The sequence below is a fragment of the Nocardioides sp. SRI_004 genome, from assembly GCF_057586415.1.
In genome coordinates this window covers 1-220,633 of sequence record NZ_JBYCZV010000002.1, presented here as the reverse complement: position 1 = coordinate 220,633, position 220,633 = coordinate 1, and the positions used below count along the sequence as shown (strand labels likewise).

The 220,633-nt window shown below is 71.7% G+C and carries 237 protein-coding genes and 1 tRNA gene (1 of these 238 cut by a window edge); 127 read left to right on the top strand and 111 right to left on the bottom strand.

Going from position 1 to position 220,633, the window contains the following annotated elements; genetic code table 11:
• A protein-coding gene (locus tag AC2YHB_RS03265; RefSeq protein WP_179649595.1) for a type IV toxin-antitoxin system AbiEi family antitoxin crosses the window boundary here: on the top strand, positions 1-568 show its 3' portion. 413 nt of this gene lie to the left of the window's left edge; only the last 568 of its 981 coding nucleotides appear in the window; its start codon lies off the left edge, out of view; it ends in the stop codon at positions 566-568.
• 142 nt (positions 569-710) lie between these two features.
• On the opposite strand, the gene AC2YHB_RS03260 is transcribed toward AC2YHB_RS03265, so the two are convergent.
• Positions 711-2,330: an ABC transporter substrate-binding protein gene (locus AC2YHB_RS03260; RefSeq protein ID WP_487353464.1), complete on the bottom strand. Its 1,620-nt coding sequence runs from the start codon at positions 2,328-2,330 to the stop codon at positions 711-713.
• 152 nt (positions 2,331-2,482) lie between these two features.
• Here AC2YHB_RS03260 and AC2YHB_RS03255 point away from each other — a divergent pair, with 152 nt between their 5' ends.
• From AC2YHB_RS03255 to AC2YHB_RS03245, 3 genes are read left to right on the top strand one after another with little or no spacing between them, the layout of a single operon-like run.
• Positions 2,483-3,223, top strand: a complete 741-nt coding sequence (locus tag AC2YHB_RS03255) for a TSUP family transporter (RefSeq protein WP_487353463.1) — start codon at positions 2,483-2,485, stop codon at positions 3,221-3,223.
• 59 nt (positions 3,224-3,282) lie between these two features.
• Complete coding sequence (locus AC2YHB_RS03250; RefSeq protein WP_487353462.1) at positions 3,283-4,044, top strand: SDR family oxidoreductase; 762 nt, start codon at positions 3,283-3,285, stop codon at positions 4,042-4,044.
• Positions 4,045-4,054: 10 nt separating this feature from the next.
• Entirely contained in the window at positions 4,055-4,501 is a 447-nt protein-coding gene (locus AC2YHB_RS03245) for an RrF2 family transcriptional regulator (RefSeq protein WP_036547354.1), read from the top strand.
• A gap of 19 nt (positions 4,502-4,520) precedes the next feature.
• Here AC2YHB_RS03245 and AC2YHB_RS03240 read toward each other — a convergent pair whose 3' ends face one another.
• Positions 4,521-5,453: a cupin domain-containing protein gene (locus AC2YHB_RS03240; RefSeq protein ID WP_487353461.1), complete on the bottom strand. Its 933-nt coding sequence runs from the start codon at positions 5,451-5,453 to the stop codon at positions 4,521-4,523.
• 83 nt (positions 5,454-5,536) lie between these two features.
• Here AC2YHB_RS03240 and AC2YHB_RS03235 point away from each other — a divergent pair, with 83 nt between their 5' ends.
• From AC2YHB_RS03235 to AC2YHB_RS03220, 4 genes are all read left to right on the top strand, one after another.
• The gene (locus tag AC2YHB_RS03235) at positions 5,537-6,376 is read left to right on the top strand and encodes a Rossmann-fold NAD(P)-binding domain-containing protein (protein WP_487353460.1); all 840 of its coding nucleotides are present in this window, start codon (positions 5,537-5,539) and stop codon (positions 6,374-6,376) included.
• On the top strand, positions 6,373-6,852 hold the full coding sequence (locus AC2YHB_RS03230) for an anthrone oxygenase family protein (RefSeq protein WP_308645578.1): 480 nt from the start codon (positions 6,373-6,375) through the stop codon (positions 6,850-6,852). The genes AC2YHB_RS03235 and AC2YHB_RS03230 overlap by 4 nt, the downstream gene beginning before the upstream one ends.
• A 58-nt stretch (positions 6,853-6,910) precedes the next feature.
• On the top strand, positions 6,911-9,025 hold the full coding sequence (locus AC2YHB_RS03225) for an MMPL family transporter (RefSeq protein ID WP_487353459.1): 2,115 nt from the start codon (positions 6,911-6,913) through the stop codon (positions 9,023-9,025).
• Between the two features lie 162 nt (positions 9,026-9,187).
• A complete protein-coding gene (locus tag AC2YHB_RS03220) occupies positions 9,188-10,000 on the top strand; it encodes an alpha/beta fold hydrolase (RefSeq protein ID WP_036547365.1) in 813 nt (270 codons plus the stop codon).
• 80 nt (positions 10,001-10,080) lie between these two features.
• Here the strand turns inward: AC2YHB_RS03220 and AC2YHB_RS03215 are convergent, their stop codons facing one another.
• The 6 genes from AC2YHB_RS03215 to AC2YHB_RS03190 all read right to left on the bottom strand — a co-directional run bounded on the left by AC2YHB_RS03215 (position 10,081) and on the right by AC2YHB_RS03190 (position 13,305).
• A complete protein-coding gene (locus tag AC2YHB_RS03215; RefSeq protein WP_487353458.1) occupies positions 10,081-10,443 on the bottom strand; it encodes a hypothetical protein in 363 nt (120 codons plus the stop codon).
• Positions 10,444-10,472: 29 nt separating this feature from the next.
• Complete coding sequence (locus AC2YHB_RS03210) at positions 10,473-10,712, bottom strand: hypothetical protein (protein WP_487353457.1); 240 nt, start codon at positions 10,710-10,712, stop codon at positions 10,473-10,475.
• 118 nt (positions 10,713-10,830) lie between these two features.
• Positions 10,831-11,397 (bottom strand): polyhydroxyalkanoate synthesis regulator DNA-binding domain-containing protein, encoded by a 567-nt coding sequence (locus AC2YHB_RS03205; protein ID WP_487353456.1) that lies wholly within the window; start codon positions 11,395-11,397, stop codon positions 10,831-10,833.
• 144 nt (positions 11,398-11,541) lie between these two features.
• Positions 11,542-11,787 (bottom strand): hypothetical protein, encoded by a 246-nt coding sequence (locus AC2YHB_RS03200; RefSeq protein ID WP_487353455.1) that lies wholly within the window; start codon positions 11,785-11,787, stop codon positions 11,542-11,544.
• Positions 11,788-11,898: 111 nt separating this feature from the next.
• The gene (locus tag AC2YHB_RS03195) at positions 11,899-12,984 is read right to left on the bottom strand and encodes a hypothetical protein (RefSeq protein ID WP_487353454.1); all 1,086 of its coding nucleotides are present in this window, start codon (positions 12,982-12,984) and stop codon (positions 11,899-11,901) included.
• A 96-nt stretch (positions 12,985-13,080) separates the two neighbouring features.
• Positions 13,081-13,305, bottom strand: a complete 225-nt coding sequence (locus AC2YHB_RS03190; RefSeq protein WP_487353453.1) for a hypothetical protein — start codon at positions 13,303-13,305, stop codon at positions 13,081-13,083.
• 164 nt (positions 13,306-13,469) lie between these two features.
• On the opposite strand from AC2YHB_RS03190, the gene AC2YHB_RS03185 reads away from it, so the two are divergent.
• Complete coding sequence (locus AC2YHB_RS03185) at positions 13,470-13,913, top strand: PaaI family thioesterase (protein WP_036547368.1); 444 nt, start codon at positions 13,470-13,472, stop codon at positions 13,911-13,913.
• 131 nt (positions 13,914-14,044) lie between these two features.
• Positions 14,045-15,610, top strand: coding sequence for a GAF domain-containing sensor histidine kinase (locus AC2YHB_RS03180; RefSeq protein WP_207009089.1), 1,566 nt, complete (start codon positions 14,045-14,047; stop codon positions 15,608-15,610).
• On the opposite strand, the gene AC2YHB_RS03175 is transcribed toward AC2YHB_RS03180, so the two are convergent.
• The 16 genes from AC2YHB_RS03175 to AC2YHB_RS03100 form a co-directional block, all read right to left on the bottom strand.
• Positions 15,591-15,884: a hypothetical protein gene (locus AC2YHB_RS03175; protein ID WP_179649612.1), complete on the bottom strand. Its 294-nt coding sequence runs from the start codon at positions 15,882-15,884 to the stop codon at positions 15,591-15,593. The genes AC2YHB_RS03180 and AC2YHB_RS03175 overlap by 20 nt on opposite strands.
• Positions 15,881-17,950, bottom strand: coding sequence for a flagellar biosynthesis protein FlhA (gene flhA, locus AC2YHB_RS03170; RefSeq protein ID WP_487353452.1), 2,070 nt, complete (start codon positions 17,948-17,950; stop codon positions 15,881-15,883). The genes AC2YHB_RS03175 and flhA overlap by 4 nt, the downstream gene beginning before the upstream one ends.
• Positions 17,951-18,169: 219 nt before the next feature.
• The gene (locus AC2YHB_RS03165; protein ID WP_179649616.1) at positions 18,170-19,288 is read right to left on the bottom strand and encodes an EscU/YscU/HrcU family type III secretion system export apparatus switch protein; all 1,119 of its coding nucleotides are present in this window, start codon (positions 19,286-19,288) and stop codon (positions 18,170-18,172) included.
• Positions 19,288-20,055, bottom strand: coding sequence for a flagellar biosynthetic protein FliR (locus AC2YHB_RS03160; protein ID WP_179649618.1), 768 nt, complete (start codon positions 20,053-20,055; stop codon positions 19,288-19,290). Before AC2YHB_RS03160 ends, AC2YHB_RS03165 begins: the two co-directional genes overlap by 1 nt.
• A 14-nt stretch (positions 20,056-20,069) precedes the next feature.
• Entirely contained in the window at positions 20,070-20,339 is a 270-nt protein-coding gene (gene fliQ, locus AC2YHB_RS03155; RefSeq protein WP_036547376.1) for a flagellar biosynthesis protein FliQ, read from the bottom strand.
• Positions 20,340-20,350: 11 nt separating this feature from the next.
• Complete coding sequence (fliP, locus tag AC2YHB_RS03150; protein ID WP_051932417.1) at positions 20,351-21,130, bottom strand: flagellar type III secretion system pore protein FliP; 780 nt, start codon at positions 21,128-21,130, stop codon at positions 20,351-20,353.
• Positions 21,127-21,579: a flagellar biosynthetic protein FliO gene (locus AC2YHB_RS03145; protein WP_051932418.1), complete on the bottom strand. Its 453-nt coding sequence runs from the start codon at positions 21,577-21,579 to the stop codon at positions 21,127-21,129. Before AC2YHB_RS03145 ends, fliP begins: the two co-directional genes overlap by 4 nt.
• Positions 21,580-21,584: 5 nt before the next feature.
• Positions 21,585-22,388, bottom strand: a complete 804-nt coding sequence (gene fliN / locus AC2YHB_RS03140) for a flagellar motor switch protein FliN (protein WP_179649620.1) — start codon at positions 22,386-22,388, stop codon at positions 21,585-21,587.
• Entirely contained in the window at positions 22,385-23,311 is a 927-nt protein-coding gene (locus AC2YHB_RS03135) for a flagellar motor switch protein FliM (protein WP_036547381.1), read from the bottom strand. Before AC2YHB_RS03135 ends, fliN begins: the two co-directional genes overlap by 4 nt.
• Before the next feature lie 129 nt (positions 23,312-23,440).
• Positions 23,441-23,878 (bottom strand): flagellar basal body-associated FliL family protein, encoded by a 438-nt coding sequence (locus tag AC2YHB_RS03130; RefSeq protein ID WP_308645579.1) that lies wholly within the window; start codon positions 23,876-23,878, stop codon positions 23,441-23,443.
• Positions 23,875-24,894, bottom strand: a complete 1,020-nt coding sequence (locus AC2YHB_RS03125) for an OmpA/MotB family protein (RefSeq protein ID WP_179649622.1) — start codon at positions 24,892-24,894, stop codon at positions 23,875-23,877. Before AC2YHB_RS03125 ends, AC2YHB_RS03130 begins: the two co-directional genes overlap by 4 nt.
• The gene (locus AC2YHB_RS03120; RefSeq protein ID WP_036547383.1) at positions 24,894-25,661 is read right to left on the bottom strand and encodes a motility protein A; all 768 of its coding nucleotides are present in this window, start codon (positions 25,659-25,661) and stop codon (positions 24,894-24,896) included. The genes AC2YHB_RS03125 and AC2YHB_RS03120 overlap by 1 nt, the downstream gene beginning before the upstream one ends.
• Positions 25,658-25,981 carry a flagellar FlbD family protein gene (locus AC2YHB_RS03115; RefSeq protein ID WP_179649624.1) on the bottom strand — a complete coding sequence of 108 codons (324 nt, stop codon included), beginning with the start codon at positions 25,979-25,981 and terminating at the stop codon, positions 25,658-25,660. Before AC2YHB_RS03115 ends, AC2YHB_RS03120 begins: the two co-directional genes overlap by 4 nt.
• 124 nt (positions 25,982-26,105) lie before the next feature.
• Positions 26,106-26,954 carry a flagellar hook-basal body complex protein gene (locus AC2YHB_RS03110; RefSeq protein WP_036547385.1) on the bottom strand — a complete coding sequence of 283 codons (849 nt, stop codon included), beginning with the start codon at positions 26,952-26,954 and terminating at the stop codon, positions 26,106-26,108.
• A gap of 29 nt (positions 26,955-26,983) precedes the next feature.
• Positions 26,984-27,481 carry a flagellar hook assembly protein FlgD gene (locus AC2YHB_RS03105; protein WP_036547388.1) on the bottom strand — a complete coding sequence of 166 codons (498 nt, stop codon included), beginning with the start codon at positions 27,479-27,481 and terminating at the stop codon, positions 26,984-26,986.
• A gap of 18 nt (positions 27,482-27,499) precedes the next feature.
• A complete protein-coding gene (locus tag AC2YHB_RS03100) occupies positions 27,500-27,982 on the bottom strand; it encodes a flagellar hook-length control protein FliK (protein WP_179649626.1) in 483 nt (160 codons plus the stop codon).
• Between AC2YHB_RS03100 and AC2YHB_RS03095 the strand changes: the two genes are divergently transcribed.
• A complete protein-coding gene (locus AC2YHB_RS03095) occupies positions 27,975-28,478 on the top strand; it encodes a hypothetical protein (protein ID WP_179649628.1) in 504 nt (167 codons plus the stop codon). The genes AC2YHB_RS03100 and AC2YHB_RS03095 overlap by 8 nt on opposite strands.
• 184 nt (positions 28,479-28,662) lie before the next feature.
• Here AC2YHB_RS03095 and AC2YHB_RS03090 read toward each other — a convergent pair whose 3' ends face one another.
• The 14 genes from AC2YHB_RS03090 to AC2YHB_RS03025 all read right to left on the bottom strand — a co-directional run bounded on the left by AC2YHB_RS03090 (position 28,663) and on the right by AC2YHB_RS03025 (position 38,618).
• Complete coding sequence (locus AC2YHB_RS03090) at positions 28,663-29,613, bottom strand: transglycosylase SLT domain-containing protein (protein WP_179649630.1); 951 nt, start codon at positions 29,611-29,613, stop codon at positions 28,663-28,665.
• On the bottom strand, positions 29,610-30,050 hold the full coding sequence (locus AC2YHB_RS03085; protein ID WP_179649632.1) for a flagellar FliJ family protein: 441 nt from the start codon (positions 30,048-30,050) through the stop codon (positions 29,610-29,612). The genes AC2YHB_RS03090 and AC2YHB_RS03085 overlap by 4 nt, the downstream gene beginning before the upstream one ends.
• Entirely contained in the window at positions 30,047-31,360 is a 1,314-nt protein-coding gene (locus AC2YHB_RS03080; protein WP_308645580.1) for a FliI/YscN family ATPase, read from the bottom strand. Before AC2YHB_RS03080 ends, AC2YHB_RS03085 begins: the two co-directional genes overlap by 4 nt.
• On the bottom strand, positions 31,357-32,007 hold the full coding sequence (locus AC2YHB_RS03075) for a FliH/SctL family protein (protein ID WP_179649634.1): 651 nt from the start codon (positions 32,005-32,007) through the stop codon (positions 31,357-31,359). Before AC2YHB_RS03075 ends, AC2YHB_RS03080 begins: the two co-directional genes overlap by 4 nt.
• On the bottom strand, positions 31,991-33,028 hold the full coding sequence (gene fliG, locus AC2YHB_RS03070) for a flagellar motor switch protein FliG (protein ID WP_051932422.1): 1,038 nt from the start codon (positions 33,026-33,028) through the stop codon (positions 31,991-31,993). The genes AC2YHB_RS03075 and fliG overlap by 17 nt, the downstream gene beginning before the upstream one ends.
• A gap of 7 nt (positions 33,029-33,035) precedes the next feature.
• Positions 33,036-34,631 carry a flagellar basal-body MS-ring/collar protein FliF gene (gene fliF, locus AC2YHB_RS03065; RefSeq protein ID WP_179649636.1) on the bottom strand — a complete coding sequence of 532 codons (1,596 nt, stop codon included), beginning with the start codon at positions 34,629-34,631 and terminating at the stop codon, positions 33,036-33,038.
• 8 nt (positions 34,632-34,639) lie between these two features.
• Entirely contained in the window at positions 34,640-34,966 is a 327-nt protein-coding gene (gene fliE / locus AC2YHB_RS03060; RefSeq protein ID WP_036547399.1) for a flagellar hook-basal body complex protein FliE, read from the bottom strand.
• A complete protein-coding gene (locus tag AC2YHB_RS03055) occupies positions 34,966-35,358 on the bottom strand; it encodes a flagellar basal body rod protein FlgC (RefSeq protein ID WP_036547402.1) in 393 nt (130 codons plus the stop codon). Before AC2YHB_RS03055 ends, fliE begins: the two co-directional genes overlap by 1 nt.
• On the bottom strand, positions 35,358-35,729 hold the full coding sequence (gene flgB / locus AC2YHB_RS03050; RefSeq protein ID WP_036547405.1) for a flagellar basal body rod protein FlgB: 372 nt from the start codon (positions 35,727-35,729) through the stop codon (positions 35,358-35,360). The genes AC2YHB_RS03055 and flgB overlap by 1 nt, the downstream gene beginning before the upstream one ends.
• A gap of 215 nt (positions 35,730-35,944) precedes the next feature.
• Positions 35,945-36,427 (bottom strand): hypothetical protein, encoded by a 483-nt coding sequence (locus tag AC2YHB_RS03045; RefSeq protein ID WP_036547408.1) that lies wholly within the window; start codon positions 36,425-36,427, stop codon positions 35,945-35,947.
• 11 nt (positions 36,428-36,438) lie between these two features.
• Positions 36,439-36,798 (bottom strand): response regulator, encoded by a 360-nt coding sequence (locus AC2YHB_RS03040; RefSeq protein WP_036547411.1) that lies wholly within the window; start codon positions 36,796-36,798, stop codon positions 36,439-36,441.
• 85 nt (positions 36,799-36,883) lie between these two features.
• On the bottom strand, positions 36,884-37,381 hold the full coding sequence (locus tag AC2YHB_RS03035; protein ID WP_179649638.1) for a chemotaxis protein CheX: 498 nt from the start codon (positions 37,379-37,381) through the stop codon (positions 36,884-36,886).
• Complete coding sequence (locus AC2YHB_RS03030; RefSeq protein ID WP_207011017.1) at positions 37,378-37,764, bottom strand: response regulator; 387 nt, start codon at positions 37,762-37,764, stop codon at positions 37,378-37,380. The genes AC2YHB_RS03035 and AC2YHB_RS03030 overlap by 4 nt, the downstream gene beginning before the upstream one ends.
• A gap of 11 nt (positions 37,765-37,775) precedes the next feature.
• On the bottom strand, positions 37,776-38,618 hold the full coding sequence (locus tag AC2YHB_RS03025; protein ID WP_179649640.1) for a CheR family methyltransferase: 843 nt from the start codon (positions 38,616-38,618) through the stop codon (positions 37,776-37,778).
• 107 nt (positions 38,619-38,725) lie between these two features.
• Here AC2YHB_RS03025 and AC2YHB_RS03020 point away from each other — a divergent pair, with 107 nt between their 5' ends.
• Positions 38,726-39,784, top strand: a complete 1,059-nt coding sequence (locus AC2YHB_RS03020) for a protein-glutamate methylesterase/protein-glutamine glutaminase (protein WP_242530513.1) — start codon at positions 38,726-38,728, stop codon at positions 39,782-39,784.
• Positions 39,785-39,862: 78 nt separating this feature from the next.
• Here AC2YHB_RS03020 and AC2YHB_RS03015 read toward each other — a convergent pair whose 3' ends face one another.
• From AC2YHB_RS03015 to AC2YHB_RS02995, 5 genes are all read right to left on the bottom strand, one after another.
• Entirely contained in the window at positions 39,863-40,204 is a 342-nt protein-coding gene (locus AC2YHB_RS03015; RefSeq protein ID WP_179649642.1) for a hypothetical protein, read from the bottom strand.
• Positions 40,201-40,593, bottom strand: coding sequence for a flagellar export chaperone FliS (gene fliS / locus AC2YHB_RS03010; protein ID WP_036547425.1), 393 nt, complete (start codon positions 40,591-40,593; stop codon positions 40,201-40,203). The genes AC2YHB_RS03015 and fliS overlap by 4 nt, the downstream gene beginning before the upstream one ends.
• Positions 40,594-40,603: 10 nt before the next feature.
• Positions 40,604-41,938, bottom strand: a complete 1,335-nt coding sequence (gene fliD, locus AC2YHB_RS03005) for a flagellar filament capping protein FliD (protein ID WP_487353451.1) — start codon at positions 41,936-41,938, stop codon at positions 40,604-40,606.
• Between the two features lie 121 nt (positions 41,939-42,059).
• A complete protein-coding gene (locus AC2YHB_RS03000) occupies positions 42,060-42,860 on the bottom strand; it encodes a flagellin N-terminal helical domain-containing protein (protein ID WP_036547430.1) in 801 nt (266 codons plus the stop codon).
• Between the two features lie 172 nt (positions 42,861-43,032).
• The gene (locus tag AC2YHB_RS02995) at positions 43,033-43,878 is read right to left on the bottom strand and encodes a sigma-70 family RNA polymerase sigma factor (protein ID WP_036547433.1); all 846 of its coding nucleotides are present in this window, start codon (positions 43,876-43,878) and stop codon (positions 43,033-43,035) included.
• A 225-nt stretch (positions 43,879-44,103) separates the two neighbouring features.
• Between AC2YHB_RS02995 and flgN the strand changes: the two genes are divergently transcribed.
• From flgN to AC2YHB_RS02950, 9 genes are all read left to right on the top strand, one after another.
• A complete protein-coding gene (flgN, locus tag AC2YHB_RS02990) occupies positions 44,104-44,583 on the top strand; it encodes a flagellar export chaperone FlgN (protein ID WP_179649648.1) in 480 nt (159 codons plus the stop codon).
• Positions 44,583-45,986 (top strand): flagellar hook-associated protein FlgK, encoded by a 1,404-nt coding sequence (flgK, locus tag AC2YHB_RS02985; RefSeq protein WP_487353450.1) that lies wholly within the window; start codon positions 44,583-44,585, stop codon positions 45,984-45,986. The genes flgN and flgK overlap by 1 nt, the downstream gene beginning before the upstream one ends.
• Entirely contained in the window at positions 45,986-46,876 is an 891-nt protein-coding gene (flgL, locus tag AC2YHB_RS02980; RefSeq protein ID WP_036547440.1) for a flagellar hook-associated protein FlgL, read from the top strand. Before flgK ends, flgL begins: the two co-directional genes overlap by 1 nt.
• Before the next feature lie 23 nt (positions 46,877-46,899).
• A complete protein-coding gene (gene fliW / locus AC2YHB_RS02975) occupies positions 46,900-47,289 on the top strand; it encodes a flagellar assembly protein FliW (protein WP_242530514.1) in 390 nt (129 codons plus the stop codon).
• 17 nt (positions 47,290-47,306) lie between these two features.
• A complete protein-coding gene (gene csrA, locus AC2YHB_RS02970; RefSeq protein WP_036547445.1) occupies positions 47,307-47,552 on the top strand; it encodes a carbon storage regulator CsrA in 246 nt (81 codons plus the stop codon).
• Positions 47,553-48,140: 588 nt separating this feature from the next.
• On the top strand, positions 48,141-49,484 hold the full coding sequence (locus AC2YHB_RS02965) for an HNH endonuclease signature motif containing protein (protein ID WP_487353449.1): 1,344 nt from the start codon (positions 48,141-48,143) through the stop codon (positions 49,482-49,484).
• A gap of 295 nt (positions 49,485-49,779) precedes the next feature.
• Positions 49,780-52,098, top strand: a complete 2,319-nt coding sequence (locus tag AC2YHB_RS02960) for a chemotaxis protein CheA (RefSeq protein ID WP_487353448.1) — start codon at positions 49,780-49,782, stop codon at positions 52,096-52,098.
• Positions 52,095-52,571: a chemotaxis protein CheW gene (locus AC2YHB_RS02955; RefSeq protein WP_036547451.1), complete on the top strand. Its 477-nt coding sequence runs from the start codon at positions 52,095-52,097 to the stop codon at positions 52,569-52,571. Before AC2YHB_RS02960 ends, AC2YHB_RS02955 begins: the two co-directional genes overlap by 4 nt.
• Entirely contained in the window at positions 52,568-54,886 is a 2,319-nt protein-coding gene (locus AC2YHB_RS02950) for a methyl-accepting chemotaxis protein (protein ID WP_308645582.1), read from the top strand. Before AC2YHB_RS02955 ends, AC2YHB_RS02950 begins: the two co-directional genes overlap by 4 nt.
• A gap of 122 nt (positions 54,887-55,008) precedes the next feature.
• On the opposite strand, the gene AC2YHB_RS02945 is transcribed toward AC2YHB_RS02950, so the two are convergent.
• Positions 55,009-55,698, bottom strand: coding sequence for a response regulator (locus AC2YHB_RS02945; protein ID WP_308645583.1), 690 nt, complete (start codon positions 55,696-55,698; stop codon positions 55,009-55,011).
• A 134-nt stretch (positions 55,699-55,832) separates the two neighbouring features.
• The gene (locus AC2YHB_RS02940; RefSeq protein WP_179649656.1) at positions 55,833-56,192 is read right to left on the bottom strand and encodes a hypothetical protein; all 360 of its coding nucleotides are present in this window, start codon (positions 56,190-56,192) and stop codon (positions 55,833-55,835) included.
• A 237-nt stretch (positions 56,193-56,429) separates the two neighbouring features.
• Here AC2YHB_RS02940 and AC2YHB_RS02935 point away from each other — a divergent pair, with 237 nt between their 5' ends.
• Entirely contained in the window at positions 56,430-57,254 is an 825-nt protein-coding gene (locus AC2YHB_RS02935) for a sigma-70 family RNA polymerase sigma factor (protein ID WP_051932424.1), read from the top strand.
• Positions 57,255-57,349: 95 nt separating this feature from the next.
• Here the strand turns inward: AC2YHB_RS02935 and AC2YHB_RS02930 are convergent, their stop codons facing one another.
• The 3 genes from AC2YHB_RS02930 to AC2YHB_RS02920 are packed head-to-tail and all read right to left on the bottom strand — an operon-like array spanning position 57,350 to position 59,805.
• Positions 57,350-58,531 carry a zinc-dependent alcohol dehydrogenase gene (locus AC2YHB_RS02930; protein ID WP_179649658.1) on the bottom strand — a complete coding sequence of 394 codons (1,182 nt, stop codon included), beginning with the start codon at positions 58,529-58,531 and terminating at the stop codon, positions 57,350-57,352.
• Between the two features lie 24 nt (positions 58,532-58,555).
• Positions 58,556-58,771 (bottom strand): CDGSH iron-sulfur domain-containing protein, encoded by a 216-nt coding sequence (locus tag AC2YHB_RS02925; protein ID WP_036547460.1) that lies wholly within the window; start codon positions 58,769-58,771, stop codon positions 58,556-58,558.
• Positions 58,768-59,805, bottom strand: a complete 1,038-nt coding sequence (locus AC2YHB_RS02920) for an iron-containing redox enzyme family protein (RefSeq protein WP_179649660.1) — start codon at positions 59,803-59,805, stop codon at positions 58,768-58,770. Before AC2YHB_RS02920 ends, AC2YHB_RS02925 begins: the two co-directional genes overlap by 4 nt.
• 179 nt (positions 59,806-59,984) lie before the next feature.
• Between AC2YHB_RS02920 and AC2YHB_RS02915 the strand changes: the two genes are divergently transcribed.
• The 8 genes from AC2YHB_RS02915 to AC2YHB_RS02880 are packed head-to-tail and all read left to right on the top strand — an operon-like array spanning position 59,985 to position 65,088.
• On the top strand, positions 59,985-60,650 hold the full coding sequence (locus AC2YHB_RS02915; protein WP_179649662.1) for a PAS and ANTAR domain-containing protein: 666 nt from the start codon (positions 59,985-59,987) through the stop codon (positions 60,648-60,650).
• Positions 60,651-60,697: 47 nt separating this feature from the next.
• A complete protein-coding gene (locus AC2YHB_RS02910) occupies positions 60,698-61,561 on the top strand; it encodes a glucose 1-dehydrogenase (protein ID WP_487353447.1) in 864 nt (287 codons plus the stop codon).
• 28 nt (positions 61,562-61,589) lie between these two features.
• Entirely contained in the window at positions 61,590-61,916 is a 327-nt protein-coding gene (locus AC2YHB_RS02905) for a hypothetical protein (protein ID WP_179649666.1), read from the top strand.
• Positions 61,913-62,389 carry a DUF6328 family protein gene (locus AC2YHB_RS02900; RefSeq protein ID WP_179649668.1) on the top strand — a complete coding sequence of 159 codons (477 nt, stop codon included), beginning with the start codon at positions 61,913-61,915 and terminating at the stop codon, positions 62,387-62,389. Before AC2YHB_RS02905 ends, AC2YHB_RS02900 begins: the two co-directional genes overlap by 4 nt.
• Positions 62,386-62,853, top strand: coding sequence for a hypothetical protein (locus tag AC2YHB_RS02895; protein ID WP_179649670.1), 468 nt, complete (start codon positions 62,386-62,388; stop codon positions 62,851-62,853). Before AC2YHB_RS02900 ends, AC2YHB_RS02895 begins: the two co-directional genes overlap by 4 nt.
• Positions 62,854-62,859: 6 nt before the next feature.
• A complete protein-coding gene (locus AC2YHB_RS02890; RefSeq protein WP_179649672.1) occupies positions 62,860-64,092 on the top strand; it encodes an NRAMP family divalent metal transporter in 1,233 nt (410 codons plus the stop codon).
• Entirely contained in the window at positions 64,092-64,778 is a 687-nt protein-coding gene (locus tag AC2YHB_RS02885) for a hypothetical protein (protein ID WP_487353446.1), read from the top strand. Before AC2YHB_RS02890 ends, AC2YHB_RS02885 begins: the two co-directional genes overlap by 1 nt.
• Positions 64,779-64,818: 40 nt before the next feature.
• Complete coding sequence (locus AC2YHB_RS02880) at positions 64,819-65,088, top strand: DUF7218 family protein (protein ID WP_036547480.1); 270 nt, start codon at positions 64,819-64,821, stop codon at positions 65,086-65,088.
• A gap of 141 nt (positions 65,089-65,229) precedes the next feature.
• On the opposite strand, the gene AC2YHB_RS02875 is transcribed toward AC2YHB_RS02880, so the two are convergent.
• Positions 65,230-67,005, bottom strand: coding sequence for a dolichyl-phosphate-mannose--protein mannosyltransferase (locus AC2YHB_RS02875; protein ID WP_179649676.1), 1,776 nt, complete (start codon positions 67,003-67,005; stop codon positions 65,230-65,232).
• 76 nt (positions 67,006-67,081) lie between these two features.
• Between AC2YHB_RS02875 and rsmI the strand changes: the two genes are divergently transcribed.
• From rsmI to AC2YHB_RS02840, 7 genes are all read left to right on the top strand, one after another.
• Positions 67,082-67,918, top strand: coding sequence for a 16S rRNA (cytidine(1402)-2'-O)-methyltransferase (rsmI, locus tag AC2YHB_RS02870; RefSeq protein ID WP_179649678.1), 837 nt, complete (start codon positions 67,082-67,084; stop codon positions 67,916-67,918).
• Positions 67,911-68,798: an alpha/beta fold hydrolase gene (locus AC2YHB_RS02865; RefSeq protein WP_179649680.1), complete on the top strand. Its 888-nt coding sequence runs from the start codon at positions 67,911-67,913 to the stop codon at positions 68,796-68,798. The genes rsmI and AC2YHB_RS02865 overlap by 8 nt, the downstream gene beginning before the upstream one ends.
• Before the next feature lie 10 nt (positions 68,799-68,808).
• Positions 68,809-69,654, top strand: a complete 846-nt coding sequence (locus AC2YHB_RS02860; RefSeq protein WP_179649682.1) for a TatD family hydrolase — start codon at positions 68,809-68,811, stop codon at positions 69,652-69,654.
• 312 nt (positions 69,655-69,966) lie between these two features.
• Positions 69,967-71,058 carry a resuscitation-promoting factor gene (locus tag AC2YHB_RS02855; protein ID WP_308645584.1) on the top strand — a complete coding sequence of 364 codons (1,092 nt, stop codon included), beginning with the start codon at positions 69,967-69,969 and terminating at the stop codon, positions 71,056-71,058.
• A gap of 110 nt (positions 71,059-71,168) precedes the next feature.
• Positions 71,169-72,059: a 16S rRNA (adenine(1518)-N(6)/adenine(1519)-N(6))-dimethyltransferase RsmA gene (gene rsmA, locus AC2YHB_RS02850; RefSeq protein ID WP_179649684.1), complete on the top strand. Its 891-nt coding sequence runs from the start codon at positions 71,169-71,171 to the stop codon at positions 72,057-72,059.
• A 4-nt stretch (positions 72,060-72,063) separates the two neighbouring features.
• Entirely contained in the window at positions 72,064-72,969 is a 906-nt protein-coding gene (locus AC2YHB_RS02845; protein ID WP_179649686.1) for a 4-(cytidine 5'-diphospho)-2-C-methyl-D-erythritol kinase, read from the top strand.
• Entirely contained in the window at positions 72,962-74,791 is a 1,830-nt protein-coding gene (locus tag AC2YHB_RS02840) for an ABC-F family ATP-binding cassette domain-containing protein (protein WP_179649688.1), read from the top strand. Before AC2YHB_RS02845 ends, AC2YHB_RS02840 begins: the two co-directional genes overlap by 8 nt.
• A gap of 16 nt (positions 74,792-74,807) precedes the next feature.
• Here AC2YHB_RS02840 and AC2YHB_RS02835 read toward each other — a convergent pair whose 3' ends face one another.
• Entirely contained in the window at positions 74,808-75,296 is a 489-nt protein-coding gene (locus AC2YHB_RS02835) for a MarR family winged helix-turn-helix transcriptional regulator (protein ID WP_036547498.1), read from the bottom strand.
• A gap of 65 nt (positions 75,297-75,361) precedes the next feature.
• Between AC2YHB_RS02835 and AC2YHB_RS02830 the strand changes: the two genes are divergently transcribed.
• From AC2YHB_RS02830 to AC2YHB_RS02820, 3 genes are read left to right on the top strand one after another with little or no spacing between them, the layout of a single operon-like run.
• Entirely contained in the window at positions 75,362-76,273 is a 912-nt protein-coding gene (locus AC2YHB_RS02830; protein WP_179649690.1) for an alpha/beta fold hydrolase, read from the top strand.
• Entirely contained in the window at positions 76,270-77,052 is a 783-nt protein-coding gene (locus tag AC2YHB_RS02825; protein ID WP_179649692.1) for a methyltransferase domain-containing protein, read from the top strand. The genes AC2YHB_RS02830 and AC2YHB_RS02825 overlap by 4 nt, the downstream gene beginning before the upstream one ends.
• A 42-nt stretch (positions 77,053-77,094) precedes the next feature.
• Complete coding sequence (locus tag AC2YHB_RS02820) at positions 77,095-77,574, top strand: hotdog fold domain-containing protein (RefSeq protein WP_036547507.1); 480 nt, start codon at positions 77,095-77,097, stop codon at positions 77,572-77,574.
• A gap of 24 nt (positions 77,575-77,598) precedes the next feature.
• On the opposite strand, the gene AC2YHB_RS02815 is transcribed toward AC2YHB_RS02820, so the two are convergent.
• The 5 genes from AC2YHB_RS02815 to AC2YHB_RS02795 all read right to left on the bottom strand — a co-directional run bounded on the left by AC2YHB_RS02815 (position 77,599) and on the right by AC2YHB_RS02795 (position 81,452).
• Positions 77,599-78,480: an amino acid ABC transporter permease gene (locus tag AC2YHB_RS02815; protein ID WP_179649694.1), complete on the bottom strand. Its 882-nt coding sequence runs from the start codon at positions 78,478-78,480 to the stop codon at positions 77,599-77,601.
• Positions 78,480-79,154 (bottom strand): amino acid ABC transporter permease, encoded by a 675-nt coding sequence (locus AC2YHB_RS02810; protein ID WP_308645709.1) that lies wholly within the window; start codon positions 79,152-79,154, stop codon positions 78,480-78,482. The genes AC2YHB_RS02815 and AC2YHB_RS02810 overlap by 1 nt, the downstream gene beginning before the upstream one ends.
• Positions 79,155-79,235: 81 nt before the next feature.
• Positions 79,236-80,126, bottom strand: coding sequence for a glutamate ABC transporter substrate-binding protein (locus AC2YHB_RS02805; protein WP_179649698.1), 891 nt, complete (start codon positions 80,124-80,126; stop codon positions 79,236-79,238).
• A gap of 41 nt (positions 80,127-80,167) precedes the next feature.
• On the bottom strand, positions 80,168-80,953 hold the full coding sequence (locus AC2YHB_RS02800; RefSeq protein ID WP_179649700.1) for an amino acid ABC transporter ATP-binding protein: 786 nt from the start codon (positions 80,951-80,953) through the stop codon (positions 80,168-80,170).
• 112 nt (positions 80,954-81,065) lie between these two features.
• The gene (locus AC2YHB_RS02795; protein ID WP_036547521.1) at positions 81,066-81,452 is read right to left on the bottom strand and encodes a hypothetical protein; all 387 of its coding nucleotides are present in this window, start codon (positions 81,450-81,452) and stop codon (positions 81,066-81,068) included.
• Between the two features lie 75 nt (positions 81,453-81,527).
• Between AC2YHB_RS02795 and miaB the strand changes: the two genes are divergently transcribed.
• Both miaB and AC2YHB_RS02785 read left to right on the top strand, forming a co-directional pair.
• On the top strand, positions 81,528-83,033 hold the full coding sequence (gene miaB, locus AC2YHB_RS02790) for a tRNA (N6-isopentenyl adenosine(37)-C2)-methylthiotransferase MiaB (protein ID WP_179649702.1): 1,506 nt from the start codon (positions 81,528-81,530) through the stop codon (positions 83,031-83,033).
• Positions 83,034-83,066: 33 nt separating this feature from the next.
• Positions 83,067-83,798, top strand: coding sequence for a Type 1 glutamine amidotransferase-like domain-containing protein (locus AC2YHB_RS02785; protein WP_179649704.1), 732 nt, complete (start codon positions 83,067-83,069; stop codon positions 83,796-83,798).
• On the opposite strand, the gene AC2YHB_RS02780 is transcribed toward AC2YHB_RS02785, so the two are convergent.
• From AC2YHB_RS02780 to AC2YHB_RS02770, 3 genes are all read right to left on the bottom strand, one after another.
• Complete coding sequence (locus AC2YHB_RS02780; protein ID WP_036547528.1) at positions 83,799-84,050, bottom strand: hypothetical protein; 252 nt, start codon at positions 84,048-84,050, stop codon at positions 83,799-83,801.
• 82 nt (positions 84,051-84,132) lie between these two features.
• A complete protein-coding gene (locus AC2YHB_RS02775) occupies positions 84,133-84,621 on the bottom strand; it encodes an NUDIX domain-containing protein (RefSeq protein WP_308645585.1) in 489 nt (162 codons plus the stop codon).
• Between the two features lie 35 nt (positions 84,622-84,656).
• Positions 84,657-84,860, bottom strand: a complete 204-nt coding sequence (locus tag AC2YHB_RS02770; RefSeq protein ID WP_308645586.1) for an antitoxin — start codon at positions 84,858-84,860, stop codon at positions 84,657-84,659.
• Between the two features lie 70 nt (positions 84,861-84,930).
• Between AC2YHB_RS02770 and miaA the strand changes: the two genes are divergently transcribed.
• Complete coding sequence (miaA, locus tag AC2YHB_RS02765; protein ID WP_179649708.1) at positions 84,931-85,866, top strand: tRNA (adenosine(37)-N6)-dimethylallyltransferase MiaA; 936 nt, start codon at positions 84,931-84,933, stop codon at positions 85,864-85,866.
• Between the two features lie 113 nt (positions 85,867-85,979).
• Here the strand turns inward: miaA and AC2YHB_RS02760 are convergent, their stop codons facing one another.
• The 3 genes from AC2YHB_RS02760 to AC2YHB_RS02750 are packed head-to-tail and all read right to left on the bottom strand — an operon-like array spanning position 85,980 to position 90,731.
• A complete protein-coding gene (locus AC2YHB_RS02760; protein ID WP_179649710.1) occupies positions 85,980-87,404 on the bottom strand; it encodes a phytoene desaturase family protein in 1,425 nt (474 codons plus the stop codon).
• A complete protein-coding gene (locus tag AC2YHB_RS02755; protein ID WP_487353445.1) occupies positions 87,401-89,272 on the bottom strand; it encodes a DUF3556 domain-containing protein in 1,872 nt (623 codons plus the stop codon). Before AC2YHB_RS02755 ends, AC2YHB_RS02760 begins: the two co-directional genes overlap by 4 nt.
• A gap of 1 nt (position 89,273) precedes the next feature.
• On the bottom strand, positions 89,274-90,731 hold the full coding sequence (locus AC2YHB_RS02750; protein ID WP_487353444.1) for a class I adenylate-forming enzyme family protein: 1,458 nt from the start codon (positions 90,729-90,731) through the stop codon (positions 89,274-89,276).
• 204 nt (positions 90,732-90,935) lie between these two features.
• Between AC2YHB_RS02750 and AC2YHB_RS02745 the strand changes: the two genes are divergently transcribed.
• The 8 genes from AC2YHB_RS02745 to AC2YHB_RS02710 all read left to right on the top strand — a co-directional run bounded on the left by AC2YHB_RS02745 (position 90,936) and on the right by AC2YHB_RS02710 (position 99,874).
• A complete protein-coding gene (locus AC2YHB_RS02745) occupies positions 90,936-92,192 on the top strand; it encodes a PucR family transcriptional regulator (protein WP_218864717.1) in 1,257 nt (418 codons plus the stop codon).
• An 18-nt stretch (positions 92,193-92,210) separates the two neighbouring features.
• On the top strand, positions 92,211-93,155 hold the full coding sequence (locus AC2YHB_RS02740) for a helix-turn-helix domain-containing protein (RefSeq protein ID WP_179649716.1): 945 nt from the start codon (positions 92,211-92,213) through the stop codon (positions 93,153-93,155).
• The gene (locus AC2YHB_RS02735) at positions 93,152-93,715 is read left to right on the top strand and encodes a dihydrofolate reductase family protein (RefSeq protein WP_179649718.1); all 564 of its coding nucleotides are present in this window, start codon (positions 93,152-93,154) and stop codon (positions 93,713-93,715) included. The genes AC2YHB_RS02740 and AC2YHB_RS02735 overlap by 4 nt, the downstream gene beginning before the upstream one ends.
• Before the next feature lie 61 nt (positions 93,716-93,776).
• Positions 93,777-95,606 (top strand): gamma-glutamyltransferase, encoded by a 1,830-nt coding sequence (gene ggt / locus AC2YHB_RS02730; protein ID WP_487353443.1) that lies wholly within the window; start codon positions 93,777-93,779, stop codon positions 95,604-95,606.
• Positions 95,603-96,232, top strand: coding sequence for a pyridoxamine 5'-phosphate oxidase family protein (locus AC2YHB_RS02725; protein ID WP_487353442.1), 630 nt, complete (start codon positions 95,603-95,605; stop codon positions 96,230-96,232). Before ggt ends, AC2YHB_RS02725 begins: the two co-directional genes overlap by 4 nt.
• A 37-nt stretch (positions 96,233-96,269) precedes the next feature.
• Positions 96,270-97,139: a diaminopimelate epimerase gene (dapF, locus tag AC2YHB_RS02720; protein WP_308645588.1), complete on the top strand. Its 870-nt coding sequence runs from the start codon at positions 96,270-96,272 to the stop codon at positions 97,137-97,139.
• Between the two features lie 273 nt (positions 97,140-97,412).
• Positions 97,413-98,189, top strand: a complete 777-nt coding sequence (locus AC2YHB_RS02715) for an SDR family NAD(P)-dependent oxidoreductase (protein WP_179649726.1) — start codon at positions 97,413-97,415, stop codon at positions 98,187-98,189.
• A 71-nt stretch (positions 98,190-98,260) separates the two neighbouring features.
• Positions 98,261-99,874 carry an alkaline phosphatase D family protein gene (locus AC2YHB_RS02710; protein WP_308645589.1) on the top strand — a complete coding sequence of 538 codons (1,614 nt, stop codon included), beginning with the start codon at positions 98,261-98,263 and terminating at the stop codon, positions 99,872-99,874.
• 21 nt (positions 99,875-99,895) lie between these two features.
• Here the strand turns inward: AC2YHB_RS02710 and AC2YHB_RS02705 are convergent, their stop codons facing one another.
• From AC2YHB_RS02705 to AC2YHB_RS02695, 3 genes are all read right to left on the bottom strand, one after another.
• Positions 99,896-100,408: a hypothetical protein gene (locus AC2YHB_RS02705; protein WP_487353441.1), complete on the bottom strand. Its 513-nt coding sequence runs from the start codon at positions 100,406-100,408 to the stop codon at positions 99,896-99,898.
• A 94-nt stretch (positions 100,409-100,502) separates the two neighbouring features.
• Positions 100,503-101,156: a vWA domain-containing protein gene (locus AC2YHB_RS02700; protein ID WP_179649730.1), complete on the bottom strand. Its 654-nt coding sequence runs from the start codon at positions 101,154-101,156 to the stop codon at positions 100,503-100,505.
• Between the two features lie 10 nt (positions 101,157-101,166).
• Positions 101,167-101,568, bottom strand: a complete 402-nt coding sequence (locus AC2YHB_RS02695) for a hypothetical protein (protein ID WP_179649732.1) — start codon at positions 101,566-101,568, stop codon at positions 101,167-101,169.
• 139 nt (positions 101,569-101,707) lie between these two features.
• On the opposite strand from AC2YHB_RS02695, the gene hflX reads away from it, so the two are divergent.
• Positions 101,708-103,225, top strand: a complete 1,518-nt coding sequence (hflX, locus tag AC2YHB_RS02690; RefSeq protein WP_036547567.1) for a GTPase HflX — start codon at positions 101,708-101,710, stop codon at positions 103,223-103,225.
• A gap of 84 nt (positions 103,226-103,309) precedes the next feature.
• Complete coding sequence (locus AC2YHB_RS02685) at positions 103,310-103,999, top strand: SGNH/GDSL hydrolase family protein (RefSeq protein ID WP_036547570.1); 690 nt, start codon at positions 103,310-103,312, stop codon at positions 103,997-103,999.
• 4 nt (positions 104,000-104,003) lie between these two features.
• On the opposite strand, the gene AC2YHB_RS02680 is transcribed toward AC2YHB_RS02685, so the two are convergent.
• Positions 104,004-104,897, bottom strand: coding sequence for a LysR family transcriptional regulator (locus AC2YHB_RS02680; RefSeq protein WP_487353440.1), 894 nt, complete (start codon positions 104,895-104,897; stop codon positions 104,004-104,006).
• An 80-nt stretch (positions 104,898-104,977) separates the two neighbouring features.
• On the opposite strand from AC2YHB_RS02680, the gene AC2YHB_RS02675 reads away from it, so the two are divergent.
• The 3 genes from AC2YHB_RS02675 (at position 104,978) to AC2YHB_RS02665 (ending at position 108,670) form a co-directional block, all read left to right on the top strand.
• Positions 104,978-105,796, top strand: a complete 819-nt coding sequence (locus AC2YHB_RS02675) for an alpha/beta fold hydrolase (RefSeq protein WP_487353439.1) — start codon at positions 104,978-104,980, stop codon at positions 105,794-105,796.
• A complete protein-coding gene (locus AC2YHB_RS02670) occupies positions 105,793-106,605 on the top strand; it encodes an LLM class flavin-dependent oxidoreductase (protein ID WP_487353438.1) in 813 nt (270 codons plus the stop codon). Before AC2YHB_RS02675 ends, AC2YHB_RS02670 begins: the two co-directional genes overlap by 4 nt.
• Positions 106,606-106,699: 94 nt before the next feature.
• Positions 106,700-108,670, top strand: a complete 1,971-nt coding sequence (locus tag AC2YHB_RS02665; protein ID WP_487353437.1) for an ATP-dependent DNA helicase — start codon at positions 106,700-106,702, stop codon at positions 108,668-108,670.
• Here AC2YHB_RS02665 and AC2YHB_RS02660 read toward each other — a convergent pair.
• The gene (locus AC2YHB_RS02660) at positions 108,648-110,279 is read right to left on the bottom strand and encodes an MXAN_6640 family putative metalloprotease (RefSeq protein WP_179649742.1); all 1,632 of its coding nucleotides are present in this window, start codon (positions 110,277-110,279) and stop codon (positions 108,648-108,650) included. The two genes, AC2YHB_RS02665 and AC2YHB_RS02660, sit on opposite strands and share 23 nt — an antisense overlap.
• A 49-nt stretch (positions 110,280-110,328) precedes the next feature.
• Positions 110,329-111,054, bottom strand: coding sequence for a transcriptional repressor LexA (lexA, locus tag AC2YHB_RS02655; protein ID WP_487353436.1), 726 nt, complete (start codon positions 111,052-111,054; stop codon positions 110,329-110,331).
• 287 nt (positions 111,055-111,341) lie between these two features.
• On the opposite strand from lexA, the gene AC2YHB_RS02650 reads away from it, so the two are divergent.
• A complete protein-coding gene (locus AC2YHB_RS02650; protein ID WP_487353435.1) occupies positions 111,342-111,761 on the top strand; it encodes a LysM peptidoglycan-binding domain-containing protein in 420 nt (139 codons plus the stop codon).
• Between the two features lie 97 nt (positions 111,762-111,858).
• On the opposite strand, the gene AC2YHB_RS02645 is transcribed toward AC2YHB_RS02650, so the two are convergent.
• Both AC2YHB_RS02645 and AC2YHB_RS02640 read right to left on the bottom strand, forming a co-directional pair.
• Positions 111,859-112,188 (bottom strand): hypothetical protein, encoded by a 330-nt coding sequence (locus AC2YHB_RS02645; protein WP_207009225.1) that lies wholly within the window; start codon positions 112,186-112,188, stop codon positions 111,859-111,861.
• A 37-nt stretch (positions 112,189-112,225) separates the two neighbouring features.
• Entirely contained in the window at positions 112,226-112,780 is a 555-nt protein-coding gene (locus tag AC2YHB_RS02640) for a hypothetical protein (RefSeq protein ID WP_487353434.1), read from the bottom strand.
• Between the two features lie 335 nt (positions 112,781-113,115).
• On the opposite strand from AC2YHB_RS02640, the gene nrdR reads away from it, so the two are divergent.
• Positions 113,116-113,598 carry a transcriptional regulator NrdR gene (gene nrdR, locus AC2YHB_RS02635; RefSeq protein ID WP_036547586.1) on the top strand — a complete coding sequence of 161 codons (483 nt, stop codon included), beginning with the start codon at positions 113,116-113,118 and terminating at the stop codon, positions 113,596-113,598.
• Between the two features lie 141 nt (positions 113,599-113,739).
• The gene (locus tag AC2YHB_RS02630; RefSeq protein ID WP_487353433.1) at positions 113,740-116,637 is read left to right on the top strand and encodes a vitamin B12-dependent ribonucleotide reductase; all 2,898 of its coding nucleotides are present in this window, start codon (positions 113,740-113,742) and stop codon (positions 116,635-116,637) included.
• 121 nt (positions 116,638-116,758) lie between these two features.
• On the opposite strand, the gene AC2YHB_RS02625 is transcribed toward AC2YHB_RS02630, so the two are convergent.
• On the bottom strand, positions 116,759-117,157 hold the full coding sequence (locus AC2YHB_RS02625) for a hypothetical protein (RefSeq protein ID WP_207009230.1): 399 nt from the start codon (positions 117,155-117,157) through the stop codon (positions 116,759-116,761).
• Between the two features lie 85 nt (positions 117,158-117,242).
• Positions 117,243-118,298 carry a M36 family metallopeptidase gene (locus AC2YHB_RS02620; RefSeq protein WP_487353432.1) on the bottom strand — a complete coding sequence of 352 codons (1,056 nt, stop codon included), beginning with the start codon at positions 118,296-118,298 and terminating at the stop codon, positions 117,243-117,245.
• Between the two features lie 154 nt (positions 118,299-118,452).
• On the opposite strand from AC2YHB_RS02620, the gene AC2YHB_RS02615 reads away from it, so the two are divergent.
• On the top strand, positions 118,453-118,941 hold the full coding sequence (locus AC2YHB_RS02615; protein ID WP_179649753.1) for a hypothetical protein: 489 nt from the start codon (positions 118,453-118,455) through the stop codon (positions 118,939-118,941).
• Positions 118,942-118,977: 36 nt separating this feature from the next.
• Here the strand turns inward: AC2YHB_RS02615 and AC2YHB_RS02610 are convergent, their stop codons facing one another.
• Together AC2YHB_RS02610 and AC2YHB_RS02605 are read right to left on the bottom strand one after the other, a co-directional pair.
• Entirely contained in the window at positions 118,978-119,391 is a 414-nt protein-coding gene (locus AC2YHB_RS02610) for a (deoxy)nucleoside triphosphate pyrophosphohydrolase (RefSeq protein ID WP_179649755.1), read from the bottom strand.
• 22 nt (positions 119,392-119,413) lie between these two features.
• Positions 119,414-121,714: a zinc ribbon domain-containing protein gene (locus AC2YHB_RS02605; RefSeq protein ID WP_487353431.1), complete on the bottom strand. Its 2,301-nt coding sequence runs from the start codon at positions 121,712-121,714 to the stop codon at positions 119,414-119,416.
• 82 nt (positions 121,715-121,796) lie between these two features.
• Between AC2YHB_RS02605 and AC2YHB_RS02600 the strand changes: the two genes are divergently transcribed.
• The 5 genes from AC2YHB_RS02600 to AC2YHB_RS02580 all read left to right on the top strand — a co-directional run bounded on the left by AC2YHB_RS02600 (position 121,797) and on the right by AC2YHB_RS02580 (position 124,767).
• Complete coding sequence (locus AC2YHB_RS02600; protein ID WP_487353430.1) at positions 121,797-122,426, top strand: DNA-3-methyladenine glycosylase; 630 nt, start codon at positions 121,797-121,799, stop codon at positions 122,424-122,426.
• Positions 122,423-122,743 carry a pyrimidine/purine nucleoside phosphorylase gene (ppnP, locus tag AC2YHB_RS02595; RefSeq protein ID WP_179649761.1) on the top strand — a complete coding sequence of 107 codons (321 nt, stop codon included), beginning with the start codon at positions 122,423-122,425 and terminating at the stop codon, positions 122,741-122,743. Before AC2YHB_RS02600 ends, ppnP begins: the two co-directional genes overlap by 4 nt.
• Positions 122,744-122,779: 36 nt before the next feature.
• Positions 122,780-123,307 (top strand): SigE family RNA polymerase sigma factor, encoded by a 528-nt coding sequence (locus tag AC2YHB_RS02590; RefSeq protein WP_179649763.1) that lies wholly within the window; start codon positions 122,780-122,782, stop codon positions 123,305-123,307.
• Positions 123,304-123,954, top strand: a complete 651-nt coding sequence (locus tag AC2YHB_RS02585; protein ID WP_487353429.1) for a hypothetical protein — start codon at positions 123,304-123,306, stop codon at positions 123,952-123,954. The genes AC2YHB_RS02590 and AC2YHB_RS02585 overlap by 4 nt, the downstream gene beginning before the upstream one ends.
• 72 nt (positions 123,955-124,026) lie before the next feature.
• Complete coding sequence (locus tag AC2YHB_RS02580; protein ID WP_487353428.1) at positions 124,027-124,767, top strand: thermonuclease family protein; 741 nt, start codon at positions 124,027-124,029, stop codon at positions 124,765-124,767.
• A gap of 2 nt (positions 124,768-124,769) precedes the next feature.
• On the opposite strand, the gene AC2YHB_RS02575 is transcribed toward AC2YHB_RS02580, so the two are convergent.
• Positions 124,770-126,251: an MFS transporter gene (locus AC2YHB_RS02575; RefSeq protein ID WP_036547610.1), complete on the bottom strand. Its 1,482-nt coding sequence runs from the start codon at positions 126,249-126,251 to the stop codon at positions 124,770-124,772.
• An 87-nt stretch (positions 126,252-126,338) separates the two neighbouring features.
• On the opposite strand from AC2YHB_RS02575, the gene AC2YHB_RS02570 reads away from it, so the two are divergent.
• The gene (locus AC2YHB_RS02570; RefSeq protein ID WP_487353427.1) at positions 126,339-126,722 is read left to right on the top strand and encodes a MarR family winged helix-turn-helix transcriptional regulator; all 384 of its coding nucleotides are present in this window, start codon (positions 126,339-126,341) and stop codon (positions 126,720-126,722) included.
• Between the two features lie 21 nt (positions 126,723-126,743).
• On the opposite strand, the gene AC2YHB_RS02565 is transcribed toward AC2YHB_RS02570, so the two are convergent.
• From AC2YHB_RS02565 to AC2YHB_RS02555, 3 genes are read right to left on the bottom strand one after another with little or no spacing between them, the layout of a single operon-like run.
• Positions 126,744-127,841 (bottom strand): ABC transporter permease, encoded by a 1,098-nt coding sequence (locus tag AC2YHB_RS02565; RefSeq protein ID WP_487353426.1) that lies wholly within the window; start codon positions 127,839-127,841, stop codon positions 126,744-126,746.
• Positions 127,842-127,845: 4 nt separating this feature from the next.
• A complete protein-coding gene (locus AC2YHB_RS02560) occupies positions 127,846-128,481 on the bottom strand; it encodes a hypothetical protein (RefSeq protein WP_207009259.1) in 636 nt (211 codons plus the stop codon).
• Entirely contained in the window at positions 128,465-129,196 is a 732-nt protein-coding gene (locus AC2YHB_RS02555) for a FadR/GntR family transcriptional regulator (RefSeq protein WP_036547616.1), read from the bottom strand. Before AC2YHB_RS02555 ends, AC2YHB_RS02560 begins: the two co-directional genes overlap by 17 nt.
• A gap of 100 nt (positions 129,197-129,296) precedes the next feature.
• Here AC2YHB_RS02555 and AC2YHB_RS02550 point away from each other — a divergent pair, with 100 nt between their 5' ends.
• Genes AC2YHB_RS02550 through AC2YHB_RS02535 form a run of 4 tightly spaced genes read left to right on the top strand, consistent with a single transcriptional unit; the run spans position 129,297 to position 133,537 of the window.
• The gene (locus tag AC2YHB_RS02550) at positions 129,297-129,824 is read left to right on the top strand and encodes a gluconokinase (protein ID WP_257026895.1); all 528 of its coding nucleotides are present in this window, start codon (positions 129,297-129,299) and stop codon (positions 129,822-129,824) included.
• A 10-nt stretch (positions 129,825-129,834) separates the two neighbouring features.
• On the top strand, positions 129,835-131,238 hold the full coding sequence (locus AC2YHB_RS02545) for a GntP family permease (RefSeq protein ID WP_036547618.1): 1,404 nt from the start codon (positions 129,835-129,837) through the stop codon (positions 131,236-131,238).
• Positions 131,239-131,297: 59 nt separating this feature from the next.
• On the top strand, positions 131,298-132,992 hold the full coding sequence (locus AC2YHB_RS02540; protein WP_487353425.1) for an NAD(P)/FAD-dependent oxidoreductase: 1,695 nt from the start codon (positions 131,298-131,300) through the stop codon (positions 132,990-132,992).
• The gene (locus tag AC2YHB_RS02535; protein WP_036547624.1) at positions 132,989-133,537 is read left to right on the top strand and encodes a hemerythrin domain-containing protein; all 549 of its coding nucleotides are present in this window, start codon (positions 132,989-132,991) and stop codon (positions 133,535-133,537) included. The genes AC2YHB_RS02540 and AC2YHB_RS02535 overlap by 4 nt, the downstream gene beginning before the upstream one ends.
• A 9-nt stretch (positions 133,538-133,546) precedes the next feature.
• Here AC2YHB_RS02535 and AC2YHB_RS02530 read toward each other — a convergent pair whose 3' ends face one another.
• Positions 133,547-134,146: a mismatch-specific DNA-glycosylase gene (locus AC2YHB_RS02530; RefSeq protein ID WP_179649777.1), complete on the bottom strand. Its 600-nt coding sequence runs from the start codon at positions 134,144-134,146 to the stop codon at positions 133,547-133,549.
• Positions 134,147-134,223: 77 nt separating this feature from the next.
• Entirely contained in the window at positions 134,224-135,171 is a 948-nt protein-coding gene (locus tag AC2YHB_RS02525; RefSeq protein WP_179649779.1) for a type IV toxin-antitoxin system AbiEi family antitoxin domain-containing protein, read from the bottom strand.
• A gap of 151 nt (positions 135,172-135,322) precedes the next feature.
• On the opposite strand from AC2YHB_RS02525, the gene AC2YHB_RS02520 reads away from it, so the two are divergent.
• On the top strand, positions 135,323-136,474 hold the full coding sequence (locus tag AC2YHB_RS02520) for a site-specific DNA-methyltransferase (RefSeq protein WP_179649781.1): 1,152 nt from the start codon (positions 135,323-135,325) through the stop codon (positions 136,472-136,474).
• Here the strand turns inward: AC2YHB_RS02520 and AC2YHB_RS02515 are convergent.
• Positions 136,467-137,927: a WS/DGAT/MGAT family O-acyltransferase gene (locus AC2YHB_RS02515; protein WP_308645593.1), complete on the bottom strand. Its 1,461-nt coding sequence runs from the start codon at positions 137,925-137,927 to the stop codon at positions 136,467-136,469. The genes AC2YHB_RS02520 and AC2YHB_RS02515 overlap by 8 nt on opposite strands.
• 101 nt (positions 137,928-138,028) lie before the next feature.
• Here AC2YHB_RS02515 and AC2YHB_RS02510 point away from each other — a divergent pair, with 101 nt between their 5' ends.
• Positions 138,029-139,564, top strand: coding sequence for a DUF2510 domain-containing protein (locus AC2YHB_RS02510; RefSeq protein WP_487353424.1), 1,536 nt, complete (start codon positions 138,029-138,031; stop codon positions 139,562-139,564).
• Between the two features lie 7 nt (positions 139,565-139,571).
• Here AC2YHB_RS02510 and AC2YHB_RS02505 read toward each other — a convergent pair whose 3' ends face one another.
• Positions 139,572-140,705: a glutamate--cysteine ligase gene (locus tag AC2YHB_RS02505; RefSeq protein ID WP_036547639.1), complete on the bottom strand. Its 1,134-nt coding sequence runs from the start codon at positions 140,703-140,705 to the stop codon at positions 139,572-139,574.
• A 74-nt stretch (positions 140,706-140,779) separates the two neighbouring features.
• Here AC2YHB_RS02505 and AC2YHB_RS02500 point away from each other — a divergent pair, with 74 nt between their 5' ends.
• Entirely contained in the window at positions 140,780-142,117 is a 1,338-nt protein-coding gene (locus AC2YHB_RS02500) for a threonine/serine exporter family protein (RefSeq protein ID WP_179649787.1), read from the top strand.
• Positions 142,118-142,183: 66 nt separating this feature from the next.
• The gene (locus AC2YHB_RS02495) at positions 142,184-142,459 is read left to right on the top strand and encodes a hypothetical protein (protein ID WP_036547642.1); all 276 of its coding nucleotides are present in this window, start codon (positions 142,184-142,186) and stop codon (positions 142,457-142,459) included.
• 75 nt (positions 142,460-142,534) lie between these two features.
• Here AC2YHB_RS02495 and AC2YHB_RS02490 read toward each other — a convergent pair whose 3' ends face one another.
• Positions 142,535-143,143, bottom strand: coding sequence for a TetR/AcrR family transcriptional regulator (locus AC2YHB_RS02490; RefSeq protein WP_036547645.1), 609 nt, complete (start codon positions 143,141-143,143; stop codon positions 142,535-142,537).
• Between the two features lie 50 nt (positions 143,144-143,193).
• Between AC2YHB_RS02490 and AC2YHB_RS02485 the strand changes: the two genes are divergently transcribed.
• From AC2YHB_RS02485 to AC2YHB_RS02470, 4 genes are read left to right on the top strand one after another with little or no spacing between them, the layout of a single operon-like run.
• Entirely contained in the window at positions 143,194-144,744 is a 1,551-nt protein-coding gene (locus AC2YHB_RS02485; RefSeq protein WP_179649789.1) for a flavin-containing monooxygenase, read from the top strand.
• Positions 144,741-145,577 (top strand): SDR family NAD(P)-dependent oxidoreductase, encoded by an 837-nt coding sequence (locus AC2YHB_RS02480; protein ID WP_036547650.1) that lies wholly within the window; start codon positions 144,741-144,743, stop codon positions 145,575-145,577. The genes AC2YHB_RS02485 and AC2YHB_RS02480 overlap by 4 nt, the downstream gene beginning before the upstream one ends.
• 18 nt (positions 145,578-145,595) lie before the next feature.
• On the top strand, positions 145,596-146,696 hold the full coding sequence (locus tag AC2YHB_RS02475) for an FUSC family protein (protein WP_036547652.1): 1,101 nt from the start codon (positions 145,596-145,598) through the stop codon (positions 146,694-146,696).
• 20 nt (positions 146,697-146,716) lie between these two features.
• Positions 146,717-147,157, top strand: coding sequence for an SRPBCC family protein (locus AC2YHB_RS02470; RefSeq protein ID WP_036547654.1), 441 nt, complete (start codon positions 146,717-146,719; stop codon positions 147,155-147,157).
• Positions 147,158-147,301: 144 nt separating this feature from the next.
• Here the strand turns inward: AC2YHB_RS02470 and amaB are convergent, their stop codons facing one another.
• Genes amaB through rocD form a run of 3 tightly spaced genes read right to left on the bottom strand, consistent with a single transcriptional unit; the run spans position 147,302 to position 151,166 of the window.
• Positions 147,302-148,828 (bottom strand): L-piperidine-6-carboxylate dehydrogenase, encoded by a 1,527-nt coding sequence (gene amaB / locus AC2YHB_RS02465; protein WP_179649791.1) that lies wholly within the window; start codon positions 148,826-148,828, stop codon positions 147,302-147,304.
• On the bottom strand, positions 148,828-149,937 hold the full coding sequence (locus tag AC2YHB_RS02460) for a saccharopine dehydrogenase family protein (RefSeq protein WP_179649793.1): 1,110 nt from the start codon (positions 149,935-149,937) through the stop codon (positions 148,828-148,830). The genes amaB and AC2YHB_RS02460 overlap by 1 nt, the downstream gene beginning before the upstream one ends.
• Positions 149,934-151,166: an ornithine--oxo-acid transaminase gene (gene rocD / locus AC2YHB_RS02455; protein WP_487353423.1), complete on the bottom strand. Its 1,233-nt coding sequence runs from the start codon at positions 151,164-151,166 to the stop codon at positions 149,934-149,936. The genes AC2YHB_RS02460 and rocD overlap by 4 nt, the downstream gene beginning before the upstream one ends.
• A gap of 199 nt (positions 151,167-151,365) precedes the next feature.
• On the opposite strand from rocD, the gene AC2YHB_RS02450 reads away from it, so the two are divergent.
• From AC2YHB_RS02450 to AC2YHB_RS02430, 5 genes are all read left to right on the top strand, one after another.
• Positions 151,366-151,887 (top strand): SigE family RNA polymerase sigma factor, encoded by a 522-nt coding sequence (locus tag AC2YHB_RS02450; RefSeq protein WP_487353422.1) that lies wholly within the window; start codon positions 151,366-151,368, stop codon positions 151,885-151,887.
• Positions 151,884-152,711, top strand: coding sequence for a hypothetical protein (locus tag AC2YHB_RS02445; RefSeq protein ID WP_487353421.1), 828 nt, complete (start codon positions 151,884-151,886; stop codon positions 152,709-152,711). Before AC2YHB_RS02450 ends, AC2YHB_RS02445 begins: the two co-directional genes overlap by 4 nt.
• 69 nt (positions 152,712-152,780) lie before the next feature.
• Positions 152,781-156,632: an ATP-dependent RNA helicase HrpA gene (gene hrpA / locus AC2YHB_RS02440; protein ID WP_487353420.1), complete on the top strand. Its 3,852-nt coding sequence runs from the start codon at positions 152,781-152,783 to the stop codon at positions 156,630-156,632.
• Positions 156,633-156,739: 107 nt separating this feature from the next.
• Positions 156,740-157,333 (top strand): hypothetical protein, encoded by a 594-nt coding sequence (locus AC2YHB_RS02435; RefSeq protein WP_036547673.1) that lies wholly within the window; start codon positions 156,740-156,742, stop codon positions 157,331-157,333.
• A gap of 138 nt (positions 157,334-157,471) precedes the next feature.
• A complete protein-coding gene (locus AC2YHB_RS02430; protein WP_179649801.1) occupies positions 157,472-158,911 on the top strand; it encodes an extracellular solute-binding protein in 1,440 nt (479 codons plus the stop codon).
• Here the strand turns inward: AC2YHB_RS02430 and AC2YHB_RS02425 are convergent.
• Both AC2YHB_RS02425 and AC2YHB_RS02420 read right to left on the bottom strand, forming a co-directional pair.
• Complete coding sequence (locus AC2YHB_RS02425; RefSeq protein ID WP_487353419.1) at positions 158,800-160,173, bottom strand: HRDC domain-containing protein; 1,374 nt, start codon at positions 160,171-160,173, stop codon at positions 158,800-158,802. The two genes, AC2YHB_RS02430 and AC2YHB_RS02425, sit on opposite strands and share 112 nt — an antisense overlap.
• Complete coding sequence (locus AC2YHB_RS02420; RefSeq protein ID WP_179649805.1) at positions 160,173-160,787, bottom strand: DUF3000 domain-containing protein; 615 nt, start codon at positions 160,785-160,787, stop codon at positions 160,173-160,175. The genes AC2YHB_RS02425 and AC2YHB_RS02420 overlap by 1 nt, the downstream gene beginning before the upstream one ends.
• A gap of 69 nt (positions 160,788-160,856) precedes the next feature.
• Between AC2YHB_RS02420 and hemE the strand changes: the two genes are divergently transcribed.
• Entirely contained in the window at positions 160,857-161,921 is a 1,065-nt protein-coding gene (gene hemE / locus AC2YHB_RS02415; RefSeq protein WP_487353418.1) for a uroporphyrinogen decarboxylase, read from the top strand.
• 176 nt (positions 161,922-162,097) lie between these two features.
• Here the strand turns inward: hemE and AC2YHB_RS02410 are convergent, their stop codons facing one another.
• Complete coding sequence (locus AC2YHB_RS02410) at positions 162,098-162,898, bottom strand: NYN domain-containing protein (protein ID WP_179649809.1); 801 nt, start codon at positions 162,896-162,898, stop codon at positions 162,098-162,100.
• 73 nt (positions 162,899-162,971) lie between these two features.
• A complete protein-coding gene (locus tag AC2YHB_RS02405; RefSeq protein ID WP_179649811.1) occupies positions 162,972-163,907 on the bottom strand; it encodes a LysR family transcriptional regulator in 936 nt (311 codons plus the stop codon).
• A 160-nt stretch (positions 163,908-164,067) separates the two neighbouring features.
• Between AC2YHB_RS02405 and AC2YHB_RS02400 the strand changes: the two genes are divergently transcribed.
• The 7 genes from AC2YHB_RS02400 to AC2YHB_RS02370 all read left to right on the top strand — a co-directional run bounded on the left by AC2YHB_RS02400 (position 164,068) and on the right by AC2YHB_RS02370 (position 172,250).
• A complete protein-coding gene (locus AC2YHB_RS02400; RefSeq protein ID WP_179649813.1) occupies positions 164,068-165,336 on the top strand; it encodes an acyl-CoA dehydrogenase family protein in 1,269 nt (422 codons plus the stop codon).
• Positions 165,337-165,346: 10 nt separating this feature from the next.
• Entirely contained in the window at positions 165,347-166,603 is a 1,257-nt protein-coding gene (locus AC2YHB_RS02395; RefSeq protein WP_487353417.1) for an acyl-CoA dehydrogenase family protein, read from the top strand.
• A gap of 122 nt (positions 166,604-166,725) precedes the next feature.
• Positions 166,726-167,847, top strand: coding sequence for a dimethylsulfone monooxygenase SfnG (gene sfnG, locus AC2YHB_RS02390; protein ID WP_179649817.1), 1,122 nt, complete (start codon positions 166,726-166,728; stop codon positions 167,845-167,847).
• Positions 167,847-169,097, top strand: a complete 1,251-nt coding sequence (locus AC2YHB_RS02385) for an SfnB family sulfur acquisition oxidoreductase (RefSeq protein WP_487353416.1) — start codon at positions 167,847-167,849, stop codon at positions 169,095-169,097. Before sfnG ends, AC2YHB_RS02385 begins: the two co-directional genes overlap by 1 nt.
• Positions 169,098-169,163: 66 nt before the next feature.
• Positions 169,164-170,324, top strand: coding sequence for an LLM class flavin-dependent oxidoreductase (locus AC2YHB_RS02380; RefSeq protein WP_487353415.1), 1,161 nt, complete (start codon positions 169,164-169,166; stop codon positions 170,322-170,324).
• A gap of 5 nt (positions 170,325-170,329) precedes the next feature.
• The gene (locus tag AC2YHB_RS02375; RefSeq protein ID WP_487353414.1) at positions 170,330-170,830 is read left to right on the top strand and encodes an NADPH-dependent FMN reductase; all 501 of its coding nucleotides are present in this window, start codon (positions 170,330-170,332) and stop codon (positions 170,828-170,830) included.
• Between the two features lie 37 nt (positions 170,831-170,867).
• Positions 170,868-172,250, top strand: coding sequence for an MFS transporter (locus tag AC2YHB_RS02370; RefSeq protein ID WP_487353413.1), 1,383 nt, complete (start codon positions 170,868-170,870; stop codon positions 172,248-172,250).
• On the opposite strand, the gene AC2YHB_RS02365 is transcribed toward AC2YHB_RS02370, so the two are convergent.
• Positions 172,153-173,163, bottom strand: a complete 1,011-nt coding sequence (locus AC2YHB_RS02365) for a DUF4349 domain-containing protein (protein WP_487353412.1) — start codon at positions 173,161-173,163, stop codon at positions 172,153-172,155. The genes AC2YHB_RS02370 and AC2YHB_RS02365 overlap by 98 nt on opposite strands.
• Before the next feature lie 168 nt (positions 173,164-173,331).
• On the opposite strand from AC2YHB_RS02365, the gene AC2YHB_RS02360 reads away from it, so the two are divergent.
• The 7 genes from AC2YHB_RS02360 to AC2YHB_RS02330 all read left to right on the top strand — a co-directional run bounded on the left by AC2YHB_RS02360 (position 173,332) and on the right by AC2YHB_RS02330 (position 180,230).
• Positions 173,332-174,681 carry a protoporphyrinogen/coproporphyrinogen oxidase gene (locus AC2YHB_RS02360; protein WP_487353411.1) on the top strand — a complete coding sequence of 450 codons (1,350 nt, stop codon included), beginning with the start codon at positions 173,332-173,334 and terminating at the stop codon, positions 174,679-174,681.
• A 189-nt stretch (positions 174,682-174,870) separates the two neighbouring features.
• Complete coding sequence (locus AC2YHB_RS02355; protein ID WP_179649827.1) at positions 174,871-175,602, top strand: hypothetical protein; 732 nt, start codon at positions 174,871-174,873, stop codon at positions 175,600-175,602.
• A 74-nt stretch (positions 175,603-175,676) separates the two neighbouring features.
• The gene (locus AC2YHB_RS02350) at positions 175,677-177,728 is read left to right on the top strand and encodes a sensor histidine kinase (RefSeq protein ID WP_179649828.1); all 2,052 of its coding nucleotides are present in this window, start codon (positions 175,677-175,679) and stop codon (positions 177,726-177,728) included.
• Positions 177,725-178,390 (top strand): response regulator transcription factor, encoded by a 666-nt coding sequence (locus AC2YHB_RS02345; protein WP_179649829.1) that lies wholly within the window; start codon positions 177,725-177,727, stop codon positions 178,388-178,390. The genes AC2YHB_RS02350 and AC2YHB_RS02345 overlap by 4 nt, the downstream gene beginning before the upstream one ends.
• A gap of 20 nt (positions 178,391-178,410) precedes the next feature.
• Positions 178,411-179,136, top strand: coding sequence for a hydrogen peroxide-dependent heme synthase (hemQ, locus tag AC2YHB_RS02340; protein WP_036547713.1), 726 nt, complete (start codon positions 178,411-178,413; stop codon positions 179,134-179,136).
• 183 nt (positions 179,137-179,319) lie between these two features.
• Positions 179,320-179,769, top strand: coding sequence for a cysteine dioxygenase (locus AC2YHB_RS02335; protein ID WP_179649830.1), 450 nt, complete (start codon positions 179,320-179,322; stop codon positions 179,767-179,769).
• Positions 179,766-180,230 (top strand): rhodanese-like domain-containing protein, encoded by a 465-nt coding sequence (locus AC2YHB_RS02330; RefSeq protein WP_308645594.1) that lies wholly within the window; start codon positions 179,766-179,768, stop codon positions 180,228-180,230. The genes AC2YHB_RS02335 and AC2YHB_RS02330 overlap by 4 nt, the downstream gene beginning before the upstream one ends.
• Here the strand turns inward: AC2YHB_RS02330 and AC2YHB_RS02325 are convergent, their stop codons facing one another.
• The gene (locus AC2YHB_RS02325; protein WP_179649831.1) at positions 180,231-180,743 is read right to left on the bottom strand and encodes a hypothetical protein; all 513 of its coding nucleotides are present in this window, start codon (positions 180,741-180,743) and stop codon (positions 180,231-180,233) included.
• 128 nt (positions 180,744-180,871) lie between these two features.
• On the opposite strand from AC2YHB_RS02325, the gene msrB reads away from it, so the two are divergent.
• Genes msrB through AC2YHB_RS02295 form a run of 6 tightly spaced genes read left to right on the top strand, consistent with a single transcriptional unit; the run spans position 180,872 to position 185,363 of the window.
• Positions 180,872-181,273: a peptide-methionine (R)-S-oxide reductase MsrB gene (gene msrB, locus AC2YHB_RS02320; RefSeq protein ID WP_036547722.1), complete on the top strand. Its 402-nt coding sequence runs from the start codon at positions 180,872-180,874 to the stop codon at positions 181,271-181,273.
• A 55-nt stretch (positions 181,274-181,328) separates the two neighbouring features.
• Complete coding sequence (gene aztD, locus AC2YHB_RS02315; protein WP_179649833.1) at positions 181,329-182,561, top strand: zinc metallochaperone AztD; 1,233 nt, start codon at positions 181,329-181,331, stop codon at positions 182,559-182,561.
• A gap of 38 nt (positions 182,562-182,599) precedes the next feature.
• A complete protein-coding gene (locus tag AC2YHB_RS02310) occupies positions 182,600-183,670 on the top strand; it encodes a DNA polymerase domain-containing protein (RefSeq protein WP_487353410.1) in 1,071 nt (356 codons plus the stop codon).
• Between the two features lie 56 nt (positions 183,671-183,726).
• The gene (locus AC2YHB_RS02305; protein ID WP_487353409.1) at positions 183,727-183,933 is read left to right on the top strand and encodes a hypothetical protein; all 207 of its coding nucleotides are present in this window, start codon (positions 183,727-183,729) and stop codon (positions 183,931-183,933) included.
• A gap of 6 nt (positions 183,934-183,939) precedes the next feature.
• Complete coding sequence (locus AC2YHB_RS02300) at positions 183,940-184,866, top strand: tyrosine-type recombinase/integrase (protein ID WP_487353408.1); 927 nt, start codon at positions 183,940-183,942, stop codon at positions 184,864-184,866.
• A complete protein-coding gene (locus AC2YHB_RS02295) occupies positions 184,863-185,363 on the top strand; it encodes a hypothetical protein (RefSeq protein ID WP_487353407.1) in 501 nt (166 codons plus the stop codon). The genes AC2YHB_RS02300 and AC2YHB_RS02295 overlap by 4 nt, the downstream gene beginning before the upstream one ends.
• A 160-nt stretch (positions 185,364-185,523) precedes the next feature.
• Here the strand turns inward: AC2YHB_RS02295 and AC2YHB_RS02290 are convergent, their stop codons facing one another.
• Positions 185,524-185,838, bottom strand: coding sequence for a hypothetical protein (locus AC2YHB_RS02290; protein WP_487353551.1), 315 nt, complete (start codon positions 185,836-185,838; stop codon positions 185,524-185,526).
• On the opposite strand from AC2YHB_RS02290, the gene AC2YHB_RS02285 reads away from it, so the two are divergent.
• The 13 genes from AC2YHB_RS02285 (at position 185,723) to AC2YHB_RS02225 (ending at position 195,431) form a co-directional block, all read left to right on the top strand.
• Positions 185,723-186,022 (top strand): DUF6011 domain-containing protein, encoded by a 300-nt coding sequence (locus AC2YHB_RS02285; RefSeq protein WP_487353406.1) that lies wholly within the window; start codon positions 185,723-185,725, stop codon positions 186,020-186,022. The genes AC2YHB_RS02290 and AC2YHB_RS02285 overlap by 116 nt on opposite strands.
• Positions 186,010-186,228, top strand: a complete 219-nt coding sequence (locus AC2YHB_RS02280) for a hypothetical protein (RefSeq protein WP_487353405.1) — start codon at positions 186,010-186,012, stop codon at positions 186,226-186,228. The genes AC2YHB_RS02285 and AC2YHB_RS02280 overlap by 13 nt, the downstream gene beginning before the upstream one ends.
• Positions 186,225-186,578 (top strand): hypothetical protein, encoded by a 354-nt coding sequence (locus AC2YHB_RS02275; RefSeq protein WP_487353404.1) that lies wholly within the window; start codon positions 186,225-186,227, stop codon positions 186,576-186,578. The genes AC2YHB_RS02280 and AC2YHB_RS02275 overlap by 4 nt, the downstream gene beginning before the upstream one ends.
• Positions 186,575-187,984 (top strand): hypothetical protein, encoded by a 1,410-nt coding sequence (locus AC2YHB_RS02270; protein WP_487353403.1) that lies wholly within the window; start codon positions 186,575-186,577, stop codon positions 187,982-187,984. The genes AC2YHB_RS02275 and AC2YHB_RS02270 overlap by 4 nt, the downstream gene beginning before the upstream one ends.
• Before the next feature lie 85 nt (positions 187,985-188,069).
• Positions 188,070-188,453: a helix-turn-helix domain-containing protein gene (locus AC2YHB_RS02265; protein ID WP_487353402.1), complete on the top strand. Its 384-nt coding sequence runs from the start codon at positions 188,070-188,072 to the stop codon at positions 188,451-188,453.
• A gap of 11 nt (positions 188,454-188,464) precedes the next feature.
• On the top strand, positions 188,465-189,103 hold the full coding sequence (locus AC2YHB_RS02260) for a hypothetical protein (protein WP_487353401.1): 639 nt from the start codon (positions 188,465-188,467) through the stop codon (positions 189,101-189,103).
• An 89-nt stretch (positions 189,104-189,192) separates the two neighbouring features.
• Positions 189,193-189,438 (top strand): hypothetical protein, encoded by a 246-nt coding sequence (locus AC2YHB_RS02255; protein WP_487353400.1) that lies wholly within the window; start codon positions 189,193-189,195, stop codon positions 189,436-189,438.
• An 89-nt stretch (positions 189,439-189,527) separates the two neighbouring features.
• The gene (locus AC2YHB_RS02250) at positions 189,528-189,776 is read left to right on the top strand and encodes a hypothetical protein (protein WP_487353399.1); all 249 of its coding nucleotides are present in this window, start codon (positions 189,528-189,530) and stop codon (positions 189,774-189,776) included.
• Positions 189,776-192,406 (top strand): hypothetical protein, encoded by a 2,631-nt coding sequence (locus AC2YHB_RS02245; protein ID WP_487353398.1) that lies wholly within the window; start codon positions 189,776-189,778, stop codon positions 192,404-192,406. Before AC2YHB_RS02250 ends, AC2YHB_RS02245 begins: the two co-directional genes overlap by 1 nt.
• Positions 192,403-193,311 (top strand): SEC-C domain-containing protein, encoded by a 909-nt coding sequence (locus tag AC2YHB_RS02240; RefSeq protein ID WP_487353397.1) that lies wholly within the window; start codon positions 192,403-192,405, stop codon positions 193,309-193,311. Before AC2YHB_RS02245 ends, AC2YHB_RS02240 begins: the two co-directional genes overlap by 4 nt.
• 181 nt (positions 193,312-193,492) lie before the next feature.
• On the top strand, positions 193,493-194,107 hold the full coding sequence (locus AC2YHB_RS02235) for a hypothetical protein (protein ID WP_487353396.1): 615 nt from the start codon (positions 193,493-193,495) through the stop codon (positions 194,105-194,107).
• 357 nt (positions 194,108-194,464) lie between these two features.
• On the top strand, positions 194,465-194,914 hold the full coding sequence (locus AC2YHB_RS02230; protein ID WP_487353395.1) for a Panacea domain-containing protein: 450 nt from the start codon (positions 194,465-194,467) through the stop codon (positions 194,912-194,914).
• A gap of 16 nt (positions 194,915-194,930) precedes the next feature.
• Complete coding sequence (locus AC2YHB_RS02225) at positions 194,931-195,431, top strand: hypothetical protein (RefSeq protein WP_487353394.1); 501 nt, start codon at positions 194,931-194,933, stop codon at positions 195,429-195,431.
• A gap of 17 nt (positions 195,432-195,448) precedes the next feature.
• Here the strand turns inward: AC2YHB_RS02225 and AC2YHB_RS02220 are convergent, their stop codons facing one another.
• Positions 195,449-195,613: a hypothetical protein gene (locus AC2YHB_RS02220; RefSeq protein WP_487353393.1), complete on the bottom strand. Its 165-nt coding sequence runs from the start codon at positions 195,611-195,613 to the stop codon at positions 195,449-195,451.
• A gap of 523 nt (positions 195,614-196,136) precedes the next feature.
• Here AC2YHB_RS02220 and AC2YHB_RS02215 point away from each other — a divergent pair.
• The gene (locus tag AC2YHB_RS02215; RefSeq protein ID WP_487353392.1) at positions 196,137-196,565 is read left to right on the top strand and encodes a hypothetical protein; all 429 of its coding nucleotides are present in this window, start codon (positions 196,137-196,139) and stop codon (positions 196,563-196,565) included.
• Positions 196,566-196,579: 14 nt separating this feature from the next.
• Here AC2YHB_RS02215 and AC2YHB_RS02210 read toward each other — a convergent pair whose 3' ends face one another.
• The 7 genes from AC2YHB_RS02210 to AC2YHB_RS02180 form a co-directional block, all read right to left on the bottom strand.
• On the bottom strand, positions 196,580-196,846 hold the full coding sequence (locus AC2YHB_RS02210) for a helix-turn-helix domain-containing protein (protein WP_487353391.1): 267 nt from the start codon (positions 196,844-196,846) through the stop codon (positions 196,580-196,582).
• A 3-nt stretch (positions 196,847-196,849) separates the two neighbouring features.
• The gene (locus AC2YHB_RS02205) at positions 196,850-197,086 is read right to left on the bottom strand and encodes a helix-turn-helix domain-containing protein (protein ID WP_487353390.1); all 237 of its coding nucleotides are present in this window, start codon (positions 197,084-197,086) and stop codon (positions 196,850-196,852) included.
• A gap of 67 nt (positions 197,087-197,153) precedes the next feature.
• Entirely contained in the window at positions 197,154-197,477 is a 324-nt protein-coding gene (locus AC2YHB_RS02200; protein ID WP_487353389.1) for a hypothetical protein, read from the bottom strand.
• Positions 197,478-197,524: 47 nt separating this feature from the next.
• Entirely contained in the window at positions 197,525-198,010 is a 486-nt protein-coding gene (locus AC2YHB_RS02195; protein ID WP_487353388.1) for a hypothetical protein, read from the bottom strand.
• A 352-nt stretch (positions 198,011-198,362) separates the two neighbouring features.
• Positions 198,363-198,629 (bottom strand): hypothetical protein, encoded by a 267-nt coding sequence (locus AC2YHB_RS02190; protein WP_179649837.1) that lies wholly within the window; start codon positions 198,627-198,629, stop codon positions 198,363-198,365.
• A 52-nt stretch (positions 198,630-198,681) separates the two neighbouring features.
• Complete coding sequence (locus tag AC2YHB_RS02185; protein ID WP_036547733.1) at positions 198,682-199,215, bottom strand: hypothetical protein; 534 nt, start codon at positions 199,213-199,215, stop codon at positions 198,682-198,684.
• 48 nt (positions 199,216-199,263) lie between these two features.
• A complete protein-coding gene (locus tag AC2YHB_RS02180) occupies positions 199,264-200,376 on the bottom strand; it encodes an ATP-dependent DNA ligase (protein ID WP_179649839.1) in 1,113 nt (370 codons plus the stop codon).
• Between the two features lie 118 nt (positions 200,377-200,494).
• Between AC2YHB_RS02180 and AC2YHB_RS02175 the strand changes: the two genes are divergently transcribed.
• From AC2YHB_RS02175 to AC2YHB_RS02160, 4 genes are read left to right on the top strand one after another with little or no spacing between them, the layout of a single operon-like run.
• On the top strand, positions 200,495-201,415 hold the full coding sequence (locus tag AC2YHB_RS02175) for a DMT family transporter (protein WP_308645595.1): 921 nt from the start codon (positions 200,495-200,497) through the stop codon (positions 201,413-201,415).
• A gap of 33 nt (positions 201,416-201,448) precedes the next feature.
• Complete coding sequence (locus tag AC2YHB_RS02170) at positions 201,449-202,822, top strand: DUF6421 family protein (RefSeq protein ID WP_179649841.1); 1,374 nt, start codon at positions 201,449-201,451, stop codon at positions 202,820-202,822.
• On the top strand, positions 202,819-203,499 hold the full coding sequence (locus AC2YHB_RS02165; protein ID WP_487353387.1) for an SDR family oxidoreductase: 681 nt from the start codon (positions 202,819-202,821) through the stop codon (positions 203,497-203,499). The genes AC2YHB_RS02170 and AC2YHB_RS02165 overlap by 4 nt, the downstream gene beginning before the upstream one ends.
• A complete protein-coding gene (locus AC2YHB_RS02160) occupies positions 203,478-204,560 on the top strand; it encodes a threonine aldolase family protein (RefSeq protein WP_036547742.1) in 1,083 nt (360 codons plus the stop codon). The genes AC2YHB_RS02165 and AC2YHB_RS02160 overlap by 22 nt, the downstream gene beginning before the upstream one ends.
• Before the next feature lie 40 nt (positions 204,561-204,600).
• Here the strand turns inward: AC2YHB_RS02160 and AC2YHB_RS02155 are convergent.
• Positions 204,601-204,676: transfer RNA gene (locus AC2YHB_RS02155), tRNA-Thr, on the bottom strand.
• A 247-nt stretch (positions 204,677-204,923) separates the two neighbouring features.
• Positions 204,924-205,784, bottom strand: coding sequence for a pyridoxal kinase PdxY (pdxY, locus tag AC2YHB_RS02150; protein ID WP_179649845.1), 861 nt, complete (start codon positions 205,782-205,784; stop codon positions 204,924-204,926).
• 133 nt (positions 205,785-205,917) lie between these two features.
• Between pdxY and AC2YHB_RS02145 the strand changes: the two genes are divergently transcribed.
• A complete protein-coding gene (locus tag AC2YHB_RS02145; protein WP_487353386.1) occupies positions 205,918-207,573 on the top strand; it encodes a GMC family oxidoreductase in 1,656 nt (551 codons plus the stop codon).
• Positions 207,570-209,138 (top strand): succinic semialdehyde dehydrogenase, encoded by a 1,569-nt coding sequence (locus tag AC2YHB_RS02140; protein ID WP_179649847.1) that lies wholly within the window; start codon positions 207,570-207,572, stop codon positions 209,136-209,138. Before AC2YHB_RS02145 ends, AC2YHB_RS02140 begins: the two co-directional genes overlap by 4 nt.
• A gap of 70 nt (positions 209,139-209,208) precedes the next feature.
• On the opposite strand, the gene AC2YHB_RS02135 is transcribed toward AC2YHB_RS02140, so the two are convergent.
• A complete protein-coding gene (locus AC2YHB_RS02135; protein ID WP_179649849.1) occupies positions 209,209-209,652 on the bottom strand; it encodes an Hsp20/alpha crystallin family protein in 444 nt (147 codons plus the stop codon).
• 77 nt (positions 209,653-209,729) lie between these two features.
• Between AC2YHB_RS02135 and AC2YHB_RS02130 the strand changes: the two genes are divergently transcribed.
• Entirely contained in the window at positions 209,730-210,017 is a 288-nt protein-coding gene (locus AC2YHB_RS02130) for a MerR family transcriptional regulator (protein WP_179649851.1), read from the top strand.
• A 264-nt stretch (positions 210,018-210,281) separates the two neighbouring features.
• On the opposite strand, the gene AC2YHB_RS02125 is transcribed toward AC2YHB_RS02130, so the two are convergent.
• The 8 genes from AC2YHB_RS02125 to AC2YHB_RS02090 all read right to left on the bottom strand — a co-directional run bounded on the left by AC2YHB_RS02125 (position 210,282) and on the right by AC2YHB_RS02090 (position 219,533).
• A complete protein-coding gene (locus AC2YHB_RS02125; protein ID WP_036547758.1) occupies positions 210,282-211,064 on the bottom strand; it encodes a dioxygenase family protein in 783 nt (260 codons plus the stop codon).
• Positions 211,065-211,127: 63 nt separating this feature from the next.
• A complete protein-coding gene (locus AC2YHB_RS02120; RefSeq protein WP_179649853.1) occupies positions 211,128-211,943 on the bottom strand; it encodes a hypothetical protein in 816 nt (271 codons plus the stop codon).
• A 42-nt stretch (positions 211,944-211,985) separates the two neighbouring features.
• A complete protein-coding gene (locus AC2YHB_RS02115) occupies positions 211,986-212,684 on the bottom strand; it encodes a uracil-DNA glycosylase (RefSeq protein WP_308645596.1) in 699 nt (232 codons plus the stop codon).
• Positions 212,685-213,040: 356 nt separating this feature from the next.
• Entirely contained in the window at positions 213,041-214,492 is a 1,452-nt protein-coding gene (locus AC2YHB_RS02110; protein WP_179649855.1) for a pyridoxal phosphate-dependent decarboxylase family protein, read from the bottom strand.
• Positions 214,482-215,801 (bottom strand): MFS transporter, encoded by a 1,320-nt coding sequence (locus AC2YHB_RS02105; protein WP_179649857.1) that lies wholly within the window; start codon positions 215,799-215,801, stop codon positions 214,482-214,484. The genes AC2YHB_RS02110 and AC2YHB_RS02105 overlap by 11 nt, the downstream gene beginning before the upstream one ends.
• 10 nt (positions 215,802-215,811) lie before the next feature.
• Entirely contained in the window at positions 215,812-216,996 is a 1,185-nt protein-coding gene (locus AC2YHB_RS02100; RefSeq protein WP_179649859.1) for an alpha/beta fold hydrolase, read from the bottom strand.
• 60 nt (positions 216,997-217,056) lie between these two features.
• Positions 217,057-218,484 carry an alpha,alpha-trehalose-phosphate synthase (UDP-forming) gene (locus AC2YHB_RS02095; protein WP_036547774.1) on the bottom strand — a complete coding sequence of 476 codons (1,428 nt, stop codon included), beginning with the start codon at positions 218,482-218,484 and terminating at the stop codon, positions 217,057-217,059.
• 35 nt (positions 218,485-218,519) lie between these two features.
• The gene (locus AC2YHB_RS02090) at positions 218,520-219,533 is read right to left on the bottom strand and encodes a Gfo/Idh/MocA family protein (protein ID WP_179649861.1); all 1,014 of its coding nucleotides are present in this window, start codon (positions 219,531-219,533) and stop codon (positions 218,520-218,522) included.
• Positions 219,534-219,657: 124 nt separating this feature from the next.
• On the opposite strand from AC2YHB_RS02090, the gene AC2YHB_RS02085 reads away from it, so the two are divergent.
• Both AC2YHB_RS02085 and AC2YHB_RS02080 read left to right on the top strand, forming a co-directional pair.
• A complete protein-coding gene (locus AC2YHB_RS02085) occupies positions 219,658-219,954 on the top strand; it encodes a DUF3263 domain-containing protein (protein WP_036547779.1) in 297 nt (98 codons plus the stop codon).
• A gap of 16 nt (positions 219,955-219,970) precedes the next feature.
• Positions 219,971-220,549: a LytR C-terminal domain-containing protein gene (locus tag AC2YHB_RS02080; RefSeq protein WP_179649863.1), complete on the top strand. Its 579-nt coding sequence runs from the start codon at positions 219,971-219,973 to the stop codon at positions 220,547-220,549.
• Positions 220,550-220,633 lie beyond the last annotated feature (84 nt).

Sequence of the window (220,633 nt, the reverse complement as noted above, 5' to 3'; positions counted from 1 at the left end):
GGCCTGCGACGTCGCCTGTCTCCTGGGCCGCTACCGCGCGATCGCGACGCTGGACGAGTTCCGCCGGAAGCATCGCCTCTCCGTCGCCGACCTGTCCGCTCAGCTCCCGCGCTTCCGGGGCCGACGCGGCGTCATCCAGCTGCGGGAGCTGATCCCCCTGTCGACCGATCGGGCCGACTCACAACCCGAGTCGTGGACCCGGCTGATGATCCGCGACGCCGGCCTGCCGGTGCCGGAGGCGCAGGTGGAGGTGGTGGTGCCGGGCTGGGGCCGCGCTCGGCTCGAGAACGCTTACGCGCACCTGCGTGTCGCCGTCGAGTACGACGGAGAGGCGGATCACAGCTCGACGGCCGACCGCGAACGGGACGAGACCCGGAGAGCGGCGCTGACGGACGCGGGCTGGATCATCCTGGTCCTGCGCAAGGGGGACTTCACGGCGCAGCGACGTGCCGAGTGGCTGGGCGAGCTCGCGGCGGTGATCGCGGAACGGACGCCGGTGAGCGCGGGCAAGCGGATCTACTCCCGCGGTCCCGACCATCCGTCGTACAGGTGGCGCCGGAGGCGCTGACGGCACACCTCGGAGGAGAAAACCTCACACTTGGGCGGAGAAAACCGCACACTTCGGCGGAGAAACCTCCACACTTCGCGCACGACGAGGAGCCCCTTCCCCTCACCACGAGTGGCGAGGGGAAGGGGCTCCTGTGTGGTGCTCAGGCCTTCCAGGCCCCGCCGAGGAGCAGCAGGGTCTCGGAGGTGGAGGTGATCCCGTGGACGTCCTTGTTCCACGGCATGAAGAACGCGCCCGCGCCCATGGCGACGCCGGGGACCGTCTCCTGCCACAGCTCGTTGATCTGCTTCAGCAGGGCGGTGGCGTCGTCGCCGGAGGCCGCCTGCAGCTTTGCGATCAGCTCGTCCATCTCGGGGTTGGCGTAGCCGGAGGGGTTCTGCGGCGACTGGCTGTTGAGGTTGGTCGCGAGCCGCGAGTACGGGTCCTCGTCGGGGACGCTCATCGCCGCGACGGCGAGGTCGTAGTCGTGGGTGACGTAGATCCGCTGGGTCTGGTCGGCGATATTGCGCAGCAGGTCGGTCTCGACGGTGAAGCCGACGGCCTCGAGCATCGCCTCGACGGTGACGGCCTGGGTCTGCGAGGCCTGGTCGGACTGGCCGATGTAGACGATCTTGCCGTCGTACCCGTCGGCCTTGGCGTCCTCGAGCAGCGCCTTGGCCTTCTCGGGGTCGTAGTCGGACGTCTCCAAGTCCTCGTAGTACGGCGCGCTGGGGGAGTAGATGTTGCGGCCGGGGAGGCCGGCGCCACCGTTGACCCGCTCGGCGACGACGGTCGGGTCGATCGCGTAGTTGATCGCCTGGCGCACGCGGACGTCCGACGCAGCGCGGCCCTCGCGATTGTTCAGCCAGTAGATGCTGCCCAGGCCGCTGGGGGCCATGATCCCGGCGAAGCCGTCCTTGCGGGCCTTCTCCAGCGTCTGTGCGGCGCGGATGTTGGCGACGTCGACGGAGCCGTCGGCCAGCGACGAGAGGCGGTCGGCGTCGCTGCCGAGCCACACGAAGCGCACCGCGTCGAGGTGCGGCTTGCCGTTCCAGTAGTCCGGGTTGGCCTCGAGGACGAGCTCCTCGGCCGGCTTGTACGTGTCGAGCGCGAACGGGCCTGCGCCGATCGGCGTGAACTTCTCCGGCCCGCCCTTGTACGCCGCCGGCGCCATGATCATGCCCGGCCCGCTGGCCAGCATGTTCGGGAAGGTGATCCACGGCTGGTTGAGCGTGAAGACGACCTTCGTGGCGCCCTCGGGCCTCATGTCCTTGATGTTCGTGGCCAGCAGGAGCGTGTTGTAGCCGGCGTTCTTCATGTAGTAGCCGATGCTGCCGACGACGGCGTTCGCGTCGAGCGGGGTGCCGTCGCTGAACGTCACGCCGTCCCGGAGCTCCAGCGTCCAGGTCGTGTTGTCCTCCGTGGTGAGCGACTTGGCCAGCCACGGCTCGAACGAGTTCGAGGGCTGGTCGTAGCGCATCAGCACGTCGTACACGGCGGCGAGCGCGTTGCCGCCGGCGGCGCCGTTCGGGATGGTCTTCGTCGGGTCGAGGCTGCGCGCCTCGGAGTAGTCGGCGAGGGTGAGCGTGCCGCCGTCCTTCGGGTCGCCCTCGTCGCCGGAGACGCCGACGATGCCGGCGGCGTAGATCTCCTCCTTCGACAGGGACGAGGTGTCCTGGTTGCCGTCCTCGCTGCCTTCGGAGCTGGCGCATCCGGCCACCAGCAACGTGGTCGCCAGGAGCGCGGTGGCGACGCGGCTGCGCGCCGCGATGCGGTTCCTCACTGATCCTCCAAGTGGGTTGGTCCGACGGCCCGAGACCCCCGGTCTGTGTCGCTCGTCACGCTAGGAGCGGCCGGCTCCGGCGGACGTCGGCCGATCCCACTCACCGGGAGGTGCGGTACGACGCCGCGACGCGAACCGACACCGTCCGGCCGGTGGTCCTGATCCTCGGCGCCCTCGGCGCCTTCGCCTGCTACACCGTCGGTGGGCTGGTCGGGTTCGCGAGCTCGTTGCTCTACCTGCCGGTCCTGCTGGTGCTCGGCGTGCCGCTGTCCCAGGCGGTCGCACTCAACCTGGTGATGGCGGTGCTCACCCGCCTGCCGTCGGTCGTCGTGCTGCGCGACCACCTCGACCGCCGTCGTACGACGGCCATGCTGGCCGGCAGCGTCCCGGGCATCGCCGCGGGTCTGGTCGTCGCGCGGCTCGTGCCCGCCGGCGTGCTCGAGGTCGGGGCCGGCCTGGTGGTGCTGGCCAGCGGGGTGCACCTGGTGCGGGGGAGACGGCGCCCGGCGACGACCCCGTCGGGGGCCGGCACGCGGGCGGCCCTCGTGGCGGGCGGTTGCAGCGGCGTCCTCGGCGTCACCACCAGCCTGAACGGCATCCCTCCCGCGGTGCTGCTCGCCCGCAGCGGCGCGACCGTGAAGGCCCGGCTCGCCGACCTGAGCGCCTTCTTCGTCGTCGGCAACTGCCTGACCCTCGCCGCGCTCGCGGTCGTGGCGGACGTGCCGGTCGTCGAGCCCTCGTCGGAGACGGCGGCGTGGCTCCTGGTGGGGATGGTCGGCAACGCCGTCGGGCTGCGGTTGGCCGAACTGATCGACCAGCGCCGCTTCGACGACCTGACGATCGGGCTGGTGCTGCTCAGCGGGACCGCGTCGCTCGTCGGGGCCGTCACTTGACTCGGACAGTATATGTCGTAGTAATCTCAGACAAACATCATCTGAGTTTGGAGGCGGACATGAGGATCGTGATCTTCGGAGCAGGACTGATCGGGAGCCAGCTCGCGGCGTACCTCGACGGACAGGGCCACGACGTCGTGGCGCTGGGGCGCGAGGCCGGCATCGACACCACCACCGGCGAAGGCGTCGCGGAGGCCGTCGCCGGCGCCGAGGTCGTCGTCGACCTCACCAACTCGCCGTCCTGGGCCGACGACGACGTGCTCGCGTTCTTCCGGGACTCGACGGCCCACCTGGTCGCCGCCGGTGCCGCGGCGGGCGTGCGGCACCACGTGATCCTCTCGATCGTCGGCCTCGACCGGCTGACCGACGCGGGCTACATGCGCGGCAAGCTCGCCCAGGAGGAGGGCGTCCGGGCCGGGGGCGTGCCCTTCACGATCGTCAGGTCCACCCAGTTCTTCGAGTTCGTGCCCGGCATCGCCGACGCGTCGACCACCGGCGACACGGTCCGGGCCACGCCCGGCAAGCTGCAGCCGATCGCGTCGGCCGACGTCGTCGCACGCCTCGCCCAGGTCGTGACCGGTGCGCCGGCCGACGGTGTCGTCGAGATCGCGGGACCCGAGGTCGTCGGCATCGACGAGCTGGTCCGGCGGCTGTTCGCCGCCACGGGCGACCCCCGCACCGTGGTCACCGACCCTGCCGCCGGCTACTTCGGCGCGGCCCTCGACGACACCGCGCTGGTCGCCACCCCGGGCGCCGGTGCGTGGCTCGCCCCGACGTCGTACGACGACTGGCTGGCCACGCGCCCGGTGCCGGCCAACTAGGGTTCCCCGTGTGAAGCTGAGTGCGGGTGTCGAGTGGGCGATCCACTGCTGCGTCGTGCTCAGTCAGGCGCAGCAGCCGGTCCCCGCCGCCCGGCTGGCGGACCTGCACGGTGTCTCGCGGACCTACCTGGCCAAGCACCTCCAGGCGCTGGCCCGAGCCGGCATCGTGCGTCCGGTCGAGGGCCGCGACGGTGGCTACGAGCTGACCCGGCCGCCGGCCGAGGTCAGCGTGCTCGCGGTCGTCGAGGCGATCGACGGCCCCGAGCCGGCGTTCCGCTGCACCGAGATCCGCCAGCAGGGCGAGCTCGCGGCACCTCCCGAGCAGTGCACGCGGCCCTGCGGCGTCGCGCGCGTGATGGCGGCGGCCGAGCAGGCCTGGCGCCGGTCCCTGGCCGGCAGCTCGGTCGCCGACCTCGCGGCGTCCTTCGACACCACGAAGATGCGCTCCCTGCTGTGACGCCGGCCTGGATCCAGGCTCAGCCCCGCGCCGCTCGCCGGTGCTGCTGCGGGCTGACCCCGCGAACCCGCTTGAACGCGGCGCTGAGCGCGAACCCGCTGCCGTAGCCGACCCGTCGCGCCACCGTGTCGATGGCCTCGTCCGAGGCGACGAGCAGGTCGGCGGCGAGCGAGAGCCGCCAGTGGGTCAGGTAGGTCATCGGCGGCTCGCCGACGAGCTCCCCGAACCTCCGCGCCAGGGCCGCCCGGGACACACCCACCTCGGCCGCCAGCGAGGCGATCGTCCACGCGTGGCCGGGGTGGTGGTGCATCAGCCGCAGCGCCTCGCCGACGACCGGGTCGGCGTGGGCGAGGCCCCGGGTGACCTGCGCGTCGTCGGCCAGCCACGAGCGCAGCACGGTGACCAGGACGAGGTCGAGGAGGCGGTCGATGACGACCTCCTGGCCGGGGTCCTCGCGGACGATCTCGTCGGCGAGCACGGTGAGCAGGGGAGAGGACGCGTCGTCGCGCCGCTGCACGATCAGCGGCGGCAGCGCGCCGAGCAGGGGACGGCCGGCCTCGGTCTCGGCCTCCCAGGTGCCGACGAGCAGGACCGTCGACCCGTCGTGGCTGTTGCCCCACGTCCGCACGCCGAGGGCCATCCGCTGCGCCAGCAGCTGCCCGTCGGGGTCGACGCACACGTTGCCCCGCAGGATGGTGATGCCCGGCCGGGTCGACGGGTGGTCGGCGACGGTGTAGACCGGGCCGCCGCGGATGACCGCGACGTCGCCCTCGCGCAGCTCGACCGGCTCCCCGAGCTCGCCGGTGAGCCACATCGAGCCGCGGGCGACCGACATCAGCGTGAGTGCCGGGTCGTCCTCGATCCGCACCCCCCAGGGCGCCTCCATCACCATCCGCAGCGCGAACGCCTGCCGCGCCCGCGGACCGGAGAGCAGGTGACCGAGTCCGTCCACGGCTCCACCATGCTGGACGATCACGCATGGAATCAAGACCCAGAGCCATGGAGAGTCTCAGCATTCCGCGATGAGGTGGATCCATGGACATCGACCAGCACCTCGTCATCGGCGGCACCGGCAAGTCCGGTCGCCGTGTCACCGCGCTCCTCCAGGACCGGGGCCTCCCCGTCATCGCGCTGTCACGCCCCGCGTTCGACTGGGCCGACCCCGCCACCTGGGCCGCCGTCGAGCGGCCCGCGGCGGCGGCGTACCTCACCTTCGCGCCGGACCTCACCTTCCCCGGGGCCCCCGAGGCCGTCGCCGAGGTGGCCGAGCGCATGGCCCGCGCCGGTGTACGACGGGTCGTGCTCCTCTCGGGTCGCGGCGAGGCCGAGGCGCAGCGCGCCGAACGGCTGGTGGCCGACGCAGCGGGGCGCCACGGCGCGGGGTGGGCCGTCGTGCGGTGCGCCTTCTTCCTGCAGAACTTCGACGAGAGCCTCTTCGCCGCACCGCTGGCCGCGGGCCACGTCGCGTTCGTCGCGGGCGACGTCCGGGAGCCCTTCGTCGACCTCGACGACGTCGCCGAGGTGGTCGTCGGCCTGATGACGGGGGAGCTGCCCGGCGACCGGGTGCACGAGCTGACCGGCCCCGAGCTGCTCACCTTCGCCGAGGCGGTCGCCGGGATCGCACGGGCCGTGGGTCGGCCGATCGGCTACGAGCAGGTCAGCCCGGAGCGGCTGCGCAGCGGCCTCGTCGCAGCGGGCCTGCCGGCCGACGACGCCGCCGCGCTGGTCGGCCTGTTCACCGAGGTCCTCGCCGGCCACAACGCCCACCTGGCCGACGGGGTGGAGGCCGCGCTCGGCCGCCCCGCCACCGACCTCGCCACCTGGGCGCGGCGGGCCGCAGGCAACGGCGCGTGGCTGGCGGAGGCGGCGTCGTGAACGGCGTCGTCAACGGCATCGGTCAGGCCGCGACCATCGGCGGCACCGTGACGACCGGGCTGGTCGCCGGCCTCTTCCTCGCCTTCTCGACCGCCGTGATGCCGGGACTCGCGCGCGCCGACGACCGCACCTTCGTGGTCGCCATGCAGGCGATCAACGTCGCGATCCTCAACCCGCTCTTCCTGACCCTCTTCGTCGCCCCGCTGGGCTGCCTCGCGGTCGCGGCCCTCACCGGGCCGGCACGGTGGTGGGTCGTCGCCGCGCTGGTCCTGTACGTCGCCAACGTGGCGATCACCCAGGCCGGCAACATCCCGCTCAACGACGCCCTCATGGCCGCCGGCACCCCCGACGGGCCCGCCGGTTGGGACGCCGCGCGCAGCGCGTTCGAGGACTCGTGGAACCGGCTGCACCTGGTCCGCACCCTCGCGCTGGTGGCGTCCTTCGCCTGCTGCGTGGGCGCGCTGCGCGCCGGCTGAGCCCGGTGAGCTGATCCGGCTACAGACAAGGAGCGGCCGCGACCACTAGTTTCCGGCCATGCTCCGTCGCATCGCCGACCTGACCTGGCGGCGGCCCCGGTCGATCCTGCTGGGCGCCCTCCTCTTCGCCGCACTCGCCGGGTTCTTCGGCCACGACGTCGAGCACCACCTGAAGGCCGCCGGCTTCACGGACCCCGACTCCGAGAGCGAGCGCGCCGCCGCGGTCCTCCACGACGCGCTCGGGCACGGAGCCGAGCCCGGGCTCGTCGTACTCGTGCGGCCCAGGGACGGCGGTGCCCTCGACCTCAGCGACTCGACCGTGCGCGACGAGGTGCTGCGCCTGGCGGAGGAGCTGCGCGGATCGCGGTACGTCGGCCACGTGCCCGACCCGTTCGAGACGCCCGGGCTGATCGCCAGCGACGAGCGGTCCGTGCTGCTGCCGGCGCAGCTCACCACGACGGACCTCGAGGACGAGGGCGGCCTCGCCGACGAGTCGGTGCGCCAGCGGGTCCGCTCCGACATCGTCGACGTCGGCTACGCGGGCTTCGCGCCGGGCTTCAACGAGGTCAACGACCAGACCCGGCGCGACCTCACCCGGGCCGAGCTGATCGCGTTCCCGTTGCTCGGGATCCTGCTTCTCGTCGTCTTCCGCAGCGTGGTCGCGGCGGCCGTGCCGCTGCTGCTGGGCGGCCTGTCGATCCTGGGCACCCTGCTCGCGCTGCGGATCATGGCCGCCCTCGTCGACACCTCGCTGTTCGCGCTCAACATCGCCACCGCGCTGAGCCTGGGGCTCGCCGTCGACTACGCGCTGCTGCTCGTGTCGCGGCACCGCGAGGAGGTCCTGGTCCACGGCCACACGCTCGAGGCGCATCGCCGGGCGGTGGCGACCGCGGGTCGGGCCAGCCTGTTCTCCGGCCTCACCGTGGCGGCCGCGATGGCGGCGCTCATGGTGATGCCGCAGCGCTTCCTCTACTCGATCGGCGCGGCGGGCGCGGCGGTCGGCGTCCTGTCGGCCGTGATGGCGGTGGTCGTCGTACCGGCCCTGCTGGCTGCGCTCGGCCCGCGCATCGACGCGCTGTCCATCCGGAAGGGTCCCTCGCTCGCCGCCACCTCGGACCGCTGGTTCCGGCTCGCGCACGCGGTCATGCGGCGGCCGGTCCTGGTCGCCGTGGCGACGACCGTGGGCCTGCTCGCGCTCGCCGCACCGCTCGTGGCGACGACGCTGACCGGGCCCAGCGCACAGGCGGTGCCGCCCTGCCAGCAGTCGTACGAGGTCAACCGTGCGATCGAGGACCAGTACGGGCGGGCGTTCACCGAGGCCACCTCGATCGTGGTGCGCGGTGACGTCGACGACGACGCCCTGGCGGCCCTCGCGAACCGGGTCGGCGCGGTCCCGGGCGTCGAGTCGGTCGCGCCGTTCGCCCGTGCCGACGCCGATGTCGCCTGGACGACGGTGGTCCTCGACGCCCCGGCGCTCGACGAACGGGCCCAGGACGCGGTCCGCGGCATCCGCGCGGTCGACGGTCCCGGGGAGATGCTGGTGTCGGGCAACACGGCCCGCTTCATGGACGAGAAGTCCAGCCTGATCGGCCACGCGCCCCTGGTCGTCGCGCTGATCGTGCTCCTGATCGTCGTCCTGATCTTCCTGCTGACCGGCTCGGTGATCCTGCCGCTGAAGACGCTGCTGATGAACGCGCTCACCCTGGCGGCGGTCCTCGGCATCCTCGTGCTCGTCTTCGAGCGCAAGGTCGGCACCCAGCTCCTCGACTACCCCGGTCCGTACGCCGTCGAGGTGACCAGTCTCGTCTTCCTGTTCGCCGTCACCTTCGCGCTCGCGACGGACTACGCCGTGCTGGTGATGGCGCGGATCAAGGAGCTCCACGACGGCGGCCTGCCCAACGAGGAGGCGGTCGCCGAGGGCGTGGCTCGCACCGGCCGGATCATCAGCGCGGCCGCGGTGATGATCGCCGTCGTCTTCCTCGCCTTCGCGGTCAGCCCGGTCTTCTTCATGAAGCAGATCGCGGTCGCCATGGCGCTCGGCGTGCTCATCGACGCGACCATCGTGCGGGCCCTGCTCGTGCCCGCCCTGATGCGCCTGCTGGGCGAGGCGAACTGGTGGGCGCCGGCGCCGCTGCGCCGCGTGCAGGAGCGCTTCGGCATCCGCGAGGGCTGACCTCCGTCACGGGCGTGCCCGGATCCGGGATGTGACCCTGACCACACCCCTGCCGCTGGGACGGGTGCTTGCGCGCAGCTAGCACCGGACCTACTCTCGGTATCCGCAACTCCTAGTTGCACCTAAGTCGCACCAGCGTCGGTGCGCGGAATCGAGGTCACCATGCTCGCCCACGAACGCATCGGATCGGGAGAACCGCTGGTCCTCGTCCACGGCATCGGACACCGCCGGCAGGCGTGGTACCCCGTGGTCGACCGGCTGGCCGAGCACCGTGAGGTGATCCTGCTCGACCTGCCGGGCCACGGCGAGTCGCCGGCCCTCGTGCCCGACGGCCGGCCGATCAAGGACCAGCTGCACGACGTGCTGGTCGACTTCTTCGCCGAGCAGGGCCTCGACCGCCCGCACATCGCCGGCAACTCGCTGGGCGGCCGGATCGCCCTCGAGGCCGCCGCCGACGACCTCGTCAGCAGCGCCACGACGCTGGCCCCGGCCGGCTTCTGGCGCGGCAGCCTCGACTTCCTCTACATCCGGGCGGTGTTCGTGGCCCTGACCGGCGCCGCCACGCTGCTCGAGCCGGTCGCCCCGGCGGTCATGCGGACGGCCCCCGGCCGGGCCGCCGCGATGGGCCTGCTGATGACCCACGGCGGTCGCCTCGACGCCGAGCGCGCCCTCGGCGACGTCCGGGGCCTGATCCACGCCAAGCCGGCGCTGCGCACCATCATCGACGGCGGCGAGCCCTTCGACCGCCCGATCGACCCGTCGATCCCGGTCACCGTCGCGTGGGGCACCCGGGACCTCGTGCTGCTGCCCTACCAGGCCACGCGCGCCCGCAAGGCGCTGCCGGACGCCACGCACGTGACCCTGCCGAAGTGCGGCCACGTGCCGATGGTCGACGACGTCGACCTCGTCGTCGACGTCCTCCTCGAGGGCTCGAACCACCCGCGCCTGGGCCAGGCGCGCTACGACGTCGCCTGAGCCGGCCCCGCCCGCACACGCGCACGAGCGCCCGGACCGTCACCGGTCCGGGCGCTCGTGCGTTCAGGCTGCGCCGGGCGTCACTTCGACAGCTTGGCCAGCTTGCGGGTCTGCTTGCCCAGGTCCTTGACCTGGTCGCGCACGCCGTCGACGTCCTCGCGCGACGGTACGACGGCCTTCGCGGCCTTCTTCGTCCGCTTGCGGGCCTTCGTCTCGACGTCGCCGGCGGTGTCCAGCAGGTCGTCGAGGATGTCCTTGGTGGTGTCGACCAGGCGCGAGAGGTAGTCGGTGATCGCGTGGTCGGACTTCTTCGAGGACTTCTTCGCGGACTTCGCCGGGGCCTTCGGGCTCGCCTTCGTGGTGGCGGCCTTCGTGGCCGGGGCCGTCGTCGAGCGGGCGGGCGCCTTCCGGGCCGGTGCCTTGCGGGTCGTCGTGGTGGTCATCGTCGTCTCCTCGGTGTCCGCGGCGCCGGTCACTTCGCGACCTTGGCGAGCTTCTCGGTCTGCTTGCCCAGGTCCTTGATCTGGTCCCGGACGCCGTTGATGTCCTTCTTCGAGGGGACGACGGCCTTGGTGGCCTTCTTGCCGTTCTTCCGGGCCTTCTTCTCGAGCTTGCCCGCCGTGGAGGTGAGGTCGTCGAGGAGGTCCTTGGCCGTGTCGACCAGGCCGGTGACGTAGTTCGTGACCTGCTTGTCGGTGCTCTTCTTCGCCATGATCGTGCTCCTTGCTGAGGTGGGTGGCGGTCCTGCCGATGCCTCAACTTTACGCAGAGCGTAGATCATTACGCAACGCATTGTGACCCACATCACTATGCGGTGCGTAATTCGTGGGTCAGGCGTCGTCCCTTGCCGGGGCGTCGGCCGCCTCGTGGGCGTCGATCCGGTCCTGGACGAGCAGGGAGACCGCGGCGGTCAGCTCCGAGATCTGGCTGCGCAGCTCGGCGATCTCCTGCTGCTGGCGCTCGATCTCGTCGGCCTCGGCGGACCTCGCCCGCTTCCCGCCCTCGGCCTTCTTGCCGGCCTTGTCGCCAGCCTTGTTGCCGGCCTTCCTGCCACCGGCCTTCTTGCCTCCGGCCTTCTTCTTCGGCCTCTCCTCCGGTGCCGCCGTGCGGCTGTTGCCGGTGGCCTCGTCGACCAGCTGCTGGGCGATCTGCCCCGGTGCGCGGAGCAGCCCGGCCAACAGGTCGGTGCCGCCACTACCGCCGCGCACGCGTCGACCGAGCACCTGTGCGAGCACCTCGTCGGTGCGGTCGTCGCCGGAGTCGTGGTCGCGCACGACGAAGCGGATGCCCTTGTCGAGGAGGCCGGACAGGTCGTCGAGGGTGGTGAACTGCCGCAGGGCGGTGTCGTAGAGCTTGCGGTTGGCGTAGCGCTTGATGACGCGCGGGTCGTCGGTCACGGGTGGGTCCCTTCCTCGGAGGTCTCGAACTCTACGCGCGCGCTACGCGTCGCAGAAGGTCGCGGAGTGCTGACGTGCGAGAGCGCCCGTCCGGTCCTCGACCGGCGGGCGCTCTGGCGGGTGGTGCGGGCGGCGCGGGATGGCTCACTTGCCCTTGCGGACCTTGGCGAGCTTCTCGGCCTGCTTGCCCAGGTCCTTGATCTGCTTCTGCAGGTCCTTGACGTTCTGCTTCGACGGTACGACGGCCTTCGTGACCTTCTTGCCGTTCTTCTTGGCCTTCTTCTCCAGGTCGCCGGCGGTGGAGGTCAGGTCGTCGAGCAGGCTCTTGGTGGTGTCGACCAGGCCGGAGACGTAGTTCGTGACCTGCTTGTCGTTGTTCTTCTTCGCCATGACGGGCTCCTTCGGGTGTGGTGGGCGGGTGACGCTTGTACGAGGACGAGATTACGCAGTGCATAGTGTTTTACGCAACGCATTGTGACGGTCGTCACCGGTCGCGGGTGGTCAGTGGCCGAGGAGCCGGGCCACGGCCTCGGCCTTCGCCGGCTCGTGGGTGAGGTGCTCGACGAGGAAGACCTGGAGCTCGCCGACCAGGAAGCCGAGGACGGCGCCGACCGCGATCAGGGTCCGCTCGTCGGCCTGGAACGCCGGGCGCAGCACGCCCTCGAACTGCTCGGGCGTCATCTGGGCCATCTTCTCCGACATCAGCGACTCGATCTGGAGCCGGTCGTCGAGGTAGCCGTAGGACTCCGCCAGCAGCGCGGGCAGCACGGCCACGAACTCCTCCGACGTCGTGTGCGCCATCGGGCCGACCTGGGCGATGTCGAGGCCGACGCCGGCGGCCTCCCGGACCGGCCGGGTCACGGCACTGCCGAGGACGCCGAGCACCCCGCCGAAGGTGAGCTCGCCGACCCCGAGCTCGTCGAGCTCGCGAGGCGCGAGTCGGCCGAGCTCGCGGCGTACGTGCTTCTCGATGTCCACCAGCTCGGTGCGCAGCGCGTCCTGCACCAACGGGGCGACCAGGTCGACCATCTTCTGCTGCGAGGGCCCGTTGAACATGCTGCGGACCACGCGCTCGGAGGTGAGCACGCGAGTCGCGATCAGCCGGCCGTACTCCTCCGACACCGAGATCCGGTGCTTGAGGAACAGGCCCTGCCAGGTGACGAGGCCGAAGTACCTCTTCGGCTCCTTCGGGTTGAAGATCAGGCGCAGCGCCGCCCAGTCGGTGAACCATCCGATGAAGAGGCCGAAGACCGGCATCACGAAGGGCGAGTGCGTCGCCGCCCACAGCACCGCCTGCAGGATGCCGATCGCGAAGCCGAACGCCAGTCCGCTGCGGCGGATGAACCGGAACTCCAGCTTGCCGACGTCGAGGAACATCGACTCGAGGATGTCGGGGTCGGACAGGAACTCCTGGGTGACCATCTCCTGCAGGTCGAAGACGTCGTCGATGTTCTTGCGGATGGTCTTGACGAGCTTGGGGACGAGCTCGATCGCGGTGTCCTGGGCGCGCTGGACGACCAGGTCGCGGGCGGGACCCGGCAGTACGTGCCACAGGGCCGGCTGGTACTCCTCCGCGACCAACGGCACGATCCGCGCGATCTCCTTGCGCAGTGGCCGGTCGATCCGCTTGGCGAGCTCCTTGCCGTCGACCTTGCTGACGATGTCGCCGGCGGAGACCAGTGGTCAGGTCAGCGTCTCGCAGAGCACGGCGACCATCTCCGGTGCCCGGCGCGGGATGATGCCCTGCCAGCCGAACGGCCTGATGCCCCTGTACGTGTGGGGCCGGAACATCATCTTGATCGCGACCAGCTTGGTGAGGTAGCCGATCAGCCCCGCCAGGAAGGGCATCGAGGCGTAGATCCACCAGTTCGTCTGGACGTCGTCGACGATCTCCGACCATTCGCGCACGTCTGGGAACCTCCTGCCGCGGCCGCCCCATGAGGCCGATTTCGGGAGTATGGCAGTGACGGCAGTCACACGGCACTGTTCATGTCGACAGCGCGACGGGCCGCCGCTGTGCGTGCGGCACGGGTGCTCCGACGGGGGCCGTGGGCGTCCACTACGTTGAGCCCGTGGCCACACCCGAGGAAGTCACCGCCCACGTGCGGACCATGATCCCGATCTTCGACGCCATGCAGGTGGAGATCGTCGAGGCCGGCCGGACCACGGTCGCCGCGCGACTCCCTTCGGGTCCGAACGTCAACCACTTCGGCACGACCTACGCCGGGTCGCTGTTCTCCGTCGCCGAGGTGCTCGGCGGGGTCTACGCCAGCACGTCGCTCGTGCTCGAGGGCGCCGTACCGCTGGTCAAGCAGGTGACCATCGACTTCCTGCGCCCGGCGACGACCGACGTCGTCGCCCGCGCCACCCTCAGCGAGGAGACGATCGCCCGCGTGCTGGCGGAGACCGAGGCCACCGGCAAGTCCGACTTCGTGCTGGACGCCGACGTCACGGACGAGCAGGGCACCGTCGTCGCCCGGACCCACGGCCTCTACCAGCTGCGCCGACTGGGCTGACGGGACCGTCCGACCGGGCCCCGAGGACTCAGGTCCAAGGTCCCGGTGCCGATACCGGTCTCGACTCGCGCGCGCTGGTTACCGGAAGCGATAACCTGACGCCGGAGGGAACGCAGGGGAGGGGACACCTGATGGACCTGGAGCTGCCGCCAGAGGCGCGCGCACTGCTGGACGCGATGGTCGCCATCGGGTCCGACCTGGACCTGCGCGGCGTACTGACGCGGATCGTCGAGGCCTCGTGCCGCCTCACCGATGCCGAGTACGGCGTCCTGGGCATCGTCGACGACGAGGGGGCCTTCACCGACCTGGTCCCCAACGAGGCGGTCGCGACGCAGTTCGCCGGGATCGGCCGGATGCCCGAGGGCCACGGCCTGCTGGGGCTGGTGCCGCGCGAGCGGCGCGCCATCCGCGTCGACCACGTGGCCGACCACCCCGTCTCCACCGGGCAGTTCCCGCCCACGCACCCCCTGGTCGACAGCTTCCTCGGCGCGCCCGTCCTCGTCGGCGACCAGGCGTTCGGGCACCTCTACCTCGGCAACAAGCGCGGCGGCGAGGGGTTCACCACGACCGACCAGGCCCTGGTCGAAGCGCTCGCCCGCGCCGCCGGCGTCATGATCGACAACGCGCGCACCTTCGAGCAGGTCGAGTGGCGGCGCCGCTGGGTGGCCAGCACCGCCGAGGTCGGCAGCGACGTCTCCGGCACCCTGCGCGTGCAGGAGGCGCTCGACGAGCTGGTGGTGTCGCTGCGGGAGCTGTGCGGCGCCCGGCTGGTCGCCTACGTGCGTCGTGACGGCGAGCTCCTCGAGATCCGTCAGGTCGCCGGCGAGGGCGACGCCGCGGCCGTCGCCGAGCGGCTCAGCGCCGAGATCCGCGACGTCGACGGCTCGGGCGTCCCCACCCGGATCCACGCCGGACCGGGGCGGGCCACGCTCGTCGTACCCGTGCAGACCCGGCTGGCCGGCTCCGGGGTGATCATCGTCGAGGAGGCCGAGGAGAGCCCGTCGCTGCGGGGGATCATGCTCGACCTCGTGGCCGTGACCGCCGTGCAGGTCGGCCTGATCCTCGATCGTGACCAGGCCCTTCGCGACCGCGCCCAGCTGCTCGTCGCCAAGGACCGCGACCGGATCGCGCGCGACCTCCACGACCTCGTCATCCAGCGGCTCTTCGCCACGGGGATGCAGCTGCAGGGTGCGCGCGACCTCGACGCCTCCGCGCTGCGCAGCCGGGTCGACGGCGCCGTCGCCGAGCTCGACGTGGCGATCAAGGAGCTGCGCGCCGCGATCTTCGAGCTCGGCACCGGATCGGGGCGACCGCTGCTCGACGAGGTCCGCTCGCTGCTCGGCGAGTACGCCGGCATCCTCGGCTTCCAGCCGGTGCTGAGGGTCTCGGGGCCGGTCGACCGCGCGCTCGTGCCCGAGGCGGGGACCCACGTGCTGACCACGCTGCGCGAGGTGCTGTCCAACGTCGCCCGGCACGCCGGGGCCTCGTCGGTCTCGGTGGAGCTCACCGCCTCGTCGGCGTGGTTCCGGGTGCGCGTGACCGACGACGGCGTGGGCTTCGACCCCGGCCGCGTCGTCAAGGGCCACGGCACCGGCAACATCCGGGCCCGCGCCGCGGACCTCGGCGGTCACGTCACGGTGACCTCGTCGCCCGGTGCCGGCACCGTCCTGGAGTGGGTCATCCCGGCGGTGGGCTGACCTCCGGGTCTGCCTGGTCCGGGATCTCGGCGGTCTCGACCGCCGGTGTCGCGGGCTCGCCGGCCACCAGCGGCCACGCCGCCCGTAGCACCGCCATCAGCGCCGTGCAGCCGGCCAGGACCACCACGAAGCGCACCAGTGCCTGGTCCGGCGTGAGCAGTCCCTGCCCCGCCCGGTACGCCGCCGGCGCGGACACGACCGCGGCGACGAACAGCACCCGCAGGTCGATGAGGGCGGGCGTGTCCGGCACCGGCCGGCGCTTGCGCGCGCTCACGGGTGGGCCCCTGCCGCGAGCAGCGCGGGATGCGCGCCGCTGGCACCGACCACCCCGACGGAGCGGACCTCGCGTGCGGCCCCGAGCTCGGAGTAGGCGAGCACGGGGAGCCGGTCGACGGCAGGTGCGACGAGGCGTCGTACCGCGGCGCGGATCTGGGGCGCGCAGACCAGGACCGGTCGCACGCCGTTGTTCTCGGCGGCCTGGGCGGCCTGGACGAGGCCGAGCAGCACGTTCTGCGCGGTCTCGGGATCGAGCACGATCACGGATCCCTGCTCGGTCGGCCGCAGCCCCTCGAGCATCTGCTGCTCGAGAACCGGCTCGAGGCTGATCGCGTGCAGGGCGCCGTCGACGACGTACGGCGCGGCGAGCGACGGGTCGAGCGCGGCACGGGCCGCCTCGACCAGGCCGTCGTGGTCCTTGGACACCGAGGCGCGCACGGACAGCGCCTCGAAGATCGAGACCAGGTCGCGGATCGGGATCCGCTCCTCGAGCAGGGAGCGCAGCACGCGCTGCACCTCGCCGAGGGGGAGCTGGGTCGGCGTGAGCTCCTCGATCACCACCGGGTGGCTGCGCTTGACGATGTCGGTGAGCAGGCGGACGTCCTCGCGGCCGAGCAGGCGGCTGGCGTGGTGGTGCACGACCTCGGACAGGTGCGTGGTGACGACCGACGCCCGGTCGACCACGGTCGCGCCGCCGATCTCGGCCTGGTGCCGCAGCTCGGCCGGGATCCACTTCGCCTCGAGGCCGAAGACCGGCTCCTGCGTGGGCGTTCCGGGCAGCGAGCCGAGGAAGTCGCCGATCGCGAGCACGGTCCCGCGCGGCGCCTCGCCGCGCGCGACCTCGGCGCCGAAGAGCGTGATCGCGTAGGTATTCGGCGGCAGCTCGAGGTTGTCGCGGGTGCGGACCGGCGGGATCACGATGCCGAGCTCGCCGGCCACCTTGCGGCGCAGCGCCTTGACCCGGTCGAGCAGGTCGCCGCCGGTTCGGGTGTCGACGAGGTCGATCAGGTCGGCCGACAGCTCGAGCCCCAGCGGGTCGACCCGGATCTCCGCGACCAGGGCCTCGGGGGAGTCCGGCGACTCGACGAGCTCCGCCGCGGCGGCGGCCTCCGTCGTCGTACTCGCGGCCGAGTCGTCGATCCGGCTGGCCGCGATCAGCATCGCGCCTCCGGCGACGAGGAAGGGGAGCTTGGGCAGGCCGGGGATCACGCACAGCGCGAGCGCGCCGAAGCCGGCGACGCGCAGCGGCATCTTCCGGGCGAAGATCTGGCCGACGATGTCGGAGCCCATGTCGGAGTCGGCGACCGAGCGGGTCACGATCAGGCCGGTCGCGACGCTGAGGAGCAGGGCCGGGATCTGCGAGACCAGGCCGTCGCCGATGGACAGCAGCGAGTAGGTGTTGATGGCGTCGCCGAACGGCATGCCGTACTGCGCGACGCCGATCGCGAAGCCGCCCAGCAGGTTGACCAGCGTGATCACGATGGCCGCGATGGCGTCACCCTTCACGAACTTGGACGCGCCGTCCATCGCACCGTGGAAGTCCGCCTCCGCGTGCACCTCGGCCCGCCGCCGCCGCGCCTCCTCCTCGTCGATGAGCCCGGAGTTGAGGTCGGCGTCGATCGCCATCTGCTTGCCGGGCATCGCGTCGAGGGTGAACCGCGCCCCCACCTCGGCGACGCGGCCGGCGCCGTTGGTGATGACGACGAACTGGATGACGAGCAGGATCGAGAAGACGATCAGGCCGACGATGAGGGAGCCGCCGACGACGAAGTGCCCGAACGTGTCGATCACCTTGCCGGCGTACCCGTCCAGCAGGACCAGCCGGGTCGCGCTCACGTTGAGGGCCAGCCGGAAGAGGGTCATCACCAGGATCACCGACGGGAAGGCGGCGAAGTCGAGCGGGCGGTGGATGAACATCGCGACCATCAGGACCAGCAGCGCACCGGTGATGTTGAGGGCGATCAGCAGGTCGAGCATCATCGCCGGCAGCGGGACCACCAGCATGACGACGATGAGCACGATGCCGAGGGGCACGCCGAGCTTCGTCAGCGACTTCACGGGCATGGGGCGTTCGGGCCTCTCACGACAGAGCGAGCGCCGTCCGTGGCACTACGAGTGGCGCCGTCCTGTCGCCGGGGGTCTGATCGGCAGGGTGGGGCTGGGGATGAGGGGTTGACGCCCTGCAGGAATCCCCGCCGGAGCGGGGAAACTCGCGGTTGATGACGGATGCAACCGTCAACAAGCGCAGGAATCCCCGCTCAGCCGGGGATTCCTGCACCCCCTTCACCCCCGCCGCCGAGCTCGGGCCACGACCTCCGGCAGCTCATCGGTACGACGAGGGGTGCGGTGCTCCCCGCCGTACTGGCCCGCGTTCCGGCGGCTCAGCACGAACGCCAGCACCTGCGCGACGGCCGCCCACAGCTCGCGGGGGATCTCCTGGCCCACCTGGCAGTGGCGGTAGATCGCGCGGGCGAGGGGCACGTCCTGGACGAGCGGGATCCGCTCCTCGGCGGCGCGCTCGCGGATCCGGGCGGCGATGGCGCCGGCGCCGCGGGCGACGACCCGGGGGGCGCCCTGCTCGGGGTCGTACCGCAGCGCCACCGCGACGTGGGTCGGGTTGACGAGCAGCACGTCGGCGGTGCCGACGTCGGCGATCATCCGGTTGCGGGCGGCGGCGAGCTGGCGGCTGCGGATGGCGCCCTTGAGCATCGGGTCGCCCTCCGCCTGCTTGTGCTCCTGCTTGATCTCGCTGTGGCTCATCCGGGTCTGCTTGCCGATCCGGCGGCGCATCATCGCGTAGTCGGCGGCGGCCATGACCAGGCCCGCCACGGCGACCGTGGTCAGCAGGTGCGAGACCTCCGCGGTCGCGGTCGCGATCACCGTCTGGATGGGCAGCAGCCCTCCGACGAGCGGCATGATCGAGCGGATGGCGCCCCACGCGAGGAGCCCGACGACGGTGCTCTTCCCGAGCACCTTCACGCCCTCCCACAGGGCGTGCGGGCCGAACAGCCGCTTCGCGCCCTGGAACGGGTTGAGCTTCTTCGGGTCCGGCTTCGCGAGCTTGGGGGAGAGGTAGAAGCCGCCCTGCGCCAGCGCGGACACGACGCCGACGACCAGCACCATCGAGCCGAGCACGACCAGGGTGATCAGCACGTGGCGCGCCGCGTCGCCGAGCATGCCCAGCGCCAGCGGGATCGAGGGCTGCTCGGCCGCGCGCAGGTGGGTGCTCATCATGGTCCGCAGGGCGTCGCCCTCGCGGTCGAGCAGCGGGCCCATCGCGAGCGTGACGACGAGCAGGCCGAGCCAGCCGCCGAGCTCGGGCGTGCGGGGGACCTGGCCGTCCTTGCGGGCCTGCTTCTTCCGCTTCGGTGTGGGCTTCTCGGTCTTCTCCTGGTCGCTCATCAGCCCGCTCCCGCCATGGTCGCCATCGCCTCGTTGGCGAGCTCGACCAGGTGCTCGACCGCACCCGGCAGCATCGGGAATGACATCCCGAGCAGCAGCAGGGTCAGCCCCACCTTCGCCGGGAACATCACGTTCAGCGCGTTGAGCTGCGGCGCGACCTTGGTCAGCAGCGCGAGGGCGAGGTCGGCGACGAAGAGCACCGCGATCATCGGCAGCGCCATCTGCACGGCCACGGTGAAGAACATCGAGAACGCCGTCACCAGGACGCCGTCCCAGTCGGTGATGTCGGGCAGCCCGGTCAGGGGCAGGTACTTGAACGTGCTGAGCAGGCCGCCGATCACCAGCAGGTGGCCGCCGGTCGCGAGCAGCAGCACGGTGGCGAGCATCTGGTGGAAGCGGCCGAAGACGGTGTTCATGTTCATGCCGAGCGGGTCCCACGCGGAGGCGAGCGCGAAGCCGCCGAAGAGGTCGATCAGCGAGCCCGCAGCGCCGACGGCCGAGAAGAGCAGCATGGTCACGAAACCCATGCCCAGCCCGATCAGCGCCTGCGCGGTCGTCGCCAGGACCAGCTCCGGCGTCGTGGTCGGCAGCGTCGTCTCCGCCAGCATCGGTGCCATCGACAGCGACAGCCCCAGCGCCAGCACCACCTTCGCCATCGCGGGGATGCCCCGCGTCGAGAAGGGGGGTACGACGGCCAGCCACGCCACCACCCGCACCGACGCGAGCAGCAGGGCGGTCAGCGCCGCACCGTCCACGGAGAGCACCACGACGTCGTACCTCGTCAGACCAGCAGGTCCGGGAGGACCTCGAAGAGCTCCACCGTGAAGGCCATCAGGGTGTGCAGCATCCAGTTGCCGCAGAAGAGCAGCGCGATGCCGACGCCCACCAGCTTGGGGACGAAGGACAGCGTGAACTCCTGGATCTGCGTCATCGACTGGAACAGCGAGATCGCGAAGCCGATGACGAGCGAGGTCGCCAGGATCGGCGCCGACAGCTTGAGCGCCACCAGCATGGTCTTGAGGGCGATCTCGATGATCGCGGTGTCGGTCATGGCGTCACCACCTAGCCGCCGCCGTACGAGGCGACGAGGGACTTGATCACGAGCGCCCAGCCGTCGACCATCACGAAGAGCAGCAGCTTGAACGGCAGCGACACCATCACCGGCGGCATCATCATCATGCCCAGGCTCATCAGCGCCCCGCTCACGACGATGTCGATGACGAGGAACGGGATGAAGATGATGAAGCCGATGATGAACGCGTCCTTGAGCTCCGAGAGCACGAAGGCCGGGATCAGCGTCGCCGTCGAGACCTCCGTGCGGTCGTCGGGCAGGTCGCGGTCCGCGACGCTGGTCAGGAGCATCAGCTCGTCGTCGTCGGTGTTGTCGAGCATGAACGCGCGCAGCGGCTCCATGCCGTCGTGGAAGGCCGCCGACGTGGTCTTGTCCCCGTTGAGATAGGGCTGCACCCCGGCGTCGTTGATGTCGCCGAGGACCGGGCCCATGATGAACAGGCTCAGGAAGAGCGCGAGGCCGGCCAGCACCTGGTTGTTCGGTGTCTGCTGGAGGCCGAGCGCGTTGCGGGTCAGGCCCAGCACCACGAGGATCTTGGTGAAGCTGGTGCAGGTCAGCACGATCGCCGGCAGCAGGCTCAGCAGGGTCAGCGCGAGGAAGACGACGAGGCTGTTGCTCGGCTTGTCGGTCAGCCCGGTCAGGTCGATCTGCACGGAGCTGTCGGTCCCGGGACCCTTCGGGCCGCCGGGCCCCTTCGGGTCCGCCATCGCCAGCGCGAGGTGGTGGACCACGTGCTGGGCGACGTGGGGGACGTGCTGGGCGAGGGTCACGACGCCCGCTTCCCGCTGACCGCGGCGAAGGTCTGCTTCCAGGTCTGCGCGGACAGCAGCGACCCGGCGAGCGGTCCCTCGTCGGTCCGCGCCGCCTTCGCGACCTGCGGCGCGTCGGGGGACTCCTCGTCACCGGGTACGACGTCCAGCGCGTCCGCCGTGAGGTCGAGGCCGACCTCGTCCGGCTCCACCTCGGCGAGCAGGGTGACCTGCTGCTCGGTGGTGCCGAGGACCAGCACGCGGGTGCCGACGGCGACGACGGCGACGCCCTGGCCGCGGCCCAGCGCCTGGCGGTGGACGACCTGGATGGCCGCGCCGTTCGTCGTACGGAAGCGTCGGCCGGCGAACCGGGCGATCAGGAGCAGCAGACCGACGACGACGGCGAGTGATCCGAGCAGCCGGAGGAGCAGGCCGCCGATGCTCGGGTCGGCGGCGGAGAGGGCCAGCATCGCGGTCAGGCCGTGGCCGCGGCGTCGAGGATCTCGGTGACGCGCAGGCCGAAGTCCTCGTCGACGACGACTACCTCGCCGCGAGCGACGAGGCGGCCGTTGACCAGCAGGTCGGCCGGGCTCCCGGCGGCGCGGTCCAGCTCGAGGACGGCGCCGGGCGTGAGCGCGAGCAGGTCGCGCACGGTCATCCGGGTGCGGCCCAGCTCGACGGTCACCTCCATGTCCACGCCGTGCAGCAGCTCCAGCCCCCGCGGTACGACGGCCGCGGGCCCGGTCCCGAAGGCGGGCACGAACGGCTCGGGAGCAGCGGCCGGCTCGACCGGCGCGGCCACCGCCTCGGCGGCGGGGTCGGCCGTGATCGGCTCGCGCGCCCCGGCGAGGGTCGTTGCGGGCACGAGGACCGCACCAGCGATCCCGGTGCCGATCAGCGGGACGGTGCTGAACTCCCCGCCCAGCACGGCGGCGATGTCGAAGTCGTCGGCCTCCAGGTCGAGGGTGCTCGCGGCGCGGGCCCGGGCGCCGAGCCGGTGGGCGGCCGCGTCCAGCGCGGGCTGCACCGCAGCGGCGACCTCGAGGCCGCCGAGCGGGCTGGAGGCGAGCGCGTCGACCAGCTCGCGGCCGACGAGGACCGCGACGACACCGGGCACGCCGCCGTCGAGCTCGGCGACCGCACCGCCGGCGAAGGCCGCCGCGACGTGCGGCGAGCCGGGCTGGACGGGGCCGAGCACCAGCGGGCTGACCGACGGCAGGACGGCGGCTGCGGCCTCGGCGACGGCCTCGGCGAGGGCCTCGGGGGTGGTGGCGGTCATGGGGTCTCCTCGGGCGTGGTGACGATGAGCGCGGCCAGTCGCTGGCCGCGGGCTCCGGGGGTGGCGTGGGCGAAGGTGCTGCCGTCGACGCAGACGTCGAGCGGTGCGGACGCGGGGTGCTCCAGGCGGACCACCGAGCCGGGCTCGAGCGCGGCGAGCACGCCCGGGTCGAGCGTGATCGGGCGGAAGCGGACGGCGACGGACACCGGCACCCGGTTGAACTGCTCGTGCAGCAGCTGCGCCGACTGGGCGCGCTGGGCGCGCTCGCGGTCGGACATCGCGCCGCTGCCGGACGCGTTGGCGAGGTGGGGGAGCAGGCCGCTGAACGGCAGGCAGACCGACATCTGGTGGGCGCGCTCGCCGATGCGCAGCTCGAGGCTGACCACGACCATCACGTCGGCGGCGGCCGCGACCTGCGCGAACTGCGGGCTGTACTCGATCCCGCTGACGACGGGCTCCAGCGCGACCAGGCCCTCCAGCGAGTAGCGCATCTCCCCGAGCAGCCGCTCGACGAGGCCGCTGATGACGCCGTCCTCGATCTCGGTCAGCGGGCGGTCGGGCTGCTCGTCGGAGCCCGGCCCGCCGAGCATGTGGTCGAGGCAGGACATCGTCGCGAACAGCGGGATCTCCAGCACGCCGGTGCCCGGGATCGGGTCGGCGGTGAAGAGGGTCATGTACGTCGACGGGCCGAGGCTGTCGACGTACTCCGCATAAGTGCGCTGCTCGATGCCGACGAGGGCCACCGTGCAGACCGTGCGCAGCGAGCTCGTGAAGACGGTCGTGGCCTGGCGCGCGAAGCCGTCGAAGCCCAGCTGCAGGGTGCGCTGGTGCTCGCGGCTGAGCTGGATCGGCCGACGGAAGTCGTACGGCGTCGGCTCGGTCGTGCGCGCACGACGCCGGGGCCGTTGCGGGGCGAGGGTCACGACTGGCCCATCGTCGGAGCGCGGGGTGACCTGAGGGGTCGCCCCGGCACCGGACGGTCAGGGTCCCGTGGTCCCGAATGACTACGGAGGGTCCCGGGGACGGTCCCGGGCCGGTGGCCGGTCGGCCGGCTACTGGGTCACGAACTCGGTGAAGTACACGTCCATCACGTCGCCGTGGTAGCGGTGCTCCAGCTCCTCCTCCAGCTCCTTGCGCAGCTTCTCGCGCGCCCCCGGGTTGTTCACCTCGGCGACGGGGAGCCCGCTGAAGATGCCGATCGCGGCGTCCATCGCCTGGCTGCCGTCGGCCTCGTGCGCGCTCGTGGTGAGCTGCAGGGCCATGCCCAGGCGCAGGTAGTGGCCGCCGGAGAGGTTCACCTGGATCGCCTCCAGGGGCATCACCTCGCCCGGCTGCGGCTTGCTCGGGCCGGAGGGCTTGAGGAAGAAGAACCAGCCGGCGCCGGCGGCGACGGCGAGCACGAGCACGCCGACGACCAGCATCTTCGCCTTGCCCTTCGGGGCCGGGGCGTCGGTGGGCGCGGTCGGGCTCGGGGCGATGGTGGTGCTCACGGGAGCTCCTCTCGGGTGGTGGCGGGGCGGCCCGCTGCCGTGGGACCGGCTTCGCCCGTGCGGCGGTCGGCCGCGCTGGTGTCGGGGTCGTCGAGGCCGGCCTCGCGGCGGATCTCGTCGTACGCATCGCTCATCAGCGCCCGGGTCTCGGCGGGGGCCTGGCTCAGGACCACGATGTCGACGCGCTTGTTGACCTTCTGGGAGCCGGCCCGCGCGGGGTCCACGAGCGGCTTGGTGTGGCCGAAGCCGGTGGCGCGCAGGCGTCCGGCCCGGATGCCGTGGACCTCCTCGAGCCGGCGCAGCACGTGCACGGCCCGGGCGAGCGAGAGCTCCCAGTCGGTCGGGTAGTACTTCGGCTTCACCTTCTCCTGGTTGGTGTGGCCGTCGAGCTCGACCGGCTCCGTCAGCTCGGCGAGCACCGGCGCCAGGGTGTCGACCACCCGGCGGCCGCGCTCGGTCAGCTCGGCGACGTTCGGCTCGAAGACGACGTGCTCGGACACCAGGCTGACGACCAGGCCGCGGTCGTCGATCGTGGCGCGGACGTCGTCGCGCAGACCCTGCTTGCGCAGCGCCTTGTCGATGCGCCCCCACACCTTCAGCAGCCGGTCGACCTCGACCTTCGCCTCGCCCGAGGCGCGTTCGTTCCGCAGCCGGTCGGACTCCTGGAGGACCTTGGTCATCGTCTCGCGCTGCGACTCCGGGACCTGCGCCAGCAGCATCTCGTACGACGCATCGCCAGGCTCGTTCACGCCCTCGGAGTTGCTGACCGGGCTGGCGCCGTTGAGGATCGAGTCCTCGCGGCCGAACCCGACGGCGAGCCCCTCCTTGAGCTGCTCGTACTTCTTCTCGTCGACGGTCGACATGGCGAACATGACGATGAACAGCACCATCAGCAGGGTCACCATGTCGGCGTACGTCACGAGCCAGCGCTCGTCGGCGTGGGCCTCGCCGTGGTCGTCGTCGTGGTGGTGCCGCTTGCGGGGCGGTCCGTGCCCCTTGCTGGCTCCGGCGGACATCAGGCGGCCTCCGCCTCGGCGCTGGTGGTCAGCAGGGAGCGCAGCTTCTCCGCGACCAGGCGCGGGTTCGCGCCGGACTGGATGGCGGCGACGCCCTCGACCGCGAGCTCCATCCGGGCCGCCTCGAGCTCACCGATCCGCTTGAGCCGGTTCGAGATCGGCAGCCACACCACGTTGGCGGACATGACGCCCCACAGGGTCGCGACGAACGCGCCGGCGATCAGGTGGCCGAGCTCCTCCGGCGACGCCAGGTTCTCGAGCACGTGCACCAGGCCCATGACGGTGCCGATGATGCCGATCGTCGGGGCGTAGCCGCCGGCGTCGCTGAAGAACTTCGCCGCCTGCTTGTCGTCGCGCTTCTTCGCGCGCAGCTCGGCCTCGAGGATGTCGCGGACGTCCTCGGGGTCGGTGCCGTCGATGGCCATGGTGACGCCCTTGACCAGGAACGGGTCGTCGATCTCGCGCAGGCTGTCCTCGAGCGCCAGCAGGCCCTCGCGGCGGGCCCGCTCGGCGAGGGTCACGACCTGCGGCACGAGCGTCTCGGCCGGCTCGACCGAGCCGGTCATCGCCCGCTTCACGTTGCCCACGGCGGCCTTCGCGTCGGCCATCGTGCCGCCGGCGACGGTCACCATGACCGTCGTACCGAGCACCAGGAGCATCGGCGGCAGCAGGATGAGGCTCATCGGGTTGCCGCCCTCGAGCACGTTGGCGCCGACGATGATCACCAGGCCGAGGACGATCCCGACCGGCGTGGCGATGTCCTTCACGGGGTCACTCCTCGCTGGCGGTCGGTGCGGTCGGGCGTGCGGCCGGTGCGCTCGGTGCGCTCGGGCAGGGGTACGGCGGTCAGGCGCGTCGGGCGCGGCCGCACCGGCGGCAGCGTGGCGGCGTCCGGCAGCGCGGCCCGCGCGACGATGGCGGCGCGGTAGTCGACGACGGCCGCGAGCACCTCGTCGAGGGACTCCGACACGAGGTACTTCGTGCCGTCCACCAGGGTCACCACCGTGTCGGGGGTGCAGTCCACGCGTTCGACGAGGTCCGCGTTCAACAGGAACGTGGTCCCCGAGAGTCGGGTCAGCGAGATCACCGCGGCACCTCCGTGTGCAACTGGTCGAGCGGTCGAGCGGTCGTGCCGTCCGTGGCACTCCGCCGGTTCCATCGGCCGGACGGGTGCGGGTCTGAGCGGTGGACGCAGGCTGGGCCCTAACGACTCAGCGCTTGATGTTGACGAGCTCCTCGAGCACCTGGTCGCTGGTCGTGATCACCCGCGAGCTGGCCTGGAAGCCGCGCTGGGCGAGGATCAGGTTGGTGAACTCGGCGGACAGGTCGACGTTGGACATCTCCAGTGCACCGGCCATGATCTGGCCGCGCTGGCCCTGGCCGGCGACGCCGAGCTGGACGGCGCCGGAGTTGGCGGACTCGCGGAAGGCGGTGTCGCCGATCTTCTCCAGGCCCATCGGGTTGGTGAAGTCGGCGACGGCGAGCTGGCACACGTCGCGCTGGACGCCGTCGGAGAAGACGCCGCGGACCTTGCCGTCGGCCGCGATCGAGTACGACGTCAGCTCGACGCCCGGCGGCAGCGAACCGTCGATCATGTGCAGGTCGACGTCGACCGGCGCACCCGTCGGCAGGCCGGCGGCGTCGAGGGCGTAGCCCTGCACCCGCATGCCGTTCGGCGCCACCAGCACGCCGGTCTGGTCGAAGGTGAACGCACCCGCGCGGGAGTAGACGTTCTCCGCGCCGTCGCGCAGCACGAAGAAGCCGTCGCCCTGCAGCATGATGTCGGTCGGCCGGCCGGTGAGCTGCGCCGAGCCCTGGCCGAAGTTGGTCGACGTGGCGGCGAGCTGCACGCCCAGGCCGATCTGGATCGGGTTGGTGCCACCGCGCTCGGCGTTGCCGCCCGACGCCGCGGTCAGCATCTGGCTGAGCGTGTCGGAGAAGACGGTGGTGCTCGCCTTGAAGCCGGTGGTGTTGGCGTTGGCGATGTTGTTGCCGGTGACGTCGAGCATGGTCTGGTTGACGCGGAGGCCGGAGATGCCGGCGAAGAGCGAACGAAGCATGGTGGTTCTCCTTCTTGGGTCAGGCTGGGTCAGGCGGTGGTGGACGGGGTACCACTAGGTGGCACGTAGGTGCCACCACTGCTGGTGGTGGGCGCCTTGATCGTGGGTGCGTCGCCGACGCTGATCACGTCGGTGATCGGGACCTGCTTGCCGTCGACGCTGAGGACGGGACCGCTGGCGAGGTAGGTGGTGCCCTGCACCTTGCCGCTCTGCTCGGCGCCCGCGTCGTCGTACCAGCGCACGGTCTGGCCGATCAGCGAGCTCGCGCCGAACGCCAGCTGCGTGCTGAGCAGCATCGCGGACTGGTCGGCGACGTCCTGCATCTTCTCCAGGGCCGTGAACTGCGCGGTCTGGGCGAGGAACTGCGAGGAGTCGGTGGGGTTGAGCGGGTCCTGGTACTTCATCTGGGCGACCATCAGCTGCAGGAACATGTCCTTGTCGCCGCTCGTCGCGGTGGGCGCGGTCCCTCCGGTGCTGGCTGCTCCGGTGACGCCGTAGCTGACGCCCTCGGTGGATCCGATCGACATGGTGCCTCCTGGTGGTGGTCAGACGGTGCGGTCGAGGCGACCGGCGACCGGGGTGGTCTCGATGGGGTACGACGCCCGCTGCGGCTCCTGCCGCCGGGGCTGCTCGCGGGGCTGCTCGCGCGCGGCGCGGCCGTCCTGGGCGTCCTGGCGGTCCTGCCGGGCCTGCGCCCCCGAGCGGGCGTCGGTGTCCGGGCCCGCCTGCGGTGACGGCGTGGTCGAGGGCAGCAGGGGTGCGAACGGGTCCCGGACGGTCACCCGCGCCTCGGCGCCGGTCCGCTCGAGGAGCCGCTGCAGCTCGGGGGCCTCGCCGGCGAGCGCCCGGTGCACGGCCGCCCCCTCGATGCCCTCCCCGCCGGCGAGCCGGACGTGCACCGCCCCGTCCTTCACGACGAGCGTCACGCGCACCTCGCCGAGCTGCTCGGGCTGCAGGGTCAGCGTGATCCGGTGCGTCCCGTTGGCCGGTCCCGCGCTCCCGGGCGGCGTCGCGGTCACCGTGCTCACGAACCGCGTCACCTCCGGGAACACCTGCTGCACCACCGCCTTCGTCACCGCCGAGTTGGGCGTTCCGACCGCCGAGTTGGCCGTTTCGACGGTCGACTTGGCGGTTTGGTCGGTCGAGTTGGCCGTTTCGTCGGTCGAGTTGGCCGTTTGGTCGGTCGACTTGGCTGTTTCGCGCGCCGAGGCTCCGGAGACCGACTCCGCACCGGCGTCGACCGGGCTGAGCGCCGAGGTGAGGCCACCGGCGGGCGCGCCGTCCGTCGTACGACGGGAGGCCGGAACGCCCGACTCGGCGGCCGGAACGGCCAACTCGGCGGGCGGAACGGCCAACTCGGCGGACGAAACGGCCAACTCGGCGGACGAAACCGCCAACTCGGCGGGCGGAACGGGCAAGTCGATCGACGAGACCGGCACGTCGACGCGAGTGACCGGCAAGTCGACCGGGAGGACCGGCAAGTCGGCGGGGGAGGGGGTGGCCGGGGTGGGCGCCGCCGGTTGAGCGGTCGCGGTTGCGGATGCGGGGGTGGGGGCGACGGCGAGCGTGCCCGCGAGGGCGGCGGCCAGGGCGTCGCCGAACGCGGAGGCAGCCGACCCGGGGTCGCCGCCGGACCCGTCGGCCGTCGTACCGCCGTCGGTCGCGGCCGGCACGGGAAGTCCCGGAAGGAAGGGCGCGATGCTCACTCTCAGCTCCTCACCATCGCCATGATGTTGCGGACGTAGTTCTGGGTCTCGCGGTAGGGCGGGATGCCGCCGTAGCGGCTGACCGCGCCCGGTCCGGCGTTGTACGCCGCCAGCGCGAGCTCGGTGGTGCCGAACTTGTCGAGCAGCGAGCGCAGCAGGCGCGCGCCGCCGTCGATGGCCTGGGCGGGGTCGAAGGAGTTCTCGACGCCGAGGCCGCGGGCCGTGCCGGGCATCAGCTGCATCAGGCCCTGGGCCCCGGCCGGGCTGACCGCGCGCGGGTTGAAGCCGGACTCCTGCTTCGCGACGGCGGCGAGCAGCTCGCCCGGGACGCCGGTGCGGGCCGCGGCGGAGTTGATCAGGTCGGCGTACGGGATCGACGCGGGGACGCGGGCGGAGATCCCGGCCGTGCCGGCCGTGCCCGAGGCGGCGCCGGAGCCGGTGCCGATGATCCGGCGGATCATGTCGGGCTCCGAGGGCACGTCGACGATCCGCACGTTCAGCCCGGTGCGCGGCGCCTCGATCATCTTGCCGTCGCCGATGTAGATCGCGATGTGGTCGGCGCCGTTGTTGCGGCTGGAGTTGTCCCACGCGATGAGGTCGCCCGGCTGGGCCTCGGCGAGGCTCGCGACGGCGGTGCCCTGACGCGCCTGGTCGGCGGACACCCGCGGCAGGTCGTAGCCGAGCGCCTTGTAGACCGACTGCACGAGTCCGGAGCAGTCGACGCCCTTCTCCTTGCTGGTGCCGCCCCAGACGTACGGGAGACCGAGGTACTTCTTCGCCTCGTTGACGACGTCCTGGCCGCTCACGCCGTTGGCGCCGGCCGCACCCGGTGTCGCCGACGCGAGCTCGGTGGCGAACTCCCCGGACACACCGGAGGTCGCGGACGTGGTCGCGAAGCGCGCGAGCTGGGCCTGGATCGAGGCGATCCGCGAGGTGACGTGGTCGATGCTCATCGCGCCGCCTCCCGCGCCCAGGCCTGCGCGGCCAGGTCGTCGGCCTCGCGGGCCTCCCGCCGCGCCCTTTCGGTACGACGCCCGGTGGCCCGACGCTCGAGCAGCAGCTCGACCGCGGCGAGTCGGGCGCGGTCGGCGCCCCAGCGCACCCGCGCCTCGTCGGCGACGACCTCGGTGGTCGCCAGGGCGGACCGGGTCTCGGCGGCGAGGACGCCGACGTTCGCCAGCGCGGTCCGCTGGGCGAGCAGGTCGCCGGGTGCGCAGACCGGCACGAGCACCGCGGACCCGAGCGTGTCGGTCAACGAGGTGAGCCGGCCGGTCAGCCCGGCTTGCTCGGCGAGCACCTGCTGGAGGCCGATCCGGCTGTCGGTCTCGCGGACCTCGCGGACCCGCGCGACCGCGGCGAGGCCCCGGTCCTCGGCGTGCACGCGGCTCATGACGCCACCAGCCCGGCGAGGCGGTCCCACGTCTCGGTGGGCGGGGTCAGCTCGTCCATGCCCTGCTGCAGGAAGGCCTCGATGCGGGGCAGCCGCGCGAGGGCCGCGTCGGCGTGCTCGTCGGCGCCGGCGACGTACGCACCGATCTCGACGAGCTCCTTCACGGAGCGGTGGGCGGCGAGCATCCGGCGGAGCCGGGTCGCGTCGGCCTGCTGGTCGAGCGTCGTGACCGCGCGGTGGACGCGGGAGATCGACTCGAGCACGTCGATCGCGGGGAAGTGGCCGGCGGTGGCGAGCTCGCGGCTGAGCACGACGTGCCCGTCGAGGATCGACCGGGCGGTGTCGCCGACCGGGTCCTGGAGGTCGTCGCCCTCGACGAGGACGGTGTAGAGGCCGGTGATCGAGCCGCGGGCGGAGGTGCCGGCGCGCTCGAGGAGGCGGGGCAGGAGGCCGAACACGCTGGGCGGGTAGCCGCGGGTCGCGGGCGGCTCGCCGGCGGACAGGCCGATCTCGCGCTGCGCCATGGCCACGCGGGTGAGGGAGTCCATCATCAGCAGCACGTCGCGGCCGCTGTCGCGGAACCACTCGGCGATCCGGGTGGCCGTGAAGGCCGCGCGCAGCCGCTCGACGGCGGGTGCGTCGGACGTCGCGACGACCACGACCGAGCGGGCCAGGCCCTCCGGTCCGAGGTCGCCGTCGATGAACTCGCGCACCTCGCGGCCGCGCTCGCCGACGAGGGCGATCACGTTGACCTGGGCGTCGGTGCCGCGGGCGATCATCGACAGCAGCGACGACTTGCCGACGCCGGAGCCGGCCATGATGCCGAGCCGCTGGCCCCGGCCGGCCGGTACGAGCGCGTCGAGCGCGCGGACGCCGAGGCCGAGCGGCTGGGCGATCCGCGGCCGGGACAGGGCGTCCGGCGCGGCGTTGTCCGTGGAGACCGGGGCGAGGCCGGGGAGGTCGGCGAGGGCGGGACCGCCGTCGACCGGGCGGCCCAGCCCGTCGAGCACCCGGCCGCGGAGCGCGTCGCCCACGAGGATCCGCAGCGGGCCGCCCGTGGCGTGGACGTGGTCGCCGACGCGGACCCCTGTCGTCGTACCCAGGGGGAGGCAGACGGCCGCACCGTCGCGCAGCGCGGCGACCTCGGCGAGCAGCGGACCGCCGGAGGTGCGGACCTCGACCAGGTCGCCGGCGGCGGATGCCAGCCCGCGCACCTCGAGGTGCAGGCCGACGAGCTCGGTGACGGTGCCGAGCCGCAGCGGCCGGGCAGCGCTCGCCGCACGGTCCAGGACGGCGGGGGAGAGCCTCACTTCAGGACCTCCCGGACGCGCTCCATCGCCTCGTCGACGCGGAGGTCGGTGACCGAGCCGTCGGGTGCCTCGACGAGCGCGTCGGCGCGGCCGAGCGACGGGTCGGCGACGACCTCGAGGCCGCGTTCGGCGAGGTCCTGCACGGCGCCGCTCGCGATGATCGAGGGGTGCAGGCGCACCCGGCCGACGGGAACCGCCGGCAGCACCTGGAGCACGCGTACGACGACGTCCGCCGCGGTCAGGGACGCGACGCGCGCGCCCAGGACCTCGGTGGTCAGCGCGAAGGCGAGGTCGGTGGCCTGCTCCTCGATCGCCGCGGCCAGGTCGCCGAGCAGCCCCCTGACCTGCTCGGCGGCCCGGCCCAGCGCGTCGACGGCCGCGCGGTGCTCGGCCTCCCGACGCTGCTCCGCGGCGGCGTGGTGCCCCGCGCGGGTGGCTTCCTCGGCGGCTGCCTGCTCGGCGGCCGCGCGGCGTCCCTCGGCCCAGCCGACGGCGTACCCCTGTGCCCGGGCGGCCTCCTGCGCCTTGGCGGCGAGGCCGTCGAGCATGGACTCGGTGACCGCGTCGCCCAGCACGGCGGAGCCGCCCAGGCGGGTCCAGGTCCCGACCCGCAGCTCGGGATGGGAGACGTCAGACCACGAATTCATCGTCGTTCCCTCGCCGGACCATGATCTGGCCCTGCTCCTCGAGCTGGCGGATGGTGCGGATGACGCCCTGCTGGGCCTCCTCGACCTGCGCCAGGCGGACGGCGCCGAGCATCTCGACCTCGTCGAGCAGGTTCTCCGCGGCACGCTCCGACAGGTTGGACGTGATCTTGGTGCGGACCGACTCGCTGACGCCCTTGAGCGCGAGCGCGAGGTCGGCCGTGTCGACCTGGCGCAGCACCTGCTGCACCGAGCGGTCGTCGAGGCCGACGATGTCCTCGAACATGAACATCCGGCTCTTGACCTCGTCGGCGAGCGACGGGTCGAGGCCCTCGAGGCCCTCGACGATCTGGCGCTCGGTGGGTCGGTCGGAGCGGTTGATGATGTTGACGAGCGGGTCGACGCCGCCGACGCGGGAGACCTCGGCGGGCTGCAGCATCGACGACAGCTTGCGCTCGAGGATCGACTCGACGGTGCGGACGATCTCGGGCGAGGTCCGGTCCATGACGGCGATCCGGTGCGCGACGACGGCCTGCTGGTGGGCGGGCAGTCCGCTCAGCAGCAGCGACGCCTTGTCGGCGGCCATGTGGGCGAGCACCAGCGCGATGACCTGCGGGTGCTCGTCGGCGATGAATCCCCGCAGCTGCGCGGGATCCGCCCGGTGGAGGAACTGGAAGGGCATCTGGACGGCGGCCGCGTGCAGCCGTTCCATGATCTCCTTGGCCCGCTCCGGCCCGAGCGACTGCTCGAGCAGCTGCTGGGCGAACCCGAAGCCGCCCTGGGTCACGTGGGCGTGCGCCGTGGCGAGGTCGTGGAACTCGGTGAGCACCTGGCTGGTCTCGTCGGCCGTCACCGCGTCGAGGCGCGCGATCTCGGCGGAGATGGCCTCGACCTCGGCGTCGGAGAGGTGCGACATCACCTGCGCGGCGCGGTCCTTGCCGAGCTGGATGAGCAGGACGGCGGCCTTGCGCACGCCCATCTGGAGGATCGCGGAACCGCTTCCCGCGGTGAGCATGGCAGTCATCGGTCCATCACTTCCGGGGCTCCACGAGCCATCCGCGCAGGAGCGCGGCGACGTCCTCGGGCTGCTTCTCGACGAGCGCGATGAGCTCGTCACGCATCGAGTCCTCCTCGTCGTTCTCGGCGGCCTCGAGCGCCGCCAGGGCGGGGCTCTCGATCGCCGGCGCGCGGTTCGCGGCGTCCAGGCGGAGCTGCTCGACGACGTACGACGTCGCCTCGTCGCGGGCCTTGGAGCGGCGGCGTGCCTGCCACCAGGCCATGAGGACGACGAGAATCACGCCGCCGCCGATGGCGAGGTTGCGGATCATCGCGTTCTTGCGGTCGGCCGCGTCGGCGGCCTTGGCTGCGGCGATCTCCGCGGCAGCGGTCTCGGCCCCGGTCTTGTCGAAGGGGATCAGCGCGACCTCGATGGTGTCGCCGCGCTCCGGGTCGATCCCGGCCGCGCTGGCGATCTGGTCCTTGATCACCTCGGGCTGGATGTCGGCCGCGGCGGTCGCGTCGAGGGCCACGGCGATGTGGAGCGTCTTCACGCCGCCCGGGGCCGATTCGCGGCGTTCGACCACCTCGTCGAGGGCGTTGTCGCGGACCTCCTCGTCCCTCTGGTACCTGCCGCCGCCGTTCGCGGCGGCCGTCGGGTCCATCTGGCCGTCGGCGCCGACCACGCCACCCGCGCCGTCGTTGCCGCCGGTGGTCCCGGAGTACTTCTCCGACGACTTGGTCTGCGAGATCGGCGGGTTCTTCTTCTCGTTGCTGTAGCTGCGGCTGTTGGTGACCGACTTGTCGAGGTCGAGGTCGGCGGTCACGGTGGCGGTGGAGTTGCCGGCGCCGACCCAGGTGTCCAGGGCGGCCTGGATCTTGCCCTGCATCGAGCTCTCGAACGCCGCGACCTGCTTGTTCCGCAGCGACGCGGCCCCGGCGCCGGACGCACCGTCCGAGGTGTCCGCCGTGAGCAGCTTGCCGCTGGAGTCCGAGATGGTGACGTTCTTGGGGTCGAGGCTGTCGATGCTGCGCGCGACCAGGCTGACCATCGACTGCACCTGCTCCTCGTTGAGCTCGGTGCCGGGGTTGGTGTCGATCAGCACCGACGCGGTGGTCGGGTCCTGCTCGTCGCTGAAGACCTTCTTCTCGGGCATCGCGAAGTGGACGATCGCGGTGTTCACGCCGTCCATCGCCTCGAGCGTGTTGGCGACCTCGCCCTCCATCGCCCGCTTGAAGTTGGTGTTCTCCTGCGACGTGGAGGTGGTGAGGTCCTGGCCCTCGAGCAGTCCGTAGCCGCCTTCGCCCGAGTTGCCCGGCAGGCCCTTGCCCTGCAGCTTCACCCGCGTCGAGTAGACGTCGTTGCGCGGCACCATGATCGTGTTGCCGCCGTCGGCGAGCTCGTAGGAGACGCCCTCGGCGGTCAGCTCGTCGACGATCGCGGAGGCGTCCTCGCCCGACAGGTTGGAGTAGAGCGGCGCGTAGCTCGGCGCGGACACCCAGCGGAAGACGAGGAAGGCGGCGAGGAGCAGGGCCGCCGTACCGATGACGGCGACGGCCTTCTGGCCGGCCGTGAAGGCGGCGAAGGTGTCGCGGAAGCGCGTGAGCGCGCTGTTCAGTCGTTGCTGCATCGTCGGCCTCAGACCTGCATCCGCATGATCTCGTTGAACGCGTCGACGGCCTTGTTGCGCAGCGCCACGGTCAGCTGGCTGGCGACCGACGCCTCACTGGCGGCGATCGTGTAGTCGTGGATGTTCTCGAGCTTGCCGGTGGCCGCCTGCACCGCGAGGCCGTCGGCCTTGTCGGTCAGGCCCTCGAGCCGGTCGAGGCCGTCGAGCACCAGCGACCCGAACTCGGTGTCGGAGCCCGGCGTCGCCTGGACCTGGGTGCTGGGCGTGATCGAGAGCGCGGGGTTGACCGCGGCGGACCCGGACAGGGTCGGGAACTGGAGCGGCGAGATGTCCATCAGCGGTTGCCGATCTGGAGCGCCGCGGAGTAGGTGTCCTGGGCGGTCTTGGTGACCTGCACCGAGGCCTGGTAGCCGCGCTGCGCCATGACCAGCTCGCTCATCTGCGCGGCCATGTCGACGTCGGGCATCCGGACGTAGCCGTCCTCGTCGGCGAGGGGGTGGTTCGGCGAGCTGACCACGCGGCCCTCGGCGGACGACTGGGCGAAGCCCTCGACGTCGACGCCTCCGTCCTGGCGGGGGTCGAAGACGACGTACGTCGCACGGAACGCCTCGTCGTCGGTCGAGCGGACCGTGTTGACGTTGGCGATGTTGCCGGCGAGGGCGTCCAGCCAGACCTGGTGGGCCCCGAGCGCGGTGTTCGCGATGCGGAGCGAGTCGAAGGCGCCCATCAGCCCGCGCCCCCGCCCATGATCGCGAGCCGCGAGCTGCGGTCGCTGATCGCGCGGCCCATGATCTGGTACTGGTACTGCGTCTGGATCGCCGCGATCGACTCCTTGCGGAGGTCGACGTTGTTGTCGTTGGCACCGACCGGCGTGTCCGTCGCGTCCACCGTGACGCCGACCGCCCCGGGGCCCGAGGTGGTCGCGCTGCCGCGCTCGATCGCGCGCTCCAGGGCGGACTCGAACTCGACGGCCCGGGCGCGGAAGCCAGGGGTGTCGACGTTGGCGATGTTGTCCGCGATCACGTTCTGCCGGGTGGACAGTCCGTTGATCGCCGTGTGCAACACGAACCCGACGGCGTCGGACGCTGCGAAGGACACGAGCGGATCTCCTCGGAAGGCACCGCCACCGGTTCTCCGGCTCCTGGTGGGGAGCCGTTCGTCCGGGTTGTGTTGCGGTGCAGTCGGTGCCGATCCGTCGGCGGTGGTGAGCAATCCGTCGCTCAGTGCCCCCGATCGGTCCTCGCGATCCGGACCTGAGGCCGACCCGCTGGGACTTGGTCCCGACTAGTTCGTCCGATCGTCTCCGCCGCAGGTCAGGCCAGCAGTACGACGGACAGCGCGCCGCTGCCGTACCCGCCGATCGACACGGCGAGGTCCTCCCGGCGACCGAGCGTCAGGGCGCTGATCCGCAGCTGCGGGTCCAGTGGGGGACCGGCGGGGTGGAGGGCGTGCAGCTTCAGGTGGTCGGCACCTGCCACGTTGAACATCGACGCCGCGATGTTGAGCACCTCGTAGAGGTTCTCGGCGAGGGTGTCGGTCAGCTTGCCGTCCTCGATCGCGGCCTCGGCACCGCCGACCGGCACCAGGCCGATCGCCGCGCCGGCGTGGGCGGAGAGAGCCAGGTCGCAGGCGATCAGCGCGCAGATGCGGAGCTGGTCGTCGACGTACACGGCGATCGAGGCGGCGGTGTCGGGACCGGGCGCGAAGGGTGCGGCCGGCTCGAGGGTGACGTCGCGGCCGAGCAGGTCGGCGAGCAGCTCGCGCACCTGCTTGGGCTGGGGGAGGTGGATGACCATCGGGTTCCCCCTCAGAGCACGCTGCGGAGGGCGTCGTCGAACGCCTCCGGGGTGAACGGCTTGGCGATGAGGAAGGCGGCGCCGGCCGACGCGGCACGCTGCCGCATCTCCTCGGAGCCCTCCGAGGTGACGAAGCCGAAGGCGACGTCGGAGCCGGACGCGCGCAGCGCGGCGAGGCAGTCGATGCCGTTCATCTCGGGCATGTTCCAGTCCGAGAGGACCAGGTCGGGCGCCTCGGAGCGCACCATCTCGAGCGCCTCGCGGCCGTTCTCGGCCTCCACGATGTCGTGGCCGCCGTGCCCGGCCTGGCGCAGGGTGCGGATCACGATCTGCCGCATCACGCGGCTGTCGTCGGCGATCAGGATCTTCATCAGGACCTCACTGGCTCCGGTTCTCGGGTGGTTCGGGTGGTTCGGGTGGTTCGGGTTGATCGGGTGGTTCGGGTTGATCGGGTGGTCAGGCCGGCACGTGGATGCAGATGCGCACCGGCGCGCCGCGCCAGGCGAGGTCCAGGCGGCACACCTCGGCGACGTCGCTGGCGAAGGCGGCGCGGCCCGCGGCGACGGCCGGCAGAGACAGCACGCTCGGCCCGGGCATGAGGCTCTTCACGTTGCCGCCGACCATATTGACCAGCTCGCCGACCGCGTCGGCGATGTCGCCGTCGGCGACCGGCTCGCCCTCGGGGAGTGCGAGCATCCGGGCGCTGAGCTGCTGCGCGACGCCCTCGTCGAGCTCGACGGTGACGACGCCGGCCCAGCCGCCGCTCACGGTCACCGAGGACGACCAGACGCCGGTCGCGTCGAAGGGCGTGCCGGGCGGCACCATCCGCGGGACGAGGACCTCGTCCTCGCCGACCAGGGCCAGCCACACGTCCTCGGTGACGGCCTGCAGGTCGTCGACGGTCGGGGCGTCGGCCTCGTCGGGGGAGGCCTCGAAGAAGGTCAGCACGTTCATGCCCACGCCCCCTGCTCGGTCTCGGCCGGGACGAGGCCGAGCAGCGAGAGCTTCTCGACGATCGCGTCCGGCGTGAACGGCTTGATGACGTACTCGTGGGCGCCGGCGGCCAGCGCGCGCACGATGTTGCGCTGCTCGCTCTCGGTCGTCACCATCATCAGCGTCACGTCCCGCCACTCGGGGTTGGCACGCACCTGCGTGATGAACGTGTAGCCGTCCATCACGGGCATGTTCCAGTCGACCAGGCAGACGTCGGGTACGACGCCCGCGTTCATCTGGTCGAGGGCGGCCTGGCCGTGCTCGGCCTCGGTGGTCTCGAAGTCGAGCCCGGTGACGATGCGGCGCAGGATGCTGCGCATCGCCCGGGAGTCGTCGATGATCATGGCTCGCACGATCAGGCTCCTGTCCTGGAGAGGGTCATGGCGGATGCCCGGCGGTAGGCGGGCACGCGGCCGATCTGGTCGCGCCGCCACGAGGCGGTGAGGTCGGCCGGCATGTCGAGGGTGGTCTCGGAGGACCCGAGCAGCAGGTAGCCGTCGGGGGTGAGCATCGGCAGCATCCGGCGCAGGATGTCCGCCTTCGTCTCGGCGTCGAAGTAGATGAGGACGTTGCGCAGCCAGATCACGTCGAACGTGCCGAGCATCGGGAAGGGCGCCGCGAGGTTGAGGTGCTTGACGCTCACCCGCTCCCGCAGCCGCTCGGCGATCTCCCAGTCGCGCCCGACCCGGGAGAAGTAGCGGACCAGGCTGGTCGCGGGCAGGCCGCGGTTGACCTCGACCTGGCTGTACCTGCCGGCCCGCACCCGGTCGAGCATCTGGGTCGAGATGTCGGTGCAGACGATCTCGTACTCCCAGCCGGACGGCAGGTGCTGGTCGAGGAGCATCGCGATCGAGTAGGCCTCCTGGCCGCTCGAGCACGCCGCGCTCCAGATCCGCAGGCGGCGGGACGTCGCCCGTTCCTCCAGGAGCGCGGGGAGCATCGCGTCCGTGAACGCCTGGTAGGGCGTGTGGTCGCGGAACCAGCTGGTCTCGTTGATGGTGAGCGCGTCGATCACCTTGCGCCGTTCGTCGGCGTCGAAGGCGAGCCGCGCGACGTACTCCTCGAGCCCGAGTCCCTTGGCGTTCGCCAGCGGGGTGAGACGTGCTTCGACGAGGTACTCCTTGCCCTCGTCGTACACCATCGACGTCTCGCGGCGAACCAGCGCCGAGACGGACGCGAAGGCGGAAGGGGCGGTCATGCCCGCTCCTTCGGCCGCGCACGGTAGTCCCTGACGAAAAGCACCGAAATCGCGTGCGATCGGGTGCTTTTCGTCAGGGACTATCCCTGTGGGCCGATGGGTGGCCCGTGACCAGGATCAGGGTGCTCGTCGTGGACGACTCGGCGTTGGTACGACGGCTGGTGACGACCGCGCTCGGGAGTGCCAGCGACATCGAGGTGGTCGGCATGGCCCGGGACGGCCTCGAGGCGGTCCGGATGGTCGACGAGCTCCGGCCCGACGTGGTCACGCTCGACATCGAGATGCCGAACCTCGACGGCCTCGGCGCGCTGACCCGGATCCGGGAGAAGCACGCGCGGCTCCCGGTCATCATGTTCTCGACACTGACCGAGCGCGGCGCGACCGCGACCCTCGACGCCCTGTCACGTGGCGCGAGCGACTACGTGACCAAGCCGAGCAACACCGGGCAGATCGCCGACGGCATCGCCGCCGTGCGCGACCAGCTGGTGCCGCGGATCCGCGCCCTGGCGGGCCTGCGCAAGCTGACCCCCGGCGCCGGCGGCCCGATCGTGCGTCGCGAGCGGTCGGCACCGGCGCCGAAGTCCGTCACCGCCCTGCTGATCGGCTGCTCCACCGGCGGTCCCGACGCCCTCGCCCGCTTCCTGCCGCGGCTGCCCGCCGACCTGGGCATCCCCGTGCTCGTCGTGCAGCACATGCCCCCGGTATTCACCGCGATGCTCGCCCAGCGACTCGACAAGGTCTCGCCGCTCGAGGTGCGCGAGGCCGTTGACGGGGACGAGGTGCGCGCCGGCCGCGTCCTGCTCGCCCCGGGCGACTTCCACCTCCGCGTCCAGCGTCGCGGCACGGGCGTCCGCGCCGTGCTCGACCAGGGACCGCAGGAGAACTTCTGCCGTCCCGCCGTGGACGTGCTCTTCCGCTCCGCGCTCGAGGTGTACGGCGGCAGCGCGCTGGCCACCGTGCTGACCGGGATGGGCCAGGACGGGCTCGCCGGTGCCCGGCAGCTGGCCTCGGCCGGCGCCCGGATCCTCGTCCAGGACGAGGACTCCTCGGTCGTGTGGGGGATGCCGGGTGCGGTCGCGGGCGCCGGCCTCGCCGACGACGTACTGCCGCTGGAGGAGCTGGCGGACCGCGTCGTCGGGGCGGTCCGGCGCTCGCGCGCTGCTTGAGCTGGCCGTCCCGAGGACGACGAAGGCCCCGAGGTCCCGTGCGGGACCTCGGGGCCTTCGTCGTGCGGCCGGCGCCTCTCAGGCGGTGATGTCGAGGTAGACCGGGTGCGCGGGCGTGCTGGTCGCGTCCGCCACCCGGTCCGCCACCCTCCGCTGGTGGTGCTTGTCCGACAGCAGCGCGGGGATGGCGGCCATCAACCGCTGCTGGCGGGCCAGCAGCTGTCGCGCCCGGGGCACGAACTCGTCGGGGATCGGCCCGAGGTCGGTCGGCGGTGCCCACGGCGGCTCGTCCGGAGCCGCGTGACCGCGGATCAGCTGCTCCGCGCGGTCCGCGTGGGCCTCCAGCCGGTCGAGGGCCTCGCGCCAGGTCACGGGTCGCCGGGGCTGCTCGGGCAGCCCGGGCGCAGGTACGGCGGTCACTGGATCGCCGCCGCCATCGCGGCCTCGCGCCAGGTGTCGCACAGCTGCCGGGCGAGGCCGAGGGCCTCCTCCGACTTCGCCGGGTCGCGCTTCACGTTGGCCTCGACGAGGCAGCCCCGGAGGTACTGGTAGAGCGAGAGCAGCTGCCGTCCCGCCGGCATCCGGTCGACGTCGAGGCTCGACTCGAGCTCGACGACGATGTCCTGGGCGTGCAGGAGGTGCTGGTGGGCCGCCGGCCAGTCGCCGGACTGCTGGGCGGCGAGCGCGCGCTCGCCGTCGAGGACGAGGCGCTCGACCAGCATCACCAGCAGGCGTGCCGGGGAGGCCGTGGCGACGGCGTTCTCGCGGTAGGCGCTCTGCGCGCTGTGCACCGATCGGGTGGCGTACATGGGGTGGTCCTCACTGGGTGGATGCGGACAGGGAGTCGAGCTGGCTGGTGAGCCATGTCGACTGGCTGTTGAGCTGGGAGAGGGCGGTCTCGAGGGCGGTGTACTGCCGCTCGAGGGTCTGGCGTCGCAGCTCGAGGCGGTCGTCCCACCGCTCGATGCTGGCGTTGAGCCGGGTGATCGTGGAGGTGTGGGTGGTGATCGCGGCGGTCACCGTGCCGTCGTACTTGTCGCTGGCGGCCTCGGCGACCTTCTGGACCCGGGCGGCGAAGCCGGTGGGTCCGGTGAACGCGGCGGCGGTGGCCACGGGGTCGGCGGCGTACGACTCGGCGAACTTCTTCGGGTCGAAGGTGACCTTGCCGTAGCGGTCGACCTGGATGCCGTACTTGGCCATCGAGGTGCCGTCCGGCGGGTAGATCGTGTCCTGCAAGGCACCCGCGACGCGGCGCAGGGTGCTGTCGCCGGCGAGGGTTCCCCTCGCCTCCGGCGTGTTGGAGGTCAGCGTGCCGATCTGGGTGAGGACCGCGTTGAGCTGGTCGACGAAGCCCTTGGCCGCGGCCGACTGGCCGTCGGCGTCGCGGGCGACCGTCAGGTCGGCGGTCCCGGTGGCGCTCGCGCCGAGCGTGATCGTCACCCCCGGTACGACGTCGGCGAAGGTGTTGCTCGTCGAGGTGGCCGTGATCCCGCCGATCGAGATGCTGGCGTCGCGGCCGGCCCGCACCGTGGTGCCGCCGAGGAGCGCGGCGCCGGTGCTATCGGTGAGCTCGAAGTCCTGGCTCGCTCCCGTGGCGGTGGACTCCACCAGCAGGCGGTACTGGTCGACCCCGCCACTGCTCCCGGTCCGCACGAGCGTGGCCCGGACGCCGGCGTCGGCGGCGTTGATCGCCCCGGCCAGCTCCTCGAGGGTGCCGTTGGCGGTGTCGACCTGGAGGTCGGCCTCGCCGGACCGCTTGAGCACGACGCTCGTCGTCGCGCCGGTGACCACGTCGGTCTTCGCGTGGGCATCGGTGAAGGCGACCTGGTGGGTCAGCGCGGTCTGGCCCACGGTGACCGTGAACGCCCCCGGCGTCGCCGCGGACGTCGCGGTGATCGCGACACCGGTGTTGCTCGAGGTCGCCTTGAGGGTGGACCACGTGCCGGTCGTCGGGACCGCCATGTCCTTGCCCGCCGTGGCGAGGGCCTGCAGCGCGGTGTTGAGCTTCTGGAGGGCGGTGACCTTGCCCTGCTCCGTGGTGACCTGCGTCTTCAGCTTCGTCTGCGACGCAGCCTCGAGCGTCATCAGCTGGTTGATGATGCTCGCGGTGTCGAGTCCGCTGGCGAGTCCGCCGATGCTGCTCGTGCCGGCCATGGGGTCCTCCTGGGTGGCGGGTGGGGGAGCACGTGCGGGCGCTGGTCAGTCCAGGCAATGGCAAGTGCCGGTGGGGCCGGTCGGCCCCACCGGCACTTGTGGGTTCAGCTGGTGGTGCGGATCAGCCGCGGAGCAGCTGGAGCACGCCGTTGGGGGCCGAGTTGGCCTGGGCGAGCATGGCCGTGCCGGCCTGGCTGAGGATCTGCGAGCGGGTGAGGCTCATCATCTCCTGGGCCATGTCGGTGTCGCGGATGCGCGACTCGGAGGCCGACAGGTTCTCGATCGCGACGTTGACGTTGTTGATCGTGTGCTCGAACCGGTTCTGCACCGCACCGAGCTCGGCACGCTGGGTGGAGACCTCGGTGATCGCGGCCTGCAGCGTGTTGCTGTCGGTGATGTCGACGGCGGCGACCGCGGCACCGGCGGTGAAGTCGGCCAGCGCGGTGGCCGAGATCGCGATGGTGTCGGTGTTGTCGTAGCCGACCTGGAAGGTGAGCGCAGCGCCGGCGAAGAGGTCGACACCGTTGAACTTGGTGTTGTCCTTGATCCGGGTGATCTCCGTGTTCAGCGCGTCGAACTCCGCCTGCAGGGCCGCCTGCGACTCGGTGTTCTGGGTGCCGTTGTTGTACTGCACGGAGAGGTCGTTCATGCGCTGCAGCATGGAGTGGACCTCGGTGAGCGCACCTTCAGCGGTCTGTGCGACCGAGACGCCGTCCTGGGCGTTGCGGACCGCGACCTTCAGGCCGCCGACCTGCGAGCGCAGGCCCTCGGAGATGGCCAGACCGGCGGCGTCGTCGGCGGCCCGGTTGATCCGGAAGCCCGACGACAGCTTCTCCATCGACTTCGAGAGCTGGTTCTGCGTGACCGACAGGTTGCGGTACGAGTTCGTGGCCTCGATGTTCTGGTTGATGCGAAGACCCATGATGTTTCCCTCCTGGAATCAGGTCGTTCTATGGTTCTCGGGCGACCGTCCGTGGTCTCCCGTCGGGGTGGTGATCGGTACGCCGACCCCGGGCTTGAGAGGTTTTCGGGGGAAGTTCGTCGAGGAGGTTGCGCAGCAACCGTCACGAGACGCCTCGCCCCGGGTGCAGCTGCTAGCCGACGGCGTCGAGCGGCGTGACGACGCCGCGGCGTACACCGTCGGCGTGCCGGGCCGCGACGGCCGCGAAGTACGACTCCCGGCGGCGCTGGGCCACGCCGCCGGCCTTGCCGGCGGGCTTGAGCAGCGCCGGCTCGAGGGCGTGGTTGAGCGCGTCGCGCAGCAGGGTGAGCGCCTCGGCGCGCATCTGCGAGATGCGGGAGTCGGTGACGCCGAGCTCGGCGGCGATGTCGGCCATCGGCCGCTCGGCGAAGAAGTAGTCCTGGACGACGATCCGCAGCCGCTCGGGCAGCTCCTCGATCGCCTCGCGCAGGTAGGTCAGCCGCTCGGCATGCTCGACCAGGTCCTCCGGGGACGGGGCACGGGTGGGGACCAGCTCCTCGATCGGGGTCGTCGCCGACCCCTGCAGCGACAGGACCTGGGCGCGGGACACGTCGTCGTCGTTGGCGGCGACCTCGTCGGGCGTCATCCCGGCGGCCTGCGCGACCTCCGCGACGGTCGGCGTGCGGCCGAGCACGTTGGCGAGCTGGCTGCGGGTCTCGGCGAGGTCGCGGGCCCGGCGCCGGACGGACCGGGAGGCCCAGTCGACCGAGCGGAGCTCGTCGAGCAGCGCGCCGCGGATGCGGGTGGCGGCGTACCGGTCGAACGGGACGCCACGCTCGGGGTCGAAGGCCCGGGCGGCGAGGACGAGGGCGGTCAGCCCGGCCGAGGTGAGGTCGTCGCGACTCACGTGCGACGGCACCCTGCCCATCGTCTCGCGGACGATGTGGCCGACCAGGGGCATGTGGGTGGTGATCAGCTCGTCCGTCTCGGCGGCGACGGTGCCCTCGTACTCGTTCACGTCCCTGAGATTCCGGCAACGGTCCGGCGTGTCGCACGCGAATTCGATGCGAGTGACCGCTCGGTGGGGCAATACGGGACCGAGGTCCCGGAACCGTGTGGTTCCTTGTGGGGTGGGGGTGCAGGGACATCCGGCCGAAACTGCTCAGGTCGCTTCCGTCGTGATCGATGGGGGTGCTACAGACACCCCGCATCTCGGGGGCGGAGCAGAGAGGCCGGACGATCGATGGACAGGCTGTCGCAGATCCTGTGGCGTGAGCGCGAGCTGCTCGAGACACTCGCCTACAAGCTCGAGGTCGAGCGGATGGTGCTCGCCTCCGGCAAGACCCGCTGGCTGGTCAACGTCACGCGGGAGATCGAGGAGGTCCTGGAGGACCTCCGCGCCACCGAGGTGCTGCGGGCGACCGCCGCCGACGAGGCCGCCGAGGCCCTCGGGCTGACGCCCAACCCGTCGCTCGGCGCGCTGTCCGAGGCCGCCCCCGACCCGTGGGCCGGCATCCTGCGCGACCACCGCGACGCGATGGTCGCCCTGGCCCGTGAGATCGCCGAGACCTCCGAGGACGCCAAGGGCCTGATCACGGCCGGCTACCGCTCGGCCCGCGAGACCCTGCTCGCCCTGGGGGGTACGACGACCGCGAGCTACACCCCGTCGGGCGACGCCGTGCTGACCCCGGCCGCCACCCGGCTCGTCGACCGGAGCCTGTGATGGCGGGCTCCTTCGGCGCGATCACCTCCGCGAGCGCGGCGCTGCGCTTCCAGCAGGTCGCCCTCGACGTCGCCGGCAGCAACATCTCCAACGCCAGCACCGACGGCTACGTCCGCCGTCGCGTGGTCGGCGAGAGCATCAGCACCAACGTCCCCGCGATGTGGTCGCGCTCCGACAACTTCGGCGGCACCGTCGGCGTCGGCGAGGTCCGCCGCATGGTCGACCCGCTGCTCGACATCCGCGTGCGCCGCGAGCACGGCTCACTGTCCTACCTCGAGACGCAGCAGACGATCCTCGCGCGCGTCGAGGAGGGCATCGGCGAGCCCGGCGACAACGGCGTGTACGCCGCCATCCTCGACTTCCGCAACGCCTGGCAGGACCTCTCGACCAACCCCGGCGGCGACGCCGCGCGGCAGCAGGTGCTCGGCAGCGCCGAGACGCTCGCGCAGGCGCTGCGGATCCAGGTCGCCAACGTCGCCGGCGAGGAGGCCGACCAGCGGGTCCACCTCAACAACGTCGTCGACGAGGTCAACACCGCGGCCGCCGGCATCGCCGAGCTCAACCACAACATCCTCGTCACCGAGCAGAACGGCACCGACGCGGGCACCCTGCGCGACCAGCGCGACCAGCTCGCGCTGCGGCTGGCCGAGCTCGCCGGCGCGGTCACGACCGTCCGCGCGGACGGCCAGTTCGACGTCACCGTCGGCGGCGAGGCCCTCGTCACCGGCAAGGAGGCGGGCAGCTTCGTGGTCGCCTCCGGCGTGACGCCGGCCGGCGACGCGGACGGGGCGCCGATCACCTTCCGGATCGACGCGAGCTGGGGGAGCACGGTGCTCCCGACCGGCGCGGCCGGTCCCGGCGGCGAGCTGGGCGGGATCACCCAGGTGCTCACGACCACCCTGCCGTCGTACCGGGCAGGGCTGGACGCGATCGCCGCCGACCTCGCCGCGGCCGTCAACACCCAGCACGCGCTCGGGTACGACGCCGCCGGCGCCGCGGGCGGGACGTTCTTCTCCTACGACCCGCTCGTCGGCGCGGCCAGCCTGCAGGTCGCGATCACCGACCCGGCCCTCGTCGCCGCGTCGTCGGTGACCGGGGCAGGGCGCGACGGCGTCAACGCCGACGCGCTGAGCCGGGCCGGCGACGCCGCCGACGCCTACCAGCGCCTGGTCAACGGCTTCGGCACCGCGGTCGCCTCGCTCCAGCGGCAGACCGCCAACCAGACGGCGCTCACCGGGTCGCTCGACGACACGTGGGAGCAGCAGGCCGGCGTGAACCTCGACGAGGAGACGGTGAACATGATGACCGCACAGCGGTCCTACGAGGCGGCCGCGCGGCTGCTGACCACGCTGGACGAGGTCCTCGACACCCTGATCAACCGGACCGGGCTGGTGGGTCGCTGATGAGCATCGGACGCGTCACCCAGCGGATGCTGACCGAGGGCTCGCTCGACAACCTGCAGCGCGGCCTCGGCCGGCTGGCGAAGGTCCAGGAGCAGCTCTCCACCGGCCGCATCATCAACCGGCCCTCCGACAACCCCACCGGGACCACCGCGTCGATGCGGCTGCGCAGCTCGCTGGCCGACCAGGCGCAGTACTCCCGCAACGCCCAGGACGGCCTCGGCTGGCTGACCCAGGTCGACTCCGCGCTCGACTCCGTGACCACCACGGTCAAGCGGGCCCGCGACCTCGCGCTGCAGGGCGCGAACGCGTCGGCGTCCGGGCCGGTCGCGCGCGAGGCGCTGGCCGTCGAGGTCGAGGGGATCCGCGACGAGCTGGTCTCCCGGGCGAACACGAAGTACCTCGACAGCCCGGTGTTCGGCGGCGTCACCGCCGGGACAGCGGCGTACGACGCCGCGGGCAACTACGTCGGCACGCTCGGCGACGTCAACCGGCGCATCGCCGACGGGGTGGTGGTCAAGGTCGACGTCGACGGGCCGACGGTCTTCGGCGACGGCGCGACGTCGGTGTTCGCCGAGCTGGACGCGCTGGCGACGGCGTTGCGTGCCGGCGACAAGGCGGGAATCAGTGCCTCGATCAACACGCTCAACTCCCGCATCGACACCGTGACCAGCGCCCGGACCGCCGCCGGCACCCGCTTCCAGCGGCTGGAGCAGGCCGACCAGATCGCCTCCGACGCCGGGATCTCGCTGAAGAACCAGCTGAGCACGATCGAGAACGCGGACCTCGCCGAGACCACCGTCGAGCTCAAGCTGCAGGAGGTCGCCTACCAGGCCGCCCTCGGCGCCACCTCCCGTGTCATGCAGCCGAGCCTCCTCGACTTCCTGCGCTGAGGGGACTTGCCACAATGACCCGCATGGACATCCCCGTCATCGAGCTCGCGCACCCCATGCCCGGCTTCCCCGACGACGCCCGCTTCGCGCTGGTGCGCCTGGACGACGACGGCGTGCTGCACGGCTTCCGATCCCTGGACAGCGACGACCTGCAGTTCGTCGTCGTACCGCCGGCGCCGTTCTTCCCCGACTACACGCCCGAGATCGGCGACGAGGTCGTGACCGAGCTCGGCATCGCACCGGAGGACGCGAGCGACGTCCTGGTCCTCCTCGTCGTCCGGGCCGGCGCGTCGCTCGCCGACACGACGGTCAACCTGCGCGCCCCGCTCGTGGTCAACCCGGCCACCCGCCGCGCCAGCCAGGTGATCCTCGAGGACGCGGACCTGCCGCTTGCCGCCCCGCTCGTCGCCTGACCCGATAGCCTCTATCCGTGCTGGTTCTCTCCCGTCGCGTCGGCGAAAGCGTCGTCATCGGTGAGGGCACGCCCGACGCCGTGACCGTCACCGTGCTCGAGGTCCGCGGCGACGTCGTCCGGATCGGCATCGACGCACCCCGCTCGGTCGCCGTCCACCGCGCCGAGCTCCTCGCCGAGCTCGCCGACGCCAACGCCGAGGCGGCCTCGCCCCCCGCCGACGCCGTCGCCTCCCTCACCGAGGCCCTCCGCTCCCGCCAGTAGCCACCCCCCGCTGGTCGAGGAGGTCGCGCAGCGACCGTCACGAGACCTCTGGCTCCGGTGCACCCGCTGTGCCCTTCGGTTCGGTAGGTGGTCGGGTCTTCAAGCGCAGCGACGAGCGGCGTGGGTGCGGGGCTGGGTTCGGCGGTCGGGTGCGGCCCGTCCGGTGGTCGAGGAGGTCGCGCAGCGACCGTCACGAGACCCCTGGCTCCGGTGCACCCGTTGTGCCCTTCGGTCGGGTGGGTGGTCGGGTCTTCAAACGCAGCGACGAGGAGGCTGGGTACGGGGCTGGGTTCCGGCGGTCGGGTGCGGCCCGTCCGGTGGTCGAGGAGGTCGCGCAGCGACCGTCACGAGACCCCTGGCTCCGGTGCACCCGCTGTGCCCTTCGGTTGGGTGCGTGGTCCGATTTTCAAGCGGCAGCGACGAGGAGGCTGGGTGCGGGGCTGGGTTCCGGCGGTCGGGTACGGTCCGGCGTCCCCGTGATCACTCGTTGCGCCACTTGTTCTGCACATGCCCGGGATGGAGTTTCCCCTGTCCACAGGCGGGTTTCCGTCGCTTCGTTGTGTCGGAGGTCGATGGGAGAATCCAGTCATGGATCTCGGAACCAGCGGCACCGCGACAGCGGTCTCGACGGCCTCGTTGCTGTCGTGGATCGCTGACGACGCCGAGGTCCGTGACCACCTCCTGATCCGGGAGTGGATGAACATCGTCGCCTGGGCCGGCGCCAACATCGTCGACACCGTCGAAGGCGCCGCGACGTTGACCGAGGGCTACCTCGACACCGGTGTCCCGATCGCCGGCCCCGGCGCACCGCTCGTGTCGGAGTTCCAGCTGATGGAGCTCATCGCCGTGCTCGGCCGCTCGCCGGACGGTGGCCGGTCGTATGTCGGTCAGGTCATCGAGTGCGCCTGGCGCCTCCCGCTGCTCTACGCCGCCGTCCTCGACGGCCGGGTTGCGCCGTGGCGGGCCCATCGCATCGCCGACCTGACCAGGTCGTTGCCGGCAGAGGCAGCGGAGTTCGTGGACCGGCACCTCAACGCCGCCGTCGGCGGCGTCGGGTGGGCGCAGCTCGAACGTCTTGTGACCGAGGCGATCCTGCGGTTCGACCCCGAACGTGCCGAGGCCGAACGCCAAGCCGCGAACGAGCACCGTCACTGCAACATCACCGACACCGATGAGCACGGCAACGTGCACCTCGACGCCTACCTCGATGCGGCCGACGGCCACGACTTCAACCAAGCCGTCGCCCGCGAAGCAGCACTGCGAGGCCAGCTCGGCGACACCGACTCCCTCGACGTCCGGCGGGCGAAGGCCGTGGGTGCGATCGCCCGCCGTGACCTCGCCCTCGACCTGCTGATCGCGGACGAGACCACCGGCGAGGTCCTCGCCGAGTCACCCGGGCGTCGGGTGGAGTTGAACGTCCACATCACCGACACCGCCCTGGCAGCACAGGCACAGGGGTCTCGTGACGGTCGCTGCGCGACCTCCTCGACCACCAGCGGCAACAACGTCGGGCGGTGTGAGGAGACCCGGTCACCCGTCCAGGTGACGCAGGTGAAGGAATGGCTCCAGGTCCCGGGCACGACCGTCATCGTGCGACCGGTGATCAACCTGGCCGACTGCGTTCCGGTCGACTCCTACGAGATCCCCGACCGCCACCAACGACGAGTCCGCCTCCGCGACCACACGTGCCGGTTCCCCAACTGCCCCCAACAAGCGGTCCGCTGCGACCTCGACCACGCCAAGCCCCACGGCGAGGGCGGCAAGACGTGTCCCTGCAACCTGGTCCCACTCTGCCGACGGCACCACCGCGCCAAGACCCACTCCACCTGGCGCTACCTGGTGGTCGCGCCGGGCCACTACCTGTGGACCAGCCCCCACGGCCACATGTTCCACGTCGGCCCCGCCGGCACCACGATCCTCGACGGCTACTGACCATCAAGCCCCACACCCCGCCCCACCGGCGGGGCCACAGGCGCGTCCGGGACAGACTCAGCCGGACTTCCTCCCGGCCTCGGCCGCGAGGACTCGCCGGATCACCTCGCCCGTCGACGACGCAGAGGCGTGGTCGGTTCTCCATCTCCGGGGCCCATGGCAACCCATCCACCACCAGGGCCCGCGTCTCGACGTCCCCGAACGGATCCACCACCCGGGACCCCGGTCCCGACTCCACGATCGCCCCTCATCCGCCTGCGGCCCGCGCCGATGGACAGCGCGGAAGGGAGGGCCAATGGACGACGACGCAGAGATCATCGCGGAGTTCCTCGTGGAGTCCCACGAGAACCTCGACCAGCTCGACCGTGACCTGGTCGAGCTGGAGCAGCAGCCGGACTCACGGGAGCGGCTGTCGAGCATCTTCCGCACGATCCACACGATCAAGGGCACCAGTGGCTTCCTCGCCTTCAATCGTCTCGAGCAGCTGACGCACGTCGGCGAGACCCTCCTGTCGCGCCTTCGTGACGGTGAGGCGGTGATGACCCCGGTGATCGCCGAGGCGCTGCTGTCGATGGTCGACACCGTCCGCGCGCTGCTCGACGTGATCGAGCGGACCAGCAGCGACACCGACCCCGCGGTCGACGTCGCGCCGGTCGTCGCCGTCATCGAAGACCTGCTGGCCGGGCGCGAGCCCGAGCCCAGCACCGGGACGCTCGTGGCGTCCGAGGCCGGCGGAGCCGCGGAGGAGCCGGTCGTGTCCCCGGCGGACTCCTTCGCGGCACCGCCGGCCCCCGAGCCGGCGCCCGAGCCCGAGCTCGCCCTCGAGCCGACCCCGCAGCCGAGCCCCGAGCCCGCCCCCGAGCTGGCCCCCGAGCCGGAAGCCGCGGCGCCCGCCGAGCCCGAGTGGGACGGCGTCGAGCGCCGCGCGTCCGACCCCGCCGAGCCGTGGGACGGCGTCGAGCGCCGGACCCGCGTGGAGTCGTCGGTCCGCGTCGACGTCGACCTCCTCGACGACCTGGTCGACCTGGTCGGCGAGCTGGTGCTGACCCGCAACCAGCTGATCCAGCGCAGCCTCGCCTCCGACGACCTCGAGCTGGTGCGCGCGAGCCAGCGGCTCGACCTGGTGGCGAGCGAGCTGCAGGAGTCGGTGATGAAGACCCGCATGCAGCCGATCGGCCAGGTCTGGTCGAAGATGCCGCGCGTCGTCCGCGACCTGTCCCACCAGCTGGGCCGCGAGGTCGAGCTGGTGATGGAGGGTCACGAGACCGAGCTCGACCGCAGCCTCCTCGAGGCCGTCAAGGACCCGCTGACGCACCTGGTGCGCAACTCCCTCGACCACGGCATCGAGCCGCCCGACGTACGCGCCGCGGCCGGCAAGCCCACCAAGGGCACGCTGAGCCTGCGGGCCTACCACGAGTCCGGCCAGGTGGTCGTCGAGATCGCCGACGACGGCAAGGGCATCGACCCCGAGCGGATCGCGGCCGTCGCGCTGGAGCGTGGCGTCGTCACCCGTGACCAGCTCTCCCGGATGGACGGCCGCGAGGTGCTCGGCCTGATCTTCCGCCCCGGCTTCTCCACGGCGGCCGCGGTCTCCAACATCTCCGGCCGCGGCGTCGGGATGGACGTCGTACGGACGAACATCGAGCGGATCGGCGGCAGCGTCGACGTCAGCTCCGAGCCCGGCAGGGGTACGACGACGCGGGTCCGGATCCCGCTCACGCTGGCCATCATCCCGGCGCTCGTCGTCGGCGAGGGCAGCGAGCGCTACGCCATCCCGCAGGCCAACCTGGTCGAGCTGGTCCGGATCGAGGGCGACGACCTGCAGCGCGACGTCGAGGACCTCGCCGGCGCCCCGGTGCTGCGGCTGCGCGGCAAGCTGCTGCCGCTCGTGTCGCTCGCCGGCGTGCTGAGCGGCGAGCCCGCGCCCAGCGGCGAGGCGATCACCGTGGTCGTGCTCCAGTCCGACGACGTGCGCTTCGGCCTGTGCGTCTCGACGGTCCACGACACCCAGGAGATCGTCGTCAAGCCGATCGGCCGCCAGCTCAAGGGGCTGGCGATGTACGCAGGCGCCACCATCATGGGCGACGGCCGTGTCGCCCTCATCCTGGACGTGGCCGGCATCGCCGCCACGTCCGGCGTCGGAGCGACGCAGGCGGAGGCGGTCGACCTCCGCACCGGCGTCGCCGACGACCGCACCGCACTGCTGGTGCTCGAGGTCGCCGACGGCCGCCGCGCAGCCCTCCCGCTCGCGGCGGTCGCTCGGCTCGAGGAGTTCGAGCGGGAGCGGATCGAGCGGAGCGGGACGGCCGAGGTGGTGCAGTACCGCGACGGGATCCTCCCGCTGGTGCGGCTCGCGACGGCGATCGGCCTGCCCGACACGAGCGACCGCAGCGACCAGGTGAGCGTCGTCGTGCACGAGACCGGCGGCGGCAACGGCGCCGGGGGAGCGGTCGGCATCGTCATCGACCGGGTGCTCGACGTGGTCGAGGTCGCGGTCAGCGCGAGCGAGGTCGGACGCCGTACGGGCGTCACGGGCAGCGCCGTCGTGCAGGACCGGGTCACCGACCTGGTCGACCTGGAGGCCGTCGTCGCCCGGTCAGGAGTCCCCGCATGACGATCACCGCCACCGCCCGGACCGCCGAGCAGTACTGCACCTTCTGGGTCTCCGGCCTCTTCTTCGGCGTCGCGGTCGACGAGGTGCAGGAGGTGCTGCGCCTGCAGCCGATGACGCCCGTCCCGCGTGCGGACGAGGCCGTCACCGGCCTGATCAACCTGCGCGGCCAGATCGTCACCGCCGTCGACCTCCGGGTCCGGCTCGGCCTGCCGGCGCGTGCCGCCGGTGAGGTCCCCATGAACGTGATCGTCCGCAGCCGTGGCGAGGTGGTCAGCCTCCTCGTCGACGACATCGGGGACGTGATCGACACCGCCGGCGTGGACGCCCAGCCGGCCCCCTCGAACATGCCCAAGGAGGTGCAGGACGTCGTCCGCGGGGTGCGCCCGCTGCCCGACACCATCCTGCTCGTCCTCGACGCAGACCGCGCGGTCGACGTTGCGACCACGCCCGACACCACCGGAGGAAACCCGTGACCGAGACCCTGGACGTGCCGGTGAACGGCACCGGTCCCGCCAAGTCGACCCGCGCCACCAAGGCCCGCACCGCGATCCCCGTCCCCGACCAGCAGGTCGGCGGCACCGACGCCTCGGCGTTCGCCCTGTCGATGATGGAGAACAGTCCGACGAACATGATGTTCGCGGACCGCGAGTTCGTCATCCGCTACATGAACCCGGCGTCGCTCGAGACCCTCCGCAAGCTGGAGGAGCACCTGCCGGTCAAGGCCGACGACATCGTCGGGTCCAGCCTCGACATCTTCCACAAGACCCCGAGCTACCAGCGCGGCATCCTCTCCGACGCCGGCAACCTGCCGCGTCGCGCCAACATCAAGGTCGGTCCCGAGGTCCTCGACCTCCTGGTCTCGCCGATCCGCGACGCCGCCGGCGAGTACGTCGGCGCGATGGCCACCTGGGAGGTCATCACCGAGAAGGTGCGGATGGAGGAGGAGGTCGCCCGGGTGACCTCGATGATGGAGAACAGCCCCACGAACATGATGTTCGCGGACCGCGACTTCGTCATCCGCTACATGAACCCGGCCTCGCTCAACACCCTGCGCGGGCTCGAGGGCGCGCTGCCGGTCACCGCCGACCAGGTGGTGGGCTCGAGCCTCGACATCTTCCACAAGAACCCCGCCTACCAGCGCGGGATCCTCGAGACGGCCGAGCACCTGCCCCGTCGCGCCGACATCAAGGTCGGCGACGAGACGCTCGACCTGCTCGTCAGCGCGATCACCGACGCCAAGGGCGAGTACATCGGCGCGATGGCCACTTGGGAGGTCATCACCGACCGGCTCCGTGCCGAGCGCGAGCGGGCCGAGGCGGAGGCGGACACCACGGCCGTCAACAAGATCCTCGCCACCCTCGGGTCCGCGACGGACGTCGAGCAGGCGGTGCAGAGCGCCCTCGACACGGTCCGCACGGAGTTCGGCTGGGCCTACGGCTCGTTCTGGAAGGTCGACCCGGCCGACCGGACGCTGAAGTTCGACCGCGAGTCCGGCGACGCCGGCCCCGAGTTCCGTCGGGTCACGCTCCAGGCGTCCTTCGCCGAGGGTGTCGGCCTGTCCGGCCGGGCCTGGGCGCAGCGCGACCTCTACTTCACCCCCGACATCGGTGAGATGACCGACTGCGTGCGGGCGCCCGTGGCCCAGCAGGTCGGCGTGAAGTCCGGTGTCTGCTTCCCGGTCATCGTCGAGGGCGAGGTCGTCGCGACGATGGACTTCTTCGCGACCGAGACCCTGCAGCCGAGCCCCCAGCGGCTCGAGGCACTGCGCAACATCGGCCGCCTGGTGTCCCAGGCGATCGCGCGGATCAACCGCGAGACCGCCGAGCGCGAGGCCGCCGCGGTCCTCGCCGGCAAGGTCGAGCAGATCCTCGACGTGGTCTCGGCCGCGGCGGCCGGCGACCTGACCCGCGAGCTCGACATCGAGGGCGACGACGCCGTCGGCCGCGTGGCCGAGGGCCTGCGCACGCTGCTCACCACCCTGCGCACCAGCATGGGCGACATCGGCGGTACGGCGGAGTCGCTCGCCGCCGCCGCCGGCCAGCTCACGTCGCTGGCCGAGGGCATGGGCGAGGGCGCCTCGATGACGTCCGACCGTGCGGCGTCGGCGTCGAGCGCGTCGGTGCAGGTGTCGGCGTCCATCCAGACCGTCGCCACGGCGGCGGAGGAGATGACCGCGTCGATCCGCGAGATCGCCAAGAACGCCACCGAGGCGGCCACCGTCGCCACCGACGCCGTGACCGTCGCCTCCGAGGCGCAGGGCACCGTCGCGTCGCTGGGCGAGTCCAGCGCCGAGATCGGCCAGGTCATCAAGGTGATCACCTCGATCGCGCAGCAGACCAACCTGCTCGCCCTCAACGCGACCATCGAGGCCGCCCGCGCCGGTGACGCCGGCAAGGGCTTCGCGGTCGTCGCCAACGAGGTCAAGGAGCTCGCCAAGGAGACCGCCAAGGCGACCGAGGAGATCGGCCAGAAGATCGAGGCCATCCAGAGCGACACCCAGGGTGCCGTCTCCGCGATCAGCCGCATCGCCGACGTGATCGCGAAGATCAACGACATCCAGTCGACGATCGCCTCGGCCGTCGAGGAGCAGACCGCGACGACCAACGAGATCGCCCGCTCCGTCACCGAGGCGGCGGCCGGTGCCAACGGCATCGCTGAGGACGTGACCCAGGTCGCCACGGCTGCCGCCGACACCCGCGAGGGGGCGGAGAACACGCTGACCTCGGCCACCGAGCTCACCGGCATGGCCGGCCAGCTGCGGGACCTGGTCGGACGGTTCAGCCTCTAGGGCCACAGACCCTCCCAGGGAACGCGAAGACCCCCGCCAGGTGAGCCTGGCGGGGGTCTTCTGTCGTACGGGCCACGTCCCCGGTGCGGCCCGGCCGGAGGGAGCTTCCCGGAGGGAGCTCGTCAGCCCACGCGGCGCTCGGCCATGGGCGGAGCGCTGGTGCCCTCGCCGCTGCGCAGCCGTACGGCGAGCAGGGCGGCCTGGGTGCGGTGCTGGAGCCCGAGCCGCGCGAGCAGCCCGGTGACGTGGTTCTTGATCGTCTTCTCGGCGAGGTAGAGCTCCTCGGCGATCTGCCGGTTCGTCATGCCCTCGGCGATGAGGAAGAAGATCTTGCGCTGCTGCGGGGTGAGCTCGCAGATGACGTCGAGCGAGCGCCGCTGCATCTCCATCTGCTCGACCACGCGGCTCGCGACGGTCGGGTCGATGAGCGAGTGGCCGCCGGCGACCAGCTTGATGCCGCTGAGCAGCGAGTTCCCCTCGATGCGCTTGAGCACGTAGCCCGAGGCACCCGCGAGGATCGCCGCCGAGATGGCGTCCGGGTCGTCGTACGTCGTCAGGATGAGGCCCTTGATGTCGGGGTCGACGGACCGCATCTCGCGGCAGATGTCGACGCCGGTGCCGTCGGCGAGGTGGGCGTCGAGGATCGCGACGTCGGGCCGCAGCTCGAGGATCTCGCGCAGGGCGACGGTCGCGCTGCCCGACTGTCCGACGACCTCGATGGTGTCGTCGGTCTCGAGGAGGCTCGCGACGCCGCGACGCACCACTTCGTGGTCGTCGACGAGGTATACGCGGATCGGGGTCTGCTCAGTCACGTGACGATTCTCGGGGCCAACCTGAGTGGAAAACCACCGATACCGGCAGGTAGGGCCGGAGGTCTTTGCGGCATGGCCCGAACGGGCCAGTGGCCCGGGACCGAACGGGGGAGAGTTCCCTCGCGCAGGCCCGCTCAGCGGGCGCGGAGGTCGGCGAGGGCCGCGTGGACGTCGCGCTCGCTGCGCCGCAGCTCCTCGAGGAGGGCGACGATCTCGACGGTCGTCAGGTGTCCGTCGCCGGCCGGAGGGGAGAGCCACTCGTCCGCCTCGTCGGCGGTGATCCGGCCACCGATCTCGAGCCGGTACGTCGTGTCGTCGAGCTCGAACTCGACGTCGGCGACGACCGCTCGGAAGTGCTCGTCGGCCAGCGGGTCGTGGACCAGGACGTGCTCGCCGGGCTCCAGGCCACGGGACAGGTAGTGGTCGCGGTGGCTGACGCCGAGCGAGCGGCTGCGCCGCGTGAACGGGCTGAGCGCCACCACGATCTGCTCCATCGGATCCTCCGTGCGGTCGACGTCCGGCTCGGTGCCGGACACAGTGATCAACCGTGGTCCGACCGTGGTGTTATGCCCGGTGCCGTCCTCTCGCAACTAGTCCTTTCGGACTATTCATCCTGATTCATACGGGTGGTCATACGTATGGATTCGCGCTAGGTTGGGTATCGGCGCTGCAGATGCGCGACATGTGGCCAAGCCCACCGCCACACCGCTTCCGACCATCGGGAGTAGTCCATGTCCATCGCCCTTGAAGTTGAGGTACCCACCATCCCGTCGGCCCATCCGGAGCCGGCACTGCCTTCGGACGAGCGGAAGGCCCGCACCGCGGAGCTGCTCGCCCAGGCCCGCGAGACCAGCGGCGCGGAGCGCGAGGCGCTCCTCGAGCAGGTCATCGTGATCAACATCCCGGTCGCCCGCACGCTCGCCGCGCGCTACCGCAACCGGGGCCAGAGCCAGGACGAGCTCGAGCAGGTCGCCTGCCTCGCCCTGACCCGGGCCGTGCAGTCCTTCGACCCGGAGCTCGGCGACGACCTGCTGGTCTTCGCCGTCCCCACCATCCTCGGTGAGCTGAAGCGGCACTTCCGCTCGGCGAGCTGGGTGGTGCGGCCCCCGCGCCGGGTCCAGGAGATCCGGCCCCGGATCACCGCCATGGAGGCCGAACTCACCCAGGAGCTGGGTCGGCCGCCGTCGCTCGAGGAGCTCGCCGAGGCCGTCGACGCCCCGGTGGACGAGGTCGAGGAGGCCATGGCCTGCGGCGACCTCGCGCACGCGTCCTCGCTCGACGAGCCGGTGTCCGAGACCGGCAGCAGCCTCGCCGAGCTGCTGCCCACCGTCGAGCCGGGCTTCGACCACAGCGAAGCCGTCGTCCTGCTCGGTCCTGCCTGCCGCAAGCTCAAGCCGCGGGACCGCTGGATCCTGCAGATGCGCTTCTACGAGCAGATGACGCAGCAGCAGATCGCCGACGAGCTCGGGGTCACGCAGGTGCAGGTGTCCCGCCTCCTGCAGCGGATCTTCACGGATCTGCGCCGGAGCGTGCTCGGCACCACGCGCGCAGCCTAGGCGCGCACGCCGGCCGAACGACGGCCCACCGACCGGAGATCGCCTGACACGCTCGACGCGTCCGGTCGGAGGGCCGTCGTCGACGGCTGTCGTCGTCACGGCTTGAACAGCACCTTCACCATGCCGTCGCGCTTGTCGCGGAAGTCGCGGTACGCCGCCGGCGCGTCGTCGAGCGCGAGGTGGTGGGTCGCGAAGGACTCCACGCCGAGGTGGTCCTCGGGCTCCATCAGCAGCTCGAGGATGTCGCTGCTCCAGCGGTGCACGTTGGCCTGTCCCATGCGCAGCTGGACCTGCTTGTCGAAGAGCTCCATCAGCGGCATGGGGTCCATCGCTCCGCCGTACACGCCGACGACGGAGATCGTCCCCCCGCGCCGGACGGCGTCGATGGCCAGGTGGAGCGCGGCGAGCCGGTCGACGCCGGCCGACCGCATGAGGGGCCGCGACATCCGGTCGGGGAGCATCCCGACGACCTTCGCCATCGACTCCGCCACCGGCGAGCCGTGCGCCTCCATGCCCACGGCGTCGATGACCGCGTCCGCCCCGCGGCCGCGGGTCAGCTCGCGGACCTGCGCCAGCGTCGGGACCTCGTCGGCGAGGTCCAGCACCTCGGCACCGTACGCCGCCACCCGCGCCCGGCGCTCCGGGACCGGGTCGACCACGATCACCCGGTGGCCGCGGTGCAGCGCGATCCGTGCGCACATGTCACCGATCGGGCCGGCACCGAGCACGAGCAGCGTGTCGTCGGGCTGGAGGCCGGCGTACTCGACCGCCTGCCAGGCCGTCGGCAGCACGTCGGACAGGAAGACGAACCGGTCGTCCGGCGGACCGTCGGGGACCTTGATCGGCAGGGTGTCGCCGAAGGGCACGCGGAGGTACTCCGCCTGCGCGCCCGGCACCTGGCCGTAGAGCCTGCTGTAGCCGAACAGGCTCGCGCCCGTGCCGTGCTCCACGTTCTGGGTGGTCTCGCACTGGCTGTGCAGGCCGCGCGAGCACATCCAGCACGTCCCGCAGCTGATGTTGAAGGGGACCACGACCCGGTCGCCCGGCTGCAGCGAGGTCAACCCGGCGCCCACCTCCTCGACGACGCCGATCGGCTCGTGGCCGACGATGTCGCCCTCCTCCATGAACGGGGCGAGCGGGTCGTAGAGGTGCAGGTCGGACCCGCACAGGCCCGAGGACGTCACCCGGATGATGGCGTCGTCGGGGCGGTTGATCCGTGGGTCCGGGACCTGCTCGACCGTCATCGTGCCCTTGCCCTGCCACGTCACTGCCTTCATGCGTCGCCTCCTCCGGCTCGCGGACTACTCGTCCGTCTGCTCCTTCTTCTTCCTGCGCTTCCTTGCGCGGTGGCTGTCGTCGCACCAGGGCAGCCGCTCGGAGCGGCCGCACCGGCACATCGCGACGACGGCCCGGTCGACCGTGCCGGTCGTCCCGTCGATGCCGACCACCTCGTCGGCGCCGCGGATGAGCAGCGGCCCGCCCGGGCACTCGGTGACGGTGACCCGTCGCGCGCTCATCCGGCCCTCCGGCCGGTGGACTGGCGCGGCGCGGACCTGGCCTCCAGCCAGGCGTCGAGCTGCGCCTGTCCCGCGATCCCGTCGAGGGCCAGGCAGGCCCGTGCCCCCATCAGCACGTCGTCGGCCAGCTCGGGCTCGTCGGTGACGAGGGCGCCGCAGATGGTGCGGATCGCGAGCTGTTCGTGCACGGCGTCGGCCACCACGTGCTCCTCGTAGTACGCCGCCACCTCGTCGGGCAGGCCGAGGCGCCGGGCACCCCGGGCGATCCGGTCGCAGGGCAGCGAGCTGGTCGCCTCGAAGGCGGCGAGGTGGCCCAGGGCCGCACCCCGCAGCCGGCGGTTGAGCGCGAAGAGGGACATCACGTTGACCGAGGCGAGGGTGGCGGCGTCCGCCTCCTCGGCGTACGACGCCAGGTCGGTCGACAGGTCGAGGGAGCGCAGCGCGGCGGCGAACAGCTCCTGGTGCAGCCGGTCGGGGCGTCCGGAGCCGTACTCGTCGTACTGCAGCTCGGCGAGGCCGACCTTCGCGGCGCCGCTGAGGCGCGGCAGCAGGAAGCTGTGCGGGTCGGACTCGCGCAGGTGGTGGACCGCGCGGCGGCGCAGGTAGGAGACGAACTCCTCGCGGGTGGCGCGGCGCTCGAGGAAGCGGACGGTCTCGCCCGGTCCCTCCTTCACCGTCATCCGGGTGAGCTCGCGGGTGACGCGCTCGGCCGGGTCGCCCACGTGGCCCAGCCCGTCCTCCGGAGCGGACTCGTCGGCGAGCGACCTCACGGCCCGCTCGAAGACGCGCTCCAGCGCTGCGCGGCTGACCAGGAGCAGCGGGTCCCACTCGGCGCCGGGGTCGACGCCGTCGTACCCGCGGTAGTGGAGCTCGTAGAGGATCCACAGCGCGAGCTGGAGGTCGCGGTCGGCCAGGGGCAGGACCACGTCGCCGACGGCGCGCGGCTCGGGGACGGGGTGGGGGCCGGTCGCCTCGGCGGTCAGGGCGCGCACGACGCCCTCGCTGAGGGGGCCGCACGGTTCGGGGAGCCGCATCACACGTTCCTTCATGAGTGGGTGGGGCCGGTGTTGTGGCCCGGCGTGACGTTCGGAATGATTGGTCCGCAGGCAAGGGGGGCTGGGCCCGCGTCACGTTCGTGGTCGCCGTGGTACCCCGGAGGCCTGCCGGCACACGGGCCCCCGGGTGCTGCGGGCATTCGTCGAGCGGAGGTCACGTGGAGCAGGTCGGATCCCTCGCCGAGGTGGGGCAGGACCGCCAGACGGGCAGGTTCGTCTTCCACGTCGCGACGAGCACCTGGGAGTGGGACGACGACGTCTTCGCCATCCACGGCTACCGGCCCGGCGAGGTCGAACCGACCACCGAGCTGATCATGAAGCACAAGCACGAGCTGGACCGCGAGCTCGTCGAGGAGACCCTGGCTGCCGCGGTGGTCGACGGGGCGCCCTTCAACATCTACTACCGGATCATCGTCGGCGACCAGATCCGGCGGGTCGTGCTCGTCGGCGAGGGCGAGTACGACGACGGCACGGCCATCGGCAGCGGCGCCGACCGCCTCGTCGGCTACTACCTCGACCTGACCCCGGAGATGGTGGCGGAGAGCAGCGCCGCCGCCGACGCGGCAGTCGCCGCCTCCGCCAAGGCCCGCGACACGATCGAGCAGGCCAAGGGCATCCTGATGCTCGGCTACGGGCTGGACGCCGACGCGGCCTTCGCGATGCTGAAGTGGTGGTCGCGCAACCGCAACGTCAAGGTGCGCGAGGTCGCCGACCGGCTGATCCAGGTCGCGCGCGAGGGGCACGTCAGCCACCCCGGCCTGCGCCGGCTGCTCGACAGCCTGCTCGACGACCTGACGACGCGCCGCACGCCCCCGGCGTCCTAGGGGCTCCCGGGCCGGATCCGGCGGATCGGCCCGGGTACCGCCCGGGCATGACCGACGACATCCAGTTCCCCGCCCAGCAGCAGACGCCGCCGGGACTGACCGGCGAGATGCGCCCCGAGCCCGACCACGGCGAGCAGTCGTACGTCGGGAACGGTCGCCTCGAGGGCCAGGTCGTGCTCGTGACCGGTGGTGACTCCGGCATCGGCCGCGCGGTCGCGATCGCCTGCGCCCGGGAAGGTGCCGACATCGCCTTCACCCACCTCGCCGAGGAGCAGCCCGACGCCGACGCCACGGTCACCCTCGTCGAGGAGGCCGGGCGCCGCGTCGTACCGATGGCGCTCGACCTGACCCGCCGGGAGGCGTGTGACGAGGCGGTGCAGCGCACCGTCGACGAGTTCGGCGGTCTCGACGTCCTCGTCAACAACGCCGGCTACCAGATGGCCCGCGACCACGCGATCGAGGACTTCAGCGACGACCGGATCGACCGGACCTTCAAGACCAACCTCTACGCCCTGATGTGGCTGGTCCGCGCCGCCGTCCCGCACCTGCGCAAGCGTCCGGGCTGCATCATCAACAACGCCTCGATCCAGGCGTACGAGCCGTCCACGGCCCTCCTCGACTACGCCGCCACGAAGGCGGCGATCAACAACCTCACGGTCAACCTCGCGGCCTCCCTCGGTCCCGACGGAATCCGGGTGAACGCCGTCGCGCCGGGCCCGATCTGGACGCCCCTGCAGCCTGCGACCCAGGAGCCGGAGAAGGTCGAGAGGTTCGGCGCCGACACCCCGCTCGACAGGGCCGGGCAGCCGGCCGAGGTCGCACCCGCCTTCGTCTTCCTGGCCTCGCCCGCGGAGGCGTCGTACGTCTCCGGCACGGTGCTCGGCGTCACGGGCGGCAAGCCGGTGTTCTGACCGGGCGGGGCCCGGGTACCGCTCGTCCATGCCTGGTGAAGACAAGAACTCCGGAGAGCTGTCCGAGGTGTCCAGCCGCAAGGCGGCCGGTCCGGTGACGCCCGGTGACGCGGTCGCCGGTCACCCCTTCGACGACGACGTCCAGGAGGGCGCCGCGGGACCGGACGCGCGCACCGGCGACGAGGACGTCGACGCGGCGCAGGAGTACCACGTCGCGGACGGCGACCCCGAGGCCGTCGTGGACGAGGAGGACCTCGACCCCGAGGCCGTCGTCGACGAGGAGGACGGCTCGCCTGCCGACGAGGACGACGACGCCTACCCGCGCGTGCAGGACGTGGAGGAGGACCGCGCGTGACGCCCCCGGCGACGCTGGGGGACCACCAGCGGCCGCCCCGGCAGCTCGACCGCAACCTCGGCGAGCTGCTCCAGGAGCTGCGCGTCATGCAGACCGGCGTGCAGATCCTCACCGGCTTCCTGCTGACGGTGCCGTTCACCGAGCGCTTCCACGACCTGACCGCTGGGCAGCACCGGCTGTACCTCGGGATCCTCCTCGGTGCCGTCATCACCACCTGCACGATCGTGGCGCCCGTCTGCTACCACCGCCTGCTCTTCCGGCAGGGGGAGCGGGACTGGCTGGTCCGGGCGGCCCACCTGTGCTGCCTCGGCGGCATCGTCGGCCTGGGTGTTGTCTCGGCGGCCGTCGTCTACCTCGTCTTCGACGTGGTCCTCGGCGGATCCGCCGCACCGATCGCCGCGGCGGCGGTCGCGCTGGCCTTCATCGCGTTGTGGGCCGCGGTCCCGTTCACCCTGCGGGACCGCGAGCGATGATGCGGGCCTGGCGTACGACCGCCGTCGTGGTGCCCTTCCTGGTGCCCTTCCTGGTGACCGTCCTCGCCACCACGTCCGGCTGCTCGCTGGTGGGTCAGCCCGACGTGGCGGCGTGGGACCAGGAGGCGCGGCAGGCGGTGACCGACGCGACGAGCGAGGTCGCCACCGCACGGCTCGCGGTCGAGACCGCGCACGAGGAGCGGACCTGGTCGTCGTACACGGTGGTGCTGGTGGCGGACGCCGAGAAGGCGATGGGCACCGTGCAGGACGACACGTCCCGGCTGCAGGTGCCCGCCGGCCGCGACCAGGACGCCGAGGACCTCGAGGCGCTGCTCGACGAGGCGGCCACGGCGGTGCAGGACGCGCGCCAGCACGCCGTCGACGGACGGTACGACGACCGCGCGGTCCTCGTCGCGCTCGACCGCGCGGCGGACCGGCTCGAACGGGCCGAGAGCCGGTGGTGAGGTGCCGTGAAGCGCTACCTCAACGTCCTGCTGGGCGTGCTGACCGCCATCGGCGGGTTCGTCGACATCGGGGACCTGGTCACCAACGCCCAGGTCGGCGCCCGCTTCGGACTGTCCCTCGTCTGGGTGGTGGTGCTCGGCGTGGTCGGCATCTGCGTCTTCGCGGAGATGTCCGGGCGGATCGCCGCGGTGAGCGGGCGGGCGACCTTCGACCTCGTGCGCGAGCGGCTCGGGCCGCGGATGGGCTTCCTCAACCTGGTCGGCTCGATGCTGGTCACCCTGCTGACCTTCATCGCCGAGATCGGCGGCGTGGCGCTGGCGCTGCAGCTGGTGAGCTCGGTCAACCACGTGCTGCTGGTGCCCTTCGTCGCGGCCGCGGTGTGGATCGTCCTGTGGCGGGCGAAGTTCTCGTCGATCGAGAACGTCCTCGGCCTGCTGGGCCTGACCCTCATCGGCTTCGCGGTCGCGCTGTGGCAGCTCGGCCCGGACTGGGGTGAGCTGGCCTCGACCCTGTCGCCGGCCGAGAAGCCGGGAGCCGAGTCGTGGGCGACCTACGCCTTCTTCGGCGTCGCCCTCTTCGGCGCCGCGATGACGCCCTACGAGGTCTTCTTCTTCTCCAGCGGCGGCGTCGAGGAGCGGTGGACCAGCAAGGACATCGGCGTGATGCGCGCCAACGTCCTCATCGGCTTCCCGCTCGGCGGCATCCTGTCGGTCGCCATCGCCGGGTGCGCCGCGGTCGTGCTGATGCCGCAGGGGATCGCGGTGGAGACGCTCGGCCAGGTGGGGCTTCCCGTCGCGGTCGCCCTCGGCAAGGTCGGGCTGGCCGTGGTGGTGCTCGGCTTCTTCGCGGCCACCTTCGGTGCGGCGTGCGAGACCGGCCTGTCGACGGGCTACAGCCTGGCGCAGTACTTCGGCTTCCAGTGGGGCAAGTACGTCCGGACCCCCGAGGCGGCGGGCTTCCACGTGATCCTGCTCGTCATGACGGTGCTGGCCGCCGGCGTGCTGCTCACCGGGGTGGACCCGATCATGGTCACCGAGATCTCGGTGGTCTTCTCCGCGGTCGCGCTGCCGCTGACCTACTTCCCGATCCTCGTCGTCGCCAACGACCCGGACTACCTCGGCGAGCACCGCAACGGGCGCCTCGCCAACCTCCTCGGCCTCGTCTACCTGGTGGTCATCGTGGTCGCGGCCGTCGCTGCGATCCCGCTGATCATCGCGACCTCGATGGGACAGGGCTGATGACCGGTTCGTACGACGCCGCGCTCCACCTGCTCGACCGGCAGGTCGTCGACAGCGAGGGCCGCCTGGTGTGCAAGGTGGACGACATCGAGATCGCCACCGCACCCGACGGATCCCTCGTCCCCACCGGGATCCTGGTCGGGCTGCCGGCCCTGCTGCCGCGCTTCGGCCCGCACCTGGGCGGCGTCCTGACGCGGACCCACGCGCGGGTCTTCGACGCCCAGGCGCACCGGTCGGTGCCCGACGTCATCGACCTCGACCTGGTCGCCGAGGTCACCAGCGAGGTCCACCTGTCCGTGCCCCGGGCCGGGCTGCTCCGGCCGCGCGCCGAGGGCGAGGCGGGGGCGGACCGGCTCCGGCTGGGGCAGCTGCTCGAGCTACCGGTGGTCGCGCCGGCCGCAGCCGGCCTGCACCGCGGCGCCCGGGTGCTCGACGCGCGGATGGTCTCCGTGCCGGACGGGCGTCGTACCGTCGTGGACGCGCTGATCGTCGGACCCGGCCGGCCGGGCGCCCTGCTCGGCTACGACCGCCGGAGCGAGCCCGGCCCGTGGCTGGTCGCGGACCTGGTGCGGTGGCTGCACCGGCACGCGCGGGTGGTCGCGATGGGCCCGGGCGTCGAGGTCGACGTGGCCCAGCGCGAAGTCCGCGTCTCCGACCGGGCGTCTGTCACCCCCCTCCTCGGGTAGCGACTGGGGAGAAGCAGAGACCCCACGGACGGAGGACGCCATGCCCGGCAAGAAGCACGGCCCGGGGATCAAGAACCCCGACATGTACGAGGAGCTCCGCGAGGACGGCGCCAGCAAGGAGAAGGCCGCCCGGATCTCGAACGCGGCGAAGTCCGAGGGCGCCTCGGAGATCGGCCGTCGTGGCGGCAAGGCCGGCGACTACGAGGACTGGACCGTCGACGAGCTGCACGAGCGGGCCGCCGAGCTCGACATCGAGGGCCGCTCGTCGATGAACAAGGGCGAGCTCATCGACGCCCTGCGCAACCACTGAGCTCCCGGGCAGACGGCAGGCTTGCCGCCAGGCGGGCGTGGGTTCCACCGGAGGCAACCGCGAGCGCGGCAGCGCGGCGGGAGCCGCGCCTCCGGCAGCTTGCTGCCCCCACCTGCGGCGGAGACGCGCTCGCGCCCATGATCAGACCCAGCGGGTGAACCAGATCCGGTTCAGCCACTCGCTGTGGGTCAGCATCTGGTTGGTCCAGATCGGCCAGAACCACGCGAAGTTCAGCATCACCAGGATCACGAAGGCACCGCTCACGATCACCCCGGCGGTACGACGGGCCGAGGGCAGCCGGGAGGGGCCGATCATGGTGCCGATCGCGAGGGTGAGGGCGATGACGGTGAACGGCAGGACGGCGATCGCGTAGAAGATGAAGATCGGCCGGTCGTCGTACTGCATCCAGGGCAGCCAGGTCGACAGCGCGCCGACGACGGCGAGGCCGTACCTCCAGTCGCGCGCGCCGATCCACATCACGACCGCGAAGAGCAGCGCGACCACGCCGCCCCACCACAGCACCGGAGTGGGGAGCAGCAGGACCTGCTTGATGCAGTCGCTGTTCGCGGGGGCGTCGCAGCCCTCGGCGTCGGGGGAGATGTCGTTGGTGACGGCCACGCCGACCGGACGGTTGATGAGCAGCCAGCTGGACGGCTTCGACTCGTAGAAGTGCTCGGAGCAGTTCAGGAAGTGGGTGTGGAAGGTGTAGACGTCCTGGTGGTAGTACCAGAGCGAGCGCAGCGACTGCCACGCCTCACCGATGCCGTGGGCGTCCTTCTCGGTCGCGGTGGGCCACTTCCTCGAGTCGTCGAGGTCGGTCGCGACGTAGGAGTCGTCGTCCTTGGCGCAGTGCCCGTGGCCGGTGTACTGGCGGTACTGCGTCGAGCTGAGGTGCTCCTCGTACTCGTGCGCGTGGGCCAACCACCCGCCCCAGGTCGCGATGTAGACCAGGCCGGCCACGACCACGAGGTGCAGGAAGGCGGGTACGCCGTCGGCGAGCGCCCCCTTCGCCACGGCCCACCGGATGCCGAGCATCCGCCGCGCGCCCGCGCTCCAGACCCAGCACAGGACGCCGAACGCGGCCAGGGGGTAGAGCGCCGTCCACTTGGTCCCGACGGCCAGCCCGAAGCAGACGCCCGCGGCCAGCAGCCACGGCCGGAACAGGATCCGGCCGCCCCAGCCGTGCAGCGTGCCGTCGGCGGTGAGCGCGGCGCGGGCGGCCAGCCTGCGGCGCAGCCAGTCGCGGTCGGCGACCAGGCAGTGCACGCCGCACAGCAGGAAGAGCGCGAGGAAGATGTCGAGCAGCGCCAGCCTGGACAGCACGAAGTGCATGCCGTCGAGCATCAGCAGGAGGCCGGCGACGCAGCCGAGCATCGTGGAGCCGGTGAGGCGTCGTACCAGCCGGCACAGGACCAGGATCATCAGCGACCCGGCGACCACCGACGCGATCCGCCAGCCGAAGGGGTCCATGCCGAAGGCCTTCTCGCCGAGCGCGATCAGCCACTTGCCGACGTCGGGGTGCACGGCGAGCGACGGCTCGCCCGTCCACACGCCCTGGGTGTGCCCGGCGAGGATGTCGGCGTTGATGTCGGTCTTGGTGTTGCCGTCGACGTCGGTCAGGTAGGTCTGGATGTAGCCGTTGTTGAGCAGCGACCACGCGTCCTTGGCGTAGTACGTCTCGTCGAAGGCGAACCGGTCCGGGTCGCCGAGGTGGACCAGCCGCAGGCCGAGCGCGAGCAGCGTGACGCCCAGCGGCCCCAGCCAGCCGACCAGCCGGTCGCGGCCGCGCAGGCCCCGGAGCGGGCCGAGCGCCCGGTCGATGGCGTGCGGAACGCGTCGCCCGGTCGCCGTCGTGGACAGCGTCGTCAGGCTGCGTGGGCCCGCGGACGTGCGGGCCTCCTCCTCGGCGACGGTCACGGTCCGGAAGCCTAGCTCCGGTGGTCGAGGAGGTTGCGCAGCAACCGTCCCGAGACCCGGCTGCAAGGATGGAGCCGTGACTGGAGTCCTCGTCCTCGCGGGCACGCCGATCGGCCAGGCGGGCGACGCGCCGCCACGGCTCGCCGCGGAGCTGGCCGGCGCCGACGTCGTCGCGGCGGAGGACACCCGACGGCTGCGCCGGCTCACGACCGACCTCGGCATCGAGCTCGGCGGCCGGGTGGTGTCCTACTTCGAGGGCAACGAGTCCGCGCGCACGCCGTCCCTCGTGGAGGCGCTGCTCAACGGTGATCGGGTCGTGCTCGTCACCGATGCCGGCATGCCGAGCGTCTCCGACCCCGGCTACCGGCTGGTCGCCGCGGCCGTGGAGGCGGGCATCCGGGTGACCGCGGTCCCCGGCCCCTCGGCGGTGCTGACCGCGCTGGCGGTCTCGGGGCTGCCGGTCGACCGGTTCTGCTTCGAGGGCTTCCTGCCGCGCAAGGCTGGCGAGCGCTCCCGCCGACTCGCCGACCTCGGCGCCGAGCAGCGCACAATGGTCTTCTTCGAGGCGCCGCACCGCACGGAGGCCGCCCTGGAGGCGATGCGCGACGTGTTCGGGGCCGAGCGCGCCGCGGCGGTGTGCCGCGAGCTGACCAAGACCCACGAGGAGGTACGCCGCGGCCCGCTCGGCGACCTGGTCACGTGGGCGGCCGACGGCATCCGCGGCGAGGTGACGATCGTCGTCGCCGGCGCCGACCCCGCAGCAGCCGTGGCGACCGATCCCGCGAGCCTGCGCGCTGCCGTGGCCGGGCTCGAGGAGTCCGGCATGCGGCGCAAGGACGCGATCGCCGCGGTCGCCGTACAGGCTGGGATCCCGAAACGCGACGTCTACCAGGTGGTGCACATCGATGACTGACAAGCCCGACACGATCTCGGGGACCGGGCGGATCACGACGGTCCGACGCGACTCCCTCACCTTCGACGTGTACGACGACGGTCCGGCCGACGGCGAGGTCGTGGTCCTGCTCCACGGGTTCCCCGAGCGGGCCAGCTCGTGGCGGCTGGTCGCACCGCAGCTGCACGACGCGGGCTACCGCACGCTGGCGATCGACCAGCGCGGCTACTCGCGCGGTGCCCGGCCGAAGCGGCGCCGTGACTACCGGATCGAGGAGCTGGTCGCCGACGTGATGGCGCTGGTCGACGCGGCGGTCGGTCCCGAGGGACGGGTGCACGTGGTGGGCCACGACTGGGGCGCCGTCGTCGCCTGGGGCGTCGCGCAGCAGCACCCCGACCGCGTCGCGACCCTCACCGCCGTGTCGGTGCCGCACCCGATGTCCTTCGTGACGGCGATGGCGCGCTCGGGACAGGTGCTGAAGTCCTGGTACATGCTCGCCTTCCAGGTGCCCATGATCCCCGAGCTGGTCGTGGGCCGGCTCGGCAAGGCGTCGGACCGCCAGCTGGCGGCGTCGGGCATGACGCGCGAGGACCTCGACCGCGTGCAGCGCGAGATCGTCGACGACGGTGCGCTGCCCGGCGCGCTCGGCTGGTACCGGGCCCTGCCGCTCAACAAGCCCCGCGACATGCGGTTGAAGGTGTCGGTCCCGACGACGCTGGTGTGGAGCGACGGTGACATCGCCGTCGGCCGCTGGAGCGCGGAGAACAACCACCGCTGGGTGGAGGGTCCCTACCGCCTCGTCGAGCTGAAGGGCGTCTCGCACTGGATCCCGACGCAGGCGCCGGACGAGCTGGCTGAGGCGATCCTCGACCGGCTGGGCTCGGCCAGCACCCGGTCGTGAGCGCCCGGTCGTGAGCGACGAGAGGCCGCCCGCCCCCGAGCCGCTGCCCCATCCGGTCGTCGACAACCACTGCCACCTCGACATCGGGCGGGGCGAGCCGGCCCGGGACGCCGGTGAGGCGATCGCGGCAGCAGCCGCCGTCGGCGTACCCCGCATCGTGCAGATCGGCTGCGACCTGCCCGGCGCCCGCTGGGCGGTGGCGGCAGCGGCGGAGCACACCGCGCTGGTCGCCGGCGTCGCGCTCCACCCCAACGAGGCGCCGCGGATCCTCGCCGGTGGTGGCCGGGCGGCGCTCGAGGCGGCGTGGGACGAGATCGAGCAGCTGGCCGGAGCGCACGACAAGGTGCGCGCGGTGGGGGAGACCGGCCTCGACGCGTTCCGCACCGGCGAGGACGGCCGGGCCGTCCAGGTCGAGTCCTTCGCGCGGCACATCGACATCGCCAAGCGCCTCGGCAAGACGCTGGTGATCCACGACCGCGACACCCACGACGAGGTGCTGGAGGTGCTCGACGCCGAGGGCGTGCCCGAGCGCTGGGTGATGCACTGCTTCTCCGGCGACGCCGACTTCGCCCGCGCCTGCCTGGACCGCGGCGCCCACCTGTCCTTCGCCGGGACGGTCACCTTCAAGAACGCCGAGCCCCTGCGCGAGGCCCTCCGCATCGCCCCGCAGGACCGGCTGCTCGTGGAGACCGACGCGCCCTACCTGACGCCGGCGCCGTACCGCGGTCGCACCAACGCGTCGTACCTGGTCCCGGTGACGATGCGGCTCATGGCGGCCGAGCGAGGCGAGGATCTCGGCGAGCTCTGCGCGGCCGTCGACGCGAACACCGAGCGGGCCTTCAGCGGCGGCTGGTGAGCCCTCGCCACTGCTAACAAAAGTTAGCAAAACGGCGTGAGACGGGTCACCCGCTGAGCGTGGAGAGGGCTCTCAGGAGTTGCGATCCGCGCTTGCTCTTGTTCTGGTAGATGCGACGGCCGGGATCGGACAGCAGCATCCCGACCAGTTTCTCTCGGGTTCTGGGGGGCCGCTCGCGTGCGGGCACACTCTCCGGGAGGCACTGGTCGACCGAGGCCCGGGGAGTTCGAACATCGGAGAATCGTGCGAGTTGCGCGCCCTCACCTTGCCCAGTCCCTGCGGGGAATCGTCCAGAAGCTGACCGAGAGCCGCGTGGCCCTCGTCGCCACGATCGTCGGGGTCCTCCTCGCGGTCTCCACGGTGACCTATGGCTACACCTCGCTCTCCACCGAGGTCACGCTCGCCGTCGACGGCAAGGAGCGCACCGTCAGCACGTTCGGCGACACCGTCCAGGACGTCCTCGACGCCGAAGGCATCGAGCTCGCCTCCCGTGACGTGGTGCAGCCCAGCGTCGACGAGGAGATCGAGAGCGGCGACCGCATCTCCGTCCGGTACAGCCGGCCGATTGAGCTGACCGTCGACGGCACGACCTCCACCCACTGGGTGACCGCCACCGACGTCGAGGGCGCACTCGCCCAGATCGGCGTCGTGTACGCCGACAGCCGGCTCTCGACCAGCCGTGGCGCGGACATCGACCGCGGCGGCGCCGAGATCGAGGTCATCACCCCGAAGAAGCTCGTCCTCGAGCTCGCCGGCAAGAAGGCCGTCACCCGCACCGTCCCCGCGCTGACCGTCGAGGACGCCCTCGCCGAGGTCGGCGTCGAGCTCGACGAGTTCGACAAGGTCCGGCCCGCCCGTACCGCCAAGGTCGAGGACGGCGACCGCATCGTCTTCACCGACATCGCGCAGCGCAAGCGCCGCGTCGAGGACGAGGTCGTGCCCGCTCCGGTCAAGGAGGTCGAGGACGACTCGATGTACGAGGGCGAGCGCAAGGTCGTCACCGAGGGCGTCGACGGCGTCCGCGACGTGACCTACCGCGTCATCGTCCGCAACGGCGACGTCGTCAAGCGGATCGTGCTGACCCAGGACGTCACCAGGGCGCCGCGCGCCGAGGTCGTCCACGTCGGCACCAAGTCCGTCGCCGCCAACTTCGCCGGTGGCAACACCGTCTGGGACCGCCTCGCGCAGTGCGAGTCGGGCGGCAACTGGGCGATCAACACCGGCAACGGCTACTACGGCGGCCTGCAGTTCAACGTCGGCACGTGGCGTGCCTACGGCGGCACCGGCTACCCGCACCAGGCCTCCCGGGAGACCCAGATCGCGATCGCGACGAAGGTCCGCGATGCGTCCGGCGGCTACGGCGCCTGGCCGGGCTGCGCTGCCTCGCTGGGCCTGCCCCGCTGAGCCACCCGCACCTCCCACCGACGGCGAGCGGACCCCTGGTCCGCTCGCCGTCGGCGTCCCCGCACGGGCGAGCGCGGGCTTCTGCGCCCGCGGGCCCTACGCTTGAGCCCATGACCGAGACCTCAGCGCCGCGCCTGCTCGGCCCGGCCGAGGTCCGCGAGCTCGCCGCGCGGCTGGACCTGCGCCCGACCAAGCAGCGCGGGCAGAACTTCGTGATCGACGCCAACACCGTGCGCCGGATCGTGCGCGAGTCCGGGGTCGTCGACGGCGAGGTCGTCGTCGAGGTCGGGCCCGGGCTCGGCTCATTGACTCTTGCTCTGCTCGAGGTCGGCGCCACGGTCACCGCGATCGAGGTCGACCCGCTGCTGGCGGCCGAGCTGCCCTCGACCATCGCCGCGTTCGCGCCCGCGCAGGCCGACCGGTTCCAGGTCGTGCTCGCGGACGCGCTGACGGTCGACGTCGTACCGGGTCCGGCGCCGCAGGCGCTCGTCGCCAACCTGCCCTACAACGTCTCGGTGCCGGTGCTGCTGCACCTCATGGCGCTCCTGCCGTCGCTCGAGCACGGGCTGGTCATGGTCCAGGCCGAGGTCGCCGACCGGCTGGCCGCCCCACCGGGGTCCAAGACCTACGGCGTGCCGTCCGCCAAGGCCGCGTGGTTCGCGGACGTCCGCCGTGCCGGCGCCATCGGACGCAACGTCTTCTGGCCCGCGCCCAATGTCGACTCCGGGCTGGTCGCGTGGACGCACCACGCGCCCCCGACCGACGAGGTCACCCGCGAGCAGGTGTTCGCGGTCATCGACGCCTCCTTCGCGCAGCGGCGCAAGGCCCTGCGCGGTGCCCTGCGCAACCTGGCCGGTGGGTCGGGACCGGCCGAGGCCGCGCTCCTCGCCGCCGGCATCGACCCGCTGACGCGGGGCGAGGCGCTCGGCATCGACGAGTTCGTCGCGCTGACCATCGCGCTCCAGGAGCACGCCGTGGTGCCGGGCGGCGCCGATGAGTGAGGCGATGGTCGAGCCGACCCACCGGGTGACCGTGCGCGCGCCCGCCAAGATCAACCTCCACCTCGGCGTCGGCGGCCCACGCGCCGACGGCTTCCACCCGCTGGCGACGATCTACCAGGCCGTCGGCCTGTACGACGACGTGACGGTCGCCGACGCGCCCGACTGGTCGGTCGGGCTGACCGCCCCCATCGACGGGGTCCCGCTCGACGACGACAACATCGCGATCAGGGCCGGTCGCGCGCTCGTCGCCCACCACGGCCTCGACCTGGCGGCGCGGATCACGATCGCCAAGGGCATCCCGGTGATGGGCGGCATGGCCGGCGGGTCGGCCGACGCCGCAGCGACCCTGCTCGCGCTCGACCGCCTGTGGGACCTGCAGACCAGCGACGAGGACCTGTTGCGGATCGCCGGCGAGCTCGGCAGCGACGTGCCCTTCGCCCTGCTCGGCGGCACCGCGCTCGGGACCGGGCGCGGCGAGGTGGTGACGCCGATCCCCGACCGGAGCTCGGTGTGGTGGGTCGTCGTCCTCTCCGACGAGGGCCTGTCGACGCCGGCCGTCTACCGGCACTTCGACGTGCTCGCGCCCGACGCCGTTGCGGACCCCCCGGTGCCCCAGGCGCTCGTCGACGCGCTCGCCGAGGGCTACACCGACGAGGTCGGTGCCCTGCTCCACAACGACCTGTGGCCCGCGGCGCGCGACCTGCGCCCCGACCTCGTCGACGTCGAGGCCCAGCTGAGGATCCTCGGACCCGACGGCGTCCTGCTGTCCGGCTCGGGCCCGACCCTGTTGATGTTGTACGAGGACGTCGAGGAGGCGCGGAGCGCAGTGGCGGACCTGACCGAGCGCGGCTTCCGGTGCACGATCGCGCCGGGCCCGGTCGCCGGAGCCCACGTGGTGACCTATGCCTGATCCCGGCCAAGGCCGGAGCCTGCTCAACCTGGAGCGGGTCTCGAAGGCCTACGGCGTCCGTCCCCTGCTCTCCGACGTCTCCCTCGGCGTCGCCGCCGGCGAGCGGATCGGCATCGTCGGACGCAACGGCGACGGCAAGACGACCCTGCTGCGGATCATGACCGGAGCCGAGGAGCCGGACGAGGGCCGGGTCTCGCGCCAGCGCGGGCTCCTCGTCGGCGTACTCGCCCAGCACGACGACTTCGATGACTCCCACACCGTGCGCGAGGTGGTGCTGCAGGGCAAGGCCGACCACGAGTGGGCCGCCGACGCCCGCCTGCGCGAGATCGTCGACGTCCTGCTCGCCGGTGTCGACCTCGACCGCGCGGTCGCGGGCCTGTCCGGTGGGGAGCGCCGGCGATGTTCCCTGGCGGGCCTGCTGCTGGGGGAGCACGACCTGGTGATCCTCGACGAGCCGACCAACCACCTCGACGTCGAGGCGGTCGCGTGGCTCGCCGCCCACCTCGCCGCCCGTCCGTCCGCCCTCGTCGTGGTCACCCACGACCGCTGGTTCCTCGACGCGGTCTGCCAGCAGACCTGGGAGGTCCACGACGGCGTCGTCGACAGCTACGAGGGCGGGTACGCCGCCTTCGTGCTCGCCAAGGCCGAGCGCCAGCGCCAGGCCGCGGCCTCGGAGGTACGCCGGCAGAACCTCGTCCGCAAGGAGCTCGCCTGGCTGCGCCGCGGCGCACCCGCCCGGACCTCGAAGCCGAAGTTCCGCATCGACGCCGCCAACGCACTGATCGAGGACGTCCCGCCGCCGCGCGACCGGCTCGAGCTCCAGCGCTTCGCCGCGCAGCGGCTCGGCAAGGACGTGATCGACGTCGAGGACGTCGACTTCTCGCGTGGCACCCGCCAGCTGCTGAGCCACGCGACCTGGCGCCTCGGGCCCGGCGACCGCGTCGGTCTGGTCGGCGTCAACGGCGCCGGCAAGACCTCGGTCCTGTCCCTGCTCGCCGGCGAGGCCGCTCCCCAGGTCGGGCGGGTCAAGCACGGCCGCACCGTCGCCCTGCAGCACCTCTCGCAGGCCGTCGAGTTCGACGACCCGGAGGCCCGCGTCCTCGCCACCGTGGAGGGAATCCGCCGGGTCACCCGTACGGCGGACGGCGAGATCTCCGCGACGTCGATGCTCGAGCGCTTCGGGTTCACCGGCGACAAGCTCACCGCGCGGGTCGGCGACCTCTCCGGCGGCGAGCGACGCCGGTTCCAGCTGCTGCGACTGCTGCTCACCGAGCCGAACGTGCTGCTCCTCGACGAGCCCACCAACGACCTCGACATCGAGACCCTCAACGTGCTCGAGGACTTCCTCGACGGCTGGCCGGGCACCCTCGTCGTGGTCTCGCACGACCGCTACTTCCTCGAGCGCGTCACCGACTCGGTCTGGGCGCTGCTCGGCGACGGCCAGATCTCGATGCTGCCGCGCGGCGTGGACGAGTACCTCGAGCGCCGGGCCCAGGCCATGCACCTCGAGGTCGCCCCGCCGCCCGCGGCACCTGCTGGTCCCGTCATTGATCGGGTAGCCGGCGAGGAACCAGCCGGCGGATCGAGATCGACGGCCAAGCCCGGCTCCGCCGAGGAGCGGGCCGCGAAGAAGACGGTCGCCCGCCTCGACAAGGTGCTCGCCCGGCTCGCCGAGCGCGAGGCGGAGCTCACCGCGGAGCTGGCGGCCCACGCGTCCGACCCCGGGAAGCTCACGGAGATCTCCCAGGCGCTCGGGGAGCTGCACGAGGAGAAGGAAGCCGCCGAGCTCGAGTGGCTGGAAGCCGCGGAGCTGCTGGAGTAGCCCGAGCGCGCGACCGTCAGTCCGCGAACGGCACGAGCAGGCGCCGCAACAGGTCGGCGAGCTCGGTCTGGTCCTTCTCGGACAGCCCGGTGAGCAGGTCCCGCTCGGCGTCGAGGAGCGCCGCGAAGGCGCCGTCGACGGCCTCCTTGCCCTCGGGGGTGAGGCGCACCAGCACGCCGCGCCGGTCCGAGGGGTCGGGGTGGCGCTCGACCAGGCCGCGGGTGGCCAGCCGGTCGACCCGGTTGGTCATGGTCCCGCTCGTCACCAGCGTCTCGCGCAGCAGCCGCCCGGGGGAGAGCTCGTAGGGCCGCCCTGCCCGCCGCAGCGCGGCGAGCACGTCGAACTCCCACGACTCGATGTCGTGCGCCGTGAACGCCTGGCGCCGCGCGCGGTCGACGTGGTGCGCGAGGCGCGAGATCCGGCTGAACACGGCGACCGGACCGAGGTCGAGGTCGTCACGCTCGCGCGCCCACGCCTCCACCAGGTCGTCCACCTCGTCCCGCATGGCAGCACCCTATCCGATGCGTCGAGAATCTTGATGTCAAGATACTGAGGGCATAGGGTCGGGCCGTGGACCAGCGCACCACCGCCCTCGACCGGATCACCCTGACCAGCCTCGTGTGGGGCGAGGTCGACGACACGGCACGCCCGCTCGCCGTCCTCCTGCACGGCTTCCCCGACACCGCCCACACCTGGCGCCACCTCGGCCCGGAGCTCGCCGCGACGGGCTACCGCGTCGTCGCGCCGTTCACCCGCGGCTACGCCCCGAGCGGGATCCCGGCGGACGGCAGCTACCACGTGCCGGCGCTGATGGACGACGCCCTCGCCCTCCACCGCGCGTACGACGGCGACGACCGCGCGCTGCTCGTCGGGCACGACTGGGGCGCGATCACGGCCAACGGCATCGCGGCGTCCGATGCCAACCCGTTCGCCGACGTCGTCTCGCTCGCGGTCCCGCCGTTCTCCGCGATGAACCCGCGCAGCGACGACCTGACCCGCTGGCTGCGGATCCTGCCGCGGCAGGCTGGCATGAGCTGGTACACCCTCTTCAACCAGCTGCCCGGCCTCCCCGAGCGCACCTTCGAGCGGCTCGTCGCCCACCTGTGGCGGCGCTGGTCGCCCGGCTTCGACGCCACCGAGGACCTCGCCCACCTCGCGGCCGCGCTGCCCGACGACGCCCACCGCTCCGCGGCGATCGGCTACTACCGCGCCCAGCCGCGCACCTGGCGGCTGCCGGCGCGCTACCAGCCGCTGGCCCGCGACTGGACCGGCGCGCCAAAGGTGCCGCTGCTCTTCCTGCAGGGCGCCGACGACGGCTGCCTCGACGCGCGCTGGGCAGCCCGGATCGGGGACCGGCTGCCCGCCGGCAGCCGGGTCGCCGTCGTGGAGGACGCGGGGCACTTCCTCCAGCTCGAGCGGCCCGACGTGGTCAACGCCCGGATCCTCGAGTACCTCCACGAGCGAGCGGCGGCCCGCTCGTGACCAGCACCTGGGACCCGGGTCGCTATCTCGCGTTCGCCGGCGAACGTGGACGCCCCTTCGTCGACCTGGTCGCGCGCATCGACGCCACCGACCCGCGGGTCGTCGTCGATCTCGGCTGTGGTCCTGGCAACCTCACCTCCCTCCTGGCCGATCGCTGGCCTGCTGCCGCGGTCACCGGTGTCGACTCCAGTGCCGACATGGTGCGCGCCGCCTCCGACAGTCCGGCCGCGGAGCGCGTGGTCTTCCACAGGCAGGACCTGCGGGACTGGCTGCGCGAGGCCGAGCCGGGCCAGGTCGACGTCCTGGTCTCGAACGCGACCCTCCAGTGGCTGCCCGAGCACCTCGACCTCCTGCCCGCCCTGGCCGAGGCCGTCGCACCCGGTGGCTGGCTCGCCTTCCAGGTGCCCGGCAACCACCTCGCTCCCAGCCACACCCTCCTCGCGGAGCTGGCCGCCGAGCCGCCGTACGACGTCCACACGGCCGGCGCCGCCCGGGTCGGCGCACACGACGCCGTGACCTACCTTCGCGCGCTCCAGGCGCTGGGCTGCGAGGTCGATGCGTGGGAGACGACCTACCTCCATGTGCTGCACGGGGAGGACCCGGTCTTCACCTGGGTCTCCGGCACCGGCGCCCGGCCGATCCTGCACGCCCTGCCCGAGGACCTCCGCGGTCGCTTCGAGGAGGAGTACAAGGCGCGGCTCCGGGCGGCGTACCCGGACGACGGCCACGGCGTGGTGCTGCCCTTCCGGCGGATCTTCGTCGTCGCGCGCGTGCCGTAGAACACCTTGCCCGGCTTTGTTACTCGCGAGTAATCTCGACCCATGACTCAGGTGCACAACCTCTGGAAGACGACCACCGGCCTCCCCGTCGTCGGCGGCACGATCGGCAAGCGCGTCTTCTCGATCGCCTTCGCGCAGAAGGCGCCCTACTTCGCGACCATCCACCCCCGGGTGACCGAGATGGGGCCCAACCACTGCGAGGTCGTGATCCCCAAGCGGCGCAGCGTGCAGAACCACATCGGCACGGTCCACGCGATCGCCATGTGCAACGGCCTCGAGATGGCGATGGGCGGCCTCGCCGAGTCGACGATCCCCAGCAGCAAGCGGTGGATCCCCAAGGGCATGAGCATCTCCTACACGGCCAAGGCGACCGGTGACGTCACCTGCATCGCCGAGACCGACCAAGAGCAGTGGGACACCGCCGAGGGCGACCTGCCCGTGCGGGTCCGCGGCGAGCTCGCCGACGGCACCGTCGTCATCGAGGGCACGATCACGCTCTGGGTGACCTCGAAGAAGAAGTAGGCGACTCGGCCGGGGCCGCGCCGGTCAGACAGGCCCGCCCCGGTCGTTGTCGATCCCTGCCGCGACGGAGACGACGTCGATCTTCTTCTCGCCGACGAAGCGCCTCTGGATCCAGGTCGCGAGCAGGGTCAGCAGCAGGTTGAGCCCGACATAGAGAACCGCCAGCACGATGGCCGTCGGCACCTGGTTGTGGAACTCCTTGTAGATCGACTGGCCGACCCTGGTCAGGCCGGGCGCGGCGACGGCGTAGCCGAGGCTGGTGTCCTTCAGGGCGACGACCATCTGGCTGATGATGGCCGGAAGCATGACCTTCACGGCCTGCGGCAACAGGATGATGGTCATGACCTGGGTCTTGCGCATGCCGATCGCGTACGCCGCCTCCGCCTGCCCCTTCGGCACGGCGTTGACGCCGGCGCGGACCACCTCCGCGAGCACGGCGCCGTTGTAGCAGGTGAGTGCGATGACCACCGTGAAGAACCCCGAGCGCTGGTCGATCCACAGGAAGCTGCCCTGTACCGAGATGAACCACATGTAGAAGACGAAGAACATCATCAGCAGCACGGGCATGGCGCGGAAGAACTCGACGACGACCCATGCCGGCCAGCGGATGAAGGCGTGGTCGGACATCTTGGCGACGCCGAACAGGAAGCCGAAGACGACGGCGCCGATGATCGCGAACACCGCCATGGTCACCGTGTCGACCAAGCCGTCGAGGATGAGGGCGCTGAGGTAGTCCGGCGTCACGAAGGGCTCCCAGAGCCCGTACTCGAACTGGCCGTCGTTGTTGAGCTTCACGACCGCGTAGACGACGGCGGCGATGATGCCCGCCGATGCGATCGCGGTGTACATCCGGTGCCGCATCCGGGTGGCGGGACCGGGGGCGTCGAAGAGGACACTCGCGGCCATCAGGCGATCCTCCAGCGTCGTTCGAAGGTCAGCGAGATCATCGACACGATCTCGACCAGCACGATGTAGCCGATGGCGAAGGCGAGGAAGATCCCGATCCGCTGGCTGCTGTAGTCGTTGGTCAGGCCGCGCATGGTCGCGGTGGCCTCGGCGAGGAAGAAGATCGCGGCGACCGAGGTGTTCTTGAGCATCGCGATGAGTGCACTCGCGACGGGTGGCACGGACGCGCGGATCGCCTGGGGGAGCACGACCTGGGTCATCACGCCGCTGAACGGCAGGCCGATGGCCCGCGCGGCCTCGGCCTGGCCCATCGGCACCGCGTTGACCCCGGAGCGCAGGCCCTCGCAGACGAAGCACGCGGTGTACAGGCTCAGCGCGACGAACGCCGTGGCGAACGCCGAGGTGAAGTCGTAGCTGCCGATGTGCACCTGCACCCACCTGAAGTTGATGCCGATGATCGGCGCCGCGAAGTGGAAGAAGATGAAGATCAGGACCAGCGGGGTGTTGCGCACGACCGACACGTAGACCGCGGCCAGCGAACGCAGCACGGCGATCGGGCCCACGCGCATCGCGACGAGCAGGGTGCCCAGAACCAGGGAAGCAACGGCGCACACGAGGAACAGGGCCAGCGTGTATCCGAATCCCTTGAAGAACTCGTCGAGGTTGTCGAGCACTGCGCTCAACGGGATCCCCTCTCCGTCCGGGGAGCTGGGGCCCGTCCTGCGACGGGCCCCAGCTCCGGAGTCATGCGTGGGTCACTTGCAGGGCTGCAGCGTGGGCGGCTCGGGCGTCTCGACGCCCGATGGCCCGAGCGTCAGCTCGAACGCCTCGGCCCACGACCCGTCCTCGAACGCCGCCTTGAGGACACCGTCGATCCACTCACACATCTCGGGGTGGTCCTTGCCGTAGCCGACGCCGATGTTCTCGGTGGAGAACTGGTCGCCGACGACCTTGAGCTGACCCTCGTTCTGGGCGGCGAGCCCGGCGAGGATCGTGCCGTCGGTCGACATGGCCTCGTAGGTGCCGTCGAGGACCTTCTCCGCGCACTCGGAGTACGAGTCGGCGCCGACGCCCTTGGCGCCCTTGGCCTTGACGTTCTCGAGCGAGGTCGATCCGGTGACGGAGCAGACCTCCTTGCCCTTGAGGTCGTCGATGCCGGTGACGTCGCTGTCCTCCTTCACCAGGACCTGCTGGCCGGTGACCATGTAGGGGCCTGCCTGGCCGACGACCTTCTGCCGATCGTCGGTGATCGAGTACGACGCCAGGACGATGTCGACCTTGCCCGACTCCAGGTAGGGCTCGCGGTTGTCGGAGATCGTCTCCTCCCAGTTGACCTTGTCGCTGGCAGGGTCGATGCAGAGGTCGGCGATCAGCAGCTTGGCGATCTCGATGTCGAAGCCCTTCGGCACGTCGTCCGTCGCGCCCTGGAAGCCGACGCCCGGCTGGTCGGTCTTGTGGCCGACGTTGATCGTGCCGGCCTTGGCCAGCTCGGCCATCCGCGATCCCTCGTCGAACTTCTTGTCGCAGTCGCTCTTCGCGTCGACGTCACGTCCCTCGTCGTCGCTCCCCGCATCGCCGCACGCTGCCAACCCGGCAGCGATCGCGATGCCCGCAGTGGTGGCCGCAAAGGCCTTCCTCAGTCGCATCCTTCTTTGTCCTCTCCTTGCCGAGATCTGGTTCGAACGGGTCAGTGCTTGAGGATCTTGCCGAGGAAGTCCTTGGCGCGATCGCTCTGCGGATTCGTGAAGAAGCTCTCCGGGTCGGCCGACTCGACGATGCGTCCGTCGGCCATGAACACCACCCGGTTGGCGGCGGTGCGGGCAAAACCCATCTCGTGGGTGACCACGATCATCGTCATGCCGCGCTCGGCGAGGTCGACCATGACCTCGAGGACCTCCTTGATCATCTCGGGGTCCAGCGCCGAGGTCGGCTCGTCGAAGAGCATCACCTTCGGCTCCATCGCGAGCGCCCGGGCGATCGCGACGCGCTGCTGCTGCCCACCGGAGAGCTGGGCGGGGTACTTCGCCGCCTGGTGCCCGACGCCGACCCGGTCGAGCAGCTCCTTCGCGCGCGCCTCGGCCTCGGCCTTCGGCGTCTTGCGCACCTTGATCGGGCCGAGCGTGACGTTCTCGAGGATCGTCTTGTGGGCGAACAGGTTGAAGCTCTGGAACACCATGCCCACGTCGGCGCGGTGCGCGGCGAGGGCCTTGCCCTCCTGGGGGAGCGGCTTGCCGTCGACCTTGATGTCGCCCTGGTCGACGGTCTCGAGCCGGTTGATCGTGCGGCAGAGCGTGGACTTGCCGGAGCCGGACGGGCCGATGACGACCACGACCTCGCCCTTGGTCACGGTGAGCTCGATGTCCTGGAGGACATGCAGCTCGCCGTACCACTTCTGGACGCCGTGCAGCTCCACGAGCGGCTCGCCGGAGCGAGCCTTGCCGAGATCAACCGCTGCGTCATCGGAGACGGTCATGCGTTCGGACGCTAGCGGGTGATCCGTCCCACCGGCTAGTGCGACAGGCGGAAGAGATCATTTCGTGACGAGCGCTGATCGCATCCGATGGTCCGGCCGGAGCCGGTCGGCGTCAGAAGACCGCCGGCACCACGCTGAGTGCCAGCCCGAGCGCGATCGCCCCCACCGCCAGGGGTACGGCGAGCCGGCCGGCCCGCGACGGCACCGGCTCGTCGGCGGCGGTGATGCCCATGTCGCGGCGCCACTCGGCCTCCTCCTGCTCCCACACGCCGGTCGGCGTCACCGCGCGCAGCCCGCCGCCGATGGCGAGGAGCAGCAGCGTGAAGGTGCCGCCGGCGACCGTGAGCACAGTCAGGATCGCGCGCACGCCGCGGGTGTCGGTGCCGAACATCAGCCCGGCGCCCAGCAGGACCGCGACCGCGAGGGCGACGATGCTCAGGATGCTGCCGATGACCTGGTTGTGGCGGGCGACGAAGCCGGGGGGAGCGGTGTCAGCCATGCGCCGAGACTATGACACCGGCGCCGTGATCGAGATTCGGGCGGCGGCCCCCTGCCGCCGTACCCTTTTCCTGCCATGACCAGCACCGCAGCCCCCACCGAGCAGAGGACCTACGAGGTCCGCACCTACGGGTGCCAGATGAACGTGCACGACTCCGAGCGCCTCTCCGGCCTGCTCGAGGACGCCGGGTACCTCGCCGCCGCCGAGGGTGAGCAGGCCGACGTGGTCGTGTTCAACACCTGCGCGGTGCGGGAGAACGCCGACAACCGGCTCTACGGCAACCTCGGCCACCTCGCGCCCGTGAAGGCCAGCCGGCCCGGGATGCAGATCGCCGTCGGCGGCTGCATGGCGCAGAAGGACCGCGACACCGTGGTGAGGAAGGCGCCGTGGGTCGATGTCGTCTTCGGCACCCACAACATCGGCTCCCTGCCCGCGCTGCTCGACCGGGCGCGCGTCCAGCAGGAGGCGCAGGTCGAGATCCTCGAGTCGCTCGACGTGTTCCCCTCGACGCTGCCGACCAAGCGGGAGTCCGCGTACGCCGCCTGGGTGTCGGTCAGCGTCGGCTGCAACAACACCTGCACCTTCTGCATCGTCCCCAGCCTGCGTGGCAAGGAGAAGGACCGCCGGCCCGGCGAGATCCTCGCCGAGATCGAGGCGCTCGTCGCCGAGGGCGTCTCCGAGATCACCCTGCTCGGGCAGAACGTCAACGCCTACGGCGTCGAGTTCGGTGACCGGCAGGCCTTCTCGAAGCTGCTGCGGGCCTGCGGCGAGATCGAGGGCCTGGAGCGGGTCCGCTTCACCAGCCCGCACCCCGCGGAGTTCACCGACGACGTCATCGAGGCGATGGCCGAGACGCCCAACGTCATGCCCAGCCTGCACATGCCGCTGCAGTCCGGCTCGTCGAAGGTGCTCAAGGACATGCGCCGGTCCTACCGGCAGGAGAAGTTCCTCGGGATCATCGAGCGGGTCCGCGCCGCCATGCCCGACGCCGCGATCACCACCGACATCATCGTCGGCTTCCCCGGTGAGACCGAGGCGGACTTCCAGGAGACGCTGAAGGTGGTGCGCGAGTCGCGCTTCGCCGGCGCCTTCACCTTCCAGTACTCCAAGCGCCCCGGCACGCCCGCCGCCGAGCTCGACGACCAGGTCCCGCAGGCCGAGGTCACCGACCGCTACAACCGGCTGGTCGACCTGGTCAACGAGATCACCTGGGACGAGAACAAGCAGTTCGTCGGCCGCGAGCTCGAGCTCATGGTCGCCGAGGGCGAGGGCCGCAAGGACGCCGAGACGCACCGGCTCTCCGGGCGCGCGCCCGACAACCGCCTGGTCCACTTCGAGGCCGACTTCTCGCAGGTCGACGGCGAGCCGCGGCCCGGCGACATGGTCACCGTCGAGGTCACCTACGCCGCCCCGCACCACCTGGTCGCGGACGGGCCCGTGCGCGCGCTGCGGCGTACCCGCTCGGGCGACGCGTGGGAGCGCCGTACGACGGAGCCCCCGGCCGCCGGACCGGCCGTCGGCCTCGGGATGCCGTCGGTCGGCGTACCCGCCCCGCTGCCCGAGGCGCCCGCCTGCGGTTGAGCAGGTGACGGCGCTGGGCTAGGTTCAGGGGCGATGCCAGCGAATGATCCAACGATTCTCGCAACCTCGGGCGGCATCGTTCCTGGCGCACGGACGCGCTGGAGTGTCGGCCCGCTGACGCGTCATGCCGTCGACCTCGCTGGCGTCGACGGCCGCGCGCCCAAGGTCTGCTTCCTCGCGACGGCCTGCGGTGACGCGCCGATGATCGTCCGCGACTTCTACGACATGGCCCAGGAGGCGGGCTTCCACGCCAGCCACGTGCAGCTGTTTCCGATGCCCAACGTCGAGGACGTGCGCGCCCACCTCCTCGCGCAGGACGTGATCTGGGTGTGGGGTGGCAGCGTCGCGGGGCTGCTCGCGATGTGGGAGCTCCACGGGGTCGACGACATCATGCGCGAGGCGTGGCAGGCCGGCGTGGTGCTGACCGGCGTCTCCGCCGGCTCGATCTGCTGGCACACCGGCGGCACCACCGACTCGTTCGGGCCCGAGCTGCGACCGATCACCAACGGGCTCGGCCTGGTTCCGTGGTCCAACGGCGTGCACTACGACTCCGAGGAGCAGCGCCGGCCGCTCTTCCAGAAGCTCGTCGGCGACGGCGTGCTTGCCCCCGGCTACGCCACCGACGACGGCGTGGGCGTCCTCTACCGGGGCACGGAGTTCGTCGAGGCCCTCACCGAGGTGGACGGCAAGGCGGCGTACTTCGTCGAGCGCGCGGACGACGGCGGCGTCGTCGAGACCCGGCTCGAGACGCGCCGCCTTCGCTAGCTAGGCCGGCGACTCGTCCTCGGGCGAGACCTCCGGGTCGCCGCGGGTGGCTGCGGTGTCGGTGTCCTCCTCGCTGAGCGTCTCGGGCGGGAGCTCCTCGTCCGTGGCCGGGTTGCGCAGCGGGTCGGGGTCGCGCGGCTCGGTGCTGTAGGCGCCGTCGCCGCCGACGCCCTCGATCGCGTTGGGCCCACCGGGCGGGGGAGCCTGCGGCTCGGCCGTCGGCTTGGGCGGTGGGGGCAGCTGCCCGTTCATGGGTTGTTCCTCTCCGTGGTGTGCGGGAGCACCACCTCGGAGGTATCCGGCGGGAGCGATCGCAACCGGCCGGAGCGCCGGCTCAGAAGCCGAAGTGCGTCAGGGGCGCGAGGTCGCCGCGCTCGAGCCCGGCGAGGACGACGCGCTCGTGGGGGACCACCGGGTCGGGCAGGGCGTCGAGGCGGAACCACCGCAGGTCCGCGCACTTCGCGGGCTCGACGATGCGCGGCTCCCCGCTCCACGCGCGCGCCGTGAAGAAGAAGTCGATCCGCTCGTCGATCGGCAGGTCGTGGGCGGTGCGCTGCATCGCCGTCGCGAAGGCGAGGTCGAGGTCGGCGACCGCGACCTCCTCCAGGGCCTCGCGCCGGGCGGCGTCCTCGGCGGTCTCGCCGCGCTCGACGTGCCCGGCCGCCGCTGCGGCCCAGTGCCCGTCCATGTAGCCGGTTCCCTGCCGCAATTGCAGGAGCACCTCGGTGCCCGTCCCGCCCGCGGCCTCCCGGAGGAGGAACACGTAGGAGGCGGGGACCACCACGAAGCGGGTCTTGCCGGTCGCGGGGTCCTGCACGGTCACCGAGGTGCTCTTCTGCTGTCGTTGGTCGAGCGACGTCAGTTGATGTCGTCGTTCTCGCCGTCGAGGCCGTCGAGCGCGTCCTTCGCCTTGTCGACGCCGAGGTCGATCTTGTCGTCGAACTTGCCGCCGGTCTTGTCGGAGGCGAAGTCGGCGGCCTTGTCGAGGCCGTCGCCGATCTTGTCGCCCTGGCTGTCGACCGCGTCGCTCAGCTTGTCCTTGGCGTCGTCCAGAAAGCCCACGAGAAACCCCCAAAGGTTGATGGTCGCGACCCGCTCCGAGTCGTCGGCCCCACCTTGCCACACTGTCTCCATGCCGCACCGTCCCTCCACGTCCGCGAACCCGATCGTCGCGATCGTCGGACCCACCGCCAGCGGCAAGACGTCCCTGTCCCTCGACCTCGCCGAGGCGCTCGGGGGAGAGGTCGTCAACACCGACTCGATGCAGGTCTACCGCGGCATGGACATCGGTACGGCGAAGCTGCCGCCCGCCGAGCGCCGCGGCATCCCGCACCACCTGCTCGACACCCTCGACGTCCGGGAGCCGGCCACCGTCGCGCAGTTCCAGGCCTGGGCGCGCGCGGCCATCGCCGAGATCCGTGGCCGTGGCGCGACGCCGGTGCTGGTCGGCGGATCCGCCCTCTACACGCGGGCGATCCTCGACCGCTTCGAGTTCCCCGGCACCGACGGGGACGTCCGCGCCCGCTACGAGGCCGAGCTGGAGGAGGTCGGCCCCGAGGGCCTGCACGCCCGGCTCCGGGCGCTCGACCCCGCCGCCGCCGAGCGGATCGAGCCCGAGAACGGCCGCCGCATCGTCCGCGCCCTCGAGGTGATCGAGCTGAGTGGGGAGCCCTTCAGCGCCCGCCTCCCCGTCCAGGAGTACGACGACCCGGCGACCGTGCAGATCGGAGTCGAGATCGAGCGCGACGTGCTCGAGGAGCGGATTCGCGAGCGGGTCCGGACCATGTTCGACGCCGGCCTGCTCGACGAGACCGAGCGGCTGCTCGCCAACGGGCTCGCCGAGGGACGCACGGCCTCCCGTGCCATCGGCTACCCCCAGGCGGTCGCCGTGCTGGCGGGGGAGATGGACGTCGCCGAGGCGCAGGAGCGCACCGTCATCGCCACCCGCAGGTTCGCCCGACGCCAGATGGCCTGGTGGAAGAACGATCCCCGCATCACCTGGGTGCGCTACGACGACCCGGACCGGGTGGCGAAGGCGCTGGCCGTCGTACGGGATCGCCCTGTCTGAGCGCCGGGAGCGCACGACCGATCCACGGTTCGCGCCCTCGCGGGGCCGGGCGTGGCTCTCGTGCCCGAGCGGTGGATCGCTCGTGTCGCTGCGCGACCTCCTCGACCACCGGGTCAGAGGCGCTTCAACGCCGCCTCCGCCGCGTTGAACCCACCCATCCCGTGCACGCCGCCGCCGGGCGGGGTCGCGGACGAGCACAGGTATACGCCGTCGACGCCGAGGGCGTAGGGGTCCAGCGCGACCCGTGGCCGGAAGGTGATCTGGCGGGCGGTGTTGGCGCCGGCGGAGATGTCGCCGCCGACGTAGTTGGCGTTGTAGGCCTCGAGGTCGGCGGGGCCGCGGACGGCGGTGGCGACGATCCGGTCGCGGAAGCCGGGCGCGAACCGCTCGACCTGGTCGATGATCGCCTCGGTCGCGTCGCCGTCGTAGCCGTGGGGGACGTGCGCGTAGGCGTAGATCGGGTTGATGCCGCCGGCCGAGCGCGACGGGTCGATGAGGTACTGCTGGCCGAAGAGCACGAACGGCTGGTCGGGCATCCGCCCCCGGACGGTCTCCCGTTCGATGGCGGCGATCTGCTCCGCCGTACCGCCGAGGTGGAGGGTGCCCGCCCTCCGGCACGCCTCGTTGGTCCACGGCACGTCGCCCTCGATGGCGAGGTCGACCTTGAAGGCGGCGGGTCCGTAGGAGTAGCGGGTCAGCGCGCGACGTACCCGCGGCGGCAGGCGGTCGCCGAGGATGTCGAGGGCGCCGGCCGGCGCCGTGTCCAGCAGTACGACGTCCGGTCGGCCGCCGGCGAGCTCGGAGACCTGCGCCAGCGACTCGACGCGGACTCCGGTGACGACCTTCCCGCCGAGCGCGGCGAGCTCGGCCAGCAGGGCCCGGGTGATCGCCTCGGTGCCGCCCTCGGCGACCGGCCAGCCGACGGCGTGGGCACTGCCGGCGAGCATCAGCCCGACCGAGGCGCTGAGCACCCCGTCGAGTCGGCCGAACTTGTGGGCGGCGACGCCCGTGAACAGCGCGCGGGCGGGGTCGTCGCGGAACCGGCGGGCCAGCACGGTGGCGGGGAGGGCGGCCTTCATGCCGAACCGGCCGAGGGTCACCGGGTGCCCGGGCAGGTGCACGACCGGGCGCAGCACCTCGTCCATGAGGTCGTCGAAGTTGCGCACGATCGGGGCGAACATCCGTCGCCAGCGCTCGCCGTCGACGCCGAGGGATGCCACCGACGCCGACATGTCGCGGGCCGCGACGCCCGCGCGGCCGTCGTCGAGCGGGTGGGCGAGGTCGACCTCCGGCCACAGCCAGCGCAGGCCGTGCCGCTCCAACCCGAGGGAGCGGAAGAAGGGGGAGGCGACGCCGGTCGGGTGGAAGGCGGCGCAGTCGTCGTGCAGCACACCGGGGAGGGTCAGCTCACTGGTGCGGGTGCCGCCGCCGGGGCGCTCGTGCGCCTCGACGACGGTCACCGGGAGGCCGGCCTGGGCGAGGCGGATGGCGCCCGCGAGCCCGTTGGGCCCGCTGCCCACGACGACTGCACTGCTCAAGCGACGGGGTCCTTCCCGCTGGTCGGCTGGGTCAGGGTTCCCTTGCGACGGTACCCGGCGGCGGTCCACGAGACCTGCACGGGGACCGGGCCGTTGGGCAGCCACGGCTGCTCCTTCACGCAGTCGCGGACGTCCCAGCTGCCCCGCTCGACGACGCCGAGGGCGGCATCGATGACCCGGTACTCCTGCGGCCGCGACGTGCGCCACGGCGTCGCCTGCGACTCGCAGTAGACGACGACGAGGTCGCCGGGCTCGAGGCCGAGCCGCTTCTGCACCGCGGCGACCAGGCGCTCGTCGTGGAGGTGCCCGTCGCCGAAGTTCCAGCCGACGAGGATGTTGCACATGAACTCGCCCTCGCGCACGTCGCGGGTCTCGAGGTCGTCGAGGTGCTCCATCAGCACCGACAGCACGCCCCGGCCCTGGCTGTGCATCGCGCGCCACGCGACCGCCTTCTGCACGGTCATCTCGGCCTCGTCGGCGGTGTAGGGCATCGGCGCCATCCGCTGCAGCTGGTCGTTCTGCGTCTCGACCAGCAGCAGCTCGTTGAGCCGCTGCTCCACCCCGGGCTTCATCGCCCAGACCGCAGAGGCCCAGTTGCCGGCGTACTGGCGCATCGACGGGAGGAAGGAGACCAGGTCGGGACGCAGGTTGCCGAGCACCGGCCCGAACAGCAGCAGCGCGAAGATCGGCAGGAGCAGCCAGGGCTTCGAGAACTCCCAGATGTTGTACGTCGACGCGTCGAACCCCGCTCCCAGGTCGGTGCCGCCCCACAGCACGAGGGCGATGTAGCCGAAGTAGACGTTCCACTCGAGCGGCACGGCCAGCGGGAAGGTCGAGGTGATGAAGATGTGGAAGACGAGCATCGCCACCGCCCCCAGCATCGCGACGGTGTCGTTCGCGGTCGTCAGCAGGAGGATCGGGATGATGATCTCGACGGTCGTGCCGCCGACGTGGGCCATGAACCAGGCCAGTCTCGAGGGCCGGATGTCGTCGGGTGCGTTGCGGTAGTGCAGCCTCTTGACGATGTTCAGCTGGCCGGGGGAGTTGGACACCATCGGCGGGACCACGTTGATGAAGTGCTCGCCGATCTTGGAGACGCCCGCGCCGATCCACACGATGCAGATGATGATCTTGAACGCGACCACGAGGTCGACGAAGTCGCCGGCGGACGCCCCGTCGCGCAGGGCGACGGCGCCGAGGGTGGCGGAGAACAGCATGATCGGCAGGTACTGCTCGGAGCGGGCGGCCAGGAAGATCACCTTGTCGCGCAGGCCCATCAGCGGCATCAGCACGAGGATCGGGACGAAGGCGAGCGGCGGCACCAGCTCCTGCGGGCCGGTCCCGGCAGGCAGCGCGGTGACCGGGTCGGCGTGCACGACGAGCGGTACGACGAGCGCGGCCAGCACGCCGACGTACAGGACCACGTCGAGGACGGTCCGTTCGTCGCCGCCGGTGCCGGGCACGTGCCGGCCCCACGGGGCCATCCGGATCGTGCCGGGACGCAGCCAGTAGCGGATGTTGCCGAGCATCGGCACGAAGTGGCCGCAGAGGGGGCCGAACGCGCCGCCGAGGCCGATCACCTCGAGCAGCATCAGCCAGACCGCGAGCTTCTGGTAGACGACGACGTTGTCGAACCACGTGCCCGGGTCGGTGAAGTGGACGTGGTCGGTGGTCCACCCGGTGATGGCCAGGCCGACCGCGAAGTAGAGGCCGAGCATCTTGAGGATGTAGACGACGTGCAGCATCCGCGGGGTGTTGAAGCCCTCGGTCACCCAGTTGGTGGTGAGGACGTGCAGGCGCTCACGGAACGGCAGCGCCAGGAAGTCGGCGGGCGCCATCGGCTCCGGCGCGGGCTTGAGGAAACCCATGTCACTCTCCTGCCAGTCGTGCCCGCAGCGCGGGCTTGTCGATCTTGCCGACGGGGTTCTTCGGGAGTACGTCGAGCACGTGCACCGCGACCGGGACCTTGACCTTGGTCAGCTCCTCCCGGCACCGGGCCAGCAGGGCGTCCTCGTCGACCGTCCCGCCGGGCGGTGGTGCGACGAAGGCGACCACCACCTCGCCGTACACGGGATCGGGGGCGCCGACGACGGCCACCTCGAGGACGGAGGGGTCGCCGTGCAGGACGTTCTCGATCTCCTTGGGATAGATGTTCTCGCCGCCGCGGATGATCATGTCCTTGATCCGGTCCACGATCCGCAGGTAGCCGTCGGCGTCGAGGATCCCGACGTCGCCGGTGTGCAGCCAGCCGTCGCCGAGCGTCTCGGCGGTCGCCTCGGGCCGGTTGAGGTAGCCGCGCATCACGTTGCCGCCCTTGATCACGACCTCGCCCCGCTCGCCGGTCGGCGCCATCGTCCCGTCGGGCGCCATGATCGCGACGATCTGGCCGGGAAGCGCCGGGCCGACGGTGCCGGGCTTGCGCACACCGTCGACCGGGTTGCAGGTCGACGCGCAGGTGCCCTCGGAGAGCCCGTAGCCCTCGACGAGCGGGAACCCGAACCTCTTCTCGACGGCCGCGAACAGCTCCGGGGGCGCGGGCGCCGCGCCGCAGACGGCGAAGCGGACCGAGCTCACGTCCGCGCGCACCTCCTCGGGCAGGGCGACCAGGTGGGAGTAGATCGTGGGCACGGCCGAGAAGTAGGTCGGCCGCAGCCGCTCGATCGCCTGCAGGAACTCGACCGGGTGGAAGCGCTGCAGCACCGACAGCTGCCCGCCGACCGACATCGGCGTCAGCCAGCTGACGCAGATCGCGTTGACGTGGAAGAGCGGCAGCACCAGCAGGCAGTGGTCGTCGCCGGTGACGGCGATCGCCTCGCCCATGCTGGCGATCATCGCCTCGATGTTGGCGTGGTCGAGCATCACGCCCTTGGGGCGGCCGGTCGAGCCGCTGGTGTAGACGAGCAGGGCGAGGTCGTTGGGGGCCGTGGTGGCCGGCGGCAGCGTGCCCGCCGGGGCGGTGGCGAGGTCGTCGACGCCGAGCACCGTCGCGCCGCCGTGCACGGTTGTGGGATCGGTGGTGACCACGACCACGGCACCGGAGTCGCCGATCTGGTGGCCGGCCTCGGTCGCCGTGAAGGTCGGGTTGATCGGAGTCGCCGCCGCGCCCAGCCGCCAGGCGGCCATGATCGCGACGAGCAGCTCGACCCGGTTGGGGAGCTTCACGGCGACGACGGAGCCCGCCGTGACGCCGCGCGCCGCGAGCTGTTCGGCGACGGCCTCGACCCGCTCGCCGAACGTCCGGTAGGTCAGGTCCAGCCGGTCGTCGCGCACGCACGGCAGGTCGTCGTACGACGTGGGGCGGTGCCAGGGGAGGTGGTCGAAGGTCATCGGGGGCTCCTGCGGGACTCGGGTGGTGACGCTCCGACGCTAGGACTGCGGCCTCCCGAGGTTCTTGGTCCCGGAGCACGAACTCGACGGGCGGATTCGGAGCTGCAGGGCCAAGACCGGCCGACGGGCCAGTCTGGCACCATGGCGTGACGGCCGTCACCCCTTGGTGCCGCGGCCCAAAGCCGGACCGAGGGGGTGGTCGCCGTGACCGATGCCGAGAGCGAGCTGCAGGGCATCGCGGCGCTCATCGCGGAGCGCGCGGCCGAGCTGACGTCGTACCTCGTGGTCGAGTTCGGCAAGCGCATCCCCGAGCTCCCGACCGACCCGTCGCTGGTCGACCTCCTCAACGGCAGCGCGAGCTCCAACCTCGAGACCCTGGCCCACCTGCTGCGCGGGCACGTGCCGATCGACGAGATCCAGGCGCCGGCCGCCGCCGTCGAGTACGCGCGCCGGCTCGCCCAGCGCGGCACCCCGCCCAGCGCGCTGCTGCGCGCCTACCGGCTCGGCCAGCAGCTGATCCTGCGCTGGGCCAGCGAGGAGATCGCCCGCCGGGTCGGCGATCCGGCCCTCGCGCTGCAGACCAGCAACCTGCTGACCGACACGTCCTTCCAGTACGTCGACGCGGTGTCCGAGGACGTGATGGGCGCCTACCTGACCGAGCGCGAGCGGTGGCTGGCCAACCGGAGCGCGGTCCAGCGCGAGACCGTCGAGGCGCTGCTGCGCGGCGACCGGATGGACGTCGGCGCCACCGAGGCGGCCCTCGGCTACCGGCTGCGCCAGCACCACCTCGGCCTCGTGCTCTGGTCCGCCGGCGCCGACAACGGGCTCGCCGACTCCGAGCGGCTGTTGGCCCGGCTCGCCCAGCGGGTCGGCTCCGGGCACCCGCTCTTCGTGCCGCGCGACCGCGACACCGCGTGGGCGTGGCTGCCGATCGGTCGCACGGCCGACGTGGACCTCGACGCGGTGGCGGACGTGCTGGCGGCCGACGGCGGCGGCATCCGGGTCGCCCTCGGCGTACCGGATGCCGGGGAGCAGGGCTTCCGGGCCAGCCACCTCGGCGCGGCGGCGGCGCACGACGTCGCCCAGCTCGGTCAGTACGACGCCGACGTGATCTCCTACGCCGACCCGACGGTCCGCGCGGCGGCCCTGCTGGTGCGCGACATGGACTCGACCCGGCGGATGGTGGCGCGCACGCTCGGCGAGCTCGCCACCGACTCCGAGGGCGCCGCCCGGATGCGCGAGACGCTGCTCGCCTTCCTCGAGGACCGGGAGAGCTTCGTCGCCACCGCCGCCCGGCTGCACCTGCACAAGAACACCGTGAAGTACCGCGTCGACCGCGCGGTCGAGGCCCGCGGCAAGCCGCTCGGGGAGGAGCGGCTCGACCTCGAGCTCGCGCTCATCGCCTGCCGGTGGCTGGGGCCGGAGGTGCTGCGCAAGAACGGTCAAGCGGCGCCGCACTGAACGGTCCAGACTCGTCCCATGAGCACACCGACCGGCCGCGACCGCCTCCGCGAGCTGCTCGACGCCGTGCTCGACGAGGACAACCGGACGCTCGACGCGATGGCCCAGGGGGCGTACGCGTCGCCGTACCACTTCAGCCGGAGGCTCTCCCGCGACGCCGGCGAGGCGCCGGTGGCGATGCGGCGCCGGGTGATGCTCGAACGGGCGGCGTGGCGGATCCGGAAGGGGTCGAGCGTCACGGACGCCGCGTGGGAGGCGGGCTACGAGTCCCTCGAGGGCTTCAGCCGCGCCTTCTCCCGCGCCTACGGGCACGCGCCGAGCGACGTCGGCGAGACCGGCAGCGTCTGGCTGCCCGCCGCCAACGGCATCCACTTCCACCCGCCCACGAGCCTGTGGGTCCACAGCACGGAGCAGGCCATGAACCCGGTGACCGACCAGCAGGTCCGCCACGACCTCGACGACACCCGCGCGCTGGTCGAGCACGCCAAGGGCCTCAGCCCGGAGGAGTGGCGGGAGGTCCGCGCCCCGGGCCACCAGGTCGCGTCGTGGGAGGGGCCGGAGGAGTCGATCGCGGCCGTGCTGGAGCGCACGGTCTTCGCGAAGGAGGTCTGGCTCGCGGCGGTCGAGGGCACCGAGTTCCCCGCGGTCGACCGTGACCCGAACCCGGCGACGCTGCTGGCGCGGCACGACGCCGTCGCCGGCCGCTGGCTCGCCGCCGTCCGTGACATCGACCGGCGCGGCGGCTGGGACGACCTGATCATCGACGCCCTCTGCGAGCCGCCCGAGTCCTTCGTGCTGAGCAGCATCGTGACCCACGTGCTGACCTACAGCGCCTACCGGCGGCTGCTCGTGCGCGGCTGGCTGCACCGTGCCGGCGTCGACCTCGACCTCGACGACGGAGACCCCATCAACTGGCTGCGCCACGAGGCCGGCGAGCAACCCGAGACCGGAGGAGACCGGTGACCCGCACGACGTACTACACCGCCACCACGCTGGACGGCTTCATCGCCGACCCCGACGACTCGCTCGCGTGGCTGCTGCGCCAGCCGCAGGACGAGGGCGGCGGACCGCAGTCCTACGACGACTTCATCAAGCGGATCGGCGCACTGGTGATGGGCTCGACGACCTACGAGTGGGTGCTCGCGCACCTCGAGAGGACGGGGGAGGATTGGTTCTACTCCCAGCCGTCGTGGGTGATGACCACCCGCGACCTGCCCGTCCCCGAGGGCGCCGACGTGCGCTTCGCGTCCGGCCCCGTGACCGACGTGTACGACGCCCTGCGCGACGCGGCCGGCGACCTCGACATCTGGGTGGTCGGCGGCGGCGACCTCGCCGGGCAGTTCGCCGACGCGGGGCTCCTCGACGACGTCATCGTGTCGGTCGCACCGGTCACGCTCGGCGCCGGCCGGCCGCTCCTGCCCCGGCGGCTGGAGCTCCGGCTCGTCGAGACCGCTCCCAACGGCGCGTTCGTCACGGCCCGCTACGAGGTCGACGGCCCGCTGCTGGAGGACCGCGCGGGCTGAGGGCGGGCTTGACAGCCCGGGCATGGTGGAGGGAGTCGGACCACTGTCTCGGGAGGACACCGTGCGCCGTACCCTCGCCGCCACCCTGGCCACCTCGACCGCCGTCGCGGTCACCACCTTCTCCGCGGCCGCGCCCGCGCCGGCGAAGCCCGGACCGCAGCCGCCGCCCAAGGTGCCGGTCGCGACCGGCTACGGCGGAGCCGTCAGCTCCGTCGACCCCAACGCCACGGCCATCGGGCTGGACGTGCTGCGCCGCGGCGGCAACGCGGTCGACGCCGCCGTCGCGACGGCCGCGGCGCTCGGCGTGACCGAGCCCTACAGCGCGGGCGTCGGGGGCGGTGGCTATCTCGTCCACTACGACGCCGCGTCGGGCGAGGTCACCACGATCGACGGCCGCGAGACCGCGCCCGCCGCGATGCAACCCGACGCCTTCATCGACCCGGCGACCGGCAAGCCCTACCCGTTCACCCCGGACCTGGTGACCAGCGGCGTCTCCGTCGGCGTGCCCGGGACGCCCGCGACCTGGCAGACCGCGCTCGACCGCTGGGGGAGCCTGTCCCTGGCGGACGCCCTGCGACCCGCCGCCGACCTCGCCCAGCGCGGCTTCACCGTCGACCCGACCTTCGCGCTCCAGACCAGTGAGAACGCCCTGCGCTTCCGCACCTTCACCAGCTCCGGCGAGCTGTTCCTGCCCCGTGGCCGGGTGTCGGCGGTCGGCAGCACCTTCCGCAACCCCGACCTCGCCCGCACCTACCGGCTCCTCGGCGCCCGCGGCACCGGATGGCTGTACGACGGCGCGCTCGGCGCCGAGGTGGCCCGCACCGTGCAGCGCCCGCCGCTGAGCGGTGAGACCGACCTGCCGGTGCCGGTCGGCTCGATGACGACCGCCGACCTGGCGGGCTACCGCGCCCACGTCCAGGCGCCCACCTCGATCGGCTACCGCGGCTACGACGTCTACGGGATGGCGCCGTCCTCGTCCGGCGGCACCACGGTCGGGGAGTCGCTCAACATCCTCGAGCAGCTGCCCGAGCCGGCCGACGACGTGGCCGCGCTGCACCAGTACCTCGAGTCGACGGCCCTCGCCTTCGCCGACCGCGGCCGCTACGTCGGCGACCCGGCCTACGTCGACGTGCCCACGGAGGCGCTGCTCGACGACACCTTCGCCAAGGAGCGAGGCTGCCTCGTCGATCCCGCGGTCGCCGCGACCAAGCCGGTCGCGGCGGGCGACGTGACGTCGTACGACGGCATCTGCGAGGCGCCGGCCGACGCGGAGGGTGTCGACGCCGACACCGAGGGCCTGTCCACGACCCACCTGACCACCGCCGACCGGTGGGGCAATGTCGTCTCCTACACGCTCACCATCGAGCAGACCGGCGGCTCGGGCATCGTCGTGCCCGGCCGCGGCTTCCTGCTCAACAACGAGCTGACCGACTTCTCCACCGTCTACGACCCGGCCGACCCCAACCGGATCCAGCCCGGCAAGCGGCCGCGCAGCTCGATGTCGCCGACGATCCTGCTGCGCGACGGCAAGCCGGTCCTCGCGCTCGGCTCGCCGGGCGGCTCCACGATCATCACGACCGTCCTGCAGGTGCTGCTCAACCGCCTCGACCTCGGCATGAGCCTGCCCGCGGCGGTCGCCGCGCCGCGCGCCTCCCAGCGCAACACCGCCAACGTGACCGCCGAGCAGGCGTTCATCGACAGGTACGGCGCCGCGCTGGCGTCGTACGGGCACCACTTCGCGGTGGCCGGTCCGCCCGGCTCGAGTGCGTCCGAGATCGGTGCCGTCGCGGCGATCGAGCTGGGGCCGGGCGGACAGCTGACCGCGGTGGCGGAGCCCACACGCCGTGGCGGGGGATCGGCGGGGGTGGTCAGGCCTACATTGGGTCGGTGACGACGTGGACCGAGATCGCCGACGAGGCCGCCCTGACCGAGCTCCTCGGTGAGCCCACCGCTGCGGCCGCGAACAAGGAGCGCTCCGCGCTGAGCGACGTCGACCGCGACTGGCTGGCGGCCTCGCCGTTCTGCATGCTCGCGACGGCCGACGCCGACGGGCGTTGCGACGTCTCGCCCAAGGGCGACCCGGCCGGGCAGCTGGTGCACGTCATCGACGACCACACCATCGCGATCGCGGAGCGTCCCGGCAACCGCCGGGCCGACGGCTACCGCAACATCCTCGCCAACCCGCACGTCGGGCTGAACTTCCTCATCCCCGGCCGCGGCGACACGCTGCGCGTCAACGGGCGGGCCCGGCTGGTCAGCGACGCGCCCTTCTTCGACGCGATGGTGGTCAAGGGCCACCGCCCGCTGCTGGCCGTCGTCGTCGAGATCGAGACGGTCTTCTTCCACTGCGCCAAGGCCTTCCTCCGCTCGCAGCTGTGGAAGCCCGAGAGCTGGGAGCCCGAGGCGGTCGTGCCGCGCCGCGCCGTCCTCTCGCAGCGGCTGGAGCGGCCGGACGACACCATCGAGGAGCTCGACGCGTACTACGGGCCCAGCTACGAGGAGCGCCTCTACGGCTGAGTGCCGGGGGGTGGGTGGATCCCTCTACCCTTGGGGTGTGTACCCCTTCCTCAAGGGTCACGGCACCGAGAACGACTTCGTCCTGCTGCCGGACCACGACGGCACCGTCCACGGCGAGCTCGCCGCGGAGCGGGTCCGCGCCCTGTGCGACCGGCGGGCGGGCATCGGTGGCGACGGCGTGCTGCGGGTCATCCGAACCTCCGCCGTCGGCGACGCCGGTCGCGGCCAGACGGTGCTGGACGGCGGGGCTGAGTGGTTCATGGACTACCGCAACTCCGACGGCTCGGTCTCCGAGATGTGCGGCAACGGGGTGCGCGTCTTCGGCCGCCACCTCGCCGAGCAGGGCCTCGTCGACACCTCCGTGCCTGTGCCGGTCGCGACCCGCGCCGGGGTGAAGGTGCTGACCTTCGCCGGGGGTACGACGGACGGCGAGATCACCGTCGACATGGGCTCGCCGGAGTTCCCCCGGCCCCGCAGCGAGATCACCGTGGGCGAGCGCACGTGGAACTCGCTCAACGTCGACATGGGCAACCCGCACGCAGTCGTCCAGGTCGACTCCCTCGACGACGCTGGCTCGCTCCTCGAGGAGCCCGGCTACGACGGCGGCGTCTACCCGAACGGCGTCAATGTCGAATTCGTCGTGCGCCGGGGGGACCACCATGTCGCGATGCGCGTGCACGAACGCGGCTCGGGGGAGACCCGGTCCTGCGGCACGGGCGCCTGTGCTGTCGCGGTCGCCGCGGTCTGGGCCGACGGCCACGTCGAGCCGGGCCACCTGCCGACCGAGGACGTGACCTTCCGCGTCGACGTGCCCGGCGGGACGCTCACCATCACCTGGACGGCTGACAACCGGGTCCTGATGACCGGCCCGGCAGTCGTCGTCGCCGAGGGCACGACCGACCTCTGACCGACGGATTGCCGCCCCGCTCCGCGGTAGGGAGTGGCGTGCCCGCCGACAGCTGGTCCCGGTGGGAACGGCTCGCTGAAATTGATTGATATCAATCAATTTGAGCGTGGGCGACCCATCGGGATCGGATCACACCGGCGCCAACCGCAGTGACGAGCGTGAGCCCACGACCACGTCGCGAGCGCCGGAGAATCCCGGCCGGCGCGCGTCAGGGATCCCCGACACTGACACCTCTGGTGTCACGGTCCGCCGCGCGGCGCTACAGTCCGGGCCATGGAACTCACCGGATCCTCCGCCATCGTCACCGGCGGCGCCTCGGGCATCGGCGCGGCCGCTGCCCGCGCGCTCGCCGCCAAGGGCGCCACCGTCGTCGTCGCCGACCTCCAGGCCGACAAGGGCGAGGCCCTTGCCGCCGAGATCAACGGCGTCTTCGCCCAGGTCGACGTCACCAACACCGAGCAGATCGGTGCCGCCGTCAAGGCCGCCGCCGAGATCGCCCCCCTGCGCGCCGTCGTGAACTCGGCCGGCATCGGCTGGGCGCAGCGCACCATCGGCCGCGACGGCCAGCTGGAGTCGGCCCACTCGCTGGAGGCCTTCACCAAGGTCATCGCGATCAACCTGATCGGCACCTTCGACATGGTCCGCCAGGCCGCCACCGTGATGAGCCAGAACGAGCCCGACGAGGACGGCTGCCGTGGCGCCATCGTCAACCTCGCCAGCGTGGCCGCCTTCGACGGCCAGATCGGCCAGGCGTCGTACTCCGCGTCCAAGGGTGGCGTCGTCGGCATGACCCTGCCGGTCGCCCGTGACCTGTCGGCCGCCGGCATCCGCCTCAACACGGTCGCGCCGGGCCTGATCGACACCCCGATCTACGGCGAGGGCGAGGCGGCGGACGCGTTCAAGGCCAACCTCGGCCAGAACGTGCTCTTCCCGAAGCGTCTCGGCACGGGCGCCGAGCTGGCCAGCATGGTCATCGAGTGCCTCACCAACTCGTACATGAACGGCGAGGTCATCCGCGTCGACGGCGGCATCCGGATGCCCCCGAAGTAGTCAGCAGCACTTCACCCGCGCGTCGACCGGCGAACCCTCGCTGGTCGGCGCGCGGCGCTTTTCTGTGGGTCGTGACGCTCCTCTGGGACGACCGGACCCGGCTCGGCGAGCTCCGCGTGGGCCGCCGCAGCACCATCGTCGCCGGCCTGGCCGGTGCCTCCGTCCCGGCCCTGGGGCTGGCCCGGTTCCCGGCCTTCGTCGAGCGTCGTCCGGACCTGACCACCGGCGTCCGCAGCGGCGAGGTCACGACCAGCTCGGCGGTGATCTGGTCGCGCGGCGTCGAGCCCAGCCGGATGATGGTGCGCCTGCGCAGCGGTGCCCGCCAGTGGACCGTCCGTGGCCGCTGGACCGACCCGCGCACCGACTTCACCTCGCGGCTCCACCTGCGCGACCTCGCCCCCGGTCGTGAGTACGACACCGAGGTGTGGTTCGAGACGCCGGAGGGCGAGCGCAGCGCACCCGAGCAGCTGTCCTTCCGTACGGCGCCGATCCACGCCGCCGCGCAGTCGATCGTCTGGTCCGGTGACACCAACGGACAGGGCTGGGGCATCGACAAGGGCCGGGGCGGGATGACGACGTACCGGATGATGCTGGACCTCCGGCCCGACCTCTTCGTCCACGTCGGCGACACCATCTACGCCGACGAGCCGATGCCCGAGACCAGGCTCCTCGTCGAGGACGGCACGACCTGGCGCAACGAGCTGACCGAGGACGTGCTGGCGCCGGCCGAGACCCTGGCCAACTTCCGCGGCCGCCACCGCTACCCCCTGCGCGACGAGCACGTGCGGGCCTTCTATGCCGAGGTGCCCTCGGTCGTGCAGTGGGACGACCACGAGACATCGAACAACTGGTATCCCGGCGAGACCATCGACGACATGGGCTACTCCGAGCGCCGGGCCGACGTGCTGGCCGTGCGCGGCCGGCGGGCCTGGCAGGAGTACCAGCCGGTGCCGGTGCAGCGGCTGGTCGCACCCGACGGCAACGGCTTCGCGCCGAACCGGATCTATCGGAGGGTGTCGCGCGGCCAGCACCTCGACCTGTTCCTGATGGACATGCGCAGCTGGCGTGGCCCCAACCCCGACGCCGACCCGGCGCAGGCCGCCGAGCGGGGCGAGGCGGGCCTGCTCGGCCCCACCCAGGAGGCCTGGCTGATCGACGGCCTGCGACGCTCGCGGGCGACCTGGAAGGTGATCTCGATCGACCAGCCGCTGTCCGCGCCGGTCCGCGACACCGGCGACCTCGACGGCGTCGCCAACGGCGACGACGGACCGCCCCTGGGGCGCGAGCCCGAGATCGCGCGGATCCTGTCGGCGATCAAGAGGCACCGGATCCGCAACGTCGTGTGGATCACCGCCGACGTGCACTACACCGCCGCCAACCACTACGACCCCGGGCGGGCCACCTTCACCGACTTCGACCCGTTCTGGGAGTTCATCTCCGGGCCGCTGCACTGCTCGCCGTTCACGGCCCGGCCCACCGAGCTGGACCAGACCTTCGGCCCGCTCGTGCACTTCACCCACGGCAAGGACGAGCCGCTGCCGGTGAAGATCGCGCCGCGCCCGGACAACCAGCACGTCGGCCACCTCGCGATCGCCGCCACCGGCGAGCTCACCGTCAGCCTGTACGACGGCGGCGGCACCGTGCTGTGGTTCAGGACCCTCGAGCCGGACCCGCTGGAGGCCTGAGCCGGTCGTGGCGGACCGGCCTCAGCCCTGGCACCACATGGCGCCGTACGGGCCGACGATCGTGCGGCGCTCCACCACCCGGCCGCCGACGCTGACCACGCACGTGACCTCGACGCCCGGCCACAGGGCGTGCACGAAGGCGGCGCCGTAGTCGGGGCGGCCCCAGACCGTCGTGTTGTGGACCCACGAGTTGCCGACGCCGTTGTCCTCGCCGTACTGCTGGTCGTCGCTCGTGGGGATGATGTACTGCACGCGGTACATCGGCTTCGCCGACGTGATCTTGATCTGGTACGCCGTGCGCGGCAGCGACTTGCCACTGCCGGAGCCGCCCAGGCCGGGCGGCATCGGCAGGCCCGACGGCAGGTCGACGGCCTCCGGCGTCTCCTCGGCCTCGGCCTTCTTCCTGCGCTGGCGCGGCGTCGGGGTCGCCGACGGCTCGGGGGTCGCCGAGGGCGCCGCCGCGGGGTCGTCGGCGGACTCGTCAGGTGGGTCGGGTCGGTTGAGGAAGGCGAGGGCGCCTACCGCGACCGCCACGATCGTCACGATCCACAGCCACTTGCTCTCGCCCCCCGGTCGTCGAGCACGCATGCACGGTCAACGACCGGGAGCCGCCGGGGCTATCTCGGGTTCACTCGCCGACGGCGTCGCGCTCCTCACGCGTGTAGCCCTCCATCATCGGAGCCGGTGCGCTCGCGGGCGCGGCCATCCGGTCGTTGCGGAGCTTGCCGAGCTTCTGCGAGGTCATGGCCAGCACGTCGCGGCTCTTGCCGCGGCCGTAGGTGACCGAGGCCTCGGGTCGCACGCCGAGGCGGGTGCCGACCTCGATCGCGTCCTGGTCGGCGCCCATGTAGAGGAACTGCCACGCGTAGTCGTTGGTCTGCTGCTCGACCAGCGCCCTGATCGCGGGATGCGTCCACTCCTGGCTGGCGTTCTCGTGGCCGTCGGTCATGATCGCGACGATGACCGTGCCCGGGCGCTCGTCCTCGGGCAGGGCGGCGAGCTCGGCGCCCGCGGTGGTGACCAGGCGGCCCATCGCGTCGAGGAGCGCCGTCGAGCCGCGGGGCTGCAGGTCCAGCGGCGGCACGTCCGCCACCGGGACGCCGGCGAACACCACGTCGTACTCGTTGTCGAACTGCGCGAGCGTCACCCGGCACTCGCCGGGCTGCGCCTGCTGCTCGGCCACGAACGCGGCGAAGCCGCCCTCGGTGTCGGTCTTGATGGACTGCATCGACCCGCTGCGGTCGAGCAGGAAGTAGAGGTGCGTGAGGTCGGCTCGGGCCATGGCTGTTCTCCTAACTGGGCCGCCGCGGCTTGAACCGCATCGGCGCCGGTGGTGCGGCGGGTTGCCGCGGTTGACCTGTCTCCAGGTCGTACTTCGCGCGCTCGACACCGGCGGCCGTCACCCGCCCTCGGTCGTCGGCGTAGGCGCCGAGGCTGCGGGTGCGGGCCAGCCGGGGGCCGACCGCGTTCTCGGTGAGGCCGGCCTGCGCCCCCGCCCCACGCAGGGACGCCTGGCCGGTCAGCACCGCGGTCGCCATCGCCTCGTCGATGAGCTCGGTGAGGCGATCGGCGGCTTCGCGAAGGTAGGGGAGGGCTCCGACGGAATCCTTGGCCTCCGCCTCGTCGAGGGCCTGGCGCACGGCCGCCAGGCCGTGCGGCACGGTGGGCCGGTCGCCACGCCTCTGTTCGCTCATGGGATCCATCGTGCCGCACAAACTGCGGATACGCAAGAAATGCGGATCCGCAGATCATGCGTTCGTACGACGTCCCGGTGCCCGCGGGAGGAAATCGGGAAGCATCGCGGCGTGCCCGTCGTTACGCTGGACGACGCCTATGACGAACCATGCTGAAGACTTCTCCCTCGCTGCCGCCCTCCGAGCCACCGAGGGCTGGGACGACCCCGAGGACCTGGTCGACCCGGTCGACCCCGACAACCCCGACGACACCTGGGAGTCGGGGTACGCCGACGCGGACCCGGAGGACCTGACCACCGGCGAGATGGACCTGGCGGCGCGCCACGAGCTGCGCCGCGTCGCTGGCCTGCGCACCGAGCTCGAGGACATCACCGAGGTCGAGTACCGCCAGCTCCGCCTCGAGCGCGTCGTGCTGGTCGGCGTCTGGACCGAGGGCAGCGTCGCCGACGTCGAGAACGCGATGGCCGAGCTCGCGCTGCTCGCCGAGACCGCCGGCTCCGAGGTGCTCGACGCGATCTACCAGCGCCGCCAGTCGCCCGACCCCGCCACCTACATCGGCCGCGGCAAGGTCGAGGGCCTGCGCGAGATCGTGGAGGCCACCGGCGCCGACACGGTGATCTGCGACGGCGAGCTCGCCCCCTCGCAGCTGCGCAACCTGGAGGACCGGGTCAAGGTCAAGGTGGTCGACCGGACCGCGCTGATCCTCGACATCTTCGCCCAGCACGCGAAGTCGAAGGAGGGCCAGGCCCAGGTCGAGCTCGCGCAGCTCAACTACATGAAGCAGCGCCTGCGCGGCTGGGGTGGCAACCTCTCCCGCCAGGCCGGTGGCCGGGTCGGCGCCGACGGCGGCGGCATCGGTGGCCGTGGCCCCGGCGAGACCAAGATCGAGACCGACCGGCGCCGCATCAACGACAAGATCGCCAAGCTCCGCCGCGAGCTGAAGGTCATGAAGGGCACCCGCGACACCAAGCGCCAGGAGCGCCGCCGCAACGAGGTGCCGTCGGTCGCGATCGCGGGCTACACCAACGCCGGCAAGTCGTCCCTGCTCAACCGGCTCACCGGCGCCGGCGTGCTCGTCGAGGACGCCCTGTTCGCGACCCTCGACCCGACGACGCGGCGCACCCAGACCTCCGACGGCCGCGTCTACACGATGAGCGACACGGTCGGCTTCGTCCGGCACCTGCCCCACCAGCTCGTCGAGGCCTTCCGCTCGACGCTGGAGGAGGTCGCCGACTCCGACCTGATCGTCCACGTCGTCGACGGCTCGCACCCCGACCCGGAGGGCCAGCTGGCCGCCGTCCGCGAGGTGCTCGCCGACATCGACGCCGGCTCGATCCCCGAGCTGGTGGTGATCAACAAGCTCGACGCCGCCGACCCGATCGTCATCGACCGGCTGCTGCGTCGCGAGCCGCACTCCGTCGCGGTGTCCGCCCACACGGGCGAGGGCATCGCCGAGGCGATCGCCGCGATCGAGGCGGACCTGCCGCGGCCCCGCGTGGAGTTCACCGCGCTCGTCCCCTATGCGCGCGGGGATCTGATCGACCGGATCCACAAGGACGGCGAGATCAGCTCGATGGAGCACACCGCCGACGGCACGCACGTGTCCGGCCGGGCCACGGAGGCGCTCGCCGGCGAGCTGGCGGCGTACGCGGTCTGAGCGGGTTGGCCACGCACCTACCGAATGTGTCGCTGTCTGCGGCATTTTGCGACAATTTCGGTTGGTACGACGGATGATCTCGTCGTGACTCGGCACCACCCTCGTCCCCGCCCGCTCGCAGCGCTCCTCGCGCTGGGGCTGGTCGTCGCCGCCACCGCCCTCGTCTGGGCCCGCGCCGGTGCCGGCCCGGACCGGTGCGTCGAGCGGGCCGAGCGTGCCGAGCAGCGGAGCGAGCTGGTGACCGGCACCGGACCCGAGGTCCTCGTGATCGGCGACTCCTACTCCGTCGGCGCCGGCGTGCAGCCCGACCAGTCGTGGCCGGTCCGGCTCCCCGGCCGGGTCCGCGTCGACGGCTTCTCCGGCAGCGGGTTCAGCGCCGGTGCCAGCGGCTGCGGCGACCTCTCCTACGCGACCCGGGCCCCCCGCTCGCTGCGGACGACGACGCGCCTGGTGGTCGTCGAGGGCGGGCTCAACGACACCGACCAGCCGGTGGCCGACCTCGAGGGCGGCGCCCGCCGGCTGCTGCGGCTGCTCGACGGCCGCCGCGTGCTGGTGGTCGGCCCTCCGGCGACCCCGGACCGGAGCTGGGGCGAGGTCGCCCGGGTCGACGCGGCGCTGCAGCGGCTCGCGGGGGAGTACGGCGCGTCGTACCTCTCGATGCTGGACGCCGACCTGACCTACCAGGACGACGACCTCCACCCCGACCCGGCCGGCCACCGGGTGTTCGGCGACATCGTCGCGGCGCAGGTCGAGGCGATGCTGACCTCCTCGTAGGAGGTCAGGCCCGGCACCCGCCGGCGGCCCGGACCTCCCGCGCCACCTGCCGCGTGGTCGCCACGACCTGCTCGGCGAGCGGCGACAGGGAGCCTCGGGTCAGCGCGTGGATCCGCCGTGGGGGCAGCGCGGGCTCGAGCCGGTGCAGCTCGATGCCCGGAGGTCGCTCGGGCCAGCCGAGCGAGAGGGTCGGCATGATCGCGCTCCCCAGTCCGGCGCGGACCATCGACAGCACGGCCTGGTTGTCGGCCGTGCGGAACACGACGTCGGGCCGGACGCCACGGGCGGCGAGGTGTGCCTCGACCACCAGGGCCTGGTCGCAGATCGGGGGCAGGGCGACCAGCGGGGCCCCGTCGAGCCGCTCGACGGGGACGCGGCGGCTGGTGAAGTCGCCCGGCCGCGCCACCAGGACGTGCTCGTCCTCGATGACCGGGGTGCTGTCGACGCCGGCCGGTCCGGGGCGGTCGAAGAAGAGGACGTCGAGGTCGCCGAGGTCGGGATCGGCGGCCTCGTCCTCCACCAGCCGGATGTCGCAACCGGGACGGGCCTCGCGGATCCGCTGCACCACTGCGGGGAGCAGCACGTTGGTCACCGTCTGGAAGGTGCCGATGTCGACGCGACCGTCGCCGGCGTGGAACCGCTCGACCGAGGCCGCGGCGTCGTCGACGAGGTCGAGCACCTCCCGCCCGGACGCGAGCACCAGCCGGCCGAGCGGCGTCAGCCGGACCGGACGCGGGCCGCCCGGACGGTCGAAGACCGCGCCGCCCACGGAGCGCTCGAGCGCGGCCACCTGCTGGCTCAGCGTCGACTGCGTGTAGCCGAGCCGCGCGGCCGCTCGTGCGAAGGTCCCCTCCGACGCGATCGCGTCCAGGGCACGGAGGTGCCGGAGCTCGTACACGTCAATGATCGTAAATCACGAACGCCACGATCGGGAACAATCGTTTTTCACGATGCTCTGCGAGGCCTAGCGTCGCAGTCATGAACCCCGAGACCCTGTACGACGTCAACGGCGTCACCCTGTGCGCGCAGACCTTCGGCGACCCGGCCGACCCCGCGGTCCTGCTCATCCACGGCGCCAGCGCCTCGATGCTCTGGTGGGAGGAGGAGCTGTGCCGGCGCATCGCCCGCACCGGGCGGTTCGTCATCCGGTACGACCAGCGCGACACCGGCCGGTCCTCCACCTTCCCGGTGGGTGAGCCCGGCTACGGCCTGCGCGACCTCGCGGCCGACGCGATCGGCCTCCTCGACGCCCTCGGCGTCGATCGCGCCCACCTCGTGGGCCGGTCCATGTCGGGAGGCGTGGCGCTGGTCGTCGCGGTCGACCACCCCGAGCGGGTGCGCTCGCTCACCCTCGTCAGCACGACGACCGGCGAGCTGCCGATGGGCGACCTCGACTTCCCCGAGGAGCCCGACGCGTCCGACCCGGCGGCCGTCGTCGAGTACGTCGTCGACGCGGTGCGCGCCTACGCGGGAACTTCCTCCCACTTCGACGAGGACGCCGTGCGCGCCCTCGCCACCGAGGACGTCGGCCGCGCACGCGACATCGCCGCCACCCTGGTCAACCACTACGCCATGGACTTCTCCGGTCCTGCCGGCGGCGGCTTCGCGGACATCCGGGTGCCGACCCTCGTCGTGCACGGAGAGCTCGACCCGGCATTCCCGCTGGCCCACGGGGAGGCGCTGCGCGACGCGGTCCCGGACGCGCGGCTCGTCGTCCTCCCGGGGTCGGGGCACGACGTCGCCCCGCCGGTCTGGGACCTCTTCGTCGACGCGCTCGCCGAGGTGACCGCGTCATGACGCGCGTGAGGTCGGCGATCTGGGTGCCGCTGTTCGACGAGCTGGCGGACCCGGCGGTCGTCGTACGGCTCGCCGTGGAGGCGGAGGAGCACGGCTGGGACGGCTTCTTCGTGTGGGACCACGTCCGCTGGAGGGAGCCCGTCGAGGCGCTGGCCGACCCGTGGGTGACCCTGTCGGCGGTCGCCGCCGCGACGTCGGAGATCAGGATCGGACCGATGGTCACGGCGCTGGCCCGTCGCCGGCCGCAGGTCGTGGCGCGGCAGACCGCATCGCTCGACCTGCTCAGCGGCGGCCGCCTCGTGCTGGGCGCCGGGCTCGGCAGCGACCGCTTCGGTGGGGAGTTCTCGCGCTTCGGCGACGAGGTCGACGACCGGACGCGGGCGGCGATGCTCGACGAGGGCCTCGCGATCCTGCGAGACGCCTGGTCGGGGGAGCCGGTCCGGCACCGCGGCGAGCACCACGTCATCGACGACGTCCGGTTCCTGCCCCGCCCGGTGCGCGGCACGGTGCCGGTGTGGATCGCCGGCTTCCCCGGCCGGCAGCGGCCGCTCCAGCGCGCCGCCCGGCACGACGGCTTCGTGCCGGTCAACCTCGCGCACCCCGAGCAGCTGGCCGAGGCCGTCGCGACGATCGGCGCACTGCGTGAGGACCCCACCACGCCGTACGACGTCGCGGTGACCCTCGCCCCGGACGCCGACCTCGCCGGGTTCGAGGCGGCGGGGATGACCTGGTGGCTGACCGACGTCGATCCGCACGGCACCTCCGTGGCGGACGTGCGCGCGGTGCTGAGGGACGGACCGTTGCGCTGATCCGGACGTGATTCCCGCGACGTTCGCCGGATGCGTCGGCGTGGCCTGTGGAGGGCCTCCCGGGATGGTCGGTCCCGCCCTCTAGGGTTCTCCGGTGACCTCCCCATCGGCCAAGCCGGCTGTCGACTCCTCGCCCGTCCGCGACCTGCTCGCGACGGCCGTGACGGCGCTCGGCGGCCAGGAGCGGGCGGGGCAGGTCGCGATGGCGGAGGCGGTCGCCCAGGCCTTCGCCGACCGGGAGCACCTCCTCGTCCAGGCCGGCACCGGCACCGGCAAGTCGCTGGGCTACCTCGTGCCGGCCCTGCTGCACGACAAGCGCGTCGTGATCGCCACGGCGACCCTGGCCCTCCAGCACCAGCTGGTCGAGCGCGACCTGCCCCGGCTGGTCAAGGCCGTCGGCACGACCCCCGGCCTCGACGCGTCGTACGCGGTGCTCAAGGGGCGGTCCAACTACGCCTGCCTGCACCGGATCCGCGAGGGCGCCCCCGACGACCAGGGCGAGCTGATCCAGATCCCCGAGGGTTCGATGGGCGCGAAGGTCCTCGAGCTGCGCACGTGGGCCGAGGCAGCGGCCGAGGCCGGCGGCAGCGGCGAGCGCGACGACGCTCCGCGGCACACCGAGAAGGAGTGGCGCCAGGTCAGCGTCTCGGCGCGGGAGTGCCTGAGCGCGAGCAAGTGCCAGTTCGGCCAGGAGTGCTTCGCCGAGCGGGCGAAGGAGAAGGCGCACAAGTCGCACCTGATCGTCACCAACCACTCGCTGCTCGCGATCGACGCGATCGAGGGCATCCCGATGATCCCCGACTACGACGCCGTCGTGATCGACGAGGCCCACGAGCTCGCCGCGCGGGTGACCCAGGCGGCGACCGACGAGCTGTGGGCCGCCGAGGTGGAGCGGGCCGCGCGGCGCAGCGTGCGCCACGTCGAGGGCAACGAGGCCGACGACCTCGCCGACGCCGCCGACGCGCTGCGGGCCGCCGTCAGCGAGGCCCCGGCCGGCCGCTTCGAGCGGCTCCCCGAGGACCTCGCCGACGCGCTCGCGCTGGTCCGCGACGCGGCCCGTGCGTGCATCTCGGCGTTCCCGAAGGCCGAGGCGGGCAGTGAGCCCGACGCGGCGATGACCCAGGCGAAGGGGATGGTGCAGGAGGTCTTCGCGACCGCGGAGCGGATGGCGGCCAACTCCGAGCACGACGTCCTGTGGCGCACCGAGGGCAGCGACCGGATGCCGCCGACGCTGGCGATCGCGCCGCTGCAGGTCTGGGGGCAGATGCGCGACAAGCTGCTCGCCGACAACACGGTCGTGATGACCTCGGCGACGCTGATGCTCGGCGGCGACTTCAACGCCGTCGGCCGCTCGGTCGGGCTCAAGCCCATGCCCGACGAGGAGCAGCCGTGGCGCGGCATCGACGTCGGGAGCCCGTTCGACTACGCCACGCAGGGCATCCTCTACGTCGCCCGCCACCTCCCGCCGCCCGGCCGCGACGGACTGGGCCCGGCCCAGCTCGACGAGATCACCCAGCTGGTCGACGCCGCCGAGGGGCGCACACTCGGGCTGTTCTCCAGCCGGCGTGCGGCCGAGGCCGCCGCCGAGCACGTCCGCAAGGCGCTGCCGCACCTGACCACGCTCGCGCAGGGCGAGGCCCAGCTGCCCGAGCTCGCCCGGCAGTTCGTCGAGGACCCGCACACCTGCCTGTTCGGCACCCTCGGCCTCTGGCAGGGCCTCGACGTCCCCGGCGACACCTGCCAGCTGGTGATCATCGACCGGATCCCGTTCCCGCGACCCGACGACCCACTGATGAGCGCGCGTCAGAAGGCCGCCGACCAGGCGGGCGGCAACGGCTTCATGCAGGTCGCCGCCACCCACGCCGCGTTGCTCCTGGCGCAGGGTGCCGGCCGCCTGATCCGGACGACGAGCGACCGGGGCGTCGTCGCCGTCCTCGACCCGCGGCTGGCGACCGCCCGCTACGGCTCGTTCCTCAAGGCGAGCCTGCCGCCGATGTGGCCGACGACGGACCCGCAGGTGGTGCGCCAGGCGCTGGCCAGGCTCAGCCAGTCACCTTCACGCTGATCGCCTGGCTGCTCGACCCCTGCTGGGGCGTGCCCTGGCAGGTGTAGAGGTAGGACTGCTGGTCGTCGGCCATGTCGCCGCAGTTGTAGCGGGTGTCGCCGTTGGCCACGGTGACCTCGATCCACTCGGTGGTCGAGCCGAACGCGTAGCTGACCGAGGCGTTGCCGTCGCTGGTGAGCGGCACCACCCTCGAGACCGCGCCCTGGTTGCGACGCTTCACGGTGATCACGGCCGCGGCACCGATCGACAGGGTGTTGAGGTTCAGCCCGACGGTGACCTTCGAGGTGACCAGCCCGGACCCGCGGGTGAAGCGGTACGTGCCGGTCGCGAGGTGGGTGAGGCTGAAGCCGACCGACCGGGTGCGCGCCGAGGACGTCATCGTGTAGGTCTTGCGCAGCGGCGCGGGCCGGTAGGCGCTGCCCTCCTCGTAGAGGAGCGGGCGGCGGTTCCACATGCCGAAGGTCGCGAGCTGGGTGGAGATGTTCGTGCCCTTGGCGGCGAGCTCGTCCACCAGGCCCTGGAGCGAGTAGGTGTTGGCGTCACCGGAGCCTCCGTCGTCGAGACGACGCCAGATGTCGCGCACGATGGTCGGCAGGCCGGCGACCGAGGTCGGGTAGCGCTCGGAGAGGTAGCGGAAGAAGATCCAGGTGCCGTAGGGCTCGATCTGCGTGAACGCGTCGAGCGCCTGGTTCGGCTTGGCGAGCGGGCCGTAGGGCAGGTAGGCGCGGTTGTCGTTGATGCCGTCGTACAGCTCGTCCTCGACCCAGCTGGCCGTGGCCTCCATGATCCAGCCGTCCTCGTTGACGTCGTAGGCGAACTGGACGGCGTGGAAGAACTCGTGGGCCGCGGTCACCCGCAGCGCCGAGCGCGGCAGGATCCCGAACTCGGCGTAGTTGTTGTCGAGCACGCAGTACGCCGGCGCGGCCACGTGGCCCGAGACGTCCTCGTCGGTGGTGCAGTAGCCGTAGGCACCGGCGCTGCCGATGTTGCCGAGGTAGACGTCGGGCAGCGAGCTGCCGTCGGCCCCACCGTCGGAGATCGGCTTCTTGTAGCCCGCGCGGACGTAGGTGTTCGCGACGTTGCGCATCGTGTCGAGGGTGAACTCGACGTAGTCCGGCGTCCCGCCGGCCACGCCGGGGAAGGCGCCACCGGCGCCGTCGTTCTCGGTGGGGATCGCGTTGGTGCCGCTGCTCACCCAGTGCACGCACACGACGGTGTTGCACTTGCGCTTGACGGTGTGCGAGCCGTAGCAGGCGAGGTCCTCGTTGAGGCACTCCGAGGCGCTGTCGGTCGGCCGGGCCAGCAGGCGCGCGGCCGTCGCCCGCTTGGAGTCGGGCAGGTCGCCGCGCGTGACCGCGAGGTCGCGCAGCGCCAGGGTGAGGTTCTTGCCCTCGACGTCGCCGGCGGCGGGGTCGGCCGGCTCGACCGGCGCCTCGACGAGGTCCTGCACCGTCTCCAGCGCGTGCTCGGCCACTTCCTCGGCGTCCGGTGCCGGGTCCGGGTCCGCCGCGCGGGCGGGGACGCCGAGCGCGGTCACCGCGAGGGCGGTCGCGAGCAGGGTGGCGAGCAGCGCGACGAGCGCCGACCAGGGGGTGCGGGGACGGATCATGGGGGAACGGGCCTCACCGAGTTGCCGACAGGGACCCCCTGACCCTATGTCAGACCCGGCGCAGGACCGCGGTGACCTTGCCGAGGATCGTGGCGTTGGTGCCGTCGATCGGCTCGAAGGCCGGGTTGTGCGGCAGCAGCCACACCTGCCCGTCCTTGCGCTGGAACGTCTTCACCGTGGCCTCGCCGTCGATCATCGCGGCGACGATCTCGCCGTTCTCGGCGGTCGGCTGCTGCCGGATGACGACGTAGTCGCCGTCGCAGATGGCCGCCTCGATCATCGACTCGCCGCTGACCTCCAGCAGGAACAGCTGGCCGTCGCCGACGAGCTGGCGGGGGAGCGGGAAGACGTCCTCGACGCGCTCCTCGGCGAGGATCGGGCCGCCGGCGGCGATCCGGCCGACGACCGGCACGTTGGCCGGCGCCGGAGCCGCGTCGCCGATGCCCGTCTCGTCGTACGACGTCTCCTCGGCGGAGCCCATCGCCTTGCGGGCGGCCATCACCTCGGGCAGGAAGACCTCGAGGGCGCGCGGCCGGTTGGGGTCGCGCTTGAGGTAGCCCTTCTCCTCGAGGACCCGCAGCTGGTGGGCGACGCTCGACGTGCTGGTCAGCCCGACGGCCTGGCCGATCTCGCGCATGCTCGGCGGGTAGCCGCGCTTCTCGATGCTGTCCTTGATGTGGGCCAGGACCCGCTGCTGGCGCGGCGTCAGGCCGGTCGCGTCCGGGGGACCGTCCGGCAGCTCGGTCACACCGCGTCCTGCCTTGCGCTCCGCCATGGGGTCCTCCCGTTCGCTCAGATGTCCCGGCCGTCCCGATCGGGACATCCCGATCAGCCGACCGGCTGCATGTGACGACGCTAACCGATCCGGCGGCGGCGTTTCAAACATCTGTTCGAACGGCGTGTCGCGACACGCCCTTCGAACACGATTTCGAACGGGTGCTGGATTTGTTCGAACGTGTGATCTAACCTCGTACACATGTTCGATCGAACGCCTGATCGAACACCTTCAGTCGGACCCCGTCACTAGACAGTTCCCGACAACTTCCCCGGAGGACATGAGACATGAGCACGATCAGCATCGCCCCCCACCGCGTCAGCACCGGCCGCAGCAACGGCGTGCGCGTCGGCACCTCCCGCGTCGCCGCCACCCGCCGGGTCGCGCAGCCAGCTCGCGGGGCGGGCCGGGTCCGGCTCACCCGCCGGGGTCGTGTGGTCGTCTTCCTCTTCGCGTTCGCGGTCGTCGCCGCTCTCGCCGTCGCGATCGCCGCCGGCTCCGCCGCCACCCGCGACGGCGGTGGCGCGCCCGCCGTCGACGTCGTGACGGTCGCCCCCGGCGAGACGCTGTGGGACATCGCCAGCGACGTCGCAGCGGCCAGCGGCGGCGACGTGCGCGGCGCGATGGCCGACATCCAGGACCTCAACACCCTCGACGGGAGCATGGTCTACGCCGGCCAGCAGCTCCGGATCCCCGCCGCGCACTAGCGGCGTACCGACTCTCCGCTGCCTCGACCCCAGCGGAGCTACTCCGCTGACTCGACCCCAGCGGAGCAGGGGAAAGGCGAAGGGTGGCAGGCCCGGCTCAGCGAGCCGCGCGCTTGCCACCCTTCGGCGCATTCGGGTCCCGCTTCGGCTTCGGCTCGGGTGACGAGGTCAGGCCGACGGCTCGCGAGAGGCGCACCGCCAGCATGAAGGCGAGGAAGAGGCAGAGCATGGCGCCGACGGATGCCACGGCGAGGAACAGCCAGGCGCTGCCCTTGCCGTCGTGTCGGGCGGTCGCGCCGAAGTCGATGGCCGCGAGCACCAGGTATCCCCAGGCCACCAGCGCGAAGGTGATCCCGACGGCCAGGGCGAGCAGGTCCGGACGGAAGCGCGCCTTCGTCTTGCCGCCCGCGCGCTTTCCACCTGTCACGGCGGTCATTCTGACTGATGGCTGGTTGGCCCGCGACTCAGGGCACCTCCGAGACCACGTAGACGGCGACCGCGGCGCCGGTCCCGGAGTCGGAGACGTTGAGCACGACGCCGTACTCCTCGCTGGTCAGGTTGGCGCTGGTGCCGCCCAGGCTGCTCTGGTTGGTGAAGCCGGCGTCCTCGAGCTCGGCGACCGCCTCGGCGAAGACGTCCTCGGCGCTGCCGTCGCTCTCGGTGCCGATGGTCCAGCCGGTGCCGTCGGGGGTGTCGACGGCCGTCCCGGACTTGACCTCGCCGACGAGCGGGACGGCGTCCTCGGGGAAGCCCTCCGGCAGGTCGCCGCCGCCGATCACGACCGAGCCGTCGCTGTTCTCGACCTTCACCTCGCCGTCGTCGAGGTCGACGTCGACGTCCCCGCCGTTGCCGTCCTCGATGGCGTCCTCTGCGGCGTTCTCGGCCGCGTTCTCGGCGGCGTTCTCGAGGGCGTCGCCGCAGCCGGCGAGGGTCAGGGGAAGGGCGAGCGCGGCGGCCGTGGCCGCGACGGTACGACGAAGGCGGGGTCGGGTGCGCAGGGCGGTCTTCGAGCTGGACATGGGGGGTCGCTCCTGGGGGGTGGGGGGAGGTCGGCGCGACCCGAGACACGCCGGTCGGGAACTGCTGTCGAACAGCCTCGTCCACCGCGTGACCTGCGCAAACGCGGGTACAGGTAAAAGTTCGCGCAAGTCGTGGCCCCCCGGCCTTGCACCCGTGGTGGTCGGGGCGTACGGTTACCACTACATCTAGTAGTTACAACGATGTAGTTCTCCACATCTAGTCCACAGGACGAGGGGTGGAGATGCACAGATCATCGCTCGTTCTGCACAGTCGGCGCCCTGGTTTCCACAGGGCCGACGGTCAGGCGGCGAAGCCGACCGGGGGAGGAGGAACCATGCACTGTCCGTACTGCAAGCACCACGACACCAAGGTCCTCGACTCCCGGGTGGCCGAGGACGGCTGCTCGATCCGCCGCCGGCGGGTCTGCCAGTCCCCGAGCTGTGAGAAGCGGTTCACGACGGTCGAGCTGATGCAGCTCACCGTGCTCAAGCGCTCCGGCGCCACCGAGCCGTTCAACCGCGAGAAGGCTGTCCAGGGCGTCCGGAAGGCCTGCAAGGGCCGCCCGGTCGGCGAGGACGACCTGGCCCTGCTGGGCCAGGAGGTCGAGGACCAGCTCCGACTGGCCGGCAGCCCCGAGATCGCGGCCCACGAGGTGGGCCTGGCGATCCTGACCCCGTTGCGCCGCCTCGACGAGGTGGCCTACCTCCGCTTCGCCTCGGTCTACCGCGGGTTCGACTCCGCGGCCGACTTCGAGAACGAGATCGCCCTCCTGCGCGCCGAGCGCCAGTTGCAGGGTGACCCAGCCCCGACGGGCTGACCACAGACGCCCGGCAGGTAGTGGGGAAGCTGCCTGCCGGGCCACCAACGTCCCTGCCCCTCGGACCGGGGCACGCATTTCACCGCACGACCGCAGCACCGACGCATCACGCCGACACCGACACCCAGCACCAGGAGAGTCATGACCGAGACGGCCAGCAACCCGACCGAGGCAGGCGCACGCGCCGGCAAGGGCCTGAAGATCGAGCGCATCTTCAGCACCGAGGGCGTGCACCCCTACGACGAGATCACGTGGGAGCGCCGCGACGTCGTCCAGACGAACTGGAAGACCGGCGAGACCGTCTTCGAGCAGCTCGGTGTCGAGTTCCCCGACTTCTGGTCGCTGAACGCCTCGACCATCGTCACGACGAAGTACTTCCGCGGCGCCGTCGGCACCCCGGAGCGCGAGACCGGCCTGCGCCAGCTCATCGACCGCGTCGTCTCGCGCTACGTCGCGGCGGGCATCGAGCACGACTACTTCGCGACCACGGCCGACGCGGAGATCTTCGAGCACGAGCTCACCTGGCTGCTCGCCAACCAGTACTTCTCGTTCAACTCCCCGGTCTGGTTCAACGTCGGCACCAAGTCCCCCCAGCAGGTGTCGGCCTGCTTCATCCTGTCGGTGGATGACTCGATGGACTCGATCCTCAACTGGTACAAGGAGGAGGGCTTCATCTTCAAGGGCGGCTCCGGCGCCGGCCTGAACCTCTCCCGCATCCGCTCGTCCAAGGAGCTGCTCAGCAGCGGTGGTACGGCGTCCGGACCGGTCTCCTTCATGCGCGGCGCCGACGCCTCGGCCGGCACCATCAAGTCGGGCGGCGCGACGCGTCGTGCGGCCAAGATGGTCGTCCTCGACGTCGACCACCCCGACATCGAGGAGTTCGTCGAGACCAAGTGGCGCGAGGAGGACAAGATCCGCGCCCTGCGCGACGCCGGCTTCGACATGGACCTCGGCGGCAAGGACATCACCTCCGTCCAGTACCAGAACGCCAACAACTCGGTCCGCGTCAACGACGAGTTCATGAAGGCCGTCGAGAACGGCACCGAGTTCGGCCTGCGCTCGCGCAAGGACGGCTCGGTCATCGAGACCGTCGACGCCCGCAGCCTGTTCCGCAAGATCAGCGAGGCCGCCTGGGCCTGCGCCGACCCGGGCCTGCAGTACGACGACACGATCAACGACTGGCACACCAACCCCGAGACCGGGCGGATCACCGCGTCCAACCCGTGCTCGGAGTACATGTCGCTCGACAACTCCTCGTGCAACCTCGCCTCGCTCAACCTGCTGAAGTTCCTGCGCGACGACGACACCTTCGACGCGCCGCTCTTCGCGAAGGCCGTCGAGTTCATCATCACCGCGATGGACATCTCGATCTGCTTCGCCGACTTCCCGACCGAGCCGATCGGCCAGACCACCCGCGACTACCGCCAGCTCGGCATCGGCTACGCCAACCTCGGCGCCCTGCTGATGGCGATGGGCCTGGGCTACGACTCCGACGGCGGTCGCGCGATGGCGGCCACCATCACCTCGCTGATGACCGGCACGTCGTACCGTCGCTCGGCGGAGCTGGCCGCGATCGTCGGCCCGTACGCCGGCTACGCCCGCAACGCCGAGGCCCACCAGCGCGTGATGCGCAAGCACCAGGCCGCCAACGACGACGTGCGCCCGCTGCACATCGCCGACGCCGAGGTGCACAAGCTGGCCACGGAGGAGTGGGCCAAGGTCGTCGACCTCGGCAAGACCAACGGCTTCCGCAACGCGCAGGCCTCGGTCCTCGCGCCGACCGGCACCATCGGCTTCATGATGGACTGCGACACCACCGGCATCGAGCCCGACTTCTCCCTGGTGAAGTTCAAGAAGCTCGTCGGCGGCGGTTCGCTGCAGATCGTCAACCAGACCATCCCGCGGGCCCTGAAGAAGCTGGGCTACGACGAGGAGAAGATCGAGGCGATCGTCGCCTACATCGGCGAGCACGGCCACGTCGTCGACGCCCCCGGCCTCAAGCCGGAGCACTACGAGGTGTTCGACACCGCGATGGGCGAGCGCGCGCTCAAGCCCATGGGCCACGTCAAGATGATGGCCGCCTGCCAGCCGTTCCTGTCGGGTGCCATCTCCAAGACCGTCAACCTGCCGGAGTCGGCGACGGTCGAGGAGATCGAGCAGATCTACATGGAGTCGTGGAAGCTCGGCCTCAAGGCCACCGCGATCTACCGCGACAACTGCAAGGTCGGCCAGCCCCTCGCCGACGGTGGCGGCAAGGCCAAGAAGGACGCCGCTGCCGCGGACGCCGCCGCCGAGGCCGAGACCAAGGTCGTCGAGAAGGTCGTCGAGAAGGTCGTCTACGCGCCGACCCGCAAGCGCCTCCCGAAGTCGCGCCTGGCCCGCACCACGTCGTTCACCGTCGCCGGTGCCGAGGGCTACATGACCTCCGGCGCCCACGACGACAACACCCTCGGCGAGATCTTCCTCAAGCTCGGCAAGCAGGGCTCGACCCTGGCCGGCGTGATGGACGCCTTCTCGATCGCGGTGTCGATCGGCCTGCAGTACGGCGTCCCGCTGGAGACCTACGTCTCGAAGTTCACCAACCTCCGCTTCGAGCCCGCCGGCCTCACCGACGACCCGGACGTCCGGATGGCGCAGTCGATCATGGACTACGTCTTCCGCCGCCTGGCCCTCGACTACCTTTCCTTCGACGAGCGCGCCGCCCTCGGCATCTACTCCGCCGAGGAGCGCCAGCGCCACCTCGAGACCGGCTCCTACGAGCCCGTCGAGGAGACCGGCTCGGCCTCCGAGCTCGTCGAGACCGCCCCGGTCGCCAAGGCCGCCCCGGTGGTCGAGGACGTCGTCGAGGCCGAGGTCGACGAGGACCCCCTCGCCGGTGCCCCCGAGGTCAAGGTCGCCAAGACCACCGCCGAGCTCCTCGAGCAGATCACCGGCCACGCGGTCGACAGCCCGCTGTGCATGACCTGCGGCACGAAGATGCGTCCCGCCGGCTCGTGCTACGTGTGCGAGGGCTGCGGCAGCACCTCCGGCTGCAGCTGATCGATCCACGTACGACGGCCCGGTCCCTCCTCGGAGGGGCCGGGCCGTCGTACGTCGTCGGGGGTCGTGTGCCTGAGGCCCGCCTATCCGGCTGCCTCAGGCACACGACTCGACAGGATGATCAGCGGTCGCACTCGCCAGCAGGGTGGTGCAGGAAGCAGGCGTCACACATCGCGTTCCCGCCGGTCGGGTCGGGGGCGGTCTTCGACTGCCCGCCGGTCTTGCCGTTGCGGGAGGTGCGCCACACGTGCCCGCCGTGGGACGCCATGTGCTCGCTGTCGGGCCGGGTGATCCCGGCGCCGTAGTGGACGAGACCGGCAGCGACGGCCATCACCTCGGCACCGTCGGCGTCGTGGACGAGCACGCTGCGGTTCCACCCGTGGTGGGCGTACGTGAAGCTCACCCCGCCGAGGGCCTCGACGTCCGCGGCGATGTGGTCGCGATCGCGGTCGTTCCAGAGCGAGTCGAACTTGAGAAGTTGGGCCCGCGTCATGGCGTCGCCGTTGGTCAGGGTGCTCACCTGGCGATCGTCTCACCAGAGTTCCGCGCGGCTCGCATCCCGACGGCCACCGCGGGTGGCTCGTCCGGGGTGGATCGACCGGTCCTCAGGGCGTCACGACGATGCCCCGCGCGGCGAAGGCCTCCTTGACGACGACCGCAGCAGCAGCCCCGTCCCGCACCAGCGCCTTGTCGTAGATCGCCGTCGCCGCGGCGTCGAAGGACGTGTCCGGGGCGAAGTCGAACTGGGCGTCGATGACGGTGGTGTCGAAGTCGCGCGAGGTCAGGCCGAGGGCCTCGTACCCGGCGCGGGCGTCCCAGAGGCCGCGGCTCCAGATCTGGCCGTCGTAGTGGACCTCGCCCTTGCGGTCGGCGACGGTGAGGTCGGTGTCGAGGCGGCGCAGGCAGTGCACCGGCCCCGAGGTGTACGACGTCGAGTCCCAGTCCATGACGCAGGCCTCGGGCGCCTGCACGGGCCAGCCGTACTCCTCCGCGGCGTCGAGGCCGACGGACACGGCGAGGTAGTCGCCCCACGCCTCGCCGATCGAGCCGGCATCGAGGGAGGTGCCGTAGCCGGGGACCTGGGAGGCGTGGACGGCGTGGCCGTACTCGTGCACGATCACCTCGGCGTCCTCGGCGTCGTCCACGCCACCCTTGCCGAGGCGGATCCGGTAGGGCTTGTCGGTCTGGTAGCTGTTGTCGCCGCCGTACTGGTCGATCTTGACGCTGAACGACTGCTTGACCACCGGGCGCAGGGTGGAGCCGAAGCCGAGCGACTGGATGTACTCCTGCGCCTGGTTGACCCAGAAGTACGCCATCACCTGCTCGAACTGGTCGTCCTTGCGGTTGTAGTTGTAGACGCCCGTCGCCGAGTACGCCGGCGTGCCGGTCGCGGACTCGACGGTGACCCACCTGCCGCGGAGGTAGCCGGAGCCGTCCAGGTTGCGCAGCGGCACGGTCGCGTACTCGCTGCTCGGCACCGCGCTCGCCGAGTCCTTGGCATCGACGAGCGACTCGTCACCGCTCGACTGGACCGGGTTGACCTTGAACACCAGCCCGCTCCCGGTGGTGACGCCCGCGGCGGGCTTGGCGCCGGCCGGCGCGGCCGCTGCGGAGATCGTGAGGACGACGGCGAGGGTGGCCAGGGCCGGGCGAAGTTGCACGTTCGGGACACTAACACCGGACGAAGTCCGCGTGGAGGGCTGCGAGCGACTCGTTTTTGCCGGGTTGTCTGCAGGTGGCGGGCCCCGGGGAGGGGTGCCCATGAGAGCATGCATCCCGCCAGTTCCTCGTTGCTCGATCTCGGGAGAGAACAAAGTGAAGAAGTACGTCGTCGCGATGGTGATGGCCCTCGCTGTCATCCTTCCCGCCGCCCCCGCACACGCCGCGACGATGACGATCGAGGACTCGAACACCGACGCCCAGGTGCGCAACGCGCCTCCTGCTCGCGCGAAGTCGACGGCCGAGATCGAGAAGATGACCGTTTGGAAGTCGAACGGGATGGCGTACTTCCGCTTCCACCAGGCGGGGCTGAAGTGGCGGAGCACGGACCGTGCCTACTTCACGCTGCGGACCGGCTCGGGCTGGTGGCGGTACTCGCCCCAGCTCGGCATGGTCTATGCCTCGTCGTGCATCGTGGCGGTCAGTGGCCGTTACAACCTGACCACCGACACGGTGACGATCTCCTTGCCGACGTCGTGCTTCCTGCGGGGCAGGAACGCCGTCCAGGGTGACACCGAGTTCAAGCTGCCGTCCGGCGCCAAGGCGTTCGACGGGACACGGATCGGCGAGTACACCTTCCGCTGACCCGGCGCTCGCCGACGGCCCTGCGTCGACGACGTCCTAGGGCGCCAGGCGCGTCGCGACCAGCTCCACGGCCGGTACGTCCGCCGGCGCCCAGTCCAGCCCATCCAGCGCGCCCGGTGCGACCCAGCGGAGCGCGGTGTGCTCGGTCAGCTGCGGCGTGCCGGACACGATCCGGCACCAGAAGGTCGTGAGCACGACGACGACCCGGCCGTCGTCGTACCGGGTGGTGGCGATCTCGTCGCCCACCTTGACGACGCACCGGAGCTCCTCGTCGATCTCACGCTCGAGCGCGAGGCGGCCGGACTCGCCGTGCTCGACCTTGCCACCGGGGAACTCCCACTTGCCCGAGAGCGACCCGTCCGGACCGCGCTGGGCACAGAGCACCAGGCCGTCGCGCACGATGACGGCGCCGACGACCTCGATCTCTGGCTGGCGAAGGCGGTCGTCCATGACGGCAGCCTAGGAGCCCGCGTCAGTAGGTCTCGAAGGTCACGACCGGCTCGCCGTCGACCAGGTCGACAGTGGCGTTCACGTAGAGGTCCACCTGCTCGGTCTCCTTCGTCCAGTCGGCGGCGCCGAAGCCGTACGACGCGTCGTACTCGTAGGTCACGGTCGCCTCCCCGGTCTCGTCGGACGAGAGGCTGGCCGGGAAGGTCCCGTCGAAGTAGTCCCAGGAGACGGTGGGCATGGTGGTGAGCGTCCAGACCACCTTGCGCTGCTTGTCGCCGGACGCGAAGGCGTCCTGCGGGCAGTCCTCGGGGGAGAGCTCGGTGGCCTTCATGCACGCGTCGACCCAGTCGGTGATCGCGGTGTCCACCTTGTCGCGCAGCTGGTCGGACGGTCCGGGCTGGCCGGTCTCGGCGTAGATGCCGAAGGAGTCCGCGGCGGGGACCGAGGTGGATTCGTCGCTGGGCTCGAGCCACGGGTTGTCGCCGTAGGGGTTGAAGACGTAGGAGCCGGGGAGCGCCCAGAAGTCGGCATCTTCGCCACCATCGGCCTCGACCGTGACGCCGTTGGCCTCGACGGAGGTGCTGGTGTCGGGCACCGAGACCGTCACCTCGCGGGCCAGGCCACCCTCGTCGACCTTCCAGTCGTCGAAGAAGAGCGCGCGCTTGCCGTCGGGGCTGAGGGTCAGCTCCACATCGTTGCCGTCCTCCGGGCCCTCGAGGTCCACGGTCACGGTGATCGTGTCGCCGAACTCCTCGACGTCGGTGATCTCGTAGCCGGTGATGCGGTCGTCGGCTGCGGCGTACACCTCCTCGGTGAGGAGCGCCACCGATGCCTCGTCCTCGTCGACCGGGGCCAGTTGCAGCACCTTGTCGACGTCGCCTGCGACGACCGCGTCGAGGTAGGCCTCGGCCCGCTTCTCCGGGTCGGCCAGCGTCGAGCCGACGATGCTGAAGACGAGGACACCGAGCAGGCCGAGCCCACCGATGACGGCGGCCGCGACCAAGCCCTTCTTCGCGCGGGCGCGATCGCCGGGCGACATCGGGATGCGCTGGACCGGGCCCGCTGGTGGCGTCGGCCGGGTCGGGCCGGCCGCCAGCCGTCGGACGACGGCGTCGGGCAGCGATCCGACGAGGGCCGGTGCGACGAAGCGTGAGAGCGCCTCGATCGCAGCACCCCAGAGCGCCAGCACCGGGATCAGCCAGTAGGCGCCGCTGTAGGTGATGCCGCCGTCGACGCCGAACAGGGCGCCCGAGAGGCGCACCGTCGAGATCATGCACACGAGGAGCGCGCCGACGGCGTACGCGATCGGCAACGTCGCCCAGGAGGCCGGGTGGGCCAGCCACGCACGGTCCCCACCGCGGCGCAGGTGCCACGCGATCGAGGCGACGACCAGGAACAGGACGGCCAGCACGGGCAGCACGACGGCGGGGAACCAGCCGAGGTCCCACGCGAACGCCTGCTCGCCCGCTGCGGTGACCGCGCCGACGTGCGCCATCGCGAAGGCGCCGAGGGCGAGGGTCGGACCCCAGACCAGGGCGTAGAGGGCAGCGTCGAAGCCGCTGTCGACCAGCATCCAGACCACGGCGATCGGCACCAGCAGCACCACCCAGGCCAGCACGTGCTGCGTCACCAGGTGCGTGCCGCGCCGTACGTCGGCAGGAACCGCGGCCGGCCACAGCGCCCCGTGCACGGACTGTCGCCCGAGAAAGGCGGCGCCGCCGGCGAGGATCAAGGTCCCGAAGAACAGGCCGACCGTCGCCGAGTGCATGACGAGGTCGTCGTCGCGCATCGCCAGGACGCGCGTAGCCACCACGGCGACGACCGCGGTCGCGAGCGCACCGCAACCGGCGAGGATCGCCCGCTCCAGGGTGCTGCTCGTCGGCGCGGAGCGCTCGCTGCGCCGTGACAGTCGGAGCACGGCGAAGACGAACACTGCGGTGATGAACAGCGGTGGGGCGAACAGGTGCAGCGCGAACTCGTCGTCGCCCAGCCCGATCGACCCGCCCAGCGCCATGCCGGCGATCTGGAACGGGATGCCGATCAATGTCCCGATCACCTTGATGTCGATGTCGCCGGAGGGGTCCCCGTCGCTGGAGCCGTCGGCCTCGAGCGCGATCGCCAGCACGATCAGGCCCATCAGCACCAGCGACGCACCCAGCGAGATCGCGTACGCCAGCAGCGGCGCGCCGCAGGAGCGCACGATGCTGCGCAGGGTCGGCACCGTGGTGGCGACGACCCGCGGTGGCAGGGCGGGAGGCGCCGGGGGACCGGTCGGTGGCGGTGGCGGTGGCGAAGCAGGGCTCGGCGAGCCGGGGTTGTCCATGCGGGGCATCTTGGCGGGGCGGCCCGACGGAATCAGGGGATTGGCGGAAATGGGACGAGGTCGCGGTTGCTAGCGTCGAGACGTGCCCGCCCGCGACCGCGCCGACGTCGTACGACGTGCGAAGGCGCTCCTCGGCCGCACGATCACCGGTCACGGCGTCACCGTCCGGATCACCGAGGTGGAGGCCTACGGCGGGGTCGAGGACCCGGCGTCGCACGCGTTCACCCGCACGCCGCGCTCGGAGATCATGTACGGCCCGGCGTACCGGCTCTACGTCTACCGCTCCTACGGCATCCACTTCTGCGCCAACGTCGTCACCGGGCCGACGGAGATCGGGGCGGCGGTGCTGCTGCGGTCCGGGGAGGTCGTCGACGGCCTCGACCTGGCCCGGCTCCGGCGCAACCACCCGGCCCGGGACGTCCAGCTGGCAAGAGGGCCCGGCAATCTCGCGCAGGCGTTGGGGATCACGCTCGACGACCTCGGGACCGACCTCCTCGCCGACGACACCGACCCACCCGACCCGCACGACACGCGGGTCCGCCTCGGGCCCGAGCCCGCCCGCAGGCCCCGGGTCGGGACCGGCCCGCGGGTGGGCGTCTCCAAGGCCGCCGACGTGCCGTGGCGGTTCTGGATCGAGGGCGACCCGACCGTCTCGGCCTACCGCCGCAGCCCGCGGGCGCCGGCCCCGGAGCACTACGCTTCCGGCACGTGAGCACCGAGTCGTCGTACACGAACGTCACCCTCGACCCGCAGGCCAACATCTACTTCGACGGCGCCTGCGTGAGCCACACGTTCTTCCTCGCCGATGGCACGAGGAAGTCGGCGGGCGTGATCTTCCCGGCCAGCCTGACCTTCGGCACGGCCGCGCCGGAGGTCATGGAGCTCAACGCCGGCTCGTGCCGCATCAAGCTGGCCGGCGAGGACGAGTGGACGACCTACTCCGCCGGCGAGTCCTTCAGCGTGCCGGGCGACTCGTCGTTCGACATCGAGGTCACCGAGACGCTCGGGTACGTCTGCCACTACGGCTGATGCAACCCCGCGCGGGGTCCCACTCGTGAGAGGGACATGAGACCGAAGCCCCGCGACGCGGAGTTCGAGGAGTTCGTCCGGAGCAACCGGAGCAGGTTGCTCGGGACGGCGACGGTGCTGACCGCCGGCGACCACCACCTGGCCGAGGACCTGGTCCAGGGGACGCTGGTGCGGATGTACCTCGCCTGGGGGCGGGCGACGAAGCGTGGGGGAGCGGCGGCGTACGCCCGTCGGGTCCTCGTCAACAGCTTCATCGACCACCGCCGGCGACCGTCGGTCTCCCGGGAGACGGCGACCGCCGAGCTCCCCGACCGGGCGGGCGCGCCTGCGGAGGAGCCGGTGGACGCCGCGCTGCTCGCGGCGCTCGGCGCGCTGGCTCCCCGCATGCGGGCCGCCGTCGTGCTGCGCCACGTCCTCGATCTGAGCGTCGAGGACGCCGCGGAGGTCCTCGGCTGCAGCGAGGGCACGGTCAAGAGCCAGACGGCTCGTGGCCTGGCCCGGCTGCGCGAGGTGCTCCCGGAGCCCGCCCCGGTCCCGCCCCCTCACGAAGGAGACCTCGCATGACCGACCTCGACGACCTCGCCGGCCGCCTCCAGCGCCTCGACACGCAGCCGTCCGCCACCACCGACGAGACGGTACGACGCGACCTGCTCCGCGCCCGTGGCGCGGCCAGGCGACGGGCCGCCCGCCGCTTCACCGCGGGCATCGGCGTCGCCGCCGTGACCGCCGTCGGCGTGACCCTCGTCGTCAGCAACCAGGGCACCACGACCGAGAAGCCGCCGACCATCGCCCAGCCCAGCCAGACCCCGGACGCCAGCGTGGACCTGGTCGCCTACACCGGGGCCCAGCAGCCCGGCTTCGTCGTCACGAAGGTGCCCGAGGGCTTCGTGCTCGAGGGCGCGACCCCGTTCAACCTCAACATCGCCCGCGCCGGCGACACCAGTGGCCTCGACGTGTTCGAGGACAAGCTCGTGGTGATGCTCGAGTCCTCGTCGGTCTCGACGCCCCCCGAGGGTGATCCGGTGAAGGTCGGAGGGTTCGACGGCTGGCTGCGCAACAGCGAGGGCGGCACCTGGACGCTGACGTACGACGACGGCGACCACCGTGTCGTCGTACAGGCCTGGAAGTCGCTGGGCCTGACCGCCGACCAGGTGGTCGAGTTCGCCGAGGGCGTCACCGTCACCGCGCAGGCGCAGGCCGGCGTCGGCTGAGTTCCACCAATCGCCGGACATCTCCGCCTCCCGGTCGTACGGTCCGGGGACCGGGAGGTGGAGATGTCAGGGATGCGGATCGGATGGGCGGCGCTCGTCGCCGCGCTGGCCGTCACGGCGGCGGGCTGCGAGATCGACGACGGCGAGCCCACCGCCGGCGACCCGGTCGTCACGCAGACGGTGACGGAGACCGCGACCGCGGAGCCCACGGAGGTCGCCACCAGCGTCGAGCCGGTCGCCGAGGAGCCGACGTACGTCGTCACCCATGTCGCTGACGGCGACACCATCGACCTCGACAGCGGTGACACGGTCCGCCTGGTCGGCATCGACACCCCCGAGCGCGGCGAGTGCGGGTTCGGCCCGGCGCAGTCGGCCATGAAGCGGCTGGTGCTCGGCAAGGAGGTCACCCTCGTCGAGTCCGACGAGGACGCCGACAAGTACGGCCGGCTGCTGCGCTACGTCGAGGTCGGCGACCTCGACGTCGGCCTGCGGATGATCCGCAAGGGCCTCGCGATCGCCCGCTACGACTCCCGCGACGGCTACGGCCGCCACCCGCGCGAGGACCGCTACATCACGGCGGACGAGGCCGCGGCCGACGTCACCTGCCCGAAGCCGAAGCCGAAGCCCGAGGAGCCCCGCGGCTTCGCCGACACCGGCGAGAAGGGTGGCGACTGCGAGCCCGGCTACGACCCGTGCGTCCCGCGCTACCCGCCGGACCTCGACTGCGCGGACGTCGGCCCCGTCACCGTCACCGGGTCCGACCCGCACGGGCTGGACCGGGACGGCGACGGGGTCGCCTGCGGAGGGGACTGAGGTCAGGCGGCGGCGACGAGCTCCGCCTCGTCCTCGCCCACCGCCTCGCTGGTACGACGACCGCGCCGGTCGAGCACCAGCCCACCGATCGCGACCAGCGCACCCAGCGCCGAGACCGCGGTGGCGAATGCCAGGCCCGGCTGGAAGCCGTCGAGCGCGGCCGCGGGGGACTCGGCGCCCGTCGTACCCGACGTGATGATGGCCGTGGTGACCGCGAGGACGATCGCGGCACCGACCTGCATCGAGGTCTGCAGCACGCCGGCCGCGAGACCCTGCTCGTCGTCGTCGATCCCGCTCGTGGCCTGGATGTTGATGGCCGGGAATCCGATCCAGCCGGCGCCGATGAGCAGCAGCGGCGGGAGCAGCACGCCGAGATAGGTCGGCGCGGTGTCGAGACGCACCAGGAACAGCAGGTAGCCCGCGGCCATGACCGTCATCGTCACCGCGATGATCGGCGCCGTGCCGTAGCGGTCGACGAGCTTGTCGGAGAAGACCGCCGACAGGGTGACCATCAGGCCGATCGGCAGCAGCGCGAGGGCCAGCTCCAGCGGGCTCCAGCCCAGGCCGTCCTGCAGGAACAGGGTGACGATGAACTGCCAGCTGAAGTAGGACCCGCCGACCGCGACGATCGCGATGCTGGCGCGCACCAGCGTGGCCTTGCGCAGGATCCCGAGCCGGATGAGCGGGTGCGCGATGCGGCGCTCGATCGTGACGAACGCGGCGAACAGGGCGGCGACGCCCACGAAGGACAGCACCGTCCGGGCCGAGGCCCAGCCCGCCTCGGGTGCGGACACGACCGTGTAGACGAGCAGGAGCATCGCGGCGCCCGAGGTCAGCGCGCCGAGCAGGTCGTGCCCGCCCTCCTCGGCCGGCTCGTCGTGCGGGACCAGCACCCACGCCGCCGCGAGGGCGAGCAGCGCGATCGGGACGGGGAGCAGGAAGGTCCAGCGCCAGCCGACGCCGGTCATCAGGCCACCGAACAGCAGGCCGGAGGAGTAGCCGCCGGCACCGAAGACGGTGTAGATCGACAGCGCCTTGTTGCGGGCCGGTCCCTCGGCGAAGTTCGTCGTGATGATGGACAGGCCGGTGGGTGCGGTGAACGCGGCGGCGAGGCCCTTGATGAACCGGGTCGCGATGAGCAGCGGGCCGGAGCTGACCAGGCCGCCGAGCAGCGACGCCGCGGCGAAGACGGCGAGCGCGATCAGGAAGACCCGGCGCCGGCCGAGCAGGTCGGCGGTCCGGCCGCCGACGAGCAGCAGGCCGCCGTACCCGAGCACGTAGCCGCTGATCAGCCACTGGAGCGAGGACGTCGACAGGTCGAGCTCGGCGCCGATCGAGGGGAGCGCGACGCCGATCATCGAGACGTCGAGCCCGTCGAGGAAGAGCACCACGCACAGCGTGATGAGCAGGCCCCAGGTGCGGCCGGACCAGCGGATCGCGCTGCCGGCGGCGGACTGGTGGGGGTTGAGGGATGTCGAGGACATGGCATGGAAGACTTCCATGCATGTGCATTCAATGCAAGCGCAAATAATGCGTTTGCATAAAAGTAACCTGCTGGCTAGGATGCGAGCGTGTCCAAGGCGCCTGCCCCGAGCGCGCTGGTGGAGGAGTGGCGACAGCTGCTCGACCGCCACGCGGTGGTCAGCTGCGCGCTCGAGAAGGCCCTCCAGGACCAGCACGGCATCGGCCTGAGCGAGTTCGAGACCCTCGACCGGGTGGTCGACGCCAACTGCGGCAAGTACCGCATGGCCGACCTCGCCGGCGACATCCACCTGAGCCAGAGCGCGCTCTCGCGCGCGATCACCCGGCTGGAGAAGGACGGGCTCGTCGAGCGCTCCGCCTGCGCCGACGACCGCCGCAGCGTCTTCGTCTGCCTCACGCCCCGGGGCCGCGAGGTGTACGACGCCGCGCTGCCCACGCACCGCGCGGTGCTCGAAGGCACCTGGGGCGCCTGACCTGCTGGCGCGCCGCGGACGTCACTCCGTGACGGCGGACTCCCGGTTGAGCACCCGGGTGAACCGGGTCCGGTTGGCCGCGGCGTTGCAGAACAGGATCACGGCCAGGCCCAGCCCGGCGTACACGAACAGCACGGCGAAGGCGCCACCCGTGGCGGCGTCGGGGAAGTACATCGCGTCGCGGGCCACGGTCGCACCGGCGCCCGGCGGCAGCAGCTGGCCCACCGTGTGGCCGGCCTTCGGCAGCATCTCGGGGGCGATCGAGGAGCCGGAGATGATCAGGCCGACGGTGAAGTAGAGGCCGCCGATCAGGGATCCGGCCGGCCCGACGAGCGCCACGACGGCCGCCGTCGAGGCGGTGACCGCGAGCGAGATCAGGGCGAGTCCCCAGAAGAGCGTGACGTGGTCGGCGCCGTCGCCGACGCCGAAGAGCGCCATCGCGAGCAGCGCGACACCTGCGGACGCCACCGCGTAGACGACCAGCAGGGCTGCGTGGCCCAGGCCGCGCAGGGCCGAGCGGTCGACCAGGCCGCGCAGCCGGCCCAGCGCGAGGGAGGCGATCGACCCGCCGAGGCACAGCGCCTGGATGACGAAGCCGAGCGAGCTGCCGGCGCTGTCGTCCTCCGGCAGGGGTACGACGTCGGTGACCGGTGGCGGCGTGGTGAGGGCCGCGAGCGTGGCGACCGGGACCGGCCTGCCCGCCGTGGTCAGTGCCTGCACCTGCTCCTGGACCTGCTGTTGGTAGACCTTCGTGTACTGCGCCCGGAACAGGTTCGCCACCGACGGCGAGGCCGCGGAGGCGACGTACAGGGTCGGGGTGCTGCCCTGGAAGGCGACGCCGCCGTAGGCGTCACGCTCGCGGATCGCCTGCTGCAGCGCCTCCGCGTCGTCGTACGACTCGACCTTGAACTGGCCGTCCTTCTCCAGCTGCTTGGCCTGTGCCTGCTGCTCGGCGCTGCCGACGACGCCGACCGGGAGGTCGTGCGGCGAGGGGGAGTGGGCCATCGCGAGGTAGTAGACGGCCAGCACCAGCTGGATCAGCGCGCCCGTGACGGCGATCGCGAGGCCGAGCCTCGACAGCTTGCGGAACCCGCCGGGGGCAGGAGCGGTGTCGGTCATCGGGTCAGCCACAGTTGTCGCAGATGCCGGTCGCGGGGATCGCCATGAAGCACGTCGGGCACACGGCCACGACGGGCTCCGCCTTGACCGGCTTCGCGGGCGCCTTCGGGGCACGCGGCGTGGTCGCCTTGCGGGTGCCGGTCGCCGTCGGCAGCGTCGACTTCCGGACGACGGGCACCTCGACGACGGGCACCTCCACGACCGGCGGCACCCAGCCGGGCGGCGGCGGGTCGGTGATCGAGAACTGGCCGAGGATCTCCCGGGCCGCGTCGGTGGGCTGGTGCTTGGGCCGGGTGACGATGTCGAACGGCGACGACGCACCCTCGAGGAAGGTCTGCGCGTCGGGGCGCAGGGTCTCCGGGATGCGGCGGTGGCGCCAGCGCTGCGGGGTCGCGCCCTTCTGGGTGATGGTCACCAGGTCCGGCCGGTTCCACGCGACCAGCGCCCAGTCGTCGTGGTGGCTGGTCGCCCACACGGCCACGGCGAGGTCGCCCGCGTCGGCGGCGGCACGCAGCGCGATCCGCTCCGGGTTGGAGAACCGGCCCCGGACGTGGAGGACGCCGGGCAGCGGCTCGGTGACGTCGTACTCCTCGCCCTGCAGCTGGTCGACGAGGGGGCTGAGGTCAGGCGTGGTCTCCATCGCCTCCGAGGGTAGTCGAGTCCTCCGCGTCGTCCGAGACCGCACCCGTCGCCTCGGCGATGATCGTGGCCATCGCCACGCGGGCCGCCTCGGCGTCGCGCGAGCGGACCGCGCGGGCCACCTCGACGTGCAGGTCGACGGCCTCGTCCTTGGGGTGCGCCGGCATCAGGTGGTGGTGCGTGCGGCCGGCCAGCACCTCGGCCACGACGCCGTCGAGGGCGGCGAGCATCTCGTTGCCGGAGGCCTCGAGCAGCACGCGGTGGAAGACGATGTCGGCCTGCAGGAAGGCCTCGAGGTCGCCGGCCCGGCCGTGCACCACCATGTCGTTGGCGGCGGCGGTGAGGGCCCCGCACTGCTCCGGCGTCGCGCGTACGGCGGCCAGGCCGGCCGCCACCGGTTCGAACCCGCTGCGCAGCTCGCCCAGCGAGCGGAGCTGGTGGGGGCGGTCGCCGGAGTCGAGGCGCCAGCGGATCAGGCGCGGGTCGAAGACGTGCCACGACGTGCGGGGCAGGACGGTGACGCCGACCCTGCGCCGCGAGGCGACCATGCCCATCGACTCGAGGACCCGGACCGCCTCGCGGGAGACGGAGCGGCTGACGTCGTACTCGGTGTCGATGCCGTCGAGGGTCAGCACGGCGCCCTCGCCGAGCTCGCCGTCGACGATGCGCCGGCCGAGTGCCTCGAGGACGTCCTCGTGCAGCGCGGTGCGGGCCACGGCTCCTCCAAAGATCAGATTTATTTGGCTGCGGGGTTGTTAAAAGCAGATTAATGGATGCACACTGTGACGGCCAGCACACCGGACCACTGGAGGACCCATGAGCAGCACCCTGCCGCACGACGGGGGCGCACCCCTGATCGTCGTGATGGGCGTGTCGGGGTCGGGCAAGTCGACGGTCGGCGCCGCGCTCGCGCAGCGCCTCGGCGTCCCGTTCGAGGACGCCGACGACCTCCACCCGGCGGCCAACATCGCGAAGATGTCGGCCGGCATCCCGCTGGACGACGACGACCGCCACCCGTGGCTGGAGACCATCGGGGAGTGGCTCGCCGCCCACGACGGCGACGGTGGCGTGATCAGCTGCTCCGCGCTCAAGCGCAGCTATCGCGACCAGCTCCGCGCTCATGCAGCGCGGGCCGTCTTCGTCCACCTCCACGGCACCCGCGAGGTCATCGCGCGGCGCCAGGCCAGTCGTCCCGGCCACTTCATGCCGGCCTCGTTGCTCGACTCGCAGTTCGACACGCTCGAACAGCTCGCCGACGACGAGGCCGGTGTCGTCATCGACGTCGACCAGACGGTCGACGCGATCGTCCAGCAGTACGTCGACCTGAGCGTCGACCACTCCTGAGGAGACCCGCATGTCCGCACACCTGGTCCTTGCCGCCGGCACCGACCTCATCGAGCCGATCAACACCGAGGGCAAGCTGGTCCTGGCTGCCCTCCTCGGCATCGGCGTCATCGTCGCGCTCATCATCGGCGCGAGGCTGCACCCGTTCCTCGCCCTGACGGCCGGCGCGCTCGTCGTCGGCCTGACGGCCCGGATCGGGCTCGACGGCCCGATCGGCGAGCGTTTCGAGGCGTCGATCGCCAGCTTCACCACCGGCTTCGGGTCGACGGCTGCCGGCGTCGGCATCCTGATCGCCCTCGGCGCCATGTTCGGCAAGCTGCTCGCCGACAGCGGGGGAGCCGACCAGATCGTCGACACGATCATCGGCCACGCCTCGCCGCGCGCCCTGCCGTGGGCGATGGCCGTCGTCGGCGCGATCATCGGCCTGCCGATGTTCTTCGAGATCGGCCTCGTCCTGCTGATGCCGGTGATCTACCTCGTCGCCCGCCGCTCCGGCCAGTCGCTGATCACGATCGGCATCCCGGCGCTCGCCGGCCTCTCGGCGATGCACGGCCTGGTGCCGCCGCACCCCGGCCCGCTGACCGCGATCGACTACCTCGGCGCCGACCTCGGCACCACGCTCGCCCTCGGCGTCGCCGTCGCGATCCCGACCGTGATCATCGCCGGCCCGGTCTTCGGGCTCGTCGGCCGCTACGTCACCGTCGAGGTCCCGCACCGCTTCGAGTCCACGGAGGAGGAGGACGCGAGCGGCCGCCCGTCCTTCGCGATCACCCTCGCGTCGGTCCTGCTGCCGGTCTTCCTGATGATGGGCAAGGCCCTCGCCGACATCTTCATCGACGACGAGACCGCCCCGCTGCGCAGCGCGCTCGACGTGATCGGCACCCCGCTCATCGCGCTGCTCATCGCGGTCGTGGTCGGCATGTTCACCCTCGGCCACGGCATGGGCCGCGACGGCGTCGCGAAGTCGATCGAGTCCTCGCTGCCCGGCGTCGCCGGCATCCTGCTCATCGTCGCCGCCGGCGGTGGCTTCAAGCAGTCGCTCGTCGACACCGGCATCGGCACCCTCGTTGCCGAGAAGGTCGCCGACTCCAACGTCTCGGTGCTGGTGCTCGCGTGGTTCGTCGCGGTCCTGATCCGCCTCGCCACCGGCTCGGCCACCGTCGCCACGGTCACCGCGTCGGGCCTGCTCGCCCCGCTGACCGCGCAGCTCTCCAGCGGCGAGGTGTCGCTGATGGTGCTCGCGATCGGCGCGGGCTCGGTCTTCTTCTCCCACGTCAACGACGCCGGCTTCTGGCTGGTGAAGGAGTACTTCGGGATGACCGTCGGCCAGACCTTCAAGACCTGGTCGGCCATGGAGACGCTGCTCTCCGTCAGCGGCCTGGCGTTCGTGATGGTGCTCAACGCGTTCATCTAGCAGCGAACGGGACGAAAAGACGCTGGTCCACCACTGGACCGGTCGGGGAGGATGACGGGGTGGCTGATCCCGTCATCCTCCTGGTCTCCTCCGACCACATCGACGTCCTGACCGAGCAGTTCCACCGCTACCAGCGCGAGTACGACGTCCGGCCGGCCACCAGCGCCCGCGAGGCGACCGCGATCCTCCAGCGGGTCCGCTCGACCGGGCAGCCGGTGGCTCTGATCGTGACCGACTCCCAGCTGCCGGACGAGAACGTCCTGCTCGCCATGCACGACTGGCGCACCCTCGTCGCGACCGCCCGGCGGATCGTGGCGATCCCGATCGAGCGCTTCGCGGAGGAGAGCCAGTCGCTGCGGCCCTATCTGCAGAAGGGCAAGTTCGACACCTACCTCGTGCTGCCGCAGGGCCGCCGCGACGAGGAGTTCCACTACGCGGTGACCGAGCTGCTCAGCGACTGGGGCGCGACGGTCGCCACCTCCGAGATCGACTCGGTGCGGATCATCACCCCCGACAGCCGCCCGCTCGCCCTGGCCATCCGGGACTTCCTCGACCGGCAGGGGATGCCGCACCGCACCTACGCCCCCGACACCCCGCAGGGGCAGGAGGCGCTCGCGAAGGTGGACGGCGAGGCGTCGTACCCGCTGGTGCACATGAGCTCCGGTGTCTTCGCGGACCGGCCGGTCCTGATGCCGACCTCGACGCGCGACCTGGCCGCGATGATCTACGGTCGACCGTCCGACATCCACTGCGGCGACGTCGTCGACTTCGCGGTCGTCGGTGCCGGCCCGGCGGGCCTCGCCGCCGCCGTGTACGGCGCCTCGGAGGGCCTGTCGACCGTGGTGATCGAGTCGGAGGTGATCGGCGGGCAGGCCGGCACCAGCTCGATGATCCGCAACTACCTCGGCTTCCCGCGCGGCATCTCCGGGCAGCGGCTCGGTCAGCGGGCGCGGGTCCAGGCGATCCGGTTCGGCGCCCGCTTCTTCACCGGCTGGCCGGTCGTCGAGCTGCGGCCGGGCGCCGACGGCGAGCCGCACGTGCTGGTCACCGAGGGCGGCAAGGTGCACGCCCGCTCGGTCCTGGTCGCCTCCGGCGTCGCCTACCGACGGCTCGGCGTGCAGCCGCTCGAGGACCTGGTCGGCATGGGCGTCAACTACGGCGCCGCCATGACCGCCGCGCGCGAGATGGAGGACCGCGACGTCTACGTCGTGGGCGGCGGCAACTCCGCCGGCCAGGCCGCCGTCCACCTCGCCCGGTTCGCCCGCTCGGTGACGATCCTGATCCGGCGCGAGGACCTGGCCGCGACGATGTCGAAGTACCTCATCGACGAGATCGAGTGGAACCCCCGCATCGCCGTGCGCCCGTGCACGGAGATCATCGACGGTGGCGCCGACGACACCGGCCAGCTCGGCTGGCTGCAGCTGTGCGACGTGCGCACCCGGGAGGAGGAGCGGGTCAGCGCCGGCGGGCTGTTCCTGCTGATCGGCGCCGCGCCGCACTGCGACTGGCTCGGCGACGCGGTGCTGCGCGACGAGCGCGGCTTCGTGCTGACCGGCCGCGACGTCCCCACCGACTGCTGGATCGACGGTCTGCCGCCGGAGAACCTCGGCACCTGCGTGCCCGGCATCTTCGCCGCCGGCGACATCCGCGCCGGCTCGATGAAGCGGGTCGCGGCCGCCACCGGCGAGGGCGCGTCGGCGGTGTCGCTCGTGCACGGCTACCTGGAGGGTTTGCGGGTACCGACCGCGCCATGACCAGTGGAATCGACCTCGGCCGCCCCGAGTCGGGCGACATCATCGACCTGATCACCGACGACCACCGTCGCTTCGAGCACCTGCTGGCGCAGCTCCGACTGGGCACGGCCGACCGCGACGCCGTACGCCGCGCGTTCGCGAACGTGCTGATCGCCCACGGCGAGGCCGAGGAGGACCTCGTCTACCCGGTGCTGCGCCAGCAGGCGGGGGATGTCGACGCCCACGACATCGAGCACGGCAAGGAGGAGCACGCCGAGGGCAACGAGGCGCTGCTCGCCGTCCTCGAGCTCAAGGGCACCGACACCCAGGCCTTCACCGACGCGGTCGAGGAGCTGAGCAACCTCGTCGCCCACCACATCGCCGAGGAGGAGCTCAGCATCCTCGAGCCGGCCCGCACCGAGGTGTCCAACAAGGTGCGCTGGGACCTCGGCGAGAAGTGGTCCCGGCGCCGCAACGAGCTCATCGACCAGGACTGCGGGTCGGCCGAGAACGTGCGCCGGATCGTCGAGGCCGCCAAGCGGGAAGGCGTCCTCGAGGACGCCTGACCCGGCGGCTCAGGCAGGGGCGACGATCCCGGCCGCCACGCCGACCTCGCGGTACGCCGCCGCCAGCGAGTCGACCGTCTCGTGGGCGTTGAGCCCGCTCGGGTTGGGCACCACCCAGAGCTCGGCGCCGGCGAGGTCCTCGGGCTGCCGCCCGGGCATCGCCCTCGGCTTCCCGAAGGCCGCACGGTAGGCGGTGATCCCGGCGATCGCGACGACGACCGGTCGCTCGCGCTCGACGAGCGCGGTCAGCTCGGCGCCGCCCGCCCGCAGCTCCTCGTTGGACAGCTCGGACGCCTTGGCCGTCGCGCGGTGGACGACATTGGTGATGCCGATCCCGCGGTCACGGAGCAGGTCGCGCTGGGCGTCGTCCACCCCGTTCGCCGGGTCGATCGGCTCGGTGATCACGCCCGCCTTCAGCAGCGCGGGGTAGAAGCGGTTGCCGGGGTGCGCGAAGTGGGTGCTGGTCGCCGCCGTCCACAGCCCCGGGTTGATCCCCACGAAGAGCAGCCGCAGCACCTGGCCCGGCCGGGTCGGCAGCAGGTCGGGCACGACGGCGTCGCGGAAGGACTCGAGCTCGGCGCGGGTGAAGGTACGGCGGGCAGTGCTCACCGCTCCATCCTCTCCGACGCCCTCGGAGCGATCATCGTGTGGTCTCGCGTGCACCTGGTGAACGCAGCACCACACGATCACGCGCACCCGGGGCACGGGTGCGTCGAGCCGGTCCAGCCGCGCTGCTGCAGCAGTGCGCCGATGCGTGGCGCGGTCCGGCACTGGCCGCCGAACACCTGCCCCCAGGCCAGCCGCACCGTGTCCCGCCCGGCCACTGCAGCGTCGAGGTCTCGCTCGAGATCGCGATCGCGGTTGCGGATCCCCGAGTGGTGCAGGCGTCCGTCGAGCTCGACGATCAGGCCGAACGCGGCGTACACGACGTCGCGGTAGAGCGAACCCTTGGCCGACTCGTGGACCTGGCGCTCCGCGGCCGGTATCCCGTGCGCTCGTTCGACGCGGTGCAGGTAGCCGTGCTCGAGGGCTGAGCACGTACCTGACGCGACGTCGTCGATCACCGAGCCGAGGAAGGTACGGCGGGCGATCCGGGCCCGCCCGGTCAGGGCTGTTCGGAGAGCCACCGGCGACACCCGCCGGTTGCCCACGGCGTCCGCGAGCACGCCGACCGCATCGACGTCGGTGTCCGCCGCGGCGGCCAGGTCGAGGACGTACTCCTCGGCCCGCTGTCGCGGCGGGAAGGTCGACCAGACCACGCTGTCAGGAAAGCTCCGGCTCCGCTGAATGTCCACGCCCGGGACCTTCAACGTTCGCTGCCAGTCGACAACGACCTCGATCGGTCGGCGGTCGTCCGCGGCGCTGCGTAGTCGTGCGTCAGCCGACCGGAGCGCCGAGGCACCGCGGAGGCCGGCGGGCCAGCACGCCAGGACCGCGGCCCAGGACCGCTGGTGCCATGACAGCGCCCCGGTGTGGTCGATGTACACGCTGGAGTGGACACGCACCAGCTCGCGGCGACGAACCATCCTCGCGATGTCGTGGTCGCCGAAGCCGAGGTCGAGGAGCTGGGCGCGCGTGACCAGGCCGCCCTGACAGGCCTGCCGGTTCCTGAGCTGGTGGTGTGCCTCGTCCATGCGCCGACCCTGAACGGCCTGCGACCCGCTCGCAACCCCGTCGCGGGCGACCTGTGGACAACCCTTCGGTCGGTGATCGTGTGGCCGTGCGTGCACCTGGCGAACGGAGAGCCACCCGACGACGCGGGGCCTGCGTGCGAGGATCGGCGCCATGGCCGGGTGCAACACCTTCGTCGAGGGCGACAACCTCGACGTCCTGGCGACCCTGCCCGGCGAGTCCTTCGACCTCGTCTACATCGACCCGCCCTACAACACCGGCAACGACTTCGCCTACCGCGACGACTTCCGCGGCGAGCGCGGGGAGGGCGCTCGGGGCCGGCACGCCGCGTGGCTGGCGTTCATGCGGCCCCGGCTGGAGGCGGGCCATCGCGTGCTGGCACCCACCGGCGCGCTCTTCGTCAGCATCGACGACCACGAGGTCGCCCACCTGCGCCTCCTGCTCGACGAGGTGTACGGCGAGCAGAACTTCCTCGCCCAGGTCGTGGTCAACCTCAACCCGAAGGGCCGCCAGCTCGGGAAGGGCTTCGCGACGTCGCACGAGTACCTCCTCGTCTACGCGAAGGACGCCACCCGCTGCGTCCTCGACGCGTCGTCGTCGACGACCGTCGTCGAGTCGGACTTCCCGCTCGTCGCGGACGACGGCCGCCGCTACCGCCGGCTCCCGCTGCGCAACACCAACAAGAAGTTCAACCCGCTCACCGCACCGACCCTGCACTTCGCCGTCTGGGGCGACCCGGAGACGGGACGCGTCGCCACGGAGCCCTTCGCGGGCGGGGTGGAGATCAAGCCCGTGTTCGGCGACGGTACGCCGGCGGTCTGGCGCTGGTCCCGGCCCCGGATCGACGCGCGGCCCGACGACCTCGAGTGCCGCCGGGTGCGGGGCGCCCGGGGCGAGCGGGTCGACGTCTTCCAGCGCGACTGGCGCCACCCGGTCGGCGGCCGCCGCAAGAAGCTGCCGACCATCTGGCTCGCCGAGGAGGTGGGCTCGACCGACACGGCGGTGGCCGAGCTCAAGGCGGTCCTCGGCCACGTCTTCGAGTCGCCGAAGCCGACGGGGCTGATCCGCCGGGTCCTCGACACCATGCCCGCCGACGCGCGGGTCCTCGACTACTTCGCCGGGTCCGGCACCACCGGGCACGCGGTCGCGCTCGCCAACGCGGCCGACGGCGGGCGTCGTACCTGCCTCTCGGTGAACTCCGCCGAGCCGACCCGGGTGGGCTCGAACGCGGAGCGCGCCGGCTACGCCACCGTCTCGGCGATCACCCGCGCGCGGCTGGCCGCGGTCGAGGCGCTGCTCAGCTGACGCCTGCCGCCTTCTCCAGCGCCGCGAGCTCGTCGTCGAGGAAGGTCAGCAGTCGCTGCAGGTGCGGGACCGTACGACGGCAGCCCGTCAGTCCGAAGCCCATGTTGCCGGCGTAGGAGGTGCAGGTGATGTTGAGCGCCATGCCGTTGATCGGGATCGAGACGGGGTAGTTGCCGACGAGCTGCGCGCCGTTCCAGTAGTGGGGGACGCGCGGCCCGGGGACGTTGCTGATGATCAGGTTGAACGGCGGGCGCACCATGCCCTGCATGCCCAGCGCCGGGATCACGATCGACGGGGCCATGCCGATCGCGCTCATCGCGACGATCTGGGTCGGCGTCATCGACGACAGCGCCTCCTTGCCGTCCTTCATCGACCGGCTGATCGTGCGGAGGCGGTCGGCCGGGTCGGCCATGTCGGTGGCGAGGCGCACCATGACCGAGCCGATGGCGTTGCCGCCGGCGGACGAGGCGGTGCCGGCCTGCTTGGCGTTGAGCCCGACCGGGACCATCGACACCAGCGAGCGGTCCGGCAGCGCGTCGAGCTCGGCCAGGTAGGTCCGCATCGCGCCGCTGCACATCGCGAGCACGACGTCGTTGATCGTCGTACCGGTGGACTTGCCGACGGCGCGCATCCGCTCCACCGGCCAATCCTGGGCGGCGAAGCGGCGGGCGCCGGTGATCGACTGGTTGAAGATGGTGCGCGGTGCCGCCAGCGACACCGCGGAGGTCTCGTTGCGCAGGCCCTTGCGCAGCGTCTTGACCAGCGCGACCGGCATGCCGGCGGCCTCGGCGCTGATGCTCATCGCGCCGCGCAGCACGTCGGCGGGCAGGTCGGCCAGCGTCTTCGCAGCGGTCGTGGCCGCGTCGACGGCCGCGGCCGGCAGCGACTCGGCGGTCTCCTCCGGCTTCCGGCGCCGCGAGGCCCCCTCGGCGAACGGGGCGGGCATGTTGCGGCGGTCCTCGTCGGGCGACAGGACGCTCGCCATCAGCCGCATCGCGGAGATCCCGTCGACCAGCGCGTGGTGGAGCTTGGTGTACATCGCGACCCGGCCGTCGGCCAGGCCCTCGATCACGTGCGTCTCCCACAGCGGGCGCTCCCACGCGAGCCGCGTCGAGTGCAGCCGGCCCACCAGCTCGAGCAGCTCGCGCACGCGACCGGGCTGGGGGAGCGCGCTGTGCCGCACGTGGTGCTCGATGTCGAACTGCTCGTCGTCGCGCCAGACGAGGGTGCCGCCGGTCTTGACCGAGCGGTGGGGGTGCTTGAGGAAGAGCGGCGCGATCCGCTCCGTGTCGCGCATCGACTCGAACATCTCCCGGACGTAGCCCGGACCGGCGTCGGCCGGCGGCTCGAAGAGCTGGAGCCCGCCGACGTGCATCGGCTGGTTGCGGTTCTCCGAGAGCAGGAAGGCGGCCGAGGTCGGGTCGATCGGGCGGAATCCGGGAACAGAAACCACGGGGGTCTCCTTTCGTCGCAGGCCCTGATCCTTGCGCGTCGTGACCCCGGTCACAACCGGGTCCCGCGTTTCGGTTGGCCGGGATCGGTTAGGACTCGGACGTGAACCACTTCTCCACCCCGGCCGGCTGGTACGCCGACGGCGACGGCTGGGAGCGCCGCTGGGACGGCTCCAGCTGGACCGACGAGCGACGCCGGAAGAACGAGCCGACCCAGATCCGGGAGACGCCGGCCACCGCCCCCGAGGAGACCGTGGCCCCGGCCGAGCCGCCCGCTCCCGCCGCACCGGCCCCGCAGGCCGCCCCCCAGGGGCCGCCGCCGACCGCGCCGCCCGGGGCGCCGCCGGGCTACGGCCACATCCCGTCGCTGCCCTCGCCGTCGTCCCCGTCGTCCCCGTCGAGCTGGGGTACGCCGCCGCAGGGCCCGCCCCCCGGTGGACGGCGCACGAGGCGGCTGGGGCTGTGGATCACGCTGGTCGTCGTACTCCTGGTCGTGGTGGGCACCGGCATCACCCTCGCGGTGCTGCAGCCGTGGGACGGCGGTGGCGGCTCCGCCGACGACCCGAACGACCCCGACCAGCCGGCCAAGGCTGCGATCCAGGGCGACATCAACGGCGACGGCTACGGCGACGCCCGCTACTACTTCTACCTCGACTACGACAAGGTGACGAAGGTCGAGCAGATCAGCAACGGCAACGGCTTCACCCCCGAGGAGACGCCGGTCGAGCCGTCCAGCGAGCCGGAGGAGCTCTACTTCGACTGGGACGGCGACGGCGTCAACGAGCAGCTGGAGTGGCAGTTCGTGGCGTCCGGCAAGCAGGTCACGCTCACCTCGACCGACGACGAGTTCCCCGACGACCAGTCGTTCACCCTGTCGCTGTCGTCGCTCAAGGAGTTCGGCGACCCGGAGGTCCAGGTCGTCGGCGGCGACTTCGACGGCGACGGCGACCAGGACCTGGCCGTCGCGAGCCCCAACGACCGCAACGTCGACATCTCCGTGCTGGCCAACGACGGCACGGGCACCTTCGCCGACCCGGCCCTGTGGCTCTCGCTGCCCAACGCCGTGATGGACGTCCTGCGGCTCTACCCGGGCGACTTCGACAAGGACGGCGACACGGACCTGTGGGCCCAGCTGCCGTCGGAGCGGCTCGACGACGAGGACTACGACGGCTACTACTCCGGCGACCGCGGCTACGCGCTGCTGACCTCCACCGGCTCGAAGCTCGAGGCCGGCGCGGTCGGCTCCACCGGGAAGTACTTCCAGGCCCTGCTCGTCGGCGACGTCACCGGCGACGGCACGGCCAGCCTCGTCGGCATCGACACCAACTCGGTCGACGGGACCATCGAGGTCAAGGCCTACGACGTCTCCAGCGGCACCATCCAGGAGGTCAAGGGCTTCACCGGGACCTCGAAGATCGGCTCCCGCAACCTCCAGGGCGCCACCCTCAGCGACGTCGACGGCGACGGCAAGGCCGACGTCGTGTTCGTGGTGAAGGGCTTCACGGAGTCGAAGTTCTCCGGCGTGCAGGTGATGACGTCGACCGGAGCGGTCTTCGAGTCCGCGCTGGTGTGGGCCGAGACGCCGACCTGTCAGGACGACGACTGCCGCATCGAGTTCATCGGCACCTCGCGCTACTGACGCAGGCTCAGCCGTCGAGCTCCTCGCGGAGCTCGGTCACGACGGAGTCGACGACGGCGACCAGGTCGTTGCCGGTGCGCTCGGCCACGGCGCGCTGGCGGACGTACGACGGTCCGCGCGCCGGGATCTCGAGCACGGAGGCCAGCTCGGCCTCGCAGCCCAGGCGCTCCGCGGTCGGCTGCAGCTGCTCGACCAGGTCGGCGAGGTCGTCGGTGACGAGCCGCTCGTTGGACTTCGCGTCGAGGATCACGATCGCGTCGACGCCGTACCGGGCGGCGCGCCACTTGTTCTCCTGCACGTGCCACGGCGGCATCGTGGGGAGCTCCTCGCCGGCGGCCGCGCGGCCGTCGAGCCAGATGACCAGGCAGTGCATGAGGGCGACCAGCGCGGCCATGTCGGACAGGGTCGAGACGCCGTCGCAGACCCGGTTCTCGAGGGTGCCGTGCTTGACGGCGGGGCGCAGGTCCCAGCGGATCTCGCTGAGCTCGTCGATCACGCCGGTGGTGATCTGGTCGTGCGCGAACGCCTCGAACTCCTCCCACCGCTGGAACTGGAAGGGCAGGCCGGCGGTCGGCAGCTGCTGGAACATCAGCGCGCGGTTGGAGGCGTAGCCGGTGTCCACCCCCATCCAGATCGGCGACGAGGCCGAGAGCGCCTGGAGGTGCGGGTAGTAGGTCAGCAGGGCCGAGAGCACCGGCAGCACGCGGTCCCTCTCGGGCAGCCCGACGTGGACGTGCACGCCCCAGATGAGCATCTGCCGGCCCCACCACTGGGTGCGGTTGATGAGCTCCTCGTAGCGGTGGCCCTCGGTCAGCTGCTGGCCGGTCCAGTCGGCGAAGGGGTGCGTGCCGGCGCCGTACAGGTCGAGGTCGAGGTCGTCGGCGGCGGCGGTGACGTACTGCAGGGTGTTGCGCAGGTCGGCCATCGCGTCGCCGACCGTGGGGCACACGCCGGTCACGACCTCGACGGTGTTCTTCAGCAGCTCCTTGTGCAGCTTGCCGGGGTCGGGCATCCGCGGCTTGGCCCGCGCGAACAGGTGGGCGGCGTCGTTGCGGAGGTCGCGGGTACGGCGGTCGACCAGCGCGAACTCCCACTCCACCCCCAGTGTCGGCTCGGCCGAGCCGTGGAAGTCGATGCGCACACGACAAGCGTAGGGGTAGCCGAGCCGCGTGGCGGTGCCCGCGGTGCCGACGGGAAACCTGTCAGCATGAGTGGATGGACGACCTGCGGACCCTCCACCGCACGCTCGACCTTTGCCTGAAGGTCGGGGAGGTGCTGCTCTCCTCGGGGGCGGGCGCCCCCGACGTGGTGGCGACGATGCGCGCGCTCGCCCGTGCGCTCGGGGTGCGCCACACGCAGGTCGACGTCACCTTCACCTCGCTGGCGATGAGCGTCCAGCAGGGCCTGGACGAGCCGCCGGTGGTGCAGCTGCGCGCGGTCACCCAGCGCGACATCGACTACGAGGACCTCACCCGCGTCGACCACCTCGTGCGGGCGGTCGTGGCGGGGGAGGTCGACCTCGAGGGGGCTCGCACCGAGCTCGCCGCGATCGTGTCCTCGGGCCACGCCCGTCCCCGCTGGATGGCCACGCTCGGGGTGGGCCTGATGTGCGGCGGCGTCGGCCTCCAGCTCGGGGGCAACGCGGTCGTGGTGCTGGTCGCGATGCTCGCGGCCGTGTGCATCGACCGGCTGCAGCTGCTGATGACCCGCCGCCGGCTGCCCGGCTTCTACCAGCAGGTCGCGGGCGGCGTCGTCGCCACGATCCTCGCCGCCCTCGGCACCCGCCTCGCCGAGCCGTGGGTGCACCTCAACGCCTCGCTCGTCGTGACCGCCAACATCGTCATGCTCCTCGCCGGCATCGGGTTCGTGGGCGCCATCCAGGACGCCCTGTCCGGCTTCTTCGTCACCGGCGGCGCCCGCGTCCTCGAGGCCGTGCTCGCCACCGCCGGCATCATCGCCGGGGTCAGCGGCGGGCTGTCGCTGTGCGCCCGGATCGGGCTGGAGATCCCGCGCCTGGCCCTCCCGCGCTTCGACCTGGTCAGCGTGACCTCCGCGGCCGTCGGTGGAGGCGTGGCCGCGGCGGCGTTCGCCTTCGCCTGCTACGCCCCGCTGCGCACCCTCGTGCCCGTGGGCGTGCTCGGCGGCGCCGCGATCGCGGCCACGGAGCTGATCTCCGAGGCCGGCTTCGGCCGCCCCTGGGCGGTCGGCGTGGCGGCGTTCTTCATCGGGCTGTTCGGCTACACCGTCGGCCGCCGGTTCCGGGTGCCGCCGCTCGTGGTCGTGGTCTCGGCCGTCGTACCCCTGCTGCCGGGGTTGTCGATCTACCGCGGCCTCTTCCTGCTCTCCGAGGAGAGCGGCCAGCAGGTCGCGCAGGGCCTGCTCGCGATGGTCACCGCCGCATCGGTCGCGATCGCGCTCGCCTCCGGCGTCATCCTCGGTGAGTACGTCGCCCAGCCGGTCATGCGCGAGGCCCGACGGGTCGAGGCGCGGCTCGCCGGGCCGCGCCTGGTGGGGGTCACCCGGGTCGCGCGACGCCGCCGGTCACGAGGGTGACGTTTCACGGCGCATTTCCGTGGGAGGCTGAGCCCGATCACCTCATCTCAGCACGGGAGAAACCTGATGAAGAAGACCACCCTCGGCCTCGGCGCCATCGCGCTGGCTGCCGCACTCTCGCTCACCGCCTGCGGTACCGACGAGGGCAAGCTCGCCAAGGAGTACTGCGACCTGCTCAAGGACGCGACCTCCGCCGCGGACTCCGGCGACACGGCGAAGGCCGCGGAGGCCAGCAAGGCCCTCACCGACTGGCTGGAGAAGAACAAGGACGTCAAGGGCGACGAGGACGAGTTCACCGACGCCGTCAAGGACGAGTGCGGCGACATCGCCAACCTGCCCTGATCCCTTCAGGCTCACGAGCCGGGCTCCCGCACGGGAGCCCGGCTCGCTGCATTTCGGGGCGACGGGGCAGCCGCGTCAGGGGAGCGTGTCGATGATCGCGGGCAGTGCCGAGGTGATCACCTTGACCAGGTCGTCGCGGGTCAGGCCGGCGGGGTTGTCGCACCAGGTGAGGACGAGGTCCTCGACCATCGCCTGCCAGGCGTGGATGACCAGCCGGACCGCGGGGGTGTCGGGCAGGTCGAGGGTCCCGGTGTCGACGGTGAAGAAGCGGTCGGCGAGCGCGGTGAAGGTGGTCTCGTAGATCGCCCGCAGGGCCTCGTTGCTGCCGGCGGCCGACTTGAGCAGGGACCGGTAGGCGTCCTGGTTCTCGATCACGTAGTCGACGTAGCCGGTGATCGAGCCGAGCAGCCGCTCGAGCGGCTCGCCCTCGGCCGGGGGAGCGGTACGGCGGTAGAGGTCGTCGGCGGCGTACTGCACGACCGCCTCGAGATAGCCCTGCTTGCCACCGAAGTAGTGGTAGAGCAGGCCGCGCGAGATGCCGGCCTCCTCCGCGAGGGTGTCGATCGACAGCTCCTCCAGCGACCGGTTGGTCAGCAGGCGGATGCCGAGCTCGAGGAGCTGCAGGCGCCGCTGGTCGGGCGTCAGGCGGCTCCGCGATCTCGGGGAGGGGGTGGTCGTCGTCACGCGACCCACTCTATTGACAGATGTTCAATAGTGCCAATAGCGTCGCCGCCATGAGTGCAACCCCGGGTCGCAGCAATGTCGACCACCTCATCGTCGGCGCCGGCTTCGCCGGCCTCGCCGCCGCGATCAAGCTCGACGAGGCCGCGGAGCGCGACTTCGTGGTGATCGAGAAGGACAGCGACGTCGGCGGCACCTGGCACATCAACACCTATCCGGGCGCGGAGTGCGACGTCCCGAGCCAGCTCTACTCCTACTCGTTCGCGCTGAACCCGGAGTGGTCCAAGGTCTACTCGCCGCAGCAGGAGATCTGGGAGTACACCCGCAAGGTCGCCGAGGACTCCGGCACGCTCGACCGGTTCGTGTTCGACACGGCGGTCGTCGACGCACGCTGGGACGAGGACGAGCAGCGCTGGATCGTGCGCACCGAGGGCCCCGACGGCCCGAAGGAGTACGCCGCCCGCACGGTCATCTCCGGCTCGGGCGGGCTCTCCGAGCCGCGCCTGCCGGAGATCGAGGGCATCGACTCCTTCCAGGGCGAGATCTTCCACTCGGCCCGCTGGGACCACGACGTCGACCTCGCCGGCAAGCGCGTCGCCGTGATCGGCACGGGCGCATCGGCCATCCAGCTCGTGCCCGAGCTGCAGAAGGTGGTCGGCCACATGGACGTCTACCAGCGCACCCCGAACTGGGTGATCCCGCGCAACGAGCGCTCCTTCACCGGCTTCGAGAAGGCCGTGTTCAAGAACGTCCCCGGCGCCCAACGCGCCCTGCGCTCGCTCGTCTACGGCACCCTCGAGGCCCGCGTGCCGGCGTTCGCGAGGTTCCCGCAGGCCATGCGGGCGGTCGAGCTCCAGGGCAAGCGCAATATCGCCAAGGGGATCACCGACCCCGAGCTGCGCAAGAAGGTCACCCCGGACTACCGCGCCGGGTGCAAGCGGATCCTGATCTCCAACAAGTGGTACCCCGCGCTCGACGCCGACAACGTCGACCTGGTCACCGACCCGATCCAGAAGATCACCGGCGACGCGATCGTCACGGCCGACGGGGTCGAGCGGCCCATCGACGTGCTCGTGGTGGCCACCGGCTTCTACGTGACCGAGCCGCCGATCGCCCAGCACATCACCGGCCGCGGCGGCCGCACGCTGGCCGACGTCTGGGACGAGGGCGGCATGGCGGCGTACAAGGGGACGACGATCCACGGCTTCCCGAACCTGTTCCAGGTCGTCGGCCCCAACACGGCGCTCGGCCACTCCAGCATGATCTTCATCATCGAGTCGCAGGTCCGCTACGTGGTCGAGGCCGCGAAGGCGATGCGCGCCGAGGGCCTCGCCGTGGTCGAGCCGACCCAGGCCGCGCAGGACGCGTGGACCGCGGAGATCCGCCGCAAGATGAAGCCGACCGTGTGGCAGACCGGCGGCTGCGCCAGCTGGTATCTCGACAAGTTCGGCAACAACACCACCCTCTGGCCGGGACAGACCTTCACGTTCCGCCAGCACCTGCGCTCGTTCGACATCGACAAGTACGACGTGCAGCCCGTCCAGCCCGTCCAGCCCCCGAAGTCCACGCAGTCCCCCACGTCCCAGGAGAAGGTCAGCTCGTGAAGAACCTCAGCAACAAGGTCGTCGTCATCACCGGCGCCGGGTCCGGCATCGGCCGCGCGCTCGCGGTCAACCTCGCCGGCAAGGGCGCCCGGCTGGCGCTCTCCGACGTCAACGAGGAGGGCCTCGGCGAGACCGTCGAGCTCGCGCTGAAGGCGGGCTCGCCCGACGTGCACACCGCGCGGCTCGACGTCTCCGACAAGGCCGCCTTCGCGTCGTACGCGACCGAGGTGGCCGAGCACTTCGGCCAGGTCAACGTGGTCATCAACAACGCGGGCGTCGCGCTCGCCGGTGACGCGATCGACCTCAGCTACGAGGACATGGAGTGGATCGTCGGCATCAACTTCTGGGGCGTCGTCTACGGCACCAAGGAGTTCCTGCCGCACCTGATCGCCTCCGGTGACGGCCACGTCGTCAACCTGTCGTCGCTCTTCGGCCTGCTCGCGATGCCCGGCCAGAGCGCCTACAACGCCACCAAGTTCGCGGTCCGCGGCTTCACCGAGGCGCTGCGCGAGGAGATGCTCATCGCCGGCCACAACGTCGGCGTCACCTCGGTGCACCCCGGCGGCATCAAGACCGCCATCGCCCGCAGCGCCCGGGTCTCCGACAAGGAGGACAAGGCTGCGACGGCCAAGCTGTTCGACGAGAAGCTCGCGAAGATGACGCCCGAGCGGGCCGCCGAGATCATCGTCAAGGGCATCACGAAGAACCAGGCGCGGGTGCTCGTCGGCCTCGACGCCCACGCGCTGCACAACTTCCAGAAGTTCACGGGATCGCGCTACGAGGACATCGTCGCGGTGGTCTCGAAGCGGGTGCTCCCGACGAAGGTCGTCTGACCCACTAATCTCGCCTCCGTGGAGGCGTCGCTCGATCGGATGTGGTCGCGCAGCCGCCTGTCGCTGCGCGGCCGCATCCAGCGGTGGAAGTCCAAGCGCTGGGTCGTCCTGCAGTGCGCCGTCGCCGCTGCCGTCGCGTGGTTCGTCGCCGCCGACCTGATCGGGCACGAGCGGCCGTTCTTCGCACCCATCGCCGCGGTCGTCTCGCTCGGGACGTCGTACGGGCAACGGCTGCGGCGGGTCGCCGAGGTCACGATCGGCGTCGCCATCGGTGTCTTCGTCGCCGACGTACTGGTGGCCGGCATCGGCTCGGGCGCCTGGCAGCTCGGGCTGATCGTCTTCCTCGCGATGTCGACCGCGCTGCTGCTCGACGCCGGCATCCTCTTCGTCACCCAGGCCGCGGTGCAGTCGATCGTCGTCGCCGCGCTGCTGCCCGGCGCGGGCGGCGCCTTCCTGCGCTGGACCGACGCCCTCATCGGTGGGTCCGTCGCGCTCGTCGCCGCCATGGCGGTGCCGGCCGCGCCGCTGCGCCGGCCGCGCGAGCAGGCCGCGGCCGTCGCGCGCAAGATCGCGGAGCTGCTGCGGGCGGCCTCCGACCTGATGGTCGACGGTGAGGTGACGCCGGCGCTCGAGCTGCTCGCCGACGCCCGGGCGACCGACCGGATGATCCGGGAGCTCCAGGCCGCGGCCGAGGAGGGCATGTCGGTCGTCAGCTCCTCGCCGTTCCGGCTGCGTCACCGCGAGCCGCTGCGGCGGATGGTCGAGCTGGTCGACCCGCTCGACCGGGCCCTGCGCAGCACCCGTGTGCTGGTGCGCCAGACGTCGATCGCGGCGTACCGCCGCAGGCCGGTGCCGCCGTCGTACGCCGTGCTGGCCGCGGACCTGGCCGATGCCGCTGACGCGGTGGCTGCCGAGCTCGCCGCGGACCGGCTGGCCGTCGACGCGCGCGAGGCGGTGCTGGCGGTGGGCGCCGCGACCGGGGTCGTCGAGCGAAGCGAGGTGCTGACCGCGGAGGCGATCCTCGCCCAGCTGCGGGCGATCGTCGCCGACCTGTTGATGGTCACCGGCATGGGCCAGCTCGAGGCGACCGACGCGCTGCCGCCACCGCCGCGCAGCTGACGCGTGCCAGACTTCGGCGCGTGACCAATGTCGTGGAGCAGAGCGTCGAGATCGATGCCCCCGTCAGCAAGGTGTTCGCGTACGTCGACGACTTCACCACCACGAAGGACTGGATGTACGGGTTGACGAGGATCGACCCGGTCACCGAGCAGCTGAGCGGCGTCGGCGCGCAGTACGACGGCGTGATGAAGGTCGGCGTACCGCTGAAGGCCCGCATCCAGTGCACCAGCTGGGAGCGGGACCGGCTCATCGAGCTCACCTCGGTCAAGGGCATCCAGACCACCCAGCGCTGGAGCTTCACCGACCTCGGCGGCGACCGCACCCGCGTCGACGCCTGGGTCAGCTACACCCTCCCCGGCGGCCCGGCCGGCAAGGCCATCGCCGCCGCCGTGAAGCCGGTCGTCGGGATCGCGGTCAAGCACACCAGCGAGGCGCTCGTCCGCAACGTCGAGTCCTTGTGACGCGCGAAGTGTCACTCCTGCACGGCCGAGGTGTCACCGGTGCACCGCCGAGGTGTCGGTGCTGCACGCGGACCGCGTGCAGCACCGACACTTCGAGCGTGCAGGAGTGACACTTCGGCCGAGAAAACCTGACACTTCGCGGGGTCAGCCGAACTCGACGCCCTGGGCGAGGGGGAGCTCGGTGGAGTAGTTGATGGTGTTGGTCGTACGACGCATGTAGGCCTTCCACGCGTCGGAGCCGGACTCGCGGCCGCCGCCGGTCTCCTTCTCGCCGCCGAACGCGCCGCCGATCTCGGCGCCGGAGGTGCCGATGTTGACGTTGGCGATGCCGCAGTCGGAGCCGGTGGCGGAGGTGAAGGTCTCGGCCTCGCGGACGTCGAGGGTGAAGATCGCGGACGAGAGGCCCTGCGCGACGTCGTTGTGCAGCGCGATGGCCTCGTCGAGGTCGCGGTAGGTCAGCACGTAGAGCAGGGGCGCGAAGGTCTCCTGCTTGACGATGTCGGTCTGCGCCGGCATGTCCACGATGGCGGGTACGACGTACTGTCCGCCGCTCACGCCGTCGGCCCTCGTGCCGCCCGTCACGAGCCGGCCACCGTCGGCCTGGGCCTGCTCCACGGCGCCCAGGAAGGCCTCGGCGGCGGCCGCGTCGACCAGCGGGCCGACCAGCGTCGAGGGCTCGAGCGGCGAGCCGATCGAGAGGGTGCCGTAGGCCTTGGACAGGCGCGCGACGAGGTCGTCGTGGACGGACTCGTGGACGATCACGCGGCGCAGCGAGGTGCAGCGCTGGCCGGCCGTGCCCACGGCGGCGAAGACGATGCCGCGCACGGCGAGGTCGAGGTCGGCCGAGGGGGCGACGATGGCGGCGTTGTTGCCGCCGAGCTCGAGGAGGCAGCGGCCCAGCCGGGCGGCGACGCGGGGCGCGACCAGCTTGCCCATCCGGGTGGAGCCGGTGGCGGAGACGAGCGGCACGCGCGGGTCGTCGACCAGCACCTCGCCGACCGCGCTCCCGCCCACGACGACCTGGGACAGCTCCTGCGGCGCCCCCACTCGACGGCACGCCTCAGCAGCGAGGGCCTGGCACGCGAGCGCGGTCAGCAAGGTCTTCTCCGACGGCTTCCAGACCACGGCGTCGCCCGCGACGAGCGCGAGGGCGGCGTTCCACGACCAGACGGCGACGGGGAAGTTGAAGGCGGAGATGACGCCGACGACACCCAGCGGGTGCCACTGCTCCATCATCCGGTGGCCCGGCCGCTCCGAGGCGATGGTGAGGCCGTGCAGCTGGCGGGAGAGGCCGACCGCGAACTCGCAGATGTCGATCATCTCCTGGACCTCGCCGAGGCCCTCGGAGCGGATCTTGCCGGCCTCGATCGAGACCAGCTCTCCGAGCAGCTCCTTGTGCTCACGCAGCAGCTCGCCGAGCTCGCGCACGAGGTGGCCGCGGACCGGGGCGGGCACCGAGCGCCACTCCTCGAAGGCTGCGTGGGCCCGGCCGATCGTCGCGGTGACCTCGTCGGGGCTGTGTGCGCGCAACCGGCCCAGCTCGGAGCCGTCGACGGGGGAGACGGCGACCAGGTCGCCGTCCGGCGCGAACGCGTCGGCCGCGCCGAGCTCGGCGAGGATCTGGCGGGCGCGGGTGGGCAGGTCGGCGAGCGGCTCGGTCGGGGTGGTCATCAGGCGATCTTTCCGTAGTCGGCGAAACGGCGACCGGCGTGGGTCGCGCAGAGGTCCTCGAGGGCGATGTCCTCCTGGCGGACGAAGCCCTCCTGGGGCAGGCGGCCGTCGGCGACCAGCTCGATCACGGCGACCGCCGACGAGGCGGTGGTCCACGAGATGGCGCGCCAGCTGCGATCGGTGCCCTCCCCGTCGGGGATCGTGATCGGGAGGTAGCCGCGGACGTGGTTCTCGCGGAACGGCTGGCCGTCCTTGACGCCCTCGACGGCGGCGTGGAGGTAGACGATGTCGTCGTTGACCGGCGGCTTGGCCTTCACCAGGATCCGCCCCACCTCCTCGCGGCACTCGCGCAGGCCCAGCTCGTCGAAGAGGAAGCGCATCTGGTCGAAGTGGCCGGGATAGCGCAGCGTCTTGTAGTCGAGCCGCTGCACGCGGCCCTCGTAGGTCTGGCACATCGTCCCGAGGCCGCCGGACGTCAGCGCGGCCTCCAGCTCGATGCCGCCGATGACGACGCGCTCCTTCTCCTCCATGGCGGGCACCATTTGGCGCCGGCCGGAGCGGAGCACCTCGCAGTCGTTGAGGTACTCGTTGACCACGCCCTCCGCCGACCAGTTGAACGCGTAGCCGAGCAGCCCGGTGGGGTTCTGGGGCAGCGCGCCGACCTTGAGCTCGATGGAGCGGATCTCCTCGAAGCCCTTCGCGAGGGAGGCGCCGACGATGCCGATCAGCCCGGGCGCCAGGCCGCACTGCGGGACGAACGCGACGCCCGGGTGGCGGGCGGCCAGCTCGATGACCCGCTGGGTGGTCGGCACGTCCTCGGTGAGGTCGAAGTAGTGGCAGCCGACGGCGGCGGCCGCCTCGGCGACGGTGATGTTGCGGTCCCAGGGCAGGCAGGAGATGACCGCGTCGACGCCGCGCAGGGCCTCCCGCAGCGCGCCGGCGTCGGTGACGTCGAGCTCGCCGGTCTCGAAGCGCAGGCCGGGGTGGGCCACGACGTCGTACCCGAGGACCTTGAAGCCGGCGTCGGTGAGCAGCCCCGCGACGAGCTCGCCCACCTTGCCCAGGCCGATCACGCCGACCTGGTTGATGAGGCGGTTGTCGGGGCTCATCGCAAGGCCTCCTCGAGCCGGTCGAGGCCCCAGCCGAGGTCGTCGGCGGAGATGACCAGCGGGGGCGCGAGCCGGATCGTCGAGCCGTGCGTGTCCTTGGCGAGGACGCCGCGCGCCATCAGCCGCTCGCAGACGTCGCGGCCACTGCCGAGGGTGGGGTCGATGTCGACGCCGGCCCACAGGCCGCGCGAGCGGAACGAGACGACGCCGTGGCCGACCATCGCGGCCAGCCGGTCGTGGAGTACGACGCCCAGCGCGGCCGCGTGCGCCTGGAACTCGCCCGTCCGCAGCATCTCCACCACCTTCAGGCCGACGGCGCAGGCGAGCGGGTTGCCGCCGAACGTGGAGCCGTGCTGGCCCGGGTGCAGCACGCCGAGCACGTCGCGGTCGCCCACCACCGCCGACACGGGGACGACGCCGCCGCCGAGCGCCTTGCCCAGCACGTAGAGGTCGGGGACGACGCCCGCGTGGTCGCACGCGAAGGTGCGTCCGGTGCGGCCGAGCCCGGCCTGGATCTCGTCGGCGACGAAGAGCACCTGCTCGCGCGTGCACAGCGCGCGCACGCCGGGGAGGTAGTCGTCGGGCGGGATCATGACACCGCTCTCGCCCTGGATGGGCTCGATCAGGACCGCCACGGTGCTCGGCGTGATGGCCGCCTCGAGGGCCGCCAGGTCGCCGTACGGGACGATGTCGAAGCCGGGCGTGAACGGTCCGAAGCCGCCACGGGCGTCGGGGTCGTCGGAGAAGCCGACGATGGTCGTCGTGCGGCCGTGGAAGTTGCCGGCCGCCACGATGATGCGCGCGGTCCCGTCGGGGACGCCCTTGACGTCATACCCCCACTTGCGGGAGACCTTGATCGCCGTCTCGACCGCCTCGGCGCCGGTGTTCATCGGCAGCACCATGTCCTTGCCGGCGAGGTCGCCGAGCGCGGCGCAGAAGTCGGCGAAGCGGTCGTGCACGAAGGCACGGCTGGTCAGCGTGAGCCGGTCGAGCTGGGCGTGCGCCGCGGCCAGCAGGCGCGGGTGGCCGTGGCCGAAGTTGAGCGCGGAGTAGCCGGCGAGGAAGTCGAGGAAGCGGCGGCCGTCGACGTCGGTCAGCCAGGCGCCCTCCGCCTCGCTGAGCACGACCGGCAGCGGGTGGTAGTTGTGCGCCGTGCGGGCCTCCGCGCGGGCGACCTCCTCCGCGGTACGACGCGGGGCGACTCCGGTTCGTTCGGTGGTGAGGCTCATGCGGCTCTCCGATCCCAGCTCGCGGGCAGGAAATCTTGCTGCCGAATCGCGTACGAACGGGCAAAACCTCCGTTGTCTGACAATCTCCGTCCACTGTAACCCAGGCCACAGCGCGACACGCGCGCCCGGCCCAACCGATCCGCAGGTGGCTCCGTCAAGCAGGTGACGGTGGTGCACGATGGCGGCGAGAGGCGGTTCGATGGTGCGGTCCGGGGCTCGGCGCGACGACGCGTTCGCGGCGTACGTCGCCGAACGGCGCCCGCAGCTGTTCCGCGCGGCCTGGCTCCTGTGCGGCGACCCGCACCGGGCCGAGGACGTCGTCCAGTCCGCCCTGGCGCGGCTGTACGTCGTCTGGCCGCGGGTCGAGCGGGCGCGGTCGGTGGACGCCTACGTGCGCCGGGCGCTCGTGAACAGCCACATCGACGAGTCCCGGCGGCCCTGGCGCCGGGAGGCGTCCGCCGGCGACGACCTGCCGGAGCGCAGCGTCGGCGCGCCCGCCGTCGAGGAGCACGACGCCCTGTGGTCCGCGTTGCGGGCGCTCCCGCCCGGCCAGCGACGGGTCGTCGTGCTGCGGCACTGGTGGGGGCTCAGCGTCGAGGAGACCGCCGCCGACCTCGGGATCAGTGCCGGGACCGTGAAGAGCCAGACGTCCGTCGCGCTCGCCGCGCTGCGCTCCGCGCTGGCCGACCAATCCGACTCGCTCGAGGAGAACCGAACATGATCCCTGTCGACGAACAGCTCAGCGCCGGACTGCACCGGCTCACCGACACCCTGGCTCCCTCCGCCGACCCCGCCGGCGACCTGCGCCGGGGACGACGGCGCCGTCGCAGCACCCGGCTGGCCGTCGGCTGCGGCTCCGCGGTCGTGGCCGCCTCGGCCCTCGCCGTGGCCGTGCTCCCGCCGGGGGAGGAGCAGGCGCCGGTCGCCGAGGACCCGGTCACCACGCCGAGCGCCACGCCGGTGACGACCCCCGCGTCGACCGCAGGCGCTGCTCCGGCGACGAATCGGTGCATCGACCTGGACGACCGGGGGCCCGGACCCAACGGGACGATCGTCGCCGCCGCGCCCGACCTCCTCGACCTCTACCGGACCATCCTGGTCGAGCGGCTGGACCCGGCCGAGCGCCACCTCGGCCCCGGTCGCACGAACAACCAGGTGGGGGCCTCGGGCAACGACGGCTGCCGGGCAGGACAGGTCCGCCTGACGTCGTACGGCACGAAGCTGGACTGGCGCGTCCCGGGGGAGAGCGGCCTCGGCATGATCCAGGTCGAGGTGACCTCGGGCCCGTGGCAGGACGCGCAGATGCGCTACGCCTACGACTTCTGGGCGCCACGCAAGGTCAACCTGCCCGGTGTGCGGTCGGCCGGGGTCGCGTCGTACGACGGCGGTGTGGCCGTGGTCGTCCACCGCACCGACGGGCTGTCGGTCGCCATCGACGCCAACACGCTGTTCGGCAACAACTCGCTGACGCCGGTGAGCGGCATGGACGTCGCCGTCCGCGACCTCCTCGCGGCCGCCGCGGACCCGCGCTTCACCCTCGAGTGAGGCGGGCGACCCCGGCGGGCGCAATCCGATTGCCGCCCGCTGGGGTCGGCACGGGACAATGGGTGGGTTGTGAAGATCTCCTACCCGCCCGACCTGCCGGTCAGTGCCCGTCGCGACGACATCGCCGCGGCGATCCGCGACCACCAGGTCGTCATCGTCGCGGGCGAGACCGGGTCCGGGAAGACCACGCAGCTGCCGAAGATCTGCCTGGAGCTGGGCCGTGGAGCGCCGGCCCCCGACGATCCCGCCGCGCGGCCGCGGATGATCGGGCACACCCAGCCCCGGCGGATCGCGGCGCGCTCGGTCGCGGAGCGGATCGCCTCCGAGCTCGGGACCGAGCTGGGCGACCTGGTCGGCTACCAGGTCCGGTTCACCGACAAGACGTCGAAGCAGAGCCGCATCAAGCTGATGACCGACGGCATCCTGCTGGCCGAGCTGCAGCGCGACCGGCTGCTGCGCCGCTACGACACGATCATCATCGACGAGGCGCACGAGCGCAGCCTCAACATCGACTTCCTGCTCGGCTACCTGCGCCAGCTGCTGCCGAAGCGTCCCGACCTCAAGCTCATCATCACCTCGGCGACCATCGATCCCGAGCGCTTCGCGGAGCACTTCGCCGACGTACGCACGGGCGAGCCGGCGCCGATCATCGAGGTGTCCGGCCGGACCTATCCGGTCGAGGTCCGCTACCGACCCTTGATGGACCTGCCCGAGGACGACGAGGACGGCGAGCCGATCGTCCGGGACCAGACCGAGGCCATTGTCGACGCGGTCAAGGAGCTCTCGGCCGAGGGACCCGGCGACATCCTCGTCTTCCTCCCCGGCGAGCGGGAGATCCGCGACACCGCCGAGGCGCTGGCCCCCCTCGGCGAAAGCCCCTCAACCGGGCACAGTCGGGGAATCGACGTGCTCCCGCTCTACAGCCGGCTCTCGGCCGCCGAGCAGCATCGCGTCTTCGCCCCGGCCAAGGGGTCGCGGCGGCGCGTCGTGCTCGCCACCAACGTCGCGGAGACCTCGCTGACGGTCCCGGGCATCCGCTACGTCATCGACACCGGCGTGGCCCGCATCTCCCGCTACTCCGCGCGCACCAAGGTCCAGCGGCTCCCCATCGAGCCGATCAGCCAGGCCTCGGCCAACCAGCGCTCCGGCCGCTGCGGCCGCGTCGCCGCCGGCATCGCGATCCGCCTGTACTCCGAGGAGGACTTCGAGGCGCGCCCCGAGTTCACCGACCCGGAGATCCTGCGCACCAACCTCGCCTCGGTCATCCTGCAGATGACCTCGCTCGGGCTGGGCGACATCGCGCGCTTCCCGTTCGTGGAGCCGCCGGACCGGCGCAACGTGCAGGCCGGCGTGCAGCTGCTCGAGGAGCTCGGTGCGGTCTCCGCGAAGGGCGATCTCACCAAGGTCGGGCGGCGCCTCGCGCGGCTCCCGATCGACCCGCGGCTGGGCCGGATGCTGCTCGAGGCCGAGCGCCTCGGCTGCGTCCGCGACGTGCTGGTCATCGTCGCCGCGCTCTCGTTGCAGGACCCGCGGGAGCGGCCCGGCGCCGACCACCCGAAGGAGCAGGCGCAGGCCGACCAGCTGCACGCCCGCTTCAAGGCCGAGCGCTCGGACTTCCTCACCCTGCTCAACCTCTGGAACCACCTGCGCCAGCAGCAGAAGGAGCTCTCCGGCAGCGCCTTCCGCCGGATGTGCAAGCGCGAGTACCTCAACTACCTGCGGGTGCGGGAGTGGCAGGAGTTCGTCGCGCAGCTGCGCCAGGTGACCAAGGAGATGGGTGTCCGGTTCGAGGCCCCCACGGACCTCCCCGACGCCGATGGCATCCACCAGGCGCTGCTGTCCGGCCTGCTGTCCCACATCGGCCTGCTGGAGGAGCGGGAGAAGCCCAAGCCGGGCACGCGCCGCGACAACCGGCGTCCAGGGCCGCGGGAGTACCTCGGCGCCCGCGGGGCGAGGTTCGCGATCTTCCCGGGCAGCGGCCTGGCCCGGAAGAACCCGCAGTTCGTGATGGCCGGCGAGCTGGTCGAGACCGGCCGGCTCTGGGCCCGGCAGAACGCCGAGATCCAGCCGCAGTGGGCCGAGCGCCTCGGCGCCCACCTCGTGAAGCGGAGCTACTCCGAACCGCACTGGTCCCGCAAGCGCCAGGCGGTCATGGCCACCGAGCGAGTCACCCTGTACGGCGTCCCCCTGGCCACCGACCGTCCCGTCAACTACGGGCGGATCGATCCCGAGCTGTCGCGTGAGCTCTTCATCCGCCATGCCCTCGTGTACGGCGAGTGGGACACCCGCCACCACTTCCTGCGCGACAACAAGCGCCTCCTGGAGGAGGCCGAGGAGCTCGAGCACCGCGCCCGGCGGCGCGACCTCGTCGTCGACGAGCACACGCTCTTCGACTTCTACGACGCGCGGATCCCCGAGGGCATCGTCAGCGGCGCCCACTTCGACCGCTGGTGGCGCGACGAGCGCCGCCAGCGCGCGACGCTGCTCACCTTCGACCCGGCCATGCTGACCCACGACGCGGCCGAGGAGGTGACCGAGGCCGACTACCCCGAGCAGTGGTCGGTCGCCGGCGGCCTCACCTTCCCCATCAGCTACCACTTCGAGCCCGGGGCGAAGGACGACGGCCTGACCATCGACATCCCGGTCTCGACGCTCAACCGGGTCGACGACGACGACTTCTCCTGGATCGTCCCCGGGCTGCGCGAGGAGCTGGTCGTCGAGCTGATCCGCGGGCTGCCGAAGGCGTTGCGGGTCAACTTCGTGCCGGCGCCCAACACCGCGCGCGACTTCCTGGCCGCCGTCCCGGCGGGGGAGGAGCCGCTGCTCGGCGCGCTCGAGCGCTACCTCCGCTCGACGACGGGTGTCCACGTGCCGCGCGAGGCGTGGGACCTCGGCGCCCTGCCGCCGCACCTCACCCCGAGCTACCGCGTCGTCGACGAGCGCGGGAAGGTCCAGGGCCGCGGCAAGTCGCTCGCCGAGCTGAGGGCGCCGCTGCAGCCGCAGTTCGACGAGGCGATGGCCGCGGTCGCCTCCGACTCCGGTGTCGCCCGCACCGGCGAGACGGACTGGGTGTTCGACGACATCGCCGACACCGCCACCTGGACCCGCGCCGGGCACGAGGTGGAGGCCTATCCCGGACTGGTCGACGAGGGCGACACGGTCGGCCTGCAGGTCTTCGGGTCGGCCGACGAGCGCGACGCGCGACACCGCCTCGGCGTCGTACGACTGCTGCTGCTGGCGCTGGGGGACGCGCCGGTCAAGGGCGTCGTGGACGGGCTGTCCAACGCCGACAAGCTCGGCCTGTCCGGCACGCCCTACCCGACCACGCCCGCACTGATCGCCGACTGCCTGCGCGCCGTCGTCGTCGACGCGGTCGACGCCCGCCCGCCCGTCCGCTCCCGCGGTGGGTACGACGACCTGCTGGCCACCCTGCGCAGCACCGCTCCCGCCGCCGTCCGGAGCACCGTGGCCGACCTGCTGCGGGTGCTGGAGACCTGGCGCGAGGTCGACCGGCTGCTCAGCGGCCGCGCGGACCTGCCGCTGCTGCCCGCGCTGACCGACCTGCAGGGCCAGCTCGGCCGGCTGGTCCACGACGGCTTCGTCGGCGAGGCCGGGGCGGCCCGGCTGCGGCGCCACCGCACCTACCTGATGGCGATGCGCGAGCGTCGTACGGCCCTCGACACCGGCGGTCCGGCCGCGCTCGCGAAGGACCGTCAGCGGATGGACCTGGTGCAGCCGATGCAGGAGGCGTGGCTGGCCCGCGTCGGGGCGCTGCCGGAGGGCCGGCCCGCGGGGGAGGGGCTGCGCGCGATCCGCTGGATGCTGGAGGAGTACCGCGTCTCGCTCTGGGCCCAGCAGCTCGGCGTCGACGGCCCGGTCTCCGACGTGCGGCTGCGCAAGGCCTTCGACGCCCTCGGCTGACGCTGCTGACGGCTGCGGGGCTGCGGTTCAACTACCGGAATTGTCGTGAAAGCCGTCCGAGCACGACAATTTCGGTAGTTGAACCGCGCCGACCGTACGCTGGTCAGATGTCCGAGCGCCCGCACAAGCCCGTCCCCCGGGAGGCCGCCTTCTTCGACGAGCAGCAGGACGGGGTCGACCCCGCGCTGGTGACCGAGGCGGCCGAGCGGGCAGCCGTGCTCCTGGTCCGCGGCGCCCACGACAGCGAGGACGCCGGCGTCGCCGAGCGGCTGGTCCACCTGGCCGACACCGAGGGCATCGAGGCGATCGCGCAGGTGTGGTCGCACGCAGCCGCCGACTCGCTGGCGGGCTGCCTGTGGCGGCTCTACCTGCTGCGCTCGTGGGTGTACGCCGACCCGGCGGGCGTCGCGCGGCAGTTCGAGGCCGGCCGCTCGCGGGCGGAGTTCGCCCGGGTCGTGGCCGGTGTCGCCGACCCGCCCGGGCCCGACGAGCTGCGTCAGATGATCGACGAGGTGCTGCGCGGGATCGCGTCCGGCGAGTTCGCCGACGTGCTCTTCCGCGCCGCCGCCTTCGCCCGGGTCGTCGCCGCCGGCCGGGCCGGTCTCCCGGAGGTCCCGGACGCCGACGTACGCCGCATGCTCGCGCTCGCCGAGCAGCTCGAGGCCGCCGGACACCTCGAGCTGTCACGAGGACTGGGCTGACACCCGTACAATCAACAGTCGAGCACGCCGGGTCGCGGCAGCCCCGGGTCCCAAAAACAAGCCGCTACGAGCGGCCCTGCGCCGTGAGGCGCTCCCGGCCCGGTGTGCTCGATCTCCCTAGTCAAAGGTGGTTTTCTCGTGGGTCGGTTCGGCTGGCGGACGGGCGCGGTCGTCGTCGTGGTGGCGCTGAGCGTGCTGGTCGGCATGGTGATGCTGGCCGAGGGGTCCGACGAGAAGCCGGCCCCGCCGGGACCGTCGAAGCCGACGATGGCCCAGCTCGACTTCGCCGTCTGGGGCAGCAAGGAGGAGATCGCCGCCTACAAGTCGGTGGTCGACGACTACAACGCCGACAGCCTCGACACCAACGTCACGATGTCGTCGTGGCCGAGCGCCGCGGCCATGCTCGCCGACGTCCGTGCCGGCAAGGCGAAGCCCGACCTCTACCTGCTGCCGCGCTCCGAGCTGGCCGCGACGATCGCCGACAAGGCCAACCTGCCCCTGCTCGACCTGGTCAACGAGCGCGAGATCCCGATCGGTGACGACTTCGCCCGCGAGGCGGTCCAGGCCTTCTCCGTCGACGACGACCTGCAGTGCATGCCCTACACCGTCTCGCCGATGGTCATCTACTACAACACCGACCTCGTCGACTTCGACGCGATGGAGGCCGAGGACCTGCCGGTGCCGAAGCCGGACCACTCCGGCTGGAACCTCGCGGAGTTCCGCGCGGCGGCGGAGTTCGCCAGCCGGCCGCGGCAGAACACCCGGGGCGTCTACATCGAGCCGACCCTGCGCGGGCTCGCGCCGTTCATCTACTCCGGCGGCGGCCAGGTCTTCAACGAGGAGTCCGACCCGACCAGCCTCACCCTGGGCGAGGACAGCTCGACCGACGCCCTGCGCCAGACCCTCGAGCTGCTCCGTGACCCGCGGCTGACGCTGTCGGCCAAGCAGCTCGGCCAGCGCACCCCGCTGCAGTGGTTCGAGCGCGGCAAGCTGGCGATGATCGCCGGCTTCCGCGGGCTCACCCCGGAGCTGCGCCGGGCCGGCGTGAACTTCGACGTGATGCCGATGCCGTCGCTGGGCTCCAACCAGACCGTCGGTGACCTCAACGGCATCTGCCTGTCGCCGGGCCGCCCGAGCCGCACGGAGGCAGCGGCGAACTTCCTCAGCTACCTCGTCGCCGACGAACCCGTCGGCAAGCTCGCCGAGACCGGCTACCTGCAGCCGGCGAAGCTGACGGTCGCGCTGACCGACGAGTTCCTCCAGCCGGACCTGCAGCCCGCCCACGCCGGTGTCTTCACCCAGTCGGTGCGCAACATGATCATGCCGCCGCTGATGACCCAGGGCGCCCAGCTGCAGGCGCTGGTGAAGACGGACCTCGAGAACCTGCTCACGACGCCGTACTTCGAGGACCTGCAGGCGTCGCTGCGCGCGATCGACGAGAAGTCGCGTTCGCTGCTCGACCCCGACTACGAGCCGTCGGAGTCGCCCTCGGAGTCCGCGTCGGGCGAGCCGTCCGGCGCGGCATCGGGCGCATCCGACGCGTCCGACGGGGCCACCGACGACCGCTCGCGGGACTGACGCTTCGGCTTCTCGGCGTCGAGGATCGCCCGGCTCAACGCGGGTGCGGTCAGGCCGACCTGCCAGCTGCGCGCGCCGAGGCCGCGCAGCTGGTCGATGACGGCCTCCAGCAGCTCCACCGGCTCCCGCGTCCTCGGCGGGGTCCACATGGTGCGCCGCAGCGTGTCGGGGGTGAGCAGGTTCTCCAGCGGGACCTGGTGCTCCTCGGCGATCCGCGTGACCGCGGCCCGGGCCAGCTCGAGGCGCCGGGCGGCCACCGGGTCCTTGTCGGCCCACGCCCGCGGGGCCGGGGGACCGTCGCCGTGCGAGACCCGCGTCGGGAGCTGGTCCTCGGGCAGCTCCGCCGCCTCGCGTACGGCGGCCAGCCACTCGTTCGCGTAGCGTGAGGCGCCGCGTCCGTGGAAGCCCGGCGTCGACATCAGCGCCCCCCGGTTGGCCGGCATCGCCGTGGCCGCGGCCACCAGCGCCGCGTCCGGGATCAGCCGGCCCGGGGTGACGTCGCGCTCCTGCGCGATCCGGTCGCGCGCCTCCCACAGGGCGCGGACCGCGCCGAGCGTCCGACGGCCGCGGACCTTGTGCAGGCCCGAGGTGCGGCGCCAGGCGTCGACCCGGACGGTGGGGGTGAAGGCGCGGAGGTTCTCGAACTCCTGCCGGGCCCAGTCGGCCTTGCCGGCCTCCTCGAGCTGGGCCGCGAGCAGGTTGCGCAGCTCGACGAGCACCTCGACGTCGAGGGCGGCGTACTCCAGCCACGGCTCGGGCAGCGGGCGGGTCGACCAGTCGACGGCGGAGTGCTCCTTGAGCAGCTGGCGCTCGAGCAGCACCTCGACGAGGGTGGCGAGGCCGACGCGGGGGTAGTTCAGCAGGCGGCCGGCGAGCTCGGTGTCGAAGAGCGCGGCCGGGCGCAGGCCCACCTCGGCGAGGCAGGGCAGGTCCTGGGTGGCGGCGTGCAGGATCCACTCGGCGTCGCCGATCGCGTCGGCGAGCGGGGAGAGGTCGTCGAAGGCGATCGGGTCGATCAGGCCGATGCCGGCCCCCTCGCGCTTGACCTGGATCAGGTAGGCACGGTTGGAGTAGCGGTAGCCCGACGCCCGCTCGGCGTCGATCGCGACCGGTCCCGAACCGGCGGCGATGGCGGCGCAGTAGGCCGCGAGCGTGTCCGGGGTGTCGATGACCGGCGGCAGGCCGTCGGCGAGGGTCAGCAGCTCGACGGGAGGGGCCTCCTCCGCGTCCGTCGCGCCCTGTTCGTCCGGCTGCTGGGCCATCAGCCGGCGCCGCCCCGCTGGCCACGACGCGAGGGCATCACGGCCACCCCGTCCGGCACCGGCTCCAGGCCACCGGCGGTGCACATCAGCTCACCCCACGCCTCGGCGTGGGCGGCGAGGTCGGTGGTGTCGACGGGAGTCCAGGACGCCCGGATCTCGAGCTGGGCGTTGCCCGGCTCGCCGGCCATCGAGCCGTAGCTCTCCGTGGCCACCCGGGTCACGGTGCCCGACTCGGCGACGTACTCGGCCCCGTGCGCCTGCAGCGCGTCGGTCAGCCAGGTCCAGCCGACATCGGTCAGCAGCGGGTCGGTGGCGAGGTCGTGGTCGATCTCGGCGCGGCAGTAGGCGACGCAGCGGAAGGTGCCCTCCCAGGCGTCGTTGCCCGCGGGGTCGTGCAGCACGACGAGGCGGCCGGTCGCGACCTCCTCGTCGTCGACCGTCACGTCGGCGGACAGGGCGGTCGCGTAGGGGGCGATCCGCTGCGGCGCCGGCATCTCCTCGCAGAAGACCTCGGGCCGGAAGGTCGCGGCGCGCAGGCTGTCCACTGCTTGCGTGAACTCCCGAGGGGTCCCGGCCGCGCCGGACCCCTGGTGCGTCTCTTGGCGGGCGACCATGAGGTCACCCTAGGCCTCGGGGGGCGGATCGATGTGCGTCCCACGCCGTTCACCTGAGACCCTGACCCCGTGACGACCGCACCTTCCGGCTCCCCGCTCAGCAACAGTGCCTTCCTCAGGGCAGCCCGCGGGGAGGCCGTGCCGCACACGCCGGTGTGGTTCATGCGGCAGGCCGGACGCTCGCTCCCCGAGTACCTCAAGGTGCGCGAGGGCGTCGGCATGCTCGAGTCCTGCATGAACGCCGAGCTGATCACCGAGATCACGCTCCAGCCCGTGCGCCGGTACGGCGTCGACGCGGCCATCTTCTTCTCCGACATCGTGCTGCCGCTGAAGGCCGTCGGGGTCGACCTCGACATCAAGCCCGGCGTCGGTCCGGTCGTGGCCCACCCGGTCCGCACCCTTGCGGACGTCGCCGCGATCCCCGACCTCACCCCGGAGCACGTCCCGTTCATCACCGAGGCCGTGCGCACGCTCGTCGGCGAGCTGGCCGGCGTCAACGGCGGCACCCCGCTGATCGGGTTCGCGGGGGCGCCGTTCACCGTGGCGTCGTACCTCGTCGAGGGCGGTCCCTCGAAGGAGTACGCCAACACCAAGGCGATGATGTACGGCGCCCCGGAGGTCTGGGAGGCGCTGATGGCCAAGATCGCCTCGATCTCCGCCGCCTTCCTGCGGGTGCAGGTCGACGCCGGCGCCTCCGCCGTCCAGCTCTTCGACTCGTGGGCCGGCGCCGTCAACCGCGACGACTACGTCCAGTACGTCCAGCCGTGGTCGGCGCAGGTGCTGTCGTCGATCGGCGAGACCGGCGTCCCGCGGATCCACTTCGGCGTCAACTCGGGCGAGCTGCTGGACCTGATGGGCGACGCCGGTGCCGACGTCGTCGGCGTCGACTGGCGGGTCCGCCTCGCCGACGGCATCCAGCGGATCGGGCCGGAGCGGGGCGTCCAGGGCAACCTCGACCCGACCCTGGTCTTCGCGCCGACCGAGGTGATGACCGCGCGGGCCGCCGAGGTCATCGAGGCCGGTCGCGCCGCGCGCGGCCACGTCTTCAACCTCGGCCACGGCGTGATCCCGTCCACGAACCCCGACCAGCTCGCGCGGCTCACCGACTTCGTGCACGCCTACCCGCTCGGCTGAGCTCCTTCGTCGCGGTCGCCGCGGTCCGCGGGTTGGCGTCATGCGAAGCGGTCGCCGGGGCGCGCGGTTCGCATGACGTCCTGCCTGGCTCGCCGCGGCGGGCGAGTGACGTCATGCGAGTCGGTCGCGCGGGCGCGCGGTTCGTATGACGTCCGCCCGACCCGGCCGCGAAGGACCTACTTCTTGGGGTCCTTCTTCGCAGCCGGCTTCTTCGACGCCGCCTTCTTCGCCGCGGCGACCTTCTTCGCCGGCGCGGTCGTCGTGCGGCCCTTCACGCTGACCCGCACGGCGTTGCCCGAGCCCTCGGTGGTGAGGAAGGGCTGCGCCTGGACCAGGTCGAGCAGCTTGGCGAAGCCGTAGGAGCGGGGGTCGAAGGCGGGATAGGTCGTGCGCAGGTAGTTGCCGAACGTGGCCAGCGAGACCCAGCCGTCGTCGTCGGAGGCGTTGTTGACGCCGCGGGTCAGCAGGCTCTGCAGGTTGGGCAGCGCGGGCGCGTCGGCGCTCGCCGCCCCCTCCGGAGCGGCCGGGGCGGCGATGTCCTCCGGGGCCGAGTCGAGCAGCTCGAGGCGGATGAACCGGTCGCACGCCTCCTGCAGGGCCTGCGGCGTGTTGCTGCGCCCGACGGCGTACACGGTCTTGCCGGACTCGCGCAGCCGGGTGGCCAGCCGGGTGAAGTCGCTGTCGCTGGAGACGATCGCGAAGGCGTCGACGTTGCCGGAGTACAGCAGGTCCATCGCGTCGATGATCAGCGCGGAGTCGGTGGAGTTCTTGCCGACCGTGTAGGCCATCGTCTGCTCGGGGCTGATCGCGTGCTGGTTGAGCTTGGCGGCCCAGCCCTTCAGGGAGTCGCTGCGCCAGTCGCCGTAGGCGCGCTTCACCGTCGGCCTCCCGAACTTCGCGAGCTCGGCCAGCAGGTCGGCGGCGTAGCGGTGCGAGGTGTTGTCGGCGTCGATGAGTACGGCGATGCGGTCGGTCACCGCCCCATCATGGCCGACCGGGTCTCGAGGCTCGGCGCTGGCGCGCCTCGCACCTCAACCTCCGAGGACGTGGTCAGGACGCGGCGCTGGCGTTCGTCGCTGCCGACGCGGCGCGGTACTCCGTCGCCCGGGTGGCGAGGGCGTTCTGCAGCTCGCGGACGGGCAGCGGCTGCTGGAGCGTCTTGCGCTGGCGCAGCTGCAGGGTGACGAAGGTCTGGTTGCCGGCGATCGGGCGGGACTCGATCATCCCGACCCGGTGCAGCGGGCAGCCGATCACGGAGTAGTCGGGCAGCACGGTCACGCCGACGCCCTCGGCGACCAGCGCCTTGCCCATCTCGGCGCCGTCGGTGCTGTGTGCGGCCGGCGGGACCTCGGGGCCGAAGGCGCGGTGCACGTAGCGGTGCATGACGTAGCCGGCGCGCATCATCACGAAGCGCTCCATGCGCAGCTCGTCGATCGTGACCTGCGGACGGGCGGTGAGCGGGTGCCCCGCCGGGAGTACGGCGACCGGCCGGCCGTGCAGGAGGTCGACCCCGTCGAGGCCGATCGGCGGGTCGTCGCCGTCGAGCACGTTGACCAGGCCGAGGTCGAGGGTGCCCTCGGCGAGCTGCTCGTCGATCTGCGCCTGCTGGAGGGTGAGCACCTCGACGGTCGTGCCGGGGTGGCGCTCCTGGAAGGCGCGCACGGCGGGGACGAGGAGGGTCGAGGTGGCGGCGTGCACGGTGCCGACCCGGATCACGCGGGTGTCGGTGCGCTGGTCGCCGGCGGCCGTGCGCAGGCGGTCGACCGCGGCGAGCACCTCGTTCATGTAGGGAAGCAGCTCCCGGCCCTCGCGGCTGATCCGTGCGCCCGAGCGGCGGCGGTCGAGCAGGGTGACCCGCAGCTCGCGCTCGAGCTTGGTGATCGCCTCGCTCAGCGCCGGCTGGGAGAGGTGGAGCTTCTCGCTCGCCCGGCGCAGCGAACCGTGCTGCGTCACCGCCGCGAGGTACTCCAGCTGTTCGATCCGCATGTCCTGCTCCTGATTCCTGGCCCTGAGTGCTCCGGCCGATCACGCGATCGGCGAATCCTGCCGCTGCAGGCCTTGCCGGTCCCACTAAGTCAAGTAAGTCTGTAGACAAACAGTAACACGACTGTTCGTCTCGCCACGACCCGCAAGGAGAGAACGCCCCATGACCGCTGACCTCACCACCGCGACCGGCACCGCTGCCGGCGGGTGGACCGACCGACCGACGACCCCGGAGGGATGGCTCGAGCGGGCCCGCCAGGTGGCCACGACGCTGGCGGCCGACGCTGTCGAGCGGGACCGCGCGCTCGCCGTACCCACGGCCGAGGTGCAGCTCCTCAAGGACTCCGGGCTGGTCACCCTGCTCGGCCCGGTCGAGCACGGCGGTGGTGGCCAGGACTGGACGACCGCGCTGCGTGTCATCCGCGCGGTCAGTGCCGGCGACGGGTCGATCGGCCAGCTGCTGGGTTACCACCTGCTGTGGTTCTGGGCGGCGCGCCTGGTCGGCACCCCCGAGCAGATCGCCGCCGTCGAGGAGCAGGCGACCAAGGAGAGGTGGTTCTTCGGCGGCGCGGTCAACCCCCGCGACGCCGACCTGGCCATCACTGTCGAGCACAGTACCGAGGACGGTGACGGCGAGCTCGTCTTCCGCGGTGAGAAGTCCTTCTCGACCGGCGGCCGGATCTCCGACGTCACCGTGCTGGAGGGCGTCCTGGAGGGCACGGACCAGCACGTCTTCGCGATCGTGCCGACCGACCAGCCGGCCATCCGGTTCAAGGGCGACTGGGACACTCTCGGTCAGCGGCTCACCGAGAGCGGCGGGGTCGTCATCGACGGCGTCCGCACGCCGTGGGCCTCGGCTGCCGGCTACGTGCGCACCGACGCCGGCTGGGAGTTCCAGCCGCGGGTCTACAACACCCTCAACGTGCCGCTGATCCAGATCATCTTCGCCAACATCTACCTCGGCATCGCCGAGGGTGCGCTGGCCACGGCCGCGACGTACACGCGGGAGAAGACCCGCCCCTGGCCCTACACGCCGGACCTCAAGGAGACGGCGACCCAGGAGTTCTACATCCTCGAGGCCTACGGCGACCTGCGCTCGAAGCTGTGGGCCGCCGAGGCCCTGGCCGAGCGGGCCGCGACGCTGATCGAGGCGATCAACGCGCACGCCGACACGGTCACCCCGGAGGAGCGCGGCGAGGCTGAGGTCGTCATCGCCGCGGCCAAGCAGGTCGCGATCGACACCGGCCTCGAGATCGGCACCCGCGTGTACGACGTCACGGGAGCCCGCGCGACCGCGAGCTCGGTCGGCCTCGACATCTTCTGGCGCAACATCCGCACGCACAGCCTCCACGACCCGGTCGCGCACAAGCGTGCCGAGGTGGGCCGCTACGCGCTGCTCGGCGAGCTGCCCGAGCCGACCTGGTACACGTGAGGAGGTCGCGATGAGCATCACCGAGACCCGCTCCCTGCTCGAGGAGCTCCGGGCGTCGTACGGACCGGTCTTCGAGGAGATCGGCCTGGGCACCCTGCAGCGCGAGCTCGACGACGTGCTGCCCGACCAGGAGGTGCGCCGCCTCAAGGAGCGCGGCTTCGGGGCGCTGCGCGTCCCGACCCGGTACGGCGGCCGCGGGGCCTCGATACCCGAGCTCACGCAGCTCTGGATCGACCTCGCGGCCGCGGACAGCAACCTGCCGCAGGCACTGCGCGGCCACGCGGCCCTCGTCGAGGACCGGCTGTGGCAGCACGCGCGGGGCCGCGACCAGCGGGTGTGGTTCGACCGCTTCGTGGACGGCGAGATCGCCGGCAACGCGTGGTCGGAGGTCGGCGCGACCGCGATCGACTCCCAGCAGACCGTGCTCACCGCCCAGCCGGACGGCAGCTTCCGGCTGACGGGGAGCAAGTTCTACACGACCGGCACGATCTACGCGGAGTGGGCCGACGTCTACGCCCGCATCGTGCGTGAGCCGGCCGAGGGGGCCGGCCTCGGGCAGGAGCCGGAGTTCGCGATCGCGATCGTCGACACCCGCGAGCCCGAGGTCACCGTCACCGACGACTGGGACGGCTTCGGCCAGCGCGGCACCGGCAGCGGCACGACCACCTTCGACGGCGCGATCGTCGCGGCCGCGGACGTGCTGCCGTTCGGGGAGCGCTTCCCGTACCAGACCGCGCTCTACCAGCTGAACCTGCTGGCCGTCCTCGCCGGCATCGGCCGGGCCGCGGTCGACGACTTCGTCGAGCACGTCCGCAACCGCGAGCGGAACTACTCCCACGCCAACGCGTCGCGGGTGCGCGACGACCCGCAGGTGCTCGCCCGGATCGGCGAGGCATCCGCCGCCGTGTACGCCGCCGAGGCGGCCGCGCTGCGGGTCGCGCACGCCGTGCAGGAGGTCGCCGACCTGGCCGCGGTGGCGGCGGACGTGCCCGAGCAGGTGGCGGCCGCGAACGAGCGGGCCGAGATCGAGTCGTCGGCGGCCCAGGTCGTCGTCACCGACCTGGTGCTCCGCCTCACGAGCGACCTGTTCGACACGCTGGGCGCCTCGGGGACCGCCATCGCCAAGGGGCTCGACCGCCACTGGCGCAACGCCCGCACGGTGTCCTCGCACAACCCGCGCATCCTCAAGGCGCGGGTGGTCGGTGGCCACCTCGTCAACGGCACCCCGCCGCCGTACGCCTGGGCCATCGGTCGCACCGCGCGCTGAAAGGTTCTGCCTCTCGCAGGGTCGTCGGTTCCACGGGGCCGGCGACCCTGTTGCGTCTTGCGTCCCGCCATCTGTCCGCTAATGTCTATCGAACTACTCGACTTATCTCCGAGGTGCATCCCATGACCGACAACGTCTTCGACCGCGAGGCCTTCGCGGAGCCCATCAAGTTCGCCTACTGGGTCCCCAACGTCAGTGGGGGACTGGTGGTCAGCAAGATCGAGCAGCGCACGGACTGGAGCTACGACTACAACGTCGAGCTCGCCCGGCTCGCCGAGAACAACGGCTTCGAGTACGCCCTCTCGCAGGTGCGCTACATCGCGTCGTACGGCGCCGCCTACCAGCACGAGTCGACCAGCTTCAGCCTCGCGCTGCTGCTCGCGACCGAGCGCCTCAAGGTGATCGCCGCCGTCCACCCGGGCCTGTGGCAGCCGGGCGTGCTGGCCAAGTTCATCGCCACCGCCGACCAGATCTCCGGCGGCCGCGCGGCCATCAACGTGGTCAGCGGCTGGTTCAAGGACGAGTTCACCAAGCTCGGTGAGCCATGGCTCGAGCACGGCGAGCGCTACCGCCGCTCGGAGGAGTTCATCCGCTACGTGCGGGAGATCTGGACCTCCGAGCACGCCGAGCTCAACGGCGACTTCTACCGCCTGCACGACTTCGACCTGAAGCCCAAGCCCTTCGAGGTCCCGGGCCGCGCCCACCCGGAGATCTTCCAGGGCGGCAACTCCACCGATGCCCGCGGCATGGCCGGCCGGGTCTCGGACTGGTACTTCGCCAACGGCAACACCCCCGAGGGCATCTCGGAGCAGATCCAGGACGTCACCGACGTCGCGACCGTCCACGGCCGCAAGGTGAAGTTCGGCGTCAACGGCTTCTTCATCGGCCGCGACACCGAGGCCGAGGCCCGCGACGTGCTGCGCGAGATCGTCGACAAGGCCGACCGCGAGGCCGTCGAGGGCTTCGGCTCGGCCGTGAAGCAGGCCGGCCAGAGCACCGGCGACAAGAAGGGCATGTGGCAGGACTCCGAGTTCGCCGACCTGGTGCAGTACAACGACGGCTTCCGCACCGGCCTGATCGGCACGCCCGAGCAGATCGCGACCCGGATCATCGAGTACAAGAAGCGCGGCGTGAACCTCTTCCTGCTCGGCTTCCTGCACTACCTCGAGGACGTCGCCTACTTCGGGCGCGAGGTGCTCCCGATCGTCCGCGAGCTCGAGGCCGCGGAGCTGGAGCGGGTCTGATGTCAGCGGCACCCCCGGTGGTCGAGGAGGTCGTGCAGCGACCGTCACGAGACCCGGCGACCCACACCGCCGCCTCGGCGATCGCGACGGCCACCGACCTGGCCGCCGCCTTCGCCGAGGACTCGGCCCGGCGCGACCGGGAGCGGATCCTCCCGGTCGCCGAGGTCGAGGCGCTCTCGGCGTCCGGCCTGCTGGCGATCACCGTCCCCGTCGAGTACGGCGGCCCGGGGCTCGGCGCCGAGGTGCTGGCCGAGGTCGTGCGGATCCTCGCCACCGGCGACCCCAACGTGGCCCAGGTCCCGCACAGCCACTTCGTCTACGTCAACGCGCTCGTCGAGCAGGGCAGTGAGCAGCAGAAGCGCTTCCTGCTCGGCGAGGTCGTCGCCGGCAAGCGGTTCGGCAACGCGCAGTCGGAGATCCGCAGCCGCCACGTGCGCGAGCACGCCACGACCCTGCGGCCCGACCCCGACCGGCCGGGCGATTGGGTGCTCGACGGCGAGAAGGGCTACGCGACCGGTGCCTACCTCGCGCACTGGATCCCCGTGCTGGCGCACCTCGGCGAGGGCGGACCCCTCGCCGTGGCGTGGGTCGAGCGCCACGCCGGAGGCGTCACGGTGATCGACGACTGGGACGGGCTCGGGCAGCGCACGACCGCCAGCGGCACCGTCCGGCTCGAGGGAGTACGGGTCGCGGCGGACCGCGTGACGTCGTACCACCTGACGTTCGAGCGCCCGCAGGTGTACGGCGCCTTCGCGCAGCTGCTCCACGCCGCGATCGACGCCGGCATCGCCCGCGCGGCGGTGCGGGAGGCGGCCGCGTTCGTGACCACCAGCAGCCGTCCCTACCCGGACGCGCTGGCGCTCTACGACACCGAGGGTGCCGCCGACGACCCGTTGATCGTGCAGGCGTTCGGGGAGGTCGAGCTGCAGGTGCGGGCCGCCGAGGCGCTGGTCGCCGAGGCGGGTCGCGCGGTCGACCGGGCCCGTGCGGACCTCACCGCGGAGACCGCCGCCGAGGCCAGCCTCGCGATCGCCGCGGCCCGAGCGTCCACGACGGCCGCCTCGCTCGAGGCGTCCAGCCGGCTCTTCGAGGTGGCGGGCACCCGCTCGGCGCTGCGTGGCCTCGGCCTGGACCGGCACTGGCGCAACGCCCGCACGCACACCCTGCACGACCCCGCCGCCTGGAAGGTGCACCACCTCGGTCGCCACGCGATCGACGGCACGCCACCGCCCAACCACGGCCAGATCTGAGCGGTGGTCGAGGACGTCGCGCAGCGACTGTCACGAGACCTCTGCACCCGAAAGGCAACCGAGACAATGTCCCTGAAGTTCCACTGGTTCCTGCCCACCAACGGCGGCGACGGCCGCCACGTCGTCGGCGGCGGCCACGGCGTCAACCCCGGCCAGGCCGGCCGTCCGGCGGACGTCGCCTACCTGACCCAGGTCGCGCGCGCCGCCGAGGACAACGGCTTCGAGGCCGCGCTGACGCCGACCGGCGCCTGGTGCGAGGACGCGTGGCTGACCACCGCGATGCTGAGCCAGACCAGCGAGCGGCTGAAGTTCCTCGTCGCGTTCCGGCCCGGTGTGGTGGCGCCGTACCTCGCGGCCCAGATGGCGGGCACCTTCCAGAACCTCAGTGGCGGCCGGCTCCTGCTCAACGTCGTGACCGGCGGGGAGAGCCACGAGCAGCGGATGTTCGGCGACTTCCTCGACAAGGACGAGCGCTACGAGCGGTGCGGGGAGTTCCTCGAGATCGTGCGCCGGCTGTGGACCGGCGAGACCGTCGACTTCACCGGCAAGCACCTCTCGGTCGAGGCCGCGAAGCTGGGCCAGATCCCCAGCCCCGTGCCGGACATCTACTTCGGCGGGTCCTCGCCGGCGGCCGGCAAGGTCGCCGCCGAGCACGCCGACGTCTACCTCACCTGGGGCGAGCCGCCGCAGGCCGTCGCCGAGAAGATCGCGTGGATCCGCGAGCTCGCCGCGGCCGAGGGGCGCGGCCCGGACAACCGGCCGATCCGGTTCGGCATCCGGATGCACGTGATCACCCGCGACACCTCCGAGGAGGCGTGGGCCGAGGCCGACCGGCTGCTCAAGGGCATCGACCCGGCCACGATCAAGCAGGTGCAGGAAGGGCTGCGGCGCAGCGAGTCCGAGGGCCAGCGCCGGATGCTCGACCTGCACAGCGGGCGCACCGACGACCTCGAGATCTACCCCAACGTCTGGGCCGGTGTCGGCCTGGTCCGCGGCGGCGCCGGCACCGCGCTGGTCGGCAGCCACGAGGAGGTCGCCGACCGGATCGCGGAGTACGCCGAGCTCGGCCTCGACGAGTTCGTGCTGTCGGCCTACCCGCACCTCGAGGGTGCCTACTGGTTCGGCGAGGGCGTGCTGCCGATCCTCGCCGAACGCGGCCTGTGGAAGTACGACGGCCCGCAGCGCCACCACGGCGCATCGGTCCCGTTCGCGTCGGTCGGGCGGTGACGGGCGTGAGCACGCGCACCGCCGTCGTCGTCGGCAACCCCAAGCCCGCCAGCCGCACGCTGTCCGCCGCGCTGCACCTGCACCGCGAGCTGGTCGGCCGCGAGCCGGACCTCGTCGTCGACGTCGCCACGCTCGGCGCCGGCCTGGTCGACTGGACCGATGCCGCCATCGACGGGCTCGTCTCCGAGGTGGGTCGCGCGGACCTGGTGGTCTTCGCGTGCCCGACCTACAAGGCGACGTACACGGGGCTGCTGAAGCTCTTCCTCGACCGCTTCGCGGCCGGCCAGCTCTCGGGCGTGGCCGTGCCGCTGATGCTCGGTGGGGGACCGGCGCACGCGCTGGCCCCGGAGCACGGTCTCGTGCCGCTGCTCAGCCACCTCGGAGGCGTGGTGCCGGGCAGCGCGCTCTACGTGCTCGACAAGGAGCACGACGACCCGGCGGCGTACGCGGACTGGCTGTCCCGGAGCAGGCCCGTCGTGGAGAAGCTGCTGCGCCCGGCGTCCTGACCCTCCGTCCCTCATCCACCTCGTCTCGGGAGGCACGATGACCAACCCACCTGCACCACAGGGACCCACTCCGCGTCGCGTCGCGCTCGCGGCCGCGGTCGGCGCCACGATCGAGTGGTACGACTTCTTCCTCTACGGCACCGCCGCCGGGCTCGTCTTCGACAAGCTCTACTTCAACGGCCTCAGCGGCAGCGCCGCGACCTTCGCGGCGTTCGGCACCTTCGCCGTCGGCTTCCTCGCCCGTCCGATCGGCGGCCTGGTGTTCGGCCACTTCGGTGACCGCGTCGGACGCAAGGCGATGCTGATCTGGACGCTCGTGATCATGGGGGCCGGCACCGCCCTGATCGGCCTCCTCCCGTCGTACGACGACATCGGGGTCCTCGCGCCGATCCTGCTCGTCGTGCTGAGGGTGCTCCAGGGCATCGGCGTCGGCGGCGAGTACGGCGGCGCGGTGCTCCTCGCCGTCGAGTTCGCTCCCGCCGAGCGGCGCGGCTTCTTCGGCAGCTTCGCCCACATCGGCGTCCCCGGCGGGCTCTTCCTCGCCTCCGGTGCCTTCGCGATCGCGAGCCGCCTGCCGGACGAGCAGTTCCTCGCGTGGGGCTGGCGCGCCTGCTTCCTGCTGAGCATCGTGCTGCTCGCGATCGGCGCCTGGATCCGGCTCTCGGTCATGGAGACGCCGGCCTTCCGGGAGGTGCAGCAGCGCAAGGAGGTCAACTCCGTGCCGGTGCGCGAGCTGTTCCGGCGTCAGCCGCGCACGCTGCTGCTCGGCATGGGCACCCGCTTCATCGAGGGCTTCACGTTCAACCTCTACTCGGTCTTCCTGCTCGCCTACGCCGTCAACACGGTCGGTGTCGCGCGGTCGACCGTGCTGAACGCGATCATGGCCGGGGCCGTGCTCGGCGTCGTGATGACACTGGTGGCGGGTGCCCTCAGCGACCGCCTCGGCCGGCGGCCCGTCTACCGGGTCGGTGCGCTCGCGGGCCTGGTGATCGCCTTCCCCGTCGCGGCCGCCGTGCACTCCGGCGGCACGGTCGCCGTCAGCGCCGCGTTCGTCGGTGGGCTCGGCCTGGTCTACGGCACGGTCTACGGGCCGCTCGCCGCCTTCTGGAGCGAGCTGTTCGACACCCGCTACCGCTACTCGGCGCTCAGCGCGCTCTACCAGCTCTCCGGCGTCGTCGCGTCCGGGCTCACCCCGCTCATCGCCGCCTGGCTGGTGGAGCTGGGCGACGACTCGCTGTGGCTCGTGGCGTCGTACAACGTGGCCGTGGCGGTGCTCAGCCTCGGCTGCATGGCGCTCCTGCCGGAGACCCGCGGCCGCGACCTCACGGCGCTGCCGGAGCAGGCGGAGCGGCCGGTCGGCGGCCGGCACGCCGCCGCAGCGCCAGCCACGCCGGGAGACCCAGCACTGCGACGAGGATGAGCCAGGGGAGCAGGAAGCCGAGGACGGTCAGGGCGACGACGAGACCGTCGACGAAGCTGTCCCAGCCGTCCTTCAGCCCACTGGCGAAGCCGTTGTCGTCGTCCTTCTTCTTCGGCTCGTCCTCCTCGGGCTGCTCGACCGTGACGGTGATCGTGGAGAGGGCGGTCTGGTCGGCGAGGTACTTCTGCCGCGCGACCAGCGAGTCCAGGTCCGCCTGCCGGTTCGCGAGCTGACGCTCGATCGAGATCACCTGCTGCAGGTTGGTGGCCTGGTCGAGCAGCGCCTCGACCCGCGAGACGCTCGCCCGTTGGGCGCGGATCCGGGCGTCGACGTCGATCACCTCGGTGCTCACGTCCTCGCCCGCGGTGTTCGAACTGAGCAGCGTCGCCACTTCCTCGAGGTCGCGGGTCGCGTCCTCGAAGCTCGCGCTCGGCACCCGGACGACGAGACGGGCCGTGCTCATCTCGCCCTCGTCCCCGGTCGTCGTCTCCTGCTCGGTGACGGTGCCGCGGTACTTGTCCACGACCTTGCGCACGTCGAAGCGGGCCTTCTCGACGTTGTCGGCCTCCAGCGACACCGTGCCCGTCCGGATCACCGAGGTGCCGGGCGCGACGCGGGCGGCGTCCTTCGACGGGTCGACCTCCTTGGCGGCGGTTCCGCCGGCGCTGTCGGCCACGCCGTCGACCGTCGAATCGAGAGCGGACTCGGCGGCCACCGACTCGTCCGCGAGGGCGTCGCGCTCGTTCGCCCCGCTGAAGTCGGCGGGTTCGTCGGCGGCGACCGCGGCGTCGGCCGTGCCGGCGGAGTCGCCACCGTCGGACCCGGAGCCGGAGCATCCGGACAGCAGGGTGAGGGCGGCGACGGCAGTGGCCGCCGCGAGCGAGGCGGTGAGGCGGGTGCGGGTCGGGTTCATGGTGGTGCGACGTCGTACGCCGCCGGGTGGTTCCCTGCCTGCCGTCGGTTCCCTGCCTGCCGTCGGTTCCCTGCCTGCCGTCGGTTCCCTGCCTGCCGTCGGTTGCCTGCCTGCCGTCGGTTCCCTGCCTGCCGTCGGTTCCCCCGGGGCCTCTGGGAGACTGCAGCCGTGCGCAGTGCGATCGTCGTCGGGGCCGGGGTGGCCGGACTGGTCGCCGCGCGCGACCTGGCCGAGGCCGGTGCCTCCGTGCTCGTGCTCGAGGGCTCCGACCGCGCCGGTGGCAAGCTCCGCGGGGGGTCGGTCGCCGGGGTGAGCGTCGACGTGGGCGCCGAGGCGATGCTGCACCGCCGTCCCGAGGGCATCGCCCTCGCGGCCGACCTCGGCCTGCCGCTCGTCCACCCCACCACGGCCACCTCGAGGGTCTGGACGCGCGACGCGCTCCGCCCGCTGCCGCGCACCGTGATGGGCGCGCCGCTCGACCTCGACCAGCTCGAGGAGTCGGGGATCCTGTCGCCGGATGGGATGGCGCGGGCGCGCCACCAGTACGTCTCGACCGTGGCGGAGGGGGACGACGAGTCCGTCGGCTTCCTCGTGGGCAACCGCTTCGGCGACGAGGTCGTCGACCGGCTCGTCGAGCCGCTGCTCGGGGGTGTGTACGCCGGCCAGGCCCGCCACATCTCCGTTCGCTCCGCCGTACCGCAGCTCGTGGACCTCCTCGCGCGCAACGACTTCTCCCTGCCCGTTCCGGCGGGGGAGGCCCCGCCCGTCTTCGCCGCCGTGGACGGCGGCATGTGGCGGCTGCCCGCCGCGCTCGAGGCCGACCTCGCCGACCGACCCGGCGTCGAGATCCGGTACGACGCCCCGGCGAGTGCCGTTCGTCGTACCGGATCGGGGTTCGGGGTGACCACGCCGGCGGGCGAGGAGATCGCGGACCTGCTCGTCCTGGCGACGCCCGCCGCGCCGACCGCCCGCCTCGTGGCGGAGCTCGCCCCGGCCGCGGCCGACGACCTGGTGCGGATCGGCTACGCCTCGGTCGCGCTCGCCACCCTCGCCTACCGCGCCGACGACCCCGCGGTCGTCGAGGCGCTCGAGATCGGCGCCTCCGGCTTCCTCGTGCCGCCGGTCGACGGCCGCCGGGTGAAGGCCTCGACGTTCTCGTTCGCCAAGTGGGACTGGGTCCGCGCCGCCGGCGACGGCCTGCTGGTGCTGCGCACCTCCCTCGGCCGGTTCGGCGAGGAGGCGACCCTCCAGGTCCCCGACGAGGAGCTGGTCCGTGCCTCGCTCGCCGACCTCGCCGAGGCGACGGGCCTTCGTGCGGATCCGGTCGACGCCGTCGTCCAGCGCTGGGGCGGGGGACTCCCGCAGTACTGGGTGGGCCACGCCGACCGTGTCGCCCGCATCCGCGCCGCCGTCGCGACGGTCCCCGGCCTCGCCGTCTGCGGGGCGTCGTACGACGGCGTCGGGATCCCGGCCACCATCGCCTCCGCCCACACCGCGGCCGCCTCCCTCCTCACCTGACCCCCGCGAGGTGTGAGAGTTTCTCCGCCGAAGTGCGCCTGTTTCTCCGCCGAGGTGTGCGAGAAGTCGTCACACCTCGATGGAGAAAGTCACGCACTTCGCAGGAGAAAACCTCACACTTCGCGTGTCCCGCGAGGTGTGCCCCGTTGTCCCTGTCGGGCGGGACACGGGGCCCGGCACCTTCGGGTCATGACAACGCAGACCCACCTCCCCCCGACCGCCCTCGACCAGACGGGACAGACCGGCCAGACCGGGTCCCCGGAGGGCACCACCACCTACCCGCCGACCCGGTGGGCGCTCGCCGGCCTCCTGGCCGGCGTCGCCGGGATCGGCACCATGGTCACGTCGTCGATGGTGAACGCCGTCTACGACCCCGACCTCCAGGGCAACGCGGAGAAGATCTCCGAGCGCCTCAGCGACCTCGTGCCGCAGATGCTGGCCTTCCACACGTTCACGATGGTCAGCGCGGTGCTGATGATCGTGTTCGCGGCCGGCCTCTACCGGCGGCTGAAGGCGACGGCCGCCCGCGACAGCGTGCTGCCGCTGGTGGCCTTCAGCGGCGTGCTGGTCACGTCGGTCATGCTGATCGTCGGGTCCGGCCTCGACACCGAGTTCATCTTCGCGGCCGGCGACACGGACACCGTCGTCCCGGAGAGCGCGACCTTCTACAACCACTGGATCGGCACCGTGCCGTGGTGCTGGGGCCTGCTCGGGCTCTCCGGCATCTGCCTGTTCGGGCTCGCCCGCGCCGGTGGCCTGCCGAAGTGGCTCGGCCTCGTCGGGCTCATCGGCGGCGGCCTGACCCTCCTGCTCGGCATCTCGCCGCTGCAGTACATGGCCGGCATGACCGGTCCGATCGGTCTCGTCGTGATCGCCCTCGGCTTCCTCGCCGGTGACAAGGCCTTCCGCGGCCGCGCGTGAACGACCACACCACCCCGGCCGGTCCGGTCCCCATTCCGCCACGGAGGGGACCGGGCCGGCTGCACAATGTGCCGGTGCAGAGCGACCCCCGGCCCCGCGGTGCCCAGCTCGCCGCCGTGCTGGCGGTTCCCGTGCTCTGCGTGGCGCTCCTCCCTGCGGGAGCCTGGCTCGACATGACGGCTCCGGGTACCGGTCCCGGCGCCGAGATCTCCGAGGGCGCCGGCTGGCCCTGGATCGTGAACGGCGCCGTGCTCGGGATCCTCGCGGGCATCGTGCTGCTGCGCGACCGGGGGCAGCGGTTCGGCTGGGTGCTCGCCGCGTCCGGCCTCTTCTGGTCCCTCGACGGATTCGCCCAGAGCTATGTCCACGCCGGTCTCACCGAGCACGACCCGTGGCCCGCGATGACCTTCGCGCTGTGGTTCCTCAACCGCTTCGGCGCCTACCTCACCTCGGTCACGGCAGCCCTGCTCCTCGTGTTCCCGACCGGTCGCTTCCTCCCCGGGCGCTGGACCCCGGCGTCGTGGGTGGCGGTCGGCGGCCTCTTCCTGAGCGGCTTCGCGGTGATCGTGGCGCCGGCCGAGGGCGACCAGTGGCTCGACCAGGTCCCCGCGGGCGTCGACCAGGACCCGACCTCGATCAGCGCCTTCGCCGGCCACGGCCAGCAGCTGGTCTCGGCGGGGGTCGCCATCGGCGTCGTCGCCTTCTTCTTCTCCCTGCTGACCGTGGTCGTCCGCTACCGCCGGTCGGAGGGCCTCGAACGCGACCGCATGCGCTGGCTGCTGTGGTCGGTCTTCGTGATCGTGGCCGTCGTGCTCGTCAGCCTGGTGTTCCCGCTCCCCGGTGACGGGTACGCCGGTGCGTTCAGCGCCACCGTGCTGCCGCCGGCCGCGATGACCATCGCGATCGTCCGGCCGACCCTCGTCTCGATCCAGGACCTCCTCGCCCGCACGGCCGTCCTCGCCGCGCTGCTCGCCGTACTGGTGGTCGCGGACGCCGCCGTGCTGGGTCTGCTGACGCTCCTGCTCGACGACGAGCTGAGCCAGGCCCAGGTCGTCGGCGTGGTGCTCGCCGTGGCCGTGTTGCTCTACGGCCCCGCGCGCCAACGCCTCTCCGCGCTGGTACGACGCCTCATGCTCGGCGAGCGCACCAACCGGTACGACGTCGTGGCCGGCCTCGCCTCGACCCTGGAGACCACCGACGACAGCACCGAGCAGCTGGCCGCCGTCGCGCAGGCGGTCGCGAGCGCGTTCGCGATCCCGTACGTCAGCGTGGAGGTCGAGCGCACCCACGGCGAGCGCCTGGTGACGACCGTCGGCGAACGGCCCGACCAGGTCCGCACCCTGCCGATCACCTACCGCGACGCCACGATCGGCAGCCTCGTCCTGCCCGCGCGCGGCCTGCGCAGCCGGCTCAGCCAGCGCGACCAGCAGCTGCTCGGCGACCTCGTCCGCCAGGCCGCGACGGCTGCCCGGTCCAGCCAGCTCGCCGACGAGGTGCAGCGCAGTCGGGAGCGCCTCGTCACCGCCCGCGAGGAGGAGCGACGCCGGATCCGCCGCGACCTGCACGACGGCTTCGGTCCGGCGCTGAGCGGCATCGTCTTCCAGCTCGAGGCCGCCCGGATGACCGTCGACAGGGACCCGCAGCGCGCGCGGGAGCAGCTGGAGGCGGTCAGCGCGCACGTGCAGGACGTCGTGGCCGACGTACGACGCCTGGTGCACGACCTGCGCCCGCCCGCCCTCGACGACCGGGGGCTCGTCGGGGCGCTGCGCCAGCAGGCCGAGACCCTGGCGCTGCCGCTCGCCGTCACCACCGGGGGCGACCTGGCGGGCCGGCTCCCGGCGGCCGTCGAGGTGGCGGCGTACCGGATCGTGGGGGAGGCGCTCACCAATGTCGCCCGGCACGCGGAGGCGACCGACGTCCGGCTGAGCATCGACGTCGCCGACGACGACCTGCTCGTCGAGGTGGCCGACGACGGTGTCGGCATCGCCCCCGGGCGCACCGCCGGCGTGGGCCTCTCCAGCCTGCGCGAGCGGGCCGCCGAGCTCGGCGGCACCACCACGATCACCAGCCCACCGGGCGGCGGCACCGTCGTCTCGGCCCGACTTCCGCTGAGGACCCCCGCATGACTCCCGCCATCCGCGTCGTCGTCGTCGACGACCACCAGATCGTCCGCGACGGCCTCGTCGCCCTGCTCGGCGCCCTCGACGGCATCGAGGTCGTCGGCACGGCCGCCGACGGACGTGAGGCGGTCCACGTCGTCGACGAGACCGCGCCCGACCTGGTGGTCATGGACATCCAGATGCCGCAGCTCGACGGCATCGAGGCGACCCGCTTCCTCACCGGCCGCAACCCGGCGCTGCGGGTGGTCATGCTGACGATGAACGAGGACGACGACACGATCCTCGCCGCGATCCGGGCGGGCGCCTGCGGCTACCTCCTCAAGGGCGCGGGCGCGGAGGAGGTGCAGGCCGCGATCCGCTCGGCGGCCGCGGGCGGGATGGTGTTCGGCGCGAGCCTCGCCGCGCGGGTGGCGGCCTTCTTCGCCGGCGCGGTCGCCACGCCGTCGACCGACCGGGAGGAGGAGGCGTTCCCGGACCTGACCGACCGCGAGCGCGACATCCTGCACCGGATCGCCGCCGGCCGGACCAACGACGAGATCGCGGGCGAGCTCTACGTCTCCAACAAGACCGTCCGCAACGCCGTCTCGGCCATCTACGCCAAGCTCCACGCCACCGGTCGCGCGGACGCGATCGTCAAGGCACGGGAGGCGGGGTACGGACTCGCCTGACCGCTCGGCACAATGGAGTCATGTCGGACCCCCAGGCGCACATCAAGACCAACGCGGCGAAGATCAACGAGCTCAACGACACGATCCGCTTCACCATGTGGTCGGTCTTCAAGCTGGAGCAGCCGCTGGGCGCCGACGAGGTCGTCCGCAAGGCCGAGCTGGCCGAGCTCGAGGCGCTCGCCGCCGAGCTGGCCGCCGAGGACGTCGTCATCCGCGGTGTGTACGACGTCGCCGGGCTCCGCGCCGACGCCGACCTGATGCTCTGGTGGCACGCCGAGAGCAGCGACCAGCTGCAGGACGCCTACCACCGCCTCCGTCGTACCGCCTTCGGCAGTCGGCTCGCGCCCGTCTGGTCGCAGATGGCGTTGCACCGGCCCGCGGAGTTCAACCGCAGCCACCTCCCGGCGTTCCTGGCCGACGAGCGGGCGCACGCCTATGTCGCGGTCTACCCCTTCATCCGCTCCTACGAGTGGTACCTCCTCGACGACGCCGAGCGCCGCCGCCTGCTCGCCGAGCACGGCCAGATGGCCCGCGACTACCCCGACGTCCGTGCCAACACGGTGCCGAGCTTCGCGCTCGGCGACTACGAGTGGATGCTGGCGTTCGAGGCCGACGACCTGACCCGGATCGTCGACCTGATGCGCCACCTGCGGGGCTCGGAGACCCGGCGCCACGTGCGCGAGGAGGTGCCCTTCTACACCGGGCGGCGGGTGTCCTTCGCGGACCTGGTGACGCGCCTGCCGTGATCCTCCCGCCACGCCGCGGGATCGAAGTTTGCAAACTCTATTGAGTTAATGCACTATGGAGCCATGACCGGTTCCTCCCTCGCCTCGCGCGCCACCTGGCGCTCGGGCGGGCTGTGTTGTCCGTGCTGTTGATCCACCTCGACTGATCCAGCACCGACCCACCAGCCCCCGAAGGAACCTCCGATGACCCAGCTCGCTGTCCTGCCCCTCCTCGAGGTCGTGCGTGAGCACGCCGCCGACCCCGACCTCCTCCACCTGCTCGACCACGACCCGGACGAGCGGACCTGGATCCGCCTGCTCGCCACCGAGGACTACGAGCTCTGGCTGATCTCGTGGCCGCCCGGTGCCGCCACTGACTGGCACGACCACGGCTCCTCCTCGGGTGCCTTCACCGTCCTCGACGGCCAGTTGACCGAGCACACCTTCGACGGCGGCCTCCAGCTGATCGACCTCGGCGTCGGCGACGGCAAGGCGTTCGGGGCCGGCTACGCGCACGACGTCCGCAATGCCACCGACCGGCCGGCGCTCTCCCTGCACGCGTACTCGCCGCGGCTCACCACGATGACCCGGTTCCGCTTCCGCGGCGACCGGCTCGAGGTGCTCGGCGTCGAGCGGGCAGGGGAGGAGTGGTGACCGCGCTGTTCGCTACCGTCGTCGACATGGTGCGCAAGGAGGGCCTCCGGCCCGCCCCGCGGTACGACGGCGTGGACGCCCTGCTCGCCGACGCCCGCTCGCGCCTCGACCGGATCAGCCCGCGGGCCGCGTTCCAGGAGCTGATCACCCACGAGGACGTGCTCCTCGTCGACATCCGCCCTGCCGCCCAGCGTGCCGCCGAGGGCGAGGTCGCGCAGACACTGGAGCCGCTCGTGATCGAGCGCAACGTGCTCGAGTGGCGCTTCGACCCGCGCAGCGACGCGCGGATCCCCGAGGCGTCGTACGACCTCCGGGTGATCGTGCTGTGCCAGGAGGGCTACACCTCCTCGCTGGCGGCGGATGCGCTGCAGTCGCTGGGCATCCACCGGGCCACCGATGTCGTCGGTGGCTTCGCGGCCTGGCGGGCCGCCGGCCTGCCGGTGGCCGGCGTCGTCGCCTGATCAGGGCGTCTTGCCCTCCTGGACGTCGCAGTCGCACAGGCCCGCGATGTCCTCGGCGAGGTCGGGCAGGCTCACGATGCTGACCAGGGCGACGGCCGCACCGTCCTGGACGACGTCGTACGAGAAGGCGAAGTTCGCCTCGACGAAGGCTGTCGTGGTGGCCTCGTCGGCGAACTCGGCGTAGAGGACCTCGGCCGGGGTGGAGGCGCTGACATCCGCCTCGGCCGCCCAGCAGCCGAGCTCGTGCGCCTCCGTGGCCTCGCCGAAGAGAGGGGCGAGGGTCGGGTTGACGTCGGTCCACTTGTGGGCGGCGCAGTCGGCGTCCGCCGGAACCTCGCTCGCCACGAGGTCCTCGACGGCCTCGAAGCTGAGGTGGGCATTCTGTTGGGTGCGGTCGTCGGCTCCGGTGTCGCCGTCGTCGTCGGACCCGCCGCAGGCGGTGAGGCCGAGCAGGAGTGCCGGAAGCACGGACAGGGCGATGGCGCCGGACCGGCGCAGGGGGAGTGCGGGCATGGGGGGCTGCCTTTCCGAGAGTGCGAGGTGAGGCGACCCTAGGGCGGCCGTCGCCGGGTGTCCGGTGGTTGGGGAATCCTTTGCCCGACGGGGCTTTCGGCGCTGGTCCGGCTGGGTAGCGTTGGGGTATGGCATACGAGGTCGAGAAGACGGACGAGGAGTGGCGCGCGGCGCTGACTCCCGAGGAGTACCAGGTGCTCCGCAAGGCGGGAACCGAGCGTGCCTTCACGGGTGAGTACACCGACACCGAGACCACGGGCGTCTACCGGTGCAAGGCCTGCCAGGCCAAGCTGTTCGAGTCCGACACGAAGTTCCACTCGGGGTGCGGCTGGCCCAGCTTCTACCAGCCGATCAGCGACACCATCGAATACATCGAGGACAACTCGCACGGCATGAAGCGGGTCGAGGTCCGCTGCGCCAACTGCGGCTCGCACCTGGGCCACGTGTTCCCCGACGGCTACGGCACGCCGACCGGCGACCGCTACTGCATCAACTCGATCTCGCTGACCCTGGAGCCTGCTGACGGCTGACGCCGGACCGACGCCGGCTTGACGGACGCCGGACTTGCACATGAGAATCATTCTCATGTTGATCAAGTCCGGTGTCCTCGTCGTCCTCTCCTCCCTGACCTCGGGCGCTCTCGTCGCCTGCGGCACGGAGGGGTCGCCGTCCTCCTCGTCCTCCTCGTCCCCGTCGTCCACGCCTGCGGCCGCCACCGAGGTGGAGGCGCCCAGCCCCCGCCTCGCGATGACGTACGACGGAGGCGTGCTCGTCCTCGACGCGGGGTCCGGCGAGGTGCTGCTCGACGAGGAGGTCGACGGGTTCCTGCGGCTCAACCCCGCGGGGGACGGCCGGCACCTGCTCGTGTCGGGGGCCGGCGGGTTCACCGCCCTCGACACCGGCGCGTGGACCGACGAGCACGGCGACCACGGGCACTCCTGGGCCACCGAGCCGCGGCTGACCGGCTTCACCATCGACGCCCAGGAGCCCGGCCACGTCGTCCCGCACCACGGGCGGACGACCGTCTTCGACGACGGGACCGGCGCCATCACGGCGTTCGACCCGGCCGACCTGGCCGAGGGTGAACCGGAGCTCGACACCTGGCAGGCGGACGAGGCACACCACGGCGTCGCCGTGCAGGACGGCCACGGCAACCTGATCCTGACCGTCGGCGACGAGGAGTCCCGCAGCGGCATCAGGCTGATCACCGCCGCCGGCAACGAGCTGGCCTCCTCCGACGAGTGCCCCGGGGTGCACGGCGAGGCCTTCGCCGGCGACGTCGCGCTCTTCGGGTGCGAGGACGGGGTACTGGTCGTCGACGGCCGCGAGATCACGAAGGTCGACGCGCCCGACGCCTACGGCCGGATCGGCAACCAGGCCGGCCACGACACCTCGCGCTACGTGCTCGGCGACTACAAGGTCGACGCCGACGCCGAGCTCGAGCGGCCGACGCGGGTCTCGATCATCGACACCCGGACCGCGTCGCTGCGGCTCGTCGACCTGCCGGCGAGCTACAGCTTCCGCTCCCTCGGCCGTACGCCGGACGGCGACGCGCTGGTACTCGGCACCGACGGCCGGCTGCACGTCATCGACGTGGCGACGGCGAAGGTGACGGCGTCGGTCCCGGTCACCGCGAAGTGGCGCGAGCCGCTCGACTGGCACCAGCCCCGGCCGCTCCTGGAGGTCGTCGGCGACACGGCCTATGTCACCGAGCCGGCGACGAAGCAGGTCCACGTCGTCGACCTCGGGACCCTCGAGGTCGTCGACAGCCTGGAGGTGCCCCAGGTGCCGAGCGAGCTGCGCGGCGTCACCGGTTGATCCGGCCCGCCGTCGGCACCAGCCCGTAGGCTCGCCGCATGGCGAAGACCGCTGCGGCGATGGTGCAGGCCGGCGACCGCGAGGTCCGGGTGTCCAGTCCCGACCGGGTGATCTACGAGGCGACCGACCGGACGCCCGAGGTGACCAAGCTGATGGTGGCGGAGTACTTCGTCGCGGTCGAGGACGGGCTGATGCGGGCCCTGCGGGACCGGCCGACAGCCCTCGAGCGGTGGCCCGACGGCTACCGCGAGGGCTTCCGGCTCTCCACCGGCTACGGCGACGACGGCGAGGGCTTCTACCAGAAGCGCGTCCCCAAGGGCGCTCCCGACTACGTCGACCCGGTGCGGATCACCTTCCCCTCGGGGCGCACCGCCGAGGAGATCTGCTCCACCGAGATCGCCGTGCCGGTCTGGTGCGCGCAGATGGGGACCCTGACCTTCCACCCGTGGCCGGTGCGTCGGGCCGACGTCGACCACCCCGACGAGCTCCGCATCGACCTCGACCCCCAGCCGGGCACGGGGTTCGCCGACGCGGTCCGGGTCGCCGGGGTGGCCGACGAGCTGCTCCGCGAGCTCGGGCTCGTCGGCTTCCCCAAGACCTCGGGCAACCGGGGCGTCCACGTCTACGTCCGGATCGAGCCGCGCTGGACCTTCGAGGACGTCCGCCACGCCGCGATCGCCTTCGGCCGCGAGCTCGCCCGGCGCGACGAACAGGTGACCACGGCCTGGTGGAAGGAGGAGCGGGGCGAGCGGATCTTCGTCGACTTCAACCAGAACAACCGCGACCGCACCATCGCCTCGGCCTACTCGCTGCGGCCCAAGCCGGGGGCGCCGGTCTCGACGCCGGTCACCTGGTCCGAGCTCCCCGAGGTCTCCGACCCCCGCGACTTCAACCTCTTCACCGTGACCGAGCGCGTGGCCGACGGGGACCCGTGGGCCGCGATCGACGAGGCGTCGTACTCCCTCGAGCCGCTGCTCGACCTCTGGCAGCAGCAGGTCGACGCGGGCGAGGGCGAGCTCAACTTCCCGCCCGACTACCCGAAGATGCCGGGCGAGCCGCCAAGGGTTCAACCCAGCCGAAAGAACCCTGCGAACTGGGAAGACTCTTGATCTGACGTCGTCATGGGAGTGGGCACAACGCTCACTCACGGGATAACCTAAGTCACATGAGCGACGACCGCAAGGAGCCACGGCGGTTCCAAGGACCCACTGCCAGCAGCGTCTACACCCTCACCATGGGCTCGGTCTTTGCATCCTCCGCACTGAGTGTGCTGATCTCGAAGAATGACACTGGCTGGCTCTGGGCGCTGTTCTGCGGCGGTCTCGTGGCAGTGATCATCGGTGCCATCAAGGGCCTGCAGGACAGGGACTAGCCGGCCGTGTCGACAGCTCGGCTCGTAGATCTGCACCGCAGCTTCGCTCGTCACCTTCGGGCAGAGGGTAAGTCCGATCGGACGATCCAGATCTACGGACAGTCGATCCGGTTCTTCTCTGACTGGCTGGTCGCCCAGGAGCGCACCGCCACGCTCGACGAGCTCACCCGGCCGGCCATCCGCGAATGGCTCGCCCAGATGGCCGACTCCCGCGAGCCCGGGACCGTGAAGACGCGATACCGCGGCCTCTTCCGCTTCTGCGGCTGGCTCGTAGACGAGGAAGAGATCGCCGACAACCCGATGAAGACGTTGTCGCCGCCCGAACCCAAGGCCAAGCCGGTCCCTGTGCTCTCCGATGCCGAGCTCGCCGCGCTGATGAAGGCGTGCGACGGCAAGGAGTTCGTCGACCGTCGCGACGAGGCCCTGCTGCGCGTCCTGCTCGACTGCGGCCTTCGCGTCTCCGAGGCATGCAGCCTCACCGTCCCGCAGTACGACGACCGCGGCCGCTTGGTCGGCGGCATCGACCTCGACGACGGTATGGCCCTCATCAAGGGCAAGGGCGCCAAGCTCCGGCCGGTCTACTTCGGCGCCCGCACTGCCCGGGCACTCGATCGCTACCTGCGCACCCGGCGTACACACCGATGGGCCCACCTCGACGCGCTCTTCCTGACCCAGCGCGGCGCGCTCAGCGCCGACGGTGCCCGCGATCGCGTGAAGCTCCGCGGCGAACAGGCCGGCATCCTCGACCTGCACCCACACCGCTTCCGGCATACCTGGGCTCACGACTTCCTGATGAACGGCGGCCAGGAGCGCGACCTCAAGCGCCTCGCGGGCTGGTCCTCTGACGTCATGCTCGAGCGCTACGGCGCCAGTGCCGCAGACGCCCGGGCCAAGGCCGCAGCGCAGCGACTCAAAAGGGGGGATCGCGTGTGACGCCGCTGCTCGAGATCGGCGCACGGATCGCCGAGTGTCGCAAGGAACTCCGTTTCGAGAAAAAGTTCTACTGCCATGCAGACGGTCGAATGGTCGCTGGTGTCGTGTTCTTCGAAGGAGATCGCTACCTCTGGGTGGTCGGAGGGCGCGACGAGCACGCACGAGGCACGCTCTCGGATCTGTTCCAGGCGCTCACAGAGCATCGCAACAGCGAGGATTTGCGGCAGGAGTTCGGCCGCGACTGGCACGACCGGGTACACGACAACCTCCTTGAGTCGTACCGGAACGTGTCGAGGGCGGGCCACGCCGAGATCCCGCCGACCGCCTACTTGCTCTCAGACCCGTACTACGAACGCGACGCGCTTCTCCGCGAACGTGGCGTCGTCACATGGGAGCCCCTCGAGCATCACGCGCCCTGCCCGCGCTGCCATCGATCGGCAGTCCTACGCGTGTTCCCTGACGGCGTGAAGCAGGACGCGCCGGAATCGAACGCTTGATCGGACTCACAACGATGTAATACCCTCGGTAGCACATCGTGAATTGCCTGGTGCGTTTGGCGCCGGATCTGACCCGCGAGCAATGGGCCGCCGCGGGAGTTGACCTCGAAAGGGTCCTCCCGTCATGGCTGCATCCGACGCCGCAACCCGCAGACTCGTCTCACAGATCGCCGCCCACGAATCTTGGGCTGCCACTCCTGACCGCGCAGCACGCACCGCCAAGGCCCGAGCCGCCCGCGATGCGAAGTTCCTCGAGCAGGCCGGGGGAGACCCCGTCCGCGCTGCTCACCTCCGCAAGGCGCACTTCAAGCGCCTCGCCCTCAAGTCCGCCCAGGCTCGTCGGCGTGCACGCGAGCTGAATGAGGTGGCCGAGACCGCCGAAGCCGAGCTCGCAGAGGCCGGTGGTCCCGATGTCGCCTAGCAACGAGAGAAGCCGCCCGACGGCGAACCGGGCGGCCTCGAATGTCTCGCTCAACGACAACTTCGATTCTACGCCTCGCTGCCGACGTTGTCGCCGACCTCTGAGCGCGCCGCGGTCCATCGAGACTGGCATGGGCCCGCGCTGCCGACTGCGGGCAGACCGCGAGGCAGGGGGGTCTGCGCGACCTCTCACCGCCTGGCAGGCCGCCATCGCGGAGGTGATCGCGTGCGCCGCCTGATCTGCAGCACCGTGACACCAGCGCTCGACGTCTGGAACGGCTATGGATCCCGGGACCTGCTCGAGGAGCACCGCGGCCGGCCGCCGGTCTGGTCCTCGAATCCACGCGGGTGGGTCTCTCAGCCGGCCAACCGGGCCGACCTGATCGCCCTCGCCGAGCTTCGTGGCTTCGTCGTGCGTGTCGAAGAAGCGGAGGTGGTTCGGTGACCGAGCTGGCCTCCATCATCGATTTCGTCGATCACTTTCAGCGGCGCGTTCTGGTCGATGCCCTCAACGAGGCAACGGCGGTCTACTGGCGCAAGCGTGCGGAGGCGATTGAGGCCGCCCGACCGCGTCCCGGCGACTGCTTCGGGACCGCCACCCGCGAGCAGATCCGCGCACGGGACCAGCGCCTCGCCAAGATCGCCGCCGGTTGCCGGCTGCGCGCCGAGCTCGCGTTGACCGAGGGCGTCGGCGCGACCGACGTCCCTCCGGTGCTCTGGTGCGACACCTGCCGGACTCCCACCTCACCTTGGTCGTGCTCGTGTGGCGAGACCCGAGTCGGTGAGGCCGGATGAGTGAGTACGACGACTGGGTCCGCGACATGCGGGCCAACGGGGAGGGACCACCGCTGCCCGAGGCCGCGCTGGCGAAGGCGCGGGCGACGTGCGCCCGCTGGCTGGGCGAGGAGTACGACTTCGACGCGCTCTGTCTGGTGCTCGCCGCGGCTGCCGTCGACAGGCTCGACGGCGATCCGCTCTGGGTGCTGATCGTGTCCGGCTCGGGCAACGCGAAGACCGAGACCGTGCAGGCTCTAGCCGGCGCGGGCGCCCTAGTGACTAGCACGATCACGAGTGAGGGAGCGTTGCTCTCGGCGACTCCGAAGAAGGAGACCGCGGCCGACGCGACCGGAGGGCTTCTCCGCAAGATCGGCGGCCACGGCGTCATGGTCATCAAGGACGTCACCTCGATTCTGTCCATGCCCCGCGAGACCCGCTCGGCCGTGCTCGGAGCACTTCGCGAGGTGTACGACGGCCGATGGTCCCGCAACGTCGGCACGGACGGCGGACGGACGCTCGACTGGACCGGACGACTCGCGCTCGTCGGCGCCGTCACGACGGCTTGGGACACCCACCACGGCGTCGTCGCGGCGATGGGCGATCGCTTCGTTCTGCTGCGGATGGACTCGAGCATCGGCCGGCAGGTCGCTGGCCGGCGGGCGATCGGCAACACCGGCCAGGAGGAGCAGATGCGTCGTGAGCTGAGTGACGCTGCAACCCTGGTGCTCGATTCGATGCGCGGCGTCCAGCCCTTGAGTGACGAGGAGACCGCCCGGCTGCTGGCCGCAGCGGACCTGGTCACGCTCGCACGCACCGCCGTCGAGACCGACGCCCGCGGAGAGGTTCTGTGGGGGCACGCCCCGGAGATGCCGACGCGGTTCGCCAAGCAGCTCGCCCAGGTGGTCCGCGGGGGAGTGGCGATCGGCATGGACCGTGCCGACGCTCTGCGGCTCGCGATCAGGTGCGGCCGGGACAGCGTCCCGCCGCTGCGGCTGGCCGTGATCGACGACATCGCGGCCAATCCGGGCAGCTCGACGGCCCAAGTCCGCAAGCGCATCGGGAAACCGAGGATCACGGTCGACCGGACATTGCAGGCGCTCCACATGCTCGGCGCCGTCGAGTGCGACGAGGAAGAGATCGAGTGGGCCGGCAAGCCGGGCACGCGCTGGTATTACCGGCTGGCTGACGGCATCGACCCGAGCGCCCTCAATGCGAAATCAGTGCCGGATACGTCAGTACCCACCCCTAGCCCCAAAGAAGGAAGGGGGTCTGAGGGCGATGGGTACCGCACCCCTTCTGACGTTTCCGGCACTGATTCGGAATCGCGCGAGTGCCGCTCCTGCCGGCGTCCTCTGGATGACGCCTCGCGGCTGACCAGCTCATCAACCTGCACGACGTGCGAGGCCAGGGAGCTGACCCACTGATGGGGTGCGAAAGAGGGCGGGACCACGGGCGGTGTGGGTTGCTCCACCTCGCCCCTCGTCGCTGCTGGTCGTGGGGTTGGTGGACATGGCGCTGATCGGAACTGACGGTCCGGCGGTTGTTGTCAGTGCCCGGGCTTGCGCCTTCCTTGAGCGGTACGCCGGCCTCACCTCGCTGCGGGTCAGGGTGCGCGGCGTGGACCCGCAGCTATCGAAGGAACTCGAGGAGATCCGCGTGGCGGCCATGTCGTGGCGTGGTTCCTCCACTGGAACCGAACGCGACACCGAACCGGAACTGGACACATGCTCGGAGTGGCTGAGCACCGGACAGGCGGCCGACGAGCTGATGGTCACCGACCGGGCGATCCGGAAGGCGATTCAAGGCGGTCGTCTCCAAGCAACCGAGGTCGGTGGCCGATACCGGATCAGCCGAGAAGACCTGGAGCACTACCGAGCCGCACGAGCGGCGTGAGGAGAAACCTGATGGATCGACAGGAAGCGCTGAAGGTTCTGGCCCGTGGCGGCCAGGGCGAGGAAGCGATGGAGGTCATCGAGAAGTGGGTCAACCGGGCGCACTCGAGCTACAGCCGGACTCGCGAGGACGACACGCGGAACTCGACGTACATGCGCTGGGCGCTGGCGGTCGACTTCGCGCGGGCAGATCGCGAGCTCAGCGACGAGCTGGTGGCCATGGCCAAGCGCGTGGTGGCGGTCGATCACGGCGACGCCAAGAAGGTGTTCGGTATCGCGGACATCCCCGGCGACACTGCGACGCTCATCATCTCTCGTCGCGATGCCGGCGACCGCGCTTCCTCCATCAGCGACCGGGGCGAACTCCTCGCCGCGCTCGACCGGGCAACCCGCAGCGGCGACGAGGTGATGGCCCGTGCGATCGCTGAACGCGCGCTGGAACTCCGCGACACGAAGACGCTGAACAGGTTCGCTGACGCTCGTCCGCACCTCGACGCTGCGCTTGAGCGTCTGTGGCACACCGAGCGAGGCGAGGACACGGGCGGTATGGAGTTCGCGATGGCGATGAGCTCTCTGCGCCCGAGCGAGCTCGACCGGATGTCGCTTGCCAGCATCCGCGCCCTGGCCGCAGGGGAGCCGGGAGCAGCGTGATGAGGGCGGGTGGGGGAGAGGCCCCTGGGGGTGCATCCGATGTCCACTGCAGGACTAGGTCGGATCTCTCTCTACCGAAAACCGCTGACGTGGTCCCGCTCCGCGACGTCGCCGAGATGGCCGCCACAGGCTCCCGCAGGGACATGCTGGTGGCCCTCCGGGACAAGCTCTGGGCCGCCTTCCATGACGAGCGCACCCAGCCCCGTGACCTCTCGCCGCTGACCCTCCGGCTCAAGGAGATCCAGGCCGAGATCGAGGCCATCGACCTCCGCGACGGCGACGGCTCACCCCCGGCTGAGATCGAGGACGGTGTCTTCGATCCCGACCTCATCTAGCCGTGTGTGTAAGCGACCTAGCCCTGCAGTGGACGCCCACGACCACCCCCGGGGGACCCACCCCCAGCCCTCTGAAGGAGACACCTCCGATGACACCCGATGAGAACCTGGCCGCGCTGCCGGCCGACGTGAAGACCCAGCTCCTCGAGCTGGTCAAGGCAGCCGCTGACACCGACGACACCGGCAAGGTCTTCCTGCTGAGCTGGATCGCCGAGCAGGTCGAGAGCCTCATGGACTCTGCGGTGGTGCGCGAAGACACCAACCTGGTCCGGCTGTTGGCCCATGCCGGGAAGGTCGTCAGCGCGATCTACTACACCGACAAGTTGGAGGTGGCGTGATGGCCGTGCGCCGTGAGTCCGTGCTCCTCGAGGTCGACGACCGCTTCACCCGCGAGATCCTCAAGGCCGCCGCGGCGACCAAGGTTCTCAGTGGCGAGCTCGACCGCCTTGGGCGGCAGGGCGTCGACACCAGCCGCACCTTCGACGACAACAGCCGAGGCGTCGACCGCTTCCGCCGCTCGGTCGATCAGTCGGGGCCGTCGATCGACCGCTACTCGGGCCGACTGGCCGTGATGGCCAAGGCGGTCGCGGTACTCGGTCCGGGGCTAATCCCGATCGGTGCCGTGGCTGTCCCCGCGGTCGCCGGACTGGCCTCCCAGCTCGGGTTCGCCGCGATCAGCATGGGATCTCTGGTCGCCGCGACGCAGGGAGTGGGCGATGCCCTCAAGGCGGTCAACGAGGCGGCCCTGGAGCCGACTGCCGCGAACCTCGAGAAGGCTCGCGAAGCCATGGCCAAGCTCGGGCCCGATGCGAGGCAATTCGTCCTCCGCTTCCAGGAGCTTCGGCCCGTGCTCGGTGACATCCGCGATGCTGCAGCGGCTGGCTGGTTCCCGGGCCTGACGGAGGCGCTCGACCACTTCGAGCGCGTCGCACCCCGCGTGGCATCCATCTTCGAGGCGCTCGGCCGCGCTGGAGGCGACCTCGTAGCCGCAGGAGCCAAGGCGCTGGCCGGCGCCGAGTGGGCGGAGTTCCTGTCATTCGTCGAGCGAGAGGGCCCGGAGGCGCTCGAGCAGTTCGGCCGCTCGGTCGGCAACGTCGCTCACGGCTTCGCAGAGCTCTGGATGGCCGTCGACCCCCTGAGCGACGACTTCTCGACCTGGCTGCTCAACGCCAGCCGCGACTTCGACGCCTGGGCAGCTGGACTCGCCCAGACGGAGGGGTTCGAGGAATTCGTCGACTACGTCCGCCGCGTCGGTCCTCAGGTGGGCCAGACGCTCGGGTCGATCGCTGAGTCGGTGATCGCCATCGTCGAGGCTGCCTCCCCGCTCGGTGGCCCGGTGCTGGAAGCGTTCGAGCTGATCGCCGACACCGTCAAGGCGATTGCGGAGTCGCCGATCGGTCCCAAGGTGTTCACCATGGCCGCGGCGTTCCTCGTGCTGAACAAGACGCTGGCCGTGACCGCTGGCCTGCTGGCCAAGACCGGGTTCGTCGGCGCCGCGGGTGCCATCCGCAACGTCGGGCCCGCAGGCGGCGGCTCAGCGGGCGCAGGAGCACCCGGCGTACTGCCGATCGCAGGCCGCGTCACGGCGGCCCGCACCCAGTTCTCGCAGCTGCGTACCGACATGGCAGCCCTTCGTGGTGCCACCGATGCCCAGCGCCGAGCGAGCACCTCCCTGCAGCAGGCTCAGGCGCGGACGAACGCGACCATCCGGTCCTACGGCACGACTGCCCTCAAGGCAGGAGCAGGGGCCGGCGCGTTCGCAGTCGCCACAGGCACCATCGGTGACGGCCTCGGCCTGCAGAACACGGCGATGCTTGGCCTCGTCGGCACCATGGCCGGTCCCTGGGGAGCTGCGATCGGTGCGGGCATTGGACTGACGATCGACCTCGCCAACGCGACCGGGCAGTACGCCGATGCGCAGGAGCGGGCCAACGCTGCCGTGAAGTCGAACAACGTCGAGCAGATCACCGCCGCGATCGCCGAGCAGCGCAAGATCCTGGCCGGCGCGATGGACTCCGACAAGGTGACCGGAGTCGGCGACCTGTTCTCTGACATCGGCCGCGGTCTGACCGGCGGCGGTGGGGCCGACGTGAAGGAGCGCGCCAAGAAGGAGATCGCCGAGCTCGAGGATGCCCTACGAGGGGTCAACAACGAGAGCACCCGACTGCGCCGAGAGCGTGAGGTAGAGCTGTGGGCCCAGAGCGCAGGCGCCGCCTTCATCGACCTGGCGAACGACATCGAGAAGCCCGAGCTGTCCCTCGACAAGCTCGTCCACCGGATGCGCGACCAGGGCCGTGCTGCCGCTCAGATGGGCCGCAACCTCCGGAAGGCGATCGAGAACGGCGCTGACCCTGCGGCGCTGCAACGCTTGATCGATGAGCTCGGCCCACAGGCGGCCCTGGTCCTGCAGGATCTCGCCGCGGGCGGGGAACGAGCCGCTGGGCGACTCAATGCCGCGTGGCGTCGATCGCAGGGACAGGCGAGCCTCCTCGAGGGTGCGATCGAGGAGGTCGGCCACGCGGTCGGCCGCCTGCCGGACGGGACCGTCATCCGCGTCACCGCCGAGACCGCCAAGGCGCAGAAGATGATCGAGCGGATCAAGGCAGAGGTCGCGGGGATCAAGGACCGGACCGTGAAGCTGAACATCATCTCGAACTACATCCGCCGGGACACCCTGCTCGCGCAGGGCGGACGTGACGGCGACCCCAGCACCCCATATGCGCGCGGGGGCCTCGTTCACGGGCCGGGCGGACCCACGGACGACTTGGTTCCGGCCCTGCTCTCCAATCGGGAGTACGTCGTTCGGGCCGCAGCCGTGGAGAAGTACGGCGTTGGCTTCTTTGACGCGCTCAACAACGGGATGCTTGATCTGGCCCGACGTGCCGCAGGCGGACCGGCCGGAGTTCAGAGCGCCTACACGCTCGCGGCCGGCGGATGCGTCGGCGACTGGATGGAGAATGTGGCATGACCCTGATCGCGTTCGCGACCTACCCGGATCGAGCCGAGCTCATCACCGACACCGCCGCCTACACGGCGTACCTTCGGCACGTCGGACATCGGTCGAAGGTGTTGCCGCTACCCCATGTAGACGCCGCACTCGCCACCCAGGGCGACCATCGGTTCGGCGTCGCGGCGAGAGTAGAACTCGGCGAGATGGACGTCGACTTTGACTCGATCTCCACCCTCGCCTCCGCGCGTTTCAGGCAAGCTTGGGGCAGCATCGTCGATCTCCCTCGACGTGCCTCCACCGAGGGCTCGGCGTTCCTCGTCGGCTATTCGGTCGCGGTCTCCCGGTTCGTCGCCTATCAGTACCTCGCTGAACACGACTTCGAGCGCGAGGAGGTAGCCGGCGTGCACATCATGCCGACGCCTCTTGGATTCCGGCCGCAGGCATTCGAGGTCGCTCGGCTCAACGACAGCGGGGATCCAGAGATGGCCGAGTTCAGTGCCGAGTGGCTCGAGGAAGCCGAGGCCGACCAGCCCACCTCCCGTGACGAGTGGCGCGATCTCGCGCTGCTCGCGCGCCGGACGCGAGCCTTGCACCCCGACCCGCGAATGAAGGTTGTCGTCGCAGGGAAGCTGCTTTGGACCCGGGTAGCGCGAGGGCGCATCCGCACAGAGGTAATCCACGAGTTCGATGACACCGGCGAGGAGCTCGACCAGCTGATCATCAACACGCTCCACCCGCGGGCCCAGATCGCCCCGTGTGGCTGCGGGAGCGGCGCCCGGGCCCTCGACTGCCATATCGCTGCGTCTGCCGACGCAGAGTGTCCCTGTGGCAGCGAGAAGACGTTCCGTGAGTGCTGCATGATCACGCCCGAGGAAGCCGAGGCGGCCCTGACGATGGGGTTGGTCGCACCGCGAATCAAATGACGGAACCGGGCCACGTACCCCTGCGTTCTGACGGCCCGTTATTGCAGAGCTTGCGGGGGGTTGCCCGGTTCCGGTGAGTGGGGCCGTATCCCCGGCTGTTCGCCGAGGCCGCGCCCCACTCGCTGCCCACTGTACGACGCTGAGCCGCCCTGCGCGGATGCGCCGCCTAGGGTCAGCCTGTGTGAACACCACCATCGCCGCGGTTGCTGCGGCCGCCTCGATCGCCTCGGCTGTCTTTATCGCGATCCAGGTCCGAGAGATGAAGCGGCAGACCCGGATGCAACGTGAGATCTCCGAGGCTGCCGCTGCCCCATACGTGTGGGCAGACGTGCGAGTTAACCCCACCAATAGCTCCGCCCTCGAGTTCGTCGTCGGCAACTCCGGCAGGACGGTCGCGCGGAACGTGACCGTTACGGTTGACCCGCCATTCCCTAGCGGCGACAAGCCGGAGCAGCGCTTCGTCGACGTCATGCAGGAGAAGCTCCGGCAAGGCTTGCCGTCCGTGGCGCCAGGCCGCGAGTTCATGTGGCCCCTTGGGCGTTCGACCGACCTCGTGAACGGTGACAGTCCGACGTCCCATGTGGTCACCATCGACTGCGAGGGCTCGGTCGGAGCTGTTCCACGCTCCGAGTACGTCATCGACTTCAACAGTTTCCGCGAGTCGATCGCTCGCACCCCTGGATCGATGAACCAGATCGCGAAGGCGATCGATCAGCTGAGCTCGAAGGTCTCGACCGAACAGCGGCGCCAGACCGACGCGCTCTACCGGCTCGCGGGCGACGGTCGGGGCGAATAGCGGTACGCGTTCCAGTGGGCGCCAAGCTTCCTCGGCGTCTCGGTGAAGCGCCCGTGGCTCCTGGGTGTCTGCCGACAACGAATCAGGGGGCACGTAAGCCGGTCGGCAAGAGGCGGCGGGCCGGCTTACAGCAGCGGCGATGTGAGGTTTGCTTAGCGGCATTTGCGCAGGTCAGCACCGTCGTACACGTTGTGTCGGACGGTCCACCTAAGATCGTCCCTTCCTCGACGAGTGTTGCGATCCTCGGGACCTTTAGACGGCTTCGGCGAGTTGTGCAACAGTTGGGGATAACTAAGGCAATCCTGTGCGTTACAGGTACTGGAATGTGGATGAACCTGGGGAGCAGGAGGTAGCGAGATGGCAAGCGTGCATGACGTCGCGGCCTACATCCTTGAGAAGCGCGGCCCGATGAGCACGATGAAGCTTCAGAAGCTTTGCTACTACTCGCAGGGCTGGTCTCTCGCGTGGGACGACGTCCCCTTGTTTCCCGAGCCGATTGAGGCATGGGCCAACGGCCCCGTCGTGTACGACCTGTTCCGGGAGCACCGTGGGAGCTTCCGGGTTGCTTCGTGGCCCCATGGCAACTCCGACAACCTGACTGAAGACGAGGTTGAGACGATCGACGTCGTCCTTGACGCTTACGGCCACCTGACTGGCCAGCAGTTGAGCGACAAGACGCATGCAGAGCGACCGTGGCTGGAGGCGCGCGGCAGCAGTGCCCCTGGGGCGCGGTCCAACGCGACGGTCGAACTTGAGACGATGCAGGACTTTTTCGGCGGACTGTTGCTGGGTGAAGACCTGAACTGATCGACGGCTGCTCGATATGGGTGACAAGCGCGATAAGAAGCGCCTGAGACGACAGCAATCAAACGCGCAACGAAAGACCGTGCCTGATGCCGGCACCCCTTCGCGGTCCAAGACGCTGCCGACGGCGTCCGCGCCCGCCCTCGATCAACAGCCGTTCAGGTGGACTATGCAGTCCATGGACCATACCTATGACGGCGAATGGAACTGGAAGCTCTCCGGCGAGGAGGTCAGACACTTGCTCGAGGTCTTGGAGGATCTCGCGGGCAAGTCGTGGCGGGAAGTCAAAGAGATGCGCACCAACTCCAAGCGCAACACCCGCCAGCTTCATCACGATCAGCCGGTCGACAGCATCCATGAGGACGCGCAGAAGCGCTTAAGGCAGCTCAAGCTCGACGTCGAGTCGGTCTTTCGGCTCCGCCACGGGAACTTGATTCGAGTCTGGGGCTACGTCCAGGCAGGGACCTTCTACTTGGTGTGGTTTGACCGCCACCACAAGATCTGTCCAACCGAGAACTAGCCTGCAAGGCGAAGGGCCTACCCGCCGTATCCATTGCCCGCAGCTCGGGCTCGGCAGGCGGGGCAGGTCGTCCCGGCGCTCTTGATTGCGGACATGCAGGCCGCCCTGATGAGCAGGAACGCGAACCAGAGGACGCCCGCGAAGAAGGCGGCGTACAGCCCGAGAACGAGAAGCAGATCCATGGCGGGGAGGCTAGTCCGCCCGCACGATGTCGGTGGTCGGTTCTACGGTTCCAGGGTGGCGGGTCGCGCGGTGGGTACAAGCAGACCGACGGCATCGTGGTCGCCCGCCTTTGCGGCACCTCCCGACGACTGTCGTTCGAGCACACCGACGACGATGAGGCGGTTGCCGAACTCCGGGCGATCACGACTCGCGTCGACCTGCTGAGCCAGGCTGCCGGCGCGGCCATGGCCCAGCACCGTTACAGCGCCGAGGTCCACCCGTTCGCGCGAGGGGCTGCGGACTTGTTGTTCGCGGCGGGGGCTGAGCTTGCGCCGGCTGAGGAGCAAGCTGCGCTGTCGCTCACTTCGCTCAGCGCTGATTGCCCCTCGAGCGCTTGGTTGTCTCTCCGCCCGCCCGAGGGGCTGTCCTCTTCTCGGGGGACGCGACGACGCTATGTCCAGAGCGAGGGCCGCCGCTAGAGACTCCTCGGTTCCTACTGCCGCCCGCGTCGTTCCGTCGGCGCCGTCGGGCAGGGTTGACCCCATGGAGATGATTCCGGACGCCATTCGCCCACTGGCTCGCGAGGTCAAGACGTTTCTCGGAGGCACCGAGTTCGACCTTCGCCTGCTGAGAGCGATCTTGTCTGCTGCCAGCGTCGATCAGTTGGCTCAGTCCGACGCAGGCTTCGAGGTGGTTGCTTGGCCGCTTGAGTCCGGGCAGCGTGCGGCTCTCGCCGTAGCTGGCGACCGCCTGATCTACGCGACCGTGAGCTCGCAGGACGAGACGGTCATCTATCGACGCTCGGACGTCGTTTCGGTGGTCGCCAAGGAGATTGATAGCGGCCGCGATCAGTTCTCCTGGGTAGTCCGCAGGTGGGCGGTCGTGCTGCCGGATCGGACCATCGATGTGAGCGGCTTGAGCGACTGGGACGCCCATGACCGGGTCGCGAGGTTCATGCAGACGCTCATCTGATCTGGCGAACGCCGTCAGCGCCGCGGGTTGTCGCGGATGTGCCGCTCGGCGCCCCGCAGCGTCAGGCCCGTGCGCGCCATCAGGTCGTTCACTCGCCGGCGCTCCTCGCTGACCTTCACACCCTGGATCTCGAGGATCTCGCTGACGTTGTCCTCGGAGAACCGGGTGGCGCGGCCGACACGGACATGAGGCCACTCGCGACGTGCGCAGAGGCGTCGCACGATGTCAGTGGACACTTGGAAGGCTTCGGCGACCTCGTCGACTGTGTAGAGCTTCTCCATGGGTCAGTACCGCGCTCCCCACCAGTCGTCCTCGAGGCTCTCCAGCCACACCTCGAGATCCTTCCGCAGGACGATGATCCGGCCCTTTGGTGGCTCGCCATGCTTCGAGGGGCTGGAGCGCTTGGCCCGCAGGTCGCCGGCCTTGACGGCCCGGTAGAGCACGGCCCGGGAGAGGCCGACGACAGCAGCAGCGTCATCGAGCGTGTATGCGAGAGCGTCAGTGGCAGGTACCCGAGGCATGTGACCCATCCAAGCGAAGAGCCGCCCCCGTCACCGCGACGGGGGCGGCCCCTCTGGGTGTCTGGGACTAAACGCCGCCGGGCCAGGCGCGCATGGTGTCGACCAGCTCGTCGAAGTGACGCCGGAGATCATCGGCGATCTCGGCCCAGGTCTCGCGATCGATCCAGACCGGGCGTTCGTACTCGACCACTTCGACCTCCGTGCGCGCGTTCTCTCCGTACCGATCGGGCCACAGCTCAACGGGCGTGAGTCCGAGCAAGACCGAGAGGCGGTCCGCGTCGCGCTCGGTGACGAACCCGATCTGGGCGGCCTTCTGGAAGGCGCGCACCTCAGCGGACCGGGCCTCGAGCCCGAGGGCGGTCCGGCCGCCACGGAGGCGGTACTGGGTCACCAGCGGTTCGGCCGGGACGCAACGAGGGGGGCGACCCCGGCGGCGGCTCATGCCTGCCCCACCTTGAGGAGGTGCTGCAGGACGGCGATCAGCTCGCGAGCCTCGTCGAGGTAGAGGTCCGCGACGTTGAAGCTCTGGAGCTGGCCCGTCTCCTGGTCTCCGTACCGCTGTTCGATGCGAATCCGGTTCAACGACCCGCGGTTCCCTCGAACCAGCCTCAGGGCGAGGTGCGCCCACGCGGCGTCGTTGCCAACCCAGTAGGGCCAGTGGTAGTCGGTCCGGATGCAGAGCTCCGGCCCGTCGTGCAGCCGGGAGAACTGGAACATGCCGTCGTCGGCGAGGTGCCCAACGCCGTCGCCGGTGCACCAGTCCGGGCACTCGCTCGACAGACCCATGGGCTCGTCATTGAGAACGTGAAGGATCGGTCGGAGTTCGGGCGCCTCCCAGGCCATCTGGTCGGCCTTGGTCAGTGCCACGGGGATCTCGGGGGTAGCGCTCTTGAGCGCAGGGGTAGTACGGTTCGTGTCAGTCATTGAAATCCTCTTCTGAGGTACGAGGCCCTGGGTGAGCTGCAACTCCCCGGGGCCGGTTCGTTTTTCCGGTCTGGAAAGGACGCCTGCAAGCGCCCCTGAAACGGCGAAAGGGTCCGCACGTTCTGCGGACCCTTGTGGGTCAGTGGCTAGTCGATGGGTCCTCCGGTCTCGCCCGATAACCTGGCCCACAACGCTCGTCTTACGCCCCGCTCACCCGCGTAGTCGTACAACGCTTATGCGGTCGGCACCCCGAAGATGCCGGGCGAGCCGCCGCGGGTGCAGCCCAGCAAGAAGGTCGCCGAACACTGGGACGAGCAGGGCAACCGGGTCGAGGGGACCTAGCCCAGCGTCGTCAGGCGGGCAGGCCCCGCACGACCGCCACCTCGCACAGCCGCGCGAGGTCGCTGCGCACGCGGGGGTCGAGGCCCGGCACCGCGTGGGCGACCAGCAGGTGCACCGCGCAGCGGGCTGCCTGGCCGGGGTGGGGCAGGCCGAGCCCGGGCGCCATCGCGACCGCTGACTCGCACAGGTCGACGACCCGGTCGCGCTCGGAGGCGCTCAGGCACGTGCCCGTGAGCGCCTCGAAGAGGCGGACGTCGAGGGTGTGCAGGGCCGACATGACAGGTCAACGACCGGACGGATCCGGCTGTTACGCCATGCAGGGCGCGGGTTCAGGACTCGTCGTGCTCGAGCAGGTGGAGCACCGGTACGCCGAGCTTGCGGCGGGCCCGCGAGGTCCAGTCGACGTGGAAGAACTCCGCCACCAGGTGCGGCCGGGTGAGGATGATCGCCTCCCGGCCGTCGACCTCCTTGACCTTGCGGGTCAGCGCGTCGACCGGCGGGTCGGTGACGATCGCGCGACTGCCCACGTGGGCGCCGGTCGCGGTCAGCGCCTCGGCGGTCGTGGCGAGGTCGCGGTCGGCCTGCTCGCGGTACTCCTCGCGCAGGTGGTCGATCTCGTCGGGCGACGGCGTCATCGGAGGCGCGATCAGGTCGGCGCCACCGATCACGCCCAGTGAGGCCTCGACGGCCGCCGCGGCGTCGGCCATCGGCAGGAGGACGTGGTAGATCACCTCGATCGTCGGGTCGTCGTCCAGCTCGACGTGCAGGGCACGGACCTGGGCGGCGTCGGCGGGCGTGAGGGCCTGTTCGACGAGGAGGACGACGTCGTACGGCTCCTCGGTCGGCGCGGACTCGGTGGTCATGGCTCCATCCTGCCGCGCCGGTGGGCGCGGGTCGAGGACCGGGGTCGGTCAGCCGCCGAGCACGTCGGCGAGGTCGTACTTCACCGGCTGCTCGAGCTGGTCGTAGCCGCACGACTCCGGGTCGCGGTCCTCGCGCCACCGCTTGAAGTGGGCGGTGTGGCGGAAGCGGGAGCCCTCCATGGCGTCGTACTTGACCTCGATGACGCGCTCGGGGCGCAGCGGCGTGAAGGAGAGGTCCTTGCCCTGGCTCCACCGGCTCTGCGTGCCCGGCTGGCGGCCCGGGTTGGCGACGAGGAACTCCTGCCACCGGCCCCACGGGTGCTCCTCGATCGGGCAGACGAGAGGCTGGAGCTCCTGCCACAGCTCCGCCCGCCGCGCGGCGGTGAAGCTGGCGCTGACGCCGATGTGCTGGAGCTCGCCGCCGTCGTACAGGCCGAGCAGGAGGCTGCCGATGAGCGGCTTCTCGGGCGTGCTCGTCTTGTGCTCGCGGTAGCCGGCGAGCACCACGTCGGCCGTGCGCTCGTGCTTGATCTTCAGCATGGTGCGGGCGTTCTCCGCGTACGGCGCACTCATCGGCTTCGCCACGACCCCGTCGAGCCCGGCGCCCTCGAACTGGTGGAACCACTCCTCGGCGACGGCGGGATCGGTGCTCGTGCGGGTCAGGTGGCACCGCCCGGTGTCGGGGCCGAGGTGGGCGAGCGCCTGCTCGAGGGCGGCCCGCCGCTCGCTGAACGGCCGGTCGACGTACGACTCGTCGCCGAGTGCCAGCAGGTCGAAGGCGACGAAGTCGGCGGGCGTCTGCTCGGAGAGCAGCTTGATCCGCGACGCGGCGGGGTGGATCCGCTCCTGGAGGACCTCGAACTGCAGGCGTCCCTTGCCGTCGGCCCCGTCGAGCGCCACGAAGATCTCGCCGTCGAGCACGCACCGCTCGGGCAGCTCCGCCTTCACGGCCTCCACCAGCTCGGGGAAGTAGCGCGTCAGCGGCTTGGTGTTGCGGCTCGCGAGCTCCACCTCGTCGCCGTCGCGGAACAGGATGCAGCGGAAGCCGTCCCACTTCGGCTCGAAGCTGAGGCCCAGCGGGTCGTGCTTCGCCGGGTCCGGCACGCCGGAGACGGCCTTCGCGAGCATCGGCTGGACGGGCGGCATCACGGGGAGGTCCACGTGGGTGAGACTAGTCAGGGGTCCGACACTCATCGCTCCACCGCATTGTCCCGATCTCGACGTACGACGACCGAAAACCGCGTGCTCCGGCCCTTGCCCGGCCCCTAGATTCGGACGGGTGACGTCGACCCCCGCGCAGGCCGCTCCCGTCTCGTCCGGGAGCTCCGCGCCCCCGGCCTGGCAGCCGGTGGCGGCGATCGGGGTCACGCTGGTCCTCTGGGCCTCCGCCTTCGTGGCGATCCGGCACCTCGGCCACGAGGTGACGCCGGGTGCGCTGTCGCTGGGGCGGCTCCTGATCGCCGCGGTGGTGCTCTCGGCGCTCCTGGCGCGCGCTCCGCGGAGCCGGCTCACCCGCGCCGAGGTGATCCTGCTGGTGTGCTGCGGGGTCGCGTGGTTCGGGATCTACAACATCGCCCTCAACGACAGCGAGCGCAGGATCGACGCGGCGACCGCGGCCATGGTCGTCCAGGTCGGGCCGATCCTGATCGCCCTGCTGGCCGCACTCTTCCTCGGCGAGCGGCTCACGGGATGGTTGCTGCTCGGGATGGCGATCGCCTTCGGCGGCGTCGTCGTGATCGGCAGCGCGATGCGCGGGGACGGCGGATCCGACCTCGACGGGGTGCTGCTGGCGCTGCTCGCCGCCGTGACCTACGCGATCGGCGTGGTGTGCCAGAAGGTGCTGCTGCGCCGGCTCTCCGGCCTGGAGGTGACCTGCTACGCGTGCTGGATCGGCGCCGTCGTCTGCCTGCCGTGGCTCGGCGACCTCGGCGACGTGGTGCAGCACGGCAGCGCCGGGACGCTGCTGCTGATCGCCTACCTGGGCATGTTCCCGACCGCGCTCGCCTTCCTCACCTGGGCCTTCGCGCTGCGCTACACCGACGCGGGCAAGCAGTCGCTGACGACCTTCCTCGTCCCGGCCATCGCGGCGGTGCTGGCGTGGGTGCTGCTGGACGAGGTGCCGCCCGTCCTGGCCTTCGTCGGCGGCGCCCTGTGCATCGTCGGGGTGCTCGTGACGCGACGGAAGCCGCGCCAGAGTTGATTCAACCGGAAGATTTCCGGTTGAATGGCTCACATGACGGATGTTCTTTCGCTCACCGACCGCGCCGCCGCCCACCGTGACGCCGTGGTGGCCGATCCCGCCTGGCGGACCCTGAAGGACGCCGTCGAGCAGGTCCGCACCTGGCAGCTCGCCGACGGCTCGATCGACCTGGCCGCCGAGGGCGCCCCGTCCCGCGAGAGCGTGGTCGCGAGCGTCGCCGAGATCGTCACCTCGATCGAGGCGCTCTCGCCGCTGCTCCCGCACGACGCGGCGTACCACCGCGCCCTCGTCGCCGACCTGCGCCGCTGGGCCGAGACGGGCTTCGGCGTCCCCGACTTCCTCGACTCGCTGCTCGCCTTCCAGCCGGCCGCCGACCGGGCCGACGGTCGTCAGCACCTCGTCGTGTTCCCGATGTACACCCAGAACGGCAACCCGCACCGCAACCTCGAGGCCGTCGCGTTCCGCATGGTCTGGCCCGAGTGGCTCGCGGACCTCGAGGCCACGCGCTACGACAACCCGCTGTTCTGCGGCATCGCGTTCGAGGACTTCACCAGCGGCTACGACACCAACTCGGCCGTGCTCTTCCCCGAGACCGTCGCGGTGCGCGAGGTGCCCGAGCGGTTCAGCTGGGGCGGCATCTTCTGCGACCGTGAGGCCGCCCGCTTCCGTCGCGTCGGCACCGCCGCCGTCGACCTGCTCGGCGTCGAGCTGCCCGAGGAGGTCCGCGGCCTGCTCGAGGACCAGCAGCGCAGCCAGGACGCGTTCGTGCTGTGGGACATGATCCACGACCGCGCGCACAGCCACGGCGACCTGCCCTTCGACCCGTTCATGATCAAGCAGCGCCAGCCGTTCTGGATGTACGGCCTGGAGGAGCTGCGCTGCGACCTGACCGCGTTCCGCGCGGCCGTCGAGCTCGAGACGGAGGGCAACGAGGTCGCCGCGGACGCGCAGCACGCGATCCTGCTCGACCGGATGTTCCGCTTCCCGGTCACCGGCGAGCGCACCCGCAACTACGACGGCCTCGGTGGCCAGCTGCTGTTCGCCTACCTGCACCAGCACGACGCGATCCGCTGGACCGACAACAAGCTGCGCATCGACTGGGACCTCGCGCCCCAGGTCACCAACGCGCTCCTCGGCGAGATCGAGCAGCTCTACCGCGACGGCATCGACCGGCCGAAGATCGTGCACTGGCAGGCCGCCTACGAGCTGGTCAGCCGCTACCTCGCGCCGCACCCTGCCTCGAAGTGGGCCCGGGGCGCCGAGGCGCTCGACTTCTCCAAGCAGCCGCGCGAGCTGGTCGACGACGTGCTGGCCGACGAGTTCCCGCTGAGCATGTTCTTCGAGGCGCTGGCCAAGAAGCTCAAGAACGTGATCGCGGAGACCCGCGGCATCACCGCCGCCGCATGACCCGCGTCATCGCGGTCGCCGGTGCCGGCGGCCCGGCGGGTCGTGCCGTCGTACGCCGCCTCGCCGCCGGCGGTGCCGTCGTCGCCGCCGCCGACGCCGACGCGTCCCGGCTCGACGGGCTGGAGGCCGAGGCCAGCGTCGTGGACCTGCTCGACCCGGACGCCACCCGGGCGTGGATCGACGGCATCGTCGCCGCGCACGGCCGTCTCGACGGGGTCGTCCACCTCGTCGGCGGCTGGCGCGGCGGCAAGGGCCTGACGGCCGAGGCGCTCGACCACTGGGCGGTGCTCGAGCCGCTCCTGGTGCGCACCCTGCAGCACACCTCGCTCGCCGCGCAGGCGTCGCTGGTCGAGTCCGGTGGCCGGTTCGTGGTGGTCAGCGCCGCCGGTGCCGGCGCGCCGACCGCCGGCAACGCGTCCTACGCCGCCGCGAAGGCCGCCGCCGAGGCCTGGACCCTCGCCCTGGCCCACGCCTTCGGCCGGGCGGACGGGGACGCCGCCGCTACGATCCTCGTGGTCAAGGCCCTGCTCGACGACGCGATGCGCGCCGCCCGCCCGGACGCCGCGTTCGACGGCTTCACCTACGTCGACGACCTGGCCGAGACGATCGCCGGTCTGTGGGACCGGCCGAGCGCCGAGCTGAACGGAGAGCGACTGTGGCTGACGCCGCAACCCTGAGCACCGCCGCCCGACGGCGGCACGACCCCGAGGTCCGGCAGTTCGCCAGCGACAACTACGCGGGGGTGCATCCCGAGGTGCTGGCCGCGGTCGCGCTGGCCAACGGCGGCCACCAGGTGTCGTACGGCGAGGACGCCTACACCGAGCACCTCCAGGTGCTCATGGCCGGGCTGTTCGGCGACGGCGTCGAGGCCTACCCGGTCTTCAACGGCACCGGCGCCAACGTCGTGGGCCTCCAGGCGCTCACCGACCGCTGGGGTGCGGTGATCTGCGCCGAGAGCGCCCACATCAACGTCGACGAGGGCGGCGCGCCCGAGCGGATGGGCGGCCTCAAGCTGCACCCCGTCGCCACGCCCGACGGCAAGCTCACCCCCGAGCTGGTCGACCGCCAGGCCTGGGGCTTCGACGACGAGCACCGGGCGATGCCGCAGGTCGTCTCGATCACCCAGTCCACCGAGCTCGGCACGCTCTACACGCCTGACGAGGTGCGCGCGCTCGCCGAGCACGCCCACGGCCTCGGCATGCGGCTGCACCTCGACGGCGCCCGGCTCGCGAACGCGGCTGCCGCGCTCGACGTACCGGTCCGGGAGTTCACCTCCGATGCCGGCGTCGACGTGCTGTCGTTCGGCGCCACCAAGAACGGGGCGCTGGCCGGTGAGGCCGTCGTCATCCTGAACCCCGGCGCCGTCAGCCACCTCAAGCACCTGCGCAAGCTGTCGATGCAGCTGGCCAGCAAGATGCGCTTCGTCTCGGTGCAGTTCGAGGCGCTGCTGGCCGACGGGCTGTGGCTGCGCCTCGCCGGCCACGCGAACGCCATGGCACAGCGCCTCGCCGCGGGCGTCCGCGAGATCGACGGCGTCGAGCTGTTGTACCCGGTGCAGGCCAACGGCGTGTTCGCCCGCCTGCCCCACGACGTCAGCCGCCGGCTGATGGAGCGGCACCGCTTCTACTTCTGGGACGAGGCCGCCGGCGACGTGCGGTGGATGTGCTCCTTCGACACCACCGAGGACGACATCGACGCCTTCCTGGCGGCGCTGCGCGAGGAGATGGGCCGCGCCTGAGGGCACCGGTCCCGCCTTGCGCGTGGGGCGCTGAAGGGGATGGAGCCGGTGACAGGATTTGAACCCGCGACCCTCTTATTACAAGTAAGACGCTCTACCAACTGAGCTACACCGGCGGCGCGCTCTCGGAGCGCCCGGCAATCCTAGTCAGCGGGTCGTCCGTCGCGTGGGCCGGGCGGGACGTCATGCGAAGTGGTCGTCCCGGCGGCCGTTTCGTATGACGTCCGGGCGGGCCCGGTGCGATCTGCGCGGGACGTCATGCGAAGTGGTCGTCCGAGCGACCGGAACGCATGACGCAAGCCGCTGGGGCCGCACAAGCCGCTGGAGCCGCGCAAGCCGCTGGAGGCGGGGCCGGGCGCGGGATCAGCGCAGTCGCCGGACCTCGAACCGGGCCGGGGGAGCGGCGATCGCGTCCTGCGCCCCGATGATCTGCAGCTCCCGCGTGCCGGCGGTGAGGGTCGCCTCGAGCACCGCGAACACCGATGACGTGGTGCGCCCGAGGGCGACGGCGGGGGAGCCGGACTCGAGCAGGTGGGCCAGGTAGAGCGCCGCGGTCAGGTCGCCGCCGCCGTTGGGGGCGATCGGGAGCAGCGGCGTGGTGACGGCCCACGCGCCCTCGTCGGAGACGGCCACGAGCTCGAGGGTCTCCTCGTGGGCGGCGTCGTTGTCGTCGTACCGGACGGAGGTGACGAGGACGTCGCGCGGCCCGCGGGCGCGGACGGCGTCGACCGCGTCGAGGACCTCGTCGGCGGTGCGGGCCTCGCCGCCGGCGAGGAACTCCAGCTCGAAGTGGTTGGGCGTCAGCACGTCGGCCTGCGGGACGACCTCGTCGCGGATGAACTCGGGGATCCCGGGGCGGACGAAGACACCGCGTCCGACGTCGCCGATGACCGGGTCGCAGCAGTAGACGGCCGCGGGGTTGAGCGACTTCACGGTCGCGACGGCGTCGAGGATGACCGCGCCCATGGCGGGGTCGCCCTGGTAGCCGGAGAGAACGGCGTCGCAGTCGCCCAGCACGTCGCGGTCGCCGATCCCGGCGATCACCTCGGCGACATCGGCCGGCGCGAGCAGCGGGCCGCGCCAGGCGCCGTACCCGGTGTGGTTGGAGAAGTGGACGGTGAACACCGGCCACACCTCGTGGCCCAGGCGCTGCAGCGGGAACACCGCCGCGGAGTTGCCGACGTGGCCGTAGGCGACTGAGGACTGGATGGACAGGATCCGCACCCGCCCATCCTGCTGCAGCCGGACCGAAGACGGAAAGTGAAACCCTTTCGTGAAGAAACTAGAACGCGTTACAGTGTGCTCGCCGGGCCCCCTATGACCCCGGTCACCCCGAGCGAAGGATGGGATCAGCGCGATGGCCAAGCGCCCGACGTACAGCAACGAAGCCGACTACGTGGTGGTCGGATCCGGCAGCTCCGGCGCGATCGTCGCCGGCCGCCTGGCCCAGTCCGGGGCGACGGTGATCCTGCTGGAGGCCGGCAAGTCCGACGAGAAGGGCATGCACGGCTACTTCACCCGCAAGCCGGGCATGATCGGCCCGATGCACTCCGAGCCGCGGCTCGAGAAGCTCTTCGACTGGGGCTACCGCTCCGTCCCGCAGCCCGGCCTCGACGGTCGGCGGATGCCCGTCCCGCGCGGCAAGGTGGGCGGCGGCTCCTCGTCGGTCAACGGCATGGTCTACGTCCGTGGCAACCGGGCCAACTACGACTCGTGGGCGGCCGAGGGCAACGTGGGCTGGGACGCCGACAGCGCCAATGCCGCGTTCAAGCGCTACGAGGACTTCGAGGACGGCGAGAACGCCTACCGCGGTGCGGGCGGCCCCATCAAGATCACGCGCAACAAGACGCCGCAGGAGGCGAGCCTGCAGTTCATCCAGGCCACCGCCGACACCCTCGGCGTCAAGGTGCTCGACGACTACAACGGCGCCGAGCAGGAGGGCATCGCGCGGATGCAGCAGAACGCCGCCGACGGCGTCCGCTACTCGGCGACCCGTGGCTACGTGCACGACCTCGCGCCGCGCACGCTCGAGTTCCAGACCGAGGTGCTCGTCACGAAGGTCGTCGTCAAGGACGGCCGGGCGACGGGCGTCGAGGTCGTCGACGAGGGCAAGGGTGGCGGCACCCGCCGCTTCATCAAGGCGGGCAAGGAGGTCATCCTCTCGGCCGGCTTCGCCAACAGCCCGCAGCTGCTCATGCTGTCCGGCATCGGCCACGCCGACCACCTGGCCAGCCTCGGCATCGACTGCGTCGCGGACCTCCCGGTGGGCGACAACCTGCACGACCACCTGTTCCACCCGCTGTCGTTCCACGTGCCGAGCGTGAAGTACCGCGGCAACGCCTGGACCTTCTTCAAGGGCATCGCGCGCGACGTCGTCCGTGGCGACTCGTTCCTCGACAACTCCGTCTTCGAGTCGGTCGGATTCGTCCGTACGTCGATGGCGACCGACATCCCCGACCTGCAGCTGCACATGCTGCCCTGGGCCTACCCGAGCCCCAACCAGGACGAGCCGATCCGCCACATCCCCGACGGCCGTCCCTCGCTCACGGTCTTCTCGACGCTCATCTACCCCAGGAGCCGCGGCACGTTGCGCCTCGCCTCGGCCGACCCGAAGGCGGCCCCGCTCGTCGACTACGGCTTCTTCACCCACCCCGACGACGTCGAGGTGCTCGCCGAGGGCACCGAGATGATCCGCGAGATCATGGCCTCCGCGGCCTTCGGCGGCGCGGTCAAGGAGGAGATTCACCCCGGACCGTCGATCCCGAACGGCAAGGAGCTGCGGGTCGCGCTCAAGAACCGCTCGACGTCGGTCTACCACGGCGTCGGCACCTGCCGGATGGGCGTCGACGAGCGCGCCGTCGTCGGCCCGGACCTCAAGGTCCGTGGCATCGAGGGCCTCCGGGTCGCGGACGCGTCGATCATGCCGAGCATCACCGGCGGCAACACCAACGCGCCCTGCTACATGATCGGCGAGAAGGCCGCCGAGCTCATCCTGGGCGGGGTCTCGTGGTGACGGCCGGTACGCCGCAGCGGCCCGCATCGGTCACCGACGAGCTCCTCGAGCGGCTCGTCGCCCGCGTCCCCGGCCGCACCGGAGCGACCTGGAAGCTCACCGAGGTCTACACCGGCGAGGTGCTCGTCGAGCTGCCCCAGTCGACCGAGCAGGACATCGAGGAGGCCTTCGCCGAGGCCCGCGCCGCCCAGGAGCTGTGGGCGCAGTGGCCGGTCGCCAAGCGGCTCGAGGTCTTCGACCGTGCGCACACCCTCCTCGTCGACAACGCCCACACGACCGCCGACCTGATCCAGGTGGAGAGCGGCAAGAACCGGCGGATGGCGATCGAGGAGACCTGTGACCCGCCGATGGTGATGTCGTACTACCTCAGGCGCGCGAAGAAGCTGCTCGCCCCGAAGAAGCACGGCGGCCCGGTGCCGATCGTGTCGGGCTCCACCGAGGTCCGCGTCCCGAAGGGCGTCGTCGGCATCATCGCGCCGTGGAACTTCCCGTTCGCGACGGGCCTGTCCGACGCGATCCCGGCGCTGATCGCCGGCAACGCCGTCGTGGTGAAGCCGGACAACAAGACCGCGCTCTCGCCGCTCTACGGCATCTCGCTGCTCGAGGAGGCGGGTCTCCCGAAGGGCCTCTTCCAGGTCGTCTGCGGCGAGGGTCCCGACATCGGCCCGACGCTGATCGACAACGCCGACTACGTCATGTTCACCGGCTCCACCGCCACCGGCCGGGTCATCGGCGAGCGCGCCGGTCGCAACCTGATCGGCTGCTGCCTCGAGCTCGGCGGCAAGAACCCGATGATCGTGCTCGACGACGTCAACGTCGAGGAGTGGGTCGAGGGCACCACCTTCGGCGTCTTCGGCAACACCGGCCAGATCTGCATGCACATCGAGCGGATCTACCTCCCCGAGAGCCGGTACGACGAGCTGAAGTCGGCCTTCGTCGAGCGGGCCGCGAACCTGCAGATCGGCGCGGCCTACGACTTCGGGCCCGAGATCGGCTCGCTGGTCAGCCCCGACCACCGCGACCGCGTCGCGTCGCACGTGGAGGACGCCGTCGCGAAGGGGGCGACCGTGCTGACCGGGGGTCGGGCCCGGCCCGACATCGGCCCCGCCTTCTTCGAGCCGACGGTCCTCGAGGGCGTCACGAAGGACATGCTGGCCGGCCACACCGAGACCTTCGGACCGGTCGTGTCGCTGTACCCGTACCGCACCGTCGACGAGGCGATCCACCTCGCCAACGACACCGACTACGGGCTCAACGCCTCGGTCTGGGGCGGCGACCTCGCCCGGGCCGAGGCCGTCGCCGCGCGGATCGAGTCGGGCAATGTCAACATCAACGACGCGCTCGCCACGGCGTACGCGTCGAAGGGCTCGCCGTCGGGCGGCGTGAAGAAGTCCGGCGTCGGCGCCCGCCACGGCGACCAGGGCCTGCTGAAGTACACCGACGCCAAGAACGTCGCGGTGCTCAAGAAGCAGGTCATGGGCCCGCGTCCGGGCCAGGCCTACGAGGCCTACGTCAAGCAGATGCTGGGCTCGCTGAAGCTGATGAAGAAGCTCCGCGTCCGCTGACCCGGACCGACCGTCACGAGATGCACGAACGGCCGGCGTGGTCACCCACGCCGGCCGTTCCTCGTGCGGCTCAGGCCTCGATCGCCTCACGGCCCTCGGCCGGGGCGGAGCCGCCGATCTCGATCTTGCGCGGCTTCGCCTTCTCCGCGACGGGCACGACCAGGCGCAGCACGCCGTTGTCGTAGTTCGCGTCGATGCGCTCGAGGTCGAGGTTGTCGCCCAGGACGAGCTGGCGCGAGAACTGGCCGTGCGTCCGCTCGGACGCGAGCCGCTGCCAGTCGCCGTTGCCCGCGACCCGCTCGGCCTTGATCGTCACCACGTTGCGCTCGACGTCGATGTCGATGCTCTCGCGGTTGACACCCGGGAGGTCGAACTCGAGGACGAACTCGTCGCCCTGGCGCCACGCGTCCATCGGCATGACGGCCGGGCGGTTGGTCGTGCCCCATCCGGCGCCGAGGAGCTGGCCGGTCAGCCTGTCGAAGTCGCGGAACGGATCGGTGGTACGCAGCAACATGACATGTCTCCCTTCGGTTTCACCGGCTCTCGGCCGGTCGCTGGATCTGCAATGACTGTTATAGATAATCTGTTGCCATGAATCAAGCCCAGCGGGAGCACAGGCGTGGTGTCTTCGCGATCTCGGTCGCGGCGGACCTGACCTCGCTGCAGATCCAGAACATCCGGGTCTACGAGCGACGCGGCCTGCTGGAGCCCGCGCGCAGCGAGGGCGGCACGCGGCTCTACAGCCGCGCCGACATCGAGACCCTCCACCGGATCCGCGACCTGCTCGCGGACGGGCTCAACCTCGCCGGGATCGCCAAGGTGCTCGAGCTCGAGGCCGAGGTGGCGCGGCTGAAGGCGCGGCTCGCCGATCGGCGGTGACGACGCCCGGTCATCGAGGAGGTCGCGCAGCGACCGTCGCGAGCGCCCGGTCGTCGAGGAGGTCGCGCAGCGACCGTCACGAGACGTCTGGCCCCGGGTGCGGTGGCCCCGGTGTGGCTGCTGGGCCGCTCTCGGTCGCGATGCGACCCGGTCTCGTGACGCGTCGCTCAGTCCCTCGCTGCGCTCGGGTCTGAGCCGACGCTCCTCGACCTCCTCGCTGATCGACGACCCCGCTCGTGCCTCGCGGGGTCGTCGCGCTCGGACTCAGGCCACCTGGAGGCTGCGCTTGGAGAGCCCCATCCAGAACCCGTCGATCACCTGGTCGCCGGGCTCGGAGGGGTCGCTCGCGGCGCCGAGGGTGACGAAGAGCGGGCTGTAGTGCTCGACGGTCGGGTGGGCGAACGGCATGCCCGGCGCCTTGTCGCGGAAGGACGCGAGCTCGTCGACGTCGCCGCGGGCCATCGCCTCGCCGGCCCAGGCGTCGAAGTCGGTCGACCAGCCGGGGGCGGCGGCGTCGATCCGGAACTCGGTCAGGAAGGGCAGGCCGTGGGTGAGGAAGCCGGAGCCGATGATGAGCACGCCCTCGTCGCGCAGCGGGCGCAGGCGGCGACCGATCTCCATCAGCCGGCCGGGGTCGTGGGTCGGCAGCGACATCTGCAGGACGGGGATGTCCGCGTCGGGGTACATGATCCGCAGCGGCACCCAGGCGCCGTGGTCGAGGCCGCGCGAGGAGTGCTGGTGGACCGGCTCGGTGCGCGGCATGATCGCGGCCACCTGGGCGGCGAACGCGGTGGCGTCGGGCGTCTCGTAGGTCATCTGGTAGTACTTCGGCGCGAACCCGCCGAAGTCGTAGACCAGCGGTGCGTGGCTGGCGCTGAGCGACAGGGGAGCGGACTCCCAGTGCGCGCTGACGATCAGGATCGCCTTCGGGCGGGGCAGGTCCTTCGCCCACGCGGCGAGCTGGCCCGACCACACCGGGTCGTCGAGCAGGGGCGGCGCGCCGTGCCCGATGTAGAGGGCCGGCATCCGTGCGGTCGTGTCCGTCATGTCCACCTCAATAGTTGAAGCCTCAACTATATTCCATCGCGCGCCCGGTGGGAAGGGCCTCGGTCAGCGGCGCGGCACGCGGGCCGCGCCCGCCGGATCGACCTCCTCGCCGCGGCGGAGCAGGGGACCGGAGGTGACCACCCTGCGGGAGCCGAGCGGCTCGTCGAGCTGGACGTACGACGTGCCGGTCGACCACTCCGCCGGCGGATCACAGGCCCGGCCCTGCTGGAGCTGCCACCGCGTGACCGGAGCGCTCGCCTCGAGCACGACCCGGTCGGCGTGCTCGACCGCCGTGACCTCGACCCGACAGCCGGCCGGCTGCTCGTCGTCGGGCCACGTGCCGGTGACCACGACCAGGCGTCCACCCTGCTGCGCCCGGAACGACACGATCGGTGCACTCGTGCGGTCCTCGACGGTCTGCAGGTCGTCGTACGGGGCGTAGGGGTCGGAGTGGGTGGAGTACGGCTCGGGGTCGCTCGCCCCCGGGTCCTCGCCACCGGACGACAGGGCGCCGATCCCACCGGCCGCTGCCGTCGCGGCCGCGCCGAGTCCGGCGCCGGCCTTCTTGCCCGTGGACCGTCGCGACGAGCCGCCGGACGAGTCCGACGGGCGCGTGGAGGACGAGTGTCGTCGGCCGGACGAGCCGCCCGAGAACGAACGTCGCCGCCGGTGCGGGGTGGACCAGGATGACGATGATGATGAGGAGGACGACACGACGGGGGCGGGCTCGTCGTACGGCTGGTACGGCGCCACGGCGACGCGCGCCGGGCAGTCGGCCGGACAGCGCTCGCAGTCGGCCGGGCAGGGGACGCCCTGGGCCGTGCACGCGCAGACGGGCTCGTCGGTGGGACGGCCTGGCGGCACGTAGGGCTCGTACATGCAGCACACGCTCCCCGGCCGCGTGACCGGGGAAACGCGGCGTCAGGCCGGCAGGGTCCAGTCGATCGGCCGGCCGCCCCGCTCGGCGAGCAGCTGGTTGACGCGGCTGAACGGGCGCGAGCCGAAGAAGCCCCGGTGGGCCGACAGCGGCGACGGGTGCACGGACTCGACCCACGGGATGGGGCCGAGGTGCGGCTTGAGCGTCTGGGCGTCCCGTCCCCACAGGATCGCGGCGATCGGTGCCCCCGCCTCGGCCTGTCGTACGACGGCCTGGATCGCGCACGCCGTGACGTGCTCCCAGCCCTGGCCGCGGTGGGACCCGGGCTCGCCGGGCCGGACGGTCAGCACGCGGTTGAGCAGCATCACGCCCTGGTCGGTCCACGCGCTCAGGTCGCCGTGGCCCGGCGGCACGAAGCCGACGTCGTCGGCGAGCTCCTGGTAGATGTTGCGCAGGCTCGGCGGGAGCGGGGTGATGCCGCGCTCGACGGCGAAGCAGAGCCCGATCGGGTGCGCCGGGTTCGGGTACGGGTCCTGGCCCACGATGAGCACCCGGACCTCGGCCAGCGGCCGCTGGAACGCGCGGAAGACGCGCTCGCCGGCGGGCTGGTACGAGCGGCCGGCGGCGATCTCATCGCGCAGGAACTGGCCGAGCGCGGTGACGCGGTCCTCGACCGGCGCGAGAGCCTCGGCCCAGTCAGCGGCCATCAGGCCCTGGTCGACGAGCTTGGAGAGAGCACCCACGGCCGAACCCTAGTGCGCCCGAAGGCGCCTGGTCCCCCCAGACCCACCCATCCTTCGGGCCGGCCGCGGTGCTGCTCCCGTGCGTGGGCCGCGCTCTCCCTTCGCGCCCACACCTGCCACCACCGTCCGGTGCCGCCCCTCTCCCTCCCAGGGGCGCCACCCGGTGGGTGACTAGCTCCGACGCGGATCTCGAGCCCTTGCTGGTCCTCCCGGGGGCACTCCCGGCAATTGGGGTGCCGGACCCGGTGGGGCTCCCTCCAGCGGGCTTCGAGGTCCGCGTCGGTGATGAGAAATCTACGGAGCCGGGACGGGTCCCGGGATCGGGAAGGCGGCCGAGGTCGCCTAGTCCTTTGGGACTAGGCGTCCCCAGCGATCGACGCGGCAGAAGAGGCGGGAGAAGGTCGCGCGAGCCGGTCGAGGAAGGCCACCAGCACCGCCTCCCGCAGGCGCGGCGGGGCCGCGTCGAGCAGCGCGTTGACGGGTGCCATCCGCTCGGGCAGGCCGAGTCCGCCGTCGTCGCCGGCGAGCCCGCCGGCCGCGAGCAGGAGGTCGAACTCCGCATCGCCGAGGGTCGCCGGGTCGAGCGTCTGCAGCAGCTCGACCACGCCGGCGTCCACCGGCACCGGGCCGGCGGCGACCGCCGCCGCCACGGACTCCTGCAGCGCCGCGAGGAAGCCCGCCGGGTCGGTCGCGGCACTGACCGCCAGGTGCAGCGAGGGCGGCCGGGCGTCGTACGACAGCTGCGGTTGGACGAACCAGCCGCGCTGCGCCATCTCGTCGCAGACCGTGAAGACGTCGAGCGGTCCGTCGGCGACCGCCGCGACGAGCGTCGAGTCGGGTACGGCGACGAGCGCCAGCCCGTCGAGGTCCCTGATCCCCGCGCAGATCCGGTCGGTCGCCTCCAGGGCGCGGCGGGTCAGGTCGAGGTAGCCGTCGTCGCCGATCGCCTGCACCGTCGCCCACGCGCCGGCGACCGGCCCGCCCGAGCGCGTCGACTGCAGGGTCGCGTTGAGCATCGTGTAGCCGGGCCAGCCGGCGTGGGCGAAGTACTGCGGCCGCCGCAGCTGCGGCGTGCGGTGCAGCAGCAGGGAGGCGCCCTTCGGCGCGTAGGCGTACTTGTGGAGGTCGGTCGAGATCGACGTGACGCCCTCGACCGCGAAGGTCCACGCCGGCACCGGCCGGCCGAGCCGCGCGGCCCACGGCAGCACCCAGCCGCCGATGCACGCGTCGACGTGGCACCGCACCCCGCGGGCCGCGGCCGCTGCCGCGATCTCGGTGATGGGGTCCACCACCCCGTGCGCGTACGACGGCGCGCTCGCCACCACCAGCACGGTGCTCTCGTCGATCGCCGCCGCCATCGCCGCGGCGTCCGCGCGGTGGTCCGGTCCGACCGGCACCACGACGGCGCGCACCCCGAAGTAGTGCGCGGCCTTGTGGAAGGCGGCGTGCACGGTCTCCGGAACCACCATCGACGGGGCTGCGACCTCGGGCCGCGCGTCGCGCGCGCCCTGCACCGCGAGCAGGCAGGACTCCGTGCCACCGGAGGTCAGCGTCCCGACCATCGTGTCGGGCCCGTCGACCAGGCCGCGGGCGAAGGCGACGAGGTCGTTCTCCATCGCCAGCAGGCTCGGGAAGGCCGTCGGGTCCAGCCCGTTGCTGCCGGCGAAGGCGGCGACGGCGTCGCGGGCCAGCGCGTCGACCTCGGCCAGCCCGGCGTCGTACACGTAGGCCAGGGTGCGGCCGCCGTGCACGGGCAGGTCATCGGCCTGCAGCGCCGCCAGCCGGGCGCGCACGTCGTCAGGCGTCAACGCGGTCCACCTCCGTCTCGTCGAGCGCGTAGCCCCGCAGCCACCGCAGGCTCAGGAGTACCAGCAGGGCGGGCAGGACGGAGAAGCCGAGGGTGATCGCGGTGACGGCCGAGTCGGGCTGGAGCACGTCGCCGGAGTCGCTGGACCGGTAGTCGCCGAGGGCGAGCACGACGGCGAACAGTCCCGGCCCGAGCGCGAGTCCGAGCGTCTCCCCGGCCGTCCAGACGCCCGTGTAGACGCCGATCCGCGAGGAGCCGGTACGACGGGCGTCGACGGCTGCGACGTCCGGCAGCATCGCGAGCGGGAACACCTGGATGCCGGCGTAGCCGACCCCGACCAACCCGACGGCGAGGAACACGAGGAAGGCGGGCGCGCCCGCAGCGGGCAGGACCGCGGCCGCACCGGCCGCGAGCACGAGCGACGACAGCAGGTAGCCCTGCTTCTTGCCGATCCGCTGCCCGATCGCCGCCCACGCGGGCGTCAGCAGCAGGGCCGGCCCGACGAAGCAGAGGAAGAGGACGGTCGCCGCGCCGTCGCGCTCCAGCACGTCGCCGGCGAGGTAGTCGACGCCGGCGAGCATGCAGCCCGTCGCCAGTGCCTGCAGCACGAAGGTCGTCAGCAGCACCCGGAAGTCGCGGGCACCGGCGACCACGCGCAGCTGGTCGCGCAGGGAGCCGGCGCCGGGGGTGACCGCACCGACCGGCGCGGAGCGGGTGCCGCGGTAGGCGAGCAGCGCGCCGGTCAGGATGAGCAGCGCCATCGCCACGCCCATGACGCGGTAGCCGTCCCGGCCCCCGATCGCGTCGCGGATCGCCGGGGCGCTCGCCCCCGCCAGCAGGATGGTGAACGCCAGGATCGCCACCCGCCAGGTCATCAGCCGGGTCCGCTCCTCGTAGGAGCCCGTGATCTCCGCGGGCATCGCGACATAGGGCACCTGGAAGAACGCGTACGCCGTCGCGCAGGCCAGGAACGCGACGAGCACCCACGCCGCGTCGACCGTCCGCGAGCCCAGGTCGGGCGCGGCGAACAGCAGCGCGAAGCAGGCCGCCAGCGCGACGCCGGCCCGCAGCAGCCACGGCCGGCGCGGCCCCCGCGGGTCGACGGAGCGGTCGCTGATCCGCCCGGCGACCGGGTTGAGCACCACGTCCCAGGCCTTCGGCAGGAAGACGATCGCGCCGGCGGCCAGCGCCGGGACGGCGAGGGTGTCGGTGAGATAGGGGAGCAGCATCAGTCCCGGGACGGTGCCGAACGCACCGGTGGCGACCGACCCGGCGCCGTACCCGATCCGGACGCGGCGTCCCGGGCTCACCGCGCCCGGCTCACTTCGCCAGGGAGCGGGACGCGGCCGACGACGTACGACGCTTGCGGTTGGTGCCGATCGGCACGGCCGGTTTGTTGTCGGTGGACCACTGGTTGATCCACTCGTCCATCGCCAGCCACGTGGTGGTGCGCGCGGCACGACCGGTCAGCATGCCGAGGTGACCGCCTGGCACGACCTCGAAGCGGACCTCCTCCGCCCCCGTCAGCAGGGGTACGACGGCGTGCACCGCCGGCACCGGGGCGATGCCGTCCGTGGAGCCGCCGAAGACCAGCACCGGCACCCGGATGTCGGCCAGGTCGATGGTGCGGTCGTCGAGCTCGAAGGTGCCCGTTGCGAGCTGGTTGCCCTTCGCGAAGCGGTGGTAGAGCTGCCCGAAGGTGCGCCCGGGGTAGGCGATCATGTTGGCGGTGAAGTGGTCGACCGCCTCGACCTGCGCGAGGAACTCGCGGTCGTCGACATGGGTCGCCAGTGCGATCGGCTTCGTGACGAGCTTCTGGAAGGCCGTCAGCTGGAAGGCCCACTTCACCAGCGGCTTCGGGGCACCGCCCAGCATCTGGTAGCCCTTGGTGATCGGCCCCTTGCCGTTGAAGAAGTTGAGCAGCGGCCGGAACGGCGCGAGCAGGGGCACCAGCGAGATGTCGATGGGGGAGCCGACGACCGTGAGCGACGCGACCGGCAGCTCGCCGGAGCGCTTGTCGGCGAGGGTGAGCATCGAGAAGATCCCGCCGAGGCTCCAGCCGATGACGTGCACCGGTCGGCCACCGGCGTGCTTCGAGACCTCGCGGATCGCGGTCGGCACGACCTCGTCGATCCAGTGCTCCATGCCGAGGTTGCGGTCGCGGAACGAGACCTCGCCGTACTCGACGAGATAGGTCGGCCGGCCCTCGGTCACGAAGTGCTCGACCAGCGAGCAGCCGCGGCGCAGGTCGTAGCAGCTCGACGGGGCGGCCAGCGGCGTCACCAGCAGGACCGGGTCACCCTTCTCCTGGACGTGGCCGGCCGGCCGGTAGTGGTAGACCTCGCGCAGCGTGCCGTCATCGATCAGCGTGCGGGGCATCGGGCGCAGGTCGGCGACACCGCCGTAGAGCACCTTGTGCGCGACATTGCTCGCCGCCGCGACCACCTGGTCGGGGCCGGGGAGGAGGCCCGCGCCGGGCACGGAGCGCAGGGGCACCAGATCCATGTGCGAAAACTACCGCGCAGCGGGGCGTCCCGCGGCCGTCGTCCGCAGGAGGCCCGGTGATCAGCTGCGGTCGGCGGGGCGCAGCGTCTTGCGGTGGTTGTTGCCCTCGTCCTCGAGCTCGGTCATGAAGCTGTCGGCCCACGCCTTCACGTCGTGCTGGGCGATCTGCTTGCGCATCGCCTTCATCCGCCGGGCGAGCTCCTTGGGCTCGGCCTCGTAGGCCTCGAGCAGTGCGGCCTTCATGCCGTTCATGTCGTAGGGGTTGACCAGCCAGGCCTGCCGCAGCTCGTCGGCCGCCCCGGCGAACTCCGAGAGCACGAGCGCCCCGTCCTCGTGGATCCGGCAGGCGACGTACTCCTTGGCGACGAGGTTCATCCCGTCGCGGTACGGCGTCACCACCATCACGTCCGCGGCGCGGTAGAGCGCCGCCATCTCCTCGCGGGGGTAGGACGTGTGGAGGTAGCTGATGGCGGGGCGGCCGATCCTGCCGAGGTCGCCGTTGAGGCGGCCGACGAGGCGCTCGATGTCGTCGCGCAGGTTGCGGTAGTGCTCGACCCGCTCCCGGGAGGGGACGGCGACCTGGACGAACACGGCGTCGTCGACCGTCAGCCGGCCGTCGCTGATCAGCTCGCCGAAGGCGCGCAGGCGGGCGTAGATGCCCTTGGTGTAGTCGAGCCGGTCGATGCCCAGGAAGATCTTCTTCGGGTTGCCGAGCGCCTCGCGGATGGCGGCGGCCCGCTCGGTCACCGCCTCGGACTCGGCCATCTCCTGGAACCCGGCGGCGTCGATCGAGATGGGGAACGCCGCCGCCCGGACGGTGCGCCCGTCGGGCAGGTAGACGAGGTCGCGGTGCGTCTTGTGGCCGACGCGCTGGCGGACCAGGCGGATGAAGTTCTGCGCGGCGCCGGGCAGCTGGAAGCCGACCAGGTCGGCGCCGAGCAGGCCCTCGAGGATCTGGCGCCGCCAGGGCAGCTGCTGGAAGAGCTCCGCGGGCGGGAACGGGATGTGCAGGTAGAAGCCGATCCGCAGGTCGGGGCGCAGCTCGCGGAGCATCTGCGGCACCAGCTGCAGCTGGTAGTCGTGCACCCAGACCGTCGCGCCCTTCGCGGCGAGGTCGGCGGCCTTCTCTGCGAAGCGGCGGTTGACCTTCACGTAGGTGTCCCACCACTCGCGGTGGAACTCCGGCTTGGCGACGACGTCGTGGTAGAGCGGCCACAGGGTGCCGTTGGAGAAGCCCTCGTAGTGCTCCTCGATCTCCTCCGCCGTCATCGAGAGCGGGACCAGCGCGAGGCCGTCGTCCTTGAACGGCTTGAGCCGCTGCTCGGTGCCGCCGGGCCACCCGACCCAGACGCCGTCGTGGGCGCGCATCACGGGCTCGATCGCCGACACGAGGCCGCCGGGTGAGCGACGCCAGGTCGTCTTGCCGTCGGGTCCCTTCACGCGGTCGACGGGGAGGCGGTTGGCAACGATCACCAGGTCGTGGGCCACGTGGTCACCTTAGGGGTCGGCTGGCAGGACGTGCGTCAGGCCGCGGGGTGCGGCGACGCCCCGACCTGTACCCGAATGTCCTCGATCTGACCGAGGATCGTCAGCGTCTGTGCCGCCGGGACCCACGGCGACTCCCGCAGGCCCGAGCGCAGGCAGTCGTGGACATGGGCGATCTCGTTGCCGTAGCCGGCGCCGATGATCGGCTCCGGCGGCTCGTGGACGACCCGCCGGACCGGCTGGCCGCGCTTCGCGAGCGCGTTGAAGGTGAAGCTCGAGGGGGCGTGGAAGTCACCCGGGACCTCCACCCAGCCGGCGTCGGTGGTGATCCGCGCCCGGTTGGCCGACTGCGAGGTCAGCCCGGCCGTCAGGGTGGCGTAGGTGTCGCCGGGGTAGCGGCCGCTGATCGCGACGTCGAGGTCGACGTGGCGGTCGACGACCGTCCCCACGGCCCGCAGCTCGAGCGCCTCGCCGAGCATCAGGTGCGCGAACGTGAGCGGGTAGAGGCCGATGTCGTGCATCGCGCCACCGCCGAGCGCCGGGTCGAGCAGCCGGTGCGTCGGGTCGGCGGGGGCCGTGAAGTGGAACTCGGCCGACAGGTGCCGCGGCGTGCCCAGCTCGCCGGCCCGCAGGCGGCGGGCCAGGTCGCGCCACACCGGGTTGCAGGCGCTCCACATCGCCTCCATGAGGAAACGGTCGTTCGCCCGCGCGGTCGCGAACAGCTGCTCCGCGCTCGCCCGGTCGAGCGTCAACGGCTTCTCGCAGAGCACGTGCTTGCCGGCCTCGAGCGCCCGCCTCACCTGCGCCGCGTGCGCGACGTGCGGCGACCCGATGTAGACGACGTCGACGTCCGGGTCGGCGAGCACGGCGTCCTGGTCGCCGTACCGCTCGGCGCCGTGGCGCTCGGCGAAGGCCGCCGCGCGCTCGGGCGTGCGTGAGCCGACGTGGACCAGCCGCGCGTCCGGTACGACGGCGAGGTCGGTCGCGAACAGGGCCGAGATCTTGCCGGGTGCGAGGATGCCCCAGCCGATCCGCGCGGTCGTCCCGGTCATGCCGGAACCCTATCGACCCGGTCGCGACCCGCCGCGCGACCGAATGACATCGCTGTGATTCGCACGTTAGAGTGGGGCCCGTACACCTGTCGAACAGCCCCCCCGCGAGCGTCGAGGAGACCTCATGAGCGCCGAGCGCAGCCACCAGGACGCCACCCCGGTCGTTCCGGCCGACCTCAGCGACCGGGACCGCGCCATTCTCGAGTTCGAGCGCCAGTGGTGGAAGTACGCCGGCGCCAAGGAGACGGCGGTGCGCGAGCAGTTCGACATGAGCGCCACGCGCTACTACCAGGTGCTCAACGCCCTGATCGACCGTCCCGAGGCCCTCGCGCACGACCCGCTGCTGGTCCGCCGGCTGCGCCGCCTGCGCTCCCAGCGCCAGCGCCAGCGCTCCGCGCGCCGCCTCGGCTTCGAGATCTGACCAAGGAGAGGCGGCCATGACCTTCCCCACCTGGCCTGCTGGACCCCGGACCACCCGCCGCCGTGGCGAGCGCGGCGCCGTCCTGCCCTCGCCGGTCGTCCTGCTGAGCGTCATCGCGGTGATCCTCGCCGCTGTGGCCTTCGTCGCGACCCGCGGCGACGAGCCCGCCGAGCGTGACATCTCCGCGACCAAGGCCGCCGCGACCCCCTCCGACTCCGCGTCCGACGACGCCGGGGAGGACGCGTCGGACGACGCCTCGGACGGCGCGTCGCAGACCCCGCCCGCCGAGGAGAAGCCGAAGCCCAAGCCGGTCGTCCGCGCCGACCACTCCGTCGTGGTGTTCAACAACACCCAGATCGCCGGCCTCGCGAGCCGGGTCGGCGAGAAGGTCACGGAGGCCGGCTGGAAGGTCGCCGCCGCCGACAACTGGTACGGCACGGTCCCGGCCACCACCGTCTACTACCCGAAGGGCAAGAAGGCGGCCGCGCAGCTGCTCGCCCTCGACCTCGGCATCGCCCGGATCAAGCCGGCCGACACCGACAGCGACATGTCGGACACCAACCTGACGCTCATCCTGACCGGGGAACTGGACTGATTCCCCGGCGCGAGCGCGTCTTCGCCGCTGGGCGGGCAGCAAGCTGCCTGGAGGGCGGCTCCCGCCGCGCTGCCGCGCGAATCC

Excerpts from the sequence above, each read along its gene's own strand:
- AC2YHB_RS02755 (WP_487353445.1), bottom strand. The coding sequence starts at position 89,272 with ATGGGTTTCCTCAAGCCCGCGCCGGAGCCGATGGCGCCCGCCGACTTC.
- AC2YHB_RS02840 (WP_179649688.1), top strand. The coding sequence starts at position 72,962 with ATGCCTGATCCCGGCCAAGGCCGGAGCCTGCTCAACCTGGAGCGGGTC.
- AC2YHB_RS02120 (WP_179649853.1), bottom strand. The coding sequence starts at position 211,943 with ATGTACGAGCCCTACGTGCCGCCAGGCCGTCCCACCGACGAGCCCGTC.
- AC2YHB_RS02965 (WP_487353449.1), top strand. The coding sequence starts at position 48,141 with ATGGATCTCGGAACCAGCGGCACCGCGACAGCGGTCTCGACGGCCTCG.
- aztD (WP_179649833.1), top strand. The coding sequence starts at position 181,329 with ATGTTGATCAAGTCCGGTGTCCTCGTCGTCCTCTCCTCCCTGACCTCG.
- AC2YHB_RS02210 (WP_487353391.1), bottom strand. The coding sequence starts at position 196,846 with ATGGAGAAGCTCTACACAGTCGACGAGGTCGCCGAAGCCTTCCAAGTG.
- AC2YHB_RS03200 (WP_487353455.1), bottom strand. The coding sequence starts at position 11,787 with ATGGCGAAGAAGAACAACGACAAGCAGGTCACGAACTACGTCTCCGGC.
- AC2YHB_RS03055 (WP_036547402.1), bottom strand. The coding sequence starts at position 35,358 with ATGGGCGCCTTCGACTCGCTCCGCATCGCGAACACCGCGCTCGGGGCC.
- AC2YHB_RS03085 (WP_179649632.1), bottom strand. The coding sequence starts at position 30,050 with ATGAGCCGCGTGCACGCCGAGGACCGGGGCCTCGCCGCGGTCGCGCGG.
- hflX (WP_036547567.1), top strand. The coding sequence starts at position 101,708 with ATGACGAACCATGCTGAAGACTTCTCCCTCGCTGCCGCCCTCCGAGCC.
- AC2YHB_RS03110 (WP_036547385.1), bottom strand. The coding sequence starts at position 26,954 with ATGCTTCGTTCGCTCTTCGCCGGCATCTCCGGCCTCCGCGTCAACCAG.
- fliS (WP_036547425.1), bottom strand. The coding sequence starts at position 40,593 with ATGTACGCCACCCGATCGGTGCACAGCGCGCAGAGCGCCTACCGCGAG.
- miaB (WP_179649702.1), top strand. The coding sequence starts at position 81,528 with ATGACCAGCACCGCAGCCCCCACCGAGCAGAGGACCTACGAGGTCCGC.
- AC2YHB_RS02485 (WP_179649789.1), top strand. The coding sequence starts at position 143,194 with ATGAGTGCAACCCCGGGTCGCAGCAATGTCGACCACCTCATCGTCGGC.
- flgN (WP_179649648.1), top strand. The coding sequence starts at position 44,104 with ATGGACAGGCTGTCGCAGATCCTGTGGCGTGAGCGCGAGCTGCTCGAG.
- AC2YHB_RS03075 (WP_179649634.1), bottom strand. The coding sequence starts at position 32,007 with ATGAATTCGTGGTCTGACGTCTCCCATCCCGAGCTGCGGGTCGGGACC.
- AC2YHB_RS03000 (WP_036547430.1), bottom strand. The coding sequence starts at position 42,860 with ATGGGTCTTCGCATCAACCAGAACATCGAGGCCACGAACTCGTACCGC.
- AC2YHB_RS03105 (WP_036547388.1), bottom strand. The coding sequence starts at position 27,481 with ATGTCGATCGGATCCACCGAGGGCGTCAGCTACGGCGTCACCGGAGCA.
- AC2YHB_RS02880 (WP_036547480.1), top strand. The coding sequence starts at position 64,819 with ATGCCCGGCAAGAAGCACGGCCCGGGGATCAAGAACCCCGACATGTAC.
- AC2YHB_RS02695 (WP_179649732.1), bottom strand. The coding sequence starts at position 101,568 with ATGAGCGAACAGAGGCGTGGCGACCGGCCCACCGTGCCGCACGGCCTG.
- AC2YHB_RS02450 (WP_487353422.1), top strand. The coding sequence starts at position 151,366 with ATGGTGCGGTCCGGGGCTCGGCGCGACGACGCGTTCGCGGCGTACGTC.
- AC2YHB_RS03180 (WP_207009089.1), top strand. The coding sequence starts at position 14,045 with ATGGACCTGGAGCTGCCGCCAGAGGCGCGCGCACTGCTGGACGCGATG.
- fliE (WP_036547399.1), bottom strand. The coding sequence starts at position 34,966 with ATGGACATCTCGCCGCTCCAGTTCCCGACCCTGTCCGGGTCCGCCGCG.
- AC2YHB_RS02400 (WP_179649813.1), top strand. The coding sequence starts at position 164,068 with ATGACCGCTGACCTCACCACCGCGACCGGCACCGCTGCCGGCGGGTGG.
- AC2YHB_RS02305 (WP_487353409.1), top strand. The coding sequence starts at position 183,727 with ATGAGCGACGACCGCAAGGAGCCACGGCGGTTCCAAGGACCCACTGCC.
- AC2YHB_RS02845 (WP_179649686.1), top strand. The coding sequence starts at position 72,064 with ATGGTCGAGCCGACCCACCGGGTGACCGTGCGCGCGCCCGCCAAGATC.
- AC2YHB_RS02740 (WP_179649716.1), top strand. The coding sequence starts at position 92,211 with ATGAGCACACCGACCGGCCGCGACCGCCTCCGCGAGCTGCTCGACGCC.
- AC2YHB_RS02960 (WP_487353448.1), top strand. The coding sequence starts at position 49,780 with ATGGACGACGACGCAGAGATCATCGCGGAGTTCCTCGTGGAGTCCCAC.
- AC2YHB_RS02265 (WP_487353402.1), top strand. The coding sequence starts at position 188,070 with ATGGCGCTGATCGGAACTGACGGTCCGGCGGTTGTTGTCAGTGCCCGG.
- AC2YHB_RS02435 (WP_036547673.1), top strand. The coding sequence starts at position 156,740 with ATGTCCGAGCGCCCGCACAAGCCCGTCCCCCGGGAGGCCGCCTTCTTC.
- AC2YHB_RS02525 (WP_179649779.1), bottom strand. The coding sequence starts at position 135,171 with ATGGACGAGGCACACCACCAGCTCAGGAACCGGCAGGCCTGTCAGGGC.
- AC2YHB_RS02240 (WP_487353397.1), top strand. The coding sequence starts at position 192,403 with ATGACCCTGATCGCGTTCGCGACCTACCCGGATCGAGCCGAGCTCATC.
- AC2YHB_RS02670 (WP_487353438.1), top strand. The coding sequence starts at position 105,793 with ATGACGCGCGTGAGGTCGGCGATCTGGGTGCCGCTGTTCGACGAGCTG.
- AC2YHB_RS02575 (WP_036547610.1), bottom strand. The coding sequence starts at position 126,251 with ATGTCCTCGACATCCCTCAACCCCCACCAGTCCGCCGCCGGCAGCGCG.
- rocD (WP_487353423.1), bottom strand. The coding sequence starts at position 151,166 with ATGAGCCTCACCACCGAACGAACCGGAGTCGCCCCGCGTCGTACCGCG.
- hemQ (WP_036547713.1), top strand. The coding sequence starts at position 178,411 with ATGTCGGACCCCCAGGCGCACATCAAGACCAACGCGGCGAAGATCAAC.
- AC2YHB_RS02285 (WP_487353406.1), top strand. The coding sequence starts at position 185,723 with ATGAGGTGGCCGAGACCGCCGAAGCCGAGCTCGCAGAGGCCGGTGGTC.
- AC2YHB_RS03165 (WP_179649616.1), bottom strand. The coding sequence starts at position 19,288 with ATGAGCGACCAGGAGAAGACCGAGAAGCCCACACCGAAGCGGAAGAAG.
- AC2YHB_RS03215 (WP_487353458.1), bottom strand. The coding sequence starts at position 10,443 with ATGACCACCACGACGACCCGCAAGGCACCGGCCCGGAAGGCGCCCGCC.
- AC2YHB_RS02925 (WP_036547460.1), bottom strand. The coding sequence starts at position 58,771 with ATGAGCGCGCGACGGGTCACCGTCACCGAGTGCCCGGGCGGGCCGCTG.
- AC2YHB_RS02325 (WP_179649831.1), bottom strand. The coding sequence starts at position 180,743 with ATGCCCGCACTCCCCCTGCGCCGGTCCGGCGCCATCGCCCTGTCCGTG.
- AC2YHB_RS02865 (WP_179649680.1), top strand. The coding sequence starts at position 67,911 with ATGACTGACAAGCCCGACACGATCTCGGGGACCGGGCGGATCACGACG.
- AC2YHB_RS02905 (WP_179649666.1), top strand. The coding sequence starts at position 61,590 with ATGCCTGGTGAAGACAAGAACTCCGGAGAGCTGTCCGAGGTGTCCAGC.
- AC2YHB_RS02245 (WP_487353398.1), top strand. The coding sequence starts at position 189,776 with ATGGCCGTGCGCCGTGAGTCCGTGCTCCTCGAGGTCGACGACCGCTTC.
- AC2YHB_RS03235 (WP_487353460.1), top strand. The coding sequence starts at position 5,537 with ATGGACATCGACCAGCACCTCGTCATCGGCGGCACCGGCAAGTCCGGT.
- AC2YHB_RS02675 (WP_487353439.1), top strand. The coding sequence starts at position 104,978 with ATGAACCCCGAGACCCTGTACGACGTCAACGGCGTCACCCTGTGCGCG.
- AC2YHB_RS02795 (WP_036547521.1), bottom strand. The coding sequence starts at position 81,452 with ATGGCTGACACCGCTCCCCCCGGCTTCGTCGCCCGCCACAACCAGGTC.
- msrB (WP_036547722.1), top strand. The coding sequence starts at position 180,872 with ATGGCATACGAGGTCGAGAAGACGGACGAGGAGTGGCGCGCGGCGCTG.
- AC2YHB_RS02145 (WP_487353386.1), top strand. The coding sequence starts at position 205,918 with ATGGCCAAGCGCCCGACGTACAGCAACGAAGCCGACTACGTGGTGGTC.
- AC2YHB_RS02520 (WP_179649781.1), top strand. The coding sequence starts at position 135,323 with ATGGCCGGGTGCAACACCTTCGTCGAGGGCGACAACCTCGACGTCCTG.
- amaB (WP_179649791.1), bottom strand. The coding sequence starts at position 148,828 with ATGACCACCCCGACCGAGCCGCTCGCCGACCTGCCCACCCGCGCCCGC.
- sfnG (WP_179649817.1), top strand. The coding sequence starts at position 166,726 with ATGACCGACAACGTCTTCGACCGCGAGGCCTTCGCGGAGCCCATCAAG.
- AC2YHB_RS02395 (WP_487353417.1), top strand. The coding sequence starts at position 165,347 with ATGAGCATCACCGAGACCCGCTCCCTGCTCGAGGAGCTCCGGGCGTCG.
- AC2YHB_RS03125 (WP_179649622.1), bottom strand. The coding sequence starts at position 24,894 with ATGTCCGCCGGAGCCAGCAAGGGGCACGGACCGCCCCGCAAGCGGCAC.
- AC2YHB_RS02750 (WP_487353444.1), bottom strand. The coding sequence starts at position 90,731 with ATGACCTTCGACCACCTCCCCTGGCACCGCCCCACGTCGTACGACGAC.
- AC2YHB_RS02165 (WP_487353387.1), top strand. The coding sequence starts at position 202,819 with ATGACCCGCGTCATCGCGGTCGCCGGTGCCGGCGGCCCGGCGGGTCGT.
- lexA (WP_487353436.1), bottom strand. The coding sequence starts at position 111,054 with ATGGCGGAGCGCAAGGCAGGACGCGGTGTGACCGAGCTGCCGGACGGT.
- AC2YHB_RS02940 (WP_179649656.1), bottom strand. The coding sequence starts at position 56,192 with ATGGAGCAGATCGTGGTGGCGCTCAGCCCGTTCACGCGGCGCAGCCGC.
- AC2YHB_RS02205 (WP_487353390.1), bottom strand. The coding sequence starts at position 197,086 with ATGCCTCGGGTACCTGCCACTGACGCTCTCGCATACACGCTCGATGAC.
- AC2YHB_RS02085 (WP_036547779.1), top strand. The coding sequence starts at position 219,658 with ATGAGCGCCGAGCGCAGCCACCAGGACGCCACCCCGGTCGTTCCGGCC.
- AC2YHB_RS02345 (WP_179649829.1), top strand. The coding sequence starts at position 177,725 with ATGACTCCCGCCATCCGCGTCGTCGTCGTCGACGACCACCAGATCGTC.
- AC2YHB_RS02445 (WP_487353421.1), top strand. The coding sequence starts at position 151,884 with ATGATCCCTGTCGACGAACAGCTCAGCGCCGGACTGCACCGGCTCACC.
- AC2YHB_RS02565 (WP_487353426.1), bottom strand. The coding sequence starts at position 127,841 with ATGACCGACACCGCTCCTGCCCCCGGCGGGTTCCGCAAGCTGTCGAGG.
- flgK (WP_487353450.1), top strand. The coding sequence starts at position 44,583 with ATGGCGGGCTCCTTCGGCGCGATCACCTCCGCGAGCGCGGCGCTGCGC.
- AC2YHB_RS02550 (WP_257026895.1), top strand. The coding sequence starts at position 129,297 with ATGAGCAGCACCCTGCCGCACGACGGGGGCGCACCCCTGATCGTCGTG.
- fliQ (WP_036547376.1), bottom strand. The coding sequence starts at position 20,339 with ATGACCGACACCGCGATCATCGAGATCGCCCTCAAGACCATGCTGGTG.
- AC2YHB_RS02930 (WP_179649658.1), bottom strand. The coding sequence starts at position 58,531 with ATGAAGGCAGTGACGTGGCAGGGCAAGGGCACGATGACGGTCGAGCAG.
- AC2YHB_RS02580 (WP_487353428.1), top strand. The coding sequence starts at position 124,027 with ATGCGGATCGGATGGGCGGCGCTCGTCGCCGCGCTGGCCGTCACGGCG.
- AC2YHB_RS02385 (WP_487353416.1), top strand. The coding sequence starts at position 167,847 with ATGTCAGCGGCACCCCCGGTGGTCGAGGAGGTCGTGCAGCGACCGTCA.
- AC2YHB_RS02805 (WP_179649698.1), bottom strand. The coding sequence starts at position 80,126 with ATGCGACTGAGGAAGGCCTTTGCGGCCACCACTGCGGGCATCGCGATC.
- rsmA (WP_179649684.1), top strand. The coding sequence starts at position 71,169 with ATGACCGAGACCTCAGCGCCGCGCCTGCTCGGCCCGGCCGAGGTCCGC.
- AC2YHB_RS03220 (WP_036547365.1), top strand. The coding sequence starts at position 9,188 with ATGCTCGCCCACGAACGCATCGGATCGGGAGAACCGCTGGTCCTCGTC.
- flgL (WP_036547440.1), top strand. The coding sequence starts at position 45,986 with ATGAGCATCGGACGCGTCACCCAGCGGATGCTGACCGAGGGCTCGCTC.
- AC2YHB_RS03030 (WP_207011017.1), bottom strand. The coding sequence starts at position 37,764 with ATGATCATCGACGACTCCCGGGCGATGCGCAGCATCCTGCGCCGCATC.
- AC2YHB_RS02610 (WP_179649755.1), bottom strand. The coding sequence starts at position 119,391 with ATGGACGACCGCCTTCGCCAGCCAGAGATCGAGGTCGTCGGCGCCGTC.
- AC2YHB_RS02190 (WP_179649837.1), bottom strand. The coding sequence starts at position 198,629 with ATGTCGGCCCTGCACACCCTCGACGTCCGCCTCTTCGAGGCGCTCACG.
- AC2YHB_RS02910 (WP_487353447.1), top strand. The coding sequence starts at position 60,698 with ATGACCGACGACATCCAGTTCCCCGCCCAGCAGCAGACGCCGCCGGGA.
- AC2YHB_RS02630 (WP_487353433.1), top strand. The coding sequence starts at position 113,740 with ATGACCGAGACGGCCAGCAACCCGACCGAGGCAGGCGCACGCGCCGGC.
- AC2YHB_RS03145 (WP_051932418.1), bottom strand. The coding sequence starts at position 21,579 with ATGCTGGCCCTCTCCGCCGCCGACCCGAGCATCGGCGGCCTGCTCCTC.
- AC2YHB_RS02230 (WP_487353395.1), top strand. The coding sequence starts at position 194,465 with ATGGCAAGCGTGCATGACGTCGCGGCCTACATCCTTGAGAAGCGCGGC.
- AC2YHB_RS02590 (WP_179649763.1), top strand. The coding sequence starts at position 122,780 with ATGAGACCGAAGCCCCGCGACGCGGAGTTCGAGGAGTTCGTCCGGAGC.
- AC2YHB_RS02715 (WP_179649726.1), top strand. The coding sequence starts at position 97,413 with ATGGAACTCACCGGATCCTCCGCCATCGTCACCGGCGGCGCCTCGGGC.
- fliF (WP_179649636.1), bottom strand. The coding sequence starts at position 34,631 with ATGCAGCAACGACTGAACAGCGCGCTCACGCGCTTCCGCGACACCTTC.
- fliD (WP_487353451.1), bottom strand. The coding sequence starts at position 41,938 with ATGGCCGGCACGAGCAGCATCGGCGGACTCGCCAGCGGACTCGACACC.
- AC2YHB_RS02370 (WP_487353413.1), top strand. The coding sequence starts at position 170,868 with ATGACCAACCCACCTGCACCACAGGGACCCACTCCGCGTCGCGTCGCG.
- AC2YHB_RS03210 (WP_487353457.1), bottom strand. The coding sequence starts at position 10,712 with ATGGCGAAGAAGAGCACCGACAAGCAGGTCACGAACTACGTCACCGGC.
- AC2YHB_RS02380 (WP_487353415.1), top strand. The coding sequence starts at position 169,164 with ATGTCCCTGAAGTTCCACTGGTTCCTGCCCACCAACGGCGGCGACGGC.
- AC2YHB_RS02310 (WP_487353410.1), top strand. The coding sequence starts at position 182,600 with ATGGCGAAGACCGCTGCGGCGATGGTGCAGGCCGGCGACCGCGAGGTC.
- AC2YHB_RS02125 (WP_036547758.1), bottom strand. The coding sequence starts at position 211,064 with ATGACGGACACGACCGCACGGATGCCGGCCCTCTACATCGGGCACGGC.
- AC2YHB_RS02500 (WP_179649787.1), top strand. The coding sequence starts at position 140,780 with ATGGACGACCTGCGGACCCTCCACCGCACGCTCGACCTTTGCCTGAAG.
- AC2YHB_RS02700 (WP_179649730.1), bottom strand. The coding sequence starts at position 101,156 with ATGGCCCGAGCCGACCTCACGCACCTCTACTTCCTGCTCGACCGCAGC.
- fliW (WP_242530514.1), top strand. The coding sequence starts at position 46,900 with ATGGACATCCCCGTCATCGAGCTCGCGCACCCCATGCCCGGCTTCCCC.
- AC2YHB_RS03025 (WP_179649640.1), bottom strand. The coding sequence starts at position 38,618 with ATGACCGCCCCTTCCGCCTTCGCGTCCGTCTCGGCGCTGGTTCGCCGC.
- AC2YHB_RS02535 (WP_036547624.1), top strand. The coding sequence starts at position 132,989 with ATGACCAGTGGAATCGACCTCGGCCGCCCCGAGTCGGGCGACATCATC.
- AC2YHB_RS02820 (WP_036547507.1), top strand. The coding sequence starts at position 77,095 with ATGACTCAGGTGCACAACCTCTGGAAGACGACCACCGGCCTCCCCGTC.
- flhA (WP_487353452.1), bottom strand. The coding sequence starts at position 17,950 with ATGCCCGTGAAGTCGCTGACGAAGCTCGGCGTGCCCCTCGGCATCGTG.
- AC2YHB_RS02780 (WP_036547528.1), bottom strand. The coding sequence starts at position 84,050 with ATGAACGGGCAGCTGCCCCCACCGCCCAAGCCGACGGCCGAGCCGCAG.
- AC2YHB_RS02460 (WP_179649793.1), bottom strand. The coding sequence starts at position 149,937 with ATGAGCCCCGACAACCGCCTCATCAACCAGGTCGGCGTGATCGGCCTG.
- AC2YHB_RS02495 (WP_036547642.1), top strand. The coding sequence starts at position 142,184 with ATGAAGAAGACCACCCTCGGCCTCGGCGCCATCGCGCTGGCTGCCGCA.
- AC2YHB_RS02225 (WP_487353394.1), top strand. The coding sequence starts at position 194,931 with ATGGGTGACAAGCGCGATAAGAAGCGCCTGAGACGACAGCAATCAAAC.
- AC2YHB_RS03225 (WP_487353459.1), top strand. The coding sequence starts at position 6,911 with ATGCTCCGTCGCATCGCCGACCTGACCTGGCGGCGGCCCCGGTCGATC.
- AC2YHB_RS02090 (WP_179649861.1), bottom strand. The coding sequence starts at position 219,533 with ATGACCGGGACGACCGCGCGGATCGGCTGGGGCATCCTCGCACCCGGC.
- AC2YHB_RS02215 (WP_487353392.1), top strand. The coding sequence starts at position 196,137 with ATGGAGATGATTCCGGACGCCATTCGCCCACTGGCTCGCGAGGTCAAG.
- miaA (WP_179649708.1), top strand. The coding sequence starts at position 84,931 with ATGCCGCACCGTCCCTCCACGTCCGCGAACCCGATCGTCGCGATCGTC.
- AC2YHB_RS02835 (WP_036547498.1), bottom strand. The coding sequence starts at position 75,296 with ATGCGGGACGAGGTGGACGACCTGGTGGAGGCGTGGGCGCGCGAGCGT.
- AC2YHB_RS03045 (WP_036547408.1), bottom strand. The coding sequence starts at position 36,427 with ATGGTCATCCACCTCCCCCAGCCCAAGCAGGTGCGCGAGCTGCTCGCC.
- AC2YHB_RS02195 (WP_487353388.1), bottom strand. The coding sequence starts at position 198,010 with ATGACTGACACGAACCGTACTACCCCTGCGCTCAAGAGCGCTACCCCC.
- AC2YHB_RS02420 (WP_179649805.1), bottom strand. The coding sequence starts at position 160,787 with ATGGTCGCCCGCCAAGAGACGCACCAGGGGTCCGGCGCGGCCGGGACC.
- fliN (WP_179649620.1), bottom strand. The coding sequence starts at position 22,388 with ATGACCGCCACCACCCCCGAGGCCCTCGCCGAGGCCGTCGCCGAGGCC.
- AC2YHB_RS02135 (WP_179649849.1), bottom strand. The coding sequence starts at position 209,652 with ATGTTGCTGCGTACCACCGATCCGTTCCGCGACTTCGACAGGCTGACC.
- AC2YHB_RS02815 (WP_179649694.1), bottom strand. The coding sequence starts at position 78,480 with ATGGCCGCGAGTGTCCTCTTCGACGCCCCCGGTCCCGCCACCCGGATG.
- AC2YHB_RS02785 (WP_179649704.1), top strand. The coding sequence starts at position 83,067 with ATGCCAGCGAATGATCCAACGATTCTCGCAACCTCGGGCGGCATCGTT.
- AC2YHB_RS02895 (WP_179649670.1), top strand. The coding sequence starts at position 62,386 with ATGATGCGGGCCTGGCGTACGACCGCCGTCGTGGTGCCCTTCCTGGTG.
- AC2YHB_RS02100 (WP_179649859.1), bottom strand. The coding sequence starts at position 216,996 with ATGGATCTGGTGCCCCTGCGCTCCGTGCCCGGCGCGGGCCTCCTCCCC.
- AC2YHB_RS02935 (WP_051932424.1), top strand. The coding sequence starts at position 56,430 with ATGTCCATCGCCCTTGAAGTTGAGGTACCCACCATCCCGTCGGCCCAT.
- AC2YHB_RS02585 (WP_487353429.1), top strand. The coding sequence starts at position 123,304 with ATGACCGACCTCGACGACCTCGCCGGCCGCCTCCAGCGCCTCGACACG.
- AC2YHB_RS03035 (WP_179649638.1), bottom strand. The coding sequence starts at position 37,381 with ATGAACGTGCTGACCTTCTTCGAGGCCTCCCCCGACGAGGCCGACGCC.
- AC2YHB_RS02660 (WP_179649742.1), bottom strand. The coding sequence starts at position 110,279 with ATGATCCGTCCCCGCACCCCCTGGTCGGCGCTCGTCGCGCTGCTCGCC.
- AC2YHB_RS02605 (WP_487353431.1), bottom strand. The coding sequence starts at position 121,714 with ATGGACAACCCCGGCTCGCCGAGCCCTGCTTCGCCACCGCCACCGCCA.
- fliG (WP_051932422.1), bottom strand. The coding sequence starts at position 33,028 with ATGACTGCCATGCTCACCGCGGGAAGCGGTTCCGCGATCCTCCAGATG.
- AC2YHB_RS02885 (WP_487353446.1), top strand. The coding sequence starts at position 64,092 with ATGACCGGTTCGTACGACGCCGCGCTCCACCTGCTCGACCGGCAGGTC.
- AC2YHB_RS02640 (WP_487353434.1), bottom strand. The coding sequence starts at position 112,780 with ATGTCCAGCTCGAAGACCGCCCTGCGCACCCGACCCCGCCTTCGTCGT.
- AC2YHB_RS02800 (WP_179649700.1), bottom strand. The coding sequence starts at position 80,953 with ATGACCGTCTCCGATGACGCAGCGGTTGATCTCGGCAAGGCTCGCTCC.
- AC2YHB_RS02185 (WP_036547733.1), bottom strand. The coding sequence starts at position 199,215 with ATGACCACCGAGTCCGCGCCGACCGAGGAGCCGTACGACGTCGTCCTC.
- AC2YHB_RS02955 (WP_036547451.1), top strand. The coding sequence starts at position 52,095 with ATGACGATCACCGCCACCGCCCGGACCGCCGAGCAGTACTGCACCTTC.
- AC2YHB_RS02080 (WP_179649863.1), top strand. The coding sequence starts at position 219,971 with ATGACCTTCCCCACCTGGCCTGCTGGACCCCGGACCACCCGCCGCCGT.
- AC2YHB_RS02335 (WP_179649830.1), top strand. The coding sequence starts at position 179,320 with ATGACCCAGCTCGCTGTCCTGCCCCTCCTCGAGGTCGTGCGTGAGCAC.
- AC2YHB_RS03040 (WP_036547411.1), bottom strand. The coding sequence starts at position 36,798 with ATGAAGATCCTGATCGCCGACGACAGCCGCGTGATGCGGCAGATCGTG.
- AC2YHB_RS02270 (WP_487353403.1), top strand. The coding sequence starts at position 186,575 with ATGAGTGAGTACGACGACTGGGTCCGCGACATGCGGGCCAACGGGGAG.
- nrdR (WP_036547586.1), top strand. The coding sequence starts at position 113,116 with ATGCACTGTCCGTACTGCAAGCACCACGACACCAAGGTCCTCGACTCC.
- AC2YHB_RS03250 (WP_487353462.1), top strand. The coding sequence starts at position 3,283 with ATGAGGATCGTGATCTTCGGAGCAGGACTGATCGGGAGCCAGCTCGCG.
- AC2YHB_RS02365 (WP_487353412.1), bottom strand. The coding sequence starts at position 173,163 with ATGAACCCGACCCGCACCCGCCTCACCGCCTCGCTCGCGGCGGCCACT.
- AC2YHB_RS02355 (WP_179649827.1), top strand. The coding sequence starts at position 174,871 with ATGACAACGCAGACCCACCTCCCCCCGACCGCCCTCGACCAGACGGGA.
- AC2YHB_RS02425 (WP_487353419.1), bottom strand. The coding sequence starts at position 160,173 with ATGGCCCAGCAGCCGGACGAACAGGGCGCGACGGACGCGGAGGAGGCC.
- AC2YHB_RS02260 (WP_487353401.1), top strand. The coding sequence starts at position 188,465 with ATGGATCGACAGGAAGCGCTGAAGGTTCTGGCCCGTGGCGGCCAGGGC.
- AC2YHB_RS02250 (WP_487353399.1), top strand. The coding sequence starts at position 189,528 with ATGACACCCGATGAGAACCTGGCCGCGCTGCCGGCCGACGTGAAGACC.
- AC2YHB_RS02405 (WP_179649811.1), bottom strand. The coding sequence starts at position 163,907 with ATGCGGATCGAACAGCTGGAGTACCTCGCGGCGGTGACGCAGCACGGT.
- AC2YHB_RS02170 (WP_179649841.1), top strand. The coding sequence starts at position 201,449 with ATGACGGATGTTCTTTCGCTCACCGACCGCGCCGCCGCCCACCGTGAC.
- AC2YHB_RS02920 (WP_179649660.1), bottom strand. The coding sequence starts at position 59,805 with ATGCGGCTCCCCGAACCGTGCGGCCCCCTCAGCGAGGGCGTCGTGCGC.
- AC2YHB_RS02220 (WP_487353393.1), bottom strand. The coding sequence starts at position 195,613 with ATGGATCTGCTTCTCGTTCTCGGGCTGTACGCCGCCTTCTTCGCGGGC.
- AC2YHB_RS02130 (WP_179649851.1), top strand. The coding sequence starts at position 209,730 with ATGAATCAAGCCCAGCGGGAGCACAGGCGTGGTGTCTTCGCGATCTCG.
- AC2YHB_RS02545 (WP_036547618.1), top strand. The coding sequence starts at position 129,835 with ATGTCCGCACACCTGGTCCTTGCCGCCGGCACCGACCTCATCGAGCCG.
- AC2YHB_RS02560 (WP_207009259.1), bottom strand. The coding sequence starts at position 128,481 with ATGGAGACCACGCCTGACCTCAGCCCCCTCGTCGACCAGCTGCAGGGC.
- AC2YHB_RS03090 (WP_179649630.1), bottom strand. The coding sequence starts at position 29,613 with ATGAGCATCGACCACGTCACCTCGCGGATCGCCTCGATCCAGGCCCAG.
- AC2YHB_RS02650 (WP_487353435.1), top strand. The coding sequence starts at position 111,342 with ATGAGCACGATCAGCATCGCCCCCCACCGCGTCAGCACCGGCCGCAGC.